At 72.5% G+C, this 225,724-nt stretch carries 203 protein-coding genes, 5 tRNA genes and 2 riboswitches (1 of these 210 cut by a window edge); of the genes, 72 read left to right on the top strand and 136 right to left on the bottom strand.

Annotation, left to right across the window (positions count from 1 at the left end; genetic code table 11):
• Together QQM72_RS06670 and QQM72_RS06665 are read left to right on the top strand one after the other, a co-directional pair.
• Positions 1–303: the 3' portion of an NADP-dependent isocitrate dehydrogenase gene (locus QQM72_RS06670; RefSeq protein WP_314219844.1), read on the top strand. It extends 1,917 nt beyond the left edge of the window; only the last 303 of its 2,220 coding nucleotides appear in the window; its start codon lies off the left edge, out of view; it ends in the stop codon at positions 301–303.
• Positions 304–542: 239 nt separating this feature from the next.
• Complete coding sequence (locus QQM72_RS06665) at positions 543–1,343, top strand: N-formylglutamate amidohydrolase (RefSeq protein WP_314219843.1); 801 nt, start codon at positions 543–545, stop codon at positions 1,341–1,343.
• A 233-nt stretch (positions 1,344–1,576) separates the two neighbouring features.
• Here the strand turns inward: QQM72_RS06665 and QQM72_RS06660 are convergent, their stop codons facing one another.
• From QQM72_RS06660 to QQM72_RS06650, 3 genes are all read right to left on the bottom strand, one after another.
• Positions 1,577–2,074: a hypothetical protein gene (locus tag QQM72_RS06660; protein ID WP_314220142.1), complete on the bottom strand. Its 498-nt coding sequence runs from the start codon at positions 2,072–2,074 to the stop codon at positions 1,577–1,579.
• A gap of 14 nt (positions 2,075–2,088) precedes the next feature.
• Positions 2,089–2,664 (bottom strand): RNA polymerase sigma factor, encoded by a 576-nt coding sequence (locus QQM72_RS06655; protein WP_314219842.1) that lies wholly within the window; start codon positions 2,662–2,664, stop codon positions 2,089–2,091.
• 70 nt (positions 2,665–2,734) lie between these two features.
• A complete protein-coding gene (locus QQM72_RS06650; protein ID WP_314219841.1) occupies positions 2,735–4,171 on the bottom strand; it encodes a S8/S53 family peptidase in 1,437 nt (478 codons plus the stop codon).
• A gap of 209 nt (positions 4,172–4,380) precedes the next feature.
• Between QQM72_RS06650 and QQM72_RS06645 the strand changes: the two genes are divergently transcribed.
• The gene (locus tag QQM72_RS06645) at positions 4,381–6,999 is read left to right on the top strand and encodes a CHAT domain-containing protein (protein WP_314219840.1); all 2,619 of its coding nucleotides are present in this window, start codon (positions 4,381–4,383) and stop codon (positions 6,997–6,999) included.
• A 21-nt stretch (positions 7,000–7,020) separates the two neighbouring features.
• Here QQM72_RS06645 and QQM72_RS06640 read toward each other — a convergent pair whose 3' ends face one another.
• Complete coding sequence (locus QQM72_RS06640) at positions 7,021–9,084, bottom strand: LuxR C-terminal-related transcriptional regulator (RefSeq protein ID WP_314220141.1); 2,064 nt, start codon at positions 9,082–9,084, stop codon at positions 7,021–7,023.
• A gap of 78 nt (positions 9,085–9,162) precedes the next feature.
• On the opposite strand from QQM72_RS06640, the gene absR1 reads away from it, so the two are divergent.
• The gene (gene absR1, locus QQM72_RS06635; RefSeq protein WP_314219839.1) at positions 9,163–10,248 is read left to right on the top strand and encodes a beta-glucuronidase AbsR1; all 1,086 of its coding nucleotides are present in this window, start codon (positions 9,163–9,165) and stop codon (positions 10,246–10,248) included.
• Positions 10,249–10,555: 307 nt separating this feature from the next.
• Here the strand turns inward: absR1 and QQM72_RS06630 are convergent, their stop codons facing one another.
• Positions 10,556–11,470, bottom strand: a complete 915-nt coding sequence (locus QQM72_RS06630) for a sulfurtransferase (RefSeq protein WP_314219838.1) — start codon at positions 11,468–11,470, stop codon at positions 10,556–10,558.
• Between the two features lie 425 nt (positions 11,471–11,895).
• On the opposite strand from QQM72_RS06630, the gene QQM72_RS06625 reads away from it, so the two are divergent.
• The 5 genes from QQM72_RS06625 to QQM72_RS06605 all read left to right on the top strand — a co-directional run bounded on the left by QQM72_RS06625 (position 11,896) and on the right by QQM72_RS06605 (position 16,641).
• Positions 11,896–12,819, top strand: coding sequence for an ABC transporter substrate-binding protein (locus tag QQM72_RS06625; RefSeq protein ID WP_314219837.1), 924 nt, complete (start codon positions 11,896–11,898; stop codon positions 12,817–12,819).
• 135 nt (positions 12,820–12,954) lie between these two features.
• Entirely contained in the window at positions 12,955–14,007 is a 1,053-nt protein-coding gene (locus QQM72_RS06620) for an ABC transporter substrate-binding protein (RefSeq protein WP_314219836.1), read from the top strand.
• Positions 14,004–14,774: an ABC transporter permease gene (locus tag QQM72_RS06615; RefSeq protein ID WP_314219835.1), complete on the top strand. Its 771-nt coding sequence runs from the start codon at positions 14,004–14,006 to the stop codon at positions 14,772–14,774. Before QQM72_RS06620 ends, QQM72_RS06615 begins: the two co-directional genes overlap by 4 nt.
• Positions 14,771–15,532, top strand: a complete 762-nt coding sequence (locus QQM72_RS06610) for an ABC transporter ATP-binding protein (RefSeq protein ID WP_314219834.1) — start codon at positions 14,771–14,773, stop codon at positions 15,530–15,532. The genes QQM72_RS06615 and QQM72_RS06610 overlap by 4 nt, the downstream gene beginning before the upstream one ends.
• The gene (locus QQM72_RS06605; protein WP_314219833.1) at positions 15,529–16,641 is read left to right on the top strand and encodes a phosphotransferase enzyme family protein; all 1,113 of its coding nucleotides are present in this window, start codon (positions 15,529–15,531) and stop codon (positions 16,639–16,641) included. Before QQM72_RS06610 ends, QQM72_RS06605 begins: the two co-directional genes overlap by 4 nt.
• 112 nt (positions 16,642–16,753) lie before the next feature.
• On the opposite strand, the gene QQM72_RS06600 is transcribed toward QQM72_RS06605, so the two are convergent.
• From QQM72_RS06600 to QQM72_RS06525, 16 genes are all read right to left on the bottom strand, one after another.
• A complete protein-coding gene (locus QQM72_RS06600) occupies positions 16,754–17,902 on the bottom strand; it encodes an LLM class flavin-dependent oxidoreductase (protein WP_314219832.1) in 1,149 nt (382 codons plus the stop codon).
• The gene (locus QQM72_RS06595; RefSeq protein ID WP_314219831.1) at positions 17,895–18,986 is read right to left on the bottom strand and encodes an LLM class flavin-dependent oxidoreductase; all 1,092 of its coding nucleotides are present in this window, start codon (positions 18,984–18,986) and stop codon (positions 17,895–17,897) included. The genes QQM72_RS06600 and QQM72_RS06595 overlap by 8 nt, the downstream gene beginning before the upstream one ends.
• On the bottom strand, positions 18,983–20,395 hold the full coding sequence (locus QQM72_RS06590) for an NtaA/DmoA family FMN-dependent monooxygenase (protein WP_314219830.1): 1,413 nt from the start codon (positions 20,393–20,395) through the stop codon (positions 18,983–18,985). Before QQM72_RS06590 ends, QQM72_RS06595 begins: the two co-directional genes overlap by 4 nt.
• Before the next feature lie 19 nt (positions 20,396–20,414).
• Entirely contained in the window at positions 20,415–21,617 is a 1,203-nt protein-coding gene (locus QQM72_RS06585) for an LLM class flavin-dependent oxidoreductase (RefSeq protein WP_314219829.1), read from the bottom strand.
• A 121-nt stretch (positions 21,618–21,738) separates the two neighbouring features.
• Positions 21,739–21,870, bottom strand: coding sequence for a putative leader peptide (locus tag QQM72_RS06580; protein WP_314219828.1), 132 nt, complete (start codon positions 21,868–21,870; stop codon positions 21,739–21,741).
• 11 nt (positions 21,871–21,881) lie between these two features.
• A complete protein-coding gene (locus QQM72_RS06575) occupies positions 21,882–22,631 on the bottom strand; it encodes a GNAT family N-acetyltransferase (RefSeq protein WP_314219827.1) in 750 nt (249 codons plus the stop codon).
• A gap of 103 nt (positions 22,632–22,734) precedes the next feature.
• Complete coding sequence (locus QQM72_RS06570) at positions 22,735–23,757, bottom strand: transporter substrate-binding domain-containing protein (protein ID WP_314219826.1); 1,023 nt, start codon at positions 23,755–23,757, stop codon at positions 22,735–22,737.
• A gap of 75 nt (positions 23,758–23,832) precedes the next feature.
• Complete coding sequence (locus tag QQM72_RS06565; RefSeq protein ID WP_314219825.1) at positions 23,833–24,636, bottom strand: amino acid ABC transporter ATP-binding protein; 804 nt, start codon at positions 24,634–24,636, stop codon at positions 23,833–23,835.
• Positions 24,633–25,613, bottom strand: coding sequence for an amino acid ABC transporter permease (locus tag QQM72_RS06560; RefSeq protein ID WP_314219824.1), 981 nt, complete (start codon positions 25,611–25,613; stop codon positions 24,633–24,635). The genes QQM72_RS06565 and QQM72_RS06560 overlap by 4 nt, the downstream gene beginning before the upstream one ends.
• Positions 25,614–25,826: 213 nt before the next feature.
• Positions 25,827–25,976, bottom strand: a complete 150-nt coding sequence (locus QQM72_RS06555; RefSeq protein WP_314219823.1) for a hypothetical protein — start codon at positions 25,974–25,976, stop codon at positions 25,827–25,829.
• Positions 25,977–26,009: 33 nt separating this feature from the next.
• Positions 26,010–26,129, bottom strand: a riboswitch (SAM riboswitch).
• Between the two features lie 66 nt (positions 26,130–26,195).
• Entirely contained in the window at positions 26,196–27,092 is an 897-nt protein-coding gene (locus QQM72_RS06550) for a glutathione S-transferase C-terminal domain-containing protein (protein WP_314219822.1), read from the bottom strand.
• A gap of 480 nt (positions 27,093–27,572) precedes the next feature.
• Positions 27,573–28,379, bottom strand: a complete 807-nt coding sequence (locus tag QQM72_RS06545) for an NAD(P)-dependent oxidoreductase (RefSeq protein ID WP_314219821.1) — start codon at positions 28,377–28,379, stop codon at positions 27,573–27,575.
• 11 nt (positions 28,380–28,390) lie between these two features.
• Positions 28,391–28,891, bottom strand: a complete 501-nt coding sequence (locus tag QQM72_RS06540) for a DoxX family protein (protein ID WP_314219820.1) — start codon at positions 28,889–28,891, stop codon at positions 28,391–28,393.
• Complete coding sequence (locus QQM72_RS06535; RefSeq protein ID WP_314219819.1) at positions 28,884–29,054, bottom strand: hypothetical protein; 171 nt, start codon at positions 29,052–29,054, stop codon at positions 28,884–28,886. The genes QQM72_RS06540 and QQM72_RS06535 overlap by 8 nt, the downstream gene beginning before the upstream one ends.
• Positions 29,055–29,208: 154 nt before the next feature.
• Positions 29,209–30,138 (bottom strand): carbohydrate kinase family protein, encoded by a 930-nt coding sequence (locus tag QQM72_RS06530; protein ID WP_314219818.1) that lies wholly within the window; start codon positions 30,136–30,138, stop codon positions 29,209–29,211.
• An 89-nt stretch (positions 30,139–30,227) separates the two neighbouring features.
• Positions 30,228–30,914, bottom strand: a complete 687-nt coding sequence (locus QQM72_RS06525; protein WP_314219817.1) for a class II aldolase/adducin family protein — start codon at positions 30,912–30,914, stop codon at positions 30,228–30,230.
• A gap of 57 nt (positions 30,915–30,971) precedes the next feature.
• Here QQM72_RS06525 and QQM72_RS06520 point away from each other — a divergent pair, with 57 nt between their 5' ends.
• From QQM72_RS06520 to QQM72_RS06505, 4 genes are all read left to right on the top strand, one after another.
• On the top strand, positions 30,972–31,622 hold the full coding sequence (locus tag QQM72_RS06520) for a TetR/AcrR family transcriptional regulator (protein WP_314219816.1): 651 nt from the start codon (positions 30,972–30,974) through the stop codon (positions 31,620–31,622).
• A gap of 94 nt (positions 31,623–31,716) precedes the next feature.
• Positions 31,717–32,076: a hypothetical protein gene (locus QQM72_RS06515; protein WP_314219815.1), complete on the top strand. Its 360-nt coding sequence runs from the start codon at positions 31,717–31,719 to the stop codon at positions 32,074–32,076.
• A gap of 111 nt (positions 32,077–32,187) precedes the next feature.
• Complete coding sequence (locus QQM72_RS06510) at positions 32,188–33,411, top strand: hypothetical protein (protein WP_314219814.1); 1,224 nt, start codon at positions 32,188–32,190, stop codon at positions 33,409–33,411.
• Positions 33,411–33,926 (top strand): hypothetical protein, encoded by a 516-nt coding sequence (locus QQM72_RS06505; RefSeq protein WP_314219813.1) that lies wholly within the window; start codon positions 33,411–33,413, stop codon positions 33,924–33,926. The genes QQM72_RS06510 and QQM72_RS06505 overlap by 1 nt, the downstream gene beginning before the upstream one ends.
• 12 nt (positions 33,927–33,938) lie before the next feature.
• On the opposite strand, the gene QQM72_RS06500 is transcribed toward QQM72_RS06505, so the two are convergent.
• The gene (locus QQM72_RS06500; RefSeq protein ID WP_314219812.1) at positions 33,939–36,062 is read right to left on the bottom strand and encodes an ATP-binding protein; all 2,124 of its coding nucleotides are present in this window, start codon (positions 36,060–36,062) and stop codon (positions 33,939–33,941) included.
• A 178-nt stretch (positions 36,063–36,240) separates the two neighbouring features.
• Here QQM72_RS06500 and QQM72_RS06495 point away from each other — a divergent pair, with 178 nt between their 5' ends.
• A complete protein-coding gene (locus QQM72_RS06495; RefSeq protein WP_314219811.1) occupies positions 36,241–39,435 on the top strand; it encodes an AfsR/SARP family transcriptional regulator in 3,195 nt (1,064 codons plus the stop codon).
• A gap of 123 nt (positions 39,436–39,558) precedes the next feature.
• Here QQM72_RS06495 and QQM72_RS06490 read toward each other — a convergent pair whose 3' ends face one another.
• The 3 genes from QQM72_RS06490 to QQM72_RS06480 form a co-directional block, all read right to left on the bottom strand.
• The gene (locus QQM72_RS06490; protein WP_314219810.1) at positions 39,559–39,693 is read right to left on the bottom strand and encodes a hypothetical protein; all 135 of its coding nucleotides are present in this window, start codon (positions 39,691–39,693) and stop codon (positions 39,559–39,561) included.
• A 176-nt stretch (positions 39,694–39,869) separates the two neighbouring features.
• Complete coding sequence (locus QQM72_RS06485) at positions 39,870–41,465, bottom strand: GMC family oxidoreductase (protein ID WP_314219809.1); 1,596 nt, start codon at positions 41,463–41,465, stop codon at positions 39,870–39,872.
• A 172-nt stretch (positions 41,466–41,637) separates the two neighbouring features.
• Positions 41,638–42,570 (bottom strand): cyclase family protein, encoded by a 933-nt coding sequence (locus QQM72_RS06480; protein ID WP_314219808.1) that lies wholly within the window; start codon positions 42,568–42,570, stop codon positions 41,638–41,640.
• Positions 42,571–42,772: 202 nt separating this feature from the next.
• Here QQM72_RS06480 and QQM72_RS06475 point away from each other — a divergent pair, with 202 nt between their 5' ends.
• Entirely contained in the window at positions 42,773–43,207 is a 435-nt protein-coding gene (locus tag QQM72_RS06475) for a DUF6325 family protein (protein ID WP_314220140.1), read from the top strand.
• A gap of 109 nt (positions 43,208–43,316) precedes the next feature.
• On the opposite strand, the gene QQM72_RS06470 is transcribed toward QQM72_RS06475, so the two are convergent.
• The 5 genes from QQM72_RS06470 to QQM72_RS06450 all read right to left on the bottom strand — a co-directional run bounded on the left by QQM72_RS06470 (position 43,317) and on the right by QQM72_RS06450 (position 47,975).
• The gene (locus QQM72_RS06470) at positions 43,317–43,880 is read right to left on the bottom strand and encodes a gluconokinase (protein WP_314219807.1); all 564 of its coding nucleotides are present in this window, start codon (positions 43,878–43,880) and stop codon (positions 43,317–43,319) included.
• The gene (locus tag QQM72_RS06465) at positions 43,877–44,926 is read right to left on the bottom strand and encodes a cytochrome d ubiquinol oxidase subunit II (RefSeq protein WP_314219806.1); all 1,050 of its coding nucleotides are present in this window, start codon (positions 44,924–44,926) and stop codon (positions 43,877–43,879) included. Before QQM72_RS06465 ends, QQM72_RS06470 begins: the two co-directional genes overlap by 4 nt.
• The gene (locus tag QQM72_RS06460; RefSeq protein WP_314220139.1) at positions 44,923–46,311 is read right to left on the bottom strand and encodes a cytochrome ubiquinol oxidase subunit I; all 1,389 of its coding nucleotides are present in this window, start codon (positions 46,309–46,311) and stop codon (positions 44,923–44,925) included. The genes QQM72_RS06465 and QQM72_RS06460 overlap by 4 nt, the downstream gene beginning before the upstream one ends.
• A gap of 111 nt (positions 46,312–46,422) precedes the next feature.
• Positions 46,423–47,262: an SDR family oxidoreductase gene (locus QQM72_RS06455; protein ID WP_314219805.1), complete on the bottom strand. Its 840-nt coding sequence runs from the start codon at positions 47,260–47,262 to the stop codon at positions 46,423–46,425.
• Between the two features lie 281 nt (positions 47,263–47,543).
• Complete coding sequence (locus tag QQM72_RS06450; RefSeq protein WP_314219804.1) at positions 47,544–47,975, bottom strand: DUF7144 family membrane protein; 432 nt, start codon at positions 47,973–47,975, stop codon at positions 47,544–47,546.
• Positions 47,976–48,213: 238 nt separating this feature from the next.
• Here QQM72_RS06450 and QQM72_RS06445 point away from each other — a divergent pair, with 238 nt between their 5' ends.
• Positions 48,214–48,495, top strand: coding sequence for an SHOCT domain-containing protein (locus QQM72_RS06445; RefSeq protein WP_314219803.1), 282 nt, complete (start codon positions 48,214–48,216; stop codon positions 48,493–48,495).
• Positions 48,496–48,566: 71 nt separating this feature from the next.
• Here QQM72_RS06445 and QQM72_RS06440 read toward each other — a convergent pair.
• Positions 48,567–48,640 (bottom strand) — tRNA-Pro (locus QQM72_RS06440).
• Between the two features lie 44 nt (positions 48,641–48,684).
• Positions 48,685–50,115: an MFS transporter gene (locus QQM72_RS06435; protein WP_314219802.1), complete on the bottom strand. Its 1,431-nt coding sequence runs from the start codon at positions 50,113–50,115 to the stop codon at positions 48,685–48,687.
• A gap of 123 nt (positions 50,116–50,238) precedes the next feature.
• Here QQM72_RS06435 and QQM72_RS06430 point away from each other — a divergent pair, with 123 nt between their 5' ends.
• Positions 50,239–50,817, top strand: coding sequence for a TetR/AcrR family transcriptional regulator (locus QQM72_RS06430; protein WP_314219801.1), 579 nt, complete (start codon positions 50,239–50,241; stop codon positions 50,815–50,817).
• Between the two features lie 40 nt (positions 50,818–50,857).
• Here the strand turns inward: QQM72_RS06430 and QQM72_RS06425 are convergent, their stop codons facing one another.
• Positions 50,858–52,060 (bottom strand): serine hydrolase domain-containing protein, encoded by a 1,203-nt coding sequence (locus tag QQM72_RS06425; protein WP_314219800.1) that lies wholly within the window; start codon positions 52,058–52,060, stop codon positions 50,858–50,860.
• Positions 52,061–52,078: 18 nt separating this feature from the next.
• Here QQM72_RS06425 and QQM72_RS06420 point away from each other — a divergent pair, with 18 nt between their 5' ends.
• The 9 genes from QQM72_RS06420 to QQM72_RS06380 all read left to right on the top strand — a co-directional run bounded on the left by QQM72_RS06420 (position 52,079) and on the right by QQM72_RS06380 (position 69,889).
• Positions 52,079–52,729, top strand: coding sequence for an acyl-CoA dehydrogenase family protein (locus tag QQM72_RS06420; RefSeq protein WP_314219799.1), 651 nt, complete (start codon positions 52,079–52,081; stop codon positions 52,727–52,729).
• Positions 52,621–53,298 carry an SDR family NAD(P)-dependent oxidoreductase gene (locus tag QQM72_RS06415; RefSeq protein ID WP_314220138.1) on the top strand — a complete coding sequence of 226 codons (678 nt, stop codon included), beginning with the start codon at positions 52,621–52,623 and terminating at the stop codon, positions 53,296–53,298. Before QQM72_RS06420 ends, QQM72_RS06415 begins: the two co-directional genes overlap by 109 nt.
• A 586-nt stretch (positions 53,299–53,884) precedes the next feature.
• Complete coding sequence (locus tag QQM72_RS06410; protein WP_314219798.1) at positions 53,885–60,928, top strand: SDR family oxidoreductase; 7,044 nt, start codon at positions 53,885–53,887, stop codon at positions 60,926–60,928.
• 44 nt (positions 60,929–60,972) lie between these two features.
• Entirely contained in the window at positions 60,973–65,457 is a 4,485-nt protein-coding gene (locus tag QQM72_RS06405) for a beta-ketoacyl synthase N-terminal-like domain-containing protein (protein ID WP_399076407.1), read from the top strand.
• Positions 65,454–65,780: an acyl carrier protein gene (locus QQM72_RS06400; RefSeq protein ID WP_314219796.1), complete on the top strand. Its 327-nt coding sequence runs from the start codon at positions 65,454–65,456 to the stop codon at positions 65,778–65,780. The genes QQM72_RS06405 and QQM72_RS06400 overlap by 4 nt, the downstream gene beginning before the upstream one ends.
• A 3-nt stretch (positions 65,781–65,783) precedes the next feature.
• Positions 65,784–66,599: an alpha/beta fold hydrolase gene (locus tag QQM72_RS06395; RefSeq protein WP_314219795.1), complete on the top strand. Its 816-nt coding sequence runs from the start codon at positions 65,784–65,786 to the stop codon at positions 66,597–66,599.
• Positions 66,596–67,771, top strand: a complete 1,176-nt coding sequence (locus QQM72_RS06390) for a glycosyltransferase (RefSeq protein ID WP_314219794.1) — start codon at positions 66,596–66,598, stop codon at positions 67,769–67,771. The genes QQM72_RS06395 and QQM72_RS06390 overlap by 4 nt, the downstream gene beginning before the upstream one ends.
• Positions 67,768–68,835 carry a class I SAM-dependent methyltransferase gene (locus tag QQM72_RS06385; protein WP_314219793.1) on the top strand — a complete coding sequence of 356 codons (1,068 nt, stop codon included), beginning with the start codon at positions 67,768–67,770 and terminating at the stop codon, positions 68,833–68,835. Before QQM72_RS06390 ends, QQM72_RS06385 begins: the two co-directional genes overlap by 4 nt.
• A gap of 100 nt (positions 68,836–68,935) precedes the next feature.
• Positions 68,936–69,889, top strand: coding sequence for an alpha/beta hydrolase fold domain-containing protein (locus tag QQM72_RS06380; protein ID WP_314219792.1), 954 nt, complete (start codon positions 68,936–68,938; stop codon positions 69,887–69,889).
• Positions 69,890–70,050: 161 nt separating this feature from the next.
• Here QQM72_RS06380 and QQM72_RS06375 read toward each other — a convergent pair whose 3' ends face one another.
• The 5 genes from QQM72_RS06375 to QQM72_RS06355 form a co-directional block, all read right to left on the bottom strand.
• The gene (locus QQM72_RS06375; protein WP_314219791.1) at positions 70,051–71,121 is read right to left on the bottom strand and encodes an Ldh family oxidoreductase; all 1,071 of its coding nucleotides are present in this window, start codon (positions 71,119–71,121) and stop codon (positions 70,051–70,053) included.
• 19 nt (positions 71,122–71,140) lie between these two features.
• Positions 71,141–72,865 (bottom strand): thiamine pyrophosphate-dependent enzyme, encoded by a 1,725-nt coding sequence (locus QQM72_RS06370; protein WP_314219790.1) that lies wholly within the window; start codon positions 72,863–72,865, stop codon positions 71,141–71,143.
• A 13-nt stretch (positions 72,866–72,878) separates the two neighbouring features.
• Complete coding sequence (locus tag QQM72_RS06365) at positions 72,879–73,739, bottom strand: amidohydrolase family protein (protein ID WP_314219789.1); 861 nt, start codon at positions 73,737–73,739, stop codon at positions 72,879–72,881.
• Between the two features lie 448 nt (positions 73,740–74,187).
• Positions 74,188–75,399, bottom strand: a complete 1,212-nt coding sequence (gene lhgO, locus QQM72_RS06360) for an L-2-hydroxyglutarate oxidase (protein WP_314219788.1) — start codon at positions 75,397–75,399, stop codon at positions 74,188–74,190.
• 37 nt (positions 75,400–75,436) lie between these two features.
• Entirely contained in the window at positions 75,437–76,885 is a 1,449-nt protein-coding gene (locus QQM72_RS06355; RefSeq protein ID WP_314219787.1) for an aldehyde dehydrogenase family protein, read from the bottom strand.
• Positions 76,886–77,075: 190 nt separating this feature from the next.
• On the opposite strand from QQM72_RS06355, the gene QQM72_RS06350 reads away from it, so the two are divergent.
• Positions 77,076–77,363 (top strand): putative quinol monooxygenase, encoded by a 288-nt coding sequence (locus tag QQM72_RS06350; RefSeq protein ID WP_314219786.1) that lies wholly within the window; start codon positions 77,076–77,078, stop codon positions 77,361–77,363.
• An 80-nt stretch (positions 77,364–77,443) separates the two neighbouring features.
• Here QQM72_RS06350 and QQM72_RS06345 read toward each other — a convergent pair whose 3' ends face one another.
• The 12 genes from QQM72_RS06345 to QQM72_RS06290 form a co-directional block, all read right to left on the bottom strand.
• Complete coding sequence (locus QQM72_RS06345; RefSeq protein WP_314219785.1) at positions 77,444–78,472, bottom strand: methionine synthase II (cobalamin-independent)-like protein; 1,029 nt, start codon at positions 78,470–78,472, stop codon at positions 77,444–77,446.
• A 3-nt stretch (positions 78,473–78,475) separates the two neighbouring features.
• Positions 78,476–78,952 carry a GlcG/HbpS family heme-binding protein gene (locus QQM72_RS06340; protein ID WP_314219784.1) on the bottom strand — a complete coding sequence of 159 codons (477 nt, stop codon included), beginning with the start codon at positions 78,950–78,952 and terminating at the stop codon, positions 78,476–78,478.
• A complete protein-coding gene (locus QQM72_RS06335; RefSeq protein ID WP_314219783.1) occupies positions 78,949–79,734 on the bottom strand; it encodes an alpha/beta fold hydrolase in 786 nt (261 codons plus the stop codon). The genes QQM72_RS06340 and QQM72_RS06335 overlap by 4 nt, the downstream gene beginning before the upstream one ends.
• 26 nt (positions 79,735–79,760) lie before the next feature.
• Positions 79,761–80,132 carry a VOC family protein gene (locus tag QQM72_RS06330; RefSeq protein WP_314219782.1) on the bottom strand — a complete coding sequence of 124 codons (372 nt, stop codon included), beginning with the start codon at positions 80,130–80,132 and terminating at the stop codon, positions 79,761–79,763.
• Positions 80,129–80,935 (bottom strand): fumarylacetoacetate hydrolase family protein, encoded by an 807-nt coding sequence (locus QQM72_RS06325; protein WP_314219781.1) that lies wholly within the window; start codon positions 80,933–80,935, stop codon positions 80,129–80,131. Before QQM72_RS06325 ends, QQM72_RS06330 begins: the two co-directional genes overlap by 4 nt.
• Positions 80,932–82,380 (bottom strand): NAD-dependent succinate-semialdehyde dehydrogenase, encoded by a 1,449-nt coding sequence (locus QQM72_RS06320; RefSeq protein ID WP_314219780.1) that lies wholly within the window; start codon positions 82,378–82,380, stop codon positions 80,932–80,934. The genes QQM72_RS06325 and QQM72_RS06320 overlap by 4 nt, the downstream gene beginning before the upstream one ends.
• A 46-nt stretch (positions 82,381–82,426) precedes the next feature.
• Complete coding sequence (locus tag QQM72_RS06315; RefSeq protein ID WP_314219779.1) at positions 82,427–83,347, bottom strand: VOC family protein; 921 nt, start codon at positions 83,345–83,347, stop codon at positions 82,427–82,429.
• A gap of 103 nt (positions 83,348–83,450) precedes the next feature.
• Positions 83,451–84,365, bottom strand: coding sequence for a LysR family transcriptional regulator (locus QQM72_RS06310; RefSeq protein WP_314219778.1), 915 nt, complete (start codon positions 84,363–84,365; stop codon positions 83,451–83,453).
• 102 nt (positions 84,366–84,467) lie between these two features.
• The gene (locus QQM72_RS06305; protein ID WP_314219777.1) at positions 84,468–85,421 is read right to left on the bottom strand and encodes a sugar ABC transporter substrate-binding protein; all 954 of its coding nucleotides are present in this window, start codon (positions 85,419–85,421) and stop codon (positions 84,468–84,470) included.
• Positions 85,422–85,462: 41 nt separating this feature from the next.
• Positions 85,463–86,452 carry an ABC transporter permease gene (locus QQM72_RS06300; protein WP_314219775.1) on the bottom strand — a complete coding sequence of 330 codons (990 nt, stop codon included), beginning with the start codon at positions 86,450–86,452 and terminating at the stop codon, positions 85,463–85,465.
• 29 nt (positions 86,453–86,481) lie between these two features.
• Complete coding sequence (locus QQM72_RS06295) at positions 86,482–87,969, bottom strand: sugar ABC transporter ATP-binding protein (RefSeq protein ID WP_314219774.1); 1,488 nt, start codon at positions 87,967–87,969, stop codon at positions 86,482–86,484.
• Positions 87,966–88,523: a carboxymuconolactone decarboxylase family protein gene (locus tag QQM72_RS06290; RefSeq protein WP_314220137.1), complete on the bottom strand. Its 558-nt coding sequence runs from the start codon at positions 88,521–88,523 to the stop codon at positions 87,966–87,968. The genes QQM72_RS06295 and QQM72_RS06290 overlap by 4 nt, the downstream gene beginning before the upstream one ends.
• A 203-nt stretch (positions 88,524–88,726) precedes the next feature.
• Here QQM72_RS06290 and QQM72_RS06285 point away from each other — a divergent pair, with 203 nt between their 5' ends.
• Complete coding sequence (locus QQM72_RS06285) at positions 88,727–89,140, top strand: cupin domain-containing protein (RefSeq protein ID WP_314219773.1); 414 nt, start codon at positions 88,727–88,729, stop codon at positions 89,138–89,140.
• 15 nt (positions 89,141–89,155) lie between these two features.
• On the opposite strand, the gene QQM72_RS06280 is transcribed toward QQM72_RS06285, so the two are convergent.
• The 7 genes from QQM72_RS06280 to QQM72_RS06250 all read right to left on the bottom strand — a co-directional run bounded on the left by QQM72_RS06280 (position 89,156) and on the right by QQM72_RS06250 (position 95,920).
• Positions 89,156–89,944, bottom strand: a complete 789-nt coding sequence (locus QQM72_RS06280; RefSeq protein WP_314219772.1) for an alpha/beta fold hydrolase — start codon at positions 89,942–89,944, stop codon at positions 89,156–89,158.
• A 247-nt stretch (positions 89,945–90,191) separates the two neighbouring features.
• Positions 90,192–91,517 (bottom strand): MFS transporter, encoded by a 1,326-nt coding sequence (locus QQM72_RS06275; protein ID WP_314219771.1) that lies wholly within the window; start codon positions 91,515–91,517, stop codon positions 90,192–90,194.
• A gap of 193 nt (positions 91,518–91,710) precedes the next feature.
• A complete protein-coding gene (locus tag QQM72_RS06270) occupies positions 91,711–92,661 on the bottom strand; it encodes a VOC family protein (protein ID WP_314219770.1) in 951 nt (316 codons plus the stop codon).
• A complete protein-coding gene (locus QQM72_RS06265; RefSeq protein ID WP_314219769.1) occupies positions 92,658–93,770 on the bottom strand; it encodes a 4-oxalomesaconate tautomerase in 1,113 nt (370 codons plus the stop codon). Before QQM72_RS06265 ends, QQM72_RS06270 begins: the two co-directional genes overlap by 4 nt.
• Entirely contained in the window at positions 93,767–94,471 is a 705-nt protein-coding gene (locus tag QQM72_RS06260) for a 4-carboxy-4-hydroxy-2-oxoadipate aldolase/oxaloacetate decarboxylase (protein WP_314219768.1), read from the bottom strand. Before QQM72_RS06260 ends, QQM72_RS06265 begins: the two co-directional genes overlap by 4 nt.
• Positions 94,468–95,220: a PIG-L deacetylase family protein gene (locus QQM72_RS06255; RefSeq protein ID WP_314219767.1), complete on the bottom strand. Its 753-nt coding sequence runs from the start codon at positions 95,218–95,220 to the stop codon at positions 94,468–94,470. The genes QQM72_RS06260 and QQM72_RS06255 overlap by 4 nt, the downstream gene beginning before the upstream one ends.
• Before the next feature lie 49 nt (positions 95,221–95,269).
• A complete protein-coding gene (locus tag QQM72_RS06250) occupies positions 95,270–95,920 on the bottom strand; it encodes a GntR family transcriptional regulator (RefSeq protein WP_314219766.1) in 651 nt (216 codons plus the stop codon).
• Positions 95,921–96,239: 319 nt separating this feature from the next.
• Between QQM72_RS06250 and QQM72_RS06245 the strand changes: the two genes are divergently transcribed.
• Complete coding sequence (locus QQM72_RS06245; protein ID WP_314219765.1) at positions 96,240–96,614, top strand: cupin domain-containing protein; 375 nt, start codon at positions 96,240–96,242, stop codon at positions 96,612–96,614.
• Here the strand turns inward: QQM72_RS06245 and QQM72_RS06240 are convergent.
• Positions 96,604–97,650 (bottom strand): LacI family DNA-binding transcriptional regulator, encoded by a 1,047-nt coding sequence (locus QQM72_RS06240; RefSeq protein WP_314219764.1) that lies wholly within the window; start codon positions 97,648–97,650, stop codon positions 96,604–96,606. The genes QQM72_RS06245 and QQM72_RS06240 overlap by 11 nt on opposite strands.
• Positions 97,651–97,780: 130 nt before the next feature.
• Here QQM72_RS06240 and QQM72_RS06235 point away from each other — a divergent pair, with 130 nt between their 5' ends.
• Both QQM72_RS06235 and QQM72_RS06230 read left to right on the top strand, forming a co-directional pair.
• Positions 97,781–98,938, top strand: coding sequence for a Gfo/Idh/MocA family protein (locus tag QQM72_RS06235; protein WP_314220136.1), 1,158 nt, complete (start codon positions 97,781–97,783; stop codon positions 98,936–98,938).
• A gap of 147 nt (positions 98,939–99,085) precedes the next feature.
• Complete coding sequence (locus tag QQM72_RS06230; protein ID WP_314219763.1) at positions 99,086–99,754, top strand: hypothetical protein; 669 nt, start codon at positions 99,086–99,088, stop codon at positions 99,752–99,754.
• Positions 99,755–99,791: 37 nt separating this feature from the next.
• Here QQM72_RS06230 and QQM72_RS06225 read toward each other — a convergent pair whose 3' ends face one another.
• The gene (locus QQM72_RS06225; RefSeq protein WP_314219762.1) at positions 99,792–100,826 is read right to left on the bottom strand and encodes a LacI family DNA-binding transcriptional regulator; all 1,035 of its coding nucleotides are present in this window, start codon (positions 100,824–100,826) and stop codon (positions 99,792–99,794) included.
• A 118-nt stretch (positions 100,827–100,944) separates the two neighbouring features.
• Between QQM72_RS06225 and QQM72_RS06220 the strand changes: the two genes are divergently transcribed.
• From QQM72_RS06220 to QQM72_RS06210, 3 genes are all read left to right on the top strand, one after another.
• Positions 100,945–102,111 (top strand): phytanoyl-CoA dioxygenase family protein, encoded by a 1,167-nt coding sequence (locus QQM72_RS06220; RefSeq protein ID WP_314219761.1) that lies wholly within the window; start codon positions 100,945–100,947, stop codon positions 102,109–102,111.
• A 14-nt stretch (positions 102,112–102,125) separates the two neighbouring features.
• A complete protein-coding gene (locus QQM72_RS06215) occupies positions 102,126–102,902 on the top strand; it encodes an SDR family oxidoreductase (RefSeq protein WP_314219760.1) in 777 nt (258 codons plus the stop codon).
• A gap of 140 nt (positions 102,903–103,042) precedes the next feature.
• Positions 103,043–104,047, top strand: a complete 1,005-nt coding sequence (locus QQM72_RS06210; protein ID WP_314219759.1) for a Gfo/Idh/MocA family protein — start codon at positions 103,043–103,045, stop codon at positions 104,045–104,047.
• Between the two features lie 63 nt (positions 104,048–104,110).
• On the opposite strand, the gene QQM72_RS06205 is transcribed toward QQM72_RS06210, so the two are convergent.
• The 6 genes from QQM72_RS06205 to QQM72_RS06180 form a co-directional block, all read right to left on the bottom strand.
• Positions 104,111–104,284 carry a hypothetical protein gene (locus QQM72_RS06205; protein ID WP_314219758.1) on the bottom strand — a complete coding sequence of 58 codons (174 nt, stop codon included), beginning with the start codon at positions 104,282–104,284 and terminating at the stop codon, positions 104,111–104,113.
• A 51-nt stretch (positions 104,285–104,335) separates the two neighbouring features.
• Positions 104,336–105,571, bottom strand: a complete 1,236-nt coding sequence (locus QQM72_RS06200; protein WP_399076149.1) for a serine hydrolase — start codon at positions 105,569–105,571, stop codon at positions 104,336–104,338.
• Positions 105,572–105,743: 172 nt separating this feature from the next.
• Positions 105,744–106,646 (bottom strand): sugar phosphate isomerase/epimerase family protein, encoded by a 903-nt coding sequence (locus QQM72_RS06195; RefSeq protein ID WP_314219756.1) that lies wholly within the window; start codon positions 106,644–106,646, stop codon positions 105,744–105,746.
• Position 106,647: 1 nt separating this feature from the next.
• A complete protein-coding gene (locus QQM72_RS06190) occupies positions 106,648–107,562 on the bottom strand; it encodes an ATP-binding cassette domain-containing protein (RefSeq protein WP_314219755.1) in 915 nt (304 codons plus the stop codon).
• Between the two features lie 8 nt (positions 107,563–107,570).
• Complete coding sequence (locus QQM72_RS06185) at positions 107,571–108,647, bottom strand: ABC transporter permease (protein ID WP_314219754.1); 1,077 nt, start codon at positions 108,645–108,647, stop codon at positions 107,571–107,573.
• Positions 108,647–109,666 carry a sugar ABC transporter substrate-binding protein gene (locus tag QQM72_RS06180; protein WP_314219753.1) on the bottom strand — a complete coding sequence of 340 codons (1,020 nt, stop codon included), beginning with the start codon at positions 109,664–109,666 and terminating at the stop codon, positions 108,647–108,649. The genes QQM72_RS06185 and QQM72_RS06180 overlap by 1 nt, the downstream gene beginning before the upstream one ends.
• Positions 109,667–110,269: 603 nt before the next feature.
• Between QQM72_RS06180 and QQM72_RS06175 the strand changes: the two genes are divergently transcribed.
• On the top strand, positions 110,270–111,055 hold the full coding sequence (locus QQM72_RS06175; RefSeq protein WP_314219752.1) for a GntR family transcriptional regulator: 786 nt from the start codon (positions 110,270–110,272) through the stop codon (positions 111,053–111,055).
• 24 nt (positions 111,056–111,079) lie between these two features.
• Here QQM72_RS06175 and QQM72_RS06170 read toward each other — a convergent pair whose 3' ends face one another.
• The 4 genes from QQM72_RS06170 to QQM72_RS06155 all read right to left on the bottom strand — a co-directional run bounded on the left by QQM72_RS06170 (position 111,080) and on the right by QQM72_RS06155 (position 114,060).
• Positions 111,080–111,838: an SDR family NAD(P)-dependent oxidoreductase gene (locus QQM72_RS06170; RefSeq protein ID WP_314220135.1), complete on the bottom strand. Its 759-nt coding sequence runs from the start codon at positions 111,836–111,838 to the stop codon at positions 111,080–111,082.
• 2 nt (positions 111,839–111,840) lie between these two features.
• Positions 111,841–113,019 carry an acyl-CoA dehydrogenase family protein gene (locus QQM72_RS06165; RefSeq protein ID WP_314219751.1) on the bottom strand — a complete coding sequence of 393 codons (1,179 nt, stop codon included), beginning with the start codon at positions 113,017–113,019 and terminating at the stop codon, positions 111,841–111,843.
• Positions 113,020–113,144: 125 nt separating this feature from the next.
• Positions 113,145–113,717: a TetR/AcrR family transcriptional regulator gene (locus QQM72_RS06160; protein WP_314219750.1), complete on the bottom strand. Its 573-nt coding sequence runs from the start codon at positions 113,715–113,717 to the stop codon at positions 113,145–113,147.
• Between the two features lie 266 nt (positions 113,718–113,983).
• A tRNA-Pro gene (locus tag QQM72_RS06155) sits at positions 113,984–114,060 on the bottom strand.
• 100 nt (positions 114,061–114,160) lie between these two features.
• On the opposite strand from QQM72_RS06155, the gene QQM72_RS06150 reads away from it, so the two are divergent.
• Positions 114,161–114,691: a DUF309 domain-containing protein gene (locus tag QQM72_RS06150; protein ID WP_314219749.1), complete on the top strand. Its 531-nt coding sequence runs from the start codon at positions 114,161–114,163 to the stop codon at positions 114,689–114,691.
• 42 nt (positions 114,692–114,733) lie between these two features.
• Positions 114,734–115,507 carry a precorrin-6A synthase (deacetylating) gene (gene cobF, locus QQM72_RS06145; protein ID WP_314219748.1) on the top strand — a complete coding sequence of 258 codons (774 nt, stop codon included), beginning with the start codon at positions 114,734–114,736 and terminating at the stop codon, positions 115,505–115,507.
• Positions 115,508–115,638: 131 nt separating this feature from the next.
• Here cobF and QQM72_RS06140 read toward each other — a convergent pair whose 3' ends face one another.
• Positions 115,639–116,412 carry a sulfite exporter TauE/SafE family protein gene (locus QQM72_RS06140; protein WP_314219747.1) on the bottom strand — a complete coding sequence of 258 codons (774 nt, stop codon included), beginning with the start codon at positions 116,410–116,412 and terminating at the stop codon, positions 115,639–115,641.
• A 144-nt stretch (positions 116,413–116,556) separates the two neighbouring features.
• Positions 116,557–117,744: a thiolase family protein gene (locus tag QQM72_RS06135; RefSeq protein WP_314219746.1), complete on the bottom strand. Its 1,188-nt coding sequence runs from the start codon at positions 117,742–117,744 to the stop codon at positions 116,557–116,559.
• 103 nt (positions 117,745–117,847) lie between these two features.
• Here QQM72_RS06135 and QQM72_RS06130 point away from each other — a divergent pair, with 103 nt between their 5' ends.
• The 4 genes from QQM72_RS06130 to QQM72_RS06115 are packed head-to-tail and all read left to right on the top strand — an operon-like array spanning position 117,848 to position 119,812.
• Positions 117,848–118,648 carry an alpha/beta hydrolase gene (locus tag QQM72_RS06130; protein WP_314219745.1) on the top strand — a complete coding sequence of 267 codons (801 nt, stop codon included), beginning with the start codon at positions 117,848–117,850 and terminating at the stop codon, positions 118,646–118,648.
• Positions 118,649–118,703: 55 nt separating this feature from the next.
• On the top strand, positions 118,704–118,961 hold the full coding sequence (locus QQM72_RS06125) for a WhiB family transcriptional regulator (RefSeq protein WP_314219744.1): 258 nt from the start codon (positions 118,704–118,706) through the stop codon (positions 118,959–118,961).
• On the top strand, positions 118,958–119,440 hold the full coding sequence (locus QQM72_RS06120) for a Dps family protein (RefSeq protein WP_314219743.1): 483 nt from the start codon (positions 118,958–118,960) through the stop codon (positions 119,438–119,440). The genes QQM72_RS06125 and QQM72_RS06120 overlap by 4 nt, the downstream gene beginning before the upstream one ends.
• Positions 119,441–119,479: 39 nt before the next feature.
• Entirely contained in the window at positions 119,480–119,812 is a 333-nt protein-coding gene (locus tag QQM72_RS06115) for a DUF3140 domain-containing protein (RefSeq protein WP_314219742.1), read from the top strand.
• 39 nt (positions 119,813–119,851) lie between these two features.
• On the opposite strand, the gene QQM72_RS06110 is transcribed toward QQM72_RS06115, so the two are convergent.
• Positions 119,852–121,096, bottom strand: a complete 1,245-nt coding sequence (locus QQM72_RS06110) for an amidohydrolase (protein ID WP_314219741.1) — start codon at positions 121,094–121,096, stop codon at positions 119,852–119,854.
• Positions 121,097–121,158: 62 nt separating this feature from the next.
• Positions 121,159–122,013: a Cof-type HAD-IIB family hydrolase gene (locus QQM72_RS06105; protein WP_314219740.1), complete on the bottom strand. Its 855-nt coding sequence runs from the start codon at positions 122,011–122,013 to the stop codon at positions 121,159–121,161.
• A gap of 121 nt (positions 122,014–122,134) precedes the next feature.
• Between QQM72_RS06105 and QQM72_RS06100 the strand changes: the two genes are divergently transcribed.
• From QQM72_RS06100 to murJ, 6 genes are all read left to right on the top strand, one after another.
• Entirely contained in the window at positions 122,135–122,926 is a 792-nt protein-coding gene (locus QQM72_RS06100; RefSeq protein ID WP_314219739.1) for an SAM-dependent methyltransferase, read from the top strand.
• Positions 122,927–122,969: 43 nt separating this feature from the next.
• Positions 122,970–124,373, top strand: coding sequence for a glutamine synthetase family protein (locus tag QQM72_RS06095; RefSeq protein ID WP_314219738.1), 1,404 nt, complete (start codon positions 122,970–122,972; stop codon positions 124,371–124,373).
• Position 124,374: 1 nt separating this feature from the next.
• Positions 124,375–125,520 (top strand): amidohydrolase family protein, encoded by a 1,146-nt coding sequence (locus QQM72_RS06090; protein ID WP_314219737.1) that lies wholly within the window; start codon positions 124,375–124,377, stop codon positions 125,518–125,520.
• Between the two features lie 15 nt (positions 125,521–125,535).
• A complete protein-coding gene (locus QQM72_RS06085; RefSeq protein ID WP_314219736.1) occupies positions 125,536–126,075 on the top strand; it encodes an NUDIX hydrolase family protein in 540 nt (179 codons plus the stop codon).
• Between the two features lie 2 nt (positions 126,076–126,077).
• Complete coding sequence (locus tag QQM72_RS06080; RefSeq protein ID WP_314219735.1) at positions 126,078–126,503, top strand: (2Fe-2S) ferredoxin domain-containing protein; 426 nt, start codon at positions 126,078–126,080, stop codon at positions 126,501–126,503.
• 74 nt (positions 126,504–126,577) lie between these two features.
• Positions 126,578–128,221 (top strand): murein biosynthesis integral membrane protein MurJ, encoded by a 1,644-nt coding sequence (gene murJ, locus QQM72_RS06075; RefSeq protein WP_399076134.1) that lies wholly within the window; start codon positions 126,578–126,580, stop codon positions 128,219–128,221.
• Here murJ and QQM72_RS06070 read toward each other — a convergent pair.
• The 8 genes from QQM72_RS06070 to tdh form a co-directional block, all read right to left on the bottom strand.
• Complete coding sequence (locus QQM72_RS06070) at positions 128,145–128,882, bottom strand: sigma-70 family RNA polymerase sigma factor (RefSeq protein ID WP_314219734.1); 738 nt, start codon at positions 128,880–128,882, stop codon at positions 128,145–128,147. The genes murJ and QQM72_RS06070 overlap by 77 nt on opposite strands.
• 229 nt (positions 128,883–129,111) lie before the next feature.
• Positions 129,112–129,188: transfer RNA gene (locus tag QQM72_RS06065), tRNA-Pro, on the bottom strand.
• Between the two features lie 108 nt (positions 129,189–129,296).
• Positions 129,297–129,656: an MmcQ/YjbR family DNA-binding protein gene (locus tag QQM72_RS06060; RefSeq protein ID WP_314219733.1), complete on the bottom strand. Its 360-nt coding sequence runs from the start codon at positions 129,654–129,656 to the stop codon at positions 129,297–129,299.
• Positions 129,657–129,686: 30 nt separating this feature from the next.
• Positions 129,687–130,208: a GNAT family N-acetyltransferase gene (locus QQM72_RS06055; protein WP_314219732.1), complete on the bottom strand. Its 522-nt coding sequence runs from the start codon at positions 130,206–130,208 to the stop codon at positions 129,687–129,689.
• On the bottom strand, positions 130,205–130,801 hold the full coding sequence (locus QQM72_RS06050) for a helix-turn-helix domain-containing protein (protein WP_314219731.1): 597 nt from the start codon (positions 130,799–130,801) through the stop codon (positions 130,205–130,207). The genes QQM72_RS06055 and QQM72_RS06050 overlap by 4 nt, the downstream gene beginning before the upstream one ends.
• 55 nt (positions 130,802–130,856) lie before the next feature.
• Positions 130,857–131,759 (bottom strand): LysR family transcriptional regulator, encoded by a 903-nt coding sequence (locus QQM72_RS06045; RefSeq protein WP_314219730.1) that lies wholly within the window; start codon positions 131,757–131,759, stop codon positions 130,857–130,859.
• A gap of 591 nt (positions 131,760–132,350) precedes the next feature.
• Positions 132,351–133,562 carry a glycine C-acetyltransferase gene (locus QQM72_RS06040; protein WP_314219729.1) on the bottom strand — a complete coding sequence of 404 codons (1,212 nt, stop codon included), beginning with the start codon at positions 133,560–133,562 and terminating at the stop codon, positions 132,351–132,353.
• A gap of 71 nt (positions 133,563–133,633) precedes the next feature.
• Positions 133,634–134,662, bottom strand: a complete 1,029-nt coding sequence (tdh, locus tag QQM72_RS06035) for an L-threonine 3-dehydrogenase (RefSeq protein WP_314219728.1) — start codon at positions 134,660–134,662, stop codon at positions 133,634–133,636.
• Between the two features lie 253 nt (positions 134,663–134,915).
• Between tdh and QQM72_RS06030 the strand changes: the two genes are divergently transcribed.
• Positions 134,916–135,521, top strand: coding sequence for a GOLPH3/VPS74 family protein (locus QQM72_RS06030; RefSeq protein ID WP_314219727.1), 606 nt, complete (start codon positions 134,916–134,918; stop codon positions 135,519–135,521).
• Positions 135,522–135,531: 10 nt separating this feature from the next.
• Here QQM72_RS06030 and QQM72_RS06025 read toward each other — a convergent pair whose 3' ends face one another.
• The 6 genes from QQM72_RS06025 to QQM72_RS06000 form a co-directional block, all read right to left on the bottom strand.
• Positions 135,532–136,104, bottom strand: a complete 573-nt coding sequence (locus QQM72_RS06025; protein ID WP_314219726.1) for a GAF domain-containing protein — start codon at positions 136,102–136,104, stop codon at positions 135,532–135,534.
• A 62-nt stretch (positions 136,105–136,166) separates the two neighbouring features.
• On the bottom strand, positions 136,167–136,829 hold the full coding sequence (locus tag QQM72_RS06020) for a GTP-binding protein (protein ID WP_314219725.1): 663 nt from the start codon (positions 136,827–136,829) through the stop codon (positions 136,167–136,169).
• A complete protein-coding gene (locus QQM72_RS06015; RefSeq protein ID WP_314220133.1) occupies positions 136,807–137,178 on the bottom strand; it encodes a DUF742 domain-containing protein in 372 nt (123 codons plus the stop codon). Before QQM72_RS06015 ends, QQM72_RS06020 begins: the two co-directional genes overlap by 23 nt.
• A gap of 2 nt (positions 137,179–137,180) precedes the next feature.
• Positions 137,181–137,615, bottom strand: coding sequence for a roadblock/LC7 domain-containing protein (locus QQM72_RS06010; RefSeq protein ID WP_314219724.1), 435 nt, complete (start codon positions 137,613–137,615; stop codon positions 137,181–137,183).
• Positions 137,616–137,677: 62 nt separating this feature from the next.
• Positions 137,678–140,101: an ATP-binding protein gene (locus QQM72_RS06005; protein ID WP_314219723.1), complete on the bottom strand. Its 2,424-nt coding sequence runs from the start codon at positions 140,099–140,101 to the stop codon at positions 137,678–137,680.
• Between the two features lie 310 nt (positions 140,102–140,411).
• A complete protein-coding gene (locus QQM72_RS06000; protein WP_314219722.1) occupies positions 140,412–141,641 on the bottom strand; it encodes an MBL fold metallo-hydrolase in 1,230 nt (409 codons plus the stop codon).
• A gap of 180 nt (positions 141,642–141,821) precedes the next feature.
• Here QQM72_RS06000 and QQM72_RS05995 point away from each other — a divergent pair, with 180 nt between their 5' ends.
• Both QQM72_RS05995 and QQM72_RS05990 read left to right on the top strand, forming a co-directional pair.
• Positions 141,822–143,009 (top strand): Glu/Leu/Phe/Val dehydrogenase dimerization domain-containing protein, encoded by a 1,188-nt coding sequence (locus QQM72_RS05995; RefSeq protein WP_314219721.1) that lies wholly within the window; start codon positions 141,822–141,824, stop codon positions 143,007–143,009.
• A 58-nt stretch (positions 143,010–143,067) separates the two neighbouring features.
• A complete protein-coding gene (locus QQM72_RS05990) occupies positions 143,068–143,688 on the top strand; it encodes a TetR/AcrR family transcriptional regulator (protein WP_314219720.1) in 621 nt (206 codons plus the stop codon).
• A gap of 336 nt (positions 143,689–144,024) precedes the next feature.
• Here QQM72_RS05990 and QQM72_RS05985 read toward each other — a convergent pair whose 3' ends face one another.
• The 6 genes from QQM72_RS05985 to QQM72_RS05960 form a co-directional block, all read right to left on the bottom strand.
• Entirely contained in the window at positions 144,025–144,786 is a 762-nt protein-coding gene (locus QQM72_RS05985) for an SIMPL domain-containing protein (protein ID WP_314219719.1), read from the bottom strand.
• A 164-nt stretch (positions 144,787–144,950) separates the two neighbouring features.
• Positions 144,951–145,736, bottom strand: coding sequence for an SGNH/GDSL hydrolase family protein (locus QQM72_RS05980; protein ID WP_314220132.1), 786 nt, complete (start codon positions 145,734–145,736; stop codon positions 144,951–144,953).
• Positions 145,737–145,862: 126 nt separating this feature from the next.
• The gene (locus QQM72_RS05975) at positions 145,863–146,579 is read right to left on the bottom strand and encodes a DUF6250 domain-containing protein (RefSeq protein ID WP_314219718.1); all 717 of its coding nucleotides are present in this window, start codon (positions 146,577–146,579) and stop codon (positions 145,863–145,865) included.
• 14 nt (positions 146,580–146,593) lie between these two features.
• A complete protein-coding gene (locus QQM72_RS05970) occupies positions 146,594–148,489 on the bottom strand; it encodes a rhamnogalacturonan lyase family protein (protein WP_314219717.1) in 1,896 nt (631 codons plus the stop codon).
• Positions 148,490–148,729: 240 nt separating this feature from the next.
• Positions 148,730–149,707 (bottom strand): M23 family metallopeptidase, encoded by a 978-nt coding sequence (locus QQM72_RS05965; protein WP_314219716.1) that lies wholly within the window; start codon positions 149,705–149,707, stop codon positions 148,730–148,732.
• A 4-nt stretch (positions 149,708–149,711) separates the two neighbouring features.
• A riboswitch (cyclic di-AMP (ydaO/yuaA leader) is annotated at positions 149,712–149,871 on the bottom strand.
• A 304-nt stretch (positions 149,872–150,175) separates the two neighbouring features.
• Positions 150,176–152,251: an alpha-galactosidase gene (locus tag QQM72_RS05960; protein WP_314219715.1), complete on the bottom strand. Its 2,076-nt coding sequence runs from the start codon at positions 152,249–152,251 to the stop codon at positions 150,176–150,178.
• A 223-nt stretch (positions 152,252–152,474) separates the two neighbouring features.
• On the opposite strand from QQM72_RS05960, the gene QQM72_RS05955 reads away from it, so the two are divergent.
• A complete protein-coding gene (locus tag QQM72_RS05955) occupies positions 152,475–153,272 on the top strand; it encodes a tyrosine-protein phosphatase (RefSeq protein WP_314219714.1) in 798 nt (265 codons plus the stop codon).
• Positions 153,273–153,343: 71 nt separating this feature from the next.
• On the opposite strand, the gene QQM72_RS05950 is transcribed toward QQM72_RS05955, so the two are convergent.
• The 20 genes from QQM72_RS05950 to QQM72_RS05860 all read right to left on the bottom strand — a co-directional run bounded on the left by QQM72_RS05950 (position 153,344) and on the right by QQM72_RS05860 (position 174,531).
• On the bottom strand, positions 153,344–153,466 hold the full coding sequence (locus QQM72_RS05950; protein ID WP_314219713.1) for a DUF6126 family protein: 123 nt from the start codon (positions 153,464–153,466) through the stop codon (positions 153,344–153,346).
• A complete protein-coding gene (locus tag QQM72_RS05945; RefSeq protein WP_314219712.1) occupies positions 153,463–154,095 on the bottom strand; it encodes a helix-turn-helix domain-containing protein in 633 nt (210 codons plus the stop codon). The genes QQM72_RS05950 and QQM72_RS05945 overlap by 4 nt, the downstream gene beginning before the upstream one ends.
• 104 nt (positions 154,096–154,199) lie before the next feature.
• Entirely contained in the window at positions 154,200–155,585 is a 1,386-nt protein-coding gene (locus tag QQM72_RS05940; RefSeq protein WP_314219711.1) for an aspartate aminotransferase family protein, read from the bottom strand.
• Positions 155,582–157,504: a 1-deoxy-D-xylulose-5-phosphate synthase gene (gene dxs, locus QQM72_RS05935; protein WP_314219710.1), complete on the bottom strand. Its 1,923-nt coding sequence runs from the start codon at positions 157,502–157,504 to the stop codon at positions 155,582–155,584. Before dxs ends, QQM72_RS05940 begins: the two co-directional genes overlap by 4 nt.
• Positions 157,505–157,530: 26 nt before the next feature.
• The gene (gene ispG / locus QQM72_RS05930; RefSeq protein WP_314219709.1) at positions 157,531–158,688 is read right to left on the bottom strand and encodes a flavodoxin-dependent (E)-4-hydroxy-3-methylbut-2-enyl-diphosphate synthase; all 1,158 of its coding nucleotides are present in this window, start codon (positions 158,686–158,688) and stop codon (positions 157,531–157,533) included.
• A 4-nt stretch (positions 158,689–158,692) separates the two neighbouring features.
• On the bottom strand, positions 158,693–159,715 hold the full coding sequence (gene hpnH / locus QQM72_RS05925) for an adenosyl-hopene transferase HpnH (RefSeq protein ID WP_314219708.1): 1,023 nt from the start codon (positions 159,713–159,715) through the stop codon (positions 158,693–158,695).
• A gap of 5 nt (positions 159,716–159,720) precedes the next feature.
• The gene (locus tag QQM72_RS05920; protein WP_314219707.1) at positions 159,721–160,362 is read right to left on the bottom strand and encodes a phosphorylase family protein; all 642 of its coding nucleotides are present in this window, start codon (positions 160,360–160,362) and stop codon (positions 159,721–159,723) included.
• Positions 160,362–162,383, bottom strand: a complete 2,022-nt coding sequence (gene shc / locus QQM72_RS05915) for a squalene--hopene cyclase (RefSeq protein ID WP_314219706.1) — start codon at positions 162,381–162,383, stop codon at positions 160,362–160,364. The genes QQM72_RS05920 and shc overlap by 1 nt, the downstream gene beginning before the upstream one ends.
• A gap of 119 nt (positions 162,384–162,502) precedes the next feature.
• On the bottom strand, positions 162,503–163,531 hold the full coding sequence (locus QQM72_RS05910; RefSeq protein ID WP_314220131.1) for a polyprenyl synthetase family protein: 1,029 nt from the start codon (positions 163,529–163,531) through the stop codon (positions 162,503–162,505).
• Between the two features lie 110 nt (positions 163,532–163,641).
• Positions 163,642–165,063, bottom strand: a complete 1,422-nt coding sequence (hpnE, locus tag QQM72_RS05905; protein ID WP_314219705.1) for a hydroxysqualene dehydroxylase HpnE — start codon at positions 165,061–165,063, stop codon at positions 163,642–163,644.
• Positions 165,060–165,212 (bottom strand): DUF6380 family protein, encoded by a 153-nt coding sequence (locus tag QQM72_RS40835; protein ID WP_399076112.1) that lies wholly within the window; start codon positions 165,210–165,212, stop codon positions 165,060–165,062. The genes hpnE and QQM72_RS40835 overlap by 4 nt, the downstream gene beginning before the upstream one ends.
• On the bottom strand, positions 165,212–166,162 hold the full coding sequence (gene hpnD, locus QQM72_RS05900) for a presqualene diphosphate synthase HpnD (RefSeq protein ID WP_314219704.1): 951 nt from the start codon (positions 166,160–166,162) through the stop codon (positions 165,212–165,214). The genes QQM72_RS40835 and hpnD overlap by 1 nt, the downstream gene beginning before the upstream one ends.
• Positions 166,159–167,070 (bottom strand): squalene synthase HpnC, encoded by a 912-nt coding sequence (gene hpnC, locus QQM72_RS05895; RefSeq protein ID WP_314219703.1) that lies wholly within the window; start codon positions 167,068–167,070, stop codon positions 166,159–166,161. Before hpnC ends, hpnD begins: the two co-directional genes overlap by 4 nt.
• 360 nt (positions 167,071–167,430) lie before the next feature.
• Positions 167,431–168,222 (bottom strand): ABC transporter ATP-binding protein, encoded by a 792-nt coding sequence (locus QQM72_RS05890; protein WP_020129465.1) that lies wholly within the window; start codon positions 168,220–168,222, stop codon positions 167,431–167,433.
• Positions 168,215–169,144, bottom strand: a complete 930-nt coding sequence (locus tag QQM72_RS05885; protein WP_314219702.1) for an ABC transporter permease — start codon at positions 169,142–169,144, stop codon at positions 168,215–168,217. Before QQM72_RS05885 ends, QQM72_RS05890 begins: the two co-directional genes overlap by 8 nt.
• Positions 169,145–169,244: 100 nt before the next feature.
• Entirely contained in the window at positions 169,245–170,129 is an 885-nt protein-coding gene (locus tag QQM72_RS05880) for a glycosyltransferase family 2 protein (RefSeq protein WP_314219701.1), read from the bottom strand.
• Positions 170,126–170,905, bottom strand: coding sequence for a CDP-alcohol phosphatidyltransferase family protein (locus QQM72_RS05875; RefSeq protein ID WP_314219700.1), 780 nt, complete (start codon positions 170,903–170,905; stop codon positions 170,126–170,128). The genes QQM72_RS05880 and QQM72_RS05875 overlap by 4 nt, the downstream gene beginning before the upstream one ends.
• Positions 170,883–171,944, bottom strand: a complete 1,062-nt coding sequence (locus QQM72_RS05870) for an iron-containing alcohol dehydrogenase family protein (protein ID WP_314219699.1) — start codon at positions 171,942–171,944, stop codon at positions 170,883–170,885. The genes QQM72_RS05875 and QQM72_RS05870 overlap by 23 nt, the downstream gene beginning before the upstream one ends.
• Entirely contained in the window at positions 171,932–172,684 is a 753-nt protein-coding gene (locus tag QQM72_RS05865; protein WP_314219698.1) for a phosphocholine cytidylyltransferase family protein, read from the bottom strand. Before QQM72_RS05865 ends, QQM72_RS05870 begins: the two co-directional genes overlap by 13 nt.
• A complete protein-coding gene (locus tag QQM72_RS05860; protein ID WP_314219697.1) occupies positions 172,681–174,531 on the bottom strand; it encodes a DUF5941 domain-containing protein in 1,851 nt (616 codons plus the stop codon). The genes QQM72_RS05865 and QQM72_RS05860 overlap by 4 nt, the downstream gene beginning before the upstream one ends.
• A 692-nt stretch (positions 174,532–175,223) precedes the next feature.
• Here QQM72_RS05860 and QQM72_RS05855 point away from each other — a divergent pair.
• Both QQM72_RS05855 and idi read left to right on the top strand, forming a co-directional pair.
• Positions 175,224–176,159 carry a cation diffusion facilitator family transporter gene (locus QQM72_RS05855; protein WP_314219696.1) on the top strand — a complete coding sequence of 312 codons (936 nt, stop codon included), beginning with the start codon at positions 175,224–175,226 and terminating at the stop codon, positions 176,157–176,159.
• Positions 176,160–176,369: 210 nt separating this feature from the next.
• Entirely contained in the window at positions 176,370–176,963 is a 594-nt protein-coding gene (gene idi, locus QQM72_RS05850) for an isopentenyl-diphosphate Delta-isomerase (RefSeq protein WP_314219695.1), read from the top strand.
• A gap of 3 nt (positions 176,964–176,966) precedes the next feature.
• Here idi and QQM72_RS05845 read toward each other — a convergent pair whose 3' ends face one another.
• Positions 176,967–177,485 carry an ATP-binding protein gene (locus QQM72_RS05845; RefSeq protein ID WP_314220130.1) on the bottom strand — a complete coding sequence of 173 codons (519 nt, stop codon included), beginning with the start codon at positions 177,483–177,485 and terminating at the stop codon, positions 176,967–176,969.
• Positions 177,486–177,814: 329 nt separating this feature from the next.
• Between QQM72_RS05845 and QQM72_RS05840 the strand changes: the two genes are divergently transcribed.
• Positions 177,815–178,564 (top strand): enoyl-CoA hydratase/isomerase family protein, encoded by a 750-nt coding sequence (locus QQM72_RS05840; protein ID WP_314219694.1) that lies wholly within the window; start codon positions 177,815–177,817, stop codon positions 178,562–178,564.
• On the opposite strand, the gene QQM72_RS05835 is transcribed toward QQM72_RS05840, so the two are convergent.
• Positions 178,551–179,186: a DJ-1/PfpI family protein gene (locus tag QQM72_RS05835; RefSeq protein ID WP_314219693.1), complete on the bottom strand. Its 636-nt coding sequence runs from the start codon at positions 179,184–179,186 to the stop codon at positions 178,551–178,553. The two genes, QQM72_RS05840 and QQM72_RS05835, sit on opposite strands and share 14 nt — an antisense overlap.
• A gap of 28 nt (positions 179,187–179,214) precedes the next feature.
• Positions 179,215–180,186, bottom strand: coding sequence for a GlxA family transcriptional regulator (locus tag QQM72_RS05830; RefSeq protein ID WP_314219692.1), 972 nt, complete (start codon positions 180,184–180,186; stop codon positions 179,215–179,217).
• A 166-nt stretch (positions 180,187–180,352) separates the two neighbouring features.
• On the opposite strand from QQM72_RS05830, the gene QQM72_RS05825 reads away from it, so the two are divergent.
• Complete coding sequence (locus QQM72_RS05825; protein ID WP_020129452.1) at positions 180,353–180,484, top strand: LPFR motif small protein; 132 nt, start codon at positions 180,353–180,355, stop codon at positions 180,482–180,484.
• Positions 180,485–180,565: 81 nt separating this feature from the next.
• The gene (locus QQM72_RS05820; RefSeq protein WP_314219691.1) at positions 180,566–182,971 is read left to right on the top strand and encodes a Tex family protein; all 2,406 of its coding nucleotides are present in this window, start codon (positions 180,566–180,568) and stop codon (positions 182,969–182,971) included.
• Between the two features lie 96 nt (positions 182,972–183,067).
• Here the strand turns inward: QQM72_RS05820 and QQM72_RS05815 are convergent, their stop codons facing one another.
• Positions 183,068–184,708: an ABC-F family ATP-binding cassette domain-containing protein gene (locus QQM72_RS05815; protein WP_314219690.1), complete on the bottom strand. Its 1,641-nt coding sequence runs from the start codon at positions 184,706–184,708 to the stop codon at positions 183,068–183,070.
• 94 nt (positions 184,709–184,802) lie between these two features.
• Between QQM72_RS05815 and QQM72_RS05810 the strand changes: the two genes are divergently transcribed.
• Positions 184,803–185,765: an NAD(P)/FAD-dependent oxidoreductase gene (locus QQM72_RS05810; RefSeq protein WP_314219689.1), complete on the top strand. Its 963-nt coding sequence runs from the start codon at positions 184,803–184,805 to the stop codon at positions 185,763–185,765.
• 13 nt (positions 185,766–185,778) lie between these two features.
• On the opposite strand, the gene QQM72_RS05805 is transcribed toward QQM72_RS05810, so the two are convergent.
• Positions 185,779–187,725 carry a Xaa-Pro dipeptidyl-peptidase gene (locus QQM72_RS05805; protein WP_314219688.1) on the bottom strand — a complete coding sequence of 649 codons (1,947 nt, stop codon included), beginning with the start codon at positions 187,723–187,725 and terminating at the stop codon, positions 185,779–185,781.
• 201 nt (positions 187,726–187,926) lie between these two features.
• Here QQM72_RS05805 and QQM72_RS05800 point away from each other — a divergent pair, with 201 nt between their 5' ends.
• Positions 187,927–189,420 carry a M1 family metallopeptidase gene (locus tag QQM72_RS05800; protein ID WP_314219687.1) on the top strand — a complete coding sequence of 498 codons (1,494 nt, stop codon included), beginning with the start codon at positions 187,927–187,929 and terminating at the stop codon, positions 189,418–189,420.
• A 72-nt stretch (positions 189,421–189,492) separates the two neighbouring features.
• Here QQM72_RS05800 and QQM72_RS05795 read toward each other — a convergent pair whose 3' ends face one another.
• Complete coding sequence (locus QQM72_RS05795; protein WP_314219686.1) at positions 189,493–190,482, bottom strand: adenosine kinase; 990 nt, start codon at positions 190,480–190,482, stop codon at positions 189,493–189,495.
• On the bottom strand, positions 190,479–190,970 hold the full coding sequence (locus tag QQM72_RS05790; protein WP_314220129.1) for a macro domain-containing protein: 492 nt from the start codon (positions 190,968–190,970) through the stop codon (positions 190,479–190,481). Before QQM72_RS05790 ends, QQM72_RS05795 begins: the two co-directional genes overlap by 4 nt.
• A 253-nt stretch (positions 190,971–191,223) precedes the next feature.
• On the opposite strand from QQM72_RS05790, the gene QQM72_RS05785 reads away from it, so the two are divergent.
• Positions 191,224–191,964: a MerR family transcriptional regulator gene (locus QQM72_RS05785; RefSeq protein ID WP_314219685.1), complete on the top strand. Its 741-nt coding sequence runs from the start codon at positions 191,224–191,226 to the stop codon at positions 191,962–191,964.
• Between the two features lie 12 nt (positions 191,965–191,976).
• Here QQM72_RS05785 and QQM72_RS05780 read toward each other — a convergent pair whose 3' ends face one another.
• The 3 genes from QQM72_RS05780 to QQM72_RS05770 are packed head-to-tail and all read right to left on the bottom strand — an operon-like array spanning position 191,977 to position 196,724.
• Entirely contained in the window at positions 191,977–194,172 is a 2,196-nt protein-coding gene (locus QQM72_RS05780; protein ID WP_314219684.1) for a 3-hydroxyacyl-CoA dehydrogenase NAD-binding domain-containing protein, read from the bottom strand.
• Positions 194,173–194,213: 41 nt separating this feature from the next.
• Complete coding sequence (locus QQM72_RS05775; RefSeq protein WP_314219683.1) at positions 194,214–195,428, bottom strand: acetyl-CoA C-acetyltransferase; 1,215 nt, start codon at positions 195,426–195,428, stop codon at positions 194,214–194,216.
• Positions 195,429–195,467: 39 nt separating this feature from the next.
• Positions 195,468–196,724, bottom strand: a complete 1,257-nt coding sequence (locus tag QQM72_RS05770; RefSeq protein ID WP_314219682.1) for a CaiB/BaiF CoA transferase family protein — start codon at positions 196,722–196,724, stop codon at positions 195,468–195,470.
• Positions 196,725–196,910: 186 nt separating this feature from the next.
• Between QQM72_RS05770 and QQM72_RS05765 the strand changes: the two genes are divergently transcribed.
• The gene (locus QQM72_RS05765; protein WP_314219681.1) at positions 196,911–198,083 is read left to right on the top strand and encodes a saccharopine dehydrogenase family protein; all 1,173 of its coding nucleotides are present in this window, start codon (positions 196,911–196,913) and stop codon (positions 198,081–198,083) included.
• Between the two features lie 25 nt (positions 198,084–198,108).
• Here QQM72_RS05765 and mmpA read toward each other — a convergent pair whose 3' ends face one another.
• Positions 198,109–198,255: a morphogenic membrane protein MmpA gene (gene mmpA / locus QQM72_RS05760; RefSeq protein WP_314219680.1), complete on the bottom strand. Its 147-nt coding sequence runs from the start codon at positions 198,253–198,255 to the stop codon at positions 198,109–198,111.
• Between the two features lie 288 nt (positions 198,256–198,543).
• Here mmpA and QQM72_RS05755 point away from each other — a divergent pair, with 288 nt between their 5' ends.
• Complete coding sequence (locus QQM72_RS05755; protein ID WP_314219679.1) at positions 198,544–198,732, top strand: hypothetical protein; 189 nt, start codon at positions 198,544–198,546, stop codon at positions 198,730–198,732.
• Here the strand turns inward: QQM72_RS05755 and QQM72_RS05750 are convergent.
• The 3 genes from QQM72_RS05750 to QQM72_RS05740 form a co-directional block, all read right to left on the bottom strand.
• On the bottom strand, positions 198,708–199,403 hold the full coding sequence (locus tag QQM72_RS05750) for an endonuclease V (RefSeq protein WP_314219678.1): 696 nt from the start codon (positions 199,401–199,403) through the stop codon (positions 198,708–198,710). The genes QQM72_RS05755 and QQM72_RS05750 overlap by 25 nt on opposite strands.
• 70 nt (positions 199,404–199,473) lie before the next feature.
• Positions 199,474–199,803 (bottom strand): plasmid stabilization protein, encoded by a 330-nt coding sequence (locus tag QQM72_RS05745; protein WP_314219677.1) that lies wholly within the window; start codon positions 199,801–199,803, stop codon positions 199,474–199,476.
• A gap of 50 nt (positions 199,804–199,853) precedes the next feature.
• Positions 199,854–200,963, bottom strand: a complete 1,110-nt coding sequence (locus tag QQM72_RS05740) for a WD40/YVTN/BNR-like repeat-containing protein (RefSeq protein WP_314219676.1) — start codon at positions 200,961–200,963, stop codon at positions 199,854–199,856.
• Positions 200,964–201,186: 223 nt separating this feature from the next.
• Here QQM72_RS05740 and QQM72_RS05735 point away from each other — a divergent pair, with 223 nt between their 5' ends.
• The 5 genes from QQM72_RS05735 (at position 201,187) to QQM72_RS05715 (ending at position 206,527) form a co-directional block, all read left to right on the top strand.
• A complete protein-coding gene (locus QQM72_RS05735; RefSeq protein WP_314219675.1) occupies positions 201,187–201,603 on the top strand; it encodes a spore wall synthesis regulator SsgD in 417 nt (138 codons plus the stop codon).
• Between the two features lie 267 nt (positions 201,604–201,870).
• Positions 201,871–203,493 (top strand): ABC-F family ATP-binding cassette domain-containing protein, encoded by a 1,623-nt coding sequence (locus QQM72_RS05730; protein ID WP_314219674.1) that lies wholly within the window; start codon positions 201,871–201,873, stop codon positions 203,491–203,493.
• Positions 203,494–203,630: 137 nt separating this feature from the next.
• The gene (gene ddaH, locus QQM72_RS05725; RefSeq protein WP_142267082.1) at positions 203,631–204,407 is read left to right on the top strand and encodes a dimethylargininase; all 777 of its coding nucleotides are present in this window, start codon (positions 203,631–203,633) and stop codon (positions 204,405–204,407) included.
• A 217-nt stretch (positions 204,408–204,624) separates the two neighbouring features.
• Positions 204,625–205,599 carry an acyl-ACP desaturase gene (locus tag QQM72_RS05720; RefSeq protein ID WP_020129430.1) on the top strand — a complete coding sequence of 325 codons (975 nt, stop codon included), beginning with the start codon at positions 204,625–204,627 and terminating at the stop codon, positions 205,597–205,599.
• Positions 205,600–205,684: 85 nt separating this feature from the next.
• Entirely contained in the window at positions 205,685–206,527 is an 843-nt protein-coding gene (locus QQM72_RS05715; protein ID WP_314219673.1) for a hypothetical protein, read from the top strand.
• A gap of 18 nt (positions 206,528–206,545) precedes the next feature.
• On the opposite strand, the gene QQM72_RS05710 is transcribed toward QQM72_RS05715, so the two are convergent.
• Positions 206,546–206,621, bottom strand: a tRNA-Trp gene (locus QQM72_RS05710).
• Positions 206,622–206,719: 98 nt separating this feature from the next.
• Here QQM72_RS05710 and QQM72_RS05705 point away from each other — a divergent pair.
• Together QQM72_RS05705 and QQM72_RS05700 are read left to right on the top strand one after the other, a co-directional pair.
• Complete coding sequence (locus tag QQM72_RS05705) at positions 206,720–208,138, top strand: vWA domain-containing protein (protein WP_314219672.1); 1,419 nt, start codon at positions 206,720–206,722, stop codon at positions 208,136–208,138.
• Complete coding sequence (locus QQM72_RS05700) at positions 208,135–209,958, top strand: ATP-binding protein (protein ID WP_314219671.1); 1,824 nt, start codon at positions 208,135–208,137, stop codon at positions 209,956–209,958. The genes QQM72_RS05705 and QQM72_RS05700 overlap by 4 nt, the downstream gene beginning before the upstream one ends.
• 34 nt (positions 209,959–209,992) lie before the next feature.
• Here QQM72_RS05700 and QQM72_RS05695 read toward each other — a convergent pair whose 3' ends face one another.
• The 4 genes from QQM72_RS05695 to QQM72_RS05680 form a co-directional block, all read right to left on the bottom strand.
• A complete protein-coding gene (locus tag QQM72_RS05695; protein WP_314219670.1) occupies positions 209,993–211,360 on the bottom strand; it encodes a leucine-rich repeat domain-containing protein in 1,368 nt (455 codons plus the stop codon).
• Positions 211,357–212,721 carry an SDR family oxidoreductase gene (locus tag QQM72_RS05690; protein ID WP_314219669.1) on the bottom strand — a complete coding sequence of 455 codons (1,365 nt, stop codon included), beginning with the start codon at positions 212,719–212,721 and terminating at the stop codon, positions 211,357–211,359. Before QQM72_RS05690 ends, QQM72_RS05695 begins: the two co-directional genes overlap by 4 nt.
• Positions 212,722–212,765: 44 nt before the next feature.
• Positions 212,766–212,837 (bottom strand) — tRNA-Glu (locus QQM72_RS05685).
• 152 nt (positions 212,838–212,989) lie between these two features.
• Positions 212,990–213,235, bottom strand: a complete 246-nt coding sequence (locus QQM72_RS05680) for a WhiB family transcriptional regulator (protein WP_199875776.1) — start codon at positions 213,233–213,235, stop codon at positions 212,990–212,992.
• 308 nt (positions 213,236–213,543) lie between these two features.
• On the opposite strand from QQM72_RS05680, the gene QQM72_RS05675 reads away from it, so the two are divergent.
• Positions 213,544–214,335 (top strand): VOC family protein, encoded by a 792-nt coding sequence (locus tag QQM72_RS05675; protein ID WP_314219668.1) that lies wholly within the window; start codon positions 213,544–213,546, stop codon positions 214,333–214,335.
• A gap of 239 nt (positions 214,336–214,574) precedes the next feature.
• On the opposite strand, the gene QQM72_RS05670 is transcribed toward QQM72_RS05675, so the two are convergent.
• Both QQM72_RS05670 and QQM72_RS05665 read right to left on the bottom strand, forming a co-directional pair.
• On the bottom strand, positions 214,575–215,600 hold the full coding sequence (locus tag QQM72_RS05670; RefSeq protein ID WP_314219667.1) for a LacI family DNA-binding transcriptional regulator: 1,026 nt from the start codon (positions 215,598–215,600) through the stop codon (positions 214,575–214,577).
• 82 nt (positions 215,601–215,682) lie between these two features.
• Positions 215,683–216,699, bottom strand: a complete 1,017-nt coding sequence (locus QQM72_RS05665; protein ID WP_314219666.1) for a multicopper oxidase domain-containing protein — start codon at positions 216,697–216,699, stop codon at positions 215,683–215,685.
• A gap of 199 nt (positions 216,700–216,898) precedes the next feature.
• On the opposite strand from QQM72_RS05665, the gene QQM72_RS05660 reads away from it, so the two are divergent.
• Together QQM72_RS05660 and QQM72_RS05655 are read left to right on the top strand one after the other, a co-directional pair.
• Positions 216,899–219,376: a ThuA domain-containing protein gene (locus QQM72_RS05660; RefSeq protein WP_314219665.1), complete on the top strand. Its 2,478-nt coding sequence runs from the start codon at positions 216,899–216,901 to the stop codon at positions 219,374–219,376.
• Between the two features lie 62 nt (positions 219,377–219,438).
• Positions 219,439–221,583: an OmpL47-type beta-barrel domain-containing protein gene (locus QQM72_RS05655; protein WP_314220128.1), complete on the top strand. Its 2,145-nt coding sequence runs from the start codon at positions 219,439–219,441 to the stop codon at positions 221,581–221,583.
• A 124-nt stretch (positions 221,584–221,707) separates the two neighbouring features.
• Here QQM72_RS05655 and ligD read toward each other — a convergent pair whose 3' ends face one another.
• Entirely contained in the window at positions 221,708–222,745 is a 1,038-nt protein-coding gene (gene ligD, locus QQM72_RS05650) for a non-homologous end-joining DNA ligase (protein ID WP_314219664.1), read from the bottom strand.
• A gap of 110 nt (positions 222,746–222,855) precedes the next feature.
• Between ligD and QQM72_RS05645 the strand changes: the two genes are divergently transcribed.
• Complete coding sequence (locus tag QQM72_RS05645; RefSeq protein ID WP_314219663.1) at positions 222,856–223,932, top strand: ATP-dependent DNA ligase; 1,077 nt, start codon at positions 222,856–222,858, stop codon at positions 223,930–223,932.
• A gap of 359 nt (positions 223,933–224,291) precedes the next feature.
• Here the strand turns inward: QQM72_RS05645 and QQM72_RS05640 are convergent, their stop codons facing one another.
• A complete protein-coding gene (locus QQM72_RS05640) occupies positions 224,292–225,482 on the bottom strand; it encodes a zinc-dependent alcohol dehydrogenase (RefSeq protein WP_314219662.1) in 1,191 nt (396 codons plus the stop codon).
• Between the last annotated feature and the right edge of the window lie 242 nt (positions 225,483–225,724).

Genomic DNA, 225,724 nt, shown 5'->3' with positions numbered 1-225,724 from the left:
AACGAGGACAAGTCCCCGACCCGTCGTGTCGGCGGCATCGACAACCGCGGCAGCCACTTCTACCTGTCCCTGTACTGGGCGCAGGAGCTGGCCGCGCAGACCGAGGACGCGGACCTCGCCAAGGCCTTCGCGCCGCTCGCCGAGACCCTCGCGGCGAACGAGCAGACCATCGTCGACGAGCTGAACGCCGTCCAGGGCAAGCCCGCCGACATCGGCGGCTACTACCAGCCCGACCCGGCGAAGGCGGCCGCGTTCATGCGCCCGTCGGCCACCTGGAACGAGGCCCTGGCGTCGCTGAGCTGACGCACCGCGACACCCACCTCCGCCCCGGCCGGGTCTCTCCCGGCCGGGGCGGCCGTGTGTCCTGCCCCGCCCCACCGCTCCGCGACACCGCCGACCCGGCCCCGTCCCACCGCCCACCGCCCTCGACCCTCGAGGAGCCGGCTTTCGGGGCGGCGACGACCGCACAGGTCATCCGGACGGGTCGACATGGCATCTTGATCATGCGCCACGCCCACCGACAACACCCCCGGAGCAGCCTCATGACCCCTGCCGCACCGTCCTTCTCCTTCCTCCCCGGCGCCGCCGGCTCGCCGGTGATCCTCCATGTGCCGCACTCGGCCCGGGAGATACCGGCCGGGGTGCGGGAGGGCATCGTGCTGGACGACGGGGCGCTGGAGCGGGAGCTGGACCACATCACCGACTCGCACACCGCGGAGATCGCCGAGGCGGCGGCGCGGCTGGCGGGAGTGACGCCCTGGCGGTTCGTGAACCGGCTGTCGCGGCTGGTCGTCGATCCGGAGCGGTTCCCGGACGAGCGCGAGGAGATGCGGGCCGTCGGCATGGGGGCCGTGTACACGCGGACCACGCACCGCGAGGTGCTGCGGCCGCGGGAGACCGATCCCGAGCCGCTCGTCGCCCGCTACTTCAGGCCCTACGCGCAGGCGATGACCGACGCCGTCGCCGAGCGGCTGGCGGCGGTCGGACGTGCCGTGGTCGTCGACGTGCACTCCTACCCCGCCGAGCCGCTGCCCTACGAGCTGCACCCCGAGGGACCGAGGCCGCCGGTCTGCCTCGGCACCGACGCCTTCCACACCCCGCCCGAGCTGCTGGCCGCCGCGCGCGAGGCCTTCGGGGAGGCGGTCGGGGAAACCGGGCTCGACAGCCCGTTCGCCGGGGCCTACGTGCCCCTGGAGCACTACGGCAGGGAACCGCGGGTGAGCGCGCTGATGGTGGAGATCCGGCGCGACACGTACATGACGGAGCCGGGCGGACCGGCCGGCCCGGGACTCACCCGGCTCGCCTCGGCGCTCGCCGCCCTCGTGGACACCGTGTCCGCCTGACCTGCGACCCCACCCACCCGCATCGGACAGGTTGCCGGACCCGGTGCCGGTCGGCGACACGGCCGAGCAGCCCACCGTGGCGGCCTGCCGGGCCCCGTCCGCCGATGGGCGGCACGCCCGTCGACGCACCGCCGGCCGGCTGCCGGGGCTGCGGCTCACGGTCCCGGCCGGGCGGGTCGCCTCGCGGTGGAGGTCCGTCGTCCGGGGGCCGCGAAGGCCGTCCGTCGTCGGCCTCAGGCGCGCAGCCACTCCGTCACGACGACCTCCGCGTCGGTCCGCAGCCGGAGGGCGAACGGGCCGCCCGCAGGCGCGTCGCAGGCGAAGCGGCCCATGTCGTCGGCGGTGAGCGAGGCGCCCGCCCGGGGACCGTTCAGGACCTCGATCGAGGCCGACTGGGGCGGCAGCAGCTGACCCATCAGTCCCTCGTCGGTCACCTCCACGTCGACCGTCAGCCCACCCGTGTGGAAGGTCAGCATCCGCGGCACGTCCACCGCTCCCCGCACCGGGATGGCGTCGACCAAGGAGTCGAAGGTCAACTCGGCGATCCGCGCGTCCAGGTCGTGCAGCGCGTACGCCTCGATGGCGGCCCGCCGCAGCTCGGCGGGGACCGGGTCCAGGATGGCGGCGGCCTGGCGGAGTTCCTCCTCCAGCCGGTCGTGGTCGAACTCCTCGTCGACGAAGGGGACTTCGCCGAAGAAGTCGTCCGGCTCGTCGTCGTTGACGCCGTTCATGCCGTTCATGCCGTTCACAGTGCTCCCCGTGCGTCGAGTCGGGCGCGCAGGCGGCGCAGACATCGCTGGCGCATCGGTCCGATGCTGCCGACGGCGATGCCCAGGGCGGCCGACACCTCCTGATAACTGGGCGGCGGCGAGGCGATCAGGACCCGCAGCAGCTGCCGGCAGCGCTCGCCGAGCGCCTCGAACTCCTGCCACAGGAACCGGACCCGCTCGCTCTGCGCGGCCGCCTCCTCCGAGTCGAGGACCGACTGCTCAGGAGTCAGATCCTCACTGGCCCGGTCGAGCAGCAGCGGATCGTCGGTCGGCGTCAGCCGCCTTGAGCTCTTGATCACTTTCAGGCACTCGTTGCGCGCGGTGCTCGCGAGCCACGAACCGGCCTTGTGCGGCTCGCGGATCCGCCCGAGATGCTGGGCGAAGCGGAACCACACCGTCTGGTACACCTCGTGCCCGTCGGCGTCGGAGAGCCGATGCGCGCGCACGACCGACCACACCAATGGGCTCAGCCCGTCCACCAGCGCCTTCCAGGCCGCCGTGTCACCGTCGACGGCGGACTGGACGAGCGCGCCGACATCAGTACGGTCCACGGCCCCACCCCTCGTGTACGGCCTGTCATCGTACGCCGTGGCGGGGCACCTCTCGGACGTCATGCCGGCCTCACGCCGGACCCACCTGGGCCGGCCGCCAGGTGGGCGGAAGCAGTGCCGGTACCTGCGCACCCCGCACCTCGGCGAACTCGGAACCGGTGGCGAGGAGTCGGCGGGCGGCGGCCCGTGGATCGGTCAGCCCGTGCGCGCTCATGTGGGCCGCCACGAGCCCGGCCACCAGCGGGGTCGCGAAGGAGGTGCCGCTCCAGGACGCCAGCCCCTCGAACATCACCTGGTCCGGCTTGCCCGGGGTGACCTGCTGCGCCTCGCTCAACACCCCGGTGTGGCGCGGGGAGCGGCAGGTGCAGGAGTAGCCGAAGCCGTAGCGGCAGGCCTCGTAGGTGGAGTGCTGGTAGACGTACGGCACGGGGCTGTCGAACCCGGTGAGGGCGCTGGTGAGGCGCTCGCCGGGGGCGTAGACCTTCACCCAGGGGCCGTGGTTGCTGAAGCAGGCGCCGAACTCGCCGTCGCCGCGCAGCGCGCCCACCGACAGCACCGCGTCGGCGTACTCGGGCAGCGAGGCGTAGGCGGCGGGCCAGAAGGGCGCGGCGCTGCCGTTGTTGCCGGCCGCAGCGACCAACAGGGTTTCCTGGGAACGGAGTTCCTCCATGAACGCGGCCACGCCGAGCAGGCCGTCTACCCGGCCGTTGGAGGTGCCCGCCGACAGGCTGATGATGTCCGGCCAGCCGTCCTGCACGGCGTCGAAGAGCCGCTCGCCGAACTCGGACTCCAGGATCGCGCCGGCGTCGTTGAGGGTGCCCCGGACGGTGACGTCCGTGTCCGGCGCGACGGCCGCGACGAGCCCGGCGATGAACGTGCCGTGGCCGACGTACTGCTGGAGGATCCCGTCCTCGTCGGTCTCCCTGACCTGGGCGTCGCCCTCGGTGCGGGCCAGCAGCGGGTAGGAGCGGTAGTCGTGGGTCAGGCCGGTGTCGATCACGAGCACGCCGACGGCGTCGGAGCCCTCCGCGCCCGCCGCGGCACGGGCCGCCGGTGCCGCGGAGGGGTTGGGCCGGGCGCTGCGCGGGGCCGGCACCGGTTCGTCGCCGGGGCAGGCGTTGACGGCGATCGACACCAGGTGGTTGCGGCTGACCAGACGGCGGCCGGCCCGGCCCTCCGTCTCCCGCAGCGCGCGCAGGGCCCCGGCGACGGTGTGGTCGGCGCCGCGGCCGCCCTCGCCGGGGTCGCCGACCCGGATCCGGGTGATGCCCGAACGGTTGGTCTCCGGGCCCGCCCGGCGCACATGGTCGGGGACCAGACCCTCGGTCGCGGTGAAGTGCGAGCGGACGGCGTCCTCGACGGTCCGGGCCTCCTCGCCGTCGCGTGCGAGGACGACACCCTTCTCATAGATGAACTCGGCGGAGTCGTCCGGCCCCATCGCCAACGGGACGTCGGGCAGCGCACGTTGGAGATGGTCGAACTGCTCGTGGAATCGCTGTGGTGCCATGGCGTGTCCTCCCCTACAGCCGGTGGTCGACAGCAAGACCCGCGGGACGGCCGTCTGATACAGGTGGTGCGACGGCGGATAGGGGTGGTGCGGTTGCGTCCGCGCGCCCCCTCACGATGCCGATTCCGTTGACACGACGTCCAATTGTTACTGGTGGATACAGTGCCGAACCGGTGTGGCACGCAGGCCGGAGCACTACCATCCGTGGAGTGACAGCGGGAAACGAATCGGTTCTCGAACTGCTGCCGATGGTGTTCGCCGCCCCGGGCGACGCGTTGTCGCGGGCGGAAGGCGTGCTCGACACCGATCCGACGCCGTTGCACGCCTCGGTCGCCCACCAGGTGATCGGCATCTGGCAGCGGGACTGGGGCGACATGCGTCTGGCCCTGGACCATCTGCGGCGCGCCCGGGACCTCGCGGCGCGCGCGGACTCGGCCGAGCGGGAGGCGGACGTCCTCGGCACGCTCGGCGTGGCGCTGGTGCACGCGGGCCGGACCCGGCAGGGGCTCGCCGCCTTCGAGCGGGGGGTCGAGCGCGGGACCGGCCACACCCGCGCCCGCGTGATGTACCGGCGGGCCTACTCCCTGTGGGTCCTCGGCCACCATCGCGAGGCGCTGGAGGACGTACGCCGGACGATCCCCGTGCTGCGTCAGGCCGACGACGTCATCTGGACGGCGCGCGCCCTCACCCTGCGCGCCACCGTGCACCTGGCCCTCGGGGCGGTGGAGCGGGCCGAGGCGGACTTCACGGCGGCCGAGGCGCTGTGGGACACCACCGGCCAGGAGCACGACAAGGCGGACGCGGTGGAGAGCCGGGGGCTCGCCGCCTTCCGCTCCGGGGACGTGCCGGCCGCGCTGCGGCTCCTCGACGAGGCGGAGGAGCGGTACGCGAAGCTCGGCACGCCGACCTTCATGCTCAACATCCGGCGCTGCGAGGTCCTGATGGCCGCCGGTCTCGCGCCGGAGGCGCTGGCCGAGGCGGACGCGGCGATCGGCGTGCTGGACGGCATCGGCGGGCAGTCCACCCGCAAGGCCGAACTGCTGCTGACGGCCGCGAGGGCGGCGCGGCTGGCGGGCGATCCGGGGACGGCGATCGCCCGCGCGGCGGTGGCCGAGCGGCTCTTCGCCGGGCAGCGGCGCACCTGGTGGGAGACGCACGCCCGGCTGGTGCTGATCGAGGCGCGGGTGGCCACCGGACGCGGCTCGGGGCGGCTGGTCGCGGACGCCGCCAGGCTCGCCGAACGGCTGGCCTCCTTCCAGGCGCCGGCCGCACCGGAGGCCTGGCTGCTGGCGGGCCGGATCGCGCTGGACCTGAACTGGACCACGGACGCCGAGCGTTACCTCCAGATCGCGGCCCGCAGCCGGCGCAGCGGGCCGCCCCTGGCACGGATGACGGGCTGGGCGGCGCAGGCGCTGTGGGCGCGGGCCACCGGCTCGGGCCGGGGCGTGCTGGAGGCCTGCCGGCGCGGGCTCGACGTCCTCGACGACCACCGCACGACGCTGGGCGCCTCGGAGCTGCGGGCCCGGGCCACCGCGCAGGGCGCCGAGCTCGCCGCGCTGGCCCAGGAGGTCAGTCTGGAGCGGGGAGGGCCGAGACAGTTGCTGGTGTGGAGCGAGCGGTGGCGGGCCACGGCACTGTCGACGCCGCCCACCCGGCCGCCGGCCGACCCGGCGCTGCTGAGCGGGCTGACCGCGTTCCGGGTGATCGCCGCCCGCGCCGAGGCCGCCCGGATGGACGGCCGGCCGGTGCCGACGCTCGAGCGTGAACAGCGGCGCCTGGAGCGGGAGATCCGCTCCCGGACCCTGCACATCAGCGGGGTCACGCCCTGGGGCGGCGACCGGTTCGGCGGGGACCGGTTCGACGCGGGCCGGCTGCTGGAACGGCTCGGCGACGGGCGGCTGGTCGAACTGGCCGTACTGGACGGGCGGGTTCAGGTACTGCTGTGCGGGGGCGGGCGGGTGCGCCGCTTCCCGGGCGGGCTGCTGGCCGAGGCGGAGCGGGAGGCCGAACACGTACAGGCCGGACTACGGCGGCTGGCCCACCCCGGCGCGGAGGGCCGGCTGCCGGTGGTGGAGGCGGCGGGGCGCAGGCTGGAGGAACTGCTGCTCGGCGAGGCGGCGAGGCACCTGGGCCCGGGTCCGCTGGTCGTGGTGCCGCCGGCCCGGCTGCACCGGGTGCCGTGGGCACTGCTGCCGTCGCTGCGGGAGCGGGTGGTGAGTGTGTCGCCGTCGGCCAGCGGCTGGCTGCGCGCGCGGGAGACCGAACCGCCCCCGGGCGGCCGGCAGGTCCTCGTACGGGGGCCGGGGCTCGCGTCCTGCGGGGCGGAGGTGCCGGAGGTCGCCGGGCGGTACGGCAGGCCGATCGTGCTGGAGCAGGAGGACGCCCATGTGTCGCGGGTGTTGAAGGAGTTGGACGGGGCCGCGCTGGCGCACATCGCCGCGCACGGCACGTTCCGCGGCGACAGCCCGATGTTCTCGTCCCTGCGGATGGCGGACGGACCGCTGATCGTCCACGACTTCGAGCGGCTCGCCCGCAGCCCGTACCGGATCATCCTCTCCAGCTGCGACACCGCCCGGCTCGCCTCGGTCGGCGCGGACGAACTCCTGGGCCTGGTAACGGCGTTGCTGCCGCTGGGCACGGCGGGTGTGCTGGCGAGCAGCGCTCCCGTCAACGACGCGGCGGTCGTCCCGCTGATGCTGGCCCTGCACAAGGGCATCAGCGCGGGCCTCTCCCTGGCCGAGGCCCTGCGGGACGCCCGTGCCGCGCTGCCGGACGACGCGCTGCACCAGGCGACGGGATGGGCGTTCACGGCGTTCGGCGCGGCCTGAGACGCCCCGGGGCCGGCCTGTTCAGGCCGGCTGATCGACCAGCCACGGAAGCGCGCCGCGGTCGCCGGCGCCGAGCCGGGTGTAGGCGCCGTAGAGGTGGTTGCCCACGGTCCGGACGGACAGGGTGAGGCGTTCGGCGATCTGCCGGTTGCTGAGGCCCGCCGCGGCGAGGGTGACGATCTGCCGTTGGCGGGCGGTGAGTTCGCCCAGGACCAGACCGGACAGCGCCGGGGTGCGGGCGCCCTGGCAGCGCCGGGCCAGGGCGACGGCACGCGTACGGGCGGTGCGGGCCGCACCGGCGTCCCGGTGGACGCGTACCGCCTGCGCGTACGCCTCGGCCGCGAAGAGAAGGAATCCGCGCTCCTCCAGCTCGGCGGCCACCAGGTCGAGCGCCGGTCCGTCACCCCGGGCCAGCGCCCGGGCGTGCCGGGCGAGGCAGCCGTCGCTGGGCAGCAGCCCGATCGCGCGCCGGGGAGCCCCGAGGCGGACGGCGTCGTAGGCGATGTAGGGGTCGTGGGCGTTGTAGGGGTCGTGGGCGTGGCAGAGGCCACTGGTGCGGGTGCAGGGGTCGTCGGAGCCGGGCCCGGTACCGGTCTCAAGCCCGGTCTCGGCCCCGGTCTCAAGCCCGGACTCGGCCCCGGTCTCAAGCCCGGACTCGGCCCCGGTCTCAAGCCCGGACTCGGCCCCGGTCTCAAGCCCGAACTCGGCCCCGGTCTCAAGCCCGAACTCGGCCCCGGTCTCAAGCCCGGTCTCTTCGAGTGTCTTCAGGGCCGTGTCGAGGTCTCCGCGGGCTGCCGGGGGCCAGGCGGCGGTGCCGGGGTGTTCGGCGAGGAGGTCGATCGGTGTGCCCGTCTCGCCCGACTGGGCGGCGGCCAGGGCCAGTTCGGTGCGGCAGGCGCGGTCCTGCGGGGCGGTCGCCAGGCCCTCCCGCGCCCAGGCCGCCGCCTCGCGCAGTTCACCCCGCAGCCGTGAGAACCGCGCGCGGACGGCGGCGTACCGCGCCGGTACCGGTTCCCCCTCGGCGACGGCCCACTCCCCCACCGGCGTGGGCGTCGTCCTGACGTCGGCCCGCTCGATGCGTCGGGTCAGCCCGGCCGCCTCGGCGTCGAGGGCGGACGCGGTGGACCGTCGTCGGCCGGTGAGCCGCCTCGCGCGCAACCGGCCCGCCTCGGCGCGCAGGACCGGGCCGTGCAGGGGGTGGGCCAGACGGACGGCCGTGTCGTCGCCCACGTCGAGGAGGCCGTCCGCCTCCAGGCGTTCGAGGATCCTCAGGTCCAGCGCGTCCGCCGCCAGTGGCAGCGGTTCGGCGAAGGCGAGCCGGTCGAGGATCTCGCGTTCGTCGGGGCAGGTGCGGGCGAGGACGGCGGCGGCGCGTTCGCGCAGGGCCGGGGTCACCGGGACGCGGCCGCGCCAGGCCCGCTCGTCGGTGTCCGCGTCCCTGGTCAGCAGGCTCTGCTCGCGCAGCGCGTCCAGCAGGTCGCGCAGGAGGCGCAGATCGCCCCCGCACAGGCGGTGCAGGCGGTTGACGGCGAGGGGTTCCAGGGGGCCGCCGGCGCCGGCGCCGAGGAGTGTGGCGGTGTCCTCGCGGGGCAGGGGTTCCAGGGCCAGGCGGGGCAGCAGTTCGCCGGTCCACAGGCGGGCGACCGCGCCGGGCGGGCGGGCCCCGTCCGTGACGAGGACCAGCAGACGGGTTCGGCCCTGGACGGCGAGCTGGTGGAGCAGGGCCGCGGAGGCGTCGTCCAGCAGATGTGCGTCGTCGGCCAGCAATTGCCTTACACCGGACAGGAGTTGGACCGCCCTGTGCAGGGTGACACCCTCGGGGAGCAGGTGGGCGAAGGCGGCGAACGGCAGGTCGCGGGTCCCGGGGGTGCCGGCCACCCGGGCGCAGTCGGTGCCGCGGAGCGCCTCCATGGCCAGCCGGGTACGGCCGCAGCCCGCCGGTCCGGTGATCACCATGCCGGGCCGGCCCACCGTCAAGGAGCGGCGGACGAGCGCCAGTTCCTCGTCGCGGCCCGTGAACGGCCACGGCAGTCGCAGGGTCCGGTCCTGGGGTTCGAAGGTCGTCACATCATGGGGAGTCGGCATACTCACGCCTGATACAGGGTGACTTGAGTAGCCCCCGACTCAGGCCGGGCGCCGGTCCCGCAGGGCAACCTGTGACCCATGACCGCCCGTTACTGCTCGCTCGCCCAGCAGTCGGCCCCCGCCTTCGCGCCGGGGCTGGCCGCCGAGCGGCTCGGCGCGCTGATGAGCGGGCGGCGGATGTGGGTCAACGGGACGGTGCTGCACTACTGCTTCCTCGACGGCGAGAGCGACGGGTCGGTCATCGCCCTGCCGGCTTCCGGGGGGACCCGCTGGGTGTCCTGGGTCGGCGGCGAGGACCAGCGGGAGGTCGTGCGGGACTGCTTCCGCGAGTGGCGGGAGCTGGGCATCGGGGTGTCCTTCGCCGAGGTCGCCGACCGCTCGGAGGCGGAGCTGCGCATCGGGTTCCAGCCGGGTGACGGCTCCTGGTCGGCGGTGGGCCGGGACGCGCTGTCGGCCGGTCTCAACGAGCGCACCATGAACTTCGGCTGGGACCTGACCGCGCCCGGGGAACGCGCGACGGCCCTGCACGAGATCGGGCACGCGCTCGGCATGCAGCACGAGCACCAGAGCCCGTTCGCGGGCCTCCACTGGGACGACGAGGCCGTGTACGCCGAGCTCGCGGGCCCGCCCAACCACTGGAGCCGGGACCGGACCTGGTTCAACATCCTGCGCAAGCTGGACCCGGCCGAGGTGAACGGGTCGGTGTGGGACCCGCAGTCCGTCATGGAGTATCCCTTCTCGGCGGGGCTGGTCCTGGAGCCGGAGCAGTTCCGCGGTGGTGTGCATCCGTCCGGGGGGCTGTCACCGCTGGACAAGGAGTTCGTCCTCGGCTGGTATCCGCCGCCCGAGGGGGCTCGGCCGCCGGCGCTGGTGCCGTTCCGTTCGGTGCCGCTGTCGCTGGGGCCGGGCGAACAGGTCGACTTCACCGTCGAGCCGCGCGAGACCCGCGAGTACACCTTCGCCACCTTCGGGGAGAGCGACTCCATGGTCGTGGTCTTCGAGGAGCGGGACGGGGAGCCCCGCTTCCTCGCGGGGCACGACGACGGAGGCACTGCGCACAACGCCACGATCAGGGTCCGGCTCGTCAGGGACCGCCGCTACTTCGTCCGCGTACGCCTGTACTCCGGCTGGGGTTCGGGCGAGACGGCGGTCATGTGCTGGTGAGCCGTGAGGCCACCCGCGAACCACAGTCCGGCGCCGGGGGAAGCGCCGGGGACGCGTCACCTTCGGGGGAGGGAGACGCGTCCCCGGCCACACCGGGGCCGCCGGTGCCGGGCGGACCCGACCGGCGAGGACGGCGTTCGCGATCGCGTCGGTCGTCTGCGCGGGCCTGCCGGCGGCGGGCCTGCCGGTGAGCCTGGCGCTGCCGCGCGTTCCGTCCGGTGCGGGACGGGTGCGGGGGCGGGCGGGGGCCACGGACCGTACGTCCAGCCAGGCGCCGTAGGCCGTCGGCGGGGCAGCGGGTCGGCGGTCAGCCGCCCTGCCCCGGTGGCGTCAGGGCCGGGCCGACCGGCTCGAGCGGTCGCGCCGGGTCCTTCGACCACTCCTCCAGCGAGCCGTCGTAGAGGGACACGTCCTCGCGCCCGAGCAGCGTGAGGGCGAGGGCGACCCCGGCGGCCGACACACCGCCGCCGCAGTACAGGACGACCGGCGGGTCGGCGGCGTCGAGGCCGGCGCCGACGCGCGCGGCGAGGTCGGCCGCGGGCAGCAGGCGCCCTTCGCCGTCCAGGAGTTCGCGACCGGGAAGACTGCGGCTCCCCGGGATGTGTCCGCGTCGGCTGTACCGGGTGGGGGCCGACCCGTCGAAGCCGGCCGCGGGCAGCGCGCAGACCAGTGTGCCGGGCCGCTCGCCCCGGCTGATGGCTTCCACTTCGTGGACATCGGTCCACAGTCCGGGACGCGGGACGGGTGTCACGGGCGTCACCTGGGGCACCGGCACCGGGTCGTCGCCGGACGCGAGCGGCCGTCCCGCCGACTCCCAGGCCGCGAGACCCCCGTCGAGCACGGCCGCCGGCACGGAGATCGCCCGCAGCATCCACCACAGCCGGGCCGCCCAGATCCCGCCCCCGGTGTCGTACACGACCACCGCGCCGCCCTCCCCCACGCCGACCCGGGCGAGCGCGCGGGCCAGCGCCTCCGGGCCCGGCGCGGTGAAGTGGCAGGGCGCGTCACGGTCGGAGAAGTCCCCGGTCAGGTCGGCGTGCCGGGACCCGGGGAGGTGCCGTCGGAGCCATCCCTCACGGCCGCTCGCACTGCGGTGGTCGCCGTCGTGCCGGGGTGAGGGAAGCAGCACCGTGGCGTCGAGGACGACCAGCCGGGGATCGTCGAGCCGGGCGGCCAGCCAGGTGTCGTCGACGAGGGGGCCGGGCAGCGGGGAGGTGGTCATGGCGGCCGATGGTACGCCCGTGAGCTGGGCGTCTTACCCAATGATCACGGCCGTCTCATATTCCGGATCAAGGTTGCGCGAGGACGGCAGGCTGCCGTTATGGTTTCGGCCATCTACGCGGGAGCCCCTCCCCGGACGGGCTGAGAGGGCGTCTGGGATCCGTTCGTCGAACGCGGTCCCCATGGGGACGCCGACCGCACGAAACGCGCCCCGGCGCCCCGCGTAGGAGTTCACGTGTCCGCAGCAGTAGAGCCGAAGCCTTCGGTGGTCTCCACCCGGGCGACCAGCTCCTGTTGTTGTCGCCCGGGCAACTGCCGCGCGTGCCGCTGTCGCCGGCCCCTCTGACCGCGCACCGCCCGCACACCGCACACTCCCCTCCCCCGCCACTCTTCCGCGTTCCCGCGCGCCGCCTTCGGAGTTCCCTCATGCCGCACATCCGGGTCATGCTCGACTATTTCCATCCCTGGCCCAATTCCTCCGGTTTCTACGTGGCCCGTGCCCGCCGCTGGTTCGCGCAGGCCGGGCTGGACGTGGAACTCGTGGTCCAGGATCCGGGACGTGGTGACACCCTGGAGTACCTGGCCCGCGGCGAGGTGGACTTCGGTGTCTTCCCGCCCAACCGGCTGCTGGCCCGACGTGCCGCGCACGGCCAGCCGCTGATCGCGGTGGCCGCCGTCAACCACCGGGGCCTGGAGGCGATCCAGACCACCGCGTCCACCGGCATCACCCGCCCCCGTGAGCTCGCGGGCCGTCGCGTCGCCCTGAACCCGACCCCGCGCGGCCTGGCCATGGTCCGCCATCTGGTGGCGGCCGACGGCGGCGACCCGGACGCGGTGGTCACGATCGACGCGGGCGCCCGCGAGCTGACGGTCGACGACATCGAGGCGGGCGAGGCCGACGCCACCTTCGGCACCTACTGGTCCTGGGACGCGCTGCGCGGCGACCTCCCCGAGGACCGGCGCGTGACCTGGCCGGTCGACGAGATCGGCGCACCCCGCTACCACAGCTACCTGCTGGGCACGAGCGAGCACCTGCTCGCCGAACAGCCCGCCCTCGTACGGGACTTCCTCGCCGTCACGGCCCGGGGCTACGCGGCCGCCGCGCAGGACGCCGAGCGGACGCTGGAACTGCTCGAAGGGGTCATCCCCTACTTCCCGCGCCCGCTGATAGCCCGTTCCCTCGCCCTGATCGCACCCACCTGGACGGACCCGCAAGGCCGTTGGGGAGTGATCGACCCGGCGCGCACCGGCCCGTACGCGCACTGGCTGTCGGAGCACGGCGCCCTCGCGCACGACCGGGACTGGGACCGCTCCTTCACCAACGCGCTGCTGCCGGCCGTGACCGCGTGAGTGTCCTGTCCTGCCAGGCCCGGGGGCTGACCCGGCGGCTGGCCGTCGACTTCAAGCGGGTGGACAGCGCGCTGTGTCGCCGCGCGTGACCGCGCCGACGCCGCCCCGACCCCACTCGCCCCCGAAGGAACCCTCATGCACCGCCGTACCGTCCTGTCCGTCATAGCCGCGTCGGCCGTCCTCGCCGCCACCGGCTGCTCCGCGGACCCCTCGGCCGACGCCACCGCGAAGGACGGCACCACGACCGTCACCCTCGCCCTGGACTGGACCCCCAACACCAACCACACCGGCATCTACGTCGCCCGGCAGAAGGGCTGGTTCAAGGCGGCCGGCATCGACCTGAAGATCGTGCCCTACGGCTCCACCGCGCCCGAGACGCTGATCGCGAGCCACAAGGCCGACTTCGGCGTCTCCTACCAGGAGGGCGTCACCACGGCGCGCGCCGCCGGACAGGACATCACCTCCGTCTACGCGGTCACCCAGAAGACCAACGTCACCATCGCGGTGCGCGCCGGCCGTACGGACCTCGCGTCCCCCAAGGACCTGGACGGCGAGACGTACGCCGGTTTCGGCGCGCCCTACGAGAAGCCGCTGCTGCGACAGGTGATCCGCGACGCGGGCGGCAAGGGCGACTTCAAGCAGGTCACCCTCAGCACCTCGGCGTACGCGGCGCTCTACGCGGGCAAGGCGGACTTCGCGATGCCGATGCCGACCTGGGAGGGGCTGGAGGCGGAGCTGAGCGGCAAGCCGCTGAAGAACTTCCAGCTGTCCGACTACGGCTTCCCGGCGATCTACTCGACGCTCCTCGCGTCCTCCGACCGGTTCCTGAAGCAGCACCCGGAGGTCGCGAGGAAGTTCCTGGCCGCCGTCGACAAGGGGTACCGGTACGCGGCCGATCACCCCGACCAGGCCGCCGATCTCCTCGTCGACGCCAACAAGAGCGTGCTCACCAACACCGAACTCGTGCGGAAGAGCGAGCAGTTGCTCGCCAAGGAGTACTACAGGGCCGCCGACGGCACGATCGGCGCCCAGAGCGAGGAGCGCTGGCAGGCCTTCGCCGACTTCGAGTACCGGGCCGGGCTGCTGAGCGACGCGAACGGCAGCAGGCTGACCGAGGCCCCGGACGCCAGGTCGTTCTTCACCAACGCCTACCTGCCCACCTCGAAGGACGCCGGGAGCGCCGAGTGAGGTCGCTGCTGCGGTCGTCGTGGCCGCCGTTGCTCGTGCTGGCCGTCGTGGTCGGCGGCTGGCAGCTGTACGTGTCCGGCGCGGGCGTCGATCCGACGATGCTGCCGTCGCCGGCGCGGGTGGTGGAGCAGGGCTGGGCCAACCGCGCGGACCTGTGGGCGCAGACCGTGCCCACGCTCCAGGAGACCCTGCTCGGCTTCGCGCTGTCGTTCGCGGCGGCCTGGCTGGTCGCCGTGCTCCTGGACTTCTCGGCGGCGGCCCGCAGGGGGCTGTACCCGCTCCTGGTCGCCTCGCAGACCGTCCCGATCGTCGCCGTGGCCCCCCTGCTCATCATCTGGTTCGGTTTCGGGCTGCTGCCGAAGATGCTGGTGGTGACGCTGACGACGTTCTTCCCGCTCGCCGCCAACCTGGCCGCCGGGTTCGCCGCGACCGACCGTGAGGCGATGCGGCTGCTGCGCTCGCTGGGCGCGGGCCGGCTGCGGACGTTCCGGCTGGTGCGGGTACCGAGCGCGATGCCGTACTTCTTCGCCGGCCTGCGGGTGAGCATCACCTACGCCGTCGTCGGCGCCGTGTTCGCGGAGTACGCGGGTGCGGAGGCCGGGCTCGGGATCTACATGCAGGCGCAGAAGAGCGCGTTCCGGACGGACCTGGTGTTCGCGGCGGTCGGCGTGACGGCGGCGCTGAGCATCGCGCTGTTCGGGGCCGCCTGCCTGCTGCAGCGGCTGGTGCTGCCCTGGGAGCGGGCGCAGCGGGAGGAGACGTCATGAGCAGTCTGCGGATCGAGGAGGTGGGTAGGTCCTTCGGCTCGCTGGAGGTGCTGCGCGGCCTCCGACTGTCGGTGGAGCCGGGCGAGTTCGCGGCCGTGATCGGGCCGAGCGGCAGTGGCAAGAGCACGCTGTTCAACCTCGTCTCGGGGCTCGACCGGCCGACGACCGGCCGGGTGCTGGTGGAGGGCGAACCGGCCGGGGTGCGCTCCGGCAAGGTCGCCTACATGCCGCAGAAGGACCTGCTGTTCCCGTGGCGGACCGTGCTGGACAACACCGCGCTCGGCCTGGAGGCGCAGGGCGTGCGCAGGAAGGAGGCCCGGGCGCGGGCCGACGCGCTGTTCGCCGACTTCGGGCTCGACGGCTTCCAGAAGGCGTACCCCTCGCAGCTCAGCGGGGGCATGCGGCAACGGGCCGCGCTGCTGCGCACGGTCGTCCTGGAGCGTCCGGTGCTGCTGCTGGACGAGCCGTTCGGGGCGCTGGACTCGCTGACCCGCACCGAGATGCAGCTGTGGCTGGCGCAGATGTGGCAACGGCACCGCTGGACGGTGCTGCTGGTCACCCACGACATCCGCGAGGCGGTGCTGCTCGCGGACACCGTGCACGTCCTGTCGCCGCGCCCGGCCACCGTCGTCGCCCGCGTGGAGGTGCCGCTGGCCCGCCCGCGCGGGGCGCAGGACTTCACGGCGCCCGGGTTCACGGCCACCGAGCGCCGGGTCCTGGAAGCACTGCGCGGCACGACGGCGGTGAGGACCGCGTGAGCGCACATCTGGCGCACGGTCTCGGCACCGAGCCGGTCGAGCCCGACTGGGCGCCGCTGACCGACGACGAGGTGACCGACGTCGTCGGGGCGGGCGCCCGGGTGGTGTGGCGCAGCCCGCGCCCGCTGTCCGCGGCGGCCGTCGTCGAGCGGGACGGCCGGCGGCTGTTCGTGAAGCGGCACCACATCGCCGTGCGCTCCCCGGCGGGGCTGGCGGAGGAGCACGCCTTCCTGCGCCACCTGCGCGAGCACGGCGCGCCGGTGGTGGAGGTGCTGCGCACGGCGGCACGCGGCGCCTGGACGTACGAGGTGCACTCGACCGGCGCCGGGGAGGACCTGTACCGGGACGCGCTGTCCTGGTCGCCCTTCCGCTCCCCCGCGCACGCCAGGGCGGCGGGTGAGGCGCTGGCCCGGCTGCACCTGGCGGCCCGGGGGTTCGACGCGCCCCGGCGCCGGGCGCAGCCTCTCGTCGCCTCGTTCACGGTGTTCGCCGCGCGGGATCCCCTCAAGGCGCTGGACCGGTTCCTCGACGAGCGGCCCCGACTGGCCGCGGGGATCGGGCGGTTCCCGTGGCGCGAGGACGTCCGGCGGGTGCTGCTGCCCCTGCACGAACGGCTCGCGCCCCATCTGTCCGGCCTGGAGCCCCTGTGGACCCACAACGACTGGCACGCCTCCAACCTGCTGTGGGGCGGCGACGGACAGGTCAGCACCGTCCTGGACTTCGGCATGAGCGACCGCACGACGGCCGTGCACGACCTGGCCACCGCGATCGAGCGCAACGCCGTGCAGTGGCTGCGGCCCGGCTACCCGGTGCGGGAGGCGGACCTGACCGCGCTCGTGGACGGCTATGCGTCCGTACGACCGCTCACCGCCGTCGAGTCGGCCGCGCTCCCCGAGCTGCTGCCGCTGGTGCACGCCGAGTTCGCGCTGTCCGAGCTGGGCTACTTCCACGGCGTCACGCGGTCCGCGGAGAACACCCGGCTGGCGTACGAGTACTGCGTGGGGCACGCCGAGTGGTTTTCCGGCGAGGACGGCGGACGCCTGCTGGACGTCGTGGCCCGTGCCGTCGGGGCCGAGCGCGGTCGCTCCACAGCGGGCACCTCGCGGTAGGCGGCGGGTGACGGCGGGTGTGCCGCCGTCGGCGCGGCGAGGCGGCCGGCCGCGCCGAGGCGGTCACGTACGGCGTCCGTGAGGACGCCGGTGCGGCGGGACCGCCGGTGGATCAGTCCGACGGGGTGGAGTGACCCCTGCGGCGCCACTCCTCGGCGAGGAGTTCGTAGGAGCGGACGCGGTCCGTGTGGTCGTGGGTGATGGTGGTGACGAGCAGTTCGTCGGCGCCGGTGGCCTCCTGGAGCTGTTCCAGGAGGTCGGCGACCCGGGCCGGGGAGCCGACGAACTGGGTGTCGATCCGGTCCTGGACGAGCGCCCGGTCCTCGTCGGTCCAGGCGTGGGCGCGTGCTTCCCCCGGCGTCGGGAACGGGATCGCGCCCTCGGCGGTGCGGATGCTGCGCACCCACGGGCCGTAGCCGGCGGCGAGTTCGCGGGCGCGGTCGTCGTCCTCGGCGACGACGACATCGGCGGAGACGCTGACATAGGGCGCGTCCAGGGACGCGGAGGGCTTGAAGCGGGCCCGGTAGCCGTCCACCGCCTCCAGGACGGTGGCCGGGCTGACGTGGTAGTTCGCGGCGAAGCGCAGACCCCGGGCGCCCGCGACCTCGGCGCTCTGGCCGCCGCTGCTGCCCAGGATCCACACGTCGACCTCGGCGCCCTCGCCCGGGACGACATGCGCTTCGAGGCCCTCCGGCGAGCGGTAGGTGCCGGCCAGCAGCGCGAGGACGTCGTCGATCTGCTCGGCGTAGTCCTGCGAGGTGGCGTCCGGCAGGAGGAGCAGCCGGCGCTGGAGGGCGATCCGGGGCGAGCCGAGGAGGCGTTCGAAGGAGAAGCGGGGCGGGATCAGCAGGCCGTTCGGGGCCCGGCCGTCGACGACCGGGGTGGCCGTCGACGGCGGGCTCGGCCGTTCCCCCGGCGGACGGCCGCCCGAGCGGCCCAGGCCCAGGTCGAAGCGGCCGGGGTGCAGCGCGTCGATCAGGCCGAACTCCTCCACCGTGGACAGGGCGGTGCGGTGTCCGAGCTGCACGGCGCCGGAGCCGAGCCGGATGGTGGAGGTGGCGGCCGCGGTCAGGGCCAGGACGACGGCCGGGGAGGTGCCCGCGACACCGGGGTTGAGGTGGTGTTCGGCGAACCAGTAGCGGGCGTATCCGAGCCGTTCCGCGTGCCGGGCCAGGTCGATGGAGTTGCGCAGGGCGTCCGCGGCCGTCGAGCCCGAGGGGATCGGGACCAGGTCGAGCACGCCGAGAGGGATGTCAGACACGGGCCGGCTCCTCGGTGTCCGACGGTGTGGGAAGCACCGGACCCCAGGCGAACGGCGGGTCCGGCAGGTCCTTGCGCAGCACGGACGCCACCTCCGACTGGAACAGCTCCAGCGACTCGCGGTGCCGGGCGTCGGTCAGGCCGCCCGCGTCGGCGTGCACATGCAGCACGGTGTGGCCGAACCGCTCGTGGTAGCGGTGCACCTTGTCGATGACCTGCTGCGGGCTGCCGATCAGGGCGGAGCTGCGCTCGACGAGGTCCTCCACCGTCTCGAAGACGACGGGCAGCCCGGCCTGTCTCTGGAAGGCGAGCGTGCCCTCGAAGACCGGCCGGTAGGCCTCGACGGCCTCCTGGGAGGTGCGCGCCACGTACAGTCCCGCCGAGCCGGCGCCCACCGCGAGGGCGCCCGGGTCGTGACCGTAGTGCTCCCAGCGCTCCCGGTAGTACCGGATCAGCTCGGCATAGGGCTCGATGGGGTGGGTGACGTTCGCCGAGAACAGCGGGTCGCCGTAGCGGGCGGCCAGGTCGACGGACTCCCTGCTGGTGGCGCTGCCGTGCCAGACCCGGACGGGCTGCTGGTACGGCCGGGGCCACACCTCCGCGTCCGTCAACTCCGGGCGGAATCGGGTGGCCGCGCTGACCTTGTCCTGGCGCCAGATCTGCCGGAACACCTCGTAGCTCTCGGCGTTGCGCTCCCACTGGTCGTCGGGCGTGACCTGGAACAGCTCGCGCTGGGCGGCGCCGTTGCCCTTGCCGATGATCAGCTCCAGACGGCCGCCGGAGAGGTGGTCGAGGGTGGCGTAGTCCTCGTAGGCGCGGACCGGGTCGAGGAGGCTGAGGGTCGTCACGGCGGTGAAGAGCCGGATGCGGCGGGTGAGGGCGGCGACATGGCTCAGCACCACCGGTGGGGAGGAGGAGATGAACGGCCGTTCGTGGCGCTCCCCCACGCCGAAGCCGTCGAAGCCGAGTTCCTCGGCGAGCAGGGCGTTGTCGAGCACCTCGCGGAAGCGGTCCCGGGTGGGCTTCAGGACACCGGTGACCGGGTCCGGGCGGTGCACGATCAGGGTGATGGCGAGGAACTTCACGAGGCCACCCGCGCGGCGCCGTCCGCCTCGTCGACGGGGGTCCCCCCGCTCGAGCGAAGCCGAGAGTGGGGGAGGGCGAGGCCGAGGTGGTCGCGGAGGGTGGTGCCCTCGTACTCGGTGCGGAAGACGCCCTGTTCCTGGAGGAGCGGGACGACCTGGTCGGCGAACGCGTCGAGGCCGCCGGGGGTGATGTGCGGGACGAGGATGAAGCCGTCGGCGGCGTCGGCCTGCACGTACTCGTTGATCGTCCTGGCGACGGTCGCCGGGGAGCCGACGAAGTTCTGCCGGTTGCCGGTCTCGATGACCAGGTCGCGGATCGACCAGTTGTTGGCCTCCGCGAGCTCACGCCACTCGCGCGCGGTGGCCAGCGGGTCGCGGTACATCCGGACCTGGGCGCGGCCGCGTGCGATGTGGTTCTCGCCGAGGTCCGGATCGATGTCCGGCAGGGGGCCCTCCGGGTCGTAGCCGGACAGGTCCCTGTTCCAGACGAACTCCAGGTGCTTGAGGGCGGTGGCGCCGCTGACCTGCTGGCGGCGCACGTCCTTGGCGATCTCCTCGGCCTCGGCGTCGGTGTCGCCCAGGACGAAGCTCGCGGCGGGCAGGATCAGCAGTTGGTCGGCGCGCCGGCCGTACTTGGCGAGCCGTGACTTGACGTCGGTGTAGAAGGCCTGGCCGGCGTCGAGGGCCGCGTACCGGCTGAAGATCGCGTCGGCGGACGAGGCGGCGAACTCGCGGCCCTCGTCGGAGTCCCCGGCCTGGAAGATCACCGGGCGGCCCTGGGGGCTGCGCGGCACGTTGAACCGGCCCTGGATGTCGAACTGGCGGCCCTCGTGGACGAAGGCGCCGGCCTTGGCGTCCTGGAGGAAGGTGCCGGTGCTCGGGTCGGCGACGATCTCGTCGCCCCGCCAGGAGTCGAAGAGCTCGCCCGTGGTGGCGAGGAACTCCTTGGCACGGGCGTACCGCTCGTCCTGCGGGAGGTAGCCGCCACGGCGGAAGTTCTCGCCGGTGAAGGCGTCCCAGGAGGTGACGACGTTCCACGCGGAACGGCCGTCGGAGAGGTGGTCGAGGCTGGCGAACTGGCGGGCCACCTCGTAGGGCTCGTTGAAGGTGGAGTTGATGGTTCCGGTCAGGCCGAGGCGCTCGGTGACGGCGGCGAGCGCGGCGAGGATCGTGAAGGTGTCGGGGCGGCCGACCACGTCCAGGTCGTAGATCCTGCCGCCCTGTTCGCGCAGGCGCAGCCCCTCGGCGAGGAAGAGGAAGTCGAACTTGGCGCGCTCCGCGGTCCGCGCGAAGTGCGCGAAGGAACTGAACTCGATGTGGCTGCCGGCCCGCGGGTCGCTCCACACGGTGGTGTTGTTGACGCCGGGGAAGTGCGCGGCGAGATGGATCTGCTTCTGGGGCTTGCTCATGGTGGGGTCTCCCTCCCGCTCAGACGGCGGCGTAGCGGTTGGCGGGGCGGGGCAGGCCGAGCAGCCCGCGCAGGGTGTCGGCCTCGTAGGCACGGCGGAAGGCGCCGCGGCGCTGGAGTTCGGGGACCAGACCCCGGGTGACGGCCGGGAGGTCGTGCCCGGCCACGGCCGGGCGCAGCCGGAATCCGGTCAGCCCGGCTGCCTGGAAGTCCTGGAGCAGATCGGCGAGTTGGGCGGGCGAGCCGGCGAAGACGCGGGCGTCGCTGCGGTACTCCTCGCCGGCGAGGGCGTCGAGGCGGTCGCGCCGGGCGGCGGCCTCGGCCGGGTCGTCGTCGAGGAAGACCACCAGGTCCGCGAAGACGTGCAGCGGCTCGGCCGCCCGTCCCGCCCGTTCCTGTTCGGCGCGGATCTCGGCGACGATCGTGCGGGCCTGGCCGGTGTCGTGCGGGGTGACGTACCCGACGTCGGCGGCGCGGGCCACCAGACGATAGGGGACCGTGTCGTGCGCGAGGGCGGTGACCAGCGGCTGGCCCTGCGGCGGGCGGGGGGTGATGGAGGGCCCCTTGACGCTGAAGTGGCGGCCCTCGAAGTCGATGTAGTGGAGTTTGTCGCGGTCGACGAATCGGCCCGTCGCCACGTCCCGGATCTCGGCGTCGTCCTCCCAGCTGTCCCAGAGGCGGCGCACGACCTCGACGTAGTCGGTGGCCTCGTCGAACAGGTCGGTCACCAGATCCTGGGTGGCCGGGGCGTCGTAGGCCTCGATCCGGGGGATCGTGCGCCGGCCGAAGTGGGCGGCCTCGGTGGGGCGGGCGGTGACCTGCACGCGCAGGCCGGCGCGGCCGGTGCTCACGTAGTCGAGGGTGGCGATCGCCTTGGACAGGTGGAAGGGCTCCGTGTGCGTGGCCACCACGGTCGGCACCAGGCCTATGTGGTGGGTGAGCGGGGCGACTCGGGAGGCGACGAGGACGGCGTCGAGCCGGCCGCGCACCTGGTCGGTGCGGTCGTCCGGGTCGAGGAAGTGGGAGGACTGCGGGCCCAGGCCGTCCTCGATCGTCACGAAGTCGAGCAGTCCGCGCTCGGCCTCGGCGACCAGGTCGGCCCAGTATCCGGCGGTGAACAGCTCACGGGGTCGGGCGACGGGCTCGCGCCAGGAGGCGGGGTGCCAGCCGGTGCCGTCCAGAGCGACGGCGAGATGCAGCGGGGAGGAGGGGGTCGAGGACACGAGGGTGCCTTCCTGGAGGTCCGTACGAGAGCGCCGGCCTGCGCGCGGAGACGGCGCGGGCACACGGCGAGGTGCGAGCGCGTCGAGCCGGGGGTCCCCCCGGCCGAAGGCTGGGGAAGGATCAGGAGCAACAGAGCGCGCCGGCCACGCGCTGAAGGTCGATGTGGGGCCGGGAGTGGAGGTGTACGGCGTGGCGTACGTGGGTCACGTCCGCACCTCCCTCTTTCCTGGCGCCGCGCGGCGCCTCACACATCTCGTCATCAGTCAGAACGCCGTGAAATCGCCGGATGTTCCCGGTGTGCGCACCGAGACGATCGTCGAGCGGCGGCGCGGGGTGAAGCCGAGGGATTCGTAGAGGCGGATCGCGGGGGCGTTGCCGGCGGCGGCGTGCAGGAACGGGGTGTCGCCGCGCTCGCGGATGCCGTCGGCGACCACGCGGATCAGCCGGGTGGCAAGGCCGTTGCCGCGGTGGTCGGGGTCGGTGCAGACGGCGCTGATCTCGGTCCAGCCGGGCAGCCGCAGGCGTTCGCCGGCCATGGCGATCAGGCGTCCCTCGTACCGGATGCCGAGGTAGGTGCCGAGGGCGACGGTCCGCCGGAGGAAGGGTCCGGGGCGGGTCCGGGCGACGAGGTCGAGGATCTCCGGCACGTCGTCGGGGCCGAGGTGGACGGCCTCGGGCGCCGGTTCGGTGCGGAACGCCTCGGTGGCGACGAGCTGGACGCCCTCTCCCCCGCCGATGACCTCCCAGCCGTCGGGAACCCGTTCGACGGGCTTGATGCGTACGGAGGTTCCGGGGCCGACGAGGGTGAGCAGGTCGGCCCAGGCGGCGGGGTCCCCGGGGTCGGCGAGGGCGGCGAAGTCGTAGACGTCGGCCGGGTAGCGCGCGGCGCGGCCGACCCGGTCGGCGAGGTGGGCGTGCGGGCCGGCGAGCGCGGCCCACACGGCGTTGTCGAGGGGGTGCGGGTGGGTGACGGTCGGAGCTCCGCCTCCGCGGAGGTCGATCGGGGTGGTCACGGAGGCGGAGTCCCTTCCTGTCGTACCTGGCGTTGCCGTGGTTGCTGTCGTTGCTGTCAGGCCTGACTCAACCCACCTGCTTGAGCGTCATGGTGACGATCGGTCAGGAGTTGTCCAGCGGAAGTCCGGGCGGGTTGACCTCGGACTTGGCGACGGCCTCGTTGGAGAGGTTGTAGGCCGCCAGCCACTTGGCGTACTGACCGTGCTCGATCAGGTAGTTGATGGCGTCCGCGACCGGCTTGGCGAGACCGCTGTCCTTCTTGGCGGTGGCGGCGATCAGGCCCTGGAGCGTCTCACCGGCGCCGGAGAAGGTGCCGGCGTTGCGGGTGGCGTTCGCCTTGCCCGCGGTCTGGGAGACGTTGTAGGCGATGCCGGGGTTGGGGCCGAAGTACGCGTCGATCTTGCCGCTGGCGAGCGCCAGGTAGATGCCGTTGCGGTCCGGGTAGTACTTGACGGTGAGCTTCTTGCCCTCGGACTCCAGCTTCTTCTTCCACTCCAGGAGGATCTTCTCCTGGTTGGTGCCGGAGCCCACGGTGACGGTCAGACCGGCGAGGTTCTCGTAGTCGCCGTCGAAGTTCCAGGTGCTGGACTTCTTGACCTCCCAGCCGAGGTTGTCCTGGCGGTAGGAGGCGAACTCGTACTTCTTCTTGCGCTCCTCGGTGTCGGTGATGTTCGAGAAGCCGACGTCGACCTTGCCGCTGTCGATGCCGACGAAGAGGTTCTCCCAGGTGAAGTTCTTCGTCTCCGACTCCAGGCCGAGGACCGCGGCCACCAGGCGGCCGAGGTCGGGCTCGGCACCGGTGAGGGTCTTCTGGTCGTCGCCGACGTAGGCGAGCGGGGCGAAGCCGGAGGGCAGGGCGCCGATGCCGATGTTCAGCTTGCCGCTCTTCCTGATCGCGTCGGGCAGTTCTGCGCTGATGGACTTGACCTCGGAGACCTTGAGGGCGGTCTCCTTGGCGGCGCCGTTGGACACCCGGCCGATGGTCACGCTGCCGGCCGCGCTGTCGGTCGTGGTGGCGGCCTCGCTGTCACCACCGCAGGCGGCGAGCCCGGTGGCGAGGGTGGCGACCGCGGTCGCCGCGGTGATGCCGCGAATCAGGCTGCGTCGGGTGAAGTGGGCAGACATGGCCGTCCTTTGTGACTGGTGTGACTGATCGAGAGGGTGGTGGCGTGGGGGGGGAAGTCGTGGGGCGCTTCGGTGTCAGAGCACCTTGCTGAGGAAGTCCCGGGTCCGCTCGTGCCGCGGTTTGTCGAGGACCTCGCCGGGCGGGCCCTGCTCGACGATCTTCCCGCCGTCGATGAAGACGACCCGGTCGGCGACCTCGCGGGCGAAACCGACCTCGTGGGTGACGATGACGAGCGTGGTGCCGCTGGTCGCCAGGTCCTTGATGACGGCGAGGACCTCTCCCACCAGTTCGGGGTCGAGGGCCGAGGTGGGCTCGTCGAAGAGGATGACGCCGGGGCGCAGCGCGAGGGCCCGGGCGATGGCGACGCGCTGCTGCTGGCCGCCGGAGAGCTGCCGGGGATAGGCGCCGGCCTTGTCGGCCAGGCCCACCCGGTCCAGGAGTTCACGGGCCAGTTCCAGGGCGGCGGGCTTGGTGAGTCGCCCGGTGGCGGTGGGCGCGGCGGCGACGTTGTCGAGCACGGTCAGGTGCGGGAAGAGGTTGAAGTTCTGGAAGACGAAACCGATGCGGCCGCGCTGGGTCAGGATGGCCCGTTCGCTCAGCTCGCGCAGCCGGTCGCCGTTGCGGCGGACGCCGATCAGCTCGCCGTTGACGCTGACATAGCCGATCTCGGGCTTCTCCAGGTGGTTGATGACCCGCAGCAGGGTGGACTTGCCGGAGCCGGACGGGCCGAGGATCACGGTGACCTCGCCGGGCCGCACGGTCAGGCTCACACCGTCCAGGACCCGGTGGGCGCCGTACCACTTGTGCACGTCGTGCACCTCGACGGCGGCGGGCACGATCCCTGCGGTGTCGGCGCTCTGCACGGTCTCGGTGGTCATACGGCGGCCTCCCGGCGGATGCGGGCCCGCAGGTCGGTCAGACCGGTCCGCAGTTTCTGAAGCGGCGTCGGCGGCAGGGAACGGGTGGCGCCCCGGGCGTAGTACCGCTCGACGTAGAACTGGACGACGGAGACGAGGCTGGTCAGGATCAGGTACCAGACGGTGACGACCAGCAGCAGCGGCACGATGTCGCCGGGGTAGGTGGCCCCCATGGTCTGCGCGGTGCCGAACAGGTCGAGCAGGGACACGTAGAAGACCAGCGAGGTGGACTTGACCAGGCCGATCAGCTGGTTGACGTAGTTCGGCGTGATCGACCGCAGGGCCTGCGGAAAGACGATCTTCCAGAACTGGTAGCGCCTGGGCAGGCCTAGGGCGGCGGCCGCCTCGTGCTGGCCCTGGTCGACGGAGAGGATGCCGCCGCGGACCACCTCGGCGGCGTAGGCCGCCTCGTTGAGGCTGAGGCCGACGACGGCGATCACCATGTCGGTGGCCAGCCGGGACTCGTCGAAGCGGAAGAACGCCGGGCCGAAGGGGACCCCCACGCTCAGAGTCTGGTACAGGGCGCTGAAGTTGTAGAGGAAGAGCAGCACCACGATCAGCGGGATGGAGCGCAGCGCCCACACGTAGGTCCAGCTGACCGCGCGCAGCACCGGGCTCTTCGAGAGCCGGGCGAGGGCGAGCAGGATGCCGCCGAGGAGGCCCAGCACCGCGCTGTAGGCGGCCACTTCCAGGGTGATCAGCAGTCCGTCGAGGATGACCGGCCGCAGGAACCAGTAGCCGAAGCGGTCCCACTGGTAGAAGGGGTTGGAGATCAGTCCGTGCGTGAACTGCGCCACCAGGACCAGGGCCACGGCGGTGGCGATCCAGCGGCCGGGCTTGCGCAGCGGCTGGACGCGCTGGGCGGTGAGCTTCTGCGACGGGACGTCGATGGCGGGTGCGGGTTCGGCGAGGGTCACGGCGCCTGGGGGTTCACTCATGAGGGGCTCCGGCGGGAGTGGGACACCCCGGGGCACGGCGGACGTGCGTGGCCGGACGCGCTTCGGCGGGGCGGCGGGGACCGCTCCGCGGGCGCGAACAGGGCATGGCGCACGGATGCGTACGGAAGACCGGGGTGGGGCGGACAACGGCACACCGCTCGGGCGGTGTTCGTCAGGAACGCGGAGGCGGGGCTGCGGTGCGAGGGGTTTCGTTCAGCCCCGACAGCGGGCACGGCCCGGTGCGGTACACAGTGCGCTGTTCACGCGCAGGAGGTCGACGGCGCGGTTGGCGACGAGGATGTCGAGGTACGGCCGTACGCAGCCCCGGGGGCGACGGGGCGCCGTCCGATGAGCTGCGTACATGTCCGTCTCCATCACTGTTCCGGCCCTGAGGGGCCCTCGCGCTTACCGATACGTCACTGCCGAAACGTCGGTCCGGTCGTCACCTGGGGCACCCCACCGCGGAGCGAGGGTTGCCGGTCAGCTAGCCAGGGCTTGTCGCTGACGCTCATGACCGTTCTGGGCCGTAAGTAAGACAGTTGCCCGAACGAATGTCAACGGCGGTCCGGTGGGTGGACCGGGTCAGGGCCGGTTGACCTGCGGTCGGACCGCCGAGCCGGCTTCCGCGTGGGTCTCCCAGTCCAGGATCTGGACGGCGGCGCCGGCGGCCTCCAGGCCCTGGCAACGGGCGTGGTGGCGGCGGGCGATGGCGTCCAGGTCGAGGTGGGCTCCGAAGGCCGGACGAGCGGCCAGCCGCCGTGCGTAGGCCCACAGCGCGGGGTGGTCGGCGATGCGGTGCACGGCGGCGGCGTCCAGGTGGTAGCGGTGCACGGTGTCGAGTTGGACCAGGGTGACCCACAACTCGACGTCGGCCGCGGTGATCTGATCGCTGATCAGGTATTCGTGGGCGCCGAGACCTCGCTCCAGCACCCCGAGCGTGGTGAGCAGTGTGTCGAGGGCGGCGGTGCGCTCCGCCTCCTCGGCGTCGGCCGCTCCGGCGCGCTGGGCGGCCTCCTCGATGCCCTGGGCGCACATCCGCTCGACGGCCTCGATCTGCGACTCCTCGCCGCACGGGTACAGGGTGGGCCGGCCGCCGCCGAAGTGCCGGGCCAGGTCCCGGGCGATGTCGGGGCCGTGGCTGCTGACGATGCGCCCGGACCAGTCGTCGCTGAGTACGGGGGCGAGAGCGGGTCCGGTGTACCGGTGCGCGCTGGCTTCGTACAGCGGACGCAGCGCGAAGTGGCCTCCGTCGGGGCAGTCCGGGACGGCGGGCAGGAAGGTGACCGGGCAGGCCTTGTCCAGGCCGAGGAGGCTGTGGGTGACGGCGATGCGCAGACAGTCGGGGTCGGCCGCCGCCAGGTGGAGGCGGTAGCGGCGCGGCACCGCGTAGTGGCCGCTGCGCGCATCGCGGCCGATCCGGCCCCTGAAGGCGGCGGCGGGCCGGGTGGACAGATGGGCGGCCAGTGGTGTGACGGACATGACTCTCCCCGGAGGCGGGACGCACGAGGGACGTGCGCGCGGCGGATGCGACGTCGAAGAGGGAGGTGCGGAAGGTACGGGAGGTGCGGACCTCGCGTACCTCGTCCGCACGTGCCGGGTGCGGCCGCGTCCGTGGGACACCGCCGGTGCGGTTCGGCGCGGGGACGGGCCCGGCTCAGTCCCGGAACCTGATGGCGCTGCAGACGCGCTTCAGGTCGATGTGACGGCGGGAGGTGAGAAGGGGGGACGACCACGCCGTGCGGCTCGCTCGGCCGGTGGCCGGCTCCAGTCGCCCCATTGTTTCCCTACCCGTTCACTAGGATTCCCGGATCGAGTGTCGATCCGCCTCGAGCCTCCGTCAAGGGGGCGTCCACCAGGTGAGTACCGGCGCCGCCCCAGGGGCTCCCGCGGTGGGTGGCGGCTCGGGGGCGCCCGGCCGGATGCGGGGAGCGCCCCGGCGGCCGGGCGCGTCGGTCCTCCTCACCTCCCCATGGCGTCCAGGGCGGCGCGGGCGGCGTCCCGGACCGGGCCCCTGCCTGTCCGGCCCGCAGCGTCCGCGACCTCGCCCAGCAGGCGTACGTCCTTCGCGAGCAGCCCGCCCGCGTGGGCGCCGATGCGGTCGAGGGTGCCGCCCGCGTCCGCGACCCGCTCCAGCGCGAAACTGGCGGCGCTGCCGCTCGGCAGGACACGGCCGAGGACCGCCGGATCCAGGCCCAGGGCCCCACCGAGCGCGAGGGTGTCGGCCGCCAGGCCCAACTGGGCGGTGAACAGGGTGTTGTTGAGCAGTTTGGCGACCTGACCCGCACCGACCGGACCCAGGTGCACGACCGGGTCGCCGTAGGTGGCGAACACCGGTCGGCAGGAGGCGAACACCTCCGGGTCCCCGCCCGCCATGACCAGCAGGGTGCCCTGTTCGGCGGCCCGACCGCCACCGCTGACGGGAGCGTCCAGCACGGACACGCCCTGCGCCGCGGCCCGCCCCGCGAGGCGGCGGCACGTGTCGGGGTGGACGGTGGAGTGCACGGCGATCACCCCGCCGGGCCGCAGTCCCTCCAGGACGCCGGAGGCGACCTGCTCCACATCCGCGTCGGCCACCACGCACAGGCACACCAGGTCGCTGGCGGCGGCCAGTTCGGCGGCTGAGCCGGCGGTCCCGGCGGCGGTGCCGGCGAAGGGGTCGAGGGCGGCGGACCGTCTGGCCCACAGGGTGGTCGCGAAGCCCGCCTCGACGATCCGGCGGGCCATCGGCGCTCCCTGACCGCCCAGTCCGATGAAGCCGACGCGCACGGGGGGCCTCCTCAACTCTCCTGCCGGGGGCGCCAGAACACGGCCAGCAGCCCGGCCGTCGCGACGACACCCACCCCGAGCACCACACCGGCGCCGGTCCATCCGGTCACCCCGATGTCCGCGGCCTCGTCCACCGCGTACTCCCCCGGCCCCCACGCCCCCAGCGCCACCGCGAGGACGCCCAGGACGAGGACGTACTCGTAGCCCTCCTTGAACACGAAGAAGCCGTTGCGGCGGTGTGCGAGCAGGCCCGCCACCAGCATCACGGACAGCACCGCCGCGCAGGCCAGTGAGGTCAGGAAGCCCGCCAACAGAAGGACGCCCGCGCCGAGTTCGGTGAGGACGCTGAGCCATGCCTGGAGTCTCGGACGAGTGAGTCCGAGCCCGCCGAACCAGCCGGCGGTACCGGATATGCCGCCTCCGCCGCGCCAGTGGTTCCAGCCGTGCGCCAGCATCACCGCACCGAGCACGACCCGTACGAGCAGCAGTGCGGTGTCCGAAGCCTCACTCATCGCCATGTCCCTTCTCCGTCGGCAGCGCCCGCACACCCGGCGCGCACTCCTCGACGAGGGCGAGCACATGCGGGTGGTGGGCGAGAGCGGTACGGCCGACGCCGGTGTGGTGGCCCGCGCCCGCCTGCTCGTGGCGTACCACCCGTGGGGCTCCGGTGAACATGCCGAGCGGGGTCCGCCGGTCCCCCGGGGCCGTTCGCCCCCCACCCGCTCGTGCGCGGCGAGGGTGAGGTGCGCGGGCGCCGGGATCCGGCCGGGGGCCGACCGCCGGCCCGTTCACCCGCCGGCGGCAGGCCCCTCCCGCTCCCCGATCCCTCTCAGGTGCGGGACCTGGCCGACGCGGCGAAGGCGTCGGCGGCGGTGAGGTCGAAGTCGCCGTGGTCGCTGCCGAGCCCCTGCGCGACGAGGGCTGCGGCGGCGCTGCCCAGCACGGCGGCGTCGCTCGGCGTACGGCCCAGGCTCACGCCCCGCAGATAGCCGGCCGAGAACGCGTCGCCGCACCCGGTGGTGTCGACGACGTCGACCACGAAGGCGGGGACCGGCTCCGCGCCGTCCGCGCTCACCACGAGTGCGCCGTCGCCGCCGCGCGTGACGGCGACGACGCCCGCACCGGCGCCGAGGAGCCTGCGCGCGCCCGTCAGCAGGTCGCTCCCGCCGGTGAAGCCGAGGACCTGGTCCTCGTTGGGCAGCAGATGGTCGATGTACGGCAGGGCCGCCTCGATCTGCTCGAAGCTGCCGAGGACACCGGGGGCGAGCAGGTCCACGGAGGTGACGACACCGTGTTCCTTGGCGTACGACAGGATGCGCGTGGCGACCTCGACGCCGATCAACTCCGGTCCGCCCAGGTGCAGATGGTCCGCCTCGGCGAGGGCGTCCCAGGGGACGTCGTCGAGGCCGTAGGTGATGTTGGCGCCGAGCAGGTGCAGCGAGGGGCGGTCGCCGTTGGGCCGGATCGGCAGCACGCTCGCGGAGGTGGCGGTGTCCGTGCGCCGGACCAGGAACTCGGTGTCGATGCCCGCCCGGTCCAGCAACGCCACCAGCAGGTCGCCGGTCGGGTCGGAGCCGATGGCGCCGGCGCTGCGCACCTGCGCGCCCAGTTTGGCGAGGGTGAGCGCGGTGCCGCCCGCGGTCCCGGCGGCGGTCATCCGGATGTCGTCGACCAGCGTCGCGCCCTGCCCCTCGGGTATCTCCTGCACCGGACGCACCAGCACGTCCAGGACGTGCACGCCCATGGTGAAGATCTTCATCGGCTGTCCCCCTTCATCGGCCTTCATCGGCCTTCATCGGCCTTCATCGGCCTTCATCGGCCTTCATCGGCCTCGTCGCCCTGTCGGCTTCATCGGCCCTGTTCCTGCGCGGGTGGTACGGGGTGGGTGGTGCCGTAGTCGCGGGCGATCGCGGCCTCGATCACGGCGAGTTGCTGCTGCTCGTCGAGGAAGCGGGGCCGGCCCATGGCGGCCGCGCGCTGGTAGACGCCGCAGGCCCATTCGAGCAGCAGCGCGTTCTCGACGGCCTTGTCGAGGGTCGTCCCGTGGGTGACGGCGCCGTGGTTCGCCAGCAGGGCGGCGCTGCGGCCGTCGAGCGCGGTCAGCACCGACGCGGCGAGTTCGGGGGTGCCGAAGGTGGCGTAGGGCGCGACCCGCACCGCGCCGCCGAGAGCAATCAACTGGTAATGGATGCATGGCAGTTCGTCGAGCACGCAGGAGACCGCGGTGGCCATCGGAGCATGCGTGTGGACGACCGCGCCGGTTCCGTAGCGGCGGTACACGCCGAGATGCAGCTCCAGTTCCGAGGTCGGCCGCAGGCTTCCGGCCACCACCTCGCCGTCGAGGTCGACCACACTCACCTGGTCGGGCGTGAGTTCCGCGAGGACCGCTCCGGTCGCGGTGACCGCGACCCGGTCCTCGACGCGTACGCTCACGTTGCCGGCCGTGCCGATGAGGAGGCCTTCGGCCCCCAGACGCCGGCAGACGTCCGCGACGGCGGCCCGTTCCTGACTCAGCGCCGAGCTTGAGGCGGTCATGGGCGCGAAGGTAGCGTAAACGTGAAACAAAGTCACGTTCAGGTTTGGAGGCATTCCTTGGTCCAGGCGACCGCGGGTCCGGGCGGTGGCGCTCCCCTGCGCCGCACGCCGCGGCAGGCGCGCAGCAAGGCGCGTCTGGCCCTGATGCTGGAGGCAGCCGAGCGCATCCTGGTCGGCGACGGCCTCGAGGCGCTCACCACGACGCGGGTCGCGGCCGAGGCGAAGGTGTCGGTCGGCTCGCTGTACCAGTACCTCCCCGACCGTGACGCGATCATCGACGCCCTCGCCACGGGCTACTTCGCCCGCCTCGAAGACGTCATGGACGAGCTGGTCCGGACGGCGGCGCGGGAGCGGTGGGAGGATCCGGTGGGCCTGCTCGTCGACACCTTCGCCCGCGTCTACCGCACCGAACACGGTTTCCGTGCCCTGTGGTTCGGCAGCGGGCTGACCGAGCGGACCCGGGCCGCGGACCGTGAGCACAAGCGGCGGATGGCCGACGGCATCCGCCGGGTGCTGCTCGCGCTGGGCGTCGCCCCCGACGACGAGGCGCTCGCGCGGGCCTGCCACGCGGCGATCCTCGCCGCCGACGCCCTCGCCCAGGAGGCCTTCCGGCGCACCCCGGAGGGCGACACCGACCTCCTCGACGAGGCGAAGGCGATGCTGCGCTGCTATCTCACCGAGGTCGTCGCGCGCCACGGGAAGCGGTAGCCGAAAGTCCGTGGCCGCCGCCGTGGAGCGTCCCGTAGCGTCGGGGCCCGTAGCCGACCGCGCCGGCGGTCGCCGCACCCGGAGAACGCATCCCATGACCAGGCAGCACCCCCGAGCCACCACGACCCTGTGGCGTCCCACCGGTCCCAAGGAGCTGGAGCTCGTCCGTGAGCTCGGCCGGCGGGCCTGGCCGCCCCGGCTGCCCGAGCAGCCGATCTTCTACCCGGTCCTCGACGAGGACTACGCCATCAGGATCGCCCGGGACTGGAACGTCAAGCACGACGGCGCCGGCTACGTCACCCGGTTCGAGGTCGACACCGCGTTCCTGCGCAGGTATCCGGTCCAGCAGGCGGGCGGCCGGACGATCCTCGAACTCTGGGTGCCTGCCGAGGAGTTGGACGAGTTCAACGCGCATATCGTGGGCGAGATCGAAGTGGTGCACGTGTTCTCGTGACGCCCGCCGCAAGGTTTCCGCAAGGTCCCGGCAGGCCTTCCGTCCATCGGGAGGGGCAAAACGCCCGGCAGACGGGGCCGAGCCGGTCCCGCACGGACGACGGGGGTCTTGATGTCGGCGTTGCGCAAGAGTACGGAGTCGTCGGTCGAGGAGCGTGAGTGGCTGACGCTCGTCGAACGCAAACTGGTGCTGGTCGTGGTGCACACCCTGACCTACGGCAAGCGGCTGGTCGAGGTCCTGTCGCTGCTGGAGGCCGACTTCAGGGTGCAGGTGGTGTTCACGGCTCCGCCGCACGTCTTCGGCGACGAGGTCCCGCGCTTCCTCGAAGGGCTGGGAGGCGCGGTGCTGCCGTGGGACGAGGCGGTGCGGATGCGGTTCGACCTGGCTCTCGCCGCCGGTCCGCGGGGCGTCGAGAAGATCTCCGGGCCGGTGATCGCGATGTCGCACGGAGCCGGATACCTCAAGCGGCTGGTCTCGGTGCGGCAGCCCGGTGTGGCGGGGCTGCGCAGGCAGGATCTCGTCCCCGGCGGCCGGCTCCCCGCCGCCGTGGCGGTGCCCCACCACGCCGAACTGGCCGACCTGGAACGGCACTGCCCGGAGGTGCTCCCGCTCACCCACGTGGTCGGCGATCCGGTGCACGACCGGATCGCGGCGAGCCTGCCACTGCGCGCCCGCTACCGCCGGGCGCTCGGCCTCGCGGACGGCGAGAAGCTGGTGGTGGTCGCCTCGACCTGGGGGGCGCGCTCGTCCTTCGGCCGGTTCGAGGCGCTGCTGCCCCGGCTGGCCGCCGAACTGCCCGCGGGACGGTTCCGGTCCGTCATCCTGGTCCACCCCAACGTGTGGTCGGGGCACGGTTCCTGGCAGGTCAGGGCCTGGCTGGCGCGCGGCGCCGAGCCCGGTACCGCCCTCGTGCCGCCGGAGGCGGACTGGCGCAGTGTCCTGATCGCCGCGGACTGGATCATCGGCGACCACGGTTCGGTGACGCTGTACGGCACGCTCACCGGTGCCCCGATCCTGCTGGCCGGTTCGCCGGACCAGGAGATCAACCCCGCCTCGCCCGCCGCCACCCTCGCCGTGACCGCGCCGGCGCTCTCGCCCGCCCACCCGCTCGTCGGCCAGCTCCAGTACACGGCGGCCGAGTACCGCCGGGAGGAGTACGCGGCGATCGCCTCGCGCATCACCTCCGAACCCGGCCGTTTCAACCGCAACATGCGGCGGCTCATGTACCGCCTGCTGGGTCTGGGCCGGCCCGCCCACGAACCGGTGACGGTCCCGCTGCCCGAGCCGCCCCGGCTGGACACCTGGGCGCGCGGGCGGCGGGAGGTGCCGGCGTGATGCGCTTCGTCTCCGTACGGCTGCGGGCTTCGCCGCCGTGCCCCCGGGGTCCGCGAGGCGCCCCGGCGGCGGACCTGTCGCTCCGCGTCCGCTCGGCCGCGGGCGACCACGACGTGCGGGCCCGGATCGGTCTCCTGGCGCCCGGGGACCCGCCCGGCCCGGACGGGCCGCCGGCAGGTGCGGACGAGCACGTCGCCGCGGAGGCCGGACCGTGCCCCGGGATCCGGTGGCCCGTCTGCGCCGATGTGCTGCACGAGAGGATTCCGCGCCCGTACGCCGACGCGGTGCGCCGACTGGGCGACCTCACGGCCGCCCATCCGGGGTGCCGGCTGGCCGCGGCGCCGCTGACCGGGGGCGGCTGGGCGGTCATCGACGGGACGAGCCGCACGGTCCTGCCGCTGGCGCACCGGGTTCCCCCGGACCAGCCCCTGCTGGCGTCCTGTCTGCACGCCTGGCTGGTGGCGGGGCACACCCTGCGGGACATCCACGACATCCGCGTGGTGCACGGCGGGTGAGCACGTCGGCGCCTACGTGCGCCGGAGCCGGCGGGCGTCGGCCGGGCTGGTGGTCTCGTACAGGTCGAGGGCGCGGGCGTGGAACTCCTCGCCGGCCGTGTCCTCGCCCCGTTCACGTGCGGTGTCGCCGAGCATCTCCAGGGTGCGGGCCTGCCAGTGGACGGCGCCGGAGGCGGTGAACACCGCGAGCGCCTCCGTCATGTGGGCGATGCCCAGGGCGTGCTCGCCGGTGCGGGCGCGGGCCCGGCCGAGGAAGGCGAGGGCCCGGGCCGTGTCGTGCGGGTCGGCCGCGTCCAGGAGTCCCTGCCTGGCCCGGGCGAAGCAGGTGACGGCCCGCTCGGGGTCGTGTTCGGCGAGAGCGACCTCGCCGAGCGTGATCCGGGCGAGCGCCACCCCGCGCGGGTAGCCGCACCCCTCCCAGGTCGTCACCGCGCGGTTCAGCCGCGACACGGCCTCGGCGAACCGCCCCGCCTCGAAGTGGCAGTTGCCGAGGCCGAGCAGCGCCTGTCCCTCGTCACGGGGGTCCTCCCCGTCGCGCGCCGCGTACAGGGCGGCCGTGTACCACTGCACGGCCTCGTCCAGCCGCCGGGCGGCGCTCAGCCCGATGGCCCCGGAGTTGAGCATCTGGCGTTCGGCCTCCCGGTGCCCGTCGCGGCGGGCCGCCTCCAGACCGATGCGGTGGGCCTCGATCCACAGGTCGTAGTGGCGCAGCCGCAGGAACAACGGCCACATGGCGTCGACGAGTTGCCAGGCCGTGGCGTGCCAGCCGCGCTCGACGGCCAGGCGGAGCATCGCCATGAGGTGGCCGCGTCGCTCGTGCAGCCAGCCGAGGGCGCCGCGGTCGTCGGTGAAGGGCGGGGGCAGCGGGAAGGGCTGCGCGTAGGTCCGGGGCAGGGTGAACTGGATCGGGGTGATGAGGCGTTGGGCCTCGGTCGCGGTCAGCAGATGCCAGTCGGCGACGCGCCGCAGGATGCGTTCCCGGTCCGCCTCGGTGTCGGCCAGGGCCGCGCGGTCGCGGGCGTGGAGGCGGACGAGGTCGTGGAAGCGGAGCGCGTCCGGGCCGACCTCCTCCAGCATGTTGGCCTCGACGAGTTCGTCCAGCCGGCGTTCCGCCCAGTCGAGGGGCTCCGCGCAGGCCGCGGCGGCCGTCCGGACGTCGAAGTCGGGCAGGGGCAGCAGCCCGAGGGCCCGGTACATCCGGGCGGCCTCCGCTCCCAGCACCGCGTACGACGCGTCCAGGGCCTTGCGCACGGTCGCCTCCCCTTCGACTTCCAGCGCGGCCAGCCGGCCGACGTCGGGTGTGAGCGCGTCGGCCAGTGCGGCGACCGGCTGTCTGGGGCGGGCGGCGAGCCGGGCCGAGGCGAGACACACCGCGAGGGGCAGACCCGCGCAGAGGTCCACGACCTGGCGGACCGCGGGCAGTTCCCCGGCGACCCGGCGCTCGCCGACACCGCGCAGGAACAGCTCCACCCCGGCGGCGGGGTCCAGCGCCCGCAGCCGGTGGAACTCCGCTCCGTCCAGCCGCAGTCCGGTCAGCCGGTGCCTGCTGGTCACGACGACGAGGCTGCCGGGCCCGCCCGGCAACAACGGCCGGATCTGTGCCGCGGAGAAGGCGTTGTCCAGCACCACCGCGATGCGCAGGTCCGCGGTGACGGACCGCCACAGGGACGCCTGTTCGGCCAGGTCGACGGGGACCGCCCAGGCGCCGAGCGCACGCAGGAACCGGCCGAGGATCTCGCCCGGGTCCGCCGGTCCGCCCGTCGCGTGTCCGCGCAGATCGGCGTGCAACTGCCCGTCGGGAGCGGCTGATTCGTGCCGGCGCAGCCAGCGGGAGACCAGGGTGGTCTTCCCGATGCCGGCCGGACCGTTCACCACGATCAGCGGCTGCCGGGATCCCGCGTCCGTATGCCGCGTGAGCAGCCGGTCCAGGGCTTCCAGTTCGTCCCGCCGGTCGGTGAAGTGCGCCGGTACCGGCAGCAGTTGGCGGGGCGTCGGTGGTGGCTGCGGCGGGGCGGTCCGGACCTGGATGCCGCCGTGGACGTCGCGGGCCTGGACGGTCGGTCCGTAGAACCGGGCCGATCCACCGATGGTGTTGCCACTCGCTCTTTCCTGGTCGTCCTCCCGCGCCGCACTCATACCGCTCGTCCCCCTCCGACCGGTTGCCCGCTCCATCGATCAAGGTGGTCCTACCCCCGCCGGGCCTCCGGCGATGCGGGCCACGGACGCCGGGGCTCCGGCAAGGAAGCGATTCGGCCAGCACAACGGCCCCTCTTGGAACCCCCTGCCCTCCCTGTCATGCTCTTCGCCCCATGGCATGACCATCCCCGGCGCCATGGTCGTCGAACGGCCGGACCAGCGGGAGGCGCTGGTGGAATTCCAGGTACTGGGCCCGGTGGGTCTGCGCGCGAACGGCCGGCGGGTGGAGCTCGGTTCGGACAAGGAGCGGACCCTGCTGGGCCTGCTGGCACTGGACGTGGGCCGGCCGGTCGCGCTGGGCGTGCTCATGGACCGGCTCTGGGACGGTGAACCGCCGCCGCACGCACGGGAGAACGCGCACAGCTATGTCTCACGGCTGCGCCGGCGGCTCCGGCTGGCAGACCCGTCCTCGGCGAGCGCGCCGCGCATCGTCAGCCGGGCCCACACCTACACGCTGGAGGCGGCCCGCGAGGCCGTCGACTGGCACCGGTTCCAGCAGCTCGTGGCGCAGGCCGGGGCGGTCGCGGCGGACGGCGACGACGAGCGGACGGCCGCCCTCCTCGACCGCGCGGAAGGCCTCTGGCGGGGCGAGGCACTGGCCGGGCTGCCCGGACTGTGGGCCGAGACCACCCGCCGGATGCTGGCGGAGCGGCGGCTGGGCGCCGCCGTCTCCCGGATCGCCGCCTGCCTCCGGCTCGGCCGGTTCACGGAGGTGACCGCCGAGCTGTCCGCTCTCGTCGACCGGTATCCGGGTGACGAGACGCTGGCGGGCCAGCTGATGCTGGCGTACTACGGCGGCGCCCGGTACACCGACGCGCTGCGGGTGCACCAGGAGACCCGCCGGATGCTGATGACCCAGTACGGCTCCCGCCCGGGCGCCGAGTTGGACCGCGTCCATCGCGGGATCCTCGATCGGGTGCCGGCCGCCGACCTCGTCCGGGGCCGCACGGCCGTGCCCCGCCCGGCCCGCCCGGCCGCGGGCCCGCCGCCTGCCCGCCCGCGTCCGCCGAGGAACCTGCCGCATCAGCCGCCCCTGATCGGCCGACGCGCCGAACTGCGGGCCCTGAGCGCCGCGGTCGACGCGGCGGCGGAGCAGGGCCGGGTGGTCAGCCTGGAGTCCGTCAGCACCGTCAGCGGCATGGCCGGGGTGGGCAAGACCAGCGTGGCCGTGCACGGCGCGCACCGGCTGGCCGAGCGGTTCCCCGACGCCCAGCTGTATGTGGACCTGCGTGGCCACTCCCCCGTCGGCGAACCGCTGGGTCCCGGCGCGGCCCTGGCCACCCTGCTGCGTCTGCTCGGCGCGCCGGCGGAGACCATCCCGGTCGAACTGGAGGGCCGGACCGCGCTGTGGCAGACCATGCTCGCCGAGCGACGGGCGGTGATCGTCCTGGACGACGCGGTGAGCGCCGACCAGATCCGCCCGCTGCTGCCGAGCGGATCGCCCACCCTGACGATCATCACGAGCCGGCGCCGGCTGACGGGTCTGCCGCAGGCCCGGCACATCCCGCTCGACGTGCTGCCGACCGACGACGCCATCGCCCTGTTCCGCGCCTGCGCGGGCGGGGAACGCACCCTGGACATCCGGGAGATCACCACGATCGTCCGATTATGCGGTCACCTCCCGCTCGCGATCGAGCTGGTCGCGAGCCGCTTCCGCGCCCACCCGGCCTGGACGCTCGGCACCCTGGCCGACCGCCTGACCCGTACCGAGGGACGGCTGGTCGAGATCCGGGATGCCGAGCAGGAGTTGCTGCGGGCCTTCGACCTGACGTACCGGACCCTCACCCCGGACCAGCGCGCCGCGTTCCGCCGGCTCGGTCTGCACTGCGGCCCGGACTTCACGGTGGACTCGGCGGCCGCCTCGCTGGACCTGCGCCCGGCCGCCGCGGAGCGCGTGCTGGAGTCACTGCTGACCTGCCATCTGCTCCGCGAACCGACCCCGGACCGCTACCGCTTCCACGACCTGCTGCGCGAGTACGGCCGCTCCAGGTCCCTCGCGGACGACACCGACGAGGAGCGTGCCGAGGTCCTCGGGCGCCTGACGGACTTCCACGTCGACGCCGCCGACCGCGCCGACCGTCTCGCGTACCCCCGCCGCACGAGGCCCGCGCCGCCGCGCGAGCGCGGCCCCGGCGCGGCGCCGCCCGACTGGCCCGACGCCGGGGCCGCGCGGTCCTGGCTGGCCGCCGAGCGTGCGAACCTGCTGGCCACCGAGCGCCAGGCGCGTGGCCAGGGCCGTCCCGGGGCGGCCGCCCGACTCGCCTACGCCATGGCCGGTTTCCTCGACGAGGAGTGCCACTGGGTCGACGCCGAGGCCGTCCTGGAGACCGCCGTCGAGCACTGGACCGGGACCGGCGAGCAGGCCGCGCTGTGCCGTGCCCTGCTGCATCTCAGCGCCGTCCACGCGCACACCGGGCGCTACCCGGAGGCGGCCGAGAGCGGAGACCGGGCCCTGCGGATCGCGCGTGCGACGGGGGACGAGGAGGCGGAGGCCGAGGTGCTGCGCACGCTCGGCACCCTGAACTGGCACATGGGCGACCATCGGGCGGCGCTCGTCCTCTTCCAGAAGTCCTTCGCCATCACCTCGATATCCGGAGATTCCCTGGCCTGTGCGCGCCTGCACAACAACATGGCCGTGACCCTGCTCTTCCTCGGGGAACACGACCGCGCGCTGGAACACTTCGAGAAGACGCTCAGCGGATTCACCGAGGCGGGCGACCACGCGGCGCTCGGGAAAACGCTCAACAACATCGGTGATCTGTATCTGCGTCGCAAAGACCTGGAATCCTCGCGTCGGTCGTTCGAGGAATCGCTGACCTTCCTCGAACATTCCGGGAACCGTTACGACCGCGCCACCGTACGCGGCAGCCTCGCCGATGTCCTCACGGAATCGGGCGACACCGCCGCGGCTCTCCCGCTCTACCAGGAGACTCTGGCGGAATTCCGCGAGCTCGGCGACCGCAAGAGCCAGGCCGACACCCTGATCGGCCTGGGCGAGGCGCACCGGAAGGCGGGGGATGCCGGGAAGGCCGAGCGGCACTTCCTGGACGCCCTGGACATCGCCCGGCTGATCGGCGCCGCCCACCAGGAGATCCAGGCCTTGCGCCACATCGGTCAGGCGCATTTCGCGGCCGGCCGGCTCGACGCGGCGAGGAAACATCTGGAGGTGGCCCTTTCACTGGCCGAGCGCACCCACGATGTCGACGAGAAAGCCAGGACGGAAGACGTTCTGACGGACGTACGGCGTACGGTGGGTGGCGAGGCGACAGCGCGTGCCCTACCGCGACAGACGTTCGAACCAGGCGGTAATTAAAGTCGCAACCAGTAACGGCCGTTCGTTCGATTTCCCATGCAAGCCGAGATCCGCTACGGTCCCCTCCCAAGATCAAGGATCATGAGTCGAGTCATGAGTCATGAGTCAGGGAGAGGTAACCGTTCAAGTGAGCACGATAAGCCGAATGGCCGTCATGGCCGGTCTCACCGCTTTCGCCATTCTTGGCGTGGCCGCGCCAAATGCTTCGGCGGCCGAACTCGCCTCGACCGCGGCCATCGGCACGAACAGGTGCATCATGATGGACCAGACTCCCTGAGGGTCGGTCGGCGCACCGGGGTGGCAGCACCCGCCGCCACCCCACCCATCGGTTCTCCGGCCCCTCCTTCACGACCCCGGCCCCACCGCCGGCGGACAGCGGCACGGACACCCCGCCCACCCCGTACCGACGACGCCGCCGGCCGGACCGGCAGGTGTCATGCGAGCCGCTCCGCGAGGTGGTCGCCGACGCGCAGGGCGTTGGCGATGGCGGTCAGCGAGGGGTTGACCGCCCCGATGCTCGGGAAGAAGCTCGTGTCGACGACGTAGAGGTTGTCCAGGTCGTGGGCCTTGCAGTGGACGTCGAGGGCGGAGCTGCCGGGGTCGTCGCCGAAGCGGACCGTGCCCGCCTGGTGCGCGGTGGCGCCGATGGGCATGCCCTTGTGCAGATAGATGCTGTGCGACAGGAGATGGTGTTCGTTCATGCCCAGGTGACCGAGCATGCCCTGCAGTTTGTGCCGCAGGCGGTTCAGTCCGGCGACGTTGTTCTTCTCGTCCAGGGCCAGGTGGATACCGCCGTCCCGGTCCAGGGTGACGCGGTTGCCGGCGGCGGGCAGGTCCTCTCCGCACAGCCAGAAGTCGACCGCGTGATGGGCCAGTACCTCGAACGGCATGTCGGGGGCCACCGCACCGGCCCAGCGGGGCGCTTCGCCGTGGATCTGCTCGGAGTCGGACTTGCCGAGCATCTGGATGCCGCCGAGGGGGTAGTCCCAGTCGTCGGATCCCAGGTACCAGTCGTGCAGCGCCAGGGTCTTCTGGAACCTGGTGTCGTTCGGTTCCCTGGACACGGCCATCAGGGCAAGGTTGTTGTGCCGCATGTAGTGCCGGCCCACCACGTCCGAGCTGTTGGCCAGTCCCCGCGGATGCCGGTCGCTGACCGAACGCAGCAGCAGGGCAGCGGAGTTGACGGCGCCACAGGCGACCACCACGAGGTCGGCGCGGAACTCCACGGTGGCAGCGTCCCGGTCGCCCGGCTCCCCCACCGTGGCGACGACCGAGGTGACGCTCCGGCCGGTCGCGTCCGTCTCCAGCCGCCGCACGTCCGCGTGGGTGACCATCTCGACGTTGGGGTGTGCGAGAGCGGGGTCGACGCAGATGACCTGCGCGTCGGACTTGGCGCCGACCAGGCAGGGGAATCCGTCGACGCGGTCGCAGCGGATGCAGGCGCTGGTGTGGGTGGCCCTGCCCCGGTCGTCCTGGGTGAGGTTCACCCCGATCGGGAGGTGGAAGGGATGCAGTCCCTGCTTCTCCAGGTCGTGGCTGAGTTGCTGGATGCGCGGCTCGTGCTGGACCGGCGGGTGCGCGTACTGGGCGCTGGTGGGGCCCTCGGTGGGGTCCTCGCCGTGCCGGCCGTGGACCAGATAGAGGTGTTCGGCCTGCGTGTAGTACGGCTCGAAGTCCTCGTAGCCCAGTGGCCAGGCGGGGGACACGCCGTCGTGGTGGCGGAGTTCGCCGAAGTCCTCGGGGCGCAGCCGGAAGAGCGCGGCACCGTAGAACTTGGTGTTGCCGCCCACGTAGTAGTTGACCTCGGGCGGGAACTCCTTGCCGTCCTTGTCGTACCAGAACTCCGGTGCACGGTACTTCCCCTTGACGAAGACCGCGGTGGAGTCCCAGTTGTCCCGTTCACGGGGAAGATAGCCGCCCCGTTCGAGAAGGAGGATCCGTTTTCCGGTGGGTGCCAGCCGATGGGCGAGGGTGCCACCGCCCGCGCCTGTCCCGATGATGATGACGTCGTAGTACTGCGCGTCGGTCATGCCGGCCACCGTCCTCGGAGCATGCGCCGGTCCTGCCGGGTGAATGGGCCGTCCGACCCGACCACCAACGTATCTCCGGGCCATGTTTCCGGCGAGTTGGGCCGCTCGGGTGACCCGGGACGCCGGGAGGCGACGCCGCCCCGTGCACGTGCGTGGGCGGACCGAGCAGGTGTCACAGGATCGCGAGGGGATTGACGGGAGATCCGGTGGCCGCGGGCAGCCGGAGCGGGGCGATGACGCAGAGGAACGACCAGCGGCCTTCGCGCGCGCAGACCGGCGTGAGGTCCTCGAACCGCAGATAGTCCAGCAGGTGCAGTCCCATGGCGTGGATGCCCAGCACATGGACCGGGAACGCGACCTCCCGGACCGCGCTGGGCGCGCTGTCGTTGTTGCCGTCGCCGCCGAGCACGGCCACCTCCCGTTCGGCCAGGAACTCCATGGCCGTCGGGTGGAGTCCGGCACGCGCGTCGGCCACGTCCCAGGGGCCGAGCTCCTCGCGGCGGCGGCGGTGTCCGACCCGGACGAGCAGGATGTCGCCGCGACCGACCCTGACGCCCTGCCGCGCCTCGGCGGCGGCGAGGTCCTCGGCCCGCACCCGCGCTCCGGGTTCGAGCCAGGGGACGCCGTGCAGCCGGGGGATGTCGAGGAGGACCCCGCGTCCGACGATGCCGTCGCGGGCGAGGTCGACGGACAGGGCGCTCGCGCCGTCCGGTGACAGTACGTCGGCCGCCGGTACGCCGCCGTGCAGGGTGCCGTCGTAGACGACGTGGCACAGCGCGTCGAGGTGGCTGTTCACGTCGCCGTGCACGTTCATGGCGAAGCGGTCGCGGGCGAACTCCAGTCCGCTCGGCCCGGGTTCGCCGCCGGCCGGGGCGGTGAGCCGGTGTTCGGCCGGGTCGGCGTCGTCGGGTCCGCTCCGGGTGTTCACGGGGGCGGCGAGCGACACCGTACGCCCCGACCGCACCTCGCGTACGGCGGCCAGCACGTGCTCCGCGGTGATCGTGTCCAGGGCGCCCCGGGGCCCGGCTCCGCCGGGGGACGTGTCGCGCAGGTGCCGGTACAGACGCCGGAAGCCGGCCTCGCTCAGCTCGCCGCTCGTCCGCATGCCCCCACCCTCCGGCAGGTCCCCGGTGCCCGCACGCCGAGTCGCCGCAGCCGTGCGGGCGCGTGACGCAGGAGCCGTGCGGGTCGGCGGTGCACCGAGGTGCGGCTGCCTCCGTCCGATGCTGCAATGAAGTCCGAAAACAGGGGGCCGCTGAACGCCGTGACCACCCAGGGGTGAAGCCGTGAGCGATGAATTCGTCGAAATGGGACCGATCGACTACGTCGTCGTCGAGTTCCCCGGGAACCGCATGACCGGTGAGGGCTTTCCCCTGCTGGTCGATCTGGTCGACCGCGGCCTCATCCGGATCCTCGATCTGCTGTTCGTCCGGAAGGAGGAGGACGGCTCCGTGGTCGGCCTGGAGATCGCCGATCTCACCGGGGACGGGGTTCTGGACCTGGCCGTCTTCGAGGGCGCCTCCTCCGGCCTGCTGGGCCAGGACGACATCGAGGAGGCCGGCGGCGCTCTGGGACCCGGCAACTCCGCGGCGATCCTGGTCTACGAGAACGTGTGGGCCGCGCCCTTCGCCACCGCCCTGCGACGCGGGGGCGCACAGCTGGTCGCCTCCGGGCGGATCCCGGTACCGGCCGTCCTGGCCGCGCTGGACGAGACGGACGACGTACGGCCGCCGAGGACGTAGCGACTCCCTCGCCGACCAGGCTCGCCGGACCGGCTCCTCCCCGGCACCCGGTCCGGCGGCCCGGCGCCGCGGCCGGGGGACCTCGCCGTACTCCTGAGCGCGTGCCCCGTCAGCGGCCCGTGGACCGCCCGAAGGAGGCGACGGCGGACCGCACCCGGGCGAGAGCGGCCGGCAGAGCCGCGGTGGCGTCCAGGGTCAGGCCCGGCTCGTCCGGTTCCAGCGGCTCCAGCGTCGCGAACTGCGAGTCGACCAGCCGGGCGGGCATGAAGTGGCCGGTGCGCCGGGACACCCTCTCCCGTGCGGTGTCCCGGTCCAGGGCGAGGTAGAGGCACCACAGCCGGGCGCCCGCGGCCGCCCGGAGTTCGTCGCGGTACGCCCGTTTGAGGGCCGAGCAGGCGACGACCAGCCCCTCCCCGGCCTCGGCGGAGCGCCGGACGCGGTCGGCGAGAGCCCGCAGCCAGGGCCCGCGGTCGGCGTCGTCCAGGGCGTGGCCGGCGGTCATCTTGGCGATGTTGGCGGCGCTGTGGAAGCCGTCGCCCTCGACGAACGTCACTTCGAGCCCCTCGGCGACCGCCTTGCCGACGGTGGTCTTGCCGGAGCCGGACACCCCGAGGACCAGCACGATCGGCGGTGCCTGCCCGGCCCCGCGCAACGACTCCGCGCCGCCGGTCACGGGCTCTCGGGCTCCCGTCCGGCCGCCGTCCGCCGCAGGTCAGCCTCGGTGAGGGGCTGGAGGGCCCCGGCGGTGTCCAGCCGGTAGAGCAGGACGAGGGGCGGTCCGACGAGCACCACGGCGATGGCCGTGACCAGCAGCAGCCAGCGCAGTGCCGTCGGCGCGCCGGCCGCCTCGGACACGGTCAGCGAGGTGGGGATGAGATAGGGCCGCTGGGCCAGCCCCCAGGCCACGACGACCAGGGCCACGCTGCCGACGGCGGTGATCCTCGCCCATCCCGTGGCGGTGCGGTACAGCAGCACGGCGGTGGCCAGCGCGCTGACGACGGCGACCAGGACGAGGGCGAGACCGATGCCGCCGGTCAGCCCGTCGTGGACGTAGCGCGCGTCGTCGCGGGTGACGACGAGGCCGACGCACGCCAGGACGGCGAGGACGCCGAGGCTGCACCAGGCCCGCAGGCGGAAGTATCCGATCAGGTCGGCGGCGTCGAAGCGGCGGGCGTCGGCGGTCAGGAACACCGCCCCGAGGAAGGCGGTCGCGGCGACGGTCAGCAGGCCGGCGATCACGGACGTCCCGTTGGACCACGCGTCGGCCGACGCCTTGGTCCCGGGAGCCACCCGGCCCGTGGCCAGCCCGCCGACCGCCGCTCCGAGGAAGAAGGGCGTCAGCAGCGAGGAGACGGCGAAGACCGCGCCGTAGACCCTGCGCCCGGCGAGCCGCCGTGTGGGCTTGCGCAGGGCGAACCCGGCGCCGCGCAGGACGAGTCCCACGGCCGCCAGGGCCAGCGGCAGCCACATGGCCGTGAAGACCGTCTGGAACAGCACCGGGAAGCCGGTCCACATGATGACCAGGACGAAGATGAGCCAGACGTTGTTGGTCTCCCACACCGGCTCCATGGCGTGGTCGATGAGCCACCGGGGGCGCCTGCCCCGCCGGGCGCCCCCCGCGAGCAGGTCCCAGAATCCGGCGCCGTAGTCCGTGCCGCCGGCGCACGCGTAGGCGGTCACCACGGCCAGCAGTACCCAGGCGACGGCGTCCTCGGTCATGCGCCGCCCCCGTCCTTGCCGCCGGTCGTGGACAACGGCCGGGGCCCGTAGGGGGTGTCGCCCTCCACGTCCCCGGGGGCGGCTGCCGTGGCGGCGCCCTCGTCGGCCAGCCGCCATCGTCTGCTCATCCTCAGCAGGACGGTCAGGAAGGCGCCGAACACGAGGACGTAGAGCACCACGACGAGGCCGAGCATCGTCCACAGGGTCGGGGCCCGGGTGTCCGTCACCGCCTCCGCGACCCGCATGTTCTGGTAGACGATCCAGGGCTGCCGGCCCACCTCGGTGGTGATCCAGCCGCACTCCACGGTCAGCAGACAGGCGCCGCCGGCCAGTGCCGCACACCGGAAGAACCACGGGGACCCGGGCAGGTCACGGCGGCGGAGCCAGCACCAGCCGTACCAGAGGGCGAGCAGGACGAGCAGGCTGCCGATGGTCACCATGATGTCGAACGCCCAGTGCGCGATGGTGGCCTGAGTCGCCGTCGGACGGTCGCCCGCCGGGACCGAGGACAGTCCCGTCACCTTGGTGTCGGGGCTGAAACCGGCCAGGATCGAGTCCAGTTGGGGGATCCTGATCCCGCCGGAGATCGTCCCGTCGGGATGCAGCCGTCCGAACATGTACTCCGGCACGTGGGTGTCGGTCTTCCAGACGATCTCGGTGGCCGCGAACTTCACCGGCTGCTTGTGGAAGACGGACCGGGCGATCGAGTCCCCGAGCACGAACTGCACGGGGGTCAGGATCGCGGCGACGGAGAACGGCACGGTGAAACCGAGCCGGTGGTAGCGGTCCCGGCGGCCTCGCAGCCAGCCCACCGCGTACACCCCGGCGATGACATAGCCGGCGGTCAGCACCACTCCGACCACGAAGTGCCAGTACTCCGGGCCGAACATCGGGGTGAAGATCGCCCTGCGTACGTCGACGTCCACGGGCTTGCCGGACGCGTCGAGCGAGAAGCCGCGCGGGGTGTTCATCCAGGAGTTCGCGGCCACGATGCCGAACGCCCCCATCAGGGCGGCCAGCGGCAGGGGCAGGCCGAGCCAGAAATGCGTCCACGGCTTGAGCCGGCGCCAGCCGTACAGGTAGATGGCGATGAGGATCGCCTCGAGGAAGAACGCCCAGGCCTCGATCCCGAAGCCGAGGCCGAAGACATCACCCCACCGGCCCATCATCCCCGGCCACAGCAGGCCGAGTTCGAAGGAGAGCACCGTGCCGGTAACGATGCCGATGGCGAACTGGACGGCCATGACCGCCGACCAGCGCCGCGCGAGCAGCAGGGCGACGGCGTCTGCCTTGCGCAGCCCGCGGTAGTGCATCAGGAGGGTGATGGCGGGCAGGGCCACGCCGAAGGGCACGAGCAGGATGTGGGAGCCCAGGGTGAAGGCCATCAGCTCCCGGGCCGGCAGCAGCTGTGCGGGGCCGTCCGCCAGAAAGTGGTCGATCGCGCTGTTCACATGGTCCTCGGTGGCTCGTCCGGGATGGCGCTGGCGTGGTGGGTCTCAGCCACCCGTGGCGAATCCGGGGAACAGCGTCATTCCGCCGTCGACGTAGATGGTGGTCCCCACCACGTAGTCGAGGAGGTCGGAGGCCAGCGCGGCCACCACGTTCGCGATGTCGTCCGGGTCGCCGACGCGGTGGTAGGGGATGAGCCGGAGAAGGTCGGCCTCGGCCTCGGGGGTCTCCCAGGCACTGCGGTTGATGGGCGTGCGGATGGCTCCCGGAGCGACGGCGTTCACCCGGATCCGGTGCGGCGCGAGCTCCTGCGCGAGGGTCGCCATGAGCATCTGCACCCCGCCCTTGGACGACGCGTAGTTCACATGGCCGGCCCAGGGGATGATCTGGTGGACCGAACTCATGCAGATGATTTTCCCGGCGGACCGGGACACCTCCGGAACGACACCTCGCCGCATGAATTCCCTGGCCGCTTCCCGTGCGCACAGGAACTGTCCGGTCAGATTCACGTCCAGTACCTTGCGCCACTGGCCGACGGTCATGTCGGTGAGGGCCGCGTCCCGCTGAAGGCCCGCATTGGCGACCATGACGTCGATGGTGCCGAACTCCTCGACCATACGGGAGACCATGTCGACGACCTGGTCCTCCTGCGACACATCGGCTTCGTGCGCATAGGCGCGGACGCCGAAACCCTCGATCTCGCGCACCACTTCTTCCGCGTCTTCCCGTCCCGCCACGTAGTTCACGACCACATCGGCACCCACCCGGCCCAGGCCGATCGCCGTGGCCTTTCCGATGCCGGAATTCGCGCCCGTCACCAGCGCTTTCTGGCCTTTGAGAAGCAGCGGGGCAAGGGGCTGGCGACCATTTTTGCCGCTGGTTTCCACTCGTGTCTCCCTGTGCGTGCCGGCGCGGACATTCGGCGGACACTCGAAGGAATCCGCCCGACAACGAAAACACGTGTGGATCGGTACGGCACGGTGGCGCGTCTCCCGTCAGCCGCCCGGGTGCCGGCCCGCGCTGAACGGCCCAATGCCCGCCGACCGGGTCGCGCGGGGCGGCGCGGACCGCTCGGACGGGCAGGCCGGACGCGCTGGTCGACGGGCCGGTCAAGGCTGGTCGGGCGGGGCCGGTCGGGCGGGCTGGTCGGACCGGCCGCGCGAACGGGCTACTCGGTGCGGGTCTCCCGGCCCGTTCCGACGCACAGCGCCCAGATGACGAAGGCGTCCACGGCGATCAGCACGATGGCCCAGACGGGCTGGTACGGCAGCCACATGAAATTGGCGATCATCGACAGGCCGGCCACGGCGATACCGATGACGCGTGCCCACACCGCGCCGCGGAACAGAGCGGCGCCCGCGAGCGCGACCAGCACGCCGAGGACGAGATGGATCCAGCCCCAACTCGTCAGATTGAAGTTGTAGGCGTAATTCCGGGTGACGACAAAGACGTCGTCCTCGGCGATGGCGGCAATTCCCTGGAATATCGCCATCACTCCGCCGAAGATCATCATGACTCCGGCGAAGCCGGTCCAGCCGGACACCCACGCTCCGCCGCTGCTTGCCGTTCTGTGTCCGTGGTGCATTCCGGTCGCGGCCATTTCGGGCTCCTCCCACTGCATCTCGCCACTGACAGGTGGCCGTTCGTTCGCCCAGATATCAGCTTGCCACGAGAAGCACAAACCGGCAGAACACCGGTATTCACGCAGTTCAGCGCGGGGGCCGAGGTGCGAGGGAAATCCGGCGGTGGTCCAATGGGGGTATCCGGTGCGCCGACCGTCGCGCGCCGGCCGGATGAGCCGACCCTTCCGCAGGTCTCCGGCGAGAAAGGAATCCGCCGTGCCAGGTCTCCTCCGCGGGGTAGCCCGCACAGCCGTCGTGGCCGGTACCGCGACCGCCGTGTCCAACCGCGTGTCACGCCGCCAGCAAGGGCGCTGGGCCCAGCAGGAGGATCAGCAGGCCGCGCCGCAGCAGGCGCCGGCCGCCGCTCCCCCGCCCGCCCCGCAGCCCGACATGAGCAGCAAGATCGACCAGCTGAAGCAGCTCGGCGAGCTCAAGGCCCAGGGTGTCCTCACCGAGGCCGAGTTCGAGGAGCAGAAGCGCAGGATCCTCGAGTCCTGATCCCCAGGCGAAAGGCTGTACCGGAACCGCTCCGGTACAGCCTCTGACCTACGACCTGCGACTTCGCAAAGTCGGGACGACAGGATTTGAACCTGCGACCCCTTGACCCCCAGTCAAGTGCGCTACCAAGCTGCGCCACGTCCCGAGGCGTTGCCGCGGCGGTGAGCTGCGGGAACACGCAGGCAGAGCCTACCGTACGGGGGTGGGTGCGGCGGTCGGCGTCTGGTGGGCGGCCGGCTCCCCCAGACGGCTCGCGCGGCGGACCGGGACCAGCAGGGCCGCGAGGGCGGCGCCCAGGCAGAGCACCGCGAGCAGGGTGAATCCGTGGGTGTAGCCGGAGTCGTACGGCAGGCCCGACGGCTGGAGACGGCCGGTGACCAGGACGCCGGTGACGGCGGCCCCGATGGACCCCCCGATGGTACGGATGTTGGCGTTCATGCCGGTGGCGGCGCCGGTCTGCCCGGCGGGCACGCTGCCGACGATCAGGTTGGCCATCGAGGCGAAGGCCAGGCCGATACCGAGGCCGAACACGCCTGCCACGAAGGCGATCTGCCACTGCTCGTCGTGCCAGAGGGCGAGGAAGCCCAGGGCCAGCGCGCCGAGTGCGGCGCCTGCCGTGAGCAGTGCCCTGGCGCCCACGCGGGGCTCGAGGCGGCCGCTGAGCACACCCGAGACGAACATCGCGAGCAGCATCGGCAGCATGAGGAGCCCGGAGGCGGTGACGCTCGCGCCGAAGCCGTAGCCGGCCGTGCTCGGGGTCTGGACGAACCCCGGCAGGAAGGACCAGATCGCGTACATGCCCGCGCCGAACAGCAGGGCGGCCAGGTTGGTGGTCCACACGGCCGGCAGTCGCATGATGCGCAGGTCGATCAGCGGGCTGCGGGAGCGGGCCTCGGTGAACAGCCACAGCGCGAACAGCGCCACGGCCACGGCGAACAGACCGATCACCCGGGCCGAACCCCAGCCCCAGTTGCCCGCCTGACTGAGCGGCAGCAGCAGGGCGACCAGCCAGCCGGACAGCAGCACGGCGCCGAGCCAGCCGACCTTGCCCTGCGCCCGGTCGGGCGACTCGGGCACATAACGCAGGGCGATCAGCGTGGCGGCCGCGACGATGCCGACGGGGATCCAGAACAGCCAGCGGTAGTCGAGCGCGGAGACGATCGGTCCGGCCGCCACCATGCCGACGCCACCGCCCGCGGCGATCACGGCGGACAGGTTGCTGATGCTGCCGGGCACCCGGGAGGGGGCGAACTCGTCCCTGATGATGCCGAAGGAGAGCGGGAACAGGGCGCCGCCGACGCCCTGGACGACCCGGGCGAGGATCAGGACGCCGATGTCCGGCGCGAGCGCGGCGAGCAGACAGCCGGCCAGGACGGCGAGCAGGACCCCGACGAGGGTGCGCTTCTTGCCGATCAGGTCGCCGACCCGGCCGAGGATCGGCGTGAAGACGGACGCGGACAGCAGATACGCGGTCATCACCCAGGTCGCGGTGGACTGCGAGGCGTGCAGGGCGTGCTGCACGGTCGGCAGGGCCGGCGCTATCAGCGACTGGAGCATGGAGAACACGCCGGCACCGGTCGCGAGAACCGCGAAGGTGAGGCGGGTGGACTTGCGGGGCATGACAAGCCTCTCGGAAGGACCCGGAAAGAGGAGAAGAGGCCTCGGACTGTTAAAGTGGAGGCACTCCTCCACTCTAGCGGAGGCACCCCTCCGGTTCAACCGGGTCCCGCCCAGGAGGCAGCAGTGCCGGCTCAGCAGTTCCCCGTCAGCGAGATCGTCGCGGCCCAGCGGCCCGTCCGCAGGGACGCGGCCCGCAACTACGACGCGCTGCTGGCCGCCGCGCGCGAGGCGTTCGCCGAGCACGGCTCCGAGGCGTCCCTGGAGGACATCGCCCGGCGCGCGGGCGTCGGCATCGGCACGCTGTACCGGAACTTCCCGACCCGCCGGGCACTGTTCGAGAGCGTGTACGCGGACGAGGTCAACGCGCTGTGCCGGTCGGCCGTGGAATTCGCCGGCCTGGATCCGTGGGAGGCGCTCACCGCCTGGCTCGAACGGTTCGCGGGCTACATGGTCACCAAGCGGGCGGTGCGCGAGGCGCTGGAGGACGGGTCGGAGATCTTCCAGGCCTGCCGTGACTCGATGTACGCGGCGGGCGGCCCGCTGTTCGAACGGGCCCAGCGAGCCGGGGCGGCCCGCCCGGACATGGACTTCGGCGATCTGCTGCGGATGGTCGCCGGGATCACCGCGACGGCCTTCGTGGACGACGCCCAGCGCGACCGCGTCCTGGCCATCGCCCTGGACGGGGTGCGCGCCGGTCGCTGACCGGGCCGGACGGGGTGCGCGCCGGTCGCCGACGGGAGGGTCAGCCGGACAGCGGGTACTGCGGGGCGAGCAGGTCCGCGATCCGCTCGGTGATCGTCTGGGCGGTGTTCCCTTCGGGGGCGTCCGGGCCCACCGTCGTGGACACCGCGATGGACAGCCGCTGGTGCGGCTCGTACGCCATCACGGCCGCGTAGCCGAAGAAGGACGGGTTCTGCACCACCCAGCCGTTCTTGACGACGACACCGATGCCGAAGTGGAAGTCCTCCGTCATGGGCAGGCAGACCGTGGCGGGGCAGTTCGCGGTGGGGTGTCCGAGGCCGACCGTGCCCGGGTCCAGCTGGATGTCGAAGGAGTGCTTCGAGAGAAGTTCGCCCGAGCCGATGCCCTGCCCGGAGCGGGCCAGGTCGCAGATGTCCTGGGTCAGGATGGCCCCCGGGGCGGTGGTCCAGGAGGGGTTGAAGTAGGTGGACTCCTCGTAGGTGCCGCGTTCGTCGTCATAGGCGTGCAGCACGGGCGGCGGGATGAGCGCGTTGTCGTTGCTGCGGGTGTTGCGCAGCTTGAGGGGCTTCATGACACGCTGCCGCAGGAGACGGTCGAGCGGGGTGCCGGAGATCTTCTCCAGGGCGCGGCCGAGGAGGACGAAGTTGGCGTGCGAGTAGCTCCAGTTGGTGCCCGGCCGGTACCACAGGGGGTGGCTGAGGGAGATCCCGACGAGTTCCTTGGGGGTCCAGTGCTGCCAGGGGTCGGCGTAGAGCTTCTTCAGGAACACCGGGTCGGTGACGTAGTCGTGCAGGCCCGACGTGGAGTCGCCGAGCATCCGCAGGGTGATCTTGTCGCCGTGCGGCAGGTTCGGCAGCCAGCGGGAGACCGGGTCGTCGAGGCGCGCCTTGTGTTCCTGGACGAGCTGGAGCAGCACCGTGCCCATGAAGGCGATGCCGACCGAGCCGGTCCGGAAGTGCATGGCGGGCGTGGCGGGCACATCCGTGAGGGACTCGCCGTCCGCGCCGGTGACGAGCTCACGCCCGTCGACCGTGACCTTGACCAGGGCGGCCTTGAGACCGAGTTCCTTGCGGGCGGCGCGGACGAGGGCGAGGACCCTGCGCGCCTGGCCCCGCGGTTTCGCGGTGGCGGCGCAGGCCCGGCCCTGGTGATCGGGGACGGCGGTGGCGGCCGCGGCCGCCGTCTGGAGGGTGGAGGCGAGGAGAGCGGCGGCGCACAGCAGCGCCGTACGGGTACGCGTCATACGGGCACTATGGGCTGATTGTCACATCGGTCACGGGGTCAACACTCCGTACGCCGTCACCCCGGACCCGTACGGCCCTCGGCACACCTCCCCCGACCCGACCGGTTAACCCGGCCGGTTGAGGCGCCCGGTCGACCCGGCCGGTTGAGGCGACCGCCCGGACAGGCCCTGCTCGATCGTGCCGTCGCCGGACTCGTCGCGGGCCGGCTCTCCGGCGCCGACGCGGCGAAGCCGAAGCCCTTCCGCACCGATACGCGGGCCATCGGTGTCGACCGATGTCTTCAACTCTTCGGCGGACAGGGCTACATGCTGGAGTACCCGATCGCCCGGCTGTACGCGGACGAAACGCAGCACCCGCATCCGGGCCGGGACGGGCGAGGTCATGAAGGCGGCCATCGCCAAGCCCCTGGGGCTGCGAGCCGGGGCACGCGGCGGCGGGGCACGGAGACAGGGCACGCAGACCGGGAGGACGGTGAGGCATGGAGGACTTCTCCGGCAGGCCGGGGGTGGCGTTCGTCGCGGGTGGCACGGGCGGCATCGGTGCGGCGGTCGTACGGACACTGGCGGCACGCGGCAGCGCGGTGGTGTTCACCTACCGGGCCCGGCGGGAGGCGGCCGAGGCCCTCGCCGACGAGACGAAGGGGCTCGCGCCGCTCCCCCTGGACCTGACCGACGAGACGGCGACGGCCCGGGCGGTGACCGCGACCGCCGAGGCGCACGGCGGCATCCACACGCTCGTGTACGCCGCCGGTCCGCATGTGCCGATGCGACATCTGAGCCGGGTGACGCCGGGCGAGTACCGGGCCCAACTCGATGCGGACGCGGGGGCGTTCTTCAATCTCGCCCATCCGGCGCTGCCCGTGCTGCGCCGGAGCCGGGGCAGCATCGTCGCGGTCACGACCGTCGCCACCCGGCGCTTCCCGGTACGCGACGGGCTGTCCTCGGGGGCGAAGGGAGCGGTCGAGGCGGTCGCCCGCGCCCTGGCCGCCGAGGAGGGGCGCTACGGGGTCCGCGTCAACTGCGTCGCGCCCGGCATGCTCACCGACGGCATCGCGGGCCGGCTGATCGCGTCGGGCGAACTGGACGACGAGGCGCTCGCGGTCACCCGGCGGAACATCCCGCTGCGCCGGTTCGGGGAGGCGACGGACATCGCGGAGGCCGTGTCCTTCCTCGCCTCGGACCGGGCGGGGTTCATCACGGGCCAGGCCCTGGGGGTGGACGGGGGCTACAGCGTGTGAAGCGCCCGGCCTCGCCGAGAGGGCGGAGGGGGCGGAGGGCGGGTGACCACGCAGTCAAGCCGGTCGACGACCTCCCGAAGACCGGCTCGACTCCGCAGTCGTTCCAGTCTTCGGGGCGGTCCGGTCCGCGTCAAGGCCCGTCTCACAGGTCGACTCGGGCACCGCCGTCCGCACAAGCCTTTCCCGGTCACTCCGGGAGCGACACACAGAATTTTCCCCGCCACCCGGCCGACGCCGGGAATGTGCGTGTCGATTCGGACAAGCGGTCCAGAGGAACCCATTTCCTGCGTTCGTTCATGTTTCTACAGTGTGAGTGGAGGGTGAACGAGGCCGGGCACGAAAGGAATTCATCCGATTTCCTACGCCCTGGCCCTCCGCCCATGACTGACCGAATCATTGCGGCTGGATACCGTCCGATCGTTCGAACGTTGACCAGTGAGTAATAAGCGCACTACCTTTCAACGCGTTTCGAGCACGCGCTTTAGAACGGCGTTCCGCGGTGGACCCCTGCCCGCGGGAATCCGGTGAGCCGCCATTGCTGTCCCGAACCCCCCACCGTGCAGTCTCACCCTTGATTCGGAGAATCATGACGTCTGCTGTGCGTTCCGAGGACATGATCATCGGCATCACTCCTTTCGGCGAACCCGATGCCGGGCTCGCCCTGGCGATCAACCGGGCCGGCGGGCTCGGCGTACTCGACCTGGGATCCGGTGACCGAAGAACCCGCGAGGCCCTGTCCCGCCTGCGCCGCGCCTCCCCGGGCGCCTTCGGGGTCCGGGTCGGCGCACACTGCCGGCTCACCCCCGCCGACCTGGAACCCGACGGCCCGCACACGGTGATCCTGACCGCGGAGGCCGCACAGGCCCGTAAGGCCTACCAGACCGCGGACACCGCGAAGACCGCGGACACCGCGAAGACCGCGCGGACCCCGGAGACCGACAGCGCGCCCTGGCCGATCGCCGGCCTCAGCGCCCGCTACCGCGTGCTGGTCGAGGTCACCGACCTGGCGGGCGCGCTGGACGCGTTACGCGCCGGGGCGCATGGCCTGATCGCCCGCGGCGCCGAGAGCGGTGGCCGTGTCGGCGAGCTGAGCACCTTCGTCCTGCTCCAGCAGCTCCTCGCCGCACCCGAGGTGGCCGCCCCGGTGTGGGCGTGCGGCGGCATCGGCCCGCGCACGGCCGCCGCCGCGGTGGCAGGCGGTGCGGCAGGCGTCGTCCTGGACAGCCAGCTCGCCCTGCTCGCCGAGTCCGCGCTGCCCGAACCCGCCGCCGCGGCGCTGCGCACCCTGGACGGCTCGGAGACCGTCGTCCTCGCCGGACACCGGGTCCTGCTGCGGCGCGGCCCCGACGCACCGCGGATCCCGCAGGACGCGGGACCGCAGGCGGTGGCGGCGCTGCTGGGCGCGCAGGATCCGCGCGGACAGCTGCTCCCGGTGGGCCAGGACGGCTTCCTCGCCGCGCGGTTCGCCGAACGCTGGGGTGACGTGCGGCGGACCCTGCGGGCGGTGCGGGACGCGATCCTGGACGCCGTACGCGACGACACGGCCGGACGGGCCCTGCGGGCCGGGTCGCCGATGAGCCGGGCGCTCGGCACCCGGCTCCCCCTCGCCCAGGGGCCGATGACCAGGGTGAGCGACGGGGCCCCGTTCGCCGCGGCGGTGGCGGCCGACGGCGCACTGCCCTTCCTCGCCCTGGCGTTGGCGGACGGCGCGCGGACGCGGGCCATGCTCGCCGAGACCCGGGAGGCGGTGGCCGGCCGGCCCTGGGGCGTGGGTGTGCTCGGCTTCGCGCCGGAGGACGTGCGCGCCGCACAGCTGGAGGCCGTACGGGAGCTGCGGCCGACGCACGCGATCATCGCGGGCGGCCGGCCGTCACAGGCACAGGCACTGGAGCGGGACGGCATCCGGACCTTCCTGCACGTGCCGTCGCCGGGGCTGCTGCGGCAGTTCCTGGAGGCCGGGGCCCGCCGGTTCGTGTTCGAGGGCTCGGAGTGCGGCGGACACGTCGGACCGCGCGCGAGTTTCGCGCTCTGGGAGGCGCAACTGGCGGTCCTGGAGGACTGGTCCCGGGGCCACCGGGCCGAGGACGTCGAGGTGTTCTTCGCGGGCGGAGTCCACGACGAGCGGTCGGCGGCGATGGTCGCCGCGCTCGCCGCGCCGCTGACCGCGCGCGGAGCGGCCGTCGGCGTGCTGATGGGCACCGCGTACCTGTTCACCGAAGAGGCCGTGTCCCGCGGTGCGATCCGGCCGCTCTTCCAGCGACAGGTCATGGCCGCCGAGCGCACCACGCTCCTGGAGTCGGCGCCGGGACACGCCACCCGGTGCGTGCCGAGCCCGTTCGCCGCCGGCTACCGCGACGAGGAGGCCCGGCTGCGGGCCGAGGGCGCCGGGGACCGGCAGATCTGGGAGTCCCTGGAGCGGCTCAACGTCGGCCGGCTGCGCCTCGCGAGCAAGGGCGTGACCCGGGACACCGACGGCTCGCTCACCCCCGTCGACGAGCAACGCCAGCTCGACGAGGGGATGTTCATGGCCGGGGCGGTGGCCGTGCTGCGCTCGGCGACCACCACGGTCGCCGCGCTGCACGAGTCGGTGACCACCGGCGCGATCGAGCATCTCACCCGGCGGGCAGCCGAGTTGGGCCGGGAGGAGACCGTGCGGGAGCCGGCCGCCCCGGCCCCGCTCGACATCGCCGTCGTCGGCATGGCGTGCATGTTCCCGCAGGCACCCGACCTGCCCACCTTCTGGGCGAACGTGGTCGGGGGCGTGGACGCGGTGGGCGAGGTCCCGGCCGACCGCTGGGACCCGGCCGTCCACCACGGCGAGTCCACCCCGTCCAAGTGGGGCGGCTTCCTGCCCCGCATCCCCTTCGACCCCCTGCGGTACGGCATCCCGCCCACGTCGCTCGGCAGCGTCGAGCCGGTGCAGCTGCTGTCCCTGGAGGCGGCCCGGCGCGCCCTGGAGGACGCCGGATACGGCGAAGGGGGAAGGGAGTTCGACCGCTCCCGCACCTCGGTGGTGTTCGGCGCGGAGGCCGGCAGCGACCTGTCGAACGCGGCCACGCTGAGGGCGGTCCTGCCCTCCTACTACGGCAGCGTCCCGGCGGGCCTGGACGACCAGCTGCCGCAGCTCACCGAGGACTCCTTCCCCGGCATGCTCGCCAACGTCATCTCCGGACGGATCGCCAACCGGCTCGACCTCGGCGGCGCGAACTACACCGTCGACGCGGCCTGCGCCTCCTCGCTGGCCGCCGTGGACGTCGCCTGCAAGGAACTCGTGGGCGGCACCTCCGACGTGGTGCTCTGCGGCGGCGCCGACCTGCACAACGGCATCAACGACTACGTCCTCTTCTCCTCCGTGCACGCCCTGTCCCCGACCGGCCGCTCCCGCGCCTTCGACGGTTCGGCGGACGGCATCGCCCTCGGCGAGGGCGTGGCCTGCGTCGTCCTGAAGCGGCTCGCGGACGCCGAACGCGACGGCGACCGGATCTACGGTGTCATCAAGGGCCTCGGCTCCTCCAGCGACGGCCGCTCGCTCGGACTCACGGCGCCCAGGCCCGAGGGCCAGCGCTCGGCCCTGGAACGCGCCTACCGCAACGCGGGCGTCTCCCCGGCCGACGTCGGTCTCCTCGAGGCGCACGGCACCGGAACGGTGGTGGGCGACCGCACCGAACTGCGCATCCTCAGCGAGGTGTTCGGCGAGGCCGGGGCGGAGCCGGGCGGCTGTGCGATCGGCTCGGTGAAGTCGCAGATCGGGCACACCAAGTGCGCCGCCGGACTCGCCGGGCTGATCAAGACACTGCTCGCCCTGCACACCGGCGTCCGGCCGCCCACACTGCACGTCGAGGCCCCCAACGCGGCCTGGGAACGGGAGAGCAGCCCCTTCGCCTTCCACGCACGGGCCCGGCCCTGGGCGGCGCCCGCCGAGGAACGCGTCGCCGGGGTCAGCGCGTTCGGCTTCGGTGGCACCAACTTCCATGTGGTGCTGAGTGCCTACGCCGGCGGCGTGCCGCCGGTACGGGGCGCGGACGCCTGGCCGGCCGAACTGTTCGTCTTCCGAGGACGGGACGCCGCCGCGGCCGGCCGTGCGGTGGACGAACTCCTCAGGCTCGCGCAGGCGGAGGGCCGGCCGTGGCGGCTGCGGGACCTGGCGCTCGGCGCCGCCCGGCGGTCGGACGCGAGCGGTGATCCGGCGCAGGTCGCGGTCGTGGCGACGGACGTGGACGACCTGGTCGGCAAGTTGCGACGGGTGTCGGCCGATCCGGCCGAGCACGACCCGGCACGCGGGATCCACCGGGCCGGACCGGAAGACCCCCAGGACGACCCCGCGGACTCCAAGGTCGCCTTCCTCTTCCCCGGCCAGGGCAGCCAGCGCACCGGCATGCTCGCAGACCTGTTCGTCACCTTCCCCGAGCTGCGGCCCTACCTGGAACTCGGCCGCGCCCACGCCGACGCCCTGTACCCGCCGGCCGCCTTCGACGACGCGGAACGCGACCGTCAGCAGGCCGCGCTGACCGACACCCGGGTGGCACAGCCGGCCCTCGGCGTCGCCGGACTCGCCGCGCACGCCGTGCTCACCGCGGCCGGGATACGGCCGGACATGGCCGCCGGACACAGCTACGGCGAGCTGGTCGCCCTCTGCGCGGCCGGCGCCCTGAGCCCCGAGACCCTGCTGGACCTCAGCGCGGAACGCGCGACGGCGATCCTCGAAGCCGCCGGGTCCGCCGGGTCCGCCGGTGGCGATCCTGGCACCATGGCCGCAGTCGCGGCCGGTGCCGACAAGGTGGCGCGGGCCCTGGAGGCGGTGCGGGCACCGGACTCCGTGGTCGTCGCCAACCGCAACTCGCCCGAGCAGACCGTGATCTCGGGCCCCTCGGACGCCGTCGCCGACACCGTACGGCTGCTGCGCGAGGCCGGTATCGGGGCCAAGCGGATCCCCGTGGCCTGCGCGTTCCACAGCCCGCTGGTCGCCGGTGCCGCGGGCCGCTTCGCCGAGGCACTGGCGGTCCGGCCGGTGCACGCGCCCGAGTTCCCGGTCTGGTCCAACCGCACGGCCGCGCCGTATCCCGCCGACGCGGACGGGGTACGGACCGAACTCGCCGCCCAGATCGGCGCCCCGGTCGCCTTCGCCGAGCAGATCGAGGCGATGTACGCGGCGGGCGCGCGGGTCTTCGTCGAGGCCGGTCCCGGGTCGGTGCTGACCCGGCTGGTCGGGCAGATCCTCGGCGACCGTCCGCACCGCACGGTGGCCTGCGAGCCCCGCCCCGGCAGCGGTCTGCACGGCTGGCTCGACGCGCTGGCCCGGCTCGCCGTCGCGGGCCTGCCGGTACGCGCCGGGTGGCTGCTGCGCGGCCGGGACGCGATCGACGCGATACGGACCCCCGTGCCGAAGCGGCCCGGCTGGACGGTCGACGGACAGCTGGTCCGTACCGCCGCCGGCGCTCTCCTCCCCGGTGCGCTCGCACCGGCCCGACGAGTCGTGGAACCCCTCGAGAGGACCGTGGCGACTGTGACGACGAACCCCCCGCACGGCGTCCCGTCCGACCGGGACGCGCTCGTCTCCGAATTCCTGCGCACCAGCCGGGAGATGATCGCCGCCCAACGGGACGTGCTGCTCACCTACTTCGGGGCCACCGCGGGCGCGCCGCCCGCAGCGCCCGTGGCGGGGGTGCCGCAGGTGATCCAGGCGGTGCCCGAACTCCCCACGCCACAGCCGGCGGTGGCCGCCGCCACGGCGGAACCGGCCGAGGACTGCGCGCCGCCCCGGGACACCGGGCCCGTCGATGTCCAGCAGGTCGTCCTGGAGATCATCAGCGAGCGCACCGGCTACCCCGTCGACATGATCGAGCCCGACCTCGACCTCGAGGCCGACCTCAGCATCGACTCCATCAAGCGGGCGGAGATCGCGGGCGAGCTGGCCCGGCGTCTGGGTGCAGGCGCGGGCGCGGACCTCGCATCGATGGACGACGACGAGCTGGAGGAGCTCGCGAAGGCGCGGACGGCCGCCGCGGTGACCGACTGGCTGACCGCCAGGCTGGGCGGACCGGCCGCCCCCGCGCCCACCGCCGAGCCCGACACGGCGGTGGCGGGAGCGGTGGCGGTACCCGTCACGGAGCCCGGAACGCCTGGGCAGGCCCCACCGGAGGTGACCGGCGAGCCGCCCCGCAGGCATGTGCTGCGGCCGGTCCTGCTCGACGCCGGCGCCGACGCCTCGGCCACCCCCTCCGCGGTCCCCTCCGCCACGCTCTCCGGAACCCGTTGGATCCTCCTGGGGGAAGCACCGGAGGCGGTGGCCCGGCTGGTGTCCCACGGCGCCGACGTCGACGTACGGGCCCGGGACCACGTCCTGACCGAGGCGGACGGGCCGGTCGACGGCGTGCTGTACCTCGGAGCCCTGGACGGCGCCGGCGACGGTCCCGTACTGCCGGACGCCTTCCCCGTCCTGAAGGCCGCCCTGGCACGCGGCCCGCGCTGGCTGCTGGCCGTGCGGACCGCCGACGGCGGGACACCCGATCCGCGCACCGCCGGGCTGCGCGGTCTGTTCCGGACGGTGGCACGTGAGTATCCGGAGCTGGTCGCCCGGGTCGTCGACATCTGCGACGCCTCGCCGTCCGCCGTCGCGGACGCCGTGGTCGCGGAGGCGGTCGCGCCGGACCGCACCCCGGTCGTCCTGCGGACGGCGGCCGGACGGCACGGCTTCGAGCTGGTGGAGGCGCCGCTCGGCACGCTCGGCAGCACGGGCGCCGGACCGGCCGGGGACGGAGCCGCCGAGGCGGCGGCGCTCGGACTGGACCGGGACTCGGTGGTCCTGCTCGCGGGCGGGGCGCGGGGCATCACCGCGCAGTTCGCCGCCACGCTCGCCCGTGCCGCCCGGTGCCGTCTGGAGCTGCTCGGCCGGACCCCCGCGCCGGACGGCCCCGAGGCCGCGGACACCGCGGCCGCCCGCACCCCGGCCGAGCTGCGGGCCGCACTCGCCGCGCGCGGCGGCATGAAGCCGACGGAGATCAACCGTGCCGCCGAACTCCTGCTGGCCCAGCGGGAGATCACCGCCACCCTCGCCGAACTCACGGCGCTCGGCGGCCGGGCACGCTACCGCTGCGTCGACTTCCGGGAGCCCGGGGCGGTGCTCCAGGCGGTGAAGGAGATCCACGCCGAGCACGGCCGGCTGGACGGCGTGGTGCACGCGGCCGGGGTGATCGAGGACCGGCTCGTCGCGGAGAAGAGCGCCGAGTCCTTCCAGCGTGTCTACGGCACCAAGGCGACCGGCGCGGACGCCCTGCTCACCGCCCTGGAGGAACTCCCCGCCGCACCCGCGTTCACCGTGCTGTTCGGCTCGATCTCGGCCGTCCTCGGCAACCGGGGCCAGGTGGACTACGCGGCCGCCAACGACGCGCTGGAGACCCTCGGCGCGGCCTTCGCCGCCCGTACCGGGCACCGCGCGGTGACCGTGCACTGGGGGCCGTGGGCGCCCGCCGCCGGGCACGCGGGCATGGTCGGGGTGGAGCTGGCCCGGGAGTACGCCCGGCGCGGTATCCGGCTGATCGATCCGGAGGAGGGCACCGCGGCGCTGCTGCGGGAGCTGGCCTGGGGCGAGGAGTCCGCCACGGCCGTCGTCCACACCGCCTCGGGCTGGTGACGGCGGCCGTGGCTGCACGTCACCGGCCCGTCGCCATCGTCGGCATGGCGGTCCTGCTGCCGGGCGCCGCCGACCTGGACGCGTACTGGCGGAACCTGCGGGACGGCGTGGACGCGATCGGCGAGGTGCCCGAGGGGCGGTGGGACGCCGAGTTCTACCGTCCCGGAAGCGCCTCCGAACCGGCCGTCGCGGACCGGGTGTACGCGCGGCGGGGCGGGTTCGTGGACGGGCTGGCGGAGGTGGAGGTGACCCGGTTCGGGATCATGCCCCACTCGGTGGCCGGGACCGAGCCGGACCAGCTGATCGCCCTGCATGTGGCCTCGGCCGCCCTGGACGACGCGGGCGGCCCCGAGCGGCTCCCCGACCGAGGGCGCGTCGGCGTCGTCCTCGGCCGGGGCGGCTACCTCGGTCCCGGCCTGGTCCGGCTCGACCAACGGGTCCGGACGGCCGGCCAACTCGTGCGTACGCTCGGCGAGTTGCTGCCCGACCTGACCTCCGACCAACTCGGCCGCGTACGGGCGGCGTTCACCGAACGGCTCGGTCCGGACAGTCCCGAGTCGGCGATCGGTCTGGTGCCCAATCTCGCCGCCTCCCGGATCGCCAACCGGCTGGACCTGCGCGGTCCGGCGTACACCGTGGACGCGGCCTGCGCGTCCTCGCTGGTCGCCGTGGACCAGGCGGTGGCCGAACTCGGCTCCGGGCGCTGCGACCTGATGCTCGCGGGAGGCGTCCACCACTGCCACGACATCACGCTGTGGAGCGTCTTCTCCCAGCTCCGCGCCCTCTCCCCCAGCCAGCGCAGCCGCCCCTTCCACCGGGACGCCGACGGCCTCCTGATCGGCGAGGGGACGGGCGTCGTCGTCCTCAAGCGGCTGGCCGACGCCGAGCGCGACGGCGACCGGATCTACGCGGTGATCCGGGGCACCGGGGTGGCCAGTGACGGCCGGGCCGCGGGGCTGGTCAACCCCGATCCGGGCGGTCAGGCGCTGGCCGTCCGGCAGGCGTGGCGGGCCGCCGGGCTCGACCCGGCCGAGCCCGGTTCGGTCGGTCTGCTGGAGGCGCACGGCACCGCGACCCCGGCGGGCGACACGGCCGAACTGACAACCCTCTGCGAGGTGTTCGGACCCGGCGACGGTGAAGCGGTGCTGGGTTCGGTCAAGTCGATGATCGGGCACACCATGCCCGCCGCCGGGGTGGCCGGCCTCGTCAAGGCCGCACTCGCCGTGCATCACGGCATGCTGCTCCCGACGCTGCACTGCGACGACCCGCACCCCGCCCTGGCCCGCACCCGGTTCCGCACCCTGGAGAAGGCGGCCGACTGGGAGACCACGGAGCGGCAGCCCGTGCGCCGGGCCGCGGTCAACGCGTTCGGGTTCGGCGGGATCAACGCGCACGTGGTGCTGGAGGAGGCACCCGGGGCCGGCGGATCGCGCGCGACCGCCCCGCCCCGTCCGGTCCTGGCGGTCACCGAACCCGAGCAGGTCCTGCTGCTCGCCGCCGGCTCCCCCGCGCGTCTCGCCGCCCTCCTGGACGCCGACGACCACACCGTACGGGCCGCCGGACTCGCCCCCTCGCATCCGCACCCGGACGCGGGACCGGCCCGCCTCGGCATCGTCGACCCGACCGCGAAGCGGCTCGCCCTGGCCCGCCGCGCGGTCGGCAAGCGGCGCGCCTGGCACGGCCGCAGTGACGTCTGGTTCCGGCCGAGCCCCCTGCTGGGCGCCGACCGGGGCGGGCCCGCGTTCCTGTTCCCCGGTCTGGAGGGCGACTTCACTCCGCAGGTCGACGACGTGGCCGCCCACTTCGCTCTGCCCGCCCTGTCCGTCGCCGGGGACCGGACCGGTGACGTGGGCCGCCACGGATTCGGTGTGGTCGCCGTCGGCCGGCTGCTCGACGCCGCGCTGCGGCGCAGCGGGATCGTGCCGGCCGCGGTCGCCGGGCACAGCGTGGGCGAGTGGACGGCGATGGCGACGGCCGGGCTGTACTCCGGGGACGAGGTCGACGCGTTCATGGCGGACTTCGACCCCGACTCGGTGTCGGTTCCGGGGCTGGCCTTCGGGGCGATCGGCGCGTCCGCCGAGCGGGTCCTGGCCGCCCTGCGGGACGGCGGCCGGGCCACGGCGGGCCTGGTGCTCTCCCACGACAACGCGCCCGGCCAGTCGATGGTGTGCGGACCGCAAGCGGCGGTGGAGGAGTTCGTCCGGGCCTTCCGCGCCCAGGGTGTCCTCAGCCAGGTGCTGCCGTTCCGGTCGGGCTTCCACACTCCGATGCTGGAACCGCATCTCGGCCCGATCGAGGAGGCCGCCGACCGGTTCCGGCTGTATCCGCCGCACACCCCCCTCTGGTCGGGGACGACCGCCGCGCCCTTCCCCGAGGACGAGGCGGGGATACGGTCCCTGTTCGTCCGCCATCTGCTGGAACCCGTCCGCTTCCGGCAGCTGACCGAGGCGCTGTACGCGGCCGGACACCAGGTGTACGTCCAGGTCGGCCCGGGTCAGCTCGGCTCCCTCGTCGGGGACACCCTGGGCGGCCGGGACCACCTGGTCGTCGCCGCCAACTCCCCCCACCGTACGGGCCTCGCCCAGCTCCGCCGGGTGGCCACCGCGCTGTGGACGGCGGGAGCGGCGGTGGCGCCCTCCCTCGGGCCCTCGCCGGCCCCGTCCCTCACGCTCTCCCCGGCGCCCGGCGCGACCGCGCGGGCGGCACGGCCGCCGGTGCGGCTGGATCTGGGCGGCGCCCTCGTGTCCCTCGCGCCGCAGCGGCTCACCGCGCTGCGGGCCGAGCTGCGCGCCCCGGTCCGTGCGGCGGGCCCCGTCGGTCCGTCGCCGCTGGACGCCCTGGCCGGGGGTTCGGCGATGGCCGCCGAACTGTCCGCCCTGCTCCACGAGACGGCGGACACGGCGGCCGCCCTCATGACCGCGAGGGCCGGCGCTCCCGCGGCCGCGCGGCGGACCGGCCCGTGGCACACCGTCGTCCACGTCTCCCCCGGCGCCATGCCCTACCTGCTGGACCACTGCTTCTTCCCGCAGCGGCCCGGCTGGCCCGAGGTGGCCGACCGGTGGCCGGTCGTCCCGGCGACGACGATCGTGCAGCACATCGTGGACGCGGCGGCGGACGCGGCCGGGGACTCGGCCCCCGGCCCGGTGCCGGTCGCCGTGCACGGCGCGCGGTTCGAGGAGTGGCTCACCGCCACCCCGGCCGTCGACGTGCCGGTGACCGTGACCCCCGAAGGCCCCGGCCGGCTGGCCGTGTCCTTCGGCCCCCGGGCCCGCGCCACCGTCGAACTGGCCGCCGCCCACCCACCGCCGCCCGCCCCGTGGCCCACCGGCCCCGGCGTCGAGCGCACCCCGGACCACACCGCCGCCCAGCTCTACGACGAGCGCTGGATGTTCCACGGCCCGGCGTTCCAGGGCGTCACCGAACTCGGCGCGATCGGCGACCGCCACGTACGCGGGGTGATCACCACCCCGTCCGCGCCCGGCGCGCTGCTGGACAACGTCGGCCAGCTCCTCGGCTACTGGATCATGGCGACCCGCACCGAGCGGACCGTCGTGTTCCCGGTCGGGATGCGGGAGATGCGCTTCCACGGCCCGCATCCGGCGCCGGGTACCGAGGTGGGGTGCCTGGTGCGGATCACCTCGCTCACCGACGCCTTCCTGGAGGCCGACGTCCAGCTGACGGTCGGGGGCACGGTGTGGGCCGAGTTGTACGGCTGGCAGGACCGCCGGTTCGACAACGACCCGAAGACCCGGCCCGTCGAGCGCTTCCCGGAGCGCCACACACTGTCCGAGACCCGTCCGGGCGGCTGGCAGCTGCTGCACGAGCGGTGGCCGGACCTGGCGTCCCGTGAGCTCATCATGCGCAACTCCCTCGGCGGAGAGGAGCGTTCGCAGTACGCGGAGCACGCGCCGCGCGGGCGCCGGCAGTGGCTGCTGGGCCGGATCGCCGTGAAGGACGCGGTACGGCAGTGGCTGTGGGACCAGGGCGAGGGCCCGGTCTTCCCGGCCGAGCTGCGGGTGCGCAACGACGAATCCGGACGGCCGTACGTCACCGGCGTACACGGACGCGTCCTGCCCGCGCTGGACGTCTCGCTGGCCCACTGCGCGGAGGCGGGCGTCGCGATCGTCCGGCCGCACACACCGGGCCCCGGCCCGGGGATCGACATCGAGGAGGTCACCGACCGCACCCCGCAGACCCTCGCCGCCGCCCTCGGCGAGGACGAACTACGGCTGCTGCGAGCCCTGTCGGCCGGCTCCGGCGGCTCCGAGGCCCTGTGGTTCACCCGCTTCTGGGCGGCGAAGGAGGCCGTCGCCAAGGCGGAGGGCACCGGATTCGACGGCAGGCCGCGGGACTTCACGGTGCTCGACGCGACACCGGCCGGCGACCGGCTGACCGTCGCGGGCCGCCTCGAACGCGCCTATCCCGTGCACTGCGCACCGGCCGCCAACCCGCCCCGGCTGCCCGACCGTTCGTACGTGGTGGCCTGGACGACGGGACACCCGACCGCGAAGGAGCACGACGCCCGATGACACCCCCCACTCCCCGCACCCCCGTCACCGCCGACGAGAAGTCCGTCCTGGCCGATCTCACCGGCATGCTCACGCAACTCCTGCAGGACGAGTACGGCCTCGACGACATCGAGATCGACCTGCAGACCACCTTCAACCGGGACCTGGAGCTGGAGAGCATCGACCTCGTCACCCTGGCCGGCCTGCTCCAGGAGCGGTACGGCGACCGGGTCAACTTCGCCGAGTTCCTGGCCGGCATGGAGTTCGACGAGATCATCGAACTGACCGTCGGACGGCTCGTCGAGTACGTCGTGACGAGTCTGAGGGCCGCGGAGGCGAGCTGAGCCATGGCGATGGTCGACACCGGCTCCGTCCGGTTGCACGTACAGCGGATCGGCCCCCGGCAGGGCCGGCCGGCCACCGCCACCGTGGTCCTGGTGCACGGCCTGCTGACCGACAGCCTGGCCAGCTACTACTTCACCGTCGCCCCGGCGTTCGCGGCCACCGGCCTCGACGTCGTCATGTACGACCTGCGGGGCCACGGCCGCAGCGGGCGCCCCGCCGCGGGCTACACGCTGGACGACAACATCGACGACCTGGAGGCGCTGCTCGACCGGCTCGGGGTGACCGCTGCGGTGCACCTGGTCGGCAACTCCTACGGCGGCACGATCGCGTTCGGCTACGCGGCCCGTCACCCCGAGCGGGCGGCGAGCGTCAGCCTCGTCGAGTCCGAACCGGCCACCGCCGCCTGGGCGGTGAAGCTCGGCGGGATCCTGGACCGGGTCATGAACCAGCTCGCCCACCACGAGTCCGACGCGATCGCCTGGATCACCGCGAACCGCGGCCACAACACGGCCCGCCTGGCCAAGGGCGCGGCCCGGCTTGCCCGGGAGACCTCCCTGGGACGGGACATCCCGGCCAGCCGGGTACTGACGGTTGATCAGATATCGGCGGTGCGCTGCCCGGTGCTCGGCCTGTACGGCGCCGACTCCGATCTGGCCGAACTGGCGCCCTGGCTGCGGGCGGTGCTGCCGGACTGCCGCACCGTGGTGATCCCGGGGCATGAGCACTCGGTCCTCGTGGAGGCCTCGGGGACGGTCGGCGGGCACATCCTGTCCCTCGTCGACGAGGCCGGGCGGGTGGCGGCGGAGGCGACGGGATGAGCCGGTTCCTGTTCGTCGTGCCGCCGTTGGTGGGTCACGTCAACCCGGCCGTCGGCGTCGCCGCCGAACTCACCGCACGCGGCCACCGGGTGGCGTGGGTCTGCGCCGATCCGGAGCTGGTCGGCCGGCTGGCGGGCCCCGGGGCCGGGGCGGTGTTCGCCTGCGGCGGGGCACCGCCCGGAGAGCGGCCCGCCGACCTGCGCGGTCCGCAGGCGCTGAAGTTCCTGTGGGAGTGGTACCTGCTGCCGCTCGCCGAGGCGATGGCGCCGGGTGTGCGGGCGGCCGCCGAGGCGTTCCGGCCGGACGTCGTCGTCGCCGACCAGCAGGCCTTCGCCGGCGCGCTGGTCGCGGAGCGGCTGGGCCTGCCGTGGGCGACCTCGGCGACCACCTCGGCCGAGTTCACGGATCCCCTCGCCGGGCTGCCCAAGGTCGGGGAGTGGCTCGACCGGCGGCTGGCCGCCCTGCGGTCCGCGATCGGCGATCCGGCGGGCGACGCCGACCCCCGCTTCTCGCCGCATCTCGTCCTGGCCTTCAGCACACCGGAGTTGGCGGGCGAAGCGCGCGGGGAGGTGCACTGGGTGGGCCCGTCGGTCACGGCCCGGCCGTCCGCCGCCGGATTTCCCTGGGAGTGGCTCGACGGCGGCCGCGCCACCGTGCTGGTCACGCTCGGCACCGCGAACACCGACGTCGGGGTCCGGTTCCTCGAGGTCTGCCGGGAGGTGCTGCGGGAGCGGGCCGACCGGGTGCAGGGCGTGATCGTCGACCCGGGCGGCACGCTGGAGCCGCGGGGTGACGACAAGGACGTGCTGATCCTGCCGTCGATACCTCAACTCGCCCTGCTGGAAAGGCTGGAGAGGGGCGTCGGCGCGGTGGTCTGCCATGCCGGGCACAACAGCGTGTGCGAGGCCCTGTGGCACGGGGTCCCCCTGGTCGTGGCGCCGATCCGCGACGACCAGCCCGTGGTGGCCGGGCAGGTCACCGACGCGGGAGCCGGGGTGCGGGTGCGGTTCGGCCGGGTCACCGCGCGGCAGCTGGGCGCGGCGGTCGACTCCGTGCTGGACGAACCCGGATACCGCGCCGCCGCCGGCCGGATCCGAACGGCGTTCCGCGCCGCGGGCGGTTCGTCCGCGGCCGCGGCCCATCTCGAAGACCTGGCGAGGGAGTTCAGATGAGCGAAGAGAGCAAGCCCGCCGAGCGGATCGCCGAGGCACGTCCCGCCTACCGGGCGGACATCGCCGCCGGCCTGGACCGCTTCTTCGAGCCCCGCCGCACCAGCTGCCCGTGGTGCGGTTCGGCGGCGCTGACCACGCGGCTGCGCACCACCGACCTGCTCCAGCACAAGCCGGGCCGCTTCGTCCTGGATAGCTGCGAGGGCTGCGGGCACACCTTCCAGAACCCGCGGCTGAGCCCCGAAGGACTGGAGTTCTACTACCGGGACTTCTACGACGGGCTGGGTGAGAAGAAGCTCGGGGACACCTTCGGGGGCCGGACGAAGATGTACCGGGGGCGGGCCGGGTCGATGCTGGCGCACGACCCCGCGCCGAAGACGTGGCTGGACGTCGGCACCGGGCACGGTCACTTCTGCGCGGCCGCCCGGGATGTGCTGCCCGGGACGACGTTCGACGGGCTGGACTTCACCGACGGCGTCGAACTCGCCGAGCGGGAGGGCCGGGTGGAGCACGGCTACCGGGGCGCGTTCCCCGAGCTGGCACCCGAACTCACCGCCCGTTACGACGTGGTGAGCATGTTCCACTACCTGGAGCACAGCACCGACCCCGACCGCGAACTGCGCGCCGCGCACGAGACGGTGCGCCCCGGCGGCCATCTCCTCATCGAGGTGCCGGACCCCGAGAGCCGCTACGCGCGGCTGCTGGGCCGCTGGTGGCTGCCCTGGCTCCAGCCGCAGCACCTGCACTTCGTGCCGGTGGCCAATCTGCGGGAACGGCTCACGCGGCTGGGCTTCACGGTGGTGGCGGAGCAGCACACCGAGCCGCACGACCCGGTAGACCTGCTGGCCGCCGTATGGCTGGCGCTGGACCACGCGGCGCCGCGCGACGACGCGCCGTGGCTGCCCGAGCCGCCGGGCGCGCTGCGCCGCACGCTGCGCGGGGCGCTGCTGGTCGCCGGGATCCCGGCGCTGATCGTGGGCACCCTGCTCGACCGGTTCGCGGTGCGTCCTGTCTCGCACCGGCTCGGCGTCTCCAACGCGTACCGGATCGTGGCCCGGCGCGACTGACGGACCGGTGCGCTCGCGGGTCCCGCCGTGCTAGCTTCGCCCCGTTCTCTTCAACAGGAATCCTGATGATCGACGGCACGGCTCGACGAACGGAACGCGCATGTCCCTCCTGGCCAGACCGGCGGTGGCCGCCCTCGCCGCCAAGACATTGCAGGGCCTCACCGGGCTGGCGAGCCGCCGCTCCGGCGGGCCTGGCTCCACCGCCGTGGGGCAGGCCCGTTTCCCGGAGCACCCCCGCGCGGTGCGTGAGCTGACGGTGCCGAGCTCCGTCGCCCCGGCGCAGGTCACGGTGTACGCGCCCCCGGCCGGGACGGCGACGCCCGCGCCCGTCCACGTCAACTTCCACGGTGGCGGCTATGTCGTGTCGATGCCGGAACTCGACGACGGGCTCTGCCGGTGGCTGGCCGCCGAAGCGGGGGTGGTCGTGGTCAACGTGAAGTACGTCGTCGCCCCGCAGCACCCGTTCCCGGCCCCGCCGACGCAGGCCTTCGAGGTGGTGCGCTGGGTCGCCGAGCAGGGCGCCGAGCACGGCTGGGACGGCGGGCGGCTCACCGTGGGCGGACAGAGCGCGGGCGGCGGACTCGCGGCGGCCGTGGCCCGCCAGGCCCTGGAACAGGGCGGACCCGCGATCGCCCTCCAGGTGCTGCACTACCCGCCGCTGGACCTCGCGACCAGCGCGAAGGAGAAGAAGGCGGCGGTCGCCAAGCCCATGCTGCGGCCCTGGATGGCCGAGATCTTCGACACCTCGTACGTGCCGGATCCGCGCGAGCGCGCCCACCGGCTCGTCTCGCCCGCCCACGCCTCCGACACCGCCGACCTGACGGGCATCGCCCCGGCGCTGGTCATCACGGCCGAGTACGACCTGCTCAGGAACGAGGCGGTGCGGTACGCGGAGCGGCTGCGCGCGGCCGGTGCCCTCGTCGAGCACCATGACCTCGCCGGGGCCGACCACGGCTACGACACCAAGGACGACGAACGGGCCCGGACCACCTACGCACTGATCGCCCGTCATCTTCGACAGGCGACCGACGCGGGTGGTTCACCGGCCTCTTGAGGCCACGAGGGGACGGGGGAGGGCGGGAGGGGCCGGGAGGGGCCGGGAGGGCGCGTCCGCCGCACCGGACGCCGCCCGGGTGGTCCGAAGGCGTCCTCCGCCGCACCGGCATGCCCGGCCAACGGCCCCTGCCGCGTCGTCGCCTCGGGCGGCCCCGGCCCCTAGCCGGCGGCCTCCGGCAGGGCGACGCCCAGCTTCTCGGCACGCTCGGTCAGGTCGCGCCACACCTTGGGCGCCACCGGGACGCCCTTCTCCCCGCGGCCGGCGGCCACGGCGGCACTGCGCTCGCCCGGGTAGAACACGCCCTGCGCGCCGTCCGCGGCCGGCAGAGCCTTGAGCGTGTCCAGCGTGGCGTCCACGGACTCGGTGAAGCCGTCCGCGCCCCCGAAGGCGGCCGGGTCGACGGCGATGAGCAGGGCGTTCTGGCGGTGCTTGCGGCCGGCCGGGTCGTCCGAGTGGAACGACGCGAAGATCGGCGCCCCCACGAGCACGCTGGTCAGCAGCTCGAAGGCGAGGGACATGCCGGAGCCCTTCGCCCCGCCGAGCGGGAGCGGCATGACCGCCTTCTCCGGATCGGTGGTGGGGGTGCCGTCCTCGGTGGCCGCCGCGCCTTCCGGCAGCGGGGCGCCGGACGCCTTGGCCTGGCGGATCCTGCCGAGCGCGATGGTGGCCGTCGCCATGTCCAGGAGCAGCGGCGCGTGCGCCGACGAGGAGTCGGTGGGGACGGCGATCGCGAGCGGGCTGGTGGCGACCGCCGCTCCCCTGACGCCGGTGTAGCCCATGTTCGGCATCCCGGCGACGAAGCCGATGCCGACCAGGCCCTGCTCGGCGATCTTCGACACGTAGTAGCCGATCGCGCCGGTGTGCACCGTGCGGCGTACGCCCACCGCGGCGATGCCGGTCGTCCGCGCCCTGGTCACGGCCTCGTCGGCCGCCGCGCTGAGGGCCACCGGGCCGGGGGCGCGGTCGGCGTCCAGGACGGCCGCGGCCGCGGTGGTGGACTCGACCGTGATCCGGGCGTCGGCGTTGGCGACGCCCTTCTCCAGCAGGTCCAGGTAGGCGGGGACCCGGGCGATGCCGTGCGAGTCGACGCCGCGCAGCGCGGCCCAGACGAACACGTCGGCGGTGGTGCGGGCGTGTTCGGCGCTCAGACCGCCCTTCTCGAGGAGGGCCGCGGAGAAGGTGCGCAGGTCCTGCGCGGACACCAGGATCTTCGTGGGTGGGGTGGACATGGTGGCGGTGCCTCCTGGTTCAGCGGGTGACGAGGACGTCGACGACGGCGGTGGTGCCCTCCGCCACGGCCTTGAGGGCGCGCTCGAGGGCGGGCCCGAGCGCCTGTGAGGTGTCGACGGTCTCCGTGTGCATGCCGAACGGCTCGGCGAACCGGGCCAGTCGGGGCAGGCGGTGCAGGTCGGTGCCGAGCCACTCGCCGGTCTCGGCGGCCGCTCCGTCGGGATAGAACCTGCGGTGGTTGAGGTTCATCGACTTGTAGACGCGGTTGTTGAACACCACGATCAGCAGAGGTAGTTCGTACGTCTTGCTCGCGTCGTACGACGGGACGACCGGGTTGTAGGTGAAGGCGCCGTCGCCGATGGTGAGGACCACCGGCCTTTCCCCGGAGGCGAGTTTGACGCCGAGCGCGACCGCGATGCCCTGGCCGAGGCCGCCCTGCACGTAGAAGTACGAGTCGGGTTCGGCCGTGCGCAGGTGCCGTTTGACGACGCGGCTGTGCGTGATGGTCTCGTCGACGACGATGGCGTCCGCGCCGTCGAGCAGCTCGCGCAGCGTGGCGGCGACCAGCACCGGGTCGACGCCCTCGGTCCGCTGCCGCGCCCCGGCCCCGGCCCTGGTCTCGGCGTCGGCGACGGCGGCCCGCTCGGCGGCGTGCCGCTCGTCCTGGGCGGTGCGCCGTACGGCGACGGCGGCCTCGTCGAGATCCTTCGCCCGCTTGGCGAGCTGGCGCAGCGTGTTGGCGACGTTTCCCTCCAAGTACGCGTCGGCGAAAAGGACTTGGTAGACGACGTGCGGACGCTGCGGCACCTCGTCGATGACGACGACCTGTGCCTTGGAGGGACGGCGCGACGGCGGGTAGAACGGGGCCCGGCAGTTGACGAGGAGGATGAGGTCCGCCTCGTCCATCCACGGGCCGATGTCGCTGCCCGCGTGCAGCGGATGGGTGCGCGGGAAGTTGCCGCACACCGCCGAGTCCGGCTCGACGACCGGGATGTTCCAGGCCTCGGCGAAGGCGACGAGGGCCTCGAAGCCGCCCGCCTCACGGCCGGCGGTCTCGGTGACGACGACCGGGTTCCTCGCCTCGCGGAGCAGTTGGGCGACCGGGTCGACCTCCTCGGGCGAGCTGTGCGTGGAGCCCGGCGGCACGAGGGGCTTGGCCTCGCGGCCGTCCCAGTCCTCCAGCAGGATCTCCAGCGGGACGTTCAGGTAGGCCGGGCCCGCCGGGGCCCGCCAGGCGAGCTCGGCCGCCCGCGTGACCATGGTGGGCAGGGTGTGGACGCTGGCGGCCTCGGTGGACCACTTGGTGAACGGGGTCGCGACGCCGTGCGGGCCGCCCACGATGGACAGGTTCCGGTACCACTGGCCGCCCGGGTCCTGCCCGGGGCCGTCACCGTAGGTGGTCGACTCCGAGGAGCTGACCACCATCGGGACGCCGGCGAGCAGCGCCCCGTGGACGGCCATCGAGCCCTGGAGCAGGCCGGGGGCCGCGTGCAGCAGCACGCCCTGCGGCCGGCGGCTGACCAGGCCGTAGCCGGTGGCCATGCCCACGGCGACGGTCTCGTGGGTCAGGTCCAGGTACCGCGGGCAGGGCAGTCCGTCCCGGTGGCGCCGGGCGAGGGACTCCCATACCGGGGCCCACTCGGACCCGGACGAGCAGAACAGGTAGTCGGCGCCGACGGCGTTGAAGGCGGTGACGAGCGCGTCTCCGCCGTCGGCGCCCGGTGCGGTGGTGGTGTCGGTCATCTCGCGTGGTTCCTCAGCCCTCGATCGGCCAGTTCAGGACCTCGGAGATACCGCGGCCCATGATCCACTCCAGCTCCTCGGGCGTGAAGTCCCAGTGCTTGGTGAACTGCTCGATGGTGTCGGTGTAGGTGATGCCGTGGCCCAGCAGGCGGGTGATGTCGGTGCCGTAGAAGCAGCGCTGCGGGCCCATCTTGTCGACCATCTCGCGCACGTACTTCTGGATGTTGTTGTTCGGGAACGGCTGCGTCGAGTAGCCGGGCAGCGCGGACACCTTGACGTAGATGTTCGGGTGGGCCGCGAGGTCCGCGGTCTCGGCGACCCAGTATCCGATCGCGTCGTCGACGCAGCGGGCCATGATGCCCATGTGGTCGATGATGATCTTCAGCTCGGGGTGCCTGGCGGCGATCTCGCCGAGCTCACGCTTCCAGATCGGGGCGTGCACCATGGTGGGGATGCCGAGCTCCGCGGCGACGGGCCAGTACCAGTCGTTGGTGCCGTCGATCATCCAGTTGCGGTCCTGCGGCCGGTGGAAGGTCAGTCGTGTGCCCTTGATGTGCGGGTTCTGCGCGAAGTCCGTCAGCATGGCCTTGCCCTCTTCGGGCTTGTTCTGCGGGATGCGGGCCATGATGCCGAACCGGTCCGGGTGCGCCTCACAGGCTTCCAGGGCGTAGTCGATGCGGTCGCCCTCCCAGGACGGCGGCAGGATCAGCGCGCGGTTCACGCCGGCCTCGTCCATCAGCTCGAGGGCCTCCTCGTAGGAGAAGGGGTCCTCGCGGTGGCCGTTGAGGCGGATCCGCTCCCGGGCGCCCGGGACCCAGGGGCGGTCCGGGGTCTCTTCCAGCCAGATGTGGATCTGCGTGTCGACGACGAACATGTCCCGCACTTCCTTCTCTCGGTAGGGCACGTGGTGAGGCGTTGCGGAGGGAACGCTAGGGGGCCGCAACGGCCTTGCGGAGCCCCTGGGAGCGCAAGCTGTTGTTGCGTGAAAGTGCGCTGTTCGCGGGGCACTTTCAGGTTGCGCGAGCGGTCGCCGAAAGCGGTTTCCGTGCCGGTTGCGCAACCGGTGGACAGCCGGCTTCTCGCCCGGTTGCGCAACCGGTTTCTCCGCCTGTTGCGGCGGCCTGTTGCGCAACCGGTTTCCCGGACTGTTTCTCGGCCTGCACCGGCGACCTGTTGCGCAACCGGTTTCTTGACCTGCTTCTCAGCAGCCTGCGGCGGCGTGCTTCTCGGCCTGTCTCTGAGCCTGTCTCTGGGCCTGTCTCTCGGCCTGTCTCTCGGCCTGTCTCTCGGCCTGTCTCTGGGCCTGTCTCTCGGCCTGTTTCTCAGCTGCTGCCGGAAGAGCGGTCGAAAACGGCTTCGACGATGTGCTCGGCGATCGCCATGGAGGCCGTCGCGGCCGGCGAGGGCGCGTTGCGGACGGCGGTGATCCGGCCCACCCGATGGATACGGAAGTCGTCCACGAGGGTGCCGTCCCGGTCCAGGGCCTGGGCGCGCACCCCCGCGCCGCCGCGTACGACGTCCTGGACGCCGACCGCGGGTACGTACAGCTTGGCGTCCTTCATGAAGGCCGCCGCCGAGAACGACCCGCGGTACTCCTTGACGCCGGTGCGCCAGTGCTGGGCCGCCATCCTCCAGACGCCGGGATAGGCGGCGAGGCCGAGCAGGTCCCTCGGGGAGATCCGGGTGCGGGTGTACCCCTCCCTGGCCAGGGCCAGGACCGCGTTGGGGCCGACCTCCACCGAGCCGTCGACGCGCGGCGTGAAGTGGACGCCGAGGAACGGGTAACGGGGGTCCGGCACCGGGTAGATCAGGCCCCGCACCAGGTCAGTCTTCTCCGGCCTGAGCAACATGTACTCGCCACGGAACGGGACGATCCGCGGCTCCCGCCGGTCCTGCGCGAGGCCGGCCACGGTGTCGGAGTGCAGGCCCGCGCACAGGATCAGCCGGTCCACCCGCTCGCGCCGCGGTCCGGAGGCCACCTCGATGCCGCCGGGCACCTCGGTGAGGGAGGTGACCGGGAAGCCCGTCCGCACCTCTCCCCCGGAGCCGGCCACGTCCTCGGCGAAGGCACGGGCGATCGCCGGGTAGTCGGTGATCGCGGTGCGCGGGGAGTACAGGGCCGCGACACCGCCGGCGTTCGGCTCGATCTCGCGGATCTCCTCGCGGGAGACCTTCCGCAGCTCAGGCACATGGTTGTTCCTGGCCCGGTCGTACAGGGCGTTCATCCGGCCGAGCTCGTCCTCGCGGACCGCCACGACCAGTTTGCCGATCTCGCGGTACGGCAGCTCCCGGTCCTCGCAGTACGCGCGGAGCAGGGCCACGCCCCGTACCGTCAGCTCGGCCTTGAGGCTGCCGGGCGTGTAGTAGATGCCGGCGTGCACGACGCCCGAGTTGTGGCCGGTCTGGTGGAGCGCGACCTCCCGCTCCTTCTCGAAGACCACCACCCGGGTGCCGGGCCTGCTCAGGGCGATCTCGCGGGCCGTGGCCAGACCCACGATCCCGGCGCCGACGATGCCGATCGTCTCGTCAGCCATCGGCACCTCCTCTCTCTGTAGTCGCTGCACATGATCGTCAGCCGCCGTAGTGCACGGCGACCGTCTTGACCCGCGTGGAGAAGCGCAGGACTTCCTCTCCCTGCTCCTTGTAGGCCGTGCCCGAGTCGTGGAACCCGCCGAAGGGCAGGTGGACGTCCCAGCCGGTGGTGGTGGAGTTGACCGCGACCTGTCCGCACTCGGCCTCGTCGGCGAAGCGGTGGGCGCGGGACAGGTCGCGGGTGAAGACGGCGGCGGCGAGGCCGAAGCCGGAGTCGTTGACCGCCTCGACGGCCGCGTCGAAGCCGTCGACCGCGCGCAGGACGAGGACCGGCCCGAAGACCTCCTCGCGCCAGATCGCCGCCTTTGGGGTGACGTCCCCGAGCACGGTCGGCTGCACGTAGCAGCCGTGGGCCCGCTCGCCCCCGGTGTCCGCGTGGCCGCCGGTGAGGACGGTGGCGCCCTGCTCGACCGCACCGGCCAGGTCGGCGAGGACGCCGTCGCGCTGCCTGGGGCTGGACAGCGGGCACAGGGTGGTCGCCGGGTCGCTGCCCGGGCCGACCTTCAGCTCCTCGACCTCGGCGACCAGCAGCCGGGTGAACTCCTCGTACACCGGCCGTTCGACGACGACCCGGCTGGTGGCGGTGCAGCGCTGGCCCGCCTGCCCGAACGAAGCCGCCACGACGGCCTTCGCGGCGGCGGGCAGATCGGCGTCCTTCAGCACCACCGAGGCATTCTTGCCGCCCAACTCGCCCTGGAAACGCACGTTGCGGTCGGCGAGGCGGCGACGGATACGGTTTCCGACGGCGTTGGAGCCGGTGAAGGTGATGCCGACGATCCGCGGGTCGTCGAGGAGGGCCTCCTCGATCTCGGCGGTGCGGCCGGTCACCACGTTCAGCACGCCCGCGGGAAGGCCGGCGTCGTGCAGGGCGCGGGCGAAGTGCAGGCCGGAGACCGGCGTCTCGGTGGCCGGCTTGAACACGGCCGCGTTGCCGGTCGCGAGCAGCGGGGCGAGTTTGCGGGCGGGCGTGATCAGCGGGTCGTTCCAGGGGCTGATCACCAGGATCACGCCGATCGGCTCGCGCTGGGTGTGGGTGCGGTGGTTCGGCCGTACGTCGTGCAGGAGGGTGCCGTAGCCCTGGCGGGCGAGACCGGCGTAGTACTCCAGGAAGTCGGCGGACTTGAGGGTCTCGCCGGTCGCCTCGGTCAGGGTCTTGCCGTTCTCCGCCGTCACGTCCGCGGCGATCTCCTCGACCCGTTCGCGGATCAGCCGGGCCGCGTCGGTGAAGATCCTGGCCCGCTCGAAGGGACTGGTGCGCTTCCAGAGCGCGAAGCCGCGCTCGGCGTGGTCGAAGGCACGGGTGACGTCCTTGGCCGTGAGGGCCGGAACGCGGGCGACGGGGGTACGGACGTCGGCGGGGTCGAGGACGTCGATCCATTCGGCGCTCGCCACCCACTCCCCGCCCACGAGGGTTTCCAGGGTACGCATCTCGGGTCACTTCCTTTGTCGGCCAGGGTGCGGACTGTGACGACACACCACGTCAGGGCGGTGCCGCCAGCTCTGCGGCAGCAGGCATTGATTGCGCCGCGCGCGGGTGGGCGCGGGTCTGATCCATGCTGGAATCGGCGGGCCGGAGGCCTGACATCGGTCTTCGCCGACCCACCGAGGAGAACCGGACATGTCCTACGCCGTCGTCGCCCACTACCGCTGCGCCCCCGCCGACGAGAGCGCCGTGCGCGCCGTGCTCCTCCAGGTGCGCGAGCACACCCGTGCCGAGCCGGCGAACGAGGGGTACGAGGTGCACGCGGTCGAGGGGCAGCCCGGCGGATTCCTGTTGTACGAGCGGTACGCCGACCGGGCCGGGTTCGAGGCGCACAAGGCGGCCGAGCACTTCCGGAAGCTGATCGTGGCCGCCGTGTGGCCGCTGCTGACGGACCGGACGGTCACCTTCGCCGAGGCGCTGTAGGGCGAGACGCTGTAGGGCGAGGCCGTGTACGACCCGGGCCGGGCGACTCCCTTGAGTCGCCCGGCCCTTGTCCGTCGCTGTCAGAACTCGTTGCCCCAGACGTAGCGGGCGACCGTCTCCACCAGCACGAGCTTTTTGCGCTGCTCCTGCGTGGTCAGCAGCGGCCGGCTCGCCACGTCGGCGAAGCCCCGGGACGGCGACACCGCCGCGTCCTCGAGGTCCTTGAACTCACCGGCGGCGTCGATGCGGGCCATCACCGTGTCGATGTCCTCGAGTGCGGGCACGGTCGCGTCTACCACGCCCAGGCAGACGTCCCGGTCCTCCGGCAGCGCCCGGACGAGGTCCAGCTCGGCGTCGGTGCCCTGGTCGAAGGGCAGGATCCAGCGATCGGCCGGTACCGCGCCGTACAGCCGTTCGGCGCGCGCCCGGTCCACGGCCCCGGGGGCGGCGAGGCCGGGGGCGAGTCCGATCCGTACGCCCTCGGGACGTGTGTCCAGCCGTACCGCGAGGGCCTCGACGGCGAGGGCGTCCTCGAAGGGCAGCGCGCCAGGGTCGGCCGGGTCCGTCGCCAACTGGCCTAGCAGGAGTGGGTTGTTGAGCTGGATCAGGCGTACGCCCCTGGCCACCAGCAGTTCGATCTCGGCCTGGATGATCTCCGCGAGGGCCTCGCCCAGTTCGCGTGCGGAGGACACCCCGAGGCCGGGGCGGTAGGTGGTCGCGGCGAGGTAGGCCGGCGAGGGCAGCGACACCTTCGGCGCGATCACCGTCAGCGCGGTGAGCCGCTCGGCCGCGTCGGCGAGCAGCGGGCCGTTCGCCTTGGGCAGGGACTCGGCGACCCAGCCGGCCAGTCCGTCCGCACCGACCTCGCCGGTACGGCGGAAACCGGTGACGGCGTCGAGGACGGCGCCGCGGAAGTCCTCGCGGGGGAAGTCGCCGTCGGTGACGACGGTCGAGCGGAGCCGGCGCTGGAAGACGACCGCCTCCTCGACCGCCCTGCGTTCGGCGGCCGCCCGTGCCTGCGGGTCACCGGCCGCGCGGGCGGCGACCAGTTCGGCGGGACGCACCAGGCTGCCGTGGTGGTCGATGCGGTAGTTGAACGTGTCCGCCATGGGTCACGCGTCCTTTCCGGGCCCGGCCGGGCCGCCCGCGACGCCCCAGGCGGCGAACTCCAGCTCGTAGCCGAGGGAGGCGAGCACCTCGTCGGCGATGGTCTGGTCCTCGTCCGCGGTGCCGCCGGCGATGCCGAGGCCGCCGATGATCTCGCCGTCCTTCTTGATGGTGACGCTGCCCTCGGTGGCCATGATGGGCATTGCCGCGCCCGGCAGTTGGGAGAGCTGGGCGAAGAAGACGGGCTGGCTCTCCTGCCACTTCTTCAGCATCGTGCCGGGCCGCTGCATGACGGCCGCGGTGTACGCCTTGGCGCGGGCGATGTCCGGGGTGAGGGGGCGGGCCCCGTCCGGGCGGCGGATGGCGATGGGGAAGCCGCCGGCGTCCACGACGGCGACGCTCACCGCCTTGCCCACGGCCCGGGCCCGCCGGGTGGCGGCCTCGATGATCTCCTCGGCGGCGGCCAGGGTCAGGCTGCTCATACGGCTTCCTTCGGTGCGGTGAGGGTGCGGCGCAGACGGGCGACGGCCTCGTTGTAGGCCTGGGGCGTCTCCCAGTACATGGAGTGCGGGGCGCCCGGGACGATCTCCAGGTGCGATCCGGCGAGCAGTTCGTGGGCGCGGGTCACGGTCCTGACGCTCAGTACGGCGTCCTTCTCGCCCGCGAGGAAGGCGACCTTGACGCCCGAGGCCTCGATCTCCGCCAGGGAGGGGCCGTTGGTGTCGAGGTTGCGCAGGTCCTGCATCCTGGCGACGTTGAAGGTGCCCATCTGCTGGAACAGGAAGGTGAGGTCGGCGCGCTCCCGCTGGAAGGGCTTGGTCAACAGCCGGTCGATGACAGGGAGTTTGACCGCCTCGGCGCGGTCGGCGGCGGCCAGTTCCGTCAGCTCCGGGTGGCTGATGCCGCCCAGCGAGTGGCCGAGGACGACGGCGGAGACACGTTCGGGGCGCAGCAGGGCGGCGCGCAGGGCGGCGACGGAGCCGATGGACTGGCCGACCAGCATGACGTCGGTCAGGTCCGCCTGGTCGAGGACGGCGACGACGTCACCGGGGAAGTCCTGGCCGTCGAACTCCGCCATGGACGAGTCGGATTTGCCGAAACCGCGCAGATCGACGGTGACCACGGTGAACTCGTCGCGCAGCGCGGCGACCTGCTGCCACCAGGCGGCGTGGTGGCCGCCGCTGCCGTGCACGAACAGGATCGCCGGACCGCTGCCGTGGCGCTCGTAGTAGAGGGAGGTGCCGTCGGATTCGGCGAGGGGCATGGGAGGTAACTCCTCAGCGTGGGCCGTCAGTTGGGGCGCTTGGCGTGGTACACGAGTTCGATCATGGTGTGGTCGGGGTCGTGGATGTAGCAGAACTTCGACTGGTTCTCGGGGCGTTGGACGGGCCGGGTGTGCCGGATTCCCAACTCGCCGAGGTGCGCGAGGAAGTCGTCCCAGTCGTCGACCTCGACGGCGAAGTGATAGGGCGCCATGCGCTCCATCTCCTCGACCGGGGTGAAGTGCAGATCGAAGTTGCCGCGGGTCATCAGCACGACCCGGGTGTTCGACTTGGGCATGATCCGCTTCATGCCGAAGACCTTCGTGTACCACTCGGCGGTGCGATCGGGGTCGGTGGTGGGGAAGTTGACGTGGTGGATGTAGCGGGGTTCCGCGCTCATGTCTGGTGTTTCCCTTCGAGGTGAACGGGGTTGGACAGCACGCCGATGCCGCTGATCTCGACCTCCACGGTGTCCCCGGGCTCGATCCCGCAGGTCGACTCGGCGCCCATCCACAGCACGTCCCCGGGCCGCATGGTGATGTGCCGGGTGATCTCGACGATGAAGTCGAAGGGGTCGAAGACCATGTCGCCGGTGGGGAACGAGGCCCGCTCCACGCCGTCGACCCGCAGGGTGGTCGTCTGTGCCAGGGCGTCGACGTCGGTCTCGATCCACGGCCCCATCGGCTTGAAGGTGTCGCTGTTCTTGCTGCGCCAGAAGGTGCGGTCCCGGTGCTGCCAGGTGCGGGCGCTGACGTCGTTGCCGATGGTCCAGCCGAAGACGGCAGTGCGGGCCTCCTCGTAGGAGGCGTGCCGGATCGTGCGGCCGATGACGGCGACGAGTTCGGGCTCGGCCTCGAACCGCCCCTCGACCTGCGCGGGCTTCACGATCGGTGAACGGTGCCCGGTGAGCGCGTTGTTGGCGCGGTAGCCGACCTCCGGGCGGTCCGGCAGGACGGCGGCCGGATTGCCGAGCCGGGCCGCGTGCTCGATGTGCCGGGGGTAGTTCAGTCCGACCGCGTAGAACACGGGCGGGACGACGGGCGGGAGCCAGTCGGCCGTGTCGCGCCGGACGGTCCCGACGACTTCGGGATCCGGCCGGCCGGCGTCGCCTTCCAGGGGGGAGCCGGACAGCAGCTCGACGTGCGTCTCCCCCACCCGGCCCCACCGCGCGCGTCCGTCGACCGAGACTCGTGCGTACCTCATGGCGCCAGCTGGTGGGAGACGCGCTTGGTGACCAGGTAGGCGTCCAGTGCCTCGGGCCCGCCCTCCCGGCCGTATCCGCTGTCCTTGACGCCGCCGGAGGGCGCCTCGTGGACGGAGCCGCCGCAGTGGTTGAGGGAGAGGATCCCGGCCTCCAGCTCGGCGGACAGCTTCTCCGCGGTCACGGCGGAGTCGGTGAAGCCGTAGGCGGCGAGGCCGTACGGCAGCGCGTTCGCGACGGCGAGGGCCTCGTCGAGGTCGCTGAACGGCACGATCGGCGCGATCGGCCCGAACGGCTCCTCGTGCAGCAGTTCCGCGTCCTCGGGGACGTCCGTCAGAACGGTCGGCGCGAAGAAGTATCCGGGCCGGCCGGGCCGCTCGCCGCCGGTGAGGACCTTGGCGCCGCGCGCGACGGCGTCGGCGGTGAGCCGCTCCAGGGACTTCAGCCGGCGTTCGTTGGCCAGCGGGCCCATGGTGGTGCCGGGCTCGAGACCGTCCCCGACGACCACCGCCTCGGCGGCCTTCACGAACGCGGCGGTGAACTCCGCCACGAGGCTCTCGTGGACGAGGAAGCGGCTCGGCGAGGTGCAGACCTGCCCGGCGTTGAGGAACTTCGCCCGGGCGGCCTCGCGGGCGGCCCGCACCGGGTCGGCGTCCGCGCAGACGATCACCGGGGCGTGGCCGCCGAGTTCCATCAGCGACGGCTTCATGACCTGGCCGGCCTGCGCGGCCAGCAGCTTTCCGACCGGCACCGAGCCGGTGAAGGCGACGAGGCGGACCAGCGGGGAGGCGATCAGGTGGGCGGAGACCTCGGCGGGCTCACCGAAGACGAGGTTCAGCACGCCGGCCGGGAGCCCCGCGTCGGTGAGGCAGCGCACCAGTTCCATGGCGGTCGCCGGGGTCTCCTCGGAGGCCTTGATGACGATCGAGCAGCCGGCGGCGAGCGCGGCGGAGATCTTGCGCATCGGGCCGCCCGCCGGGAAGTTCCACGGCACGAAGGCGGCGACCGGGCCGATCGGCTCACGGCGGACGGTCAGTACCGTGCCGGGCTCGGCCGGGATGATCCGGCCGTAGGCGCGGCGGGCGTCGTCGGCGTGCCAGCGCAGGGTGCCGGCCACCCGACGGGCCTCGCCGGTCGCCTCCGCGAGCGGCTTGCCCTGCTCCAGGGTCATGATCCGCCCGACCTCGGCGGCGCGCTCGGTGAGCAGGCCGGCGGCGGCGTGCAGGATGTCGGTGCGCTCGGCCACGGGCGTCGCGCGCCACACCTTGAAGCCGGCCGCGGCGGCTTCGAGCGCGCGGTCCAGGTCGGCGGGGTCGGCCAGGGGTACTTCCCCGATCACCTCCTCGGTGGCCGGGTTCACGATCGGGGCGGTACGTCCGGTGCCGCCCTGGCACCACTCGCCCGCGATGTGAAGGCGGACGGCGGGGTAGCCGTGGTCGGTGGTCATGGGTGGGTGCCCTCTCAGGCTGGGGAGTCGATGGGGCTGAAGCGGCTCAGGAGGCGGTGGTGGCGTCCTGGTCGCGGTTCGTGCGCAGCGCCCAGATGTGATGCGGCGGGGTGGTCTCGTGGACGCGGGTCTCGTAGGCGTCGTCGACGCGGTCCATGTCGGCGGCGTACTCGACGCGGCCCCCGCACGGGGCGTGCAGGAAGCGGAAGACGTTCGAGCCGACGGTGTGGCGGCCGAGCCGACGGGCCTCCCGCCAGCCCTTCTCGATCATGTGGTTGCCGCCTTCGACGACGTCGTCGAAACCGGGCACCTCGTAGGCGATGTGGTTGACGCCGGCCCGGTCCGGGCGGTGGCACAGCAGCATGGTGTGCTGGTCGTCGTCGCCCGGGGCCTGCATGAAGACGCCCATCGGCTCCACGATGTCGGTCGGCCGGAAGCCGAGGACGTCGGTGTAGAAGGCGACGGCCTCGTCCTTGCCCGCCTTGGCGATGTTCAGCGCCACATGGCACATGCGCAGTGGGTACGCGCGCGTGAGCGGCTCCAGCGCGGTGTTCCACCGGTGGACGCCGCCCGTCGCGTTGGCGGGACGGGCGGCGACGGTGACCGGCCTCGGCCGGGCGAGGGTGAGGCCCACGCCGAAGCCGCTGAGGTCGACGGTGTGGAAGACGCCGTCGGCGCTCTCGCGCACCGCGCGCCGGCGGCCGGCGGCCGTGGCCAGGCGGGTGAGCTCCTCCCGGGTGTCGACGCCCCAGACGACCTCGCGCAGGGTGGGTCCGTCCTCCACCGGCGGCGGGAGCAGGGGGCTCGGAGCGGTGTCGAGGTGAAGGGTCTGCCCGGTGCGGGTCTCGAACACGGCGTGTTCTTCGGTCCGCTCCACGAGGAACAGGCCGAAGTCCTCGAAGAACCGGACGCATTCGTCGAGGTCGTCGATGCCGTAGGTGACCGATTCGATTCTCTGGATTCCCATGGATTCCTCGTTTCCGGGTCGCCTGGTGAGCGTAGGTTTGAGGTGGCTGGGGCCTCAATGGCCCTGGCTCCACCAAATGCGCAACTCTTGGTTGCGCCTGCCGTCAGGGCTGCCGGATCGCGGGAATCGGGTTCTGCGAGAACCATTCGGAGAGAAAGTCCAGGAACACGCTGATCTTGCGCGGGGTGTCCTGTCCGGGGCCGTAGATGGCGTACAGCGGGCGGTCGGGTACGGCGAGTTCCGGCAGCAGCACCTTCAGGGCGCCGGAGACGAGGTCGTCGTAGGCCGGGCGCTGCGGGAGCAGGGCGATGCCCCGGCCGTGCACGGCGGCCTTCTGGAGGGCCAGGTAGGAGTTGGACGAGAAGGCGATGTTGCGGATCTTGTGCAGGGTGCTGGCGTGGCCGTGGCCGATGCGCCAGACCGGGTCGTTGACGTGCACCAGGCAGTCGTGGCCCGCGATGTCGTTGGGATGTGCGAGACCGCCCTGGCGTTCGACGTAGTCCGCCGAGCCGCACAGCACGAACGGCAGGGAGGAGATCTTCTTCAGGCGGACGCTGGAATCGCGGAGGTCGCGGGTATGGAAAGCGACGTCGAATCCGCTGTCCAGGAAATCGTAGGTGCGGTCGGACATGCCGCCGAGTTCGAAACGGACCTGAATCTTCGGGTGGGCCGCGGAAAAGGCGGCGATCGCGTCACCCAGGTCCAGGCTGCCTATCCATTTCGGGCAGATGATGCTGAGGGTGCCTTCGGCCCGGTCGTGCGAGTCGGCGAGTGCCGCGTCCTGCGCGTCGATCTCCTCGAGGATGCGGGCGGCGAATTCCGCGTACCTCAGCCCCGGCTCGGTGAGGCTCACCGAGCGGGCGGTGCGGTTGACCAGGCGGACCCCCACCTGCCGTTCCAGCTCGGCCACGTGCCGTGACACCAGCGACCCGGAGGAGCCCAGTTTCTTGGCGGCTCCGTTGAAGCTTCCGGCCTGAGCGACAGTGACGAAACTGTGCATCAGCAGCAAGCGGTCCATGATTCCTCCGATTGCGGCTCCCGCCCGCGGCGTCGAGAACGGGAGCATTCCTGCGGCTCGGGACAACCGGGCGCCGGCAGGCACCGCTTCCCGGTGGGGCCCTCACTTCGGGCAGTACTGGGGTGCCTCGCTCAGGTTGTCCTCGGTGACCAACAGAAGAGGAATGTCGGCAATCTTGTCAACCTTTTCCTTGCCAAGGAGCCCGACGGCGTTCTTGACGGCCGTCTCGCCGATCGTCTTCGCCGAGTTCGAGACGGTGGCGGAGAACGCGCCGCTCTTGACCGCGGCCAGGCCCTCGTCGGTCCCGTTCACGGTGACGATCCTGACGTCCTTCGCGCCGGCCGCGTCGAACGCCTTGCGCACGGCGAAGGCCATCTCCTCGTTGGCGACGAACGCGTAGTCCAGGCCGGGATTGGCCTGGATCATGTTCTCCGCCACGTCCTGGGCCTTCGCGGGATTGAACATGCCCGGCTGGTCGGCGACGACCTTCGCCGTGACCGGGAGAGCGCCCTTGAAGCCGCCCACCAGCAGGTCCGAGGCCGCGCCCGGGGCACCGGCCACGATGCCGACCTGGACCGGCTTCGTGCCCGCGTCCTGGGCGATCCAGCCCGCGTCGAGGCTGCCGACCTTCTCGAGGTCGACGACGGCCGCGCCGAGGATGTCGTCGGCTTCGCTGGTGGACACCGAGGTCAGGTAGATCGGTATGCCCGAGGCCTTCGCCTTGGCGATGTCGCCCTTGAGCGCGTCGACGTTGACCGTCTGCACGATCAGCGCGCTCACGTCGCGGGAGATCATGTCCTCGATGTTGGACAGCTCGGTCCCGGCGTTCTGGTGGGAGTTGGCCGTGTAGACCTTCGCTCCCGCGGTCTTCGCCTGGCCCTCGACGGCTTTCTGCAGACAGCTGTGGAAGCTGGTGTCGCCACCGTTGACGAAGCCGAGGGAGACGCTGTCGGTACTGCCACTGCCGCTGTCGCCGTTGCCGCAGCCGGTCAGCACCAGGGTGGAGCCGGTGACGGTGGCGAACAGTGCCCTGCGCGAACGGGCGGAGAGTCTCATGGGAAACGCCTTTCAGGACGAGGCATGAACGAGCGGGAAGGTCAGTGACGCGCCGAGCCCGAGCGGGCCTTGTGCATCTCGTTGGCGACGGCCGCGACGAGCAGCACGGCGCCGACGGAGACCGGCTGGTAGTTGCTGGAGAAGTCCAGGAGGTTCAGTGCGTTGGCCACCACGCCGAGCAGCACCAGACCGAGAGCGGTGCCGATGACGGTGCCGTGTCCGCCGGCCAGCGAGGTGCCGCCGATGACCACCGCGGCGACCACGGCCAGTTGGAGCGAGAGGCCGGCGGTGCCACCGGGGCTGGAGGAGCCGAGGCGGGACAGCAGCATCAGGCCGGCGAGTCCGGAGAGGGTTCCGGTGAGGCCGTACAGGGTGAGCTTGCGGGCGGTGACGTCGATGCCGCTGAGGCGGGCCACGTGCTCGTTGCCGCCGATGGCGAAGGCGTCCCGGCCGAACACGGTGAACCGCATGACGAGCGCCGTCGCGACCAGCACCAGGACGGCGACGACCAGCAGATACGGCACCCCGAGCACCTTGTCGTTGCCGAGGGCGGACATCCGGGTGCCGATGGGGATGGTGGAGCCGTCGTGGACCAGGAGTGCGACGCCGTCGAGCAGGGTGGCCGAGGCCAGCGTCACGACGAACGGGGCCACGTTGGTGAAGGTCACCACCAGCCCGTTGACGAGTCCGATGGCGGTGCCGAGCAGCAGCGCGACGACCACGGCGTAACCGGTGGGCCGGCCGTCGGCGAGCAGTTTCGCCGACACGGCGGCCGTGACGGCGACGTTGCTGCCCATCGAGAAGTCCATGCCGCCCGCGGTCATCAGCAGGGTGAGTCCGGCGGCCAGCACCGCGTTGACGCTGACCTGGCCGAGGATGTTGACGATGTTGCGGTCGGTGGCGAACGTCTCGCTCTGCGCGGCGGTGAACACCACGACGAGGACGAGCACGGCGATCAGACCGGCGTGCGGCAGATCGCGCGCCTTGGCCGGCCAGAGACGGGACTTGGGCGCCTCGGGCGGGTCGGACACGCCGGGGGCATCGGTAAGTGTCTTAACGCTCACTGCGGTTGTCCTCCGAGGGCCGTGGCGACGAGTTCGTCGCGGGTGATGGCGGTGATGTCGTGTTCGGCGACCGTGCGGCCGGCGCTCACGACGACGACCCGGTCGGCCAGCCGCATGACCTCCTCGGCGGAGGAGGAGGCGAGCAGTACGGCCACTCCCCGGGAGGCGAGGTCGTCGAGGAGGGTGTGGATGTCGGCCATGGCCGCGATGTCCACGCCGTTGGTGGGGTCCTCCAGGAAGCACGCGGCCGGTGAGGTCTCCAGCCACTTGCCCAGCAGCACCTTCTGCTGGTTGCCGCCCGACAGCGCGCCGACCGGCGGGTTCCCGGCCAGCGCTCTGACTCCGTAGCTGTGCCGCAACGGGGCGGCCCGGCGGGCCAGTTGACCGCGCAGGTGCAGCCGGCGGCGCGCGAACCGGTCGTCGGCGAGCATCAGGTTCTCGTCCAGCGACATGCCCGGGACCAGGCCCAGCGAGCGGCGGTCGCCGGTGACGCAGCGCAGACCGCTGGCGAGCGAGGCCGGGACCCGGCCGAAGGGCACGGCCCGGCCGTCGACGTGCAGCTCGCCGCTCTGCGGGCGCTGCCGTCCGGACAGCAGGTCGAACAGCCGGGACTGGGCGTCCCCGGCGGGCCCGAGGACGGCGACGATCTCGCCCCTGCGCACCTCGACGGTGAAGTCCCGGATGGCCCGGCCCTGACTCAACCCCCTCACTGCGAGGCCGACTTCGTCCTTCGGCGTGGGGCGTTCGGGGCGGGTGGAGACGACGTCCCGGCCGACCATGGCGCGCACCAGTCCCGCGTCGTCCAGCTCGGCGGCCGGCGCGCTCGTCACGACGGCCCCGTCCCGCAGCACCGTGAGGCGGTCGGCGACGGCCATGACCTCGTCGATGTAGTGCGAGATGTAGACGACGGCGACGCCCTCGTCGCGCAGGGTGCGCACCAGGGCGCGGATCCGGTGGGCGTCCTTGGCGCTCAGACACGCGGTCGGCTCGTCCAGGATCAGCACCCGGCCGCCGCGCCGGACCTCACGGGCCACCTCCACCATGGTCTGCTCGGCGACGGTGAGCGAACCGGCGGCCCGCTCCACGTCGATGGCGATGCCCAGGGCGGCCAGCGCCGTGCGGGCCTCCTCCCGGACGGCCTTCCAGCGCACGGCGCGCCCCCGCGTGGGCAGGTCGCCGAGCAGGATGTTCTCGGCGACGCTCAGGCCCATCGCCAGCTCGCGGCGCTGCGGCACCGAGGAGATGCCCAGCCTGCGCGCCCTGCGCACACTCAGCCCGTGCTGTTCCTGCCCGTCGACCTCGATCGTGCCGGCGTCGGCCTGGTGGACGCCGGACAGCACCTGGACGAGGGTCGACTTGCCGGCGCCGTTCATGCCCATCAGGGCGTGCACCTCGCCGGGGTACAGGTCGAGGTCGACGCCTTTCAGCGCGGCCGCCCCGCCGAAGCTCTTGGTGACGCCCCGGGCGCGCAGTACGGCGGTCACGGCCGGTCGCCCTCGGGGGCCACACGTCCGTAGCCGCGGATGTCGGGGAAGGGGGGCTCCTTGTCGGCCTGGAGGTCCACCTGGAAGGTGTTCAGGCACATGCCGAGCATGGTGAAGTTGCCGAGCGCGCCGATGGTGTCCACCAGGCCCTTGGAGCCGAAGTGCGCCAGTGCCGCCGCGAAGGTGGCGTCGGTGACGAAGTGATCGTCGAGGATCTCCCGGCAGAACCGGTAGAAGGCCTGGTCGGCCGCGTTGTCGAAGACGGCCTCGCGCTTCTCGGCGATCGCCTGCACGGCGGCCGGCGGAATGCCGGCCTCGACGGCCTGGTGCACATGGGCGTTCCAGGAGTACTGGGCGTCCCAGTTGCGGGCGGCCATCAGCAGGGTCAGCTCGCGCAGGTGCTTGGGCAGCGAGCAGTCGAAGCGGGCGAACGCGCCGAGCGACTCGGCCCGTTCGCACATCTGCGGGCTGTGCAGCCAGACCCGGAAGGGACCGCGCACCGCGCCACGGCGGCCGGCGATCCGCGCGGCCAGCTCCTGCTGCCGCGCATCCATTTCCTCTTCGTCGAGAACGGGGAGCCTCATCCGGCCGATACCTGCCTTTTCTTTCCGGCGCATTACGGGCACGGGTCGTGGATCCGTGCGGTGTCCGGTGAAGGTACAGCCGTGTCCGAGAAGCTCACCCACCTCGGAACGCAACGTAAAACTGCACGCCGGATGCCCCCCGTTCGCCGGGCGGCGACCTAACGTCGTCCGACATGACCACCATCATCAAGGCCGCGTCCGTCCCGCTGCTCGACCGCGGCGGCGCGGTCGTGACGACACCGCTCGTCACGACCGCGTCGGCGAACGGGGAGAACCGGATCACCAGCGGGATGAGCGTCTACCCCGTCGGATCCGGGGCCCCGCTGCACTCGCACAACTGCGACGAGCACGTGACGATCCTCGAGGGCGAGGCGGAGGTGTGGGTGGACGGCGAGGTGACGAAGCTGGAGCGGTTCGACACCACGTACGTGCCGTCCCCGATCCCCCACCTGTTCCGCAACACCGGGGACGTCCCGCTGCGGATCCTGTGGGTGTACTCCTCGGGCCGTGTGACGCGCACGTTCACCGAGACCGGCCGGACGGTGGAGCACCTGTCGGCGGAAGACCAGATGGGCTCCGACGACTGAGCACGGGCCGCCCCGTCAGCGCACCGACGCCGTGGCCGCCTCCGCGATGACCGCGGCGACGGCGGCCGGCTGCTCGACGAGGAGGAGGTGCCCGGCGTCGGGCACGGTGACCATGCGCACGCGCGGACAGGCCTCTAGGCCCTGCCGCTCGTCGGCCGTCAGGCCGATCCCGTCGCGGTCGCCGCGCACCACCCAGGCGGGTACCCCGGACCCGCACAGCCTCGGCACCAGCGACGGATACCGGTCCAGGTACGCGTAGTAGCCCCGGACGATGCGGCGACAGGTCGCCGGATCGTTGCCGCCCATGTCCGCCGCCAGCGCTTCGGCGCGGTGCGGCGGCATTTCGCGTCTCATGGACCGCGGCACCAGCGTGATCATGGCCTTCCAGGCCGCGGCACCGACCCCGGGCACCCGGCCCACGGCGTTCAGCACGGTCAGGAACCTGGCCTCGTCGCCCCGCGAGAAGGTCGGCGACAGCAGCACCAGCGGGCCGTTGAACAGGCCCTGTGCTGCCATTTCCAGCGCGACGTTCGCGCCGAGGCTGTGCCCGACGACCGCGTCGCAGCCGGCGTCGGCGGCGAAGCCGGCCATCAGCCGGGCGTAGTGCTCCATGGACACGTCCTCGGGCGCCTCGGTGCGGCCGAAGCCCGGCTGCGTCGCCGCGACCATGCCCAGCCCCGCCACCGCCGGCTCGGCCATGACGTCCGCGTAGAACTCGGTCGTGCACAGGCCGCCCGGAATCATCAGCACCCGGTGCGGGGCGTTCGTGGCGCCCGCCCGGCGGATCTCCCAGCGCTCACCCATACCTCGAGCGTGCGGCCGGACGGGCCTCGCCGCACCCCGGGCGGACGGCGCCGGACAGCGCAGGCGACCGCGGCTTCCCAGGGGCGCGGGGAACCGCGCGACCAGCCCCCGCGGAGCCGCGGTCGGCGAACTCCCGCGGCCCCCGGCGTGGCGGGCGCCGGACATGCCGGACGCCGGCCCCCGCACCTCGTGCGGTGGCCGGCGTCCGTCCTTGCCCCCGGTGACAGCCGTGCGCCTGTGCGCTCGCTCAGTGGGCGCCCACCAGCTCCTGGTCGGCGCCGCGCGGGGTCTGCCGGGAGGTGCGCAGCGCGGCGATGCCGATGAAGACCATGGACGACAGGCCGGCGATCGCGAACGCGGTGAAGCCCCGGTCGCCCTGGTTCGAGGCGAGCAGCTGGCCGCCCAGCCACGGGCCGAAGACGGCGCCGAAGCGGCCCATGCCGGAGGTCCAGCCGACGGCGGTGGCCCGGTTGTCCGCGTGGGAGCGGATGGAGACCGTCGCGTAGATCATCGTCTGGGCGCTGTTGAGGAAGACGCCGGTGAAGAAGACGACGATCATGGTCACGCTCATCGGCATGTGGACGCTGAGCAGGAACACGCCGGCGGCGGTCAGCGCGAACCAGACCGCGGAGATGCGCGGGGCGCCGAACCGGTCGGCGGCGCGCCCGGCGACCAGCATGCCCACGATGCCGCCGAGGTTGAAGACGACGACGAAGGACAGGGCCGAGCCGAGCTCGTAGCCCTCGGCGCGCATCAGGGTGGGCAGCCAGGTGGCGACGCCGTAGACGAGGAGGAGACCGCCGAAGGAGGCCAGCCAGTACAGCAGGGTCTGGGTCCACTCGCCGCCGCGGAAGAGGTCCTTCAGCGCGTTCCAGCGGTCGCCCGCGCCCTGCTTGCCGGACTTGTCGGCGGGCAGCTCGACGTCGTAGCGGGTGGCCAGCTCGCGGGCCTCGTCGGCGCGGCCCTTGGCGACGAGGAAGCTCAGCGACTCGGGCAGCAGCTTGGCGAGCACCGGCGCGAAGAGCAGCGGGAGCACGCACACCCAGAACGCGGCGCGCCAGCCGACCGGGTCGATGAGCCACTTGGCGACGTAGGCGGAGAGGATGCCGCCGGCGTGGTGGGCGGTCATCAGCAGGCCGATGACGATGGCGCCGCGACCGCGCGGGGCGTAGTCGGAGACCATGCTGATCGCGGTGGGCAGCAGGCCGCCGAGGCCGACGCCCGCCAGGGTCCGGCCGAGGCCGAAGACCTCGACGCTGCCCGCCATGGCGCACACGCCGGAGGCGAGCGAGAAGAGGATCACGCAGCCGACCATCAGCTTCTTGCGCCCGATCCGGTCGGCGACGGTGCCCGCCGTCAGGGCGCCGATCAGCATGCCGAAGGTGGCGTAGCTGCCGAGGTCGCCGGCCGTGTCCGGGGTGAGGCCGAAGGTCTTCGTCTCCAGCAGGTGCGGCAGCACCGAGCCGTAGATGAACATGTCGAGGCCGTCGAAGAGCACGGCCAGCCAGCACAGACCGACGACCAGGAGGGCCAGTCTGCTGCCGCGGGCGGACAGCGCGGGGGAGGAGGACATCGTTGTTTTCCTCTCGTCCAGGAGGCGTTCCCTGGAGGGGACGAGTGAAGAGGGCCGGCGCGGCTCGTGCGGCTGACCCGGTGTGCGCAAGACGCTAAGGATCAGCCCGAAGAGAGTCAACACTTTTGTCAACAATCTCATCGACAATCGGTCGATCCGCTGGTCCGACGCCCTGCGCACCCGAAGAACGGACTCAGCTCACGGGCGGTGTGCCGTGCGTGTGGAACGACTCGATCGTCCGCAGACCCCAGGCCTGCCCCTTCTTGCGCTCCTCCTCGGTCCAGGTGACCAGCGGCCAGTCGGGGGCCAGGACGAGGCGCGTGAGCGGGTTGCACAGCTCGATGCGGTTGCCGCCGGGCTCGTAGACGTACAGGAAGAACGTCTGCTGGATGGCGTGCTTGTGCGGGCCCGTCTCGATGAACACGCCCGAGTCGATGGCGAGGTCGGCGGCGCGCAGGATGTCCTCACGGGTGTCCGTCGCGAACGCGATGTGGTGCAGCCGCCCGGAACTGCCGGTCCAGTCCGACGTGTAGACGACGTCGTACGACTTGTCGGTGTACGTCAGCCAGCGCGCCGCGATCTTCCCCGTGTCCAGCCTGATCTGCTCGGTGGGGCGGGCGCCCAGCAGGTTCTGCTGGAACTCGGAGTTGGCGAGCACGTCGGCGGCGAGGAAGTTGATGTGGTCCAGGCGCCGTACGCCCACACCCCGGTTGGGCTTGGCCTGCGGCTGGTTCTTCAGGGCGGGCTTCAGCTCGTCGGGGGCCCGGTAGTGCTCGCTCTCCCAGTACAGGGCGTGCTCGTGGCCGTCCGGGTCGGTGGTGACGTACAGCTTGCCGAGACCGGGTTCGCCCTCGGTCCAGCGGCCGCTGCCGCCCGCCGCCTCGATCGCCGCGACCCGGCGCCGCAGCGCCTCCTCGCTGGAGGTACGCAGGGCCAGCCGGCCGAGGCCGGGCTCCGCGCGGGCGGTGAGCACCAGGCTGTGGTGCTCGTAGTCGTCGAAGGTCCGCAGGTAGACGGTGTCGTCGTCCTGCCCGTTGACGGTGAGCCCCAGGTAGTCGGTGAAGAAGCCGACGCTGGCGTCCAGGTCCGGGGTGAAGAGCTGGGCATGGCCGATGTGGGCGATGTCGCCGAGCGGCGGAGTCATCGTTGACCTCCAAGGGAGCGGGGAGAGAGGGGGGCCGTCTCGGCGGACCTGGGGAAGACGGTGCCGTCGAAGATCTTTCGGGCCGTGCGCACCACGGCGGTGCGGCGGGCGCGGGGCAGGCCGTCGGGGGTGGTCCCGAGGCTACTTTCGATATCCAGGAATCCCGTGGGATGTTCTATGCGAATTCGGTCACTTCCGGCGTCGATCCTCGCCAGCTCCGCCCCCACGCTGCCTTCGATCCGCAGGCCGGCCGCGACGCTTGCCGCACCGAGTACCCCGATCGAGGGGTGGCAGCGCACAGGAATGAAGGTGCGGGTGGTGACCGCGCCGTCGCCGCGGGGCGCGGCGAGCAGCGTGAGCTTGGGCACGGTGGTGTCCGAGACGTCGCCGAGGCCCATCAGCCGGCCCGCCGCCAGACGGATCGTCCGCAGGCGGTCGGCGAGCGCGACGTCCTCCTCCAGATCCCGGGGCAGCTCGTAGCCGGTGACCTTGACGGAGGTGGCCTCCATGAGCACCGTCGGCATCCCGTTGTCCACGCAGGTCACCGCCACACCGTCGATCTCGTCGCGGACGTTGCCGGTGGGCAGCAGCGTGCCGGTGCCCGGCGGGAACTCGATCACCACGGGCGCGGCCGTCCCCGGCACCCCGGAGATCTCGGCGGCGCCGGTGTAGTCCACGCGACCGCCCGGCGTCGGGAAGGTCGCCGTCGCGTGGTCGCCGGAGTTCACCATGCGGATCCGGACGGCGGTCTCCTCCTCCCCCGCGGCGACGAGCCCGCGCTCCACGGCGAACGGGCCGACACCGGCGAGGATGTTGCCGCAGTTCTGACGGTCGCTCACCTCAGGCCGGTCCACGCCGACTTGAAGGAAGAGGTAGTCGACGTCGGCGTGCGGGTCGGCCGACGTCGACACCACGGCCACCTTGCTGGTGAGCGGGTGCGCGCCGCCCAGGCCGTCGATCTGGCGGGCGTCCGGACTGCCCATGACACGCAGCAACAGCTCGTCGCGCAGGGCCGGTTCGGCGGGGAGATCGCCGGCGAGGAAGTACGCGCCCTTGGAGGTGCCGCCCCGCATCAGCAGACAGGGCAGCTCCTCGGGCACGAAGGTCACGACGACTCCCCCGTGTACGCGTCGTACGTCTTGTACTCGACGCCGAGCCGCTTGAGGGTATCCCTCAACCCGTAGCGGTCCAGGCCGAGTTCGCCGTCGAGGAAGGCGGCACGGGAGCGCGCCTCCTTGGCCTCGCGGGCCTCGGACGCCGCCACGGTGGCGCGGGCACGCTCGCGCGGGACGACCACCACACCGTCGTCGTCGGCGAGGATCACGTCGCCGGGACGGATCACCTGGCCGTCGATCGCGATCGGCACGTTGACCGAGCCGCCGGTGGCCTTCACGGTGCCCTGCGAGGAGACGGCCCGCGACCAGGCCGCGAAGCCCATGTCCCGCAGCTCCTGGGTGTCGCGGATGCCCGCGTTGGTGATCACGCCGCGCACCCCGCGCCGCTGGAGCGCGGTCGCGAAGAGCTCGCCGAACATGCCGTCCGTGGACGGGGAGGTGGTGGTGACGACCAGGACGTCGCCCTCGCCGCACTGCTCGACGGCCGCGTGGATCATGAGGTTGTCGCCGGGCCAGCTGAGCACGGTCACGGCGGTGCCGGCGACCCGTACGCCCTGCTGGATCGGGCGGATCTCCGGGCTCAGCAGGCCGGTGCGGCCCAACGCCTCGCCGACCGTGGCCACGCCGAAGCCGGCCAGCGCGTCGACGTCCTTCAGCTCCGCCTTCGGCGGACCGGTGACGATCACGCCGCTCATGACAGCTCCTTGGCGATCTGCGGGTAGGGGCGCATGTACGCCTCGGCCATGGTCTTGTGCGCCAGGCCCAGGTTCGGTCCCGCGTTGCGCTTGAGCTGGACGCCCCGGCGCACGGCGAGGTCGGTGTAGTAGTCCCACAGGTGCCGCTGTGCGCCGAGGCACTCCATGGCCTTGCGCTTGGTGTCCCACACGTCGGTGATGTCGAGCAGCACCTCGGGCCTGAAGCCGCTCATCTCCGGCTGGTGCGGCTCGAAGTAGAAGACCGGCGGCGCGCCGATGATCTCGCCCTCGCCCGGGTAGCCGATGGCCTGGGCGAGGACCCTGGCCTCCAGCGCCATGCGGTTGGCGGCCGGGTGGTCGCCGTTGTACGGGTCCTCGGTGGGGTGGGTGAGCACCACGTCCGGCTGGGTGTCCCGGTAGACGGCGACGAGCCGGTCGGTCAGCTCGGCGGTGGCCACGAGCGGGTAGTCGCCGGCGTCGAAGAAGCGGACCTCGGCGCCCAGGGTGGCGGCGGCGCGTTCGGCCTCGTCCCGGCGTATCGCCTTGATCTCGTCGAGCTTCCTGCCCTCGCGCCACGCCTTGGCGGACTCGCCGCGCTCGCCGAAGGTCAGGCACGCGATGGTGACCTTCTCCCCGCGGGAGGCGGCCAGGGCGATGGCACCGCCCGCCCGCCACACGAAGTCGCCGGCGTGCGCGGTGACGACGAGGGTCGATCGTGGTGGGCTGGCGGGCGCGTTGGCCTGGGTCATTCTCAGATCTCCTTGGTGACAGGTGGGCGCCCGCCCCGCGCAGCCGTGATCAGTCGCGCAGCGCCTCGATCACGCTGGTGAGGTGGGCGCGGACGGCCGTCTCGGCCGCCTGGGGGTCCCTGGCCCGGATCGCTTCGATCATGGTCAGGTGCTCACTCAGGGACTGCTGCGGCCTCCCCGGCCTCAGCGCCAACTGGAATCGGTGGCGCACCAGTTGGGCGTTGAGCCGCTCCAGCAGCTCCTGCGCGGTCTGCTGGCCGGAGAACTCCCGGATGCGGACGTGCAGTTCGTGGTTGAGGTCGGAGTAGGTGACCGGCTCGCCGTCGGCGACGGCCTTGGTCATGGCCGTGCCGAGGTCGGTCAGCTCGGTCAGCTGGTCGTCGCTGGCCGCGACGGCCGCCTTCGAGGCGCAGAGCCCTTCGAGAACCATGCGGCACTCGGTGATGGCGACCGCTTCGTCCACGGTCACCACCCGCACCCGCGACCCGCGGTTGCGGATCCGTTCGACGAGCCCCTGGGACTCCAGATCGATGAGCGCCGCGCGGATGCTGGCCCGCGTCACACCGAACTGCTCGGCGAGCTCGTTCTCCACCAGCCGCTGGGCCGGTGCCATCTCGCCGTGCAGGATCGCCTGCCGCAGCTGCGCGAGCGCATGCTGTTTGGCCTGCTCCCCGGTGCTCGGACGGGCTTCTTTCGGCATGGTTGCCCTCCCTGAGTGAGTGCCTGTCGAACCTAAATCTAGCGAAACAAGATTGTCAACAATTTTGTCCGCCGTATTGCGCGCGTGCTTCCGCCGCGTCATGTTCCCACCGGACGGGCCGGCGCGGGACGGCGCGGGCCACTCGGTCAACGCGTTCGCCACGACCACGGTCCCGCCGAGCAGCGCGTCGACCGCCCCCGTCAGCACCGCGACCGCCCGACAGCGGCGCGACCAGCGTGACGATGTGTCCTCCCACCTGGGCCGACAGCCCACACAGTGTCCACGCCCGGCGGACGTACGGCCTCGCTAGGGTCGCCTCATGAGCACCGACAGCGGCCCCGCCGGCCCTCCGCCCCACAGCTTCGTCGTCCACATCCCCGACGCCGGCCTCGAGCCAGAGCCGCTCGATCCGCGGCAGATCGTCGCCGGGACCCCCGAGGTGACCGGCAAGGTGGTGTGGGAGTCGGCGGACGGCCGGCAGGTCAGGGGGATCTGGCAGATCACCCCGGGCGTCGTCACCGACACCGAGGCGGACGAGCTGTTCGTGGTGATCAGCGGGTCGGCGACCATCGAGGTCGAGGGCGGCCCCACCCTGACCGTCGGTCCGGGCGACATGGCGGTGCTGCGCGAGGGCGACCGGACGACCTGGACGGTCCACGAGACGCTGCGCAAGGCCTACGCGATCACGCTGTGACCGCGGGCGGGCGCGCCGTCGTCCCCCGGACCTCCAGGACCGGCGGGGTCAGCTGCAACCGCCCCTCCCCGCCCGGCCGTTCGAGCCGGTCGAGCAGACAGCGGGCGGCCCGGCGGCCGACCTCGTGGCCGGCGCCGTCGACGGTCGTGAGCCACACATGGCGCAGCCGGGAGATGCTTGTGTTGTCGTAGCCGACCACCGACAGGTCGCGCGGCACGCGCAGGCCAAGTTCCCCGGCCGCCGACAGCACCCCCACCGCCGTCATGTCGTTGACGGCGAACACGGCCGTGGGCCGGTCGGCGCGGGCGAGCAGCCGCACCGTGGCCCGGTAGCCGCCCTCCTCGGTCATGTCGCCCGCCTCGACCAGCGCCTCACGGTCCGCTCCCGCCGCCCGCATGGTGGCCTCGAAGCCGCGCCGGCGCAGGTCGGCGACGGCACCGTAGCCCGCCAGGTGGGCGATGCGGCGGTGCCCGAGTCCGACGAGGTGCTCGGTGACCAGGCGGGCGCCGCGCTCGTCGTCGTTCGCCACCAGGTCCACCCCGGCCGGCACCGGCTCCCGCGCCGCCGCGACCACGACCGGCATCCGGGCGGCGACGGTCTCCAGGGCCGCCGGGTCGGGCAGCGTGCCGACCACGACCAGCCCGTCCGCTCCCAGGTCCAGGAAGGGCCCGGCCGGGTCCTGGCCGACCCGCCGGTGCAGCCGGGCGTCGGCCAGCAGCATGTGCAGGCCGCTCGCGTGCAGCAGGGAGTTGAGGCCGTCCAGGAGGTCCACGTACCAGGGGTTGCGCAGGTCGTGCAGCAGGACGCCGACCATGGGGTTCCCCCCGCCCGGGTCCGGCCGGGAGCCGGGCACGGTGCGCCGCTCACCGAGACTGCGGGCCGCCTCGTTGGGCCGGTAGCCCAGCTCGCGCACGGCCCGCAGGACGGCCTCGCGCTTCTCGGCACGTACCTGGTCGGAGCCGCGCAGCACCAGGGAGACCAGTGACTTGGACACCCCGGCCCGGTCGGCGACGTCACGGATGGTCGGCGCTCTCATGCTTGGACCGTTCCATGTGGCGCACCGGTTGTCAAAGGGCCTGTAATCCCTTGACACCCTGGGGAGACGGCCCGCAGGGTGGCCTGGTCAGTGGGATGGAGCGGTCCAAGGAAGGGCTGTGGTGACTGCCATGGTGGATGCGCTGGGAGTGGCCGTCGTCGGGTTCGGCTGGATGGGCCGCGTGCACACCCAGGCGTACGCGCGCGTACGGCACCACTATCCGCGGCTGGCGCTGCGGCCGGAGCTGGTGAGCGTCGCCGAGGAGGTGCCCGGCCGGGCCGACGAGGCCGCGGCGCAGTTCGGCTTCGCCTGCGCCACACGGGACTGGCGCGAGGTGGCGGCCGACCCACGGGTGCGGGCCGTCAGCATCACCGCGCCGAACTTCCTGCACCGCGAGATCGGTGTCGCGATGGCCGAAGCCGGCAAACACATCTGGATCGAGAAGCCGGTGGGCCTGACTCCCCCGGACGCCCGGGCGGTGGCGGACGCGGTGGCCGAGGCGGGCGTGCAGGGCGCGGTCGGCTTCAACTACCGCAACGCGCCCGCCGTGGAGGCCGCCCGCGACCTGATCGCCTCCGGTGAGCTCGGCACGGTCACCCACGTCCGCATCCGCCTCTTCAGCGACTACGCGGCCCACCCCGACGGCGCCCTGACCTGGCGGTACGAGCGGGAGCGGGGCGGCAGCGGAGTGCTGGGCGACCTGGCCTCGCACGGCGTCGACCTGGCCCGCTTCCTGCTCGGCGAGATCACGTCCCTGACGGCCGACACGGCGGTCTTCGTCCCCGAGCGGGCCCGCCCGACGGGAGCGACGGCGGGCCACAGCCTTGCCGTCGGCGGCGAACTCGGCCCGGTCGAGAACGAGGACTACGTCAACTGCCTGCTCCGCTTCGCCTCCGGCGCCCGGGGCGTCCTGGAGGCCTGCCGGGTCTCGGTCGGCGAGCAGAACAACTACGGCTTCGAGGTGCACGGCACCGAGGGCGCCGTGTTCTGGGACTTCCGGCGGATGAACGAGCTCGGCGTCAGCCGCGGCACCACGTACCAGGACCAGCCCGTCAGCACGGTGTACGTCGGCCCGGGCGACGGCGAGTTCGGCGCCTTCCAGCCGGGCGCGGCGAACGCCATGGGGTACGACGACCTCAAGGTGGTGGAGGCGTACCGCTTCCTGCGCTCGGTCGCCGAGGGCACCCCCTGCGGGGCGACGCTCGCGGACGCGGTGCACAGCGCGACCGTGCTGGAGGCGATGACACGGTCCGCGGAGAGCGGCTCCTGGGTGGACGTGCACCCGTAGGGGTGGCGACAGGACCACCCCCGGTCCGGTTCTCAGGCCCAGGGACGGCGCGCCCCGGGAACGGCAGGCTTCAGGAGTCGGCGAACGCGACACGAACCCGCGGACGCCGGCACCGAATCCGCCACACCGAGAACTCGGGGGACCCTCATGTCCGAAGTCATCGCCCGCCGTCTGACCGGCCTCGCCGCCCTCGTCGCCGCGGTCGCGCTCATCGTCCAGGTGCCGCTCTACTTCGTCCACGACGGCCCGCCGCCGGACGGCAACGTCCTGTCCCGGCTGCTCATCGGGATCGTCGCGCTGGCCTCCCTGGTGGTGTTCGTGACGGCGTTCCGCGAACTGGTCGCCCAGGCGGGTCCCGCCCACGCGTGGGCGGGCTCCCTCGCCTTCGCCACCGGCCTCGTCTACGCCACGGTCACCCTGGTCTCGATGGGCCTCGAGGCCGGCGCGGTCATCGCCGTCGACCACCCGATCGACCCGACCATCGACGTCAGCGGCACCTACATCCTCTACGGATCGATCTCCAAGCTGATGCTGGCGATCTTCCTGACCGCGCTGGGCCAGGCCGTCACCCGCGCGCGCCTGCTGCCGCGCTGGACCGCTCGCTCGGCGTACGTCCTGGCCGGGCTCAACCTGGCCTTCGTGCCCTCCCTGTTCTTCGGCAACGACCCCGCGTTCTTCTACGCGGCGAACGGCTGGGGCACCACCGCCCTGCTGGGGGCCGTCCTCAGCTACTGGCTGCTGGCCCTGGGCGTGTGCGCGTACCGCAGCGCGGCACGCGTCGCCCCGGCGGCCGGGACACCGGCACCACGGCACTGACCCGCCCGCGAGGCCCGCGCCCCGGCTGGCAGCCGCGTCAGCCGGCAGCCGCCTGGGGCGGCATGTTGTACGGGGTGACCACCTGGATCGCCGACGGCAGCGGGGGCCCGGCCGGCGGCAGCGCGCCGTGCGCCCGCATCACGGTGTGACAGGCCTCGCGCACGTCGCGGCGCAGGTCGTGGTGGAGGACGGCGGACAGCCTGTGGCCGCGCAGCAGCCGGGTGTTGTCGTGGTCGAGGTCGTGCGCGACGAACACGTCGCACTCACGGCCGAGGTCGGCGAAGGCGCGCAGGGTGGCGTCGTTGCCGCCGCCGATGGAGTAGACGGCGCGGATGTCCCGGTCGCGTTCCAGCGCGGCCCGGACGAGCTCGTACTGCGTGGCGTCCAGCCCCTGCCCCTCGGCGATCTCGACCAGCGTGCGCTCGGGATCGCGGGCCCGCATCACACCGCGGAAGCCCATCTCGCGCTCCTCCTCGTTGCGGAAGAAGCCGCTGCTCAGGCTCGTGAGCACATTGCCCGGGCGGTCACCGAACCACTGACCCATGAGGTAGGCGGCGGTGGCGCCGGCGGCCCGGTCGTCGATACCGACATAGGCGAGGCGGGCGCTGGCCGGCAGATCCGTGACCAGGGTGACGACGGGGATCCCGGCGGCGACCAGCCGGCCGACGGCGGCGTTGGTCTCGGGTACGTCCGGCGCCTTGAGGACGACCCCCTGCGAGCCGCGCCGGGCTATCCGGTCGAGGGTGGCGACCTGCTCCTGGACCGGTCCGGTCTCCCGGAAGTGGAAGCGGGAGCGCAGCACGGCCGGGTGCAGGGACGGCAGCTCGGCCTCCAGGGCGGCCCGGACGGCGGTGGTGAACCGTTCCGGCGCCTGCATCACGATGTCGACCATGAAGGTGCGCCCGACGAGCCTGACCTGGGTGCGCTGCCGGTCCAGGTCGGCGATGGCGCGCCGGACCTCCCGCACGGTGGACTCCCGCACCCCGCCCCTGCCGTTCAGCACCCGGTCGACGGTGGCCTCGCTCAGACCCGCCTGACGTGCGATCTCCCGGATGGGGAAGGGGTGGCCCACGGAATGCTCCTCCGGGATCTGCTTGAGGGGTTTTTGATGGCCGCCTGCTGGTTGTTCGACGGGTTTGTCATGACAAGAATGGCAGCACTGAGCCGCCATTGCCATCGAAGGGACGACGATGTCCTTCACCTCCGTGCGAGGTCACGCCTGGCTGACCGAGCAGGACTGCGACCTCGACACCTTCCGCCCGCTCGTCGAACGCACCACCGACCTCACCGACTTCCCGCACGCCTCGGCGGTGCAGGGGAACGTCCTCGTCTACGACAGTGAGCGGCTGCGCGCCCCCGGAACGGACCGCGCGGTCCGCGCCGAGCTGGTGCGGGCCCTGAGCGACGGCCCCGGAGTCGTCGTGTTCCGCGACGCCTTCCCCGATCCGGCGGTCGTCGACCGGGCCACCGCGGTCTTCGACGCGCTCATCGCCGAGCAGCGCGCCTCGGGCGCGACCGCCGGTGACCACTTCGCGAAGCCCGGCGCCAACGACCGCGTCTGGAACGCCCTGGAGAAGGCCGCCCTGCGTGACCCGCAGGTGTTCGCCGACTACTACGCCAACGACATCCTGGCGCTGGTCGCGCGGGCCTGGCTCGGGCCGGGCTACCAGATGACGTCCCAGGTCAACGTGGTCAACCCGGGCGGCCAGGCGCAGAGCGTGCACCGCGACTACCACCTCGGCTTCCTCTCCGACGCGCGGGCCGCCGCCTACCCCGCGCACGTCCACCGGCTCTCCCCCGTGCTCACCCTCCAGGGCGCCGTCGCGCACGGCGACATGCCTGTGGAGACCGGGCCCACGCTGTACCTGCCGTACTCACAGACCTACGAGCCCGGCTACCTGGCGTGGCGACGGCCCGAGTTCCAGGAGTACTTCGAGAAGAACCGGGTCCAACTGCCGCTGGCGAAGGGCGACGCCGCGTTCTTCAACCCGGCCGTCTTCCACGCCGCAGGCACCAACCGCACCACCGGAGTACGCCGGATGGCCAACCTGCTCCAGGTGTCCTCGGCGTTCGGGCGCGCGATGGAGACCGTGGACCGGGAGGCCGTGGCGAACGCGGTCTACCCGGTGCTGCTGGAGCGCCGGGCGCAGGGCGTGGGCGAGGAGTGGCTGGAGCGAGTCGTCGCCGCGAGCGCCGAGGGCTATCCCTTCCCCACCAACCTCGACAGCGACCCGCCCGTCGACGGCCTCGCCCCGCCCGCGCAGGCGGACCTCGTACGGCGGGCGCTGCACGAGGAGTGGACCCCGCAGGCACTGCGGGACGAGCTGCGGGCCTGCGCCCTGCGGCGCACGAGCTGAAAGGACCTCCCTCCATGGGACTTCTCGACGACAAGGTCGTCCTCGTCAACGGCGGCAGCCAGGGCGTCGGCGCGGCCATCGCCCGGGCCGCCGTCCGCGAGGGCGCCGTGATCGCCGTCACCGGACGGCGGACGGAGCCGGGCGAGGCGCTGGTGGCGGAGCTGACCGCCGCCGGCGGCAAGGCGCTCTTCGTCCGGGCCGACCTCGCCGACGCCGGCCAGGCGAAGGGGGCGGTGGCCGACACGGTGGCCTCCTACGGCCGCGTCGACTGCCTGGTGAACTCGGCGGGCCTGACCACCCGGGGCACGCTGCTCGACACCACGCCCGAGCTGTTCGACCAGCACATCGCGATCAACCTGAAGGCGCCGTTCTTCGCCATGCAGGCGGCCGTCGCGGACATGCTGGCCCGTGAGGCGCCCGGCACGGTCGTCAACCTCATCACCTCTTCGGCCCACGGCGGTCAGCCCTTTCTCGCGCCGTACGTCGCCGCGAAGGCCGGCCTGATCGGCCTGACCCGCAACGCGGCGCACGCGCACCGCTTCGACCGGGTCCGGATCAACGGCCTCAACATCGGCTGGACCGCCACCGAGGGCGAGGACGCGACGCAGAAGGCCTTCCACGGCGCCGGGGACGACTGGCGCGAGCAGGCCGCCGCACGACTGCCGATGGGCAAGCTGGGCCAGCCGGACGAGATCGCCGACTTCGTGGTGTTCCTGCTGTCCGAGCGGTCGGGCGTGGTCACCGGTTCGGTGATCGACTGGGACCAGAACGTGCTCGGCGGCCTGGACTGAACATCTCGACCCCACCCAGGCATCCGAAGCCCGCGTCCTGAGCCCGTCCGGCGATCGAGGACGAGCCCGAAGGGCGACGGGCCGCGGCAGAGCCCCGGCAACAGACAGCAACCAAAACCACCAGGAAAGCAGCGGAGCGCATGCGCATCGGAATTCTCGGCCTCGGCCGCATCGGCGCCTTCCACGCCGAGACCCTCTCCGGACTCGACGCCGTGGAGTCGCTCGTCGTGGCCGACCCGTTCGCGGAGGCCGCCAAGAAGGCCGCCGAGCGGTTCGGCGCGGAGGTCGCGGACTCCCCCGAGGCCGTGCTGGCCGCCGGGGTGGACGGTGTCGTGGTCGCGGCGGCGACGGACGCCCACCCGGACCTGATCCTGGCCGCCGTCGGGGCGGGCATCCCGGTCTTCTGCGAGAAGCCCGTCGCCAGGACCATGAGCGAGGGCGTCGAGGTCCTCGAGGCCGTGCGGGGCAGTGCCGTCCCCATCCAGATCGGCTACAACCGGCGCTTCGACGCGGGCTTCGTCGCCGCGCGGGCGGCCGTGACCTCGGGAGAGCTGGGCAGGCTGCACACGGTCCGCTCGACCACGCTCGACCCGGCCCCGCCGCCGGCCGCGTACGTCGCCGCCTCCGGGGGGATCTTCCGGGACTGTTCCGTGCACGACTTCGACATCATCCGCTGGGTCACCGGCCGTGAGGTGACGGAGGTGTACGCCGTCGGCGGCAACCGGGGCGCCGACTACATCAAGGAGGCGGGCGACGCCGACACCACCGGCGCGATCCTCACCCTCGACGACGGCACGATCGCGGTGGTCTCCAACTCCCGTCACAACGCCCGTGGTTACGACGTCCGCATGGAGATCCACGGCTTCACGGACTCGATCGCCGTCGGCCTGGAGGACAAGCTGCCGCTGCGTTCGGTGGAGCCCGGGGTGACCTTCCCGGCCGGTACTCCGCACGACTTCTTCATGGACCGCTTCACCGCCGCCTACCGCGCCGAACTCACCGCGTTCACCGAGGTCGTGGCCGGCACCCGTCCCTCCCCCTGCACGATCGAGGACGCCCTGGAGGCGGGCTGGATCGCGGAGGCGTGCACGCTGTCCCTGCACGAGCACCGGCCGGTGACGATCGCGGAGGTCCGCGCCTCCTGAGCCCGGCGCATCCGCGCGTGAGGGCGACCGGGGCGAAGGTGCTCCCCGGTCGCCCTCACCGGCTCACAGGCCGTAGCGGACCGCGAACTCGTCCGGGTCGTAGGCGTCCCGGGCCGGGTCACGCGGGGTGGCCGGCCGCTCCTCGACCATGTCCTGCGGGCGTACCCGCTCGGGCAGCGCGCCGAACCGGGCCCGGCGCCGGACCTCCGCGGTGCCGGCCTGCTCTTCCTCCTGCATCTCACCCTCCCCGTCCACGACCGCACACACCTGGTACCTGTCTGAACGTCCTCACCTCGCCGCTGGTTCCGCCGGCAGGTCGAAGACGTGGTCCGGGGAGATGATCGTGGTGATCGCGTCGCCGAACAGGGTGCTCGGCTCCTGGTTCTTGTAGTTGATGTCGGTGTTGAGCACGACGACGAGGGTGGTCCGGGCCGACGGCAGATAGACGGTCAGGGACTCGTAGCCGGGCAGCGAGCCGTTGTGGCCGATCCAGCCCTGCACGTCGAAGATGCCGAGACCGTATCCGGCGCCCGGAATGGGGGTCGGCGGAGTGGTCAGGCGCTGCTTCTGGGTGGCGGGACTGATCATCCGCTCACCGTCGGGCAGCACGCCCGTGGCCACGGTACGTGCCCAGATCCGCAGGTCCTCCAGCCGGGAGATCATCGCGCCGGCCGCCCAGCCCCAGGACGGGTCCCAGTCGGCGGAGTCCTCGACCTTCCCGGTCGCGGTCTGGTCGGTGTAGCCCTGGGAGTGCGGGCTCGGGAACTCGTTGCCGGTCGGGAACAGGGTGTGGTCCAGTCCGGCCGGGTCCAGGATGTGGTCCTGGATGTAGTCGTTGAGATGCGAGCCGCTCATCTGCTCGACGACCAGGCCGAGCAGGATCAGGTTGGTGTTGCAGTAGTAGAACTTCTCACCCGGCGGGAACAGCACGGGGTGCTTGAACGAGTAGTCGAGCAGCTGCTGCGGGGTGAACGGCCGCTGCGGGTCGGAGGTCAGCGCCTTGAAGAAGTCCTCGTCCGCCGAGTAGTTGAACAGTCCGCTGCGCATGCCGGCCAGCTGGCGCAGGGTTATCTTGTCGCCGTTCGGCACGCCGTCGATGTACTCGCCGATGGTGTCGTCGAGGCCGATCTTCCCCTCGTCGACCAGCTGGAGGATCGCGGTGACGGTGAACGTCTTGGTCTCGCTGCCGATGCGCATGTAGAGGCCGGGGTCCATCTCCCGGCCGGTGCTCTTGTCGGCGACGCCGAAGGACTTCACGTACTCGCCCTTGCCGGGCGTCCAGATGCCGACCGACACGCCGGGGATGCTCGCCTGCTTCATGACCCGCTGGACGGCGTCGTCGACCTGCTGCCGTACGGCCGGGGTGAGTTCGACGACGCCGTCCCCGGACGAGGACGGCGAAGGTGGTTCGGTGCCGGTGGCCGTGGGGGCCGTGGGGGCCGAGGCCGGCACGGCCGTCGCCCCGCCCGCGGCCGGCACCACCAGCGCCCCCACCGCGGCGGCGACGACGATCCCCCTGCGCATTCGGATACACGACTGTGTCATGGGCCCGCTCCCGTATGAGGAGGTCTCCGCCGCAGGCCACGGCCGCACCAGGGGGCACGGGCCGCATGCGGCCCATCACCACCACGATACGAGCGCGGGCGCGCCGCCGCCTGTCGGCGACGGCGCGACGCGCCTGGTGCCCCGGCCCGGGTCAGGCCCCGCAGGAGCGCAGGAACTTCCGGGTGCGCACCGCGATGGGCAGCGGCCGGTCCGGCTCGCACGGGTACATGTCCTGCTCCACGATCGCGAACAGCTCGACACCGAGCCGCTGCGCCGCTACCAGGATCGGCTCCAACTCCGGTACACCGGAAGGTGGTTCGCACATCACTCCGCGCTGCACGGCCGGGCCGAACGGCACCTTGTCCCTGACCACGTCGGCGAGGACCGCCGGGTCGACCTGCTTGAGGTGGAGGTAGCCGATGCGTTCGCCGTAGCTCTCGATCAGCTCGACGCTGTCCCCGCCGCAGTAGGCGTAGTGGCCGGTGTCCAGGCAGAGGTTGACCAGTTCGCCGTCGGTGGAGTCCAGGAAGCGCTCGACGTGTTCCTCGGTGTCGATGTGCGTGTCGGCGTGCGGATGGACGACGAGGTCCAGTCCGTAACTCTCCTTCACCTCGTGACCCAGCCGCTCCATGCCCTTGGTGAGGTGGGCCCACTGTTCGCCCGTCAGCTCCGGCGGCTCCAGGATCTCGGCCGTCTTGTCGTCCCGCCAGAAGGACGGGATGACGACGAGGTGCCCGGCGCCCGTCGCCCGGGTGAGCGCGGCCACCTGGCTCACGTGCGCCCAGGTGGACTCCCAGACGGACGGACCCCGGTGCATGCCGGTGAAGACCGTCCCGGCCGAGACGCGCAGTCCCCGCCGGGCCACCTCGTCGGTGAGACGGGCCGGATCGGTCGGCAGATAGCCGTAGGGGCCGAGTTCGATCCAGGAGTAGCCGGCTTCGGCGACCTCGTCCAGGAACCGTTCCCAGGGCACCTGCCGGGAGTCGTCCGCGAACCACACGCCCCAGGAGTCGGGGGCCGAGCCGACCCGGATGCGGTCGAGAGCGTTCGCCATGTCAGGGCGTCCTCTCCCCGGGACTCGCCACGGGCGCGGTGAGGTCCTTCTCCTCCGGGAGCTCCTCGACGTCGACGCCGCGCACCTGGGCCAACTCGTGCTTGAGTGCGGCGAGTTCGGTGCCGCCGGCCATGTGGTTGGTGAGTTCTTCGAGGCTGACCTGGTCGCGGGAGGCGGAGAGTTCCATGGTGCCCAGGCGCAGGACGCTGAAGTGGTCGCCGACCATGTAGGCGTGGTGGGGGTTGTGGGTGATGAAGATGACGCCGAGGCCGCGGTCGCGGGCGGCGGCGATGTACTTCAGGACCACACCGGACTGCTTGACGCCGAGGGCCGCGGTGGGTTCGTCCAGGATGAGGACGCGGGCGCCGAAGTGCACGGCGCGGGCGATGGCGACGCACTGGCGCTGGCCGCCGGAGAGGGTGCCGATGGGCTGTTCGAGGTCGTCGAGGACGATGCCCATGTTGCGCAGTTCCTCGTCGGCGGTCTTCTTCATCTTCTCGATGTCGAGCCGGCGCACGGGCCAGGGGCCCTTGGTGAGCTCGGAGCCGAGGAAGAAGTTGCGCCACACCGGCATCAGCGGGACCGTCGCGAGGTCCTGGTAGACGGTGGCGATGCCCTTGTCGAGGGCCTCGCGCGGGGTGGAGAAGCGCACGGGGTGGCCGTCGACGAGGAACTCGCCCTCGGTGTGCTGGTGCAGCCCGGAGACGATCTTGATGAGGGTGGACTTGCCCGCGCCGTTGTCGCCCAGGACACAGGTCACCTGGCCTGGCCGGACGGCGAGATCCACCCCGTGCAGGGCGCGGATGTTGCCGTAGGACTTGCCCGCGTTGCGCAGCTCCACGAGTGGACTGTCACCGCCCTCGGGGGCGGTGTCCGCGAGGATGGCGCCGTGCGTGCCGGTTCCGTCGGTGGTCATAGGGGTGGTCACCTCCGGGTGGCCGTGCGCTGGACCCACAGATTGATGAGTACGGCGCCGAGGAGCATGACGCCGAGGAAGGCCTTGAACCAGTCGGGGTTCCAGCCCGCGTAGACGATGCCCTGCTGCACCATCCCGAACATGAACGCCCCGAAGACCGGGCCGATCGCCGAGCCGGCGCCGCCGGTGAGCAGACAGCCGCCGATGACGGCCGCGGAGATGTAGATCAGCTCCTGGCCGACGCCTTCACCGGACTGCACGGTGTTGAACGTGAACAGCTGGTGCATCCCGACGAACCAGGCGCCGAAGCCGACCAGCATGAACAGCGAGATCTTCGTGAACGTCACCGGCACGCCGACCGCCCGCGCGCTCTCCTTGTTGCCGCCGACCGCGAAGACCCAGTTGCCGTACCTGGTGCGCAGCAGGACCCAGGTGGCGATGGCCGCGAAGACCAGCCAGTACACGATGGTGATCTTCACCTGGACGCCGCCGACGTCGAAGGACGAGGCGAAGACCTTCTTCGCCTGGCCGAAGCCGTCCATGTCGCTGATGTCGTCGGTGGCCACGTTGGTGGTGATCAGCTTGGTGACGGCGAGGTTGACGCCCTGGAGGATCAGGAACGTGCCCAGGGTGATCAGGAAGCTCGGCAGCCCGGTCTTCACGACCATCCAGCCGTTGAGGAAGCCGATCCCGAGGGACACCGACAGGGCGACGACCACACCGACCCACACGTTCATGGTGAGCTGGTAGCTGAGCATGGACGCGGTGAGCGCCGAGGTGATGACGGCGACACCGGCCGACAGGTCGAACTCGCCGCCGATCATCAGCAGCGCCACCGGCAGCGCCATGATCCCGATCGTCGACGACTGATACAGGATGTTGGCCATCGAACTGCCGTCACGCACCGGCGGCGCCGCGATCAGGAAGAACACGTACACCGCGACCGCGCCGAGGAACACCCCCACCTCGGGGCGGGCCAACAGCCGGATCGCGAGGGGGCGCTGCTTGGTCCGGCCGTCGCTCTCCTTGCGGCCGGGGGCCGGCGGTGTGGTCACCGCCGGCTCGGCATGATGGGTCATGCTCATCACCGGGTGCCCTTCGCGGCGAACGAGGCGACCGCGTCGACGTTGGTCTTGTCCACGAAGGCAGGACCGGTCAGCACCGGCTGCTCGCCGCCGCCCATGTAGTTGCCGTTGTTCTTGTAGAGCCACAGCGAGTCGATCGCCAGGTAGCCCTGGAGGTAGGGCTGCTGGTCGACGGCGAACTCGATCGTGCCCTTGTCGATGGCACTCGTCAGGTCCTTGTTGAGGTCGAAGGTGGCGATCTTCGCCTTGCTGCCCGCGTCGGCCTTCGACTGCACCGCCGTCAGAGCGAACGGGGCGCCGAGGGTGACGACGTAGTCGATGGCCTTGTCCTGGCTCAGTTTGGCGGTGATCGTCGACTTCACCGACGGCATGTCGGTGCCGTTGACGTACAGGGTCTCCGTCGTGCCGGAGAACGTCTTCTTCACACCGGCACAACGCTGGGTGAGGCCGATGTTGCCCTGTTCCTGGATGACACAGACGGCCTTCTTGGCGCCCTCGGAGTTGAGCCTGTTGCCGAGCGCCTCGCCGGCCACGGTCTCGTCCTGGCCGAAGAACTCCATCAGGCCGAGGTTCTTCCACTCACTGACACCGGAGTTGAGACCGACCACGGGTATCTTCGCGGCCTTCGCCTTGGCTATGACGTCCTTCAGCGCGTCCGGCTTGGCGAGGGTGACCGCGATGCCGTCGACCTTCTGGTCGATCGCGTTCTGGATCAGGGTGGCCTGGTTTCCGGCATTCGGGTCGGCGGAGTAGACCAGCTTGACGTTGTCCTTGGCGGCGGCCGCCTCGGCGCCCTTGCGGACGATGTCCCAGAAGGTGTCGCCGGGCGACTGGTGGGTCACCAGGGCGACCGTCATCTGCGGAGTGCTCGCCTTGCCCGCGGAAGCGCCGTCCGCGCTCTCCTCGGACTTCTTGCCGCCGGAGCCGCTGGAGCAGCCCGCGAGGGTCAGGGCCGCCGCCGCGGCCAGGGCCACGACCGGGGCGATTCTGCGCGAGCGGAAGGGAGAAGAGCTGTCCATCTTTCCTGCACCTCACTGTGCGACGGAGAAAACGACGGGAAAAGGGGAGGCGATCAAGAAGATCCGGGGCCCGTTTCTAATCAGATTGGGGCCATGGGGCCGGGTCCGCGACTGTTCAGGTGTCTCGGACCCGGCGTGCGCTGCTGATGCCGGATCCAATCCCTTGCCGAGCTGACTGTCAATACTTTGTTAAGACATCATTTCACGATCAGGTCCGAATGTAAGTACAAACTCTTGACAGTGCGGGTCCCCTGGACCTACACCTGGGAGACGCCAGGCCCACGATCACCGTGAGGAGCGTCGCACATGGCCGAAGCGGCCCAGCCATGGGGCGTGATCACGATGGGTCGTACCGGGATCGATCTCTACCCCTTGCGACCGGACGTACCCCTCACACGCACGGAGACGTTCGAAAAGGACCGTGTCGCCCTCGCCCGGCGAGAGTTGACCCTGCCGGCCGAGACCGGGACCGGAACCGGAACGGGCGCCGGGACCGGCAGGCGAACCGGGAGACGCCCCGCAACCGGCCGACCCGGCTGATCCGGTCCGCCCGCACCCCGTCCGCTGTCCCACCCGACCCGACCGACCCGAGGAGGTGCCCCGATGGCGAAGACCGGCGACCGATCCCGTGCCGTGCCCGGCTCCGCGCTCGACCTGCTGCACTTCGCCCTGGACCGCACCAGCCCCGTGCCGCTCTACTACCAGCTCGCCCAGCAGTTGGAGGCGGCGATCGAACAGGGAGCGCTCGCCCCGGGCAACCTCCTCGGCAACGAGATCGACCTGTCGACCCGCCTCGGCCTGTCCCGCCCGACGGTCCGCCAGGCCATCCAGTCCCTGGTCGACAAGGGACTCCTGGTGCGCCGGCGGGGAGTCGGCACCCAGGTCGTGCACAGCCAGGTGAAACGGCCGCTGGAACTGAGCAGCCTCTACGACGACCTGGAGGCGGCCGGACAGGGACCCACCACCCATGTCCTGCGCAACGACCGCGTGCCGGCGACCGCCGACGTGGCCGCCGCGCTCGGCGTCCCGGAGGGCAGCGAGGTCACCCTTCTGGAGCGGCTGCGCGCCACGCACGGACAGCCGGTGGCGTTCCTGTGCAACTACCTGCCCCCGGCCCTCCTGGACCTCGACACGGAACGCCTGGAGTCGACCGGCCTGTACCGGCTGCTGCGTTCGGCGGGCATCACCCTGCACAGCGCCCGCCAGACCATCGGCGCCCGCTCCGCCACCGCCGAGGAGGCCGAGCTGCTGGCCGAGAAGAAGGGGGCGGCCCTGCTGACCATGCAGCGCACGGCGTACGACGACACCGGCCGGCCGGTCGAGTACGGGACGCACGTCTACCGTGCGTCCCGGTACGCGTTCGACTTCCAGTTGCTGGTCAGACCCTGAGGGCCGCCGAGGGCGCCCCGGGACCTACCGCGGGGCCATCCGCAGCGCGCCGTCCATGCGGATGGTCTCGCCGTTGAGGTAGTCGTGGTCGACGATCGCCAGGGCCAGCCGGGCGTACTCCTCGGGCCGGGCCAGGCGGCGCGGGAAGGGCACGCCCTCGGCGAGCGAGGCGCGGAACTCCTCCGACACCGTCGCCAGCATCGGCGTCTCCACGATGCCCGGGGCGATGGTGCACACCCGGATCCCGTACTGCGCGAGGTCGCGGGCGGCGGGCAGGGTCAGGCCGACGACCCCGCCCTTGGAGGAGGCGTAGGCGGCCTGGCCGATCTGTCCGTCGTACGCGGCGATGGAGGCGGTGTTGACGATGACGCCCCGCTGGCCGTTCTCGTCGGCCTCGGTCGCGGCGATGGCCTCCGAGGCGAGCGCGAGCACGTTGAAGGTGCCGATCAGGTTGATCTGGATCACCTTGGCGTAGAGGCCGAGGTCGTGGACGCCCTTCCTGCCGAGGATCCGCGCGGACGGGCCGACACCGGCGCAGTTGACGACCGTGCGCAGCGGGACACCGGAGCCCGCCGCGGTGGCGACGGCGGCGCCGACCTGCTCGGGGTCGGTGACGTCGGCGGGCACATAGGTCACGCCGGGCACCTCGGGCGCCTTGTCGATGCCGTCCTTGAGATCGAGGGCGAAGACCTGGGCGCCGCCTTCGGCGAGGGCCTTCGCGGTGGCCGCGCCGAGGCCGGACGCACCGCCGGTGACAAGGGCGGCGGTGTTCTCGAGCTGCATCATCACTCCTTGCCGAGGACGGTGAGCACACCGCCCTCGTCACGGTCCAGCGCACGGGAGATGATCATGCGCTGGATCTGGTTGGTTCCTTCGAAGATCTGCATGACCTTGGCCTCGCGCATATAGCGCTCCACCGGGAAGTCGCGGGTGTATCCGTACCCCCCGAGGACCTGCACGGCGTCCGTGGTCACCTTCATGGCGTTGTCCGTGGCCACGAGTTTGGCGATCGACGCCTCCCGTGTGAAGGGCAGGCCGAGATCCTTCAACCGGGCGGCGGACAGCGCGGTGGCCCGCGCCGACTCGATCGCGGCGCCCATGTCGGCGAGCACGAACGCCAGTCCCTGGTGCTCGATGATCGGCTTGCCGAAGGTCTCCCGCTCCCGCGCGTAGCGCACCGCGTGGTCGAGGGCCCCCTGGGCGAGGCCGGTGGCGACGGCCGAGATGCCCAGCCGGCCGCAGTCGAGGGAGGCTAGCGCGATCTTCAGCCCCTGCCCCTCCTGCCCGATCCGGCGCTCGACGGGCACCCGGACGTTCTCCAGCCGCATGGTCGCGGTCGCCGAGCCCGTCAGGCCCATCTTCCGCTCCGGCGGGTCGGCGCTGAGTCCCGGGGTGCCGGCCGGAATCAGGAAGCAGGAGATGCCGTGCGCCCGGTCGTCGGAGGTGCGGGCCATGACCGTGTAGAAGTCGGCGTAACCGCCGTGCGTGGTCCAGGCCTTGGTGCCGTTGAGTACATAGTCGTCGCCGTCGCGGACCGCGCGGGTGAGCATGGCCGCCGGGTCGGAGCCGGCGTGCGGCTCGGACAGGCAGTACGCGCCGAGCAGCTCACCGCCCAGCATGTCCGGCAGCCACCTGCGCCGCTGCTCCTCGGTGCCGAAGCGGGCCAGCGGGAAGCAGGACAGGGCGTGCACGGAGATGCCCACGGCGACGCTCGACCAGACCGCGGCGACCTCCTCCAGCACCTGGAGGTAGACCCCGTACGGCTGGTCCGCCCCGCCGTCCTCCTCGGCGAAGGGCAGCCCGAGCAGGCCGCTGCGCCCGAGGGTGCGGAAGACGTCCCGGGGGAACGTCCCGTCCGCCTCCGCGTCGGCGACCCGGGGTGCGAGTTCCTTGGCGGCGAGGGTGCGCGTGAGCTGGATGAGCTCGACGGCTTCCTCGGTCGGCAGGGCACGAGTGGCAGGCATGGTGACCTCCACGTAGGAGTACCGGTGAGTACTGGAAGTGATACTGGAGTGCGTACCAGCGTATCATTCACAGTACGGCACGCGGGTGGCGCCCGGCATCCGGCCACGGTCGGAAAGTGTCCGCTTCAGGAGGAGACGGCGTGCACGATGAGCGACGCGAGCTGTTCGTAGGCCTGCGCGTCGGTCAGCCCGGTGCGGGTCTTGAGCTCGCCCTGCTGGATCTGGCGCATGGTCGCGGCGGCGACCTCGCCGACGAACGCCGTGTGCACCTCGCGAAAGGCGCCGTCCGAGACGCCTTCGGCGATCAGCCGGCGCACCCGCTCCGCGGCCATCCGCGTGTTGGCCTCGTACACCTCGCGGGCCGGCGGGAAGTCCGCCACGTCGTCGAGGAACCGGCGGGAGAGCGGGCGCAGTTGTTCGGCCACGGCGGTCAGGTACACGCGGACGCGGTCCGAGGGGTCGACGGTCTGCGCCACCCGCTTCTCGACCGCCTCGGTGGCCCCGCGGAAGTAGTGCTTGACCGCCTCCACGACCAGCCCCTGCTTGCTGCGGGCAAGCTGGTACAGGGTCGTCTTGGAGCAGCGCAGCCGCTCGGCGAGGTCGTCCAGGGTGAGGTCCGAGAACCCCTCCGCCGTCAGCAGCGCGACGAGGCGTTCCAGCAGGTCGGCCTGTCTGGCGGTACGGCGGTTGGACGGCATGATCTCAGCGTAGCCTCCCCCCTTGCTCCCGGGCCCCCGCCGCGGAGCGCCCGGCCGGCGGTGCGCGGCGTCCGGCCGGGAGCGCTGGTCCTCGGTCAGTTCACGGTCGACGGCGACGGTTTCACCTCCCGTCGCGCCACCGACGACGCCCCGGTCAGGGCTTCTCCCGGGCGGCGAAGGCGGCCGACGGGACCGGCGATGTGCCCCGAACGCACCGAAGCCGCCTTCTCGATGACGAGAAAGCGGCTTCCGACCTGCCGTGAAGCTGGTCGGGACGACAGGATTTGAACCTGCGACCCCTTGACCCCCAGTCAAGTGCGCTACCAAGCTGCGCCACGTCCCGGTGCGCTTCGCACGGTGTTCGCCGTGTGATCGCGCGAACAGCACTTTACCCCACGCCGGGCGGTGCGCCGTAGAGGGCCCGGTCGCGGGACAATCGCCGTATGGACCGTTTGGACAGCACAGGAGGTACGAGCGGCGGCCGGCCCGCCGGTCCCCGGGACCGGGACGGCGAGGGGCGGGCGCGCAACGCCCGGCCGCGGGACGGACTCGGCCGGCCCCTGCCGTACGGCACGCCCGGTGTGGAGCGGCAGCCCGAGGGCGTCGTCCGCACCCCCGAGGCGACCGTCACCGAGGCGCAGGCCCTGCTGGACGCCGGGAAGCCGTTCCACGCGCACGAGGTCTTCGAGGACGCCTGGAAGGCGGGCCCGGAGTCCGAGCGCACCCTGTGGCGCGGGCTCGCGCAGCTCGCGGTGGGTCTGACGCACGCCGCCCGGGGGAACCTCACGGGCGGGGCGCGGCTGCTGCGGCGCGGGGCAGGTGCGGTGCGGGAGTGGGCGGCAGGCGCGGGGCAGGACCGGCCGTACGGGATGGATCTCGACGCTCTGGCCGACTGGGCGCGGGAGCTGGCGGACACCGTCGAGCGCACCGGCGCCGCCGTGGACGCGAGGGCGCGGGCGCCCCGGCTGTGCTGACCCGGCCCGGTCACTGTCAGTGGCGTACGGCAGACTCGTGGCGTGCGAAAGATTCATGTCATCGGTATCGGCGCGGGCGACCCCGACCAGCTGACCCTCCAGGCGGTGCGGGCGCTGCGCAGCACGGACGTGTTCTTCGTCCTGGACAAGGGCGAGGTGAAGAGCGACCTGACGCGGTTGCGCCACGACATGCTCGACACGCACCTGCCGGACGGCGGCTACCGGGTGGTCGAGGCGCGGGACCCGGAGCGGGACCGCCGGGCCGGCGGCGCGGCCTACTCCCCCGCCGTCGGCGACTGGCGCAGCGCCCGCGCCGGGATCTACGAGCGGCTGATCACCGAGGAACTCGGCGCGGACCAGAGCGGCGCGTTCCTGGTCTGGGGCGACCCGGCGCTCTACGACAGCACGCTGGCCATCCTCCAGGAGGTGCTGGCCCGGGGCGCGGTGACCTTCGAGTACGACGTCGTCCCCGGCATCAGCAGCGTCTCGGCGCTCGTCGCCCGGCACCGCACGGGCCTGAACCGGGTGGCGCGTCCGGTGCAGATCACGACGGGCCGGCGGCTCGCCGAGGGCTTTCCCGAGGGGGTGGACGACGTGGTGGTGATGCTGGACGCCCACCAGACCTTCCGGCAGTACGCCGAGGAGGACGTCGACATCTACTGGGGCGCCTACATAGGGACCCCGGACGAGATCCTCGTCAGCGGTCCGATCGCCGAGGCCGGCCCCCGCATCGAGCGGCTGCGCGCCGAGGCACGCGCACGCAAGGGCTGGATCATGGACACCTATCTGCTGCGCCGCGATCCGGGGCGGGAGTAACCTCCCCCGGGCGGCCCGTCACCGCGTGCGCGGCGGGGGCGCCGGTGTGATCGTGACCTCGTGACGCTCACCGAGGAAGTCGCTCCGGCCGCGGCCCAGCCGCCCGTCCACAACCTCCCGGGACAGAACACCTAGCGCAGCAGGAGTTGGAGGCCGCCCACCACGGTCGCCGCGATCACCAGTCGCTCGAAGAGCCGCTGGTCGATACGGGGCACGGCCCACTTGCCGAGCAGCGCGCCGGGGACGACGAACGCGACGAGTGCCGCGTCCAGGAGGAGGGATTCCCCGTCGATGAGTCCGAGGCTCGCGCTGAACGGCACCTTCGAGACGTTGACGATCAGGAAGAAGAAGGCGGAGGTGCCGAGGAAGCCGAGTTTGCGGAAGCCGGCCGAGAGCAGGTACATCGACATCACCGGCCCGCCGGCGTTGGCGACCATGGTGGTGAAGCCGCCGAGGACGCCGTAGGAGCGGGCCTTGACGCGGCCGGACCGGGTGGCCACGGCGTCGGGTTCGCCCTGGGCGTCGGCCGTGCGGCGGCGCCACACCGTGACCCCCGCCATCAGCAGCAGGATCGCGCCGATCGAGGTGCGCACCATGCCGTCGTCGGCCCACACCAGGAACACCGTCCCGAAGACCACGCCGGCCGCGACCGCCGGGAACAGCCGCCACAGGGTGGGCCAGTGGGCGTGCCGCCGGTAGGTGAGGACGGCGAGGACGTCGCCTGCGATCAGGATCGGCAGCAGGACGCCGGTGGAGGCGCGGGCGGGCAGGATCGCCGCGAAGATCGCGAGGCTGACCGTGTTGGCCCCGCTGACGGCCGTCTTGGAGAAGCCGACGAGCAGGGCCGCGAGGGCCAGCGCCGCGAACTCCCAGCCGGTGATGTGCCACAGGTTCATCGTGTTCATGCGGAGACCGATGGTACGCACACCTACCGGACGGCCCGAAGGCGTCTCGCCTGGTGGCCGTTCCCGCCCCGCCGGCCCCTCGCCCGGCGGCCCCGGCCGACGGCGTCGGCGCCGCTCAGTGCCTCCCGGCGCCACTCATGCCGCTCAGTGCCGCTCCACCAGTACCGCGCTGCCCTGTCCGACGCCCACGCACATCGTGGCCAGTCCGCGCTCCGCTCCCGTACGCCGCATGCGGTGCACAAGAGTGGTGAGGATGCGGGCGCCCGAGCCGCCGAGCGGGTGGCCGAGGGCGATCGCGCCGCCGCTGGGGTTGACCCGGCCGGGGTCGATGCCGAGCTGGTCGACGCAGGCGAGCACCTGGGCGGCGAACGCCTCGTTGAACTCGGCCTCCTCGACGTCGTCGACACTCCAGCCGGCCCGGGCGAGCACCTTGCGGGTGGCGGGGACCGGGCCGATGCCCATCACGTCGGGGTGGACGCCGGCGGAGGCGCCGGCGACATAACGGCCCAGGGACTCCAGCCCCAGTTCGTTCAGCGCCTCCTCGCTGACGAGGAGGAGGCCCGCGGCGCCGTCGTTCATGGGTGAGGCGTTGCCCGCGGTGACCGTGCCGCCCTCCCGGAACACGGGCTTCAGCTTCGCGAGCTTCTCCGGCGAGGTGTCCTCGCGGATGCCCTCGTCGGCGTCGACGACCACGCCGTCCGGGCGCCGTACGGGCAGGAGTTCGTCGTCGAAGCGACCGTCCTTGCGGGCCTGCGCCGCCAGTCGGTGGCTGCGCAGGGCGAACGCGTCCTGGCGCTCGCGCGTGATGCCGTACCGGGTGGCGACCTCCTCGGCGGTCTCTCCCATGGCGAGCAGGCCGTGCAGGTCCTTCATGGCGGGGTTGACCAGGCGCCAGCCGAGCCGGGTGTCGACGGTCTCGACGCGGTGCGGGAGGGCCTCGTCGGGGCGGGCCAGGACGAAGGGGGCGCGGCTCATGGACTCGGAGCCGCCGGCCAGCACGATGTCGGCCTCGCCCGCGGCGATCGTGCGGGCCGCGGTCGTGACGGCCTCGAGCCCGGAGGCGCACAGCCGGTTCACCGTGGCGCCGGGCACGGTCTCGGGGAGGCCGGCGAGCAGGGCGGCCATCCGGGCGACGTTGCGGTTGTCCTCGCCCGCCTGGTTGGCGGCGCCCCAGTAGACGTCGTCGATGCGGGCCGGGTCGAGGGCGGGCACCTCGGCGACCAGGCCGCGGATGACGGTGGCGGCGAGGTCGTCGGGCCGTACGCAGGACAGGGCTCCGCGCAGTCTGCCGACGGGGGTGCGGCGGGCGGCCGCGAAGTGGACGGGACGCACGTCAGGACTCCTTGATTAGCACTGCTAGTTTTTCGACTGTAGACCCCGGCCCGGCCCCCTGGGAAGATCCCCGGAAGCCTTCACCGACGCAAGCGGAGGAGCGATGACCGAACACGTCCTCACCGGGACCCGCGGCACGATCGTCGTACACGAGTGGTCAGCTCCGCGGCCCCGCCGGCTCGTCCTCGTGGTGCACGGCTACGGCGAGCACGCCGGCCGCTACGGGGAACTCGCCGGCGTCCTGACCGGGCACGGCGCGGCCGTCTTCGCCCCCGACCACATGGGGCACGGAAGGTCGGCGGGCGAGCGCGTGGTGATCGAGGACTTCGAGGACGTGGTCACGGACGTGCACGCCGTGGCGCGGCTCGCCCGGGCCGCGCACCCGGACCTCCCGCTGGTCGTGATCGGGCACTCCATGGGCGGCCTGATCGCGGCCCGGTACGCCCAGCGGTACGGCGGCACACTCGCCGCGCTCGTGCTGTCCGGCCCGGTGATCGGCGGCTGGGAGCTGCCCGGCCGGCTGCTGGCGCACGAGCGGATCCCCGACCTCCCCGTCTCGCCCGCCGCCCTCTCCCGCGACCCCGCGGTCGGCGCGGCCTACGCGGCGGACGAGCTGGTCTGGCACGGGCCGATGAAGCGGCCGACGCTGGAGGCGTTCGTACGGACCCTGGAAAAAGTGGCCGAGGGCGGCGACATCGGCCCGCTGCCCCTGCTGTGGCTGCACGGGGACGACGACCGGCTGGTCCCGCTGCCCGGCAGCCGGACCGGCGTCGAGCGGCTGAGCGGCGGCGCGCCGACCGAGCGGATCTACCCGGGGGCCCGGCACGAGGTCTTCCACGAGACGAACCGCGCCGAGGTGTTCGCGGACGTGACGCGCTTCCTGGACGGTGTGCCCGCATCCTGAATCGGAACGCAGATGCGGCTGTTTGCGGTGGTGTGACCGGGGCACCCGCGCCGGCATGGAGTGGTTGCGCAGTGCCGCCTGTGTGGGCGAGGACCCTGAGCTGTTCTTCCCCGTGGGCACGAGCGGACCCGCCCTGCGCGACACCGCGGCGGCCAAACGCGTCTGCGCCCGCTGCACGGTGCGCGCCGAGTGCCTGTCGTACGCGTGCGCGATCGGACGGACGTCGGGCGTGTGGGGCGGGACCGGCGAGGAGGAACGCGCGGAACTGCTCCGTACCGCCAGACACGACGCGACGACGAGGAGCACCGCATGACTGTCGTGAAGAGCCCCCTGCCCGAACCGGCCCGCCAGGTCACCTTCGACGCGTTGCAGACCACCCTCGTGGATCTTCTCGGCCTCTCCCTGATCGGGAAGCAGGCGCACTGGAACATCGTGGGGCCCCGGTTCCGCTCGATCCACCTCCAGCTAGACGAGGTGGTCTCGACGGCCCGTTCGTACGCCGACACGGTCGCGGAGCGCGCGGCGGCGCTGGGCCTGCCGCCCGACGGCCGCCCGGAGACGATCGCCTCGGCGTTCACCCTGCCCTCCCCCAAGGACGGCTGGCTGCGCGACGAGGACGTCGTCCAGGTGATCGCGCAGACGCTGGGGGCGGCCATCGCACGGCTGCGGGAGCGGATCACGACGACCGAGCAGGCGGATCCGGTCACCCAGGACCTGCTCATCGGCATCACCGCCGAGCTGGAGAAGCAGCGGTGGATGTTCGAGGCGGAGAACTGGCCGCGCGAGCACTGATCCACCGAGCGAGCGCAAGGAGGGAGCGGAACACCCGTCATGACCGACGCACTCGAACTCGACGCGCTGTGGGAGGACTTCCACCGCGCGGTGAACATGACCTCGCAGGAACTGGCCGCCTGGCTGCGGGTGCGGGACGCCGACGAGAACGCCGAGCCCCTGCCCGAGGAGGCGGGAACCCCCACCGGGCAGCATGTGCTGGCGATCCTCCAGAAGCGGCGCACCGACCTGACCGACGACGACGTCCGCGTGATGTACCGGGTCGTGGACACGGTCGCCGCGCAGGCGGACCCGGAGAACGAGCCCGCGGCCGAGGACACCCGCGCACGCCGGCGTCTGATGACGATCGGCCACGATCCGCTGAGGCCCTGAGGCCCTGAGGCCCTGAGGCCCCGCGCGGGCCCCCGGGCCTCAGCCGGTGAGCCGGGAGAGCGCCGCCGACACCAGCGTGCGCACTCCCGGCACCAGCACGGACAGGTCCGGCGCGAACAGCGGGCTGTGGTTTCCCGGCACGCCCGCGAACTTCTCCCGCAGCTCCTCCCCCGGCGCCGCCTCCCACACGGGTGCCGGGGTGGAGCTCACGTACCAGTAGTCGTAGGGCACGCCCGCCGGGGCGAGCAGGGAGAAGTCCTCGCTGCCCAGCGCCTGCCCGAAGTCGAACACCGTCTGCTCGCCGAAGAGTTCACGGTGCACGGCGGCGATCTCCCCGTCCAGGGCCGCGTCGTTGACGGTGTTCGGGCAGCCCGCGTGGACCGTGACCCCGGGCGGGACCGGGCACCCCGCGGCGGCGCACTCCCCCTCGACGACCCGCCGGATCGCGGCGAGGACCCGCTCGCGCGTCCGGGTGTCCCGGGTGCGCACGTTCAGCGCGAGCCGGGCCTCGGCGGGGATGATGTTGGCACTCGTACCGGCGTGGAAACTCCCCACCGTCAGCACCACCGACTCGCTCGCCGCCACCTCGCGGGCGACCACGGTCTGGAGCCTGGTGACGATGTACGCGGCCGTGACGACCGGGTCGACCGTCGACTCGGGCCGCGAACCGTGCCCGCCGACGCCGTGCACGACGACGTCGACGTCGTCCGAGGCCGACAGCGTCAGGCCGGGGGTGTGCGGGTAGAACCCGGCGAGCCCAGGCGCCACGTGCTGGCCGAACAGCACGTCCGGGCGCGGGAAGCGGGCGTGGATCCCGTCGGCGACCATCGCCCGGGCGCCGCCCCCGGCCTCCTCCGCGGGCTGCCCGACCACGACGAGCGTCCCGGACCAGGTCTCGCGGGCGGCGGCGAGCGCCTCGGCGGCGGCCGCCAGCCAGGTGACGTGCAGGTCGTGGCCACAGGCGTGCATCAGCCCGTCGACGGTCGAGGCGTACGGCAGACCGGTCGCCTCCCGCACGGGCAGCGCGTCCATGTCGCCGCGCAGCCACACCACCGGCCCGTCACCGTTGGCGAGCACCCCGACGACACCGGTGCGGGCCACCCCTTCCGTCACCTCGTACCCGGCCTCGCGCAGCCGCCGGGCCAGCTTCCCGGCGGTGCGGTGTTCCCGGAAGGACAGCTCGGGGTGGCGGTGCAGATCCTGGTAGAAGCCCGCCAGCCGGCCGGGTTCGAGTCCCGAGGTGATCTCGCGGGTCAGGCGGGCGACAACGGCCGGTTCGGTCATACAGCGCAGCCTAGGACCCGTCGGTGACCGTCCGCCCGCTCCGGCGCCTGCCGTCCGTGAGGTCAGAGGTCCAGCAGGCGGGTGACGGTGCGCAGTACCCCGTTGTCGTTGTTGGAGGGCGCGAGGTGGCGGGCCCGGCGGACGACCTCCGGGTGGGCGTTGGCCATGGCGAACGACCAGTCGGCGGCGTCCAGCATCTCCAGGTCGTTGAGATAGTCGCCGAACACCATGGTCTGCGCCGGTGTGATGCCCAGCTCGCGCTGGAGGGCGCGCAGCGCGGCGCCCTTGTTGGCGGCGCGGTTCATGACGTCGACCCAGTGCTCGCCGGAGACGACGACCTGGTGGGTCCGCGCGAAGGGAACGAGAGCCGGTGCGGTGGTCCTCTCGGCGGACCCGAAGTCGAAGAGGGCGACCTTGATGATGTCGTCGTCGACGGCGGTGACGTCCTCGACGACCCGGTGCCGCACGTAGTACCGGCCCACCTCGGCCAGGAACGCCTCGTCGGCCCGCTCGACGTAGGCGGACCGCTTCCCGCACACGACGGCGCCCACGTCGACGCCGTCGGAGGTGAGCCCGCGCACGGCCTCCATCACCCGCGCGACCACTCCCGGCGCCAGCGGATCGGAGCTCAGTTCCTCTCCGTCGCGCACCACATAGGTGCCGTTCTCCGCTATGAACACCATGCCGTCGGCGACCTCGGCGAACTCCGCGGCCAGGGTGGCGTACTGGCGTCCGCTCGCCGGGGTGAACAGCACCCCGCGCTCCCGCAGCCGCGCCAGCGTCTCCCAGAGGCCCTCGGGCACCTTCTTGTCGTCGTCGAGCAGCGTGCCGTCCATGTCGGTGACGACCAGCCGGATGTCGACGGGACCCGCCGGGGACGCGGACGCGGTCGGGCGGGGGGCGTGCGAGTAGGGCATGGCCTGCTTCCTGTACGGGATCACCGGATTTTCACCCTACCGGGGACAACGGTGATCATCCGGCGGCACAATGGCGGACGCAGGCCCGTGACACGGGCAGGACGTGAGAAGGGGCTCTCGGGTGAGCGGGTCGGCACGGCTGGACACCAGCGTCGCGCACAACGCGCGGGTGTGGAACTACTGGATCGGCGGCAAGGACAACTACGAGGTCGACCAGAGGGTCGGCGAGCATGTCGCCGGGATGTTCCCGCTCATCCGGGAGATCGCGCGCGCGGACCGCTGGTTCCTGGGGCAGGCGGTGCGGTTCCTCGCCGAGGAGCGCGGAGTGCGGCAGTTCCTCGACATCGGCACCGGACTGCCGACGGCCGACAACACCCACGAGATCGCGCAGCGCGTCGCGCCCGAGTCGCGGATCGTGTACGTCGACAACGACCCGATCGTGCTGGCGCACGCCCGTACGCTGCTGACCGGCACCGCCGCGGGCGTCACCGACTACATCGACGCCGATGTGCACGACCCGGCCCAGATCCTCGAACGCGCTTCGGGCACCCTGGACTTCGGCCGCCCGGTCGCGGTGATGATGCTGGGCATCCTGAACTTCGTCCTGGACTTCGAGGCGGCGCGGGACATCGTCCGCAAGGTCATGGCCGACATCCCGTCCGGCAGCTTCCTGGTGCTGACGCACCCCACCCACGACAGCGAGGTGGGCGGTGAGGGCCAGATCCCGGCGATGAAGTTCTGGAACGAGAACGCCACCCCGCCGATCACCGCGCGCGGCGGCAAGGAGATCGCCGCGTTCTTCGAGGGCCTGGAGCTGCTGGAGCCGGGCCTGGTGTCCTGCTCGCGCTGGCGCGGCGAGGCGGACTTGCTCGCGGTGGTGCCGCAGTACGGCGCGGTGGCCGTGAAACCCTGACGGACGTACGGCACGCAACGGACGCAGCGACCGTGGAGGACGTATGACCACCCATGCCGATCCCGTCCCCGGCGGGCGTCCCGGAGAGGTCGAGCGGGCCGGCGCGCTCGCCGGCGAGTTGTCGGCGAGAGGCGTGCACGGGATCGTCCTGGCCTATGTCGACACGGCGGGCGTCGGCCGGGTGAAGACGATCCCCACGGCCGGGCTGGCCTCGGCGGCGGCCTGGGGTGTCGGGATGTCGCCGGTGTTCGACACGTTCCTGGCGAACGACCACATCGTCGCGACCGACGTGCTGGGCTCCCCGGACGGCGACCTGCGTCTGTACCCGGACCTCGAACGGCTCGTGGCCCTGGCCGGGCAGCCCGGCTGGGCCTGGGCGCCGGTCGACCGCGTCACCCAGGACGGGGAGCGGCACCCCGGCTGCTCCCGCACCTTTCTGCGCCGCGTCGTCGCACAGGCGGCCCGCGAGCACGGGATCGTCTTCAAGACGGCCATCGAGATCGAATGGGCGGTCGGCCTGGACTCGGCGCCCGCGGGGGAGTTCGTCCCGGCGGCCACGGGACCGGCGTACGGCGCGACCCGGCAGATCGAGCTGAGCGAGTACACCGTCGAGCTGCTGGCCGCGTGCGCGGCGCAGGGCGTGGACGTCGACCAGATCCATCCGGAGTACGCGCCCGGCCAGTTCGAGATCTCGGTGGGCGCGCTCGACCCGGTGGCGGCGGCCGACCGCAGCGTCCTCGTCCGCCAGACGATCCGCGCGCTGGCCCGGCGTCACGGCCTGCGGGTGTCCTTCTCCCCCGCCGTCGTGGCGGAGGGCGTCGGCAACGGCGGGCACGTCCATCTCTCCGCCTGGCGGGACGGCACGAACCTGCACACGGGCGGAGTGCGGCGGCACGGCATGACGGCCGAAGCGGAGGCGTTCGCGGCCGGAGTGCTGGCCCGGCTACCGGCCCTCACGGCGGTGACCGCGCCCAGCCCGGCGAGCCATCTGCGCCTCAAACCGTCCCAGTGGGCAGGGGTGTTCACCGCCTGGGGCCTGGAGACCCGCGAGTGCGCGCTGCGTCTGGTGCGCGGTACGGCGGGCCACCGCGCGGAGCAGGCGAATCTGGAGGTCAAGCCGGTCGACCTGGCCGCCAACCCGTACCTCGCCCTCGGCTGCCTGATCGCCGCCGGGCTGGCCGGGCTCGCGTCGGGCGCCGTCCTGCCCGAGGAGAGCGACGGGGACCCGGCCCGGCTCGACGCCGGGGAGGCCGCCGCCCGGGGCGTGCGCCGGCTGCCGACCTCGCTCGCCGAGGCCCTCGCCGAGTTCCGCCGGGACGAGGTGCTGCGGACGGCGCTCGGCCCGGTCCTCGCCGACGCGGTGAGCGCCGTACGGCAGGGCGAGATCGACGCCGTCGACGGCCTCGACGACGAGCGGGTGGCCGCGGCCTACCGCTGGAAGTACTGACATGGCCGGCGGACCGGTCCACGAGGCCCTCGCCGAGCTGGAGCTGGTGGACCACCACTGCCACGGCGTCGTCGTCGACCCCCTGGACCGGCCGGGCTTCGAGGCCTTGCTCACCGAGGGCGAGCGGTGGCCCGGCCACTCGGCCTTCGACACGCCCGCCGGGGTGGCCGTACGCCGCCACTGCGCGCCGCTGCTCGACCTGGAGCGGCACGCCCCGGCCGACGTCTACCTGGACCGGCGCGCCGAACTGGGTCCGCGGGAGGTGAACCGGCGCTTCCTCGCCGCCGCCCGGACCGGCGTGTTCTGCGTCGACACCGGGTTCGCCCCGCACCGCGTCACCACGCCCGCCGAGCTGGCCGCGGCGGCCGCGGCCGGCGGTCCGGCGGCCGCCCACGAGGTCGTCCGGCTGGAGTCCGTCGCGGAGGCCGTCGCCTCCCGGGGTGTCGAGGCCGACGGGTACGCCGACACGTTCCGGGCGGCCGCCCTGGACGCGGTGCGGCGGCCGGGGGTGGTGGCGGTCAAGTCGGTGGCCGCCTACCGGACCGGCTTCGGCCTCGACCCGGCCCGGCCCCCGGACGCCGAGGTCACCCGGGCCGCCCGGCGCTGGCTGGCGGACGGCGGACGGCTGGCGGACCCGGTGCTGGTCCGGCACCTGCTGTGGACGGCCGTCGACCTGGGGCTCCCCCTCCAACTGCACACCGGCTTCGGCGACAACGACATCCGGCTGCACCGGGTGGACCCGAGCCTTCTCACGGAGTGGCTGCACCTGACGGCGGGCACCATCCCGGTCCTGCTGCTGCACTGCTGGCCCTACCAGCGCCAGGCCGCCTATCTGGCCGCGGTGTTCGAGCAGGTCTACCTGGATGTGGGGCTCACCCTGCATCATGTGGGTCCCCCGCGAGCGCGGGCGGTCCTGGAGGAGGCGCTGGAGATCACACCGTTCCGCAAACTGCTGTACAGCTCCGACGCCTATGGTGTTCCGGAGTTCTACCGGCTCGGCGCGCTGGCGTTCCGCCGGGGCCTCGGGGATCTGCTCCAGGACCGGGTGGACGCCGACGAACTGGGCCTTCCCGACGCGCTGCGCCTGGCACGCTGGGCCGGAGCGGACAACGCCCGCCGGGTCTACCGGCTTCCCGACGGACACTGAAAGTATGATCGAACAATGTCTGACTTGACCGAAACCACGCCGGGTTGGCTGGCCTCCGACGAGCTCGAGATGGCACGCGCCCGTATGCCGATCCTGTACGTCGAGGCCGTGCCCGTGCGCGTCGACGACAGCGGCGAAGTCACCAGCGTCGGCCTGCTGCTGCGGATGGGACCGGACGGCAATGTCAGCCGGAACCTGGTCTCCGGGCGGGTCCTGCACCACGAGCGCGTCCGGGACGCCCTGCTGCGCCACCTGGAGAAGGACCTCGGTCCGGTGGCGCTGCCCCGGGTGCCGACCTCGCTCCAGCCGTTCACGGTGGCCGAGTACTTCCCCACGCAGGGCGTCACGCCGTACCACGATCCCCGTCAGCACGCGGTGTCGCTGGCCTACATCGTGCCCGTGACCGGTGACTGCCGTCCCCGGCAGGACGCGCTGGACCTGGTGTGGTTCAGCCCGCAGGAGGCCGCGTCGCTCGCGGTGCAGAGCGAGATGTCGGGCGGGCACGGGTTCCTGCTGCGGCAGGCGCTGGCCCACGTCGGCCTCTCGGCCTCCTGAGCGTGATCCCCGCACCGGCCGGCCGTCGCGCCCTGGTGGGCGCCGCCCGCAGCCGCCCCTGCACCCTCGTGGTGTGCAGGGGCTGCTGCTGCGGCGACGCCGGCAAACACCCCGGCTACGACCACGCCTGGCAGCTGGAGCGGCTGCGGGCGGCCGCCGCCGACTCCGCCGGCGCCTTCGAGGTCCGCACGACCGACTGCCTGGGCCCCTGCGACCAGGCCAACGTGATCGTCGTCCAGCCCTCGGCCGGCGGACGCCGGGCCGGCGGCCGGGCCACCTGGGTCGGCTTCGCCATGGACGACGACTGCACGGACGAGATCCTGACCTGGGCGGCGGCGGGCGGCCCAGGGGTAGCCGCGCCGCCCCTCACACTGGAGCTCCAGTTCATCAGCCCGCCGCGTGCGGAGCGGGTGCGCAGCCGCAGATGACTCGGGTGCGCGCCAACCACCCTTGTGAACAAGGCGGTTGGGGCTCCCGGAGCCTTCTGCCGTAGGTTGGCCCGATGGGGGCGACAGCACAGCGGCGGTCCGAGGAACACGAGGTCGTCCGAGGGGGCGGGGCGGCGCGCTCGTCGGTGCTGATGGCGCTGGGCACGATCGTGTCCCGGGCGACCGGGCTGATCCGCCAGGTCCTGCAGGCCGCCGCCCTGGGCACCGGCCTGCTGGCCAGTACGTACAACACCGCGAACACGGTGCCGACCAGCCTCTACACCCTGCTGATCGGCGGCGCGCTGAACGCCGTGCTGGTGCCGCAGCTGGTGCGGGCGCGGGCGACCCATCCGGACGGCGGGCGGGCCTACGAGCAGCGGCTCGTCACCCTGGTCGTGTCCGTCCTCGCCGTGGGCACCGCGCTGGCGGTGTGGGCGGCCCCGCAGATCGTCTCGGTGTACATGCGCGACACCCCGGACAACCACGAGGCGTACCGGCTCACCGTGGTCTTCGCCCGGTTCCTGCTGCCGCAGATCTTCTTCTACGGCCTGTTCAACATCTACGGACAAGTGCTCAACGCCCGCGAGCGGTTCGGCGCGATGATGTGGACGCCGGTCCTCAACAACATCGTGCTGCTGGGCATGTTCGGCGCCTACCTCGGCCTGATGACCGTGCCGAGGCAGGTCGCGGACATCACCGACGCCCAGGTCCGGCTGCTGGGCGTCGGGACGACCGCCGGCATCGCGGTGCAGGCCCTCGCGCTGGTCCCGTTCGCGCGGGCCGCCGGGTTCCGCTTCCGCCCGCGGTTCGACTGGCGCGGCTCCGGTCTGGGTTCCGGTGTGCACGCCGCCAAGTGGACCCTGCTGCTCGTCCTGACGAACCTCGTCTCGCTGACCGTGGTGACCAACTACGCCACCACGGTCGACCAGAGGCTGCCGGAGGCCGGCGCGGGCTACACGGCGTACTCGTACGCGCAGACCATCTGGATGCTGCCGCAGTCGGTGGTCACCGTCTCCCTGGTGACCGCGCTGCTGCCGCGGATGAGCCGCGCCGTGGCCCAGGGGCGGATCGCGGACGTACGCGCCGATCTGTCGCGCGGGCTGCGGGTGAGCGGGGTCGTCATCGTCCCGGCCGCGTTCCTGTTCCTGGCCCTCGGTCCGCGGATCGCCACCCTGCTGTTCGCGCACGGCGCGGCCGACGCGGCCTCCGCGCAGCCGCTCGGCCACATGCTCCAGGCGTTCGGACTCGGTCTGATCCCGTTCTCCGCGCAGTACCTCCTCCTGCGCGGCTTCTACGCCTTCGAGGACACCCGCACGCCGTTCCTCATGGCGCTCTGGATCGCGGTGGTGAACATCGTCCTGGCCACCGGCTGCCATCTGCTGCTGCCCGACCGCTGGGCGGTGACCGGCATGGCCGGGGCCTGCACCCTGTCCTATCTGGCGGGGCTGGCCCTCACCGCACGCCGGCTGCGCGGCCGGACCGGCGGCCGCCTGGACGACGGCGCGCTGCGGCGCACGTACACCAAGCTGCTGGTGGCGGCGGCCCTCGCCGCCGCCGCGGGCCGGGCTGCCGACGCCGCGTGCGCGGACGCGCTGGGCGGCGGCACCGTGTCGACCGCGACCGCCCTCGCGGCCGGCTCCCTCACCCTCGTCCTGGTCTATCTCGGTGTGGCCCGGCTGACGAAGGTGGACGAGCTGCGGAGGCTGCGGCGACCGTAGGATCGCCCGCCTCGGTGAGCAGGCCGGCCAGCGTGGCACGGGCGCGGGCCACCCGCGAGCGGACGGTGCCGACCGGGCAGTCGATCGCCTCGGCCGCCTCCGCGTAGGGCAGCCCCAGCAGCTGGGTCAGGACGAACGCCTCCCGCCGGTCCCTTGGCAGCGCGGCCAGCAGATCCAGCAGGACGACACCGTCGTCGAAGCCGGGCAGTCCGCGCGGCTGGGCCAGTTCGACGGCCGCCTGCCAGTCCGCGCGGTCCGACAGGCGCGGCCGGGCGGCGGCGGACCGGAAGCTGTCCATCACCGCCCGGCGCGCGATGGACAGCAGCCACGCCCGCGCCGAGGAGCGTCCCTCGAACCGGTGCAGGCCGCTCAGGGCCCGCAGGAACGTGTCCTGCGCCAGATCGTCCGCCGCCTGCGGGTCGGCGCTCAGATGGGCCACGTAGCGCAGGACGTCGTGGTGCAGGGCGCGCACCAACCCCTCGACGGCCGCCGCGTCCCCGCCCCGCGCGGCCAGCGCCAGCGCGGTCGTCGACTCGTCGGCGGGTGCCGCCTTGCCGCCCCGCTTCGCGCGTCCCGCGCCGCGCGGTGTGCGGTGCCTCTCGGCCTTGGCGGAGTCGTGGAGTGTGCGGTGCTTGTCGGCCTTGCCGTGCCCTGCGGTCATGGCGCCTCATCCTGGCAGCGGGGCCGCGCGGCGTCACTCGGGGTCGGGTGAATCCACAGCCAGTCCGGCCGACTCACAGCACGGCACAGCGCGGACACGGCACGGCACGGCGCGGACACGACACCACGTCCCGGCGCGTCTTTCGGAATCTCGCGCGCCGACCGCGTGGAAAACACCGAAGGCCGCTTCCACACGTTCGTGGAAACGACCTTCCGACCTGCGATGAAGCTGGTCGGGACGACAGGATTTGAACCTGCGACCCCTTGACCCCCAGTCAAGTGCGCTACCAAGCTGCGCCACGTCCCGTTGCCCGTCTGACCTGGGGTTTCCCCTGGCCGAACACGCATGGAAACCATACCGCACTCGGGTCGATGGTCGCGCACCCGTTTCCCGCGCCCCGGCCGCCGGGCACCGTCAGTCCCCCGGGGCCGACCCCAGCTCCGGGTACGCCTCGAGCAGTCGCGGCGGGGCCGCCTGGCGCCAGGAGTCGGCGAGGATGTCCCGCAGCTCGTCCTCGTCCTCCAGGGCGGCGAGGCGGGCCCGCACCCAGGCGAACTGGGCCTCGTGGCCGGCGATCCAGAACTTCCCCGGCTCGGCGAGCACGAGTTCGTCGCGCTCCTCCTTGGGGCAGCGCACGGCGAGGGAGGTCTCCTCCTCGGGCAGCGTGGCGAACATCTTCCCCGCGACCCGGAAGGTGGGCATGCTCCAGGAGATCTTCTCCGTGGTGTCCGGCAGGGACAGGGCGATACGGCGTACGTCTTCGGCGTCCGGCATGCTCCGCACCGTAGCCGCTGCCACTGACAGTCACCCGACGCCGACGTGCTTGTAGTACAGGGTCGTCGGGCGCAGGACCCCGGCCGGGCTCGCCGCGTAGTCCGGGATGACCCCGGCCCTGGTCCACCCGGCATTGCGGTAAAGGCGCTCGGCGGGGCTGTCGGTCTCGGTGTCCAGGTGCAGCAGGGTGACACCGGCCGCGACGGCGCTCTCCTCGGCGGCGGCCAGCAGGGTGCGGCCGAGGCCCTTCCCGCGGGCGTCCCGGTGGACCATCAGCTTGACGAGCTCGGCGCGGTGGCGGCTGTTGGGCTTGTCGGGGAAGGCCAGGCCCACGGTGCCGACGACACGGTCCCCGTCCTGGGCAGCCCAGACCGCGAGCTGCCCGGCGGCGACGCCCCGCGCGCGGTCCTTCCACCAGTCCTCGGCCGCCGCCCGGCCGAGCGGGGCGAGGAAGCCTAGCGAGGCGCCGTCATCCACCGCGTCGAGCAGCAGATCGGCCAACTCCGCGACGCGGGAGCGCAGTCGGGGGGCGTCGAGCCGGGTCACGGTCATGGCAGCACCACCGCCAGCACGTACCGCACGTCCTCGTCGCCCGTGCACCGGAACCGGGTCGGGCCCCACACCCGCAGGCGCAGACAGTCTCCGGCGCCGAGGTGATGCCCGGTGTTCTCGGCCGTCACCTCGAGGGCGCCCTCCAGCACCCAGATGTGCTGTTCCAGGCCCGCCACGGGCGGCCGGTCGTAGGCGATGTCGGCGCCCACGGCGAGCCGGCCCTCGACCAGTTCGCCGCGCAGCGCGGGGTGCGGCGGCGACACGGAGCGCCGGACGAACCCGGAGGACCGGTCCTCCCAGACGGACTGCTCGTCGGCGCGCACCAGCGGCGCGGGTTCCGCCTCCACCTCGCTGAGCAGCCGGGACATGGTCCGCCCGTAGACATGGCACAGCCGGTTGAGCAGCGCGGCGGTCGGGCTGGTCTCCGCCCGCTCGGCCCGCGACAGGGTGGACCGGCTCACCCCGCTGCGTTGCGCCAACTCCCCCAGCGACCAGCCGCGTTCGGCCCGCAACTCGGACAGCCGCCCGGCGATCCGCACATCGACGGGGTCCGGCACCCCGACCGTCCCCGCCCCGCCTGTCTCATGTCTCATATCCGGGACGCTATCCCTGATGTGAGACGGCGCTGTTACGGAAGGCTCACAGGGCTCACACGCGTGCGGCCTCGCCCAGCGCCTCCAGCACCGGGCGGATCAGCGGATGCCCGTCCGCTCCCCGGCGGACGGCCGCGAAGACCCTCCGGGTCGGCGCCACCCCGTCGACCGGCCGTACGACCACCCCCGTGAGGTCCATGCCGCGCAGCGCCGAACGCGGGACGAGCGCCACGCCCGCGTCGGCCGAGGCCAGGGCGACGACCGCACGGAAGTCGTCCGAGGAGTGCTCCAGACGAGGCTGGAAACCGGCGTTCTCGCAGGCCAGGACGACCACGTCATGGCAGGGGTTGCCCGGGTAGGGGCCGATCCACGAGTCCTTGGCCAGTTCGGCGAGCGGAACCTCGGGGGCCTCGGCGAGACGGTGACTGACCGGGACGACCGCGTCGAAGGGCTCGGCGTAGAGCGGGACGTGCGCGAGCCTCGGATCGTCGGCCGCCGGGGCACCTCGGTACTCGACGGCCACCGCGACGTCGACCTGCCGGTCGAGCACCATCGGCAGACTGGCATCGCCCTCGGCGTCCTGGACCCGGATCCGGATCCCCGGGGCGGTACCCGCCAGCCGGGCCACCGCGGGCGCCACGACCAGGGCGATCCCCGTCGCGAAGGCGGCGACCGTGACCGTGCCGGCGGCTCCCGAACTGTAGGCGGCCAGCTCCGCCTCGGCCCGCTCCAGCTGGGCCAGGACGGCGTTGGTGTGGGTGAGCAGGATCTCGCCGGCCGGGGTGAGCCGTACGCCCTTGGCGCTCCGCTCGACCAGCCGGTGGCCGGTCTCCTGCTCCAGGGCCGTCAGCTGCTGGGAGACGGCGGACGGGGTGAGATACAGCGCGGCGGCAGCCGCGGTCACCGTGCGGTGGTCGGCCACCGCACGGAGGATGTGGAGCCGCCGCGCTTCGATCATGGATCGATTATCGCAATATGCCCGAGCCCCTCGGACCGCCTCCGCCCCGGAGGCCCTCCAGACTGGACGGCCACCGGCCCGGACGGCTACCGGTTTCCCGACGGCCACCCGCCCGGACGGCCACCGGTCCCGACGGCCACCCGCCCGGACGGCCACCGGTCCCGACGGCCACCCGCCCGGACGACCACCGATCCCGACGGCCACCCGCCCGGACGCGGCCAGGACGATCAGGACGGCCACCGGCCAGGACGACCGGGACGGCCACCGGGCCCGGGTCACCACCGACCCCGGCACCCATTCCGAGACCGTCACCGGCACAGACCGCCACCAGCCCGGACGGCCACCGGCCAGGACACCCGGAACCGCCACCGGCCCGCGCCACCACCGTCCCGGGTGGCCGTCACCGTCCCGGCCGGCCACCGGTCCAGTCGGCCACCGGCCAGGACGGCCACCGGCCGAGATCGCCGCCGGCCCCGGCCCCGCCGCGCTCAGACCGTCTGCGGCCGGCCGCGGTCAGACCGTCTGCGGCCCGGCCGCGGTCAGACCGCCTGCGGCCCGGCCGCGGTCAGACCGCCTGCGGCCCGGCCGCGGTCAGACCGCCTGCGGCTGCGACGCTTCCAGTTCCGCCCGCGCCGCGACGAAGGCGTCGACGGCGCGGTCGACGTCGTCCGTGGAGTGCGCGGCGGACAACTGGACCCGGATGCGGGCCCGGTCCTGCGGGACCACCGGGTAGGAGAAGCCGATCACGTACACCCCGCGCTCCAGCAGCAGCTCGGCCATCCGGCCGGCCTTCGCCGCGTCGCCGATCATCACGGGCGCGATGGCGTGGTCGCCGGGCAGGATGTCGAAGCCCTCGTCGGTCATCCGGCGGCGGAACAGCGCGGTGTTCTCGGCGAGCCGCACCCGCAGGTCGTCGGCCGACTCCAGCAGGTCGAGGACCTTCAGCGAGGCGGCGGCGATCACCGGGGCGAGGGTGTTGGAGAAGAGGTACGGGCGGGAGCGCTGGCGCAGCAGCGCGACGATCTCCGCGCGGGCGGCCACATAGCCGCCGGACGCGCCGCCCAGCGCCTTGCCCAGGGTGCCGGTGATGATGTCGACGCGGTCCATCACACCGTGCAGCTCGGGCGTGCCACGGCCGCCGGGACCGACGAAGCCGACCGCGTGCGAGTCGTCGACCATGACCATGGCGTCGTAGCGCTCGGCGAGGTCGCAGATCTCGGCGAGGGGCGCCACATAGCCGTCCATGGAGAAGACGCCGTCGGTGACGACCAGCCGGCGTCGCGCGTCGGAGGCGTCCTTCAACTGCCGCTCCAGGTCCGCCAGATCGCGGTTGGCGTAGCGGAACCTGCGGGCCTTGGACAGGCGGATGCCGTCGATGATCGAGGCGTGGTTGAGCGCGTCGGAGATCACCGCGTCCTCGGGGCCGAGGAGCGTCTCGAAGACCCCTCCGTTGGCGTCGAAGCAGGAGGAGTACAGGATCGTGTCCTCCTGGCCGAGGAAGGCCGACAGCCGGGCCTCCAGCTCCTTGTGCACCTCCTGCGTACCGCAGATGAAGCGCACCGACGCCATGCCGTAGCCCCAGCGGTCGAGGGCCGCGTGGGCGGCGGCGACGACCTCGGGGTGGTCGGCGAGGCCGAGGTAGTTGTTGGCGCAGAAGTTGAGGACCTCGCCGGGCCGGCCGCCCGCGGTGACGGCGACCGTCGCCGACTGCGGGCTGCCGATGACCCGCTCGGGCTTGTGCAGACCGGCGGCGCGGATCTCGTCGAGGGTGGCGCGCACGTCGTCGCGCACGGAGTCGAACATCAGGAAGCTCCTAAGAAACGCAAGAAACGCAGGAAACGCAGAGACGCGGGAACGCAGGAAGCGCGGGTGACCTACGCGGTCCAGTCGAGGATGACCTTGCCGCCCCGGCCGCTCGCCGCGTCGGCGAAGGCCGCCTCGAAGTCGCGGTAGCCGTACCGGCCGGTGATCACGGGGGCGAGGTCGAGGCCGCCCTCCAGCAGCACCGACATCGCGTACCAGGTCTCGAACATCTCGCGGCCGTAGATGCCCTTGATCGTGATCATCGAGGTGACGATCCGGGCCCAGTCGACCGGGAACTCCTCGGCGGGCAGCCCCAGCATGGCGATCCGGCCGCCGTGCGTCATGTTGGCGATCATGTCGCGCAACGCCGCGGGCCGGCCGGACATCTCCAGACCGATGTCGAAGCCCTCGCGCAGCCCCAGCTCACGCTGCCCGTCGGCGATGGACTCCTGCGACACGTTCAGCGCGAGGCTCGCACCGATCTTGCGGGCCAGCTCCAGCCGCTCCTCGCTGACGTCGGTGACGACGACGTTGCGGGCACCCGCGTGCCGGGCGACCGCGGCGGCCATCAGGCCGATCGGCCCGGCGCCCGTGATCAGGACGTCCTCGCCGACGAGCGGGAAGGACAGCGCGGTGTGCACGGCGTTGCCGAACGGGTCGAAGATCGCGGCCACGTCGAGGTCCACCGGCACCCGGTGCACCCACACGTTGGACGCGGGCAGGGCGACGTACTCCGCGAAGGCGCCGTCACGGCCGACGCCGAGCCCGACGGTGGCCCGGCACAGATGGCGGCGCCCGGCGAGACAGTTGCGGCACTTGCCGCAGACGAGGTGCCCCTCGCCGCTGACCCGGTCCCCCACCTGGATGTCGGCGACATCGCGGCCGGTGCCGACCACCTCGCCGACGAACTCGTGCCCGAGCACGAGCGGGGTGCGGATGGTCTGCCGCGCCCAGCCGTCCCAGGACCGGATGTGCAGATCCGTGCCGCAGATACCGGTGCGCAGCACCCTGATCAGCACGTCGCCGGGCCCGACGGCCGGCTCGGGAACGTCCGCGAGCCACAGTCCGGGCTCCGCCTTCTCCTTGACCAGCGCCTTCACGCTACGGCTCCTGTGGTGAGGGCCCGGACGCGAGCAGCCCGAAGGGCCCCGCATCCGGGAAGACATGTGGATTCGCCCAGCAATCTGCCGCACTTCACCGGCCCGGTCCATCGAGCTTTTCTTAAGCGCCGCCACAGCTCCGCTTCACACGGGTGGCCCCGCTCGCCCGGACCGGCTTCCCGCACACCACGGTGGGGCGTGCCACCCTGGACCGCAACCCTCACCAGGCCGGCCGACTGACGTGGAGCCCTCGATGACCACAGCACGGGACCTGTTGCTCGTCGCGATGGACGTGACACCCGTACGCCCCGCCGGGCAGGGCGAACTGTCCCTGGCCCTCGCGGGCGCCGAACTGATCGATCTCGTCGGGACCGGAGCGGTGGCCCTCGACGGCGACCTGCTCGTGCCCGGCGCGGCGCCGGCACCGGACGACCGCCTCCTGGCCGAGGCCGCGGCGTCACTCGTACGGGCGGCGCCGTACGAGTCGGCCGAGGACTGGCTGTGGCGGCGCGGCAGCGGCCTGGCCGCGGCCTATTCCGCCCGGTTCGAGGCGGACGGGCTGACCGGCCGGGCGCGCCACGGCCGGCTCCCCTTCCGGTCCGCGGCGACGGAGCCGCTCGACTCACCGGCCCGTCGCCACGCCACCGGGCGCTGGGCGGCGGACGAACCGGTCCTCGCCGCCCTGGGCGCCGCCGTGGGTCTGCGCGAGGAGCCCGCCGACGGCTTCCCGGACCTCCCCGGCGACACGGTCGTGACGGTCCTGGCGGCGGTCGGCGACGCGGTGGCGGAACTCGAGGCCGTACGACAGCGTCGGTCCATCGAGGACGCCGCCTTCGACAACATCTGGCGGGCCCCGTGAGCGGCGCACCTCAGGGCTCGGGGAACCCGCCGGTCTCGCGCCGCTGAAGGTGTCCGGCGAGTTCGGCGGCCGTCGACTTGATGGTCTCCAGGCCCGCCTTCCCCCAGGGCCGGGGCGTGAGATCGGCGACGCACACGGTGCCCAGCACCATGCCGCTCGTGTCGATGAGCGGGGCGCCCAGGTAGGAGCGGATGCCGTACTCGTCGACGACCGGGTTGCCCGCGAAGCGCGGGTAATCGCCCACGTCCTCGAGCACCAGCGCCCTGCGCCGCGCGACGACATGCGGGCAGTAGCCGTAGTCGCGGGGCAGCCGGCGGCCCACCTCGGGTTTGCCGCCGCGCGCGGCCCGGCCGCCTTGCGGGGTGTGCAGCCCGGCGAAGAACTGCCGTTGCTCGTCGAGGAAGTTGACCATGGCGTACGGCGCTCCGGCCACCTCGGCCAGGCGGTCCGCGAAGGCGTCCAGGGCGGGCTCCGGCTGTGCCCCGAGGCCGAGTCTGCGCAGCCTGCGGGCGCGGGCGGGAGCTTCCCTGTCCTCCGGGGTGAGCAGCAGACGACCGGCCGGGCGCGGCGGGTCGTAGCTCATGGCCGGGTTCCGTCGCTGTGGACGTACGTCATATGCGGCTCCGGGGGCGTTGGGTGCGGGGATCACATGTGGGCGCCGCGGCTCGGCTGGGGTGCGGCCGGTGCGTGGGCGATGAGGTGTTTGACGAGGGTGAGCAGGGTCTGGACACCGGACGCGGAGATACGGGCGTCGCAGCGCACGACGGGGACGTCCGGGGCGAGGTCGATGGCGGCTCGCACCTCCTCGGGCTTGTAGCGGTGGGAGCCGTCGAACTCGTTGACGGCGATGATGAAGGCGAGTCCGCGTTCCTCGAAGAAGTCGACGGCCGCGAAGCATTCCTCGAGGCGGCGGGTGTCGGCGAGGATGACCGCGCCGAGGGCGCCCTCGGACAGTTCGTCCCACATGAACCAGAACCTCTCCTGGCCGGGTGTGCCGAACAGGTAGAGGACGTGGCTCGGGTCGAGGGTGATGCGGCCGAAGTCCATGGCGACGGTCGTCTCGACCTTGTTCTCGATGCCGTCGAGGTTGTCGGTGGCGGCACTGACCGTGGTGAGCAGTTCCTCGGTGCTGAGCGGCGCGATCTCGCTCACGGCGCCGACGAAGGTCGTCTTGCCGACCCCGAAGCCGCCCGCGACCAGGATCTTCAGCGCCGTGGGAAAGGGGTCGGAGCCGCCGTCACGGGCGTCGGCGTCGTACTCGCGGTGCCCGTCGTACGCGTCGTACTCAGAGCTGTCGTCGTAGTCCATCGAGCACTGCCTCCAGAAGGGCCCGGTCGGTGGGGATGTGGTGGTACTCGGGGGGCTTGGTGGTCAGCGCCCCGCAGTCGAGGAGGTCGGCGAGCAGCACCTTGGTGACCGCTGCCGGCAGCCTCAGATGGGCCGCGATCTCGGCCACCGACACGGGCGCGCGGGTCAGGTGGAGCGCGGTCGCGTGTTCGGGACCGAGGTAGCCGAGGGGGGTCGCCCCGGTGGCCATCACCTGCGACATGAGGTCGAGGGCGACGCTGGGCTTGGTCCGGCCCCCGCTGACCGTGAACGGACGCACCAGCCGCCCGGCCGCGTCGTCGAGCCAGGGCCCGTCGCCGGCCGCCGCCACGCTCAAGGCCCCATCACCGACGGTTCGACGGCGTGCTGCCGGGGTGCCGTCATGAGATACGGCCGGACGCTCTTGACGAGCATCGACATCTCGTAACCGAGCACCGCCGCGTCGGCCTCCCGGCCGGCGAGCACCGCGAGACACGCGCCCGAGCCCGCGGTGGTGACGAACAGGAGCGTCGAGTCGAGTTCGACGACGACCTGCCGCACGTCCCCGCCGTCGCCGAACCGGACGCCGGCGCTGCGGCCGAGGGAGTAGAGGCCGGAGGCCAGCGCCGCCATGTGGTCGGCACTGTCCGGGTCGAGGCCGTGGACCGACTTCACCAGTCCGTCGCAGGAGAGCAGCACCGCGCTCTTGGTGTGCGGTACACGCTGCACGAGGCCGCTCATCAGCCAGTCGAGATCGGATACCTGGCCGGTCGGCGCATCGCTCGCCATGGTGGATCGACTCCTTGGGGTACATAGGTCTGCGGGAGCGCTGGGGGTGGGGGTGACCGTGCTCATCCGGCTGGTGCGCTCCCGTCGTGCCGGGCGGTGGATCGGTCGGGACCGGGCAGGTCCGGCCCGTCACCCGCGCCGTACGCCTCGGGCGGCGCGGCGGCGGGTGCGGGGCGCGCCTGCGGTATGCGGGACGGGTGCGGCGGCCGTACGTCGGCGTCGGCGGACAGGGGCGCCGGCCGGCCCTGTTCCGCGCCCCCGCCCGGGGCGCCGTCGCCCGCGCAACCGTGGCTTCCGGGCAGCAGGCCGTGGTCGGACGCCGGGTGGGCGGCCGGGTCGAGCGCGACTTCGAGGGGGGCCGGCGGGCGCGGCGGTGCGGGGTCGGTGGCGTCCGCCTCCAGGCTCTGCTGGGCCTCGGCGAGGCCGATGCCGCGCTGGAAGGCAGCCATGAGGCCGGGGTCGTGGCCGGCGGGCTGCTCGGAGTCCTGGCGCGGGGCCGGGCCGCCGCGCAGCTGGGGCACGAGGTGCTCCTGGGCACGGCGGCGGGGCAGTTGGGGCTTGCCCATGGTGCCGCGCACCGCGCCGACGCGCGGGGTGGGCGCGATACCCGCGTGCTCCTCGACGACGGGCCGGTCGCCGCGCCGGATGCCGGGCACGGCCTCGGCCGGGTTGGGCCGTGCCGCGCGGGCGCCCCGGACGGGCAGCGGCGCGGGCGCGCCCGGCCGCTGCGACGTCGGCTCGGCGGGCGCGGGGCCGTGGTGCGGGGGCGGCACGGCGGCATGGGCCGGGCCGGAGCCGCTCGGGTGGCCCTGCGGGGGCGGGGCGATCACGGGCACCCCGGACCCGGGCGTGTCCCGCGTCGGGGACGGGATCGGGGTCGGGGTCGGGGTCGGAGTCGTGGTCGAGGTCGGGGCCGTCCCCGGGACGTTCCACGCTTGCGGTGGGCCGGCCGACGGGCCGGGGCGGGTGGCGCCGCCCTGTGCCCGCGCCGGGCCGAACGACCGCCCGGCGCCGTCGGTGTCCCGTCCGGGGGGCGGCACCGAGGACCCGCCCGTGCCCGGCGCGTCCTGCGGATGCGCGAAGCCTGCCGGACGGCCCACGTCCGCGGTGTGCCGCGGCCCGTGCGGCGGGACGGGATCGGGGGTCCGGGCGGCGTGGGACCGGGCGGGCGGCAGGGGCGGCCGTACCGGATCGGCCGGGGCGGGGGGTGCGGCGGGCACGAGGGGCAGGCCGCCGCCATCGGTGTCCGGTCCGTGCGGTACCGCCCCGGCGACGCCCGGCGCGGAGCCCAGCAGCGCCTGCGGCACGACGAGGACGGCCTGGACGCCGCCGTAGATGTTGCTCTGGAGGCGGACCCGGATGCCGTGCCGCCGGGCGAGCTGGGAGACGACGAACAGGCCGATCCGGCCGTCCGCGAGCAGACGGCCGACGTTGACCTGGTCGGGGTCGGCGAGCAGGGCGTTCATCCTGCTCTGCTCCTCGACGGGCATACCGAGCCCGCGGTCCTCGACCTCGACGGCGAGTCCGGAGGTGACGAGGTTCGCGCGCAGCAGCACCTGGGTGTGCGGGGCGGAGAACACCGTGGCGTTCTCGACGAGTTCGGCGAGCAGGTGGATGACGTCGGCGACGGCGTGGCCGCGCAGTTCGCCGTCGATGGGCGGGACGAGCTTCACCCGCGCGTACTGCTCGACCTCGGCGATGGCGGAGCGCAGCACCTCGGTCATGGAGACCGGATTGCTCCACTGCCGCCGGGAGACGGCCCCGCCGAGGACGGCGAGGTTCTCGGCGTGCCGGCGGATGCGGGTGGCGAGGTGGTCGACGTGGAAGAGACCCTTGAGGAGATCGGGGTCCTCGATCGCGTTCTCCAGCTCGTCGAGGATCGAGATCTCGCGGTGCACCAGGGACTGAAGGCGACGCGCGAGATTGACGAAGACCTCCAGCTTCTGTTCGCTGCCGGCCTGGCTGGACAGCTGCGCGGCCTGCACGACGGCGGTGACGGCCCCTTCGTGGGCCCGGGCCAGGTCGGCGGCGAGCAGCTCGAAGTCGTCGCCGTCACCGGGCGGTCCGCCGCGTGAGGTGCGCCGGGGCGGGACCTCTCCGCGGCGCAGCGCCTCGATGACGGCGCGCAGTTCGGCCTCACCGCGCGCGCTGCCGCGGCGCAGGGCCGCGACACGGTCGCTGACCGAGCGGGCTGCGCGGTCCGCGGCCACGGCGGCGATCACGATGCCGACGCCGGTCACCGCGACGGCGCCGGCGAGGACCGCCCACAGGGTCACGCCGGGCCGGACGCCGGTGGAGCGCACGGTGAACAGGACGACCGCGCAGGCGCTGAGGGCGACCGCGGTCGGCGGGAGCACGGCGAGCCGCAGCAACTGGGGCCGTATGTGTGTCTCGGCCGGCGCCGGTGCGGGGCGGGCGACCGGCCGCCCGTGCCGTCCGCCCTCACGGCGGTCGGCGCGTGTGGCGGGTGCGCGGAGGTGAGACATCGGTGTCCTCGTACTGGTCCGTCGAGCCTGGCTGTCGGTCGGGAGGGACGAGGAATTCGGCCCGGTGTCGCCCGACGGCCACTCACAGTAGTCGGCAACGTGTCAGGTGCGGTGGGCAGTTGACAAAGTCACCCAGCGAGCGTCCCGCTCTGGTATGAGGCTTCGCACGGCAGACCGATAAGGCCGCACCACCCGGAGGACAACACGGAAAAAGTACGATCAGACCTGGTCGGAGACGGTCCGGAAACGACCGTGCGGGCCGGGGAGCTCTTCGCTCCCCGGCCCGCACGGTCGAACGCCTCCAGCCCCGTCAGCCCGCCGGGACCGCCTCCGGCGCATCGCCGCCTTCGACGACACCCCGACCTTCGTCACTCTCGGTATCGGCTTTGGCCTTGGTTACCGTCGCGACCAGGGGCTGCCATCCGGCGGCCGGCGCGAGTGCCACCTCGCGCCACCACGGCTCGCCCGGGACCGTCTCGGCGGCGGGCTCGAAAGGCTCGCCGGGCTTGGGCAGGGCGGCCCGCGCCCCGGCGGCCCGTGCGGCGGCCAGGGTGCCCTCACCCGGATCGGTCCACGCGTGGGTGGCGAGGTTGAACGTGCCCCAGTGGATCGGCAGCATCACTCCGCCGGGACCGCCCTGGAGGTCCAGATGGGCACGCATGCCCTCCTCGGGGGTCATGTGGATGTCGGGCCAGAAGTCCGAGTAGGCCCCGATCTGGATCATGGTCGCGTCGAACGGACCGTGATCGGCGCCGATCTCCTCGAAGCCCTCGAAGTAGCCGGTGTCACCGCTGTGGTAGACGCGGTGTTCCTCGCCCGCGACCACCCAGGAGGCCCACAGGGTGTGCTGGGTGTTGCGCAGACCACGGCCGCAGAAGTGCCGGGCCGGGGTGGCGGTCAGGGTGAGTCCGCCGACCTTCGTCGCCTCGTGCCAGTCCAGCTCGCGCAGCCGGTCGGCGGACACGCCCCAGTGCTCGAGGTGGGCGCCGACGCCGAGCGGCACGGCGAACAGGGTGTCCGTGTCCGCGAGCGCCTTGATCGTGGGCAGGTCCAGATGGTCGTAGTGGTCGTGGGAGATGACGACGACGTCGACCGGGCCCAGCGCGGCCAGCGGCAACGGGACCGGGTGCAGCCGCCTGGGCCCCGCGAAGGGGAAGGGGGAGCAGCGCTCACCCCAGACGGGGTCGAACAGGACACGCTGCCCGTCGATCTCCGTGAGCACGCTGGAGTGCCCCATCCAGGTCAGCCGCAGACCCGTGGCCGGCGGCTTGGCCAGGTCGGCGAGCGTGGTGGGGTGCACCGGTACGGTGCCCGCGGGGGCGCGGCGGGGGCGCTGCTCCTTGTCGAAGAAGACCTTGGCGAAGTCGAGCGTGGATCCCGAGGGACGGGTCCGCGCCGGGCCGCCGGGGTTCTGGAAGACCCCGTCCTTGAAGTGGGGCGATCTGCGGATGCGCGCCAGGCGCTCGCCGCTCGGATCCGCGCCGAAGGCCGCGGGCTGCAGAGCGCGGAGCCCGGAGCTCAGGGAACGGAAACCGGACACGGTACCTCCAGGGGAGTCGCTGAGGCATTCCATTATGGTTGCCCGCTCCGACAACGCCGGGGACACCCCGGTCATTCCGCAGCGAGCCTGCTTTGACACGGCGTCCCCGCGTTCCGATACTGACCCACTGTTCAGTACCAGCCGTTTCGGCCGTACCGGCCCGCCGGTCGAGGAGTCCGTATGACCGCCCCCTTCCTGTCGCTCACCTGGACCGATCACGTCACCGGGCGCCGGGGCCACCTGGTCGTCGACCGGCTCGTGCGCGGCGTGTGCAGCGGCGGGCTGCGGATGCGGGCGGGCTGCACGCTGGAGGAGGTGACCGGGCTCGCCCGCGGCATGAGCCTCAAGGAGGCGCTGCACTACGACCCCGAGGCCCGCTACGTCCCGCTGGGCGGAGCCAAGGGCGGCATCGACTGCGACCCCCGGGACCCGGAGGCGTACGGACTGCTGGTGCGGTACCTGCGGGCGGTGCGGCCGTACGTGGAGAGCTGCTGGACCACCGGCGAGGATCTGGGGCTCACCCAGGACCTGGTGGACCGGGCGGCCGCGGAAGCGGGGCTGGTGTCGTCCGTGCAGGCGGTCTACCCGCTGCTGGACGACGAGTCCGCCGCCCGCGAGCGGCTCGCCGCCGCCTTCGCCGTCGAGGTGGACGGCATCGGCCTGGACGAGCTGGTCGGCGGGTGCGGGGTCGCCGAGTCCGTGCTCACCGCGCTGGACCGGGGCGGGGTGGCGTACGCCGGGACGCGGGTCGCCCTCCAGGGGTTCGGCACCATGGGCGGGGCCACGGCGCGCTTCCTCACGCGCGCGGGGCTGACGGTGGTGGCCGTCGCCGACGTCAAGGGCACGATCGCCTGCCCGGCCGGTCTCGACGTGGAGGCGCTGCTGGCCGCGCGGGACGCCCACGGCACGGTGGACCGCGCCGTACTGCGCCCCGCGGACCTCGAGCTGCCGGGCGACGCCTGGCTGTCGGTGGAGGCGGAGGTGCTGGTGCCGGCCGCCGTGTCGTACGCCATCGGGGTCGAGGAGCAGGAGCGGATCGGCGCCCGGTGGATCGCCGAGGCCGCCAACATGCCGGTCCTTGCGGAGGCGGAGAAGCTGCTGCACGCGCGCGGGGTGAGCGTGCTGCCGGACGTCGTGGTCAACTCCGGGACGAACGCCTGGTGGTGGTGGACACTGTTCGGCGACATCGGCGCGGACGCGGCGGAGGCCTTCGCGTACACGCGCCGCTCGATGCGCGCCCTGGTGGAACTGGTGCTGGCCCGCGCCGAGACGGACGGCACGACACCCCGGGCCGCCGCGCACACGATCGCCGAGCAGCGGCTGCCGGTGATCGCGGAACGCTTCGGGCGGTACCGGCCCGCTCCGTGAGCGTCCGCCGCCGAGGACCGGCCGGTCCTCGCGCACGCCGACGGATTAGGGTGACGGCGTGGTGAGGGTCCGGTTGAGTGTGGCCGAGCGGCGCGAGGAGTTGCTGCGGGCGGCCATCGAGCAGATCGAGGCGCGGGGCGTGGCGGCGGTCAGGATCGCCGACGTCGCCGCGGCCCTCGGTGTGAGCAACGCCCTGGTGCTCTACCACTTCTCGACGAAGGAGAAGCTGGTCGCCGACGCGTTCGCCTACGCGGCCGAGGGTGACCTGGCGCGGCTGCGCAAGCTGGTCGGCCGCCGTACCACCGCACTGCGCCGGCTGCGGTCGGCGGTGCGCTGGTACGCGCCCACGGGACAGGCCAAGGGCTGGCGGCTGTGGATCGAGGGCTGGGCGGTGTCGCTGCGCGAGCCCGCGCTGCGGGAGGTCGCGCGCGATCTCGACAGGGAGTGGAAGGCGGCGCTCGCCGAGGTGATCGCGGAGGGCGTGGCCGCGGGCGAGTTCCGGTGCCCGGACCCGGCCGGCACGGCCCTGCGTCTGACGGCCCTGCTCGACGGACTCGCCGTACAGCTGACGTCCTACGCCGGCACGGTGTCCCGGGCCCGCGCCCAGGAGTGGGTCGACGAGGCCCTGGCCCGCGAACTCGGTCTGGGCCCCGAGACGTTGCGCGCCCACAAGCCCTGAGGGACCGGCTCCCGCCGCGACTGCCGACCGCCCGGCGACGGCACGGGAACGGCGCGGACGCGGCAGGGACGCGAGGACGGGAGTGACGCGCGAGCACGGCCGGAACGGCGGTCCGGCGCTCGCCCCGGCCCGTGCCGGGCTCCGGCGGGCGGCTCGGTCCGGCTCGTACACCGCCCGAGCCGCGCCCGGGGTGTCCGCGGCCGACCGCGCCGGTCACCTCGAACCGACCGGCGACCTGGCCCGCATCTGGGACCCCCGCCAGCAGGCTTTCGACCGGGCACTGGCCCACGCCGCCGCCTACGCCGCCCGCCACGGGGACCCGCCGGGGGCCGCGGCTCAGTCCAGCTCGTACACCGCCGTCACCGTCGCCGTCGCCCGGATCTCACCGGGCGCGACGGGCACACCGCCGAGGCCGGCACCCGGGGTGTCCGCGGCCGACGGCGCCGGACGCGGGGAGCTGGACGTGTCCTCGCTGAGCGAGACGAGCCGGCCCAGGCGGCGGCCGCTGAGGCCGGCGTACTGCTCGGCCTTGGCGTGGGCGTCGGCGTGCGCGGCCTCGCGTGCGCCGGCCCGCAGCGGGGCGGGGTCGGAGACGTCGAAGGCCACGAAGCCGATCCGCCCCGCGTCACCCGTGGCGTCGGTGACCGCCTGCACGACCGCGCCGGTCTTCGTCACCTCGCGCACCTTCACGGAGAAGGACTGCGTGGCCTGGTAGCCCGTCAGGCGGGCGGTGCCGCCCGTGTGGCGGTAGACGGCGTCGAGGGAGATGCTCTCCGTACGGATGTCCCGGTCGGCGACGCCCTGGGCGTGGACGGCGGCCAGCAGCGCGGCGGCCGCCTCGTGCTGAGCGTCCAGCGCGGACTGCGAGGTCTTGGCCGAGGCCTCGACACCGGCGCCGACGACCGCGAGGTCGGGCGGCGCGCTCACGCTGCCCTCTCCGGTCACCGTGACGGTGGCGGGGCTGTCCGGTGCGAACGGACGGCCCGCCGCGGCGGGGTGGGCGGGCAGCGCGGCCGCCGTGGGCGCGGTGAGTGCGGGGGCGCCCAGGGCGAGCAGGGAGACGAGGGCCGCGGCGACGGGCGTACGGGGAAAGGGCATACGGGACCGGTCCTTGGAGGTGTCGGGCGGGGCCAGGTGCGGGTGCGGTCATCCCAGCACCCGTGCCCGGCCCCGCCCGGGCACCACTCCCGTGCGATCACCTCACTGGTGGAGCGGCCTGCCGTGCGTCGTCCGCGGCCGGCCGCGCCCACCCGGTCGGCGGATCAGGCCACGGCCGCTATCCGCATCCTGATGTCGTCCGGCGACAGCGTGCCCTTGGCGGTCACATGGTCGCCGGAGGACTCCCCGCGCAGCCGTCGTCCGATCCACGGCACCAGGTACTCGCGCGCCCAGTGGACGTCGTCGCGCCGCACGTCCAGGGTGCCGCGCGGCGGGAGCAGCGGCCAGGGCTGCTCCGGGTCGGCCGGTACCTCGAGGCCGAGGGCCAGCCCACCGCGCAGTGCCACACGCGTGTGCCCCTCCGGGGAGAGGTGGAGCCGGTCGCCGTCCCAGGCCCTGCGGTCCTGAATGGACTTCAGGGACCACAGGTCGAGGACCGGACAGCCGTAGCGGTCGGCCACGGCACGCACATGCCCGTTGTACGTGGCGATCTTGCCGCGCAGATGCTTGAGCACGGGGACGCCACGGGTGTCGAAGCCGGTGGTCACCATGACCGTGCCGGCCGCGGCGGTCAGGGCCGAGATCGCGCGTTCGAAACGCTCGGCGACCTCGTCCGGGTCGGTACCGGGACGGAGGATGTCGTTGCCGCCCGCACAGAAGGAGACCAGGTCCGGGGCGAGTTCCACCGCCCTGGGGAGTTGGTCCTCCATGATCTGGTCGAGCAGCTTCCCGCGGACCGCGAGGTTGGTGTAGTTGAAGTCGCCCTCGGGCCGCAGGTCGGCGAGGAGGACCGCGAAGCGGTCCGCCCAGCCGACGAACGCCCCGTCGGGGCCTGGGTCGCCGACGCCCTCGGTGAAGCTGTCCCCCACCGCCACGTACGACCCGATCACTGATCTGTCGTCACTCTTCGAATCGTCTGCCACAGCAGTTCATCATTCACCTTCGAATGTGACCTACGCGATCGTAGGAAGGGGTTGACGGGCGGTGAGATAAGACACCCTTAAAGACTTTGCCAATCAGGGAATAAGGGACCACGCCCGGAAGTCGTTGATCCGGAAATGGCTCCAGGTGGTGCGGAAGGCGAAGTGCCCGCCCGTGTAGGGCTCCGGGTCGGTGTGGTCGAAGACGAGCCGGCCGTTGTTCCACCAGCGGACGACCGAACCGTCGGAGACGATACGGACGTGGTTCGGCTCGTTCGCGACGAGCAGCGGCTCGGTGTAGTCGTAGATCAGCGGACGCACCCCCGCCTCGCCGACATAGCGGCGCAGCCGGGTCGTGGTGTTGGTGTTGGCGCCGTAGCCGACGTAGTACGTCTTGAGGTAGTCGTACTCGGCGAGGGCGCCGCCGCGCGGGGTGGCGAAGAGGTTCTCCGGGGAGCGGACGTCGACGGCGTTCCAGAAGTTGTTGAGGTCGGAGACGCGGTCGTTGACCCCGCCCGCGGAGACGGGCGTGGCCACGTACTCGAGGACGTACGGCCCTTCGAGCGGCCGCTTGAACCAGATCGTCGCCCCGGCGGGCACGTCGACCTCCAGGGTCCCGCGGGACGCGGTGACCGTTCCGCCCTTCTCCAGTTCGACGGCCCACTGGCGCAGGCCGTGCCGGAAGTCGTCGTGGGCGATGAGGCGGCGGTGGCGGGGCCGGCCGCTCGCGGCGGTCGCGGCCGTGGCGGGGGCGAGGGCTGCCAGCGCGGCGCCGGCGGCGAGGGCTCCGAACGCCCTGCGGGTGGTCGTCATGATGGTCGGCTCCTTCAGTGGGCGGGGGTGGTGAGGTGCGGCTCGGGGACGCGGCGGGTCTCGGTGCCGAGGTAGTAGTCGGTGTACGTGGACTGGAGGTAACCGCGGACGGTCCAGCCGAGGCGGTACGCGGGGTTCTGGGCGAGCGTGTAGACGCGGGTGTCGGTCGGCACGGTGCTGGTGTAGAGGCGCAGGGCGGTGTGGTCGGCGGTCTCGGCGAGGATCTCCTCGCGCCAGTCGCCGACGAGGTCGCCGTAGAACGGGGTGGCGTTGCGGGCGCCGGAGACGACGCCGGCCGGGTCGAAGACCGTCGCGCTGCTCTCGGTCGCCGGGTCCCACTTCTCGACGCGGGTGAAGTCGAGCAGTTCTGACGCCTTGTCACCGTCCCACCAGATACGGAAGTTGACGCTGGGAGTGGTGGCGGAGACCTTGCCGCCTCGGACGTTGAAGACTCCCGCGCCGGGCCGCGTCACGTCGGCGGTGGACGTCCAGTACTCGTAGCCGCGGTGGCCGGGGTCGATGTCCGCGGCGTTCCCGCGGCCGGTGTCGAGGTCCGCGTCGCTCACCGGGCTCGTCGGGTGCGAGCCGGTGACCAGCCGCTCGCCGGTGGCGGCGTCGTAGTAGTACCAGGGGAAGGCGGAGACGATGCCCAGCTCGGACTGCTGGATGGCGAAGCCCTCCAGGCCGGGCCGGTCGGGGTCGAGGTCGGCGATGTCGAAGCGGTCGCCGTGGATGGCGCCGTCGACGACGTAGCGCAGCGTGCCGTCGCCGTTCACGACGTAGTTGCCGTCGGCGATCTCGTCCCTGCCGTCCCCGTCGACGTCGACGGTGCGGATCTGGTGGAAGCTGGTCGCGCCGGTCGCCGGGTCCACCACGTACTTCCAACGGCGTTCGAGATCTGTGCCGTTGAAGTCCCAGGTCTGGAAAAGGACCCGGAACGAGCCGCGCTTGGCTCCGACCCGGGTGACCAGCTTGGTGACCAGGCTGGGGTGTTCGCCGTCGAGGTAGGCGATGCCGAAGTGGCCGCCGGAGGGGCCGTCGGCCACGAAGTCGTCGGGGACGGGCTGACGGGTCCGCTCGGCGCCGGTCGCTCCGTCGATCACCGACACGAACTGGTTCGCGGGCGAGGCGGCGGTGACCTGTGCGCCGTCGGCGAAGGTGGTCCCGGCGGCGGTGTGCGCCAGCACCTCGGCGCGGCCGTCGGCGTCGAGGTCGTAGACGGTGACGTTGTCGTCGTTGCGATAGCCGCCGATCGCGGTGGACCCGCTGATCGCGGCGGGCGCCGGGTCGTTGGCGCCGTTCCCGCCGACCTGGGTGTACGAGCCGGGTCCGAGGTCGACCCGCCACAGGCGCTCGCCGGTGAGCGTGTAGGCCTCCAGCAGATCGGGCCTGTCGCGGGTCCCGGACAGCCGGCTGACGACCAGCTCGTAGCGCCCGTCGCCGTCGAGGTCACCCGGCCAGGCATGCTGCACGGTGTAGCCGTCGGCACCGGCCAGCGGGATCTCGGCGTAGCCGTCGGTGAAGCGCAGAGCCGCCGCACTCGGCTTCTGCACCCGCCCGTCGACGACGGCGCGGACGGTGTACGTGCCCGCCCCCGGACTGTCGTCCTGATAGGTCGTCGACTTGCGCAGCGGCTCCCGGTTGAGCCGGCGTCCGTTCTTGTAGACGTTGAAGGCGATGGCGTTCGCGTGCCGCGCGTACTCGGTGCCGAGCAGCCGCCAGCTGAGGAAGGTCCCCTCGCCGGACGGGGTGGCGACCAGGCCGCGGTCGAGGTTCTCGACGATCCGGCGCGGGACCCCGGTGGCGTGCCCGGCGGGCGCGGAGACGAGTCCGGCCAGCAGGGTGACGGCGGTGACGGCGGCCGCGGCCGCGGCGCCCTTGATGAAGATGCGTCGGTCGACGCCGGACACAGGACCTCCGAAGAGCGATAGAAAGCGCTTGCTCGCTGACGGGGATCACTGTGTCCCCACTCTGTCCCGCCTGTCGACGGGGCAAGAAGGGCTGCCACAAGAACGCAACAGAACGATCATGAACGCGCAAAGTCCGACACCGGCCCTCCCCTCCCCCGGACACACCGAAGGCCGGACCCGGGGATCGGGGTCCGGCCTTCGGCCGCGTGTCAGGCGGGAGGTCGTCGCGGTCGGCGGGGGTCAGCCGACGGAGACGCCGTGCGCGCGGAGGTAGGCGATCGGGTCGACGTCCGAGCCGTAGTCCGGCGTGGTGCGGATCTCGAAGTGCAGGTGCGGGCCGGTCACGTTGCCGGTGGCGCCGGAGAGGCCGAGCTGCTGGCCCGCGGTCACGGTCTGGCCGGCCGAGACGGAGAGCTGGGACAGGTGGGCGTACTGGGCGTAGTAGCCGTCGGCGAGCCTGATGACGACCTGGTTGCCGTACGCGCCGCCCCAGCCCGCGGAGACGACGGTGCCCGCGCCCACGGCCTTGAGGGAGGTGCCGGTCGGGACGACGAAGTCGGTGCCGGTGTGGTAGCCGCTGGACCACATGCTGCCGGCCGTGTGGTAGGCGGTGCCGACGACGGCGCCCGCCACCGGCAGCGTGTAACCGCCGGAGGTACCGGTGCCGCTGTCGGCGGCCTGGGTGACCGCCTTCGAGGAGGACGAACCGGATGAAGAAGACGAAGACGACGAGGACGAGGACGAGGACGACGAGGACGACGACTTGGTCCCGGACGCCTTCGGCTTCGAAGCGGAGGACGAGGAGGAACCGGACGACGAACCGGTGCTCGCGGCCTTCTTGCCGATCGAGAGCTTCAGGCCGGGGTGGATCAGCGACGGGTCGCCGCCGACGGCCTGACGGTTGTCCTGGTACAGCTTCTGCCAGCCGCCGCTGACGTTCTGCTCGTCGGCGATCTTCGACAGATAGTCGCCGGACCGCACGGTGTAGGACTTGGCCGTCGTGGCGGTGGCCGACTTCCGCGCCACCGGCACGGACTGCACGGCCTTTTCCGGAACGGCCTGGGAGGCCGACTGCGCGACGGACTGCGCGGGGGCCGCGTGCGCGCCGGCGGCACCTATGAGCGGAAGGGCGAGCGCGGCGCCGCCCGTTCCGGCGACGGCTATGGAACGAGTGAAGCGCTGGGTCTTCGGACGGCGGTGCTTACCCTTCGCGGGCATGGCGAATTCCTCTCCGGCGCCTGCGAGGTCAGCTGTCGGGTGCGGACTGGAGATGCCCGGCCGCGCCGAGGCGCGGCTTTACCCCAAAGCCTGTTCCGGAGACCGGAACAGGCGGTTGTACCTGTGGGTCCCCCGCTCCTGCCAGATACGGGTGGGTGTGCGGACTCCGGGCGGTGGCAGGATTCGGCGTCCGTCCGGATTGGTGTGGAACGTAAGCGACCGGGACGCACAGGGACAAGCAGCGGTTGCGCCGCTCACGCCTTTCTCTTGATCCGCTGTGAGAATTCCCGGTCACACTCCGTGAGACAAGGGGGCCATCCACCGCCAAGCACCCTGGAAAGGCATGCGAATTACGTGAACATGACGGGCGACATACGGTCACGGATATGACGCTGCTCACGTGACAGCTCTCCAGGTTCCTTAATTCCAGAGCTAGTTGGAATTAAGGAACCAATTCGGACAGAAACCTCAGATGCGACGCAGCCGGATAACCGTCGCATCAAGGTCGCCCCGCAGTCCGGTGCGCAGCCCGTGATGGAGCAGCACCGCTCCCCGGTGGACTTCGCCCGTTTCGCGGCATTCGTACGATGCCGCCGGGTCGAGTCCGCGCAGCCGCAGCGCCGGAACGGGCTCGCCGAACCGCTGCGCCTGGAGCCAGGCGAGGACGACACTCTCGTCACCGCGCACGTACTGGACCGCGCTCAGGCCGCCCGCCGGGGGCCGCAGCCGGTACAGGTCGCCCTGTTGCACGAGCGGCCGGATCTCCTTGTAGAGGTCCACCCATCGGCGCGCCTCGGTGAGCTCCTCCTCGCTCCACCGCGAGAGGTCCCCGCCGACGCCGAGCACGCCGGCCATGGCGCTGACGAAGCGGAAGCGCAACGAGCTGACCCGGCCGTTGAGCTGGGCGTTGGGACTGTCGGTGACCCATGCCGCCATGACCCGAGCGGGGTGGATCTGGCTGAAGCCGTGCTGGATGTCGAGCCGGTCGAGCGGATCGGTGTTGTCGGAGGTCCACACCTGGTCGGTGCGGCTCATGATCCCGAGGTCGATGCGCCCGCCGCCGCCGGAGCAGGACTCGAAGGCGACCTGGGGGTGGGCCTCCCGCAGCCGGTCCAGGAGCGCGTACAGGGCCCGTACGTGGTCGACCCAGAGGCGCTGCGGGTAGGGGTCGTCCGGCCAGCCGGCGTCGGTGAAGCAGCGGTTGAAGTCCCACTTCACATAGTCGACGGGCGCGCTGGACAGGAGCGCGTGGAGCTGCTCCCAGAGGTACTCCTGGACGTCCTCGCGCGCGAGGTTCAGCACGAGCTGATTGCGGAACTCCGTCCGCTTTCGTCCGGATTGGAACTGCACCCAGTCGGGATGCGCCCGGTACAGCTCGCTGTCCGGGTTGACCATCTCGGGCTCGACCCAGATGCCGAACTGCATGCCGAGGCCGTGCACCTGGTCGGCGAGGGGCTTCAGCCCGTTCGGGAAGCGGTCGGGGTTGGGCCGCCAGTCGCCGAGCCCGGCGTGGTCGCCGGTGCGCGCACCGAACCAGCCGTCGTCGACGACGAAGAGTTCCACGCCGATCGCGGCGGCCCGCCGGGCGAGGGTGCCCTGCTGCTCCTCGGAGATGTCGAAGTAGGTGGCCTCCCAGGAGTTGAACAGCACCGGCCGGTCCTGTTCGGCGTCCGGGACGACGTGCGCGCGCTGGTAGGCGTGCCAGGTGCGGCTCGCCCCGCCGAAGCCGGCGTCGCTCCACAGGCCGGCGAAGACCGGTGTGGTGAAGGACTCCCCCGCGGCCAGCCGCAGCAGCCCCGAGTCGTCGTACCCGACGCCCCCGGTGATCTGCACGCGCGCGTCCGGGAGTTGGGCGACGGCGATCCGCCAGGTGCCCGACCAGCCGAGCGCACAGCCGTAGACCTCGCCGCGCTCCTCGGTCGCGTCGGTGTCCAGGGCGACCCAGGGCAGGTGCTGGTGCCCGGTGTGGCCGCGGCGGCTGCCGATGACCTGCTCGCCGTAGGTGAGCGGAGACCGGGTGAGCCGGGACTCGGCGGCCCAGCGGCCGTGCAGCTGCGACAGCCGCCAGTCGTCGCGCTCGGGCAGGGTCCAGGTGGCGGAGTCGGCGCGCAGCAGCTCCAGCGGCCCCTCGCCGTCGTTGCGCAGGGTCGTCCAGCGCTCGACGACATCGCCGCGCATCCGGTAGTGCAGGGTGACGGCGAGCCCCCCGTCCCGGAACCGCAGCCGCAGCCCGTCGTCGTCGGCCTCGAAGTCCTCGTAGGACCACTCGGTGCCGCGCCGCTCGTCGGTGCGCACCGACAGGGCCGGCCGGACGAAGCGGGGGCCGCCCTCGACCGGGTACTCCTCCCGGCCGTCGAGCGGGGACTCGAAGGACGCCCCCCGCTCCGACGCCGGGAGGGCGGCGAGCGCCTCGGCGTCCGCGAGCGCGATGCCCGGACCCCAGTGCAGGTGGACCAGCTCGTCGGCCCCGGTCAGGTGGAGGGCATAGCTGCTCGTCGGCCCCGAAAGGAGCCAGGTACGGCCATTGTCGGCGATCTCGGGCATCAAACCCCCACTAATTCGAACAGGTGCGATCAAGCGCCAACATCATCGAATGCCGTCGGCCTGCCGGGCAACTTTCCGTGGACAACTCTTCACCTGGGCGGACGAGCGGAGTGCCGCCCTGTGGACAACCCGTTGCCCGGGGAACCCATGTCGTATCGTCGGGGAAGCGTCCCGTCGGCCACCACGAGCCGCGCCGACGGAGACCGACAGGGAGGAAGCCCCCGTGACGCAGCAGATCCCGTCGACCGAGCCCGAGCTGGCCGGTGTGCGCAACTTCCGGGACGTGGGCGGTCTGCCGACCGTCGACGGCCGGCGGGTGCGGCACGGCGTGCTGTTCCGCAGCGGCCACCTCGCGCACGCGACCGACGAGGACGCCGCGTTCCTCTCCGGCCTGGGCCTGCACACGATCTTCGACTTCCGCAACGCCGCGGACCAGAAGCTGGAGGGCCCGGACGTCGAGCTCCCGGGCGTGCGCAACGTGAACCTGCCCCTGTCGGACCCGGCGGACGGCTCCGAGTTCTGGAAGATGGTCCGCGACGGCGAGATCGAACAGCTGCGCGGGATCCTCGGCGACGGCAAGGCCGCCGGCCGGATGATCGCCTCCTACCGCTCGATCATCAAGGAGCGGACGGCCGAGCACGCGCGGGTGCTGCACTCGCTCGCCGAGGACAGCGTCCCGGCCCTGATGCACTGCGCGGCGGGCAAGGACCGCGCGGGCCTGTCCATCGCGGTGACGCTGCTCGCCCTGGGCGTGGAGCGCGAGGCCGTCCTCGCCGACTACCTGGAGTCCAACGCCAAGCACCGCCGCTACCGGGTGCGCCGCAGCGCCACCTCCGCCGCGGCCTACTCCCCCGAGGTCATGGAGCTGCTCAGCCCCCTCTTCGACGCGCGTGCGGAGTACCTCGCGGCGGCCCTGGAGACCATCGAGGAGACGTGGGGCGGCGTCGACACCTATCTGGAGGAAGGCCTGGGGCTCTCCCCCGAGACCCGTGAGCGGCTGCGGAACCGCCTGCTCGACTGACCGCGTCCGGCTCCGTGTCCGGTATCACGTCGGGCTCCGTGCCCCGCAGGCCGCACTGGCGCCCGGCGGCCCTACTGTTTGGCCCCCACCTCGAACAGCAGCCAGAGGAACGCCGCGAAGACGTGCCCGACCGCGATGTAGATGATCAGCCGGATCCAGAGGGTGCGGGGGAACTTCTCCTCGATGTCCTTCATGGCGTCTCTCCGATGTCCGAAGGGGTCGGGCCCAGGCACAGCGTGGCCGTGGGGCTCTGCAACAGGGTGTGGACGAAGAGCAGTTCGACCCCGTCGGCGTCCTGCGCCGCTATGCGGTGCGGGGTCAGCGAGTCGAAGTGCGCGCTGTCACCGGGCCCGAGCAGTTCGGTGGTGTCCCCGAGGCGCAGCCGCAGCCGCCCCCGCAGGACGTGCAGCCATTCCTCCCCGGGGTGCACGCGCACGACGTCTCCCTGGGAGCCGTACGGCACGTGGACCCGCAGGGCCTGCATCCCGCGCCCGGAGGCGCCCGCCTGCCAGTACGTCCAGCCGCCCGCGCGGGTCGGTTCCATGCCCGCGCCGCGGACGACGGCGTCCCGGTCGGCGGACGTCTCACCGAGCAGTTCCGAGACCGTCGTACCGTAGACACGGGCGAGCGCGAGCAGCATCGGCAGCGAGGGCTGGCGCTGCCCGGTCTCCAGGCGGGAGAGATGGGCGGGCGACAGCCCGGCGGCGCGGGCCGCGGCCTCCAGGGTGAGGGCGGCCCTGCGGCGCAGGGCGCGCAGCTGGGGGGCGACGGCGTGAAGAGCCCCGGCTGGTTCCGCCGGGTCCTCGGACTCGGGCGAGCTCATGGCTCCATTCCACGCCGGAATTGCCTCTGCGGCAAATTTGTTGCCTCAGAGGCAAAAACGGCGCAGGCCCGGACCGTCCTCCCGGTCGCCCGCGCGCGGGCGGCTCAGCGGTTGGCCACCGCCTGCTTCACCAGCGTCCTGCCGAAGTCCCACATCAGCCCGCCGCCGCCGTGCGCGTCGTCCATCACGGCGGTGAAGGCGTCGACGAACCGGTCCACCTCCCGCTCGCCGACGATCAGCGGCGGGATCAGCTTGATCACCTCCAGGTGGTCACCGGAGACCTGGGTGAGGATCCGGTGCCGTTGCAGCAGCGGGACCACCACCATCTGCGCGAAGAGTCCCTTGCGGGCCGCCTGGAGCATGGCCCACCGGCTGCGCAGCTTCAGCGACCTGGGCCTCCCGAACTCGATGCCGATCATCAGACCCCGGCCGCGGACGTCGGCCAGCAGTTCGTACTTGTCGACGAGTGCCGCCAGCCGGGACCTGAGCAGGTCACCGGTGGCCCGCGCGTTGGCCACGACCTGCTCGTTCTCCAGTACCGACAACACCGCGAGCCCGGCCGCCATGGCCTGGGCGTTCGAACCGAAGCTCGCCGAGTGCACGAGCACCCGGTCCATCGAGGAGTAGACCTTCTTGAAGATCCAGTCCTTGCCGAGCGTGGCGCCGACCGGCACATAGCCCCCGGACAGCGCCTTGGCCACGCACACCAGGTCCGGCTCGACGCCGTCCTCGTGCTGGTAGGCGTAGAAGTCGCCGGTCCGGCCGAGACCCGTCTGCACCTCGTCCGCGATCAGCAGCGCCTTGTGCCGGTGCAGCAGTTCCTGCGCGGCCCGCAGATATCCGGGCGGCGCCTCGTGCACCCCCTTGCCCTGGATCGGCTCGACGATGAGGGCGGCGACGTCTCCCTTCCCCAGCTCACCGGCCAGTGCGTCGAGATCGCCGAGCGGGACCGCCGTGTCGGCCAGCAGGGGCGCGAACCCGTCCCGGAACCCGGACTCGCCGTTCACCGACAGCGAGCCCGTGGTGAGCCCGTGGAAGGCGTGGTCGCAGTACAGGACCCTCGGCCTGCCGGTGGCGTACCGGGCGAACTTCAGCGCCGTCTCCACCGCCTCGGTGCCGCTGTTGCCGAAGAACACCCGGTCCAGATGCGGGCTGTGGGCGAGCAGCTTCTCGGCGAGCAGCCCGGGCAGCGGCTGGCAGTCGAAGCGGGTCAGGTCGGCGAGCTGGGCGTCGAGGACGTCGTGCAGCGCTTTGCGGACGACGGGGTGGTGCCGGCCCAGCCCCATCACCCCGAACCCGGCGAGCATGTCCAGGTAGTCGTTGCCGTCCGCGTCCCAGAAGTACGCGCCCTCACCGCGCTCGTAGACCTTGTCGAAGCCGATGGTGTGCAGCATGCGCGGCAGTTGGTGGTTGAGGTATCTGCCGTGCAGCTCGTAGCGCTCGGCTCCGCGCTCGGCCAGGAGGGCGCCGAGGTCGAACTCCGTGGTCATTCCGCTTTCTCCTTGACTGGGCCGGTCGCCGCGGCGTCGAGGGACCGGACGTCCCCGGCGGCCAGGCTCGCGCTGATCCGGCCGGCCACCTCGACGGGGGTGAGGCCGATGTCGGCGAGCACCTCGCCGCGCTTGGCATGCGCGAGGAACTGCTCGGGGATGCCGAACCGCCTTACGGGCACGTCGACGTCGGCGTCGCCCAGGGCCAGCGCCACCGCCGATCCGACGCCGGCGGCACGGCTGTTGTCCTCGACGACGGCCACCAGCCGGTGCCCGGCGGCGAGGCCGGGCAGGGCCGGGTCGACGGGCTTCACCCAACGGGGGTCGACGACCGTGCAGCCGACGCCCCTGGCCTCCAGCAGCTCGGCGGCCTGCAGGCACACCGGCGCCATCACGCCGACGGCCACCAGCAGCACCTGCGCGCGGTCGCCGCGGTGCAGCACGTCCATGCCGCCCACCCGGCCGACGGCCGGCACCTCCGGTCCGACCGACTCCTTCGGGAAGCGGACCAGGGTCGGCGCGTCGTCCACCGCGACCGCCTCCCGCAGCTGCGCGCGCAGCTGCTCGGCGTCGCGGGGGGCCGCGATGCGCAGCCCCGGGACGACCTGGAGCACGGACATGTCCCACATGCCGTTGTGGGAGGCCCCGTCCACGCCGGTGACGCCGGCCCGGTCCAGCACGAACGTGACCCCGCAGCGGTGCAGGGCCACGTCCATCAGCAGCTGGTCGAAGGCCCGGTTGAGGAAGGTGGCGTAGACGGCGACGACGGGGTGCAGGCCGCCCGTCGCCAGCCCGGCCGCGCTCACGGTCGCGTGCTGTTCGGCTATGCCGACGTCCCACACGCGGTCCGGGAAGCGCTCGGCGAACCCGCCGAGCCCCACCGGATGCAGCATCGCCGCGGTGATCGCCACCACGTCGTCGCGTTCCTCGCCGATCCGCACGATCTCCTCGCCGAAGACGGACGTCCAGGACGGGCCGCCGGCGGGCGCGAGCGGCACGCAGGTGAGGGGGTCCATCGCACCCACGGTGTGGAAGTGGTCCTCCTCGTGCGCGAGGGCGGGCTCGTACCCGCGGCCCTTCTCGGTCAGGCAGTGCACCAGCACCGGCCCGTGGAAGCGCTTGGCCCGCCGCAGCGCGGACTCGACGGCCTTGATGTCGTGTCCGTCGATGGGGCCGACGTACTTCAGGCCGAGGTCCTCGAACATGCCCTGCGGCGCGAACGCGTCCTTGAAGCCCTTCTTCGCGCCGTGCAGCGACTCGTAGACCGTGTGGCCGACGACCGGGGTGCGCAGCAGCACGTCCTTCCCCCAGGCCAGCACCTTCTCGTAGCCGTCGGTCGTGCGCAGGGTCGCAAGGTGGTTGGCGAGTCCGCCGATGGTCGGCGCGTAGGAGCGCTCGTTGTCGTTGACGACGATGATCAGCGGCCGGTCCTTGGCGGCCGCGATGTTGTTCAGCGCCTCCCAGGCCATGCCGCCGGTGAGGGCGCCGTCGCCGATGACCGCGACCACATGGCCCTTCTCGCCCTGCACCTGGCGGGCCTTGGCGAGGCCGTCGGCCCAGCCGAGGACGGTGGAGGCGTGACTGTTCTCGATGACGTCGTGCTCGGACTCCTCACGGGAGGGATAGCCGGACAGGCCGCCCTTGCCGCGCAGTTTGGAGAAGTCCTGACGCCCGGTCAGGAGCTTGTGCACATAGCTCTGGTGTCCGGTGTCCCACAGGACGCGGTCGACCGGCGACTCGAAGACCCGGTGGAGCGCGACGGTCAGTTCGACCACACCCAGGTTGGGTCCCAGGTGTCCGCCGGTCCTGGCGACCGCGTGCACCAGGAACTCCCTGATCTCTTCGGACAGTTCACCGAGTTCCGCCTCGGACAGCGCCTTCAGGTCGCGTGGTTGCCGGATGTTCTCCAGGATCGTCACGTCGGGCCCCCTTCGGTCCGTGCTGTTCAACTCACGGTGACGGCCGGCTCCCCCGCCGCGACGCCGTCCTGTTCCATCTGCTCGGCGATCTTCATCGCCTCCTCGATGAGGGTCTCCACGATCTTCGACTCGGGCACGGTCTTGACGACCTCGCCCTTCACGAAGATCTGGCCCTTGCCGTTGCCGGAGGCGACCCCCAGATCCGCCTCCCGCGCCTCGCCGGGGCCGTTGACGACGCACCCCATGACGGCGACCCGCAGCGGGACCTCCATACCCGTGAGGCCCGCCGTGACCTCTTCGGCCAGCTTGTACACGTCGACCTGGGCGCGGCCGCAGGACGGGCAGGAGACGATCTCCAGGCCTCGCTGCTTGAGGTTCAGGGACTCCAGGATCTGGATGCCGACCTTGACCTCCTCAACCGGCGGGGCGCTCAGCGACACCCGGATCGTGTCGCCGATGCCCTGCGAGAGCAGCGCGCCGAACGCCACCGCCGACTTGATCGTGCCCTGGAACGCCGGACCCGCCTCGGTCACCCCGAGGTGCAGCGGGTAGTCGCTCTGCGCGGCGAGCTGGCGGTACGCCTCGATCATCACGACCGGGTCGTTGTGCTTGACCGAGATCTTGATGTCCCTGAAGCCGTGCTCCTCGAAGAGGGAGGCTTCCCAGAGGGCGGACTCGACGAGGGCCTCGGGGGTCGCCTTGCCGTACTTCTGGAGCAGGCGGCGGTCCAGCGAACCGGCGTTGACGCCGATGCGGATCGGGGTGCCGTGCTCCTTGGCCGCCTTGGCGATCTCCTTGACCTTGTCGTCGAACTGCTTGATGTTGCCGGGGTTCACCCGGACCGCGGCGCAGCCCGCCTCGATCGCGGCGAACACGTACTTCGGCTGGAAGTGGATGTCCGCGATCACCGGGATCTGCGACTTGCGGGCGATGGTCGCGAGGGCGTCCGCGTCGTCCTGCGTGGGGCAGGCGACACGGACGATCTGGCAGCCGGACGCGGTGAGTTCCGCGATCTGCTGCAGGGTGGCGCCGATGTCCGACGTACGCGTCGTCGTCATCGACTGCACCGACACCGCGGCCCCGCCCCCGACCGCCACCGGTCCGACCTGGATCCGCCGCGACTCGCGTCGCGACGCCACCGGCCGGACCGGCATCCCGGGGACGCCCAGGGGGACGGCGGTCATGTCGTCACTCCCGGTTTCCGTTGACGGTCTCGCGCAGGGCGCGCAGGGACTCCTTCAGCGAGCCCATCGTGGCGAGGACGGCGGTCGGCTCGTAGCCGCAGTGCGCCATGCAGTTGGCGCAGCGCGGGTCCTTGCCGCGGCCGTACTTGTCCCAGTCCGTCTCCTCGATCAGCTCGCGGTACGTCGGCACGTACCCGTCGCTCATCAGGTAGCAGGGCCGCTGCCAGCCGAACAGCGAGTAGTTGGGGATCGCCCACGCCGTGCACGGGAAGTCGGCCTTGCCCTCGAGGAAGTCGAGGAACAGGGGTGAGTGGTTGAGCCGCCAGCGGCGCCGGTTGCCACCCGAGAAGGCCTTCTTGAACAGCTCGCGGGTCTGCTCCACGCCGAGGAAGTGCTCCTGGTCGGGAGCCTTCTCGTAGGCGTAGGCGGGCGAGATCATCATCTCGTCGACCTTGAGGTCGTCGTTGAGGTAGTTGAGCACCTCGATGATGGTCTGCGGGGTGTCGGTGTTGAAGAAGGTCGAGTTGGTCGTCACCCGGAAGCCGCGCCGCTTGGCCTCCTTGATGGCCGCCACGGCCTCGTCGAACACACCCTCCTTGGCCACCGACTCGTCGTGCCGCTCGCGCAGCCCGTCGATGTGCACGGCGAAGGCGAAGTAGGGAGAGGGCGTGAACTTCTCCAGCTTCTTGCGCAGCAGCATGGCGTTGGTGCAGAGGAAGACGTACTTCCTCTTGGCCACCAACTGCCGCACGATCTCGTCGATCTGAGGGTGCATCAGGGGCTCACCGCCCGCGATGGACACCATCGGCGCACCGGACTCCAGCACCGCGCCGACGGCCTGGGCGACCGGCATGCGCTGCTTGAGCACTCCCGCCGGGTGCTGGATCTTGCCGCAGCCCTCGCACTTGAGGTTGCAGGCGAAGAGCGGTTCCAGCTCGACGATGAGCGGAAACTTCTCCCGCTTGCGGAGCTTCTGTTCGGCCAGGTATGTAGCGACCTTGATGGACTGGCGCAGTGGCATGGCCATGTGGCTCACCTCCGGGGGAGCAGAACATTACGGTGCCATTCGAAAAAGGCAGGCAGGACCGAGCGAAGGACGCGGAAAGCCGATATTCCACCGCGTACCGTGCCGATCCGGACGAGTTCATGTTCAGGAGCGTCCACGACCACCCGGACGGCCGCAACCGGGCGCGGCTCCGCGCGCACGGCGCTCAGCAGGGTGGCCGCCGACTCCATGTCGAGGGCGATCGCGCCCGTCGCGAGCAGGTCGGCCCGCTCGTGACCGCGAACGACGTGGTCGGAGCCGGTGAGGGGGCCGGTGTGGACGGTGCGCCCGGGCAGGGTGCGGGCGAGTTCCTTGACGAGCAGTTCGGTGCCGACGCAGGGGACACTGCCGCGCGGGTCGCGGGTCTCCTCGGCGACGACCAGGTCGCCGGGGTGCATACCGGGGGCGAGGCCCGCGCAGAAACCCGTGGCCAGCACGGCCGCCCCGGCGAACACCGGGTCGGCCAGGACGCGGGTGACGGAGCGCTCCGCCGCCTTCGGTCCCATGCCCGTCCGCAGGACGGTGACCGGCCCGTCGGCTCCGCCGCGGTCGCCCATGCGCAGGGCGAGGTGCTCGATGCCGAGGGCGCAGGCGATCAGCAGCGGCGACGGGACGGACTGTGTTCTCATCAGCTCCCCTTGACCTCGGTGGGAGCCGCGTGGGTGGCGGGCTGCGTGCTGAACGGCTCTCCGTGGACATACCGGCCGAGCGCGGTCAGCGGGAAGACCTGACGGTAGAGGTGGTAGTTGATCGAGAAGTCCCAGGGGAAGCCCGTGCCGGTGAAGTAGGGCTCGTCCCAGGAGCCGTCCTCCCGCTGGGTCTGCGCCAGCCAGGCGACGCCCCTCTCGACGGCCTTGGAGTCCCTCTCCCCGGCCGCCAGCAGCGCCATCAGCGCCCAGGCGGTCTGGGAGGCCGTCGAGGCGCCCCGGGCGCTCCAGCGGGTGGCGTCCTGGTAGGAGCGCAGGTCCTCGCCCCAGCCGCCGTCGTCGTTCTGCACCCGCTCCAGCCAGGAGACCGCCCGCCGGATCGCGGGGTGCTGCGCGGGCAGGCCCGCCGCGGTGAGGGCCGGTACCACCGACCCCGTGCCGTAGACGTAGTTGACGCCCCAGCGCCCGAACCACGAGCCGTCGGGCTCCTGTTCGGCCAGCAGCCACTCGATGCCGCGCCGGGTGCGCGGGTCGTGCGAGAGTCCCTCGACCGCCAGCATCTCGACCACGTGCGCGGTGACGTCGGCGGACGGCGGGTCGATGACCTCGCCGAAGTCGCAGAAGGGCATCCGGTTGGGGAACGGGCTGGTGTTGTCGACGTCGAAGGCGCCCCAGCCCCCGTTCTTCGACTGCATCCCGAGGTTCCAGCGCACCCCGCGAGCGATGGCCCGGTCCATCCGCTCCGGGTCGTGGTGCTTGACCCGGCGCAACGCGAGAACGACCTCGGCGGTGTCGTCGATGTCGGGGTAGTTGTCGTTGTGGAACTCGAACGCCCAGCCGCCCGGCGGCAGTTGGGGCCTGCTCACCGACCAGTCGCCCGGCCGGACGACCTGTTCGCCGAGCATCCAGTCGGCGGCCTTGACCAGTTGGGGATGGTCGGCGGGAAGTCCCGCGTCGGCGAGCGCGATGGTCGCCAGGCAGGTGTCCCACACCGGCGACTGACAGGCCTCGATCATCCGCGCGCCGTCCTCGCGCCACACGGCGTACCGGTCCAGCGACTCGAGGCCCGCCCGCATCACCGGGTGCTGGAGGTCGTAGCCGAGCAGGTGCAGGGCGATCACCGAGTACACGGCCGGCGGCTGGATGCCGCCCCAGGCGCCGTCGTTCTCCTGCCGTTCGATGATCCAGCGGGCGGCGGCGTTCAGGGCCGCGCCGCGCAGCCTGCGCACCGCGACCGACCGGTAGCCGCGCACGACCTTGTCGAGCCGCTGGAAGAGCCCGTCCCAACTGTTCACCGGGGCGAGGGGCTTGGCCGGGTTGGGATGCGCGGGATCGGTGTGCAGCTCGTCGAGCGGGAAGGGCGCCGGACGCACCGGGCGCTTCGCCGACACCACGGTGAGCGGCACGATCGTCTGCCGCGCCCAGCAGCCGAAGTTGTAGATGCTCAGCGGGAACCATTTGGGGAAGAACAACAGCTCCGGCGGGAGTTCGGGCAGGTCATCCCACTTCCACCAGCCGAACAGGGCCAGCCAGATCCGGGTGAAGACCCGGGCGGAGGCGATGCCCCCCTGCTCGCGGATCCACCCGGAGGCCCGGCGCATGTGGGGCGCCTCGGGGGCGTCGCCCGCCAGCCGCAGGGCGACGTACGCCTCGACGGTGGCGGAGAGGTCGGGCGGACCGCCGTAGAAGGTGGCCCACGTGCCGTCCTCGCGCTGCTCGCCCCGGACGAAGAGAGCGGCGGCCCGGGTGGTGGCCTCGTCGCGGATGCCCAGGAACTGACGCAGCAGCAGGTCCTCGGCGTCCATCGTGACGTTCGTCTCGAGGTCGCCCTTCCACCAGCCCTCGGCGTCCTGCCCGGCGAGCAGGAAGTCGGTGGCGCGTTGCATCGCGCGGGTGGCGGCTTCTTGTACCCCGGCCGCCACGGGGATGGTGATGTCGGTTTCGCTGGCCGCGGCAGCGCGGGGCGGCAGAGCCCCGGTGCTTCCGTCGGTCGTCGCTGTCATGGCTTCCCCTTCGTGCAGTGTGCATGGCTTTGCGTCTGCTGTGGGTCCGCCGTCGGCCGGTGCTCACTCTCCTCGCACACCGGCCGGCGACTACGCGAGGGCTATTCGACCGATAGGGATCATCTCTTTCGTACGACGACGAAGTCGGCGAGCGCCGTGAACCGGTCCCGCACCTGCTCGGACATGTCCACGGCGTTCAGGGCGTCCAGGGCGACGGCGTGCTGGCGGCGCGCCTCCCCGGCGGTCCAGTCACGGCCGCCCGCCTCCTCGATCAGGGCGGCGCGGGCCGCGAACTCCCCCTCGGAGAAGGTCTCGAAGTCGCTGCTCTTGGCGTCGGCGGCGAGGATCTCCCCGAGCCGCTCGGAGGCGGAACCGCCCGCCGCGAGCGCGGCGACCACCGGCAGGGACTTCTTGCGCTGGCGCAGATCGCTCCAGGTCTGCTTGCCGGTGGCCTCCGGGTCGCCCCAGATGCCGAGCAGGTCGTCCACGGCCTGGAAGGCCAGGCCGAGGTGGTAGCCGTACTTCTCCAGGGCGTCGGCGGTGTGCCGGTCCGCCCCGCCGAGCACGGCGCCGATGGAACTGGCGCAGGCCAGCAGGGCGCCGGTCTTGTTGCCCTCCATCTCCAGGCACTCCTCGACGCTGACCCGGTCGCGGTGCTCGTAGGAGATGTCCTGGGCCTGGCCGTCGATGAGGGCACGGGTGGCGACGGTCAGGCGGTGGGTCGCCCGGGCCGCCTCGGCCGTGCCGAGTTCGAGGAGGATCTCGCCCGCGAGGGCGAACAGGGCGTCGCCGACCAGGATGGCCTGGGCGGGGCCGTGCACCTTCCAGACGGTGTCCCGGTGCCTGCGCTGCTCGTCGCCGTCCATCAGGTCGTCGTGCAGGAGCGAGAAGTTGTGGACCAGCTCGACGGCGACCGCGCCGGGGACGCCGGCCTCGGGAGCGGCCCCGGTGACCTCGGCGGAGAGCACGGCGAGGGCGGGACGCACGGCCTTGCCGCCGTCGCCGTCGGTCGGGTTGCCGTGGGCGTCGATCCAGCCGAAGTGGTAGGCGGCGACCGTGTCCATGGGCGGTGCCAGACGGTCGACGGCCGCCCGCAGCACCGGGGTGGCCAGGGTGCGGCCGCGCTCCAGGAGCGCGGTCACGTCCACCGCGGTCCTCCGAGCGGCCGGCGTGGCCGGGGGCACAGTGGGCACGTTTTCTCCTCTTGTTGCGGTGCTGGAGAGGGTGCGGGGGTGTGCCGAGCCGTGCTGATCGAGCATCAGGCCGCCTCCTCGAACGCGAAGAGGCGGCGGGGGCGGGGCCGGCCCAGGGCGCTCAGCGCGGCGTCCGCCGCGCTCACGCCGCTGCGGACCGCACTCTCCATGGTCGCGGGCCACCCTGTGGCGGTCCACGCTCCGGCCAGGTAGAGGCCGGGGGTTCTGGTGCGGGCGCCGGGCCGAAGGCGACCGACGCCGGGGGTGGGGGCGAACGTCGCCGTGCGCTCCCGGGTCACGAAGAAGTCCCGCACCCCGGCGCCGCGCGTGCCCGGCAGCAGCCGCTGGAGTTCGGGCAGATAGCGCTCGCGCAGCGCGGCGACGGGTTCGTCGATCTCGTCCTGCGCGGCGGACTGGGACAGGGCGAGGTACTGGCCCTCGCGCAGCCCGGAGGCGGCGGTGCGGTCGAAGACCCACTGCACGGGCGTGCCGAGCGCCGCGAGGAAGGGCTTGTCGAGCACCTTGCGGTCGTAGACGACGTGCACGTTGAGGATGGGCGCGGTGCCGATCTCCAGCAGCCGCTCGGCGTCGTCGAGCGCCCCGTCGGGGAGCAGGTCGTACGCCTCGCGCTGCGGGACGGCGAGGACGACCGTGTCCGCGCGGAGCGTCTCGCCGGGAACCTGAACGCTCCACGTCCCGTTCTCGTCAGGAGACAGGGAGGTGACGCGTGTACGGACCTCGGTACGCACGCCCGCGGAGTCGAGCGCCTTGCGGGCGAGCCGGTCGTGCAGTTCACCCAGCGGGACATGCGCCCAGCCGATGTCGGCGGCGCCCGGGTCGGACAGCAGACCGGTCTTGAACACCATCGCGGCGAGCCCCAGCGAGGAGTCGCCCGCGACGGCGTTGAGAGTGGCGACCCCGACCAGGTCCCAGAGGGCCTCGACGGCGCGTGCCGACTGACCGTGCGCGGTCAGCCAGCTGCCGAAGTCCTGTGCGTCCAGCCGCGGATCGGCGAGGTCGAGCCCCTTGAGCGCGAGCGCGGCACGGCCCACCCTGGCGCGTTCGGAGAGCGAGAGATGCGGATACGTGGCGAGGCTGCGTCCCAGGTGCAGGGGCACGGGCAGCGCGTCGCGGCGCAGCCTGCCGAGCCGCCGTCCCTCCGGTCTGGCCACGTCGACGACGGGCACGTCGAGACGATCCTGCAAGGGCGCCAGCGCGCTGCCCTCGATACGCTCGAGGAACCAGCGGTAGGCGGTGCAGCAGCGCAGGTACACGTGCTGTCCGTTGTCCACGGTCAGGTCGCCGCGCCGGAAGGAGAAGGCGAGGCCGCCGAGCCGGGGCCGGCCTTCCAGCAGCGTGACGCGTACGCCCGCGTCGGCGAGCGCGAGCGCGGCGGTCACCCCGGCGAGCCCTCCCCCGACGACGACGGCGGTGCGCCCCGAAGGGCCGGACGCTTCCGAGGCGTCCGCGAGTTGCTCGTCGTTCATCCTGCGCCCTCCCGTGCGGACCGGCCATGGTGTTCGAACTCTGCACCGCTGGCCGTCGCAGTCAGGGACGCCGCGCCGCACCGGAGGGTTGCGTGCCGCTTTTCGCCGGTGGAATCACCTAGGCCCACTTTGTCACCGGTCGCGCCCATCAGGGGTGCCTCCTGACGGCCCGCCGCGACACGTGCCGGGCGTCCAGGCCCGACAGCCCGCGTACGGCCACGAAGGCCTTCTCCCGTCCGGGCAGCGAGACCCGGCCGCGCAGCACGGCCTCGGGGTCGCGCTCGATGCGGTCGAGGAGACGGCGGTAGATGCCCGCCATGGCGGCGACACAGGCGCCGCTGCGCCGGTCGAGCAGGGGAAGCAGCCGGTAGCCCTCGGCGAAGAGGGCACGGGCCCGCCGCACCTCGAAGTGCACGAGACCCGCGAAGTCGGATCCCTCCGGCGGCTTCGGCCCGTCGAACCCGGCCGAGCAGCCGAACTTCGCGAGGTCGTCGGCGGGCAGATAGGTGCGGCCGCCCTCGGCGTCCTCGCGGACGTCCCTGAGGATGTTCGTGAGCTGGAGCGCGAGCCCGAGCGTGTCGGCGTACTCCGGCGCACGCTCGGCGCCGCGCGCCCCCCGTTCGGTGCCGAACACGCCGAGCGAGAGCCGCCCGATGGCGCCCGCCACGCAGCGGCAGTACACCTTCAGGTCGTCCCAGGTCTCGTAGGTCTCGCCGCGCACGTCCATCAGGACGCCGTCGATCAGCTCGTCCAGACCGCGCAGCGGGATGGGGAAGGCCCGGGCCGTGTGCGCGAGGGCGACCGCGACGGGGTCGGTGTCGTCCTCCGCGACCTCGCCCGCGCGGACCCGGGCGAGCAGCGTCCGGGTCTCCTCGAGCCTGGCGGTCTTGACCTCGCCGCCCAGTGCGCCGTCGCCGATGTCGTCGACCCGGCGTGAGAAGGCGTACAGCGCCGACATCGCGCGGCGCTTGGGCGTGGGCAGCAGCCGGATGCCGTACGCGAAGTTACGGGCCTGCTGTCCGGTGACGGTCTCGCAGTAGCCGTAGGCGGCGAGTACCGGCGCGGACACGTGTGGTGACGGCTCCACGGCCCGGATCACCCCTCTCCTCGCAGGGTCACGCCCACCTCGCGCAGCAGCCGGAGCCTGCCGGGCTTGGGCGGGCCGGGAAGTACGTCGTACCCGGCGGCGGCGATCGCCTTGATCGCCGCGCTTCCCCCTGCCACGAAACCCGCGAGCAACAGCCTCAGCCTGCCGTGAACGCTACCCACCAGGGGGGCGCCTTCATTCAGCAGATCGCGGGCGCGTTCGGCTTCGTACGCGACCAGCGCGCGCAGCGACGCACCCGCGGTGTTCGTGGCCAGATCCGATTCCTTGACGTGAAAGCGCTTCATGTCCGCGGCGGGCAGATAGACACGGTCGCGGCCGAGGTCCTCGGACACGTCCTGGAGATGCTCGACGATCTGCAGCGCGGTGCAGATCGCGTCGGAGCGGCGGATCCGCTCGGGGGTGGCGGCGCCGGTGACGGCGAGGACCAGCCGGCCCACGGGATTGGCCGACAGCTCGCAGTAGGCGAGGAGGTCGTCGTAGGTCTCGTAGCGCGTGACGAGCTGGTCCTGACGGTTGGCGGCGATCAGCCCGAGAAAGGGCTCGACGCCGAGCGAGCGACGACGGACGGTCGGCTGGAGACGGCGCAGCAGGGGGTGCCGGGGCGGGCCGCCGGATCCGTCGAAGACACGATGCAGATCGGCCTCGAAGGCGTCCAGCACGGCGAGGCGGTCCTCGGCGGCGGTGGCCGACACGCCGAGCAGCCGGGCGTCCGCGCCACCGGGGGCGAGGTCACCGTCGCCGATGTCGTCGACGAGCCGGGCGAAGCCGTACACGGCCATCAGGTCGTCGCGCCAGGCCCTGGGCAGGAAGAAGGGGGCCACCGGGAAGTTCTCGTCCGCGGCCTTGTCGAGCGTGCCGCGCTCCGGGTCGCCGATGCGTGGCGCGGCGGGCGCCGTCATCGTCGACCGCCCGGGGCGGGGACGGCACGGCTCGCGTCGATCTGGGGAGTTTCCGTAGCCATCGCCGTCACATCTCCCGTTCTACACTGCCGACCTAATACACACTATTTCGGACACGCCGCCGAGCCGCCCGCGCGGCGTCCCCGACGGCGGGCACCGCGCGTTTTCGCCCCACTTGGCGCGATTCGGGGGCCGGTACAGCTTACGTTGTACAACGCAGCACGGTTCGCGGGGGTGTCCGGGACATCACAACAACACACCGATTGGCGTCAAGATTCCTAGGCTGACCCGGAGTTGACGTTTCCTTTGCAGACGCAGGGCCCCGCCGGACAGTTCCGGCGGGGCCCTGGCCGAATCGCGCTACTTGCCCGAGAACTTCTCGTATTCCCGCATGACCTCTTCGGTCGGGCCGTCCAGCCGTAGTTCGCCGCGTTCCAGCCACAGCACGCGGTCGCAGGTGTCCCTGATCGACTTGTTGCTGTGGCTCACCAGGAACACCGTGCCGGCGTGCTCGCGCAGCTCCCGGATGCGTTCCTCGGAGCGCCCCCGGAACTTCGCGTCGCCGGTGGCCAGGGCCTCGTCGATCATCAGGACGTCGTGGTCCTTGGCGGCGGCGATGGAGAAGCGCAGCCGGGCCTGCATGCCGGAGGAGTAGGTGCGCATCGGCAGGGTGATGAAGTCGCCCTTCTCGTTGATGCCGGAGAAGTCGACGATCTCCTGGTAGCGCTCCTTGATCTGCTCGCGGGACATGCCCATGGCGAGCCCGCCGAGGGTGACGTTGCGCTCGCCGGTGAGGTCGTTCATCAGGGCGGCGTTGACGCCGAGCAGCGAGGGCTGGCCGTCGGTGTAGACCTTGCCGCTCTCCGGCGGCAGCAGACCGGCGATGGCGCGCAGCAGCGTGGACTTGCCGGAGCCGTTGGAGCCGATCAGGCCGACGGCCTCGCCGCGGTGGGCGACGAAGGAGACGCCGCGCACGGCGTGCACCTTGCGCACCCCGCGTTCCTCGCCCTCGCGGCGCCCGCGCTTGACGATGCGGCTGAGCGCCGCGGTGGCGCTGCCCTTGCCGGACTTGGCGCCGTTGACGCGGTAGACGATGTGGACCTCGTCGGCGATGACGGTCGGGATCCGTTGTCCCGCGAGCGGCTCAACCACGGCCGTACCTCTCCTCCGCCTGCCAGAAGTACACGAAGCCGCCGACGGCGACGAGGACGGCCCAGCCGCCCGCGACCGCCCAGACGTGCGCGGGAAGGTTCTCGGCGCCGTACTCCTCGATGAGCGCGAAGCGCATCAGGTCCATGTAGATGGCGGCCGGGTTCCACTGCAGGATGTTGGCCACCCACTGCGGCTTGTCCGCGAGGAAGACGGGGATGGAGAACATCACGCCGGACGCGTACATCCACGTCCGCATCACGAACGGCATCAGCTGCGCCAGGTCCGGGGTCTTCGCGCCGGCCCGGGCGAAGATCAGCGCCAGACCGGAGTTGAAGCAGAACTGCAGGACGAGCACCGGGACGATCAGCGTCCAGGAGGCGTCCGGGTAGCTGCCGAAGCCGATCACGACCAGGAACAGCACCAGCATCGAGTACAGCAGTTGCTGAAGCTGCTGCAGGGCGAACGAGATCGGCAGTGAGGCACGCGGGAAGTGCAGGGCGCGGACCAGGCCGAGGTTGCCCGAGATCGCCCGGACGCCGGTCATCACCGAGCTCTGTGTGAAGGTGAACACGAAGACGCCCGTGACGAGGAAGGGGATGTACACCTCCTTCGACATCCCCCGGCCGGCGTCGAGGAGCAGGCCGAAGATCATGAAGTACACGGCCGCGTTCAGCAGTGGCGTGGCCACCTGCCACAGCTGGCCCAGTTTGGCCTGGCTGTACTGGGAGGCCAGTTTCGCCCGGGAGAACGCCATGATGAAGTGCCGGCGCCCCCAGAGCTGCCGGACGTACTCCCGCAGCGCGGGCCGGGCACCGCTCACGGCCAGCCCGTACTTGGCGGCCAGCTGTGCCGCCGTGAGGCCCTCGTCGGGCGACGGAGGCGCGGTCACCACGACTCCGACGTCATGCGTTGTCTCACTCACAGGTAGGAAACTTTCGTCTTCGGGATGCGCAGCCTTGACGAGGCCGGCATGAGCCGGGGGGCCCGCGGTACGGCCCGGGGTGCCCTCAGGGACGAGCTTGTCAGATCACCGGGGGCCGGCCCAGTCGGGTCAGCCGCCACACCGTACGCCACTTCATGGGCCTACGAGGTCCGCACGGAGTGCTCCAGCCTTCCCGGAAACCGCCGAACCAGGCCTTCAGCGCGGACCCCGAGGGGCGGCGCGCCAGGGTGAGCAGCAGCCAGACCCCGAGATAGACGGGGACCAGCGGAGCGGGAAGGTTGCGCCGGGCCAGCCAGACCCGGTTGCGGGCGACCATGCGGTGGTACACCGCGTGCCGCGAGGGCGCGGTCGTCGGGTGGTACAGCACCATGTCGGACCGGTAGTCGATCATCCAGCCCGCGTCGAGGGCCCGCCATGCCAGGTCGGTCTCCTCGTGCGCGTAGAAGAACTCGTCCGGGAGCCCGCCCACCTCCGCGAAGACCTTCGTGCGCACGGCGTTGGCGCCCCCGAGGAACGTGGTGACCCGGGAGGAGCGCATCGGGTCCGATGCGCGCAGCCGCGGCACGTGGCGGCGCTGGGTGACACCGGTCTGCGGGTCGGCGATCCGGAAGCTGACGATGCCCAGCCTCGGATCGGCGTCGAAGGCCCGGCGGCACAGCTCGGCCGTGTCGTGGTGGGCCAGGAGACCGTCGTCGTCCAGGAACAGCAGGACGTCGACGTCCCGGCCGCTGGGTCCGAAGGCCTCGATGCCGACGTTGCGGCCGCCGGGGATACCGAGGTTCTCGGGCAGCTCGATCGTCCTGACGCCCTCGGGGACGTCCGGGACCGGCGAGCCGTTGCCGACCACGACCACCTCGACCCGGTCGCCGTCCTGCTTGGCGATCGAGTCCAGCAGTGCTCTCAGCTCGTCGGGGCGGTTGCCCATGGTGATGACGACGGCGCCGACCTTCCCGGGCGCGCTCACTTCAGCCTGCTCGACGCGAGGATGGACACCAGGTGCAGCAGGGTCTGGAGCAGCGCGACGCCGGCCAGCACGGCCACGCCGAGCCGGGAGAAGAACAGGTCGTCGCGCATCTGGTCGACGACCGCCAGCACCAGGATCAGCAGGGACGCCTCGATGCCGAGGATCAGCCGGTGGAACTGGAGCGCCGAGGCGGCCCGGCGGGCCAGCGCCATCCCGGAGGAGCGCGGTTCGGAGGCCGACTCCTTGACCGGCGGCAGACCGCCCTGGTGCCGGGCGACGCCGACGAGGTCGGTCTCCGCCTTGATCAGGATCGCGCCGAGCGCGGCGAGCGTGCCGAGGAAGGCCCAGAGCCAGTCGATGCGTCCGGTGCCCCACGGGTCGGCGGCGCGCAGGCCGAAGCCGACCAGCACGGCGGCGTCGGTGAGATACGCCCCGACCCGGTCCAGATAGACCCCGCCCAGCGAGTACTGCTTCTTCCAGCGCGCGATCTCGCCGTCGACGCAGTCCAGCAGCAGGTACATCTGCACGCACACCACGCCGAGCACGGCGCCCGTGATCCCCGGCACCAGCAGGGCCGGGGCGGCGAGCACGCCGAAGACGGTCATCAGGTACGTGAGCTGGTTGGGCGTGACCCTGGTGTTGACCAGGTAGCGGTCGACCCGCAGGGACACCTCACGCATGTAGAGGCGTCCCATCCAGTGCTCACCGCTGCGCCGGTCCTTCACCCCCGGAGGGTGGACGACCGGTCTGAGTTCAGCTACCGATGGCCTTGACATAGTCGGCGTAGATGTCCTTGATCTGTTCGGTCTTGAGGTCGAGGTGTTCGAGGATCGTGTAGCGGCCCGGCCGGGTCTCGGGAGCGAACTCCACGGCACGGACGAACTCGTCCACCGTGAAGCCGATCTCCTGCGGCAGGACCGGGAGTCCGTGGCGGCGCAGCACCTGGGCCATGTGGGCCGACTCCTCGTGGGCTCCGCGCAGGTACATCGCGAAGGTCGCGCCGAGTCCGCACTGCTCGCCGTGGGCGGCCGCCCGCTTGGGGAAGAGCAGGTCGAAGGCGTGGTTGATCTCGTGGCACGCGCCCGAGGACGGGCGGGAGTCGCCCGACACCGACATCGCGACGCCGCTGAGCACCAGCGCCTCGGCCAGCACCTGGAGGAAGCCGGTGTCCCCGATGCCGCCCGGGTGGCGCAGCACCGCCTCGCCGGCCTGCCGGGCGATCGCGGCGGCGAGGCCGTCGATCTTCTCGCCCTTGATCCGGTTGGCGAGCTCCCAGTCCGCGATGGCGGAGATGTTGGAGACGGCGTCACCGATGCCCGCCCGCACGTAGCGGACCGGGGCCTCGCGGATGACGTCCAGGTCGATCACGACGGCGATCGGGTTCGGCACACCGTAGGAGCCGCGCCCCGCGTCGTTGTCGAGGGTGGCGACCGGCGAGCACAGACCGTCGTGCGCGAGGTTCGTCGGCACGGCGACCAGCGGGAGGCCGACGCGTGCCGCGGCGAACTTGGCACAGTCGATGATCTTGCCGCCGCCCAGGCCGACGACCGCGTCGAAGTGGCCGGCCTTTATGTCGGTGGCCAGCTGGACGGCGTCGTCGAGGGTCCCGCCGCCGACCTCGTACCAGGTGGCGCCGGGCAGGGCCGGGGTGAGGCGCTCGCGCAGCCGGGCGCCCGAGCCGCCGCTGACGGCGATCGCGAGTTTGCCCGAGTGCGAGATGCGCTCGTCGGCCAGGACCCCGACCAGGTCGTCGAGGGCACCCGGGCGGATGTCCACGACGACCGGTGAGGGGATCAGCCGGGTCAGTACTGGCACGCGATCTCCCGTCCACGGGCGAGATCGTCGTGGTTGTCGATCTCGACCCACGCGACGTCGCCGATCGGTGCCACGTCGATGCGGAAGCCGCCGTCGACGAGCTCCTGGTAGCCGTGCTCGTAGAACTGCTGCGGGTCGTTCTCCCACACGGTCTTGAGCGCCTCGGCCAGTGCGGGGGCCGCGTCGCCCTCGATGAGGGTGACACCGATGTACTCACCGGTGGCATCGGCCGGGTCCATCAGCTTGGTGATCCGCCGGACGCCCAGGTCGGGGTCGACGACGACCTTCATCTCCTCGTCGGCGAGGGACTTCACCGTGTCGAGCGCGAGGATGATCTGCCTGCCCTCGCCGCGGGCGGCGAGCAGCGTGTGCTCGACGGACACCGGGTGGACGGTGTCGCCGTTGGCGAGGATGACCCCGTCCTTGAGGGCGTCACGGCCGCACCACAGGGAGTAGGCGTTGTTCCACTCCTCGGCCTTGTCGTTGTCGATGAGGGTGAGCTTGAGGCCGTACTTCGCCTCCAGCGCCGCCTTGCGCTCGTACACGGCCTCCTTGCGGTAGCCGACGATGACCGCGACCTCGGTCAGACCGATCTCGGCGAAGTTGCCGAGCGTCAGGTCCAGGACCGTGGGCTCGCCCTCTATGCCCGCGGGCCCCACCGGCACCAGCGCCTTGGGCAGGCTGTCGGTGTAGGGGCGCAGACGCCGTCCGGCGCCGGCCGCCAGCACGAGGCCGATCATGCGGGTTCTCCTTCATCGTGTACGGACGGGGCGCCTGCCCGGTGGGCGGCGACCCAGAAGCGGATGCTCTCGAGGAGCACCACGAGGGCGACGACCACGGCGAGGACCGTGAGCGCGACCGTGAACTGCGAGGCGGTGAGCAGCACGGCCAGCACGACGACGAGCAGCGTGCGCCCGTCCTGCCCCCCGACGGCGCGCACCAGCCAGGCCGGCGGCGCTCCGGCGTTGCCGCGGATGCGGTACACCGTGTCGTAGTGATGGTAGGCGACGGCGGCGACCAGCCCGAAAGCCGCGGGCAGCGCTCCGTTCACGTCGGCCTTGGCCGCGAGGACGAGGACGGTGCAGTACTCCCCGGCCCGGAAGAGCGGCGGGACCAGCCAGTCGAGGGCGCCCTTGAGGGGGCGCAGGAGGGCGTCGGCGGAGAGCAGGACGTACAGGACGGCGGCCAGCAGGAGCGAGAAGCCCGGCCCGTCGAGCGAGGCCGCGAGCACCAGCAGGAGAACGCCGGCGACCGCGGCGAGCGGGGCCGGGATGCGGATCCCGACGGGGAGCGTGCGGGCCAGCAGTTCGGTGAGCGGGCCGCTGTCGGCGAGGTCAGCCAGTGCCTGCGCCGCCCGGTCCGTCCGCCTGGCCTTGCGGGTCAGCGAGCGCAGGACCCGGCCCGCCGTGGTGTAGGTCGCCGCGAACGCGCAGCCGACGAGCAGCGCGTAGAAGGTGATGCGGGGGGTGGTGGCAGCGGTGAGAACGGCGATCATGGCCCATCGTTCACCGATGGGCAGGACTATCATCCGCCGCACCCAGACCGTCCAGCCGACGCTGTCGAGCTTGTCGGAGAGGGCGGCGGTGGGGCTGGTGTTTGCGGTGGCGTCGTGGTTGGCCTCGTTGAAGGAGAAGTCCACGACGTGCCGGCAGGTCTGGAGGACCATCGCGCCCAGCGCCAGGGCCCACACGTCGTCGCCGCCCCGGGCCGCGCCGAGCGCGAGACCCGCGTAGTAGGCGTACTCCTTGGCGCGGTCGAAGGTGGCGTCGAGCCAGGCGCCGAGCGTGGAGTACTGCAAGGAGTAGCGGGCGAGCTGGCCGTCGGTGCAGTCGAGGACGAAGGACGCGATCAGCAGCACGCCGGCCGCGACGAACCCGCCCCGGGTGCCGGTGGCCGCGCAGGCCGCCGCGATCAGCGCGGTGACCAGCGAGGCGGTGGTGACCTGGTTGGGGGTGAGGCCGCGGCGGGCGCACCAGCGGGCGAGGTAGCGCGAGTACGGGCTGATGCAGTACGTGGTGAAGAAGCCGTCGCGCGCCTTCACGGCCGACTTGAGGCGGACCGCCTCGTCGTCGACGGCGGCGACGGCCTGCCGTGCCTCGTTGCGGGCCTGCGGGTCGGCCGGGACCTCGGCGACCAGACTGCCCAGTTCGGGGCGGTGCACGTCGACGCCGTCGGCGTCGAGGGCGGCGACGACCCGGTCGGCGAGGCTGTCGACGATGCTGTCGGCGTATTCCACGCTCGGCCTCGCCGGCGCGGGAGCACCCCCGTGGGCGGTGCCGGCGCTCGCCGAGTTCTCCCTGGCCATCGCGCGGGTCAGGGCCTGCCGGCCGGCCGGCTGCGCGGTCACCGCGCCCGGGATCGCGCCGAGCGGGAAACGCGGGTCGGTGAGGCCGAGGCGCAGCGCGTGCTCGTGACCCACGAAGCGGGCGTCCACGACGGCGACGCGCTGGTCACCGGGGACGGCGGCGAGGAGGGCCTCGGCGTCACCGGCGTCGGAGGCGGTCCGGACGTCGAAGCCGAGGGACCGCAGATCGCCCTCGATCGACGATCCGGGGACCGGCGAGCCGGTGAGGATGGCGGTCGACAACCGAACTCACTCCCTGGGTCCGGCGCGTTCACGCCGGTCATGTACACGATGGATGCGCCCCTGGGCCGCACCGGCGACTTCACCGGTGGCCGCACCAGGCGGGCGGCATGTCGGCAGAGGCTATCGGATGCCGGGAACACCGTGTTCACCGCCCGTTCAGGCAGGTCGACGCAGTCCGGCAGCACGGCTTGAACTCGGCTTGAACCGGCCTTTGCCGAGATCATCATCGGTGATCGGCGGCCCGGGCGACAAACCGCGCCCCCAAGAGCCGACATCCAGGACATTGTCCACCGGGCCGGGGCGTCCGTACCGGTCGGGACGGGAACTTCCGGCATGACATGGGTCATCACCGCCGGAACGGATACATCGCAGACTTCGGGGCATCGCGGGCACAGGGCGATCGGGGCATCGGGGCACAGGGCGCTTCCGGCACGGGTGCCACGACCGGGGGGACGACCGGGCAGGGGAACGCGTCGCCGTGGCCGGGCGCCTTCCCGCCGCGCGCCGGGTCCACGGCCGCACGCCCGCCGGGCAACAGCTGGGGATGCCCTGACCTGCGATTCGTTTCCGCAGGTCAGGGCACATGACAACGGTGTTCAGTGCCGCGTTGCCGGATACCCCCCACCCGTAGTTCACTGTGATCGCGGGGCAGATCGCGACGGCCCACGACGGACCACAGAAGGGCTGCTTCCATGGGGGCTGGGCACGACCACGGCCATACGCACACCCACGTGCCGGCCACCGCCACGGCGGCGTACCGGGGCAGGTTGCGCGTCGCACTGTCGATCACGCTCGGCGTCATGGTCGTCGAGATCGTCGGCGGGGTGCTCGCGGACTCCCTCGCACTGGTCGCGGACGCCGCGCACATGGCGACGGACGCGCTGGGCCTCGGGATGGCGCTGCTCGCCATCCATTTCGCGGGCCGGCCGCCGAGCGCGAACCGCACCTTCGGACTGGCCCGCGCCGAGATCCTCGCGGCCCTCGCCAACTGTCTGCTGCTGCTCGGCGTGGGCGGCTACGTCCTGTACGAGGCGGTCCAGCGGTTCTTCACTCCCGCCGCCACCGAGGGCGGGCTGATGATCTGGTTCGGCGGGATCGGCCTGGTCGCGAACATGGTCTCGATGTCGCTGCTGATCCGCGGCCAGTCGGAGAGCCTGAACGTGCGCGGGGCGTTCCTGGAGGTGGCGGCGGACGCGCTGGGGTCGGTGGCGGTGCTGATCTCGGCGGTGGTGATCCTGACCACCGGCTGGCAGACCGCCGACCCGATCGCCTCGCTCGTCATCGGCCTCATGATCGTGCCGCGCACCCTGAAGCTGCTGCGCGAGACGCTCGACGTGCTGCTGGAATCGGCTCCCAAGGACGTCGACATGGCGGAGGTGCGGTCCCACATACTCGCCCTGGACGGGGTGGAGGACGTGCACGATCTGCACGCGTGGACCATCACCTCCGGGATGCCGGTGCTGTCGGCGCACGTGGTGGTGCGCTCGGACGTACTGAACGCGATCGGCCACGAGAAGATGCTGCACGAGCTCCAGGGCTGCCTGGGCCACCACTTCGACGTGGAGCACTGCACCTTCCAGCTGGAGCCGAGCGGGCACGCGGAACACGAGGCGCGACTCTGCCACTGAGCGTGCACCGGTCTGCCACTGAGCGTGCACCGGCCGTCCGCACCGCATGATCCGCACAGACGTTCCGGACGGTTCCCCGCGCCCGGCGCCGGGCAAGATCACCTACCGGGCCCCTTGCCGCGCGGGACAGGCGCGCTTGCGCGTGAAGTGCCGGGAGTGCCGGACGCGTACGGCAGACTGGGGACGCGAGGACCGATGCTAAGGATGGGTATGCCGATCACACCTGCCACCGCGACACAGACGTCGTCGAACGGCACCGCGGACGCGATCTTGCTGGAGCTGGTCGACGAGAACGGCGTCACGATCGGCACCGCGGAGAAGCTGGCCGCCCATCAGCCGCCGGGGCAGCTGCACCGCGCCTTCTCCGTGTTCCTCTTCGACGAGCGGGGCCGGCTGCTGCTCCAGCGGCGGGCGCTCGGCAAATACCACTCCCCCGGTGTGTGGTCCAACACCTGCTGCGGTCACCCCTACCCCGGTGAGGCGCCGTTCGCGGCGGCCGCGCGGCGCACCTTCGAGGAGCTCGGGGTCTCCCCGTCACTGCTCGCCGAGGCGGGAACGGTCCGCTACAACCACCCGGACCCGGAGTCGGGTCTGGTCGAGCAGGAGTACAACCACCTGTTCGTGGGGCTGGTGCAGTCCCCGCTGCGGCCGGACGCGGAGGAGGTCGGCGACACGGCCTTCGTGACGCCGGCCGAGCTGGCGGAGCGGCACGCCGGGGACACGTTCTCGGCCTGGTTCATGACCGTGCTGGACGCGGCACGCCCGGCGGTCAGGGAGCTGACGGGGCCGTCGGCCGGCTGGTGACCCTCAGGGCACCCGCACGGGCTTGAGCGGCAGGGCGGCCCAGATCACCTTGCCGCCGCCCGACGTGTGCTCGACGTCGCAGACCCCGCCCGCCTCCAGGGTGATCTCCCGCACCAGCAGCAGTCCACGGCCGCCCGTGCGGCCGTGGTCGGCCTCCAGGGCGGTCGGACGGTAGGGGTGGTTGTCCTCCACCGACACCCGCACCCACTCGGCCCCGACCGCCACCTCCACGGCGAGCACCGGCGACAGCACCGCCGCGTGCCGGACGGCGTTGGTCACCAGTTCGGAGACGATCAGCAGGAGCCCTTGGGCCAGGTCGTCGGAGACCGGCACACCCTGGCGGTACAGCAGGTCCCGCACGGCGTGTCGCGCCTGCGGGACCGAGGCGTCCACGGCGGGCGCGGTGAAGCGCCAGACGCCTTCGTAGGGCAGCGGCCGGGGCACGGCTTCCGCAGAGGATGCGGAGGGTTCGCCCGGGGCGCCCTCTGGGCGTGGGTCGGGCCCGCGCCCTTGATCGTCCATCGTCCGGTCGCCACCCTCGCGCTCGATTGTCACCACACGTGCAGTGTTGGTACCGAGGCCCTCCCCTCCGGATGACTGAACAGAAGTCAGCAGTTATCGAACGTTTCCGACCGGACCCGAATGACGGAGTCGACGGCGGGACCGTTTTCTGTCCGCTCCGCGCCGACTTCGCGCACTCTTCGGGTTGTACGGGTTCGGCGGCGCCGCTCCTCCCCTTTGGCCGTCATTGGTTCCCTTTGGTCGGCTCTGGTGCCCTTTGCCGCCGGTGTCGTGCCTCTCACATCGGCCGTTCCGATCACGCGGACGAGCCGGTGGTTAGCATCCGGGGCATGGAGCCCGATCTGCTGCACGGCGTCACCGACGCGGTCGCCACCGTCGTCCTGCACCACCCGGCGAAGCGCAACGCCATGACAGCCGCGATGTGGGCGGCGCTGCCCCCGTTGCTCGACACCCTGGCCGCCGACCCGGCGGTGCGGGCGCTGGTGCTGACCGGCGCGGGCGGCACCTTCTGCGCGGGGGCCGACATCTCCACGCTCCGGGAGTCGCCGCAGGAGGCGCAGGAGCTGGCGGGGCGTGCCGAGGAGGCCCTGGCGGCGTTCCCGAGGCCGACCCTGGCGGCGGTCCGCGGGCACTGCGTCGGCGGTGGCGCCCAGCTCGCCGCGGCCTGCGACCTGCGGTTCGCCGAGGAGGGCGCGCAGTTCGGGGTGACGCCGGCGAAGCTCGGGATCGTCTACCCGTCCACCGCCACCCGGCGCCTGGTCTCCCTGGTCGGCCCGGCCACCGCCAAGTACCTGCTGTTCTCAGGGGAGTTGATCGACACCGAGCGGGCGCTGCGCACCGGCCTGGTCGACGAGGTGCTGCCCGTCGACGGACTCGAGGAGCGGGTCGCGGAGTTCACCCGCGTGCTGGTGTCCCGCTCGCAGCTGACGCAGGCCGCCGCCAAGGAGTTCGCGAACGGCCGCGGGGACCGGGACGCCCACTGGAGCGCCCAGGCGCGCGGCAGCGGCGACACCGCGGAGGGCGTCGCCGCGTTCCTGGAGCGCAGGGAGCCGCGCTTCACCTGGACTACGTCAGGATGAAGCGGCTGCGGGCCCGCAGCTTCTCCACGAGGTGGGCGGGTGCCTTGTGCGGGGCGCCGGCGTCGTAGGGCGGCTGGGGGTCGTACTCCGTGCCCAGTTGGACGGACCGGGCATGGTCGTCCCCCGCGATCCGGCCGAGCAGGGCGAGTCCCATGTCGATGCCGGACGAGACGCCCGCCGCGGTGACGTACTTGCCGTCGAAGACGACGCGTTCGCCGGTCGGCTCGACACCGAACGCCTCGAGCCGGTCCAGGGCCAGCCAGTGGGAGGTGGCCCGGCGGCCTTCGAGGAGACCCGCGGCGGCGAGCAGCAGGGAGCCGGAGCACACGGACGTCGTCCAGGTGCTGGTGGCGTCGGCGGCCCGGAGCCAGTCGAGCAGGGGCTCGTGCTCCATCAGCGCGCTCTGGCCGGGCCCCCCGGAGACGATCACGATGTCGGGGGCCGGGACCTCGGACAGCGCCCGGTCGGCGGTGACGGCCAGGAAGCCGGTCTCCGTGCGGACGGGCCCCCTCTTCTCGGCCACGAAGACGGTCTCCGCGCCCGGGGCGCGCGAGAGCATCTCGTACGGGCCCACGACGTCGAGGGCGGTGAAGCGGTCGTAGACGACGACGGCGATCTGCATGGGTTCCTCTCAGCGGGCGGAAGGGGCTTCAGTGCACGGGCGCGGGACGGAACCGGCGGCGGTACTCCGCCGGGGGCGTTCCGAGCGCCTTGACGAAGGCGCGCCGCATGGCCTCGGGGGTGCCGTAGCCGCTGGCGCGGGAGATCTCCTCGACGCCGTCGGCCGTGTCCTCGAGCAGGCGGCGGGCGTGCTCCAGGCGGACCCGGTCGACATAGCGGCCGGGCGTCATGCCGGTCTCGTCGCGGAACGCGCGGGAGAAGTGGCGCGGGGAGAGCAGGGCGCGGGCGGCGAGCGACTCGACGCTCAGGTCGGCGGCGGGGTGCTCGGTGATCCAGTGCTGGACCTCCCGCAGGGGGGCGCGCTCGGCCGTCTGGGCGGCCAGCTGCGCACTGAACTGGGCCTGGTTCCCGGGCCGGCGCAGAAAGACGACCAGGTGCCGGGCGATGGTCAGCGCCGCGTCACGGCCGAGGTCCGCCTCGACCAGGGCGAGGGCCAGGTCGATGCCGGAGGTGACGCCGGCCGAGGTGTGGACGTGCCCGTCCCGGACGTAGATCGGATCGGGGTCGACCCGCACGGCCGGGTGGTCGCGGGCGAGCCGCTCGCAGTACGCCCAGTGGGTCGTCGCCCGTCGGCCGTCCAGCAGACCCGCGGCGGCGAGCAGGGTCGCGCCGGTGCAGACCGAGACGAGGCGCTCCGCGCGCGGGGCGTGCACGCGCAGCCAGTCCGTCAGCGGCGCGGTGTCCGGGCGGCGGGTGCCATGGCCGCCGGGGACGAGCAGCGTGTGCGGGACGCACGCGCGCGTGAGGGCCTCGTCCGGTACCAGGGTCAGCCCGCTGGAGGTGCGCACGGGAGCGCCGTCCAGGGAGGCCGTACGGATCCGGTAGGTGCCCGGGGTGTGCCGCTCGGCGCCCGCGAAGACCTCCAGGGGGCCGGTCACGTCGAGACTCTGGACCCCGTCGAAGAGCACGATGAGCACGGTGGGAACGGTTCGCTGCGGCATGGGGAGGATTCTTCGCGGGCGGGACGTACGGCGGCAATGACGGGTTCCCCACCTTTCCTGCCACGACCCGCCGGCATGGCCCGACGATCTCGAGGTACCCGGTCCTTCTCGGCCAAAGCGGCCGGGCGACGAAGAACGCCAGACGAAGAACGAAAAGGGGAAGCTCGTGTTCCGTGCGATCGCAGACGTCCTGCGCCAGATCGGTGGCGCCGTCGCCACCGTGGTGACGCTGCCTTTCCGGGCGCTGGCCCGGCTCTTCGGCGGGGCCTCGGGCTCCACCAGGAGCCGCAGGGCCTGATGGCCGCGCCCTGATCCCCGAGTGTCGGTGTCACCTGCCACAATTGCCGCGCAACCTCAGTGGAGAAGGCGGTACGGGATCGTGACGACACCCGGGTCCATCGAAGTAGGGTCCATCGAAGGCAGGATCGCCGAGGAACTCGGCGTACGGCAGCGGCAGGTGAAGGCCGCCGTGGAGCTGCTCGACGGCGGCTCGACGGTGCCCTTCATCGCCCGCTACCGCAAGGAAGCGACCGAGATGCTCGACGACGCGCAGCTGCGCACGATCGAGGAGCGGCTGCGCTACCTGCGGGAGCTGGAGGAGCGGCGGACGGCGATCCTGGAGTCGGTGGGCGAGCAGGGCAAGCTCACCGACGCGCTCCGGGCGCAGATCCTCGGCGCCGAGACCAAGGCGCGGCTGGAGGACATCTACCTGCCGTACAAGCCCAAGCGGCGCACCAAGGCGCAGATCGCGCGGGAGGCGGGCCTCGAACCGCTCGCGGAGGGGCTGCTCGGCGACCCGTCGGTCGATCCGCTCGCGGCGGCCGCCGCGTTCGTCGACGCCGACAAGGGCGTCGCCGATCCGCAGGCCGCTCTGGACGGCGCGCGGGCGATCCTCACCGAGCGGTTCTCGGAGGACGCCGACCTGATCGGCGAGCTGCGCGAGCGCATGTGGGGGCGCGGGCGGCTCGCCGCCAAGGTGCGCGACGGCAAGGAGGAGGCGGGCGCGAAGTTCGCCGACTACTTCGACTTCGCCGAGCCGTTCACCGCGCTGCCCTCGCACCGCGTCCTGGCGATGCTGCGCGGCGAGAAGGAGGAGGTCCTCGACCTCGTCCTGGAGCCGGAGGAGCCCTCCGAGCAGCCCGGTCCCTCGTCGTACGAGGGGATCGTGGCGCGCCGGTTCGACATCTCCGACCGCGGCCGGCCGGGCGACAAGTGGCTCACGGACACCGTCCGCTGGGCCTGGCGCACCCGCATCCTCGTCCATCTCGGCATCGACCTGCGGCTGCGGCTGCGGACGGCCGCCGAGGACGAGGCCGTGAACGTCTTCGCCGCCAACCTCCGCGACCTGCTGCTCGCCGCCCCGGCCGGCACGCGCGCGACGCTGGGCCTGGACCCCGGCTTCCGTACGGGCGTGAAGGTCGCCGTCGTGGACGCGACCGGCAAGGTCGTCGCCACCGACGTGATCTACCCGCACGTCCCGGCGAACAAGTGGGACGAGGCGATCGCCAAGCTCGCGCGGCTGGCGAAGGAGCACACGGTCGACCTGGTCGCCATCGGCAACGGCACGGCGTCCCGCGAGACCGACAAGCTCGCCGGTGAACTCATCACCCGGCACCCGGAGCTGAATCTCACCAAGGTGATGGTGTCGGAGGCGGGGGCCTCGGTGTACTCGGCCTCCGCCTTCGCCTCCCAGGAGCTGCCGGACATGGACGTGTCGCTGCGCGGCGCCGTGTCGATCGCGCGCCGGCTCCAGGACCCGCTCGCCGAGCTGGTGAAGATCGACCCCAAGTCGATCGGTGTCGGCCAGTACCAGCACGACCTGTCCGAGGTGAAGCTGTCGCGTTCGCTGGACGCGGTGGTGGAGGACTGTGTGAACGGCGTGGGCGTGGACGTCAACACGGCCTCGGCGCGGCTCCTGTCACGGGTGTCCGGCATCTCCTCCGGACTCGCCGAGAACATCGTGGCGCACCGGGACGCCAACGGGCCGTTCACCTCCCGTTCCGAGCTGAAGAAGGTGGCCCGGCTCGGCCCGAAGGCGTACGAGCAGTGCGCGGGCTTCCTGCGCATCCGCGGCGGCAGCGACCCGCTGGACTCCTCCAGCGTGCACCCGGAGGCGTACCCGGTGGTGCGGCGCATGGTGAAGACCTCCGGCCAGGAGGTGGCGTCCCTCATCGGCAACACGGGTGTGCTGCGCTCGCTGCGGCCGACGGACTTCGTGGACGAGACGTTCGGTCTGCCGACCGTCACGGACATCCTCAAGGAGCTGGAGAAGCCCGGGCGCGACCCGCGGCCCGCCTTCAAGACGGCCACCTTCAAGGAGGGCGTGGAGAAGATCTCCGACCTGTCCTCGGGGATGGTCCTGGAGGGGGTCGTGACGAACGTGGCGGCCTTCGGGGCGTTCATCGACGTCGGTGTCCACCAGGACGGCCTGGCGCACGTGTCCGCGCTGTCGAAGACGTTCGTCAAGGACCCCAGGGACGTCGTCAAGCCCGGCGACATCGTCAAGGTGAAGGTCCTCGACGTCGACATCCCGCGCAAGCGGATCTCGCTGACGCTGCGGCTGGACGACGAGGCGGCCCCGCAGGGCGGTCAGGGCCAGTCCTCCGGCGGGGGCCGGCCGCAGCGGAGCGGCGGGCGGCCGCCGCAGCAGCGGCAGCAGGGCGGCCAGCGCGGCGGAGGTGCCGGCGGCGGAGGTTCGCGCCAGGCTCCCCCTCCGGGCAACAGCGCGATGGCCGACGCACTGCGCCGAGCGGGCCTCGTCGACCCCAAGAAGGGCAGGCGCTGACAGCGCCGCACGACACCGGGGCCCGGCCCGCCGGGCCCCGGCAGTCCTCGGCACTCCTCGGCTGTCCCCGTGGAACGGGGACCCGCCTCGGGGTGCCTAGCGCTCGGTCACCTTGCCGTCCGCGACCTCCAGGCGACGCGTGACATGGACCGCGTCCAGCATGCGCCGGTCGTGGGTGACCAGGAGCAGCGTGCCCTCGTAGGCGTCGAGGGCCGACTCCAGCTGCTCGATGGCAGGGAGATCCAGGTGGTTCGTCGGCTCGTCGAGGACGAGGAGGTTGACGCCCCGGCCCTGGAGCAGCGCGAGGGCCGCGCGGGTGCGCTCGCCGGGTGACAGGGTGGCCGCCGCACGCGTGACGTGGTCCGACTTCAGGCCGAACTTGGCCAGCAGGGTGCGCACCTCGGCCGGTTCGGTGTCGGGTACGGCCGCGCGGAACGCGTCCAGCAGGGACTCGGGGCCGTGGAACAGCTGCCGCGCCTGGTCGACCTCGCCCACCAGGACGCCCGAGCCCAGGGTGGCCTGTCCGGCGTCCAGCGGGAGGCGGCCGAGGAGCGCGCCGAGGAGGGTCGACTTGCCCGCGCCGTTCGCGCCGGTGACCGCGACGCGGTCCGCCCAGTCGATCTGGAGGGACACCGGCCCGAAGGTGAAGTCGCCGCGTCGCACCTCGGCCTCGCGCAGGGTGGCGACCACCGCGCCGGAGCGGGGCGCGGACGCGATCTCCATGCGCAGTTCCCACTCCTTGCGCGGCTCCTCGACGGTCTCCAGGCGTTCGATCATGCGCTGGGTCTGGCGGGCCTTCGCGGCCTGCTTCTCGCTGGCCTCGCTGCGGAACTTGCGGCCGATCTTGTCGTTGTCGTTGGCCGCCTTGCGGCGCGCGTTCTTCACGCCCTTGTCCATCCAGGAGCGCTGGGTCTGGGCGCGGTCCTGGAGGGCCGCCTTCTTGTCGGCGTACTCCTCGAAGTCCTCGCGGGCGTGCCGGCGGGCCACGTCCCGCTCCTCCAGGTAGGCGTCGTAGCCGCCCCCGTAGAGGTTGATCTGCTGCTGGGCGAGGTCGAGTTCGAGGACCTTGGTGACCGTGCGGGTGAGGAACTCGCGGTCGTGGCTGACGACGACGGTGCCGGCGCGCAGCCCCTTCACGAAGCGTTCCAGGCGCTCCAGACCGTCGAGGTCGAGGTCGTTGGTCGGCTCGTCGAGGAGGAAGACGTCGTAGCGCGAGAGGAGGAGGGAGGCGAGGCCCGCGCGGGCGGCCTGACCGCCGGACAGGGAGGTCATCGGCTGGTCGAGGCCGACTCCGAGGCCGAGCGAGTCGGTGACCTCCTCGGCGCGCTCGTCGAGGTCGGCGCCGCCGAGGTCGAGCCAGCGCTCGAGGCTGGTCGCGTAGGCGTCGTCGGCGCCGGGCGCTCCGTCGACCAGGGCCTGGGTGGCCTCGTCCATGGTGCGCTGGGCCTCGGCGACGCCGGTGCGGCGGGCGAGGAAGTCCCGCACGCTCTCACCGGGGCGGCGCTCCGGTTCCTGGGGCAGATGGCCGACGCTCGCGGTCGGCGGGGAGAGCCTGAGCTCGCCCTGCTCGGGGGTGGTGAGCCCGGCGAGCAGCTTCAGCAGGGTGGACTTGCCCGCGCCGTTGGCACCGACCAGCCCGATCACGTCCCCGGGGGCGACGACGAGGTCGAGCCCGGAGAAGAGGGAGCGGTCGCCGTGGCCGGCGGCGAGGTTCTTGGCGACGAGAGTGGCAGTCATCAGGTCGTAGATCCTAGTGGCCGTCCGGGGGTGCGGTCGCGCCGGATTCCCCGCGATCTCGCTGTCCGGCGGTGCGGTCGGTTAACGTCCGGACGTGGACACTCGGTTGAGCGGCGATGTGATCGTGGTCGGCGGCGGGGTCATCGGGCTGGCGACGGCCGTCGTGCTCGCCGAGCGTGGCCCGCGGGTCCGGGTCTGGACGCGCGACCCGGTCGAGCGGACGACCTCGGCGGTGGCCGGCGCGCTGTGGTGGCCGTACCACATCGAGCCGATGGCGCGGGCGCGCGCGTGGGCGCTGCGCTCGCTGGAGATCTACGAGGAGCTCGCCGAGCGGCCCGGGGAGACCGGGGTGCGCCTGGTCGACGGGATCCTGGGCGAGACGGACCTGGACGAGGTCGAGGGCTGGGCGGCGGGGCGGCTGGCCGGGCTGCGCCGGACGACGGCGCGTGAGTACGGCGCCGGGCCCGGCGTCCGGGCCCGGCTGCCGCTGATCGACATGTCGGTCCATCTGCCCTGGCTCCGGCAGCGGCTGCTGCGGGCGGGCGGCACGGTCGAGGAGCGCACGGTGACCGACCTGGCTCAGGCCGAGGCGCCGGTGGTGGTGAACTGCACGGGGCTGGACGCCGGGCGGCTGGCGGCGGACCCGTCGGTGCGGCCCGTACGGGGGCAGCTCGTCGTCGTGGAGAACCCCGGCCTCGACACCTGGCTCGTCTCCACCGGTCGGGACGGCGAGATCGCCTACCTGTTCCCGCACGCCGGGCAGCTGCTGCTGGGCGGTACCGCACAGGACGACGTGTGGTCGCTGGAGCCGGATCCGAAGGTGGCCGAGGCGATCGTGCGGCGCTGCGCGGCCCTGCGGCCGGAGGTCGCCGGAGCGCGGATCCTGGCGCACCGGGTCGGGCTGCGGCCGGTCCGGGGCACGGTTCGGCTGGAGCGGGCGGAGCTGCCGGACGGGCGCACGCTGGTGCACCACTACGGGCACGGCGGGGCGGGCGTCACGGTGGCGTGGGGCTGCGCGGAGGAGGCGGCCGGGCTGGTGCTCACGGCCGCCTCCTGACCCGCGGGCGGTGTTACGGGATCCGGTACGGGTGGTGCGGTGTCCGTACGCCGTCCAGGGACCGGGCGTCGGTGGTGGCGGCCGCCGCCGATCCGGACGTGGCGCGGGCGAAGGCGTCGGCGCCTCCGACGAACGGGACCCGGGCCGAGGTGCGGGACAGGTCCAGGGTGAGGGTGGGGGTGTCGGCGGGCGGGTCGATGAGGTCCTTGTCGGTGCCCGCGACGATCAGTGCGAGCCGGTGACCGGCCGGGACGACATGGTCGGTGGCCGCGAGGTCGAGGGTGAGGGTGTACGCCCTGCCCGGGGTGAGCGCAACGCCCTTGCCGGGGTCGGCGTAGGTGCCGAGGTCGGCCCAGCCGCGGCTGACGACCGTCTGACCGACGTCGGCGGTACGGGCGGCGGTCTCCCGGAAGCAGGCGCTGTCGCCCGTGGTGCTCGCGCCCCAGCAGGTGCGGTCGGTGAGCGTGCTGATGCCCTCGCCGCTCGCCGCGTAGTCGCGGATGGTGTCGGGGCCGAGGTCGACGAGGACGGCGCTCAGGTGGGCCGTCGCGGTGGTGGGCGTGGCGGTGACGGTGACCTGGGAGGAGCCGGAAAGGCGCAGGTCACGGGTGAGGGGCCCGGTGGCGAATCCGGCCTTGTCGGGGGTCGGGGTGTCGATCCGCGCGGCCCACTCGGTCTCGCTCAGCCGCGGGTCGTCGGTGAAGACCGCGGTGCCCCTGCCCTTGCGCAGGCCGAGGGTGCCGACGCCGGGCCGGTCGCCGGTGGAGGGGCGCAGGGTCGCGGTCCGGGTGCCGTGCGGCGGCCAGACGGTGGAGGTGACCCACTGGTCGGGGTGGCGTTCGATGTCGGCCATGGGTTCGCGGTCGATGCCGTTGTCGTAGCCGAGGAGTTCGTGGTCGAACCAGCGGTGCAGGGTGTCCACCCAGGCGGCGCGGCGGAAGTCGAAGGGGTCGACGTGGCCGGTTCGGGAGAGCCAGATCTTGCGCTCGACCCCGTTCTTCGCCAGGGCGTCCCACCACTGGCCGAGGTGCTTGGTGCGGACGTTGAGGTCCTGCAGGCCGTGGATGAGGAACACGCTCGCCTTCACCTTGCGCGCGTCCTGGACGTAGTCGCGCTCGGTCCACAGCGACGTCAGGTCGCCGGTGCGCGGGGCCTCGTCGACGAGTCTTTGCTGGACGGCGGCGCACTTGGCGCGGGCTTCGGGGCTGTCGACGTAGTCGGAGAGCCAGTCGGGCCCGGAGCCGTAGAGGGGGGCGCCCTGGGCGAAGTAGTAGTCGTACCAGGAGGAGATGGCGGCGATCGGGACGATGGTCTTCAGGCCCTTCACGCCGGTGGCGGCCACGCCGTTGGCTATGGTGCCGTCCCAGCTCTTGCCGATCATGCCGGTTCTGCCGTTGGTCCAGCCCGCCTTGGCGGTCGTCGTGCCGGTGCGGGTGGTGTACGCCCTGGCCCGGCCGTTCAGCCAGTCGACGACGGCCTTGGCGGACCGGATGTCGGAGCGTCCCCCGACGTCGGCACAGCCGTCGGAGCGGTTGGTGCCGGCCAGGTCCACGCCGACGAAGGCGTAGCCGCGCGGCACGAAGTAGTTGTCGTAGAAAAGCGGCATCTGCACGACGTTTCCGGCGGCGTCGTACGTCTTGCGCTGGCTGTCGTTGCCGCGTCCGCAGCAGGAGTAGTAGGGGCTGGCGTCCATGATGACGGGCACCTTGCGGCCCTGTGCGGCGGGTTCGCGGGGGCGGACGATGTCGACGGCGACGCGGTCCGTCCTCCCGTCGCGGTCGCCGTCGAGTCCGGTGTCGACCCAGACGGCCTCACGGACGGCGTTCTCGTACGAATACACGGGCCGGCTCTCGCGCGGGGCGCTGTGGGCCGCGGCCGGGGTGAGGAAGGCGGCCACCAGGAGGGTGATGGCGGCGGTCGCGAGCGGTCTCCAGGTCGTGAAGCGCATGCGTGTCGACATGCGCGGGACGGTACCCGGGTCAACTCCCGTGCAGAAGAGGGCAGCTGTGGGTCCGCTGTGGCCGGAAGGCGCCCCTGCCCAGGGGCTGCCGATGACGGCCGAATGGCGATCGTGTGACAGCGGTGGCGGTGGGCAGGCCCTGGGACACAGGGAGTCAATAGGCTCCGAACAGACCGCGTGACTATACGACTTGGAGCTTTCGTGCACCGCAGAATCATCGCGCCGGGCGCACTCGCTGCCGCGTCCGTGTTGCTGGCGATCCCGGCATCGGCCGCGAGCGCCTCCCCCGGCGCCCCGGGCATCGGCGACCCCTACTACCCGGCGTACGGCAACGGCGGATACGACGTCTCCCACTACGACCTGCGGCTGAAGTACCAGCCGGCCACGGACGAGTTGGAGGGGACGGCGACGATCCTGGCGAAGACCACCCAGGACCTGTCCCGGTTCGATCTGGACTTCCTGCTCGACGTGAGCGAGGTACGGGTCAACGGCGCCCTGGCGGCGTTCACGGCCTCGGGCGAGCACGAGCTGGAGATCACGCCGAAGACGCCGCTGGCGAAGGGCGCGACGGTCACGGTCGTGGTGCGGTACAGCGGAATCCCGTCGTCGAAGCAGGCGTACGGCTTCACCAGTTGGCACCGCACCGCGGACGGCGGGGTCGGCGCCAACGAGCCCGAAGCGGCCTGGTGGTGGTTCCCCAGCAACGACCACCCGCTCGACAAGGCCACCTACGACGTGTCGGTGCTGGTGCCCGACGGCTCGCAGGCCATCTCCAACGGAACGCTCCAGTCGACGAGTTCACGACTGGGCTGGACCCGCTACAACTGGCGCTCCAACAAGCCGCAGGCCACCTATCTGGCCACCCTCGCCGTCGGGAGGTTCGACCTCTCGACCGGGACGACCGAGAGCGGGATCCCGGTCGTGAACGCCTACAGCAAGGACCTGGGCGACAACGCCGGCGCGGCGCGGGCGAGCATCGAGCGGACCGGCGAGATCGCCGACTGGCTCAGCGGGTACTTCGGGCCGTATCCCTTCGACGCGCTCGGCGGGTACGTGCCGAACACGAACACCGGATACGCGCTGGAGACGCAGACCCGGCCCTTCTACAGCCCCCGGCAGTTCGCGAACGGCTCCAACGTCTCCGTGGTCGTGCACGAGTTGGCGCACCAGTGGTACGGCGACTACGTGTCCGTGGCGGGGTGGAAGGACATCTGGCTGAACGAGGGCTTCGCCCGGTACGCGCAGTGGCTGTGGTCCGAGCACGAGGGCGAGGGCACGGCGCGGGAACTCGCGGACTACGTGTACGCCTCGCACCCGGCCGACGACGCGTTCTGGACGGTGAAGCCCGGCGACCCGGGCGCGGCGAACCAGTTCGACATCGCCGTCTACGACCGGGGCGCGCTGGCGGTCCAGGCGCTGCGAGGCGAGATCGGCGACGACGCCTTCTTCGCCGTCCTGAAGGGCTGGCCGAAGCAGCACGCGTACGGCAACGCGAGCGTCGCCGACCTCCAGAAGTACGCCGAGCAGATCTCCGGGAAGGAACTGGGCTCCCTGTTCGACACCTGGCTGTTCCGGCCGGCGAAGCCGGCCGCGCCCGCGGCACGGACGGCGTCGATCGCGAAGGCGTCGGCCGCTCCCGCGCAGCCGAAGTCCTGGAAGAGGATCGCGGCGACGAACGACGTGCACGAGCACTGAGCCTGGTCGCCGCCCGCTGCCGCCGGACTCCGCACTCCCGCCTGACGCGGGGGCACCTGGCCCGGGCCGGCGCTACCTCCCGGTGGCCGCCGCCCGGGCCAGAAGTGCGTGGCGCGACAGGGCGGCGCTCTCCGTGGCCGGCACCGTGCAGGCGTACGCGCCGGCCAGCGCGCCGTACTCGGCGCACCGGTGCGGCGGCTCGCCGCCCAGCCTGCCGAAGAGGAAGGCGGACGCGAAGGCGTCCCCCGCTCCGTTGGAGTCGACCACCGGGCCGGGCGGGACGGCGGCCGGGACGTGGGTCAGCTCGCCGTCGGTGAGCAGATGGGCGCCCTTGGCGCCGGCCGTCGCGACGACCACCTCGGCGCGGCCCCGCTCCGCGATACGGCGCATGGCCGTCTCCGGGTCGGTCAGGGCGGTCACGGAGACGAAGACGACGTCCGCCTCGTAGGCGAAGGCCTCGTGGTAGGGGTTCTCCCCGTCCCAGTTGTGCAGGTCCGTGGAGATGCCGACGCCCGCCTCGCGCAGTACGGGCAGGGCCTCGGCGCAGGGATGGGTGATGGACACGTGCGCGTGGCGGCTCGCGGCGGCGAGGCGCCGCAGGGTGTCCTCGGGGAAGCGGTCGTCCGGGCGCCCGCGGCTGTTGTCGTACAGCGACAGCCGCCGCCCGTCCGGGCCGACCAGGTTGACCGCCCGCTTGGTCCCGGCGGGCTGCGGGACGGCGGTGAGGGCGATGCCCTTGTCCCGGTGCAGGCCGCGCACCAGGTCTCCCTCGGGGTCGTCGCCCAGGAAGTCGAGGTGGTGGGTGCGCAGACCGAGGGCGGCGAGGCCCAGGGCGACGAAGTCGCCGGTCTGTCCGGCGCGGGCGCGGATACCGCCGTCGATCATGTAGCTGTCGGCGTACGGGAGCGGCAGCTCCGGTACGTACACGATCGTGTCGACGCCCGCCCCGCCCAGGACCAGGACGTCGATGTCCTCGGCGTGCTCGATGTTCCCGGTATCCGTGCTCTCGGTATCCGTGCTCTCGGTGCTCGCGCTCCCGGTGGTCGCTTCGTCGGCGCTCATGGGCGCTGCCCCTCCCCGTGGTCGTACACCGTCACCGCGACGCCCCGCTCGACCAGCCGCCCGGTGACGAGCGGTTCGACGCGGGACCACTTGCCGCCGGCCAGACCGCAGCCTATCCGGGGCATGTGCACCGACGCGCCGAGTTCGATCGCGTGGTCGGCGAGGCGGGCCAGGGCGGTGTCGATGGCCGGGTAGCGCACGGGGACACCCTTGCTGCCCGTCCGGGTGCCGCGCTGACCGATCATGTTGGCGACCCACACGTCGGGCTGCACCCGGACGAGCTGAAGCGCGCCCAGGCCGAAGTCGTTCGAGGCGCGCTCGCGGTGCCAGGCACGGTAGGCGGCCTCCGGCTCCGGCCAGCGGCGGGACAGCGCCAGGACGAAGCCCTTCCCCCATCCCCCGAGGTCGTTGCAGACATGGGCGATCACCTTGACGCCCTTCACCGAGGGAACGGTGGCGTCGCCCCGGACGTAAGTGATCTCCGACATGACGCCACCGTAGGCGATGCCACCGACAGTGGCTCCGGCCTGCTGCTTCGCCCGCCGCCCGACGAGGACGACGGGCATCGTGCCGTGCGGGAGGAGTCCGCCGTGGTCCGTGATCACGCTCGGGCCGCGCGGCAGCCCCCCGGGGGCAGCGGCGGTCATGCGATGGTCCACGTCACAGCGCGCCGCTTCGCACACGGTGTCCACCAGGGTCCGCCGGTTTCACAGCACCGGTGTGACAGCGATACTGCTGCACATGACGATCGAGACCGAGGATCCGGCCCTCACGGTCGACGAGCTGGCCGCGCGGGCGGGGGTCACGGTACGGACGGTGCGGTTCTACGGCACCAAGGGGCTGCTGCCTCCGCCGGTCATCGGTCCGCGCCGGGTGGGGCACTACGGTGCCGGGCATCTCGCGCGCCTGGCGCTGATCGAGGAGCTGCGCCGGCAGGGCCTGACACTGGCGGCGATCGAACGCTATCTGGACCGGCTGCCGCCCGGTCTCGACGCCCACGACCTCGCCGTGCACCGGGCCGTGGTGGCCTCGTGGGCGCCGGACGCGGTGGAGACGGTGCCGCGCGCGGAACTGCAGCGACGCGCCGGGCGGGCGCTCAGCGAGGAGGACGTGGACCGGCTCGCCGCGATGGGCGTGCTGGGCGTGCTGGACGCCGACGCCGGTGAACGGCACGGCGAGGACGCGTACCGCGTCGACGCGGGGCTGCTGAGGCTCGGCGTGCGGCTCCTCGACATGCCGCTGTCGCCGGAGGCGATCCTCGCGGCCCGGACCGTCCTGCTCGACCACGCGCGCGCCGCGGCCCACGAGCTGTCGCGGCTGCTGCGCGAGGAGGTGCCGGAACGCGACGCGCGGGCGGTGCGGTCGCTGTCGGCGCACATGCAGCCCCTGGTCGTCCAGGCACTGCTGACGGCCTTCCAGCGGTCGCTGACGGAGGAGCTGCGGGAGTGGCTCGGGGAGCCGTCGGCGGACGGCTCCCCATGAGGGCCCGGTGGCTCAGCGCCCGTCCGTGAAGGTCTCCCCCCGCTCCGCCTTCTCCACCAGCAGCGCGGGCGGGGTGAAGCGGTCGCCGTAGCGCTCGGCGAGCTGACGCGCGCGGGCCACGAATCCGGGGAGCCCGGTGCCCACCTCGTCTTCGCCCTCGTAGCCGTTGATGTACTGCAGCACCCCGCCGGTCCAGCCGGGGAAGCCGATGCCGAGGAGGGAGCCGATGTTGGCGTCCGCGACGGATGTCAGGACTCCCTCTTCGAGGAGCTTGACGGTGTCGAGGGCCTCGGCGAAGAGCATGCGTTCCTGCATGTCCCGGAAGGGGATCTCGGCGTCCGCGCGCGTGAACTGCTCGCGCAGGCCCGGCCACAGCCCGGCCCGCCTGCCGTCCTCGCCGTAGTCGTAGAAGCCTGCTCCGCCACTGCGGCCGGTGCGGCCGAACTCGTCGACCATGCGGTCGATGACGGCCTCGGCGGGGTGGCCGGGCCAGACACCGCCCGCTTCCTCCACGGCCCTGCGGGACTCGTTGCGGATCTTGCGCGGCAGGGTGAGCGTGAGCTCGTCCATCAGGGACAGGACCTTGGCCGGGTAGCCCGCCTGGGCCGCCGCCTGCTCCACGGACGCGGGTTCGATGCCCTCGCCGACCATGGCGACGCCCTCGTTGATGAAGTGGCCGATCACCCGTGAGGTGAAGAAGCCGCGCGAGTCGTTGACGACGATCGGCGTCTTCTTGATCTGCCGGACCAGGTCGAAGGCGCGCGCGAGCGCTTCGTCGCCGGTGCGCTCGCCCTTGATGATCTCGACGAGCGGCATCTTGTCCACGGGCGAGAAGAAGTGCAGCCCGATGAAGTCGTCCTGACGCTCGACGCCTTCGGCGAGGGCGGTGATCGGCAGGGTGGAGGTGTTGGAGCACAGCAGGGCGTCGGGGGCGACGACCTGCTCGATCTCCTGGAACACCTTGTGCTTGAGGGAGGTGTCCTCGAAGACGGCCTCGATCACCGCGTCGCAGCCGGCGAGGGCCTGGGGGTCGGCGGTGGGCGTGATGCGGGCGAGCAGCGCGTCCGCCTTCTCCTGGGTCGTACGCCCCCGGGAGACGGCCTTGGCGCACAGCTTCTCGGAGTAGGCCCTGCCCTTGAGGGCGGCCTCCAGGGAGACGTCCTTGAGGACGACGTCCATGCCTGCGCGGGCGCACGAGTAGGCGATGCCGGCGCCCATCATCCCGGCGCCCAGGACGGCCACCTTGCGGACCTGGCGGGGAGCGACGCCCTGAGGCCGGCTGACGCCGGAGTTGACCGCCTGGAGGTCGAAGAAGAACGCCTGGATCATGTTCTTCGACGTCTGCCCGGCGGCCAGTTCGACGAAGTAGCGGGCCTCGATGACCTGCGCGGTCTCGAAGTCGACCTGGGCGCCCTCGACGGCCGCGGCGAGGATGTTGCGCGGAGCAGGGTAGGGGGCGCCGGCCGTCTCCTTGCGCAGGCTGGCCGGGAACGCGGGCAGGTTGGCGGCGAACCGGGGGTTCGACGGGGTGCCGCCCGGGATGCGGTAGCCCGGCCTGTCCCAGGGCTGCTGCGACTCGGGGTTCGCGTCGATGAAGGCGCGGGCCTTGGCGAGCAGGTCGTCGGGCGAGTCGGCGACCTCGTCGACCAGGCCGTTCTCCAGGGCCCGCCGCGGGCTGTACTGGGTGCCCTTGAGGAGGACCTTGAGGAGGGCGTCGGTGATGCCCAGCAGCCGGACCGTGCGCACGACACCGCCGCCGCCGGGCAGCAGGCCGAGCGTGACCTCTGGGCAGCCGATCTTCGAGCCGGGCGCGTCCAGCGCGACGCGGTGGTGGCAGGCGAGGGCCAGCTCGTATCCGCCGCCGAGCGCCGCGCCGTTCAGGGCGGCGACGACCGGCTTCCCGAGGGTCTCGATGCGGCGGAGGTTGCGCTTGATCTCCAGTCCGCCGTCCAGCAGCTCCTGGGCCGTCCCGGGGGTGACGCGGATGAGGTCGCGCAGGTCGCCGCCGGCGAAGAAGGTCTTCTTCGCGGAGGTGAGGATGATGCCCCGGATGGAGTCCTTCTCGGCCTCAAGACGGTCGGTGACCGCGGCGAGGGAGGCGCGGAAGGCCGCGTTCATGGTGTTCGCGGACTGGTCGGGGTCGTCGAGGACGAGGGTGACGAGGCCGGTGCGGTCCTGTTCCCAGCGGATGGTGGTGCTCTGTGTCATGACAGGGTCTCCGTAGAAGTCTCTGAGTTCCGCCGGGGTGGTCAGACGCGCTCGACGATGGTGGCGATGCCCATGCCGCCGCCGACGCAGAGGGTGGCGAGGCCGTAGCGCTTGTCCTGGCGCTCCAGTTCGTCGACGAGCGAGCCGAGGATCATCGCGCCGGTGGCGCCGAGCGGGTGACCGAGGGCGATGGCGCCGCCGTTGACGTTGACCTTGTCCAGGGACAGGCCCATGTCCTTGACGAAGCGCAGGACGACCGCCGCGAACGCTTCGTTGATCTCGACGAGGTCGATGTCGTCGATGGTCAGGCCGGCCTTGGCGAGGGCCTTGCGGGTGGCGGGCGCGGGGCCGGTGAGCATGATCGTCGGCTCGGAGCCGGAGACCGCCGCGGAGACGATCCGCGCGCGGGGGGTGAGCCCGTGGCGCTCGCCGACCTCCTTGGAGCCGATCGCGACCAGCGAGGCGCCGTCGACGATGCCGGAGGAGTTGCCCGCGTGGTGGACGTGATCGATCTTCTCCACCCAGTGGTACTTCTGGAGCGCCACCGCGTCGAAGCCGCCCAGCTCGCCGATGTCGGCGAAGGACGGCTTCAGCTTGCCGAGCGAGTCGGCGGTGGTGCCGGGGCGCGGGTGTTCGTCGTGGTCGAGGACGACCAGGCCGCTGCGGTCCTTCACCGGCACGACGGAGCGGTCGAAGCGGCCCTCCTTCCAGGCCGTCGCCGCCCGCTCCTGCGAGAGGGCCGCGTACTCGTCGACATCGCGGCGGGTGAAGCCCTCGATCGTGGCGATGAGGTCGGCGCCGATGCCCTGCGGAACGAAGTTGACGGCCAGGTTGGTCATCGGGTCGTTGAACCAGGCGCCGCCGTCCGAGGCCATCGGCACCCGGGACATCGACTCCACCCCGCCGGCCAGAACGAGGTCCTCCCAGCCCGAACGGACCTTCATGGCGGCCAGGTTGACGGCCTCCAGGCCCGAGGCGCAGAAGCGGTTCTCCTGCACGCCCGCCACGGTGTCCGGAAGGCCTGCCGCGATCGCGGCGATGCGCGCGATGTCCGAGCCCTGGTCGCCCACGGGGCCGACGACGCCCAGCACGATGTCGTCGATGGCGGCCGGGTCGAGGCCGGGGAAGCGGCTTCGGAGCTCGTGGATGAGGCCGACGACGAGATCGATGGGCTTCGTGCCGTGCAGGGCGCCGTTCGCCTTGCCGCGCCCGCGCGGGGTGCGGATCGCGTCGTACACGTACGCTTCGGTGCTCACTGGTAAGCCTTTCGGGAGGGTGGGCCGTAAGGGGCGGGGTCAGTCGCCCTGGTGCGGGAAGTCCTTCGCAGGGGTCGTCACAGGCGTCGTCTCGGTGGTGGTCGCGGTGGTCGTCGCGTGCGCCTGCGCGAGGCTCCCCGGCGCGGTCTCGGCGGGCGTCTTCACCAGGTCCGTCACGAGCTCCGGTATGTCCCAGTCACGGGCCACCTCGCGCGTGTCGGCGCCCGGCCGCGCGGGCCCGGTGCGCACGGCCGTGGGAGTCGCGGAGAACCGGGGCGCGGGGGCCGGCTGGGTGATGCCGCCGTGGTCGGTGAAGGTGCCGCGGGCCGCGAGATGCGGGTGGCGCGGGGCCTCGCGCAGTGACAGCACGGGCGCCACACACGCGTCGGAGCCCTCGAAACGGGTCGTCCACTCGTCCCGGGTGCGGGACCGGAAGCGGGCGGCGACGGCCTCGCGCAGTTCGCCCCAGCGCGTCCAGTCCGTACGTGCCTCGCGGAGGTCCTCGAGGCCGAGAAGGTCCACGAACGCGTCGTAGAACTGCGGCTCCAGGGCGCCGACGGCCATGTACCCGCCGTCGGCGGTCTCGTAGGTGCCGTAGTACGGACAGCCGCCGTCGAGCAGGTTGGCGGCGCGCCGGTCCTGCCAGCCGCCGGCCGAGAGCATGCCGTGGATCATCGTGGAGAGGTGCGCGGTGCCGTCGACGATGGCCGCGTCGACGACCTGGCCGGTGCCGCTCACGCGCGCGTGGTGCAGGGCGGCGAGGACACCGACGACGAGGTAGAGGGAGCCTCCCGCGTAGTCCCCCAGCAGGTTGGCGGGGACGGGCGGCGGCCGGTCCGGGGTGCCGATCAGGCCGAGAGCGCCGGTGACGGCGATGTAGGAGACGTCGTGACCGGCGCGGTCGGCGAGCGGGCCGTCCTGGCCCCAGCCGGTCATCCGGCCGTAGACCAGACGGGGGTTGCGGGCGTGGCAGTCCCCGGGGCCGACGCCGAGGCGCTCGGCGACACCCGGCCGGTTGCCCTCGATGAGCACGTCGGCGCGGGCGGCGAGGTCGAGCACGCGCGCGGGGCCGTCCGGTGCCTTGAGGTCGACGATCACCGAGCGCTTGTTGCGGTTGGTGATGTCGTGGGCGGGATCGATGGCCAGAGCGGAACCGCCGGGGCGGTCCACGCGGACGACGTCGGCGCCGAGGTCGGCCAGCAGCATGCCCGCGAAGGGGCCGGGGCCGATCCCGGCGAGCTCCACCACGCGCACGCCCGCCAGCGGGCCGTGGCCGGCCGTCCGTCCCGTCGTCATCCAGCCCCCTTGCTGTGACACAACCGATGTAACACCAGTGATGTTAAGAACGTGTTCCAGTGGGCACAAGAGGTGAGCGAGCAAGCGCTTAGACACTTTAGGGGCACCTGCCGTCGGCCTCCGCACCGCTCACGCTAGCCTCAGCCACCGACAGCGGCGCGGGCTGCGCGACGACGAAGGGGTGTCATGAGCAGGCTGAAGAGGTCGGACCGTCCGTACGACATCGTGCTCTTCGGGGCCACCGGCTTCGTGGGGACGCTCACCGCGGAGTACCTCGCCGCCCACGCGCCCGACGGTCTGCGCTGGGCGATCGCCGGCCGGGGCGAGGAGAAGCTGGAGCGGCTGCGCGAGCGGCTCGGCGGGGACGTCGGGGTGCTGCGGGCCGACGTCTCGGACCCGGCGTCCCTGCGCGCGCTCGCCGAGCGGGCGCGCGTGGTGGCCACGACCGTGGGTCCGTACGTGTCGTACGGCGAGGAACTCGTGGCGGCCTGCGCGGACACCGGCGCCGACTACCTCGACCTCACCGGCGAGCCGGAGTTCGTGGACCTGATGTACGTCCGGCACGACGCCCGCGCGCGGGAGACGGGTGCGCGGCTGCTCCACGCGTGCGGCTTCGACTCCGTCCCGCACGACCTGGGCGTGTACTTCACCGTCCGGCAGCTCCCCGAGGGTGTGCCCCTGACCGTGGACGGCTTCGTGACCGTCGACGCCGCCTTCTCGGGCGGCACCTTCGCCTCCGCGCTGGGCCAGTTCGCGCGCGGCCGGCAGATGCTGGCCGCCGCGCGGGAGCGCGGCCGGCACGAACCGCGGCTGATGGGCCGTCGGGCCGCCGCGCCGGTGGGCCCGCCCCGGTTCGCCCCGGAGGTCGGCGCCTGGGCACTGCCGCTGCCGACCATCGACCCGCAGATCGTGCTGCGGTCGGCGAGGGCGCTGCCGCGCTACGGGCCCGACTTCCGCTACCGGCACTACGCGGCCGTACGGCGGCTGCCCGTCGCCGTGGGCGGGGTCGCGGCGGTCGGCACGCTCGCCGCGGCGGCCCAGCTGCCGCCCGCCCGGCGCTGGTTGTCGGACCGGCTCAAGCCCGGCGAGGGGCCCAGCGCGCGGAAGCGGGCGCGGAGTTGGTTCTCGGTGCGGTTCGTCGGTGAGGGGGGCGGGCGGCGGGTGTACACCGAGGTGGCGGGCGGCGATCCAGGCTACGACGAGACGGCGAAGATGTTCGCCGAGGCGGCGCTGGCCCTGGCCTGCGACGACCTCCCGCCGACCGCGGGGCAGGTGACGACGGCTGTCGCGATGGGCGACGCGCTGACCGGGCGGTTGACCCGGGCGGGTGTCCGCTTCCGCGTCGCGGCCCGCCGCTGACCGTCCCCGTGCCGTGTACCCGGCCTCAGACCGGCCACCGCACGAGCGTGTAGATCATGCCCGCGATCCAGCCGACACCCGCCAGGACGGCGAGGATCAGCGCGGCGTTCACGGCACGCTCGACGGGCCGGTCCGGGTCGGCAAGGGGCTTCGGGGCACGGTGCGTGGTCATGCGCCCAGCCTGCCGAGCGGAGCGCGGGCCGCACATCCGTACGGGTACTCAGAGGACGTACTCAGGCGTCGTGCTCAGACCCGTACGCGGACGATGTGCCCGGCCTGCGCACCCGGGCGACCTGCCCGGACGTGCGTGGGTTCTCGGCCGCGCGCCCTTCGCCCGTACCCCGATTGGGGACTTTGCGCGCCTCTCCCCCGGTGCCGCACGGCCGCACCGGCCGGAAAGTGCCAACAAGCACTTCAATGAAACGATGGAAGCGCCTGATCGGCACGGAAGGGGAGCAGCATGAAGTTCGTTCTCGAAGTCACCCTGGACGAGGGCGCGCCGGCCCAGGACCCGGCGGGTGAGCTGGGCCGCATCCTGCGCTACTGGGGCGGCAACCTGAAGCACTGCGCCCTGGAGGCCGGGGACGGGTCGGCGGTCTACGACTCCGCCCACCAGGAGGTCGGTCAGTGGCGGGTGGTCGCCTCCTGAAGGGCCCGCCGGCACAGTGCGTCGGCCCTCCGGGTCGTTTCCGGGAGGCGGAAGCGAGGGGTGAGGGCGAGGGTGTGGGCGCAGGCGTCGTCCAGGGTGACGCGGTGGCCGACGGACACGAAGACCGGCTTCACGCCCGCCCGGGTACGCAGCGCCCGCCCCACCTCGTCGTCGCCCGCCAGCAGCGGGGACGCCGATCCGCGCGGGGCGTCGGGATCGTCGTACGTGAAGGTGAAGGGGTTCTTGGCGACGCCGACGGTGGGCAGGCCGGTGAGGACGCCCAAGTGGCTGGCGAGACCGAAGCGGCGCGGATGGGCCAGTCCGTAGCCGTCGCAGACGACCAGGCCGGGCGGCCGGGACAGCGCGTCCAGTGCGGCGAGCACGGTGGGGATCTCGCGGAAGGCGAGCAGCCCGGGCACGTACGGGAAGGAGATCCGTCCGACGGCGGTGGCCTCGGCGACGACGTCCAGGCTCGCCGCGTCCAGCACCACGGCCGCCGCCGCGACGACGTCCCGCTCGTCGTCGTAGGCGACGTCGACGCCCGTCACGTACCCCGTGCCCGGCGCCGGCCCCGGTTCGTCGAGCACCACCCGGGCCCGCAGCTCGTCCTGGACGGCGCGGGCCGCTTCCTCGGTCGCGGGCCAGCCCGCCGGAATGTCTACGGTCGTCATCGTGCGGACGAGCGTACGGCTCCCGGGGGCGGGCCCGCGATCGTGTTCCGCCGCAAACGCGTCACACGCGTCAGCTCTTGTCGCCGAGCGCGCGTTGCAGCTCGCTCTTGTTCATGTCCGAACGCCCCTTGACGCCCCGTCGCCTGGCCTCCTCGTAGAGCTGGTCGTACGTGGGCCCCTGGGAGCCCTTGCCGGAGCGTCGACCGCCCCGCTTGCCGGACGACATGTCCCGGGTGGAGGTGCGGCTGGCGGTCTCGGACTCTCCGGACCGGGCGCGTTCCTTGTTGACCGTCCGGGCGGCGATCTCCTTCGCGCGTCCGGCGCTCTCGCCCCGTTCCCGCGCACTCTCCTTGATGTGCTCGTACTGGCGCTCCCGCTTGGGGCTGGAACCGCGTGGCATGGGCGCTCACTCCTTTCGCGTTCGCACCCACCGCGTACCCCGGAAGCGGCTCAGTTCTCCAGGCGTGCCACGCGCCCCTTCTCGCCGGCGGCCCAGCAGCCGAGGTCGGGCGTGCAGTCCACGGTGTCGTACGAGCCCGTGTCGAGGGTGCGCCAGGTCCGCCCGGCGTCGGTGGTCAGGTCGGTGCCGGTGGGTCCTACGGCCAGGGCGGCGGAGCGGCTGTGCGGAAGCCAGGCGACACCGGAGCGGTAGGCGGGCGGCGGTGTGACGGCCGGCCGCCAGGTACGGCCCGCGTCGCCGGTCGTGGCGGCCGCCCTCGGGGAGGGCTGGTCGGCGCGGTAGTCGCCGCCGACGGCGAGGCCGTGGGTGCGGTCGCGGAAGGCGACGGCGAAGACCCCGCGCGCGGGGTCCCCCGCGGGGATCGGGGTGTCGGCGGCCGTCCACGTCAGTCCGCGGTCGGCGGAGTGCAGCACGCGCGCGCGTGCGGCCCCGCCGGTGGCCAGCCAGACGTCCTTCGTCCCGGAGGCGACCAGGCACTGGCCACTGGCCGCGAAGCCCGCCTCGCCGTCCAGGGCGGCCGGCATGCCGTCGTTGGGCAGCACCTTCCAGGAGCGGCCGCCGTCGCCGGTCGACAGGATGCGGAACTTTCCGTCCACCGGGTCGCTCATGGCGAGGCCGTGGCGGCGGTCGAAGAAGGTCAGGCAGTCGTAGAAGGCGCGGGCGTCGGTGTTGCGGAAGGACTCCGTCCAGGTGGTCCCGCCGTCCTCGGTGCGGTACACCCGCGACGCCTCGCCCTCGCCGATGGCGAGCACCACCGCGCGGCGCGCGTCGAACGCCTCGACGTCCCGGAACTGGAGGTCGGCGGCACCGGGCGGCGAGACGTTTCGCCAGCTCTCGCCGCCGTCGGTGGTGCGCAGGACGGTGCCCTCGGTGCCGGACACCCAGGCGGTGTGCCGGTCGACCGCCGCGAGGCCCCGCAGCCGTACGGAGGCCGTGCCGGTGTCCTTGAGGTCCCAGTGCGGCGCCGCGGGCCCCGGTGTGTGCGCCTGGGCGGGCAGGGCGGTCAGGAGGGCCAGTGCCGCCCCGCAGGCCGCCGCCACCACCCGGCCGCTCCCCCGTGCCGTACGAACCGTGCGTCGCGTCTTCCCCAAGCGCCTCATGGCGGGCGAAGCTAGCCCACGGCTTTCGGGGCGTCCAGATGCCCTCGATCGCCTCAACCGCCGCACGGGACACGGGAGGAGAGGTGAGTCACTCGTGTGCATGAAAGACGGTGACCGAGGTCACTCGGAAAGGGTGTGCACGGATCGGCCGGTTCCGGCGTCTCTTCCAGTGTCCGGACGCACCGCCCGGAAGATCGTCCCGCCGTCACGAGGGAGCAAGGCGTTGTCCACCGTCATAGAGCAGTCCGTAGAGGCACGTCTGGTCGCCGCCGCGCCCCGGATGCAGACCATCCCCGCCACCCTGTCCTACGACCGGCAGGACCCCTTCGCCGTCCGCATGACCTTCCCGGCTCCGGCCACCCTGGAGGGCGTCGAGGTCTGCTGGACCTTCGCCCGTGACCTGCTCTCCGCGGGGATGCACGACGCCGAGGGCCACGGCGACGTCCGGGTGCGGCCCTACGGGTACGGCCGCACCGTGCTGGAGTTCCACGCGCCCGAGGGCACCGCCGTCGTGCACGTCCACACGTCGGAGATCCGTGACTTCCTGCAGGCCACCAGCGAGCTGGTGCCCGCCGGCACGGAGTACCGGCAGCTCGACCTCGACCACGACCTGGCGGAGCTGATGCGCGACGCCTGTTAATGCGTTGACAGCCCTTCCGGGCCCTCCTACCGTTGAGAACGGTTCTGTTGCCGTCGACAGGAGAAGGACGTTGCTCGTCTGAGGTCATGAGACACCGCGCCACACCTGAGGAGTGTGTGCGCCGCGTGCGACCTCGGCCTTCGAGCCGTCCCTGCGGAGCAGGACCTTCTGCATGTCTCCGCGTTCCCCCGCTGCCGCGGGTGGTCGCCGCTTTCCGGTGTCTCGACACGTGTCGCCCTGACCGCACACGCACCCACGAGGCCCGCTTTGACTCACTCCGTCACCTGTACCTCCCTCGCCTTCTCCTGGCCGGACGGCACCCCCGTCTTCGACACGCTCGACATCGCCTTCGGCCCCGGCCGGACCGGACTCGTCGGCGTCAACGGCTCCGGCAAGTCGACCCTGCTGAAGCTGATCGCCGGGGAGCTCTCCCCCTCCGACGGCACGGTGCGCCGCGCCGGCGAGGTCGGACACCTTCCGCAGAACGTCACCCTGGACACCACGCTCAAGGTCGACGCGGCGCTCGGCATCGCCCAGCAGCGGGCCGCGCTGCACGCCATCGAGGCCGGTGACGCCTCCGAGCGGCACTTCGAGACCCTCGGCGACGACTGGGACGTCGAGGAGCGCGCGCTGGCCACCCTCGGCGAACTCGGGCTCGGCCACATCGACCTCGACCGCACCATCGGCGAGGTGTCGGGCGGCGAGTCGGTCCTGCTGCGGCTGGCCGCGCTGCTGCTGCGCCGGCCGGACGTCCTGCTGCTGGACGAGCCGACCAACAACCTCGACCTGTACGCCCGGCGGCGGCTGTACGCGGCGGTCGCCTCCTGGCCGGGCGTACTGGTCGTGGTCAGCCACGACCGCGAGCTGCTCGACCTCGTCGACCAGATCGCCGACCTGCGCGCCGGCGGGGTCACCTGGTACGGCGGCAACTTCTCCGCCTACGAGGAGGCCCTGGCCACCGAGCAGGAGGCCGCCGAGCGCATGGTGCGCGTCGCGGAGGCCGACCTGAAGAAGCAGAAGCGCGAACTGGTCGACGCCCAGGTCACGCTGGCCCGCCGCAAGCGGTACGGGCAGAGGATGTCCGACCAGAAGCGCGAACCGAAGATCGTGATGGGGGCGCGCAAGCGCGCGGCGCAGGAGTCGGCGGGCAAGTACCGGATCATGCACGAGGAGAAGCTCGCCAAGGCCAGGGAGCGGCTCGACGACGCGGTGGAGGCCGTACGCGACGACGACGAGATCCGCGTCGAACTGCCGTACACGGCCGTGCCGCCGGGGCGCGAGGTCCTGCTGCTCCAGGACCTACGGCTCGCGTACGGCGCGCGCGTGGACGGCGGTCTCGACCTGCGCGGTCCGGAGCGGGTCGCACTGGTCGGGCGCAACGGCGCGGGCAAGACGACGCTGCTGCGCACCATCGCCGGGGAGCTGGCGCCGCAGTCGGGCGAGGCGCACGCGCACGTGCCGCTGCGTTTCCTGCCCCAGCGCCTCGACATCCTCGACGGCGAGCTCACGGTCGCCGAGAACGTGGCCCGGTTCGCGCCGGGCGCCACCAACAACCGGGTCCGGGCCCGGCTGGCCCGCTTCCTGTTCCGGGGCGCCCGCGCCGATCAGAAGGCGGCCACGCTGTCCGGCGGGGAACGCTTCAGGGCGAGCCTGGCGGCGCTGATGCTGGCCGAGCCGGCGCCCCAGCTGCTCATGCTGGACGAGCCGACCAACAACCTGGACATGGCGAGCGTGCGCCAGCTCACCACGGCCCTGGAGTCCTACGAGGGAGCGCTGATCGTGGCAAGCCACGACCTGCCGTTCCTGGAGTCCGTCGGCATCACCCGCTGGCTGCTGCTGGACGGGGAGCTGCGGGAGACGACGGCGGCGGAGGTGGCGGATCCGGCCTAGCCGGACGTCCTCGCATGGTCTCAGGAGGGGCACATTGTTACTGCGGGGTTTTGTCCTGGTGGCCCCGCCCTGCATGATGACTGACCGGCGCCGCGTCCGAGGCGCCGGTCTGTGCCACCCGATTCGGAGACCTGGACGTGCCCAGCAAGAAGGCCCTCATCCGCCGCCCCAGCCCGCGCCTCGCCGAAGGCCTGGTGACGCACGTCGAGCGGGAGAAGGTCGACGTGGAGCTCGCCCTGGAGCAGTGGGAGGCGTACGCCGAGGCCCTGCGGGCGCACGGCTGGGAGACCGTCGAGGTCGACCCGGCCGACGACTGCCCGGACTCCGTGTTCGTCGAGGACACGGTGGTGATGTACCGGAACGTCGCCCTGATCGCGCGCTCCGGCGCCGAGTCCCGGCGCGACGAGACCCTCGGGGTCGAGGAGGCCGTGGCCCGCCTGGGCTGCTCGGTGAACTGGATCTGGGAGCCGGGCACGCTGGACGGCGGTGACGTGCTCAAGGTCGGCGACACGATCTACGTCGGCCGGGGCGGCCGCACCAACGCGGCCGGCGTCCAGCAGGTGCGCGCCGCCTTCGAGCCGCTGGGCGCGCGGGTCGTGGCCGTACCGGTGAGCAAGGTGCTGCACCTGAAGTCGGCGGTCACGGCGCTGCCCGACGGCACGGTGATCGGCCACATCCCCAAGGTGGACCGGCCGTCGCTGTTCCCGCGCTTCCTGTCGGTGCCCGAGGAGGCCGGCTCGCACGTGGTGCTGCTCGGCGGCCCGCACGTGCTCATCTCGGCCGCCGCGCCGAAGACGGCGGACCTGCTCGCCGATCTCGGTCACGAGCCCGTCGTCGTCGACATCGGCGAGTTCGAGAAACTCGAGGGATGTGTGACATGCCTCTCGGTGCGGCTGCGTGAGCTGTACGCCTGAGCGGGTGATCCCGTCATCCATTCAGCCCTGGGACCTGCGGTTCCCGGGGCTGTTTGACATGCCCCGATTTACTTGACGCAACACGGCTGATCAGCGATCTTTACGCCGTTCTTAACCTACGGTTTCGTAACCTACGGATACGTAGCCTACGATTCCGTAAGTTCCGGCCTCGCTCGCCGGAGTGTTCCACTCCGCTTCACGTCCCCCTGGAGTTCTCGTGACGATCACCTCCCCTCACCTCGGTAGCCCCGCCGTCTGGACCGACGCCAAGCTGCTGCACGCGCTGGAGGAAGTGGTCGAGACGGAACTCAACCGGCACCTGAAGGTCACCAAGGACTGGATGCCCCACGAGTACGTGCCGTGGAGCGACGGCCGTAACTTCCCCGGCTTCTTCGAGGACGGCGAGGCCTGGGAGAAGGGGCAGTCCAAGGTCACCGAGATCGGCCGGATCGCGCTCGTCGTGAACCTGCTCACCGAGGACAACCTGCCCAGCTACCACCACGAGATCGCCTCGCTCTTCGGCCGCGACGGCGCCTGGGGCACCTGGGTGCACCGCTGGACGGCCGAGGAGGGCCGGCACGGCATCGTGATGCGCGACTACCTGCTCGCCTCGCGCGCGGTGGACCCGGACAAGCTGGAGCAGTTCCGCATGTCCCACATGAGCGAGGGCTTCGAGTCCGACAACCGGCACTCGATGCTGCACTCGGTCGCCTACGTCGCCTTCCAGGAGCTGGCGACCCGCGTCTCCCACCGCAACACCGGCCACCAGTCCGGGGACCCTGTCTGCGACCGCATGCTGGCGCGCATCGCGACCGACGAGAACCTGCACATGGTCTTCTACCGCAACCTGCTGAAGGCCGCCTTCGAGCTGGCCCCCGACCTGACCATGCAGGCCGTGCGCGACGTCCTCGTCAACTTCCGCATGCCCGGTCACGGCATGCCCGGCTTCGAGCGGTTCGCGGCGCAGATGGCGATCGGCGAGGTGTACAACCTGCGCATCCACCACGACGACGTCATCCAGCCCGTGCTGCGCTTCCTGAAGGTCATGGAGGTCGACGGTCTCGGCCCCGAGGGCCAGAAGGCGCAGGAGGAGATCGGCCTGTACATGGGCGGCCTCGACTCGGAGGCGTCCAAGTTCGACGAGAAGCTGGCGGCGCGCAAGGCGCGGATGGCGGCGCGCGCGGCCGGCTGACCGCCCCCACCCATCGCTTCGACGGCTCGCACGGGGATCCGATTTCCCGGTGCGGGCCGTTCGCGACCTGCGGCATCATGCCGCCATGGGTGACAGTGACACGGTCCAGCAGGCGGTCGGCTTCCTGCTCGGGCTGACCGACGAGGACACCGCCGACCGGATCCGCGCGCGGATCGGTCTGCCCCCGGCCGCCACGGAGAACGCGGCCACGATCCAGCGCAGGCTGAACCGCGCCTGGACCCGGCCCACCGCGCCCGCCTCGGTGGTGCTCTGGGTCCTGGAGCAGGACGACCCCGCGCTGAACGCCGTCGTGTGGCGCTTCGTCGGCAACGACCTCGGTCTGCGCCGGGCCCTCGCCCGCGGGGTGCCGTTCGGCCCCGGGCGCACGAAGCCCCTGCCGGTGCGCTCGATCCACGAGCGGCAGGAACCCGACATCCCCGAGAGCTACGTCCGGCACGGCCTCGTCGGCGCCCTGCGCAGGGCGAACTCGATGCCCTCCGCGCGCGCGGCCGCCTCCATGGTGCTGACCCGCGGCGACTGGGAGACGGTCGGCGCGGCCCACGACGAGCTTGCGCTGCCCGGTTACCCGCGCTGGGCGCTGTCGGTGCGCCCGGACTGCCCGCCCGCGCTGCGCGCCCGGTTCGGGTCGCACCCCAAGTTCACGCACCGGCTGCGACAGGCGGGCGTACTCGACGGCCCGGCCCGGTACGCGACCGCCCACGGTCCGGCCTCCCGGGTCCTGGAGGTGCTCTCCCTGGGCCATGTCATGTTCCCGGCCCGGGTCCGCGACGCCGAGGAGGCCCTGCGCCCGCTCGTACGGGAGCACCTGGGCGGACGCGAGGAGGCCTGGGCGGTGCTGGCGCAGCTCATCGGCACGTTCCACGGGACGGCGCCGGAGCTGGTCGTGACGGCGGGCGCCATCGCCTGAGGCACCGGGTGCGAGGGGGGCGGGGCGGCTGGATTCGAACCAGCGTGATCCGGTTTTGGAGACCGGTGCGGCTGCCTCTGCGCTACGACCCCGCCCTTGCCCCAGAGCGTAATGCCTTGGCCCGTTGTCGGTGGGGCCTGGTACCAATGAGTCACTGGGGGAAGCACGGCGAAAAGGGCACGGGGGCTCGACATGGCGTACGGGGAGCGGGGGCGGCGGCGTCCGCCCGTGGTCGACCTGGCCGACCGCAGGGCACTGGAGGCGTACCGCCCGGCGGACCCCGAGGTGGTCGCCCGGGCCCGGCGGCTGAAGGAGGCCGCGCTGCTGGACTTCGGGCTGACCGAGTCGGCGGTGGCGTCCTGGCTGTACACCAAGTGCCATCACCAGATCCCGACGACGGCGGTGGACACGGCGGCCGTGGTCGCCTCCGGCGACGGCACCTGCCTGCTGCTGTACAACCCGGACTTTTTCGTCGGACTGGGCCTGGACGGCGTCAAGTTCGTCCTGTTCCACGAGGCCCGGCACCTCGTGCACCGGCATCTGCTCGCCGAGCCGGAGCTGCGCGAGGATCCGGTGTTCGAGCTGGCCGCCGAGGTGTCCATCAACCATGTGGCACTGGTGCGGCTGGGCCGCGAGGGGCTGCCCCTGCTGAACGGCCGCCCGACCGGCGTCGACCCGCGCCGGGTCCACGACCTGTACGTCGAGGACCTGACGGCACACGGGCTGGAGCCGGTGCCGTACGAGACGTTCACGCGGACCGACACGCGCGTCTACGGCGAGCTGAAGCGCATGCGGCACCCGCCCGTGCCCGAGGAGCGGCTGTGCGTGCACCTGGCGCCCGGCGCGGTACCCGCCGACCAGGAGACCGTCGACGCGGTGACGTCCTCCGCCCTGCTCAACTCGCTGCTGGCGGCCCGGCGCGGGCACGCGGGCGCCGAGCGGGAGCTGCTCGACCTCATGGGCCGCACGGAGGGCGACTCGGCGCGGGCCGCCCGGCTGTGGGGCAGGCTGGGCGCCGGCACGCTGCGCGGCGCGACGACGCGCACGCGCACGGTCGACTGGTGGCAGCGCTGGCTCGTCGACGTGCTCGGCTCGAGGCTGCGTGACGGCGAGCGGCTGGTCTACCCCAAGAAGCGGGGCGCCCTGCTCGCCGCCCTCGGCCAGGACCCCGTGCTGGCGCGGCGCGGGCCGGTCCGCGACAAGGTCCTGGTGATCGCCTACGACACCTCCGGGTCGATGCCGCGGCACGTCGTCCAGTGGCTCACCGAGCTGGTGGGGCGGATCGACGGCGTCGAGACGCACTGGCTCTCGTTCGACGCCGTGGTCATGCCCTTCCGGCCCGGCGAGAGGGTGTACGGAGGCGGCGGCACGAGCTTCCAGGCGGTCGCCGACTACGTGGAGGGACGCACGGAGGTGAACGGGCGCCGTTTCGACGAGCGGCCGGACGCGGTCGTCGTCCTCACCGACGGCTACGCGCCGCCGATCACGCCGGCCGAGCCGGACCGCTGGATCTGGCTGATCACCGAGGGGGGCCACGAGTGGCCTGAGACGCACACACCCGCGATGGACTGCCATCGCGTCACCACAGGATCGCGGTGGACGAGCGGATGAGCACGCGGACGCAGCACACGCACGACACCGGCGACCGGCCGGCCCCCGGCGAGGTCTCCCGCCTCGAAGGCTTCATCGACGCGATGATCGACCTCGGGCAGACCGGCCAGGTCTTCGGCGAGCACGGCATCGGCAAGACGGCGACGTTCTTCTCGCACGTCGCCCGCGCCCACCCGGGCACCGAGCTGGTGTACGTGCCGGCGGCGAACCTCACACCGGACGACCTGCTCGTCAACGCGCCGGTACGTGATCCGCGCTCCGGCGAACTGGTGCTGCGCCAGCTGGTGATGAGCCAGCTGAAGCCGGGCCGGCCGTTCGTGCTGCTCATCGACGACTCGTTGCAGGCGGGCGACACCATCCAGTCGCAGCTGATGCAGATCGCCTGCGACTGGACGCTCGGCGAGCACGACCTGCGTGCCCTCGGCTGCGTCGGCGTCTTCCTCACGGACAACGAGTCGCAGGCGGAGACGTCGGCCCGGCGCGGCGACCTGGCGCTGCTGGACCGGATGGTCACGATGCGGATCTCGGCGAACGACACGTCGTGGCGTCGGCACCTCGCCGTCAAGTACCGCCCGTGGGACCTGCGTCCGGTGTTCGCCGTGTGGGCCTCGCTCTCCCCCGCCCTGCGCGAGCTGCTGTCCCCGCGCACGCTCGACCATGTCCTGGCCAACGCCCGAGAGGGGTTCCCGCTGCGCTGGGGCCTGCCGCTGATCGACGGCGAGCGGCTCCGGCTGGCCGAGCCCGGCCCGGACGGCCGGCCCGGCCAGAACCGTACGGCCGAGATCCTCGACCGGCTCGCGCAGGCGCTCGGCGTGGCCAACCCTGCCACGGTCGCCGACCCCGTACGACAGGTGGTGCGCGCGGCCCTGCGCAACCGCTGGACGGTGCTGCTCCAGGGGCCGCCCGGGTGCGGCAAGACGGAACTGGTGCGGGAGACGGTCCGCGCGGGGCTGGGGCGGGACGCCCTGTACTTCTCGCTGCCGGTGACCAACGTCGAGGACCTCTGCGCGCCCGTGCCGTCGCCGGACGGCACGCTGGACAACCTGCTCGCGGCGAAGTTCACCGGCCCCGAGCCCAAGGCGATCGTGTGGGACGAGTACAACCGGCCCAAGGACAAGGCCGCGTTCGCCAAGCTGATGGAGATCACCCAGGAGTGGTCGCTGGCGGGGAAGCGCATCGAGAACCTGCGGGCCCAGATAGCCGTGCAGAATCCGCCGTACCACCTGGGCCGCAAGTTGCTGGTGTCCCGCAACAACATCGCGCAGGCGACCCGCTTCACGGCTTCCCTGGAAGTGGCGCCCGAGGACATCCCGGCCAACGAGTGGCTGCTGGCACGGTACGGGGCGGACGCCGAGACGGTGCTGGAGTGGTGGAAGCACGACATCGACGAGGAGGGCCGCGCCTGGATCACCAAGCGCACCCTGGAGCGGCTGATCAAGCTGCACCGGCGCGGGCTGCCGCTGGAGATGGCCACGGTCTACCTCGGCGACGGCGAGTACGCGCCGGTGCCGCTGACCGCCCTGATCGACCGTCTGAAGGGCCGCCCCGTGACGGGCCTGCGCGAGTTGGCGCGTGACGCGGACGCGTGGGAGGCCCGGCTGCGCCGCGCCGCCGCCCGCTCCGACGAGGGCGGCGACGACAGCGACGTCGTCCACCAGATCCTCGCCAACGCCGAGTTGTCCCAACTGCGCAGGCATCACACCGTGGTGGCCCGGCTGGTCACGCATCTGCCGGCCAAGCTGCGGGCGACGTACCTGGTGGGCGCTTCGGAGCAGCAGCAGAAGTTCTGGGTGGGGGTGTTCACGGGGATGCGCCGCTGAACGGGCGGGTCGGCCGGGGCCCGGCGGCCGGGCCTCAGTCCGCCGCGGGTGCCTGCGGCGCCGCCGTGCGGTGCACGCTGCGTACGGCCGCCACGTCGGACGGGAGGACCGGGGGCGGAACGTGGGCGCTGAGGGCCGCCAGGCGGCGTTTGACGGTGGCGGCGACGCCCTGGCCCAGGACGAAGCGGGTGGCGGTGGCCGCGCGGGGCGCGTGGTCGAGGATGCGGTGGGCCTCGCGGCTGCGCAGGCCCGTGTGGCGCAGGACGAGGTGCGACAGGCGGTGCTCGCCGGTCGCCAGCGTCCGCCCGACGCTCTCGGCGGCCGCCAGGTCCAGCCGGTTGTCCGCCGCGCCGAGCACGGCCGCCGCCCGGACCCGGCCGAGGTCCAGCAGGGTGACGCCGGCGACGGTGGCCGCGCCGACCAGCCGGGCGGCGGCGGAGGGGCCGATGCCGTTGCTGGCCACCGACAGCCTGGTGAGCCGTCCGTACGGCGCCCGCTCGAGGGCGTCGGCGAGCCGGAGCGCGCCCGCGTCGCCCAACCGGGCGGCGGACACGTACAGTTCGTCGATCGCCCCGGCGGCGACGACCGCCGCGAGCGCCTGCGCGCCCGCCTCCCCCAGTGGGTTGCCGCCGACGAACAGCCGCTCGACTCGCCGTCCGTTGCCCGCGGCGGCCAGCAGCGCGTCGGCGAGTACGGTGACGCCGGCCGCGTCGAGTCCGGTCTGCACGAGGTCGAGCGTGCGCAACGTCCGCGCTGAATCGACGAGTTCGGCCGCCGCCCGGCCACCACCACGCCCCAGCGGGTTGCGTTTGAGCCACACCCCCGTGACCACCTGCGGCGAGGCGCGCAACTGGTCGGCGATACGGCAGGCGCCGCCCGCGGTGATGCCGTTGCATCCGAGGTAGAGCGTCTCGACCGGCGCGCTCGTACCGGCCACGGTGGCGGCGCCGTCGTCCCCGAGGGCGTCGGTGCCGAGGAGCAGATGCCGTACGGGCGAGGGTCCGTCGGCCAGGGCCTCGGCGACCAGGGCCGCACCCTCGGCCCCCAGACCCTGCTTGCACAGGTCGAGCCGGCCGTCGGGCAGCGCGGTGCCCGCGGCGAAGTCCAGCCGCTCGCCCGCCGGACGCCCGGCCCGCAGCCAGTCGAGCAGCGGGGCGAGATCGGCGAGGGGGCGCGGCACGACGTGCGGCACTCCGGCGAAACGGACCGCCCCCGGCACCGACCGGGACTCCAGCACCGGCACCGAACCCGACTCCGACCCGGACTCCAGCACCAGCTCCGACCCCGACTCCGACCCCGCCTCCGACCCGGACTCCAGCACCGGCACCGGCACCGGCACCGGCACCGGCACCGACCCTGGCTCCGGCTCGGCACGCGGCCCCGCCGCGTTCTCCTCGCTCACCACTGCGCCTCCCGGTAGTCCTTGAGGAACACGCCCGACACCGGGTGGCCGGCCTCGCCGCGCACGATCGGGTCGTACACGCGGGCGGCGCCGTCCACGATGTCCAGCGGGGTACGGAAGCCCGCGCCCGCCATCCGGGCCTTCTTCGGCGCCGGGTTCTCGTCGGTGATCCAGCCGGTGTCGACGGCGCACATGTGCACACCCTGCTCGGCGAGGGCGGCCGCGCTGGTGCGGGTGAGCATGTTGAGGGCGGCCTTGGCCATGTTGGTGTGCGGATGCCCGGGCATCTTGTTGCGCACCGCGAACCGGCCCTCGACGGCCGTCACGTTGACCACGTACCGGCGCGGATGCGGCGAGGCCAGCAGCAGCGGCAGCAGCCGGTCGCAGAGCAGCGCGGGCGCGAGGGCGTTGACGAGCTGGGTCTCCAGCACCTCGGCCGGGTCGAGCGCGCCGAGCCGGGCCGACCAGGAGTTCTCCGGGGAGGGATCGGGCAGCAGTCCGGCCTCGTCGGCCTCCCGCAGGGCCGCGGGCAGCGCGGAGACCGAGCCGCCGAGGCCCTCCAGCATCCGCATCGGGGTGAACCCGGGCGCCCGGCGCGTCCCCTCGGGCAGCCCGTCACGCTCTCCGGCGGCCAGCAGGGCGTAGGACTCGGGCGGACGACGCACGGTCTGCGCCGCGTTGTTGACGAGGATGTCGAGCGGTTCGCCCTCCCGGCGCAGTTCCTCGCACAGGCCCAGTACCTGGCGCGGGTCGCGCAGATCGACGGCGACGACGGTCAGCCGGTCCAGCCACTGCGCGCTGCCGGGCTCGGCGCGGAACCGGCGGACGGTGTCGTGCGGGAACCGGGAGGTGACGACCGTCCGCGCGCCGTCCCGCAGCATCATCAGCGCCAGCTGGAAGCCGATCTTCACCCGGCCGCCGGTGAGCAGGACACGGCGCCCGCTCAGGTCGGTGCTCAGCGAACGGCGGGCCGCGTTGTCCGCGGCACAGGCGGGGCAGAGCCGGTGGTAGAAGGTGTCGACCTCTCGATAGGCCGACTTGCAGACATAGCAGGTGCGCGGCCGGTGGAAACGCCCTCCTCGTCCGGCGGCCGGCAGGGGCGCGTCCTCGCGCCGGTCCAGGGCTCCGGTCGCGGTCGCCGCCATCGCCGCCGCGTCGGCGGCCACCACCTCGGCGCTGCGCTCCTTGCGCCGCCGCAGCCGTCCGTCACGTGCGAAGGACGCGGCGACCTGCTCGGCCCGCAGCCGTACGGGATCGTCGACGGGCAGCGCGCGCAGCCTGCCCACGACGTCGTGGAAGGCGGCCAGCTCCGCCTCGGTGACCTCCGGGCCGAACGCCGCCCCTCCGCTGTCCTCGCCCATCGGCCGCCGTCCCGCCCCGTCCCCGCCCCGTGCTCGTCGTACCGTGGTCCCGACCGGATTCGAACCGGCGTATCCACCCTGAGAAGGTGGCGAGTCTGCCTCTGCTCTACGGGACCGCGCGCGCATCCGGACGACCGGATGCGAACCGGCGTGCCGCGCCCGCGCGTTGTGCCTGCGCCTCGGCGCCACGTCCGGACACGCCCCCCGGATCCTAACCGCACCCCCGCGACGCGGTCACTCGGATTCGGGGTCGCCGCGACCGCGCGGTTCAGCGTGCCGTGCGCCTCAGGCTCAGGCGCTCCTTCTCGGACATGCCGCCCCAGACGCCGAAGCGCTCGTCGTTGTCCAGGGCGTACTCGAGGCAGGCGGAACGCATCTCGCACATGCCGCAGATGCGCTTGGCCTCCCGCACCGAGCTGCCGGGTTCGGGGAAGAAGAACTCCGCCCCGGTCTGTGCGCACAGCGCCTCGCGCTGCCAGCCGAGGTCGGGTGTCGGAATCGTGTCGGTGTACATGGCCAGGATCGTGCCCGGCGGCGAAAAACGTTCGATCAACGCCGGATATACGCGGCTCCCCGAGGCCCCCGGCCGCCCGATGATGCTCCTGCCGCCCACCCGTGCGCACGGCGGCGCGCGGCGCACCCGGCACACTCTCGAAACGCTGAGCGAAGGCTCGACGCCCACGCGTGACGCCTCGCGACCATTCATCGCCTTCCGTATCCGGGCGGTGAGGCCGCGCCGGTGGGCGTGCTCCGGCAGCGATTGTCAGTCGGCGGTGCGAGACTCGGCAGTGCAGAGAACGGGACCCCTTCGAGGAGGGCACGATGCTCACCACCCGTTTCGTCGACGGCGCTCCCAACTGGATCGATGTCGGCACGTCCGACATCGACGGCGCCACCTCCTTCTACGGTGCTCTCTTCGACTGGCGGTTCCGGTCGGCGGGACCCGACGCCGGTGGTTACGGCTTCTTCCAGCTGGACGGGAAGACCGTGGCGGGCGGCATGCAGACCGTACCCGGGCAGGGCCCGCCCTCGTGGACGGTCTACTTCCGGACACCGGACGCGCAGGCCACGGCGCAGGCCGCCGAGCAGAAGCACGGCACGGTCCTCTCCGCGCCGATGGACGTGATGGGCCAGGGCACGATGGCGGTCCTCGCCGACCAGGCGGGCGTTCCGTTCGGCCTCTGGCAGCCGGGACAGACCGTGGGCGTGGACGTGGCGAACGAACCCGGCGCGCTGTGCTGGGTCGAGCTGTACACGCCGGACATCGCCGCGGCGGCCGCCTTCTACAACGCGACGCTGGGCCTGGAGACCTCGGCCGCCCCCTTCCCCGGCGGCACGTACACCTGCGTCAACCCGGCCGGCGCCGGGGAGGAGGCGATGTTCGGCGGGATCGTGCCGCTGGCCGACGACCCCACGGAGGCCGAGACCGGCGCGTACTGGCTGCCGTATTTCGAGGTCGCCGACGCAGACCGGGTCGTGGCCGAGGCGGAGGAGCTGGGCGGCAGGGTGCGGATGCCCGCCACGGACGTCGAGGGCGTCGGCCGCATCGCCAAGCTCGCCGATCCCTACGGGGCACGCTTCGCCGTGATCAAGAGCGTGCCGCAGGAGATGTGAGGCGTTCGGGCGCAACGGCGAGGCGCCGGTGCCGATCGTTGCGCCCCGCACACCCGCCGACTGCGGCACGGGAGAGCACGGGAAGCGTCCGGACCAGGCAGGGCAGGGCCGGGTGGAGCCGGGCCGGGTGGAGCCGGGTGGAGCCGGGCCGGGCCGGGTGGAGCCGGGTGGAGCCGGGTGGAGCCGGGCAGGACAGGAGCGGAACAGGCCGGATGCGAGCGGGGCTGCGGCGGCCCCGGTCAGGCCGAGGCTCGGCGCACGAGGGTGGTCGGCAGGACCACACCGCCCGGTGCCTCCTCGGCGACGCGCCGGTCGAGACGGCGCAGCAGCAGACGGGCCATGATCCGGCCCATCTCCTCGATGTCCTGACGGACCGTCGTCAGCGGCGGGTCGCTCTGTTCGGCGACGGGCAGCATGTCGTCGAAGCCGACCACGGCGACGTCCTCGGGCACCCGCCGCCCGCGGTCGCGCAGCACGCGCAGGGCGCCCGAGGCGGCGAGGTCGTTGGCGGCGAACACGGCGTCCAGGTCGGGGCACCGGTCGAGGAGTTCCCGCATGGCCCGCTCGGCGCCGCCGGGGGTGAAGTCGCTCTCGACGACGAGCCGCGGGTCGTCCTCGCCCACGACCTCCCGGTATCCGTCGAGCCGGTCGGCCGCGGAGGTCTGGTCGAGGGGGCCGGTGATGTGCGCGATGCGGGTGCGGCCGAGCCCGGCCAGCAGGCGTACCGCCTCGCGGGCGCCGCCGCGGTTGTCGCTGTCGACGTAGACCACGTCCCGTGTGCCGTCGCTCCAGCCGGGACGGCCGCCGAACACGGTCGGGACGCCGGCGCCCTGGATCAGCCCGGGGAGCGGGTCGTCGAGGTGCAGCGAGAAGACCAGAGCACCGTCCACGTGGCCGCCGGCGAGGTAGCGGGCGACCCGGGTGTGGTCGTCGCGGCCCTCGGTGAGCAGCAGCACCAACTGGTTGTCGTGGGCCGTCAGTTCCTTGCTGATGCCGCGGAGCTGGAGCGCGAAGAAGGGGTCGGCGAAGACCCGGGTCTCCGGTTCGGCGATGACCACGGCGATCGCGTCGTGGCGCTTCGTCACCAGGCTGCGCGCCGCCTGGTTGGGGACGTACCCGAGCTCCTCCACGGCCCGCCGGACCCGCTCGACGAGCGGCTCGCGGACGCCGTCGCCGCCGTTGACGACGCGCGACACGGTCGCCCGGGAGACGCCGGCCCGCGCGGCCACGGCCTCCAGCGTGGGACGCGACGCTGTCTCGGTCACTTCGGGGCTCCTCCTGGCCGGCTGCGGCTCAGGATAACTCCGGGGGACGGTCGAGGTGAGAGCGCTCTCCGGCCTCCGCCCCTCAGTGCTCGTGCGCGACGCCGGTCCCGTCCCGCTCGTCCGGCTCGTGCGACTCGTGCGACTCGTGCGACTCGTGCGGCCCATGCGGTTCGTATCCCGGGATCGTGCCGTCGGGCTTCTTCACCAGGAAGAGTCCGACCATCCCCATGTCGGAGTGGCTCTGCACATGGCAGTGGTACATCCACGCGCCGGCGCCGACCCCCTCCCCCGCGACGACCTGGAAGCCGAAGGAGTCGGCCGGGCCCACGATCTTGTTGTCGACGACCTGGCTGGGGTCCTCGGGACCGGTGAGCAGGCCGGTGCGGTTGTCGGCCCAGCGATGACCGTGCATGTGGAAGGTGTGGTAGTACTCGCCGTGCGTGATCATCACGAACTCGACCCGATCGCCAACCGTCGCCTCGAAGTCGGGGCCCGAGTGGGCGGGTCTGTTGTTGATCGTCATGTCGTTGAAGACGATCGTGTGGGTGGCGTCGGGCAGGATGTCGCCCTTGCGCCGGACGATCACCGGTCCGTACAGGCCCTTGCGGATGCCGCCCGTACCGTGTTCCGTTCCCACGACGTGGTCGTGGTAGTGCCAGTAGCCCGCGCTGCCCGCCCGCCAGGTGCCGTCGGCGCGGCGACCGGGGGCATGGGTGCGCCACGTGTAGGTGCGCGTGCCGCCGGGCTCGATGTCGCTCCGGTTCAACTTCGTTCCGTCGCTGGAGATTTCGTAGTCCAGGCCGTGGACGTGCAGGCTCGCCGCCACGTCCAGGGTGTTCTCCACCTCGATGTGCAGGGTGTCGCCCTCGTTGAGTTCGATCAGCGGCCCGGGGACGGTCGCCTTCCCCTTCTCGAAGCCGTAGCCGAGTTGCCCGTCGGCGAGTTTCTCCGCGTACAGCTTGAGGTGTCTGACCGCTCCCCCCGCCGGGGCGGCCTTCGCCGGTCCGTCGGCGCTCACCGCCCTCGGCCCCAAGGACAACGATGTCGCGGCGGCGGCGCCGCCCAGCAGCACCCGGCGGTTGAACCCGCGTCTGTCCATGCCGAACTCCCCACCCTGGTACGGAATTTGCGACGATGAAGAAGACGAGCCTGTGATGAACCTGTGAGACGGTACCGGTCGTTCCGCCGTTTCTCCACACCCTGGACAAAGTTCATGCCATTGCGGTCATAGGTATTGGCGAGTCATGCAAACGGGGTCTACGTTCCGTGGCGCTGTCGCTGTGACCGAGGAGGTGCCCATGCACTTACGAGGGTTGACTACGAGAAGACGAATCCGGGTGACCGCCGTGGCGTGCGCAACGCTCGTCGCCGGCCTGCTCTCCGCGCCGGCCGCGGACGCGCGCCCAGCCCCCGAACCACCCCTGACAACGATGTCCATCAAGTCGCCACCGGGCGGCCCGAACGTACGGGTGCTGATCTTCCACGGGTCTGCCGCGGCCGGGGACGAGTCACCGGTCGTCAACGCCGGTATCGAGGCCATCGAGCGGATCGGCCTGTCCGGGCCCGCGGACCAGCGCTTCGAGGTCGAGGCCACGGACGACGCCTCGGTCTTCACCAGCGAGACACGGCTGGGCGGTTACAACGCGGTCGTGTTCCTGACCGGGGGCGGTGACGTCCTCGACCCGGAACAGGAAGCGGGCCTGGAGGCCTACATGGAGGCCGGCGGCGGTTTCGTCGGCGTCCACGACGCGGCCCGCGCGGAACCGTACTCGGACTGGTTCACCGGCCTGATCGGCGCCCGTCCCGCCGCGTCGAGCCCGACGGCCGTACAACGGGCCACCGTCGAGGTCGGCGACCGGCGGCATCCGGCCACCGGAGCGCTGCCCCTGGAGTGGAAGCGGCCTGACCTGTGGCCGAACTGGGTGAAGAACCCGTCCGGCGAGGTGCACACCGTCGCCCGGGTGCGCGAGTCGACCTACCGGCCGGGCACGAGCGCCAACGGCGCCGACCACCCCGTGAGTTGGTGCCGCGACTACGACGGCGGCCGCTCCTTCTACACCGGCATGGGCGGCACCGTCTCGTCGTACGACGAGTCGGACTTCCGTACGCATCTGCGCGGCGCCCTGCTCTGGACGTCCCGGCTGGTGCAGGCCGACTGCAAGGCCACCATCACCGGGAACTACAAGGCCGAGCGGCTGACCCCGGCCAACCAGCCCGGCCAGAACGACCAGATCGGCGAGCCGCACGGCCTGGTCACCGCGCCCGACGGCCGGGTCCTCTACATCGGGCGGGGCGGCGCCGACTCCTCCCGGCCGGTGATCACCGACTGGAACAACCCGGACGTGGGCAAGGGCAAGGGACAGATCCACGTCTACGACCCGGCGACCAAGAAGGTCACCCTGGCCGGGGAACTGACGGTCTTCGGCAACAAGGGCGGCGGCGACGAGCTCGTCAAGGTCGAGGAAGGCCTCCTCGGTATCGAGCTCGACCCGCGCTTCGAGCAGAACGGCTGGGTGTACCTGCACTACACGCCCCACTCGGGCGTCAACCGCGACACCCGGATGGCCGAGCGGCGGGTCTCCCGCTTCACACTCGACCCCGCCACGAACCGGCTCGACCTCGGCAGCGAGAAGGTGCTGCTCAAGTGGCCGGTTCAGGTGCACAGTTGCTGTCACGCCGGGGGCGGGCTGGCCTGGGACTCGAAGGGCAACCTGTACATCGCCACCGGTGACAACAACTCCAGCGGTTTCAGCGGGGGTTACTCCGGAAACAACCCGCAGCCGAACTTCAAGGGCGTCTCCTTCGCCGACGCGCGCCGTACGGCCGGAAACACCCACAACCTCAACGGCAAGATCCTGCGCATCCACCCGGAGCCCGACGGCACGTACACGCTTCCGGCGGGGAACCTGTTCACGGGCCGTGAGACCGACGAGGGCGGCGGCAAGACCCGCGGCGAGATCTATGTGATGGGCGTACGCAACCCCGCGCGCATCTTCGTCGACCGCACCACCGACATCCTCTACGCGGGCTGGGTCGGCCCGGACGCGGGCGAGCCCTCACCCGTCTGGGGACCGGCGAAGTACGACACGTTCGCCGTCATCACCCAGGCGGGCAACCGGGGTTGGCCGTACTGCATGGGCAACAAGCAGCCCTACCGGGACCGCAACCTGCCGGATCCGTCGCAGCCGCTGGGCTGGTACGACTGCGACCACCCGAAGAACGAGTCGCCGAACAACGACGGCCTGGTCAACCTGCCGCCGGTCACCGGCAACAACATCTGGTACTCGCCCCAGGGCGGCGCACCGGACTACCCGCGCGACGCGGGCGGCATCCCCTCCTACCGGCAGGACCAGGCGACGTACCGGCTGCCGTGGCTCAAGGGCGGCGGGCAGGCGGCGATGAACGGTCCGGTCTACCGGTACGACGCCGCCGCCGCGAGCGCGGCCAAGTGGCCCGCGTACTGGGACGGCAAGTGGTTCGTCGGCGACTTCTACGACGCCGATCAGCCGCGCAACGCGGTGGTCATGGATCCGAGGACGCAAGGGTCGGGCGGGCTGCCGGTCCACTCGGAGTCACTGAAGAAGATCGTGCCGGTCGGCAATGACGGCATCAAGAACCTGATGGACTGGAAGTTCGGTCCGGACGGCGTCCTCTACGTCCTCGACTACGGCCGGGGATTCTTCACCTCGGACGCCAAGTCGGCGCTGTGGAAGGTCACTTACAAAGGCGGCGGCCCGACGCCGACCGCCGACCGGCTGGCGAGGGGGGCGCAGTGACACGGAGGACACGACAGACACGGCAACGAAGAATCTGGACTGCGCTGTTGGCCGCCGTGCTGATGACGCTCGGGCTTCAGGCGGCGCCCACCGCGGCGCGGTCCGGGCCGGCAGCCGCCGCCCAGGTGCTCACCTGGACCGCCGGCGACGACATCACCCGGTACGGTTCGGCGCCGGCGACGGCGGTGGCCGGTCCGGCGACGATCGTCTTCGAGAACAGCGCGGCGACCGGCAACACCATGGGCATGCCGCACACGTTGACGTTCGCGACCAGCGACCCCGAGTTCAACGACGACGTCACGCTGAACATCCTGGCCAACCCGAACGACGACACGGGCGGCCGGCACACCGCCGAGGTCACCCTGACCCCGGGGCGCTACTTCTACCACTGCACCATCCCCGGCCACGGTCAGATGCAGGGCATCCTCGTGGTGACCGAGGGCGGGGGCGAGGACACGACACCGCCCGAGACGGCAGCACAGGTCACCGGCACACAGAACGCGCAGGGCGAGTACGTCGGCTCGGCGAGTGTCGCGATCGGGGCGACCGACGACGGCGGGTCCGGGGTCGACGGTATCCAGTATGCGGTCGGCACTGCGGGTGACTGGATCCCGTACACCGCACCGGTCGTCGTCGACCAGGTCGGCAACCACCAGATCCGCTACCGGGCGTTCGACAAGGCCGGCAACGTCTCCGCGGAGAAGACCGTCGCGTTCACGGTCGTCGCCCCGCCCTCCGACGACACGACACCCCCGGACACCTCCGGGACGGTGAGCGGCGAGCGGAACCCCGACGGCACGTACATCGACATGGCGACGGTCACCGTGTCGGCCTCCGACACCGGATCCGGCGTCAACACGATCGAGTACGCCGTCGGCTCCGGAGCCTGGCAGCCCTACACCGCGCCCGTGATGGTGCACCAGGTCGGCACCCACACCGTGCGGTACCGGGCCACCGACAAGGCGGGCAACGCGGCCGCCGAGAAGAGCGTCCGGTTCACCGTGGTCGCGCCGACCCCGCAGGACACCACACCACCGGTGACCGGCGTGACCGTCGACGGCACGAAGAACTCCGGCGGTGCCTACGTCGGCAATGCCAGGGTGACCGTGAGCGCGACGGACGAACACGGGTCGGGTGTCGACCGGATCGAGTATTCACTCGACGGTGGACCGTATATCGCATACACCATCCCGGTGGTGGTCGACCGTGCGGGCCCGCACACCCTCGCCTACCGCGCCACCGACAAGGCGGGCAACACCTCCACCGCACGCACGGTGACCTTCACGGTGGTGTCGAGCCAGGTCCCGGCCCCCAACTGCCCTGAATACGACGAGCGGTTGACGGTGATCGTCGGCACGGTCGACTCGGGGGTGCCGAACCGGCTGACCGACAAGCGCTGCCGGATCAACGAGTTGATCGAGGACGAGAAGGAGTGGACGTCCCACGCGCTGTTCCTCAAGCACGTGAAGACGGTCCTCGACGCGCTGTTCGCCGAGGGGGTCGTGGACCAGCGCGAGTACGACGCCGTGCAGGAGGCCGCCGTCCGCTCCGGGATCGGCAGGCCCGGCCAGACCGAGGGCTACCGCACGATCCTCGACGGCAGCGCGGGCTCGTTCGCGAAGTGGCAGCAGGTGGGCGGCGGATCGTTCGCGCAGAACGGCGACGGATCGATCACCAGCGGGACCTCCCGCGAGGGCCTGGGCATGCTGTGGTTCCCCGAGCGCAAATACGGCGACTTCTCGCTGAAGCTCCAGTGGCGCGACGACGCTCCGGGCACGGGCAACGCCAACTCCGGTGTGTTCGTGCGCTTCCCGTGGGTCCATGACCACGCCGAGGAGCCGCGACCGGAGTGGGTCGCCATCAAGTACGGGCACGAGGTGCAGGTACTGGACCGGCCGGACGGGGACATGTACAAGACCGGTTCGGTGTACGGCTTCGACCGGGTGGGACTCGCGGGCGCGGGCGTCACCCAGAAGGGGACCTGGAACGACTACGAGATCAGGGTGGTCGACCAGCACTACTCGGTCTACCGCAACGGTGTGCTGATCAACGAGTTCGACAACACCGGCGGCCAGGAGTTCTCCCCACCGCGCGCGGACGACCCGGGCACGGACGGACGGCGCTTCGCCTCCGGTTACGTCGGACTCCAGGTGCACGGCACGACGGACGTCGTCTCGTACCGGGACATCCGCATCAAGGAGTTGTGACAGCAGCAGTCCGGCCGGCGCCGGACAGTCTCGCTGGGTGTATTGATCACGAGCGTTGTCGACACTCGGTGCTCGGAGGCCAGCCACCGATCAGCCGAGTCAACAACCCCGCGGGTCAATACAGCTAGGACGCCCCGGGCCCGCCCGGGGCGTCCTCGTGCCGGGCCCGGCTCGGCTGCACCCGCTTCGGCTCTCCGGGCATCTTCGGATACTCCGGCGGATACGGCAGGTCGCCCAGACCGTGGTCGTGTTCGTCGCGACGGGCGAGTTCGAGCAGGGCCTCCAGGGAGAACGCGTGATCGTCCATGTCGGCGTGCACATCGCCGAGTTCGGCGTACCGGGCCGGCATGGTCCCGAGGTCGAAGTCGGCGGGGTGGGCGTCGCCGACCTCATCCCAGCGCAGCGGCGCCGAGACGGGCGCGTGCGGACGGGGACGTACGGAGTAGGCCGAGGCGATGGTGCGGTCGCGAGCGGTCTGGTTGTAGTCGAGGAAGATGCGCTCACCCCGCTCCTCCTTCCACCACTTGATCGTCACCCGCTCCGGCAGCCGGCGTTCCATCTCCCGGCCGACGGCGATGGCGGCGCGCCTGACCTGGGTGAAGGTCCAGCGGGGCTCGATCGGCACGAAGACGTGCAGACCACGGCCGCCGGAGGTCTTGGGCCACCCGCGCAGACCACCGAACTCCTCCAGGACGGCGCGTAGTTCGTGTGCGGCGTGGACCGCGTCGTCGTAGTCGGTGCCGGGCTGCGGGTCGAGGTCGATGCGCAGTTCGTCGGGGCGGTCCACATCGTCACGGCGCACGGGCCAGGGGTGGAAGGTGAGGGTGCCGTACTGGGCGGCCCACAGGACGGCCGCCTCCTCGGTCGGGCACATCTCGTCGGCGCTGCGTCCGCTGGGGAAGGTGATGTGGGCGGTCGGGATCCAGTCGGGCATGTTCTTCGGCGCCCGCTTCTGGAAGAAGGACTCGCCTCCCACGCCGTCCGGGTACCGCTCCAAGGTGGTGGGGCGGTTACGCAACGCGCGCAGGATGCCGGGCGCGACCGCCTGGTAGTAGCGCGCGAGGTCCAGCTTGGTGAAGCCGCGCTCCGGGAAGAAGACCTTGTCGGGGCTGGACAGCCGTACCGTCCGGCCGGCCACTTCCAGTTCCACCGCATCGCCCATGCGAGCCACGGTAGACACACCGCCGACAGCTCGCATCAGCTCGCGGCGGGCCGTACGCCGGACGGTCCGCACACCGGGCGGTCCCCGTGATCCGCGCGCAGAATCGGAGCATGGATCTGCCGGTGATGCCGCCCGTGAAGCCGATGCTCGCCAAGTCGGTGGCGGCGATTCCGCCGGGCATGCAGTACGAGGCGAAGTGGGACGGTTTCCGGGCGATCGTGTTCCGAGACGGTGCCGAGATCGAACTGGGCAGCCGCACCGGAAAGCCGCTGACCAGGTATTTTCCGGAACTGGTGGAGGCGTTGCGGGAACGGTTGCCGCAGCGATGTGTGCTGGACGGGGAGATCGTGATCGCCCGGGAGGGGCGACTCGACTTCGACGCCCTCACGGAGCGCATCCACCCGGCGGATTCCAGGGTGCGCACCCTGGCCGAACGGACCCCGGCGTCGTTCGTCGCCTTCGACCTGCTCGCGCTCGCCGACCGGTCGCTCCTGGACGTGCCGCTGAGCGACCGGCGTGAGCTGCTGGCCGGGGCGCTCGCCGGGGTGACGGCACCCGTGCACCTGGCGCCGGCGACGACCGACGCCGAGGTGGCAAGGCAGTGGTTCGAGGAGTACGAGGGGGCGGGCCTGGACGGGGTGATCGCCAAGCCGCTCACCCTGCGCTACCGCCAGGACGAGCGCGCCATGTTCAAGGTCAAGCACGAGCGCACCGCGGATGTCGTCGTCGCCGGATACCGCCTCCACAAGAGCGGACCGGTGGTCGGCTCGCTGCTGCTGGGACTGTACGACGACCGGGGCGTCCTCCAGCATGTCGGCGTGTCGGCCGCCTTCCCCATGAAACGCCGGGCGGAGCTGATCGAGGAGCTGGAGCCGCTGCGCATGGAGGACGCGGCGGGCCATCCGTGGGCGGCCTGGTCGCAGGAGTCCGCCCACGAGACGGCACGGCTGCCTGGCGCGCCGAGCCGCTGGTCGGGCAAGAAGGACCTGTCCTGGGTGCCGTTGCGGCCCGAACGGGTGGTCGAGGTGGCGTACGACCACATGGAGAACGGGGCGCGGTTCCGGCACACCGCCCGCTTCCGCCGCTGGCGCCCCGACCGCACCCCGGACGGCTGCACATACGCGCAACTCGAGGAACCGGTGCGCTACGACCTGGCGGAGATCCTCGGGGCGCCGCCCGCGACGTGATCCACAAGCGGCGACGGGATCCACGAGCGGTTGTGCCTCCGTGAAAGATCGAGTGGGCGCCACAAGCGGTTTCGGGTGCAGCACCTGATACTCAACCGCTATCAGGCGCCACCTGATCCACAACCGGTTTCAGGTGCGACCTGATCCACAACCGGTTTCCGGCACAGAGCTTGTTCCACAATCGGTTTCAGTCTGCACGGCAACCTCGTCCGCGGGACCGGTTGCGCTCCCACCGGTGATCCGCAACCGCTCCGCAACCGCCTTCACAACGCCACGGCGTCACGGCGTCTTGGCGTCTTGGCGTCCCGGCGTCTTGGCGTCTTGGCGTCTTTGCGTCACAACGTCACGGCGTCACGGCGTCACGGCGTCATGAGGACCTTCACCGCGCCGTCCTGCTTGTGCTGGAACATCTCGTACGCGTGCGGGGCGTCCGACAACGGCACGCGGTGGGTGGCGAAGTCGTCGACGCCGAGCGGGTCCTCCTCGGTGAGGTACGGCAGGATCTCGTCGCACCACCGACGCACGTTGGCCTGTCCCATGCGGATCTGGAGCTGCTTGTCGAACATGGTGAGCAGCGGCAGCGGGTCTGCCATGCCGCCGTAGACACCGACGAGGGAGAGGGTGCCGCCGCGGCGCACCAGCTCGATGGCGGTGTGCAGGGCGGCGAGCCGGTCGACGCTGAAGCGTTCCGCGAGCGGGCCGCTCAGTTTCCGCGGCAGCATGGCGGCGGCGTTCTGGACCATACGGGCGGCCGCGCTGCCGTGCGCCTCGGTGCCGACGGCGTCGATCACGGCGTCCGGGCCACGGCCGTCGGTCTCGTCGCGGATCGCGGCGATGAGCTCCTTCTCGGTGTCGAAGCTGCGGAGGTCGTACGTCTCCACGCCCCGCGCACGGGCCCGGCGCAGCCGGTCGCCGACCAGGTCCACGCCGAACACCCGGCCCGCGCCCCGCACCCTGGCGACACGGCAGGCCATGTCGCCGATGGGGCCGAGGCCGAGTACCGCGACGCTGCCGCCCTCGGGGATGTCCGCGTAGGCGACGGCCTGCCACGCGGTGGGCAGTACGTCGGAGAGGTACACGAAGCGGTCGTCGGGCGGTCCCTCGGGCACCTTGATGGGGCCGAACTGGGCCTGCGGCACCCGCAGATACTCCGCCTGGGCGCCGGGCACCGCCCCGTACAGACGGGTGTAGCCGAAGAGGGCGGCGCCCATGCCCTCGCCGGTGACCTGGGTGGTCTCGCACTGGGTGGGCAACGCGTTCAGGCACATCCAGCAGTTGCCGCAGGCGATCTGGAAGGGCACCACGACCCGGTCGCCGGCCTTGAGGTCGGGCACCGCGGCGCCGACCTCCTCGACGATGCCCATGGGCTCGTGGCCGAGGATGTCGCCCGGGGTCATGAACGGGGTGAGCACCTCGTACAGGTGCAGGTCGGAGCCGCACAGGCCGGTGGACGTGATGCGGATGACAGCGTCCGTCGGTTCCTGGATCGTCGGGTCGGGCACGGTGTCCACCCGTACGTCGCGCTTGCCCTGCCAGGTCACTGCCTTCATCGCGCCGCGCTCCCTTCGCCGACCGGTCCGTCCCGGCTGGTCCGGGGGCACCGGGTCCTGGCTGCGGCCCGGGTACCCGACCGTCCGGCCCCGAACCACGACGCCCGCAGCCCCGTGTCCCTCTCTACGCCGCAGCCCCGCAGCCCCGCAGCGACCCAGCCCGCCGCCCGCCGCCCGCCGCCCGCCGCCCCCCGCCCGCCGCCACGCATAGCCACTCTCGAACGGATGAGCGCTCAAGCAAG

The organism is Streptomyces zaehneri (genome assembly GCF_032248645.1).
In the GTDB taxonomy this organism is placed as follows: domain Bacteria; phylum Actinomycetota; class Actinomycetes; order Streptomycetales; family Streptomycetaceae; genus Streptomyces; species Streptomyces coriariae.
This window is presented reverse-complemented; position numbering and strand designations above follow the sequence as displayed.

What these genes read in the sequence shown, in the direction of transcription:
- QQM72_RS06530 (WP_314219818.1), bottom strand. Translation starts at nt 30,138, where the DNA reads ATGAAGATCTTCACCATGGGCGTGCACGTCCTGGACGTGCTGGTGCGT.
- QQM72_RS06285 (WP_314219773.1), top strand. Translation starts at nt 88,727, where the DNA reads ATGACCACCATCATCAAGGCCGCGTCCGTCCCGCTGCTCGACCGCGGC.
- QQM72_RS06340 (WP_314219784.1), bottom strand. Translation starts at nt 78,952, where the DNA reads ATGAGCAGCCTGACCCTGGCCGCCGCCGAGGAGATCATCGAGGCCGCC.
- QQM72_RS05755 (WP_314219679.1), top strand. Translation starts at nt 198,544, where the DNA reads ATGAAGTTCGTTCTCGAAGTCACCCTGGACGAGGGCGCGCCGGCCCAG.
- QQM72_RS05995 (WP_314219721.1), top strand. Translation starts at nt 141,822, where the DNA reads ATGACCGCCCCCTTCCTGTCGCTCACCTGGACCGATCACGTCACCGGG.
- QQM72_RS40835 (WP_399076112.1), bottom strand. Translation starts at nt 165,212, where the DNA reads ATGGGCGCGACCGGTGACAAAGTGGGCCTAGGTGATTCCACCGGCGAA.
- QQM72_RS06250 (WP_314219766.1), bottom strand. Translation starts at nt 95,920, where the DNA reads ATGCCGAAAGAAGCCCGTCCGAGCACCGGGGAGCAGGCCAAACAGCAT.
- QQM72_RS06395 (WP_314219795.1), top strand. Translation starts at nt 65,784, where the DNA reads ATGGCGATGGTCGACACCGGCTCCGTCCGGTTGCACGTACAGCGGATC.
- QQM72_RS05875 (WP_314219700.1), bottom strand. Translation starts at nt 170,905, where the DNA reads ATGTCAAGGCCATCGGTAGCTGAACTCAGACCGGTCGTCCACCCTCCG.
- QQM72_RS06485 (WP_314219809.1), bottom strand. Translation starts at nt 41,465, where the DNA reads ATGACCGACGCGCAGTACTACGACGTCATCATCATCGGGACAGGCGCG.
- QQM72_RS05665 (WP_314219666.1), bottom strand. Translation starts at nt 216,699, where the DNA reads ATGGACAGACGCGGGTTCAACCGCCGGGTGCTGCTGGGCGGCGCCGCC.
- lhgO (WP_314219788.1), bottom strand. Translation starts at nt 75,399, where the DNA reads ATGGCTGACGAGACGATCGGCATCGTCGGCGCCGGGATCGTGGGTCTG.
- QQM72_RS05740 (WP_314219676.1), bottom strand. Translation starts at nt 200,963, where the DNA reads ATGAGGCGCTTGGGGAAGACGCGACGCACGGTTCGTACGGCACGGGGG.
- QQM72_RS05705 (WP_314219672.1), top strand. Translation starts at nt 206,720, where the DNA reads ATGGCGTACGGGGAGCGGGGGCGGCGGCGTCCGCCCGTGGTCGACCTG.
- QQM72_RS06660 (WP_314220142.1), bottom strand. Translation starts at nt 2,074, where the DNA reads ATGAACGGCGTCAACGACGACGAGCCGGACGACTTCTTCGGCGAAGTC.
- QQM72_RS05660 (WP_314219665.1), top strand. Translation starts at nt 216,899, where the DNA reads ATGCACTTACGAGGGTTGACTACGAGAAGACGAATCCGGGTGACCGCC.
- QQM72_RS06565 (WP_314219825.1), bottom strand. Translation starts at nt 24,636, where the DNA reads ATGACCACCGAGACCGTGCAGAGCGCCGACACCGCAGGGATCGTGCCC.
- QQM72_RS06320 (WP_314219780.1), bottom strand. Translation starts at nt 82,380, where the DNA reads ATGACCACCGACCACGGCTACCCCGCCGTCCGCCTTCACATCGCGGGC.
- QQM72_RS06325 (WP_314219781.1), bottom strand. Translation starts at nt 80,935, where the DNA reads ATGAGGTACGCACGAGTCTCGGTCGACGGACGCGCGCGGTGGGGCCGG.
- QQM72_RS05865 (WP_314219698.1), bottom strand. Translation starts at nt 172,684, where the DNA reads ATGATCGGCCTCGTGCTGGCGGCCGGCGCCGGACGGCGTCTGCGCCCC.
- QQM72_RS06495 (WP_314219811.1), top strand. Translation starts at nt 36,241, where the DNA reads ATGACCATCCCCGGCGCCATGGTCGTCGAACGGCCGGACCAGCGGGAG.
- QQM72_RS06115 (WP_314219742.1), top strand. Translation starts at nt 119,480, where the DNA reads ATGACCGACGCACTCGAACTCGACGCGCTGTGGGAGGACTTCCACCGC.
- QQM72_RS06165 (WP_314219751.1), bottom strand. Translation starts at nt 113,019, where the DNA reads ATGCCTGCCACTCGTGCCCTGCCGACCGAGGAAGCCGTCGAGCTCATC.
- ligD (WP_314219664.1), bottom strand. Translation starts at nt 222,745, where the DNA reads ATGGGCGATGCGGTGGAACTGGAAGTGGCCGGCCGGACGGTACGGCTG.
- QQM72_RS06305 (WP_314219777.1), bottom strand. Translation starts at nt 85,421, where the DNA reads ATGAGACTCTCCGCCCGTTCGCGCAGGGCACTGTTCGCCACCGTCACC.
- QQM72_RS06095 (WP_314219738.1), top strand. Translation starts at nt 122,970, where the DNA reads ATGACCACCCATGCCGATCCCGTCCCCGGCGGGCGTCCCGGAGAGGTC.
- QQM72_RS06505 (WP_314219813.1), top strand. Translation starts at nt 33,411, where the DNA reads ATGCGCTTCGTCTCCGTACGGCTGCGGGCTTCGCCGCCGTGCCCCCGG.
- QQM72_RS06070 (WP_314219734.1), bottom strand. Translation starts at nt 128,882, where the DNA reads ATGACCGCAGGGCACGGCAAGGCCGACAAGCACCGCACACTCCACGAC.
- QQM72_RS06055 (WP_314219732.1), bottom strand. Translation starts at nt 130,208, where the DNA reads ATGACCGTGACCCGGCTCGACGCCCCCCGACTGCGCTCCCGCGTCGCG.
- QQM72_RS06350 (WP_314219786.1), top strand. Translation starts at nt 77,076, where the DNA reads ATGTCCTACGCCGTCGTCGCCCACTACCGCTGCGCCCCCGCCGACGAG.
- QQM72_RS06140 (WP_314219747.1), bottom strand. Translation starts at nt 116,412, where the DNA reads ATGAACACGATGAACCTGTGGCACATCACCGGCTGGGAGTTCGCGGCG.
- QQM72_RS06465 (WP_314219806.1), bottom strand. Translation starts at nt 44,926, where the DNA reads ATGACCGAGGACGCCGTCGCCTGGGTACTGCTGGCCGTGGTGACCGCC.
- QQM72_RS06290 (WP_314220137.1), bottom strand. Translation starts at nt 88,523, where the DNA reads ATGGATGCGCGGCAGCAGGAGCTGGCCGCGCGGATCGCCGGCCGCCGT.
- QQM72_RS06625 (WP_314219837.1), top strand. Translation starts at nt 11,896, where the DNA reads ATGCCGCACATCCGGGTCATGCTCGACTATTTCCATCCCTGGCCCAAT.
- hpnH (WP_314219708.1), bottom strand. Translation starts at nt 159,715, where the DNA reads ATGGCCATGCCACTGCGCCAGTCCATCAAGGTCGCTACATACCTGGCC.
- QQM72_RS06580 (WP_314219828.1), bottom strand. Translation starts at nt 21,870, where the DNA reads ATGTGTGAGGCGCCGCGCGGCGCCAGGAAAGAGGGAGGTGCGGACGTG.
- QQM72_RS05795 (WP_314219686.1), bottom strand. Translation starts at nt 190,482, where the DNA reads ATGAGCGCCGACGAAGCGACCACCGGGAGCGCGAGCACCGAGAGCACG.
- QQM72_RS06480 (WP_314219808.1), bottom strand. Translation starts at nt 42,570, where the DNA reads ATGCGGACGAGCGGCGAGCTGAGCGAGGCCGGCTTCCGGCGTCTGTAC.
- QQM72_RS05940 (WP_314219711.1), bottom strand. Translation starts at nt 155,585, where the DNA reads ATGACCACGGAGTTCGACCTCGGCGCCCTCCTGGCCGAGCGCGGAGCC.
- QQM72_RS05855 (WP_314219696.1), top strand. Translation starts at nt 175,224, where the DNA reads ATGGGGGCTGGGCACGACCACGGCCATACGCACACCCACGTGCCGGCC.
- QQM72_RS06510 (WP_314219814.1), top strand. Translation starts at nt 32,188, where the DNA reads ATGTCGGCGTTGCGCAAGAGTACGGAGTCGTCGGTCGAGGAGCGTGAG.
- QQM72_RS06170 (WP_314220135.1), bottom strand. Translation starts at nt 111,838, where the DNA reads ATGCAGCTCGAGAACACCGCCGCCCTTGTCACCGGCGGTGCGTCCGGC.
- QQM72_RS05780 (WP_314219684.1), bottom strand. Translation starts at nt 194,172, where the DNA reads ATGACACAGAGCACCACCATCCGCTGGGAACAGGACCGCACCGGCCTC.
- QQM72_RS05790 (WP_314220129.1), bottom strand. Translation starts at nt 190,970, where the DNA reads ATGTCGGAGATCACTTACGTCCGGGGCGACGCCACCGTTCCCTCGGTG.
- QQM72_RS06590 (WP_314219830.1), bottom strand. Translation starts at nt 20,395, where the DNA reads ATGAGCAAGCCCCAGAAGCAGATCCATCTCGCCGCGCACTTCCCCGGC.
- QQM72_RS06210 (WP_314219759.1), top strand. Translation starts at nt 103,043, where the DNA reads ATGCGCATCGGAATTCTCGGCCTCGGCCGCATCGGCGCCTTCCACGCC.
- QQM72_RS05845 (WP_314220130.1), bottom strand. Translation starts at nt 177,485, where the DNA reads ATGGACGATCAAGGGCGCGGGCCCGACCCACGCCCAGAGGGCGCCCCG.
- QQM72_RS06130 (WP_314219745.1), top strand. Translation starts at nt 117,848, where the DNA reads ATGACCGAACACGTCCTCACCGGGACCCGCGGCACGATCGTCGTACAC.
- QQM72_RS05645 (WP_314219663.1), top strand. Translation starts at nt 222,856, where the DNA reads ATGGATCTGCCGGTGATGCCGCCCGTGAAGCCGATGCTCGCCAAGTCG.
- QQM72_RS06560 (WP_314219824.1), bottom strand. Translation starts at nt 25,613, where the DNA reads ATGAGTGAACCCCCAGGCGCCGTGACCCTCGCCGAACCCGCACCCGCC.
- QQM72_RS06370 (WP_314219790.1), bottom strand. Translation starts at nt 72,865, where the DNA reads ATGACCGACACCACCACCGCACCGGGCGCCGACGGCGGAGACGCGCTC.
- QQM72_RS06315 (WP_314219779.1), bottom strand. Translation starts at nt 83,347, where the DNA reads ATGGGAATCCAGAGAATCGAATCGGTCACCTACGGCATCGACGACCTC.
- QQM72_RS06280 (WP_314219772.1), bottom strand. Translation starts at nt 89,944, where the DNA reads ATGGGTGAGCGCTGGGAGATCCGCCGGGCGGGCGCCACGAACGCCCCG.
- QQM72_RS06620 (WP_314219836.1), top strand. Translation starts at nt 12,955, where the DNA reads ATGCACCGCCGTACCGTCCTGTCCGTCATAGCCGCGTCGGCCGTCCTC.
- QQM72_RS06270 (WP_314219770.1), bottom strand. Translation starts at nt 92,661, where the DNA reads ATGACTCCGCCGCTCGGCGACATCGCCCACATCGGCCATGCCCAGCTC.
- QQM72_RS05805 (WP_314219688.1), bottom strand. Translation starts at nt 187,725, where the DNA reads ATGTCGACACGCATGCGCTTCACGACCTGGAGACCGCTCGCGACCGCC.
- QQM72_RS06570 (WP_314219826.1), bottom strand. Translation starts at nt 23,757, where the DNA reads ATGTCTGCCCACTTCACCCGACGCAGCCTGATTCGCGGCATCACCGCG.
- QQM72_RS06090 (WP_314219737.1), top strand. Translation starts at nt 124,375, where the DNA reads ATGGCCGGCGGACCGGTCCACGAGGCCCTCGCCGAGCTGGAGCTGGTG.
- QQM72_RS05675 (WP_314219668.1), top strand. Translation starts at nt 213,544, where the DNA reads ATGCTCACCACCCGTTTCGTCGACGGCGCTCCCAACTGGATCGATGTC.
- QQM72_RS05655 (WP_314220128.1), top strand. Translation starts at nt 219,439, where the DNA reads ATGACGCTCGGGCTTCAGGCGGCGCCCACCGCGGCGCGGTCCGGGCCG.
- QQM72_RS06335 (WP_314219783.1), bottom strand. Translation starts at nt 79,734, where the DNA reads ATGCCCCTCGCCGAATCCGACGGCACCTCCCTCTACTACGAGCGCCAC.
- QQM72_RS06160 (WP_314219750.1), bottom strand. Translation starts at nt 113,717, where the DNA reads ATGCCGTCCAACCGCCGTACCGCCAGACAGGCCGACCTGCTGGAACGC.
- QQM72_RS05770 (WP_314219682.1), bottom strand. Translation starts at nt 196,724, where the DNA reads ATGACGACGGGACGGACGGCCGGCCACGGCCCGCTGGCGGGCGTGCGC.
- QQM72_RS06380 (WP_314219792.1), top strand. Translation starts at nt 68,936, where the DNA reads ATGTCCCTCCTGGCCAGACCGGCGGTGGCCGCCCTCGCCGCCAAGACA.
- QQM72_RS06215 (WP_314219760.1), top strand. Translation starts at nt 102,126, where the DNA reads ATGGGACTTCTCGACGACAAGGTCGTCCTCGTCAACGGCGGCAGCCAG.
- QQM72_RS05835 (WP_314219693.1), bottom strand. Translation starts at nt 179,186, where the DNA reads ATGCAGATCGCCGTCGTCGTCTACGACCGCTTCACCGCCCTCGACGTC.
- QQM72_RS06235 (WP_314220136.1), top strand. Translation starts at nt 97,781, where the DNA reads ATGGTGGATGCGCTGGGAGTGGCCGTCGTCGGGTTCGGCTGGATGGGC.
- QQM72_RS06500 (WP_314219812.1), bottom strand. Translation starts at nt 36,062, where the DNA reads ATGAGTGCGGCGCGGGAGGACGACCAGGAAAGAGCGAGTGGCAACACC.
- QQM72_RS06610 (WP_314219834.1), top strand. Translation starts at nt 14,771, where the DNA reads ATGAGCAGTCTGCGGATCGAGGAGGTGGGTAGGTCCTTCGGCTCGCTG.
- QQM72_RS06365 (WP_314219789.1), bottom strand. Translation starts at nt 73,739, where the DNA reads ATGTTCGTCGTCGACACGCAGATCCACATCTGGCTGGAAGAGACCCCG.
- QQM72_RS06025 (WP_314219726.1), bottom strand. Translation starts at nt 136,104, where the DNA reads ATGAGCTACGACCCGCCGCGCCCGGCCGGTCGTCTGCTGCTCACCCCG.
- QQM72_RS06425 (WP_314219800.1), bottom strand. Translation starts at nt 52,060, where the DNA reads ATGACGCGTACCCGTACGGCGCTGCTGTGCGCCGCCGCTCTCCTCGCC.
- QQM72_RS06550 (WP_314219822.1), bottom strand. Translation starts at nt 27,092, where the DNA reads ATGTCCGTCACACCACTGGCCGCCCATCTGTCCACCCGGCCCGCCGCC.
- QQM72_RS06150 (WP_314219749.1), top strand. Translation starts at nt 114,161, where the DNA reads ATGGACCGTTTGGACAGCACAGGAGGTACGAGCGGCGGCCGGCCCGCC.
- QQM72_RS06085 (WP_314219736.1), top strand. Translation starts at nt 125,536, where the DNA reads ATGTCTGACTTGACCGAAACCACGCCGGGTTGGCTGGCCTCCGACGAG.
- QQM72_RS06105 (WP_314219740.1), bottom strand. Translation starts at nt 122,013, where the DNA reads ATGCCCTACTCGCACGCCCCCCGCCCGACCGCGTCCGCGTCCCCGGCG.
- QQM72_RS06390 (WP_314219794.1), top strand. Translation starts at nt 66,596, where the DNA reads ATGAGCCGGTTCCTGTTCGTCGTGCCGCCGTTGGTGGGTCACGTCAAC.
- QQM72_RS06230 (WP_314219763.1), top strand. Translation starts at nt 99,086, where the DNA reads ATGTCCGAAGTCATCGCCCGCCGTCTGACCGGCCTCGCCGCCCTCGTC.
- QQM72_RS06060 (WP_314219733.1), bottom strand. Translation starts at nt 129,656, where the DNA reads ATGCCGGACGCCGAAGACGTACGCCGTATCGCCCTGTCCCTGCCGGAC.
- QQM72_RS05765 (WP_314219681.1), top strand. Translation starts at nt 196,911, where the DNA reads ATGAGCAGGCTGAAGAGGTCGGACCGTCCGTACGACATCGTGCTCTTC.
- QQM72_RS06450 (WP_314219804.1), bottom strand. Translation starts at nt 47,975, where the DNA reads ATGGCCGCGACCGGAATGCACCACGGACACAGAACGGCAAGCAGCGGC.
- QQM72_RS06525 (WP_314219817.1), bottom strand. Translation starts at nt 30,914, where the DNA reads ATGACCGCCTCAAGCTCGGCGCTGAGTCAGGAACGGGCCGCCGTCGCG.
- QQM72_RS05750 (WP_314219678.1), bottom strand. Translation starts at nt 199,403, where the DNA reads ATGACGACCGTAGACATTCCGGCGGGCTGGCCCGCGACCGAGGAAGCG.
- QQM72_RS06540 (WP_314219820.1), bottom strand. Translation starts at nt 28,891, where the DNA reads ATGAGTGAGGCTTCGGACACCGCACTGCTGCTCGTACGGGTCGTGCTC.
- hpnE (WP_314219705.1), bottom strand. Translation starts at nt 165,063, where the DNA reads ATGAACGACGAGCAACTCGCGGACGCCTCGGAAGCGTCCGGCCCTTCG.
- QQM72_RS06665 (WP_314219843.1), top strand. Translation starts at nt 543, where the DNA reads ATGACCCCTGCCGCACCGTCCTTCTCCTTCCTCCCCGGCGCCGCCGGC.
- QQM72_RS06010 (WP_314219724.1), bottom strand. Translation starts at nt 137,615, where the DNA reads ATGGCGAGCGATGCGCCGACCGGCCAGGTATCCGATCTCGACTGGCTG.
- QQM72_RS06040 (WP_314219729.1), bottom strand. Translation starts at nt 133,562, where the DNA reads ATGTTCGACTCCGTGCGCGACGACGTGCGCGCCACCCTCGACGAGATC.
- QQM72_RS05950 (WP_314219713.1), bottom strand. Translation starts at nt 153,466, where the DNA reads ATGAAGGACATCGAGGAGAAGTTCCCCCGCACCCTCTGGATCCGGCTG.
- QQM72_RS06355 (WP_314219787.1), bottom strand. Translation starts at nt 76,885, where the DNA reads ATGCGTACCCTGGAAACCCTCGTGGGCGGGGAGTGGGTGGCGAGCGCC.
- QQM72_RS06005 (WP_314219723.1), bottom strand. Translation starts at nt 140,101, where the DNA reads ATGTCTCACCTCCGCGCACCCGCCACACGCGCCGACCGCCGTGAGGGC.
- QQM72_RS06240 (WP_314219764.1), bottom strand. Translation starts at nt 97,650, where the DNA reads ATGAGAGCGCCGACCATCCGTGACGTCGCCGACCGGGCCGGGGTGTCC.
- QQM72_RS06195 (WP_314219756.1), bottom strand. Translation starts at nt 106,646, where the DNA reads ATGGCGAACGCTCTCGACCGCATCCGGGTCGGCTCGGCCCCCGACTCC.
- QQM72_RS06515 (WP_314219815.1), top strand. Translation starts at nt 31,717, where the DNA reads ATGACCAGGCAGCACCCCCGAGCCACCACGACCCTGTGGCGTCCCACC.
- QQM72_RS06410 (WP_314219798.1), top strand. Translation starts at nt 53,885, where the DNA reads ATGACGTCTGCTGTGCGTTCCGAGGACATGATCATCGGCATCACTCCT.
- QQM72_RS06175 (WP_314219752.1), top strand. Translation starts at nt 110,270, where the DNA reads ATGGCGAAGACCGGCGACCGATCCCGTGCCGTGCCCGGCTCCGCGCTC.
- QQM72_RS06275 (WP_314219771.1), bottom strand. Translation starts at nt 91,517, where the DNA reads ATGTCCTCCTCCCCCGCGCTGTCCGCCCGCGGCAGCAGACTGGCCCTC.
- QQM72_RS05920 (WP_314219707.1), bottom strand. Translation starts at nt 160,362, where the DNA reads ATGAGAACACAGTCCGTCCCGTCGCCGCTGCTGATCGCCTGCGCCCTC.
- QQM72_RS06650 (WP_314219841.1), bottom strand. Translation starts at nt 4,171, where the DNA reads ATGGCACCACAGCGATTCCACGAGCAGTTCGACCATCTCCAACGTGCG.
- QQM72_RS06375 (WP_314219791.1), bottom strand. Translation starts at nt 71,121, where the DNA reads ATGTCCACCCCACCCACGAAGATCCTGGTGTCCGCGCAGGACCTGCGC.
- QQM72_RS05640 (WP_314219662.1), bottom strand. Translation starts at nt 225,482, where the DNA reads ATGAAGGCAGTGACCTGGCAGGGCAAGCGCGACGTACGGGTGGACACC.
- QQM72_RS06345 (WP_314219785.1), bottom strand. Translation starts at nt 78,472, where the DNA reads ATGGCGGACACGTTCAACTACCGCATCGACCACCACGGCAGCCTGGTG.
- QQM72_RS05815 (WP_314219690.1), bottom strand. Translation starts at nt 184,708, where the DNA reads ATGACTGCCACTCTCGTCGCCAAGAACCTCGCCGCCGGCCACGGCGAC.
- QQM72_RS06020 (WP_314219725.1), bottom strand. Translation starts at nt 136,829, where the DNA reads ATGGACTACGACGACAGCTCTGAGTACGACGCGTACGACGGGCACCGC.
- QQM72_RS06460 (WP_314220139.1), bottom strand. Translation starts at nt 46,311, where the DNA reads ATGGCCTTCACCCTGGGCTCCCACATCCTGCTCGTGCCCTTCGGCGTG.
- QQM72_RS06220 (WP_314219761.1), top strand. Translation starts at nt 100,945, where the DNA reads ATGTCCTTCACCTCCGTGCGAGGTCACGCCTGGCTGACCGAGCAGGAC.
- QQM72_RS06200 (WP_399076149.1), bottom strand. Translation starts at nt 105,571, where the DNA reads ATGCGCAGGGGGATCGTCGTCGCCGCCGCGGTGGGGGCGCTGGTGGTG.
- QQM72_RS06475 (WP_314220140.1), top strand. Translation starts at nt 42,773, where the DNA reads ATGGGACCGATCGACTACGTCGTCGTCGAGTTCCCCGGGAACCGCATG.
- QQM72_RS06535 (WP_314219819.1), bottom strand. Translation starts at nt 29,054, where the DNA reads ATGTTCACCGGAGCCCCACGGGTGGTACGCCACGAGCAGGCGGGCGCG.
- QQM72_RS06205 (WP_314219758.1), bottom strand. Translation starts at nt 104,284, where the DNA reads ATGCAGGAGGAAGAGCAGGCCGGCACCGCGGAGGTCCGGCGCCGGGCC.
- QQM72_RS06110 (WP_314219741.1), bottom strand. Translation starts at nt 121,096, where the DNA reads ATGACCGAACCGGCCGTTGTCGCCCGCCTGACCCGCGAGATCACCTCG.
- shc (WP_314219706.1), bottom strand. Translation starts at nt 162,383, where the DNA reads ATGACAGCGACGACCGACGGAAGCACCGGGGCTCTGCCGCCCCGCGCT.
- QQM72_RS06490 (WP_314219810.1), bottom strand. Translation starts at nt 39,693, where the DNA reads ATGATGCACCTGTTCGTGCCGATGGCCGCGGTCGAGGCGAGTTCGGCC.
- QQM72_RS06125 (WP_314219744.1), top strand. Translation starts at nt 118,704, where the DNA reads ATGGAGTGGTTGCGCAGTGCCGCCTGTGTGGGCGAGGACCCTGAGCTG.
- hpnC (WP_314219703.1), bottom strand. Translation starts at nt 167,070, where the DNA reads ATGACGGCGCCCGCCGCGCCACGCATCGGCGACCCGGAGCGCGGCACG.
- QQM72_RS05690 (WP_314219669.1), bottom strand. Translation starts at nt 212,721, where the DNA reads ATGGGCGAGGACAGCGGAGGGGCGGCGTTCGGCCCGGAGGTCACCGAG.
- QQM72_RS05715 (WP_314219673.1), top strand. Translation starts at nt 205,685, where the DNA reads ATGGGTGACAGTGACACGGTCCAGCAGGCGGTCGGCTTCCTGCTCGGG.
- QQM72_RS06120 (WP_314219743.1), top strand. Translation starts at nt 118,958, where the DNA reads ATGACTGTCGTGAAGAGCCCCCTGCCCGAACCGGCCCGCCAGGTCACC.
- murJ (WP_399076134.1), top strand. Translation starts at nt 126,578, where the DNA reads ATGGGGGCGACAGCACAGCGGCGGTCCGAGGAACACGAGGTCGTCCGA.
- QQM72_RS05965 (WP_314219716.1), bottom strand. Translation starts at nt 149,707, where the DNA reads ATGCCCGCGAAGGGTAAGCACCGCCGTCCGAAGACCCAGCGCTTCACT.
- QQM72_RS05680 (WP_199875776.1), bottom strand. Translation starts at nt 213,235, where the DNA reads ATGTACACCGACACGATTCCGACACCCGACCTCGGCTGGCAGCGCGAG.
- QQM72_RS06400 (WP_314219796.1), top strand. Translation starts at nt 65,454, where the DNA reads ATGACACCCCCCACTCCCCGCACCCCCGTCACCGCCGACGAGAAGTCC.
- QQM72_RS05830 (WP_314219692.1), bottom strand. Translation starts at nt 180,186, where the DNA reads ATGCCGCAGCGAACCGTTCCCACCGTGCTCATCGTGCTCTTCGACGGG.
- QQM72_RS06435 (WP_314219802.1), bottom strand. Translation starts at nt 50,115, where the DNA reads ATGCCCCGCAAGTCCACCCGCCTCACCTTCGCGGTTCTCGCGACCGGT.
- QQM72_RS06630 (WP_314219838.1), bottom strand. Translation starts at nt 11,470, where the DNA reads ATGACCACCTCCCCGCTGCCCGGCCCCCTCGTCGACGACACCTGGCTG.
- QQM72_RS06310 (WP_314219778.1), bottom strand. Translation starts at nt 84,365, where the DNA reads ATGGACCGCTTGCTGCTGATGCACAGTTTCGTCACTGTCGCTCAGGCC.
- QQM72_RS06030 (WP_314219727.1), top strand. Translation starts at nt 134,916, where the DNA reads ATGACCACAGCACGGGACCTGTTGCTCGTCGCGATGGACGTGACACCC.
- QQM72_RS05985 (WP_314219719.1), bottom strand. Translation starts at nt 144,786, where the DNA reads ATGCCCTTTCCCCGTACGCCCGTCGCCGCGGCCCTCGTCTCCCTGCTC.
- QQM72_RS05745 (WP_314219677.1), bottom strand. Translation starts at nt 199,803, where the DNA reads ATGCCACGCGGTTCCAGCCCCAAGCGGGAGCGCCAGTACGAGCACATC.
- QQM72_RS05840 (WP_314219694.1), top strand. Translation starts at nt 177,815, where the DNA reads ATGGAGCCCGATCTGCTGCACGGCGTCACCGACGCGGTCGCCACCGTC.
- QQM72_RS06190 (WP_314219755.1), bottom strand. Translation starts at nt 107,562, where the DNA reads ATGACCACCGACGGAACCGGCACGCACGGCGCCATCCTCGCGGACACC.
- QQM72_RS05975 (WP_314219718.1), bottom strand. Translation starts at nt 146,579, where the DNA reads ATGACGACCACCCGCAGGGCGTTCGGAGCCCTCGCCGCCGGCGCCGCG.
- QQM72_RS05785 (WP_314219685.1), top strand. Translation starts at nt 191,224, where the DNA reads ATGACGATCGAGACCGAGGATCCGGCCCTCACGGTCGACGAGCTGGCC.
- idi (WP_314219695.1), top strand. Translation starts at nt 176,370, where the DNA reads ATGCCGATCACACCTGCCACCGCGACACAGACGTCGTCGAACGGCACC.
- QQM72_RS06260 (WP_314219768.1), bottom strand. Translation starts at nt 94,471, where the DNA reads ATGAGCGGCGTGATCGTCACCGGTCCGCCGAAGGCGGAGCTGAAGGAC.
- QQM72_RS06245 (WP_314219765.1), top strand. Translation starts at nt 96,240, where the DNA reads ATGAGCACCGACAGCGGCCCCGCCGGCCCTCCGCCCCACAGCTTCGTC.
- QQM72_RS06050 (WP_314219731.1), bottom strand. Translation starts at nt 130,801, where the DNA reads ATGAGACATGAGACAGGCGGGGCGGGGACGGTCGGGGTGCCGGACCCC.
- QQM72_RS06385 (WP_314219793.1), top strand. Translation starts at nt 67,768, where the DNA reads ATGAGCGAAGAGAGCAAGCCCGCCGAGCGGATCGCCGAGGCACGTCCC.
- QQM72_RS06180 (WP_314219753.1), bottom strand. Translation starts at nt 109,666, where the DNA reads ATGGACAGCTCTTCTCCCTTCCGCTCGCGCAGAATCGCCCCGGTCGTG.
- QQM72_RS06640 (WP_314220141.1), bottom strand. Translation starts at nt 9,084, where the DNA reads ATGCCGACTCCCCATGATGTGACGACCTTCGAACCCCAGGACCGGACC.
- QQM72_RS06255 (WP_314219767.1), bottom strand. Translation starts at nt 95,220, where the DNA reads ATGACCCAGGCCAACGCGCCCGCCAGCCCACCACGATCGACCCTCGTC.
- QQM72_RS06185 (WP_314219754.1), bottom strand. Translation starts at nt 108,647, where the DNA reads ATGAGCATGACCCATCATGCCGAGCCGGCGGTGACCACACCGCCGGCC.
- ispG (WP_314219709.1), bottom strand. Translation starts at nt 158,688, where the DNA reads ATGACCGCCGTCCCCCTGGGCGTCCCCGGGATGCCGGTCCGGCCGGTG.
- QQM72_RS05700 (WP_314219671.1), top strand. Translation starts at nt 208,135, where the DNA reads ATGAGCACGCGGACGCAGCACACGCACGACACCGGCGACCGGCCGGCC.
- QQM72_RS06330 (WP_314219782.1), bottom strand. Translation starts at nt 80,132, where the DNA reads ATGAGCGCGGAACCCCGCTACATCCACCACGTCAACTTCCCCACCACC.
- QQM72_RS05945 (WP_314219712.1), bottom strand. Translation starts at nt 154,095, where the DNA reads ATGAGCTCGCCCGAGTCCGAGGACCCGGCGGAACCAGCCGGGGCTCTT.
- absR1 (WP_314219839.1), top strand. Translation starts at nt 9,163, where the DNA reads ATGACCGCCCGTTACTGCTCGCTCGCCCAGCAGTCGGCCCCCGCCTTC.
- QQM72_RS06405 (WP_399076407.1), top strand. Translation starts at nt 60,973, where the DNA reads ATGGCGGTCCTGCTGCCGGGCGCCGCCGACCTGGACGCGTACTGGCGG.
- QQM72_RS06045 (WP_314219730.1), bottom strand. Translation starts at nt 131,759, where the DNA reads ATGATCGAAGCGCGGCGGCTCCACATCCTCCGTGCGGTGGCCGACCAC.
- QQM72_RS06555 (WP_314219823.1), bottom strand. Translation starts at nt 25,976, where the DNA reads ATGTACGCAGCTCATCGGACGGCGCCCCGTCGCCCCCGGGGCTGCGTA.
- QQM72_RS05960 (WP_314219715.1), bottom strand. Translation starts at nt 152,251, where the DNA reads ATGCCCGAGATCGCCGACAATGGCCGTACCTGGCTCCTTTCGGGGCCG.
- mmpA (WP_314219680.1), bottom strand. Translation starts at nt 198,255, where the DNA reads ATGACCACGCACCGTGCCCCGAAGCCCCTTGCCGACCCGGACCGGCCC.